Origin of the sequence: Chitinophaga sp. XS-30 (assembly GCF_008086345.1) — a bacterium.
Lineage (GTDB): Bacteria > Bacteroidota > Bacteroidia > Chitinophagales > Chitinophagaceae > Chitinophaga.
Genome location: NZ_CP043006.1, coordinates 5,709,479 through 5,940,164 on the forward strand (window position 1 = coordinate 5,709,479; position 230,686 = coordinate 5,940,164).

Consider the following 230,686-nt stretch of genomic DNA (forward strand, 5'->3'; position numbering starts at 1 on the left):
ATCCTGCCGGCGGTATCCTCTGCAAAGGCCAGTATCTCGTCGGCCGGAGCGGCATAAGCTTGTTCCCTTCGCTGTTCCGCATCAACATGATACAGCACTTTGTCCCAGGAGCCGAACCAGATATTGCCCCGTTTGTCTTTGAACAGGGAACTGACCGCTGCATGGGGAAGCCCGGCGTAGAGGTCATTATACCGGTCATCCATCCGGTAGCCGAGGTCGCGGGTACTGACTTTCAGTATCCCCCCTCCCTGGCGGCCTACCCAGAGGGTATCCCTGTCGTCAATTGTCAGGGCCAGCGCGTAGCGGGTGCCCCGTGGTACGGGAGATGTGAACCGCCCCGTACGCTTATCGAAACGCAGTACCCGCTGGCCGCCGGTGGCCAGCCAGAGATACCCTGCATGGTCCTGCACCATGGCATTGATGATATTGACGGGAATGGAGCTGGTGTCTTTCGGGATATGCCGGTACTGCCGGAATTGCCTGGCGGCAGGAAGACGGTAGTCATACCGCGTCAAACCGGCATCCGCCGTTGCGATCCACAATACACCTTCTTCATCTTCCAGCAATGCCGTGATAATATTGCCGGAGAGCGTAGATGTATCCCGCGGATCATTCCTGAAAAGGGTAAAGTACTTTCCATCAAATCGGTTCAACCCGTCTTCTGTACCTATCCAGATAAATCCTCTTTTGTCCTGCAGGATGCAATTCACTTTGTTGTGCGACAGGCCGTTCTGTACCGACAATCGGGAGAATACCAGCTGCGGCTCCTGCGCACGGAGAAATGCACAGAAAAAGAAGCAAAGAATGGTCAGTGATCTGCTGAGCATGCGAGGGGTTATGTGGAATAAACATAAAAGTACGGGTATTTGGACGGTGATACAACCCCCTAATCCGGGGAGGCATTAAGGTTGGACGGGATACCGGAAAAAATCACAAACCTCTTCATCGCACAACAACGCTTTATAAACCGGGTGTTGCAGCACCTCCGTATAGTCCATCCAGCGGCCGTCCACCCTGATCCTGCGGTACACCAGCCGTATGCCGTGGCTATAGTCCACATACCAGTTCACATGCCCGGTGTACAACGGCTGAATGGGTTTGCCGTCTGACTTGTGCCAGCCGTAAATAGCTACCCGGTTGGGCCTGGGATCGCGGGAGACCTTTCCGCTAAGCACGACATCTTTTTTGATCCCTGCTATCAGCCCTTTTCTCCCTTTGCGCTGGCCTTCTATGATGAGGTGATGATGGCGGAAGATAATAGCACTGTCCCGGAAAGCATACAACGGCACCGGTTCCAGCCGCACAACCGCCTGTTGCCAGATATCGCTGACCATTTTGCGGGTGGGCAGAAAGCATTGCAGGCTGTCCGCTATCCGCTGCGCCGTCATGGGTGTTAACGGCAAACGTACAAAATCGTCGTTGCCGCCAATGGCCAGATAGTCCGGCGCCACATACCAGGTGGCCCTGATCTTTTTGCCATTGCTGTCCGTTACGGACGTATGCACCGGCACAAATTTTCTCAGGAAGTCAGGGATGTTGCCGGACAGTATCTCGTGCAGCGCGAGCGGCTCCCGGGTATGCCATACCATGCTGTCTATCTGCCGGTAGAATGCCGTACCGGTGACCGCATCGGCCGGCCGGGGCGGAAGCGGAAGACGGTAAGCGCTGCGGCAGGAGAAGAACAGTACCGGCAGGCAGAGAAAACATATTGTGCGGTAGCGGGTGATCATGATCTGCATCACATTAAGCTACGCAATTTATTTTATGCATGCCAGCAGTAAATAAAAAGGGTGATGCATCTGCCTTTTGATGCACCACCCCAAATAAAAAACGGTATAAACCGGCTATTGCATAACGTTCAACTCTCCTATCCCTACCCGGTTGCCGGCTACCCGCGATGTGATATCCAGCCGGAAATACCGGGCCTGTACAGGCGCGATAAAATTGATCCCTTTCAGGTCAGGGTCTGCTGCGTTGGATGCAGCATCCGGACCAGTCCCTTCCGGGGTTTTAGGCAAGCCCGCCCTCAGGGCTTCTTCAGGAATCTGAACAGCTCGCTGTCGGTCGTCAAAATGATGCTTGTATTGCTGTCCAGCGATCTTTCCAGCGTTTCCATGGATTTGACAAAGCTGTATAACTCCCTGGCCTGGGGGCTTTTGTTATAGGCGGCAGCATAGATAGCCGTAGCCTGCGCATCCGCTTTTCCCCTGATCACCTGGCCTTCTTTAATGGCAGAAGACTGGATCTCCGCCAGGTCCCGCTCCTTGTCGCCCCGGATCTTCAGCGCTTCTCCCTGACCTTCCGACTTGAATTGCTCGGCAATCCTGTTCCTTTCACTGATCATTCTGTCGTACACCCGCTTCCTCACCTCTTCTACATAGTTCACCCTTCTGAACCGGAAATCAAGGATCTTGATCCCGAGATCGGATGTTCTTTCGTTTATTTTTCTCAGGATCAGGGCTTCGATTTTATCCCGGCCCACAGAAATGGAATCGAGGTTCTCCAGTTGCTCCAGAAATGCTTCACCTATTTCCGGTTTCCGGTTGGTGGACCGCACCAGATCAAGCAGTTCGTTTGATGCCACAGCATTCCGGGTTTCGCCATCAATGATATCATCAAGCCGTGACAGGGCCGATCTTTCATCGTTAAGCCGGATAAAGAATTGCAGGGAATTGGTGATCTGCCATCTTGCATAGGTATCCACATAAATGAATTTCTTATCCTTCGTAGGCACCTGGTTCGGATCACCGTCCCAGGCAAGGTAGCGTTTATCAAAAAACTTTACCTTCTGGATGATGGGCAGTTTAAAATTCACACCGGGTGTAACACGCGGTTTCCCTACAGGTTTCCCGAACTGTGTAACGATGGCCTGTTCCGTTTCATCAAGAATGAATACGGAACCGGAAATGGAAATTAACGCGATCAATATGAGAATACCTGATATAATTAGTTTCGTTCGTGTCATGTTGATGATTTAACTGGATGCAATTATTGTGATACGAGTGCTTTCTTTCCGCCGAGATTAAGCAATGGCAATACATTGTTCCCCTTTTCGTCAACGATTACCTTGTTCCCGATCTTCGGAAGCAGTCTTTCCATCGTTTCCAGGTAGATCCTCTTTTTGGTGACTTCCGGCGCCTTGATATATTCGGTGTACAAGGCATCAAACCTGGATGCATCGCCGGTAGCGCCATTTACCCTGCTCAAAGCGTAAGCTTCGGCCAATTGTATCGTTTCCCTTGCTTCACCTCTGGCCCTTGGTATCACGCTGTTATATTCAGATTCCGCTTTGTTGATCAGCGTTTCCCGCTCCTGCTGTGCCTGGTTTACGCCGTTGAATGATGGTTTGACCAAAGCCGGCGGATTCACATCCTGCAGTACAACCTGGTCGATACGGATGCCGTTCTGATATTCGTCACATAGTTCCTGCAGCAATACTTCCGTATTGGTCGCCACTTCCTGCCGCCCAACCGTCAGTACTTCATTAACGGTACGGTCCCCTACGGTTTTACGCATGGCTGATTCGGACATATCTCTCAACGAGCGTTCCGGGTCTTTCACTTTGAAAAGATATTGGAAAGAATTGACGATCCGGTATTGAACCACCCATTCCACATCGGCCATATTGAGATCACCGCTGAGCATGGAAGCCTCAATACTGAAGTCCGCATTCGAATACTCAGAGGAACGGTTGATACCCGTGGTACGGAAACCAAACTCATGTTTCAGCTGCCTTTGCACTGGAATCTTGAACATTTTCTCAATACCGAATGGAGCAATGAAACTCAGTCCCGGACTGACGGTACGACTATATTGCCCGAGATTGAGCACAACGCCTTCTTCTTCCGGACCAACGGTACGGACGGAAGTGAGTATAAGGACCAGTGCAAATACTCCGATGACTATTTTTTTCCAGTGTTTCTTTAATAGATAAGTATAATATGCAATTTGTTCTTCGAGGTCTGCCATAAGTAATGATTTAGGGAATGAAGGAGCCGTCAGGCAAGGTGATCCGCTGAAGGTACGAATGTTTTTCAGAATAGCCCGGAGTTTGGAAGATTCTTTCGAAGGACAGCGAACAAACCGTGCGATGGATGGGAAATATCCCGGGCACAGAGGCAACTGTTCGTTGCTGTTAATGAACAAGTGATGAAAGCCATCCGAAGGGTGTATTGGCTAGAATTGTCCTTTGGCTGTGTCCGCAGGCCGGGGAACGGTGGTATCCGCGGGTATGGTTTGTGTGCTGTCGATGGCAGTGCGGGTGGTATCCCTTGTTTTGCCGGTCAGCATACTGTCTGCCTGCATGGGTGTGATCCGTTCATTCGGGGCGGCGCGATCTTTTTCACTGGTGAGCATGCCCATCTTCTCCATCTCTCTCCGCTCTTTTCTGCTGAAGAGGTTTTGCGGGTTCTTCTGCCTGCGCAACCCGTCTTCAAAGCGATGCTCAGCACCTATCCTCGGGGGCTGATACGGGCGTTCCTTCCGGTGGAATGCGCTTCTGACAGTAGCACAGCTGTACATCAGCAATGCGCAAGATACAACAGCTGTTATCTGAACGAAAAAACGCATGGATGCCTGTTTATGAAATGATAATGACGCTACAGGTTTAACGCAGGGTGATGGGGTTTATTGTCTGACAGCTGTTTACTATCGGATGCTGATCAGACTTTTGAATGTTTCTTTCAATAACTTTGCAACGACAAAACAGCAATCATATGAATGGCCAGTATAGAAAAGACATTTATCCCGGGCTGGAGGTGGCTATTATCCTGAAAAAAGATCAGCGAAGCGGCAAATTGACGTACGGCATCGTGAAAGATCTCCTGACCTCAGCGGCCTATCATTCAAGAGGGATAAAAGTGCGGCTGGAAGACGGACAGGTAGGCCGTGTTGCGGAGACCGATGTTGTTGATCCGGATGGTGAATAGCGATAGCTATATCGTTATAATGATTTTCCCTTTCATACGCCCTGTTCCAAAATACCGGAATGCATCCGGCGCCTCATGCAAGGGATAACATCTGTCGATAACCGGCAAGAGTCTGCCTTCTTCAAAAAGCCGGTTAAGCAGCTCCAGGTCATTTCTGTCCGGCCGGTATCCCATTATGCCCAGCTTCCTGTTCCCGAACCTGGAGAGCAGCGGCCCGAAAAGCATCAGCTGCAGCAACAGCCCTCCCATTGAACCGCCTATCATGGAAAAAGTGCCGCCGGGTTTCAGCGCCCGTTTGTAATCGGCTATTTTCCGGTGCGCAATGACATCCAATACAAGGTCGTATTGACGGCCGTTGCGGGTATAATCTTCCTTTGTATAATCGATCAGATGATCGGCGCCGAGCGAGCGCAGCAGATCGAATTTTTCAGCAAGGTCCACGCAGGTGACTTCAGCGCCGCATAACTTTGCGTACTGTAAGGCGATGGTGCCCACACCGCCCCCCGCGCCATTGATCAATATCTTTTGTCCGGATTGTACCGCACCGCCATACCGAAGCCCCTGCAAAGCAAGCAGGCCGGCCTGGGGCAGGGAAGCAGCCTGTTCAAAGGTCATTGCCGGCGATTTTAGGGCCAGCAGCTTCTGTGGAACAGCGGCATACTCCGCAAAACCGCCAAACCCGTTTCCCGCGATATCTCCGAACACCTCATCACCGGGCTGGAATTGGGTCACATTACGGCCAACAGCTTCCACCCTGCCGGCGATATCGGCCCCCAGTATCTTGTGCCGCGGTTTCAGCAGGCCGCCGATCAGCCGCACCAGGAAATGCTTTCCCAGCAGCTGGTCCCGGTCCCAGGAGTTTATAGATGCGGCATGGACTTTTACGAGGACTTCATCGTCTTTTACAGCCGGTTTTTCCACTGATGTTAACTGAAGGACGTCGGGAGAACCGTAATTGGTGTAAACAATTGCTTTCATAGAAGGAGATATAATTGACGAACAGGCACAAGTTATAACAAAAGAAAGAATTGGTGTGCGGTATCAGGCCCCGAAATGAAAAGAGGGCGTATCGGACATGATACACCCTCTTTAGCTGTAGGAGCAGGATTCGAACCTGCACGAGGCGGTTAGCCCTGGCACAAAAAAGTAAATGGTTAGCTCATTATGCCCTGGTTTATCCCGTGATCCTCACCCCCGAGACGAGAGGGCATGTCTGCCAGTTCCATCATCCCACAATGTTCTTATCAAAACAGTGATGCAAACCTACAAACTAAAAATCAAAATTTGAATATTATTCAACATAATTGCCTAAAAATTATACAATAATCAATAAATGCGCTAAAAATAACTATTATAATCATTGAAACGGCCAAAATCAGTATAAAATTAGAAATCAACTAACCTATAGATTTAATCGGAGAAACATAATTGCCACCAAACAGCACCGGAACTACGGTCAGGCACAAACGCCATCCGTCCACCGAACCCCGGCAGGAAGGCAGGCCATTACCTGACAACCGCCGCACCGGCCCTGCCCCTGCAATCAATATTCTCCCCTTATAGCCCCTTTCCGGCGGCCTTGTTGTCCTTTATGTGATCGAACCCGGCGTCATTGGCTACTCTTTATCAAACCCAAAAACACCAGAATCATGAAAATCAACAAGTTCCTGAGCAGTTACGCACTGATCCTATGTACCCTGCTCTACTCCTGTTACAAGGACACCCCGGCCGCATCGGCCGGAGAGCCCGCAGCAGCCGACGCACTCTCCGTTGTACCGCCCGCTTCCAGCTATTCCGTGCCACTGGCCGGTAACGGTTACGTCACCACCCTGGCTCCCGGCGGACCGGAAGTGATCACCGCCAACGGGCTGGGTAACTGGACCAACTCAGGCAGCATCACCAGTGTGTATTTCAGGCTGGCGCTCACCGGTACGCTCAATGTGTCCGTCCGCGTGAAAGTGCCCTCGGGCACCAGCAACATCCGCGTTACAGTGAATGGCACTGCTTTTACCAAGACCATCACCGGCAACAGCTACACCACCTATTCCATCGGTTCCGTGAATATTTCAGCGGCGGGATATGTGAAGGTAGATCTGCAGGGGATCAGCCGTACGGGCGGTTACTTCGGCGATGTGTCAGACATTATCATCAGCGGCGCCGCCACAGCGAACAATGTGACCTATGCCAATGATGCCGCCAATTATTACTGGAGCCGCCGCGGCCCCTCCGTGCATATGAGCTACACCATTCCTTCCGGCAATACCGCCGAATGGTTCTATAATGAAATGACCGTGCCTGCGGGAGAAGACAAGATCGGTTCCTACTTCATGAGCAACGGTTTTTCCGGCGGCTATTTCGGGATACAGGTCAACAGCGCTACCGAAAGAAGAATACTGTTCTCCGTATGGGACCCGAAGACCGGTACCACGACCCTCGTGCGGAAAGGGCCTGGCGTGGTAGACAATACCTTCGGCGGGGAAGGCACCGGCGGGCAAAGCTACCTGCTTTTCAACTGGCAAACCGGCACCACGTACCGTTTCCTCACACAGATCAAACCGGACGGCACCGGCGCCACCCTCTATTCCTCCTGGATCTACACACCTGAAAACAGCTCCTGGCGCTTCCTGGCCACCTGGAAGCGGCCCAACACCGTATCCTACTACACCGGAGCGCACTCTTTCCTGGAAAACTTCCTCGATACAAGGGGATACCTTGGCCGCAAAGTGCGGTATAACAATCAATGGATCCGCAACACCAGCGGCACCTGGATAGAGTTGGTGAATGGCCGTTTCACTACAGACGCCACCGGCACGAACGACCAGCGCCGCGATTATGCCGGCGGTCTCGAATCCGGCAGTTTCTACCTGCAGAACGGCGGCTTCTTTGCCAACTATACAGCCTATGGCAGCACCTTCACCAGGACCGCCACCGGCATACCGCCTTCGGTGAATCTGAGCACATTGCCTTAACCCGCCCGGACGCCGGTGAAGTCTGAAAGGCCGCCTCAAAAACAATTTTGGGGCGGCTTTTCATTTGGAACGAACTATTTTGCCAGCATCACTCCACAACAGGCTCCTGAAAAAAACCTTCCACCCGCTGCCTGGTGAACTCAGGCAAATCACTGTTCACAATCTTCCATCGCTTCACTTTCATCTCTGCAAACCATTTGTCCATTATTTTGCGAATAATATCCTCGTCATTCCTGTGCTTCCCGGAAGGCGAAACCTCCAGCACCAGCACCTCAAGTGCCTGAAGGTCCGACCGTTTGCAGATCAGGCCAAAATCAAGCTTTTCCATTCGTTCCTCCCACCTGCTATCATTTCTCAATCCATATTTCCCGAACAGGTCCGGCAAAATATAGGCGTACCGGTTACCGTCATTGTCTTTTGAATCAGCATGGTAAATATATCCATCTGTGATAACCACCAGTATATTCCGGTAGCCGGAGTCGGGATCAACAGCAATCTCCTTTACATCATTCTTAAAGAACCGCCAGATATCCGATCCGGGCCAGATAGCCTGCTTTATTGTTGTGCCGTAAATGGAAAAGGCGGGCATGCGGGTATTGTTATAAATAGCACGCCTGCGGAAAAATCCGTAAAAACTTGTCAAAATGTAATCTATGCATTACATTTGGTAATGAAAACATTACATTTATGAAAGACAATTCTTTCCCCTACTCCTATTGGACGAAAATACTGGGGGTACTGATCATTATTGCCGGTATAATCAGTTTCGTCCTGCAATACCATAAAAAGGAAATTTACGACTTCAACGAATTAGCGGTAGGGCTGAGCTGGGGCCTGGTTTTTATATTCTTTTCCCGGGAGAAGACCGATGATGAGATGATCCGCAGCCTGAAGTTCAAAGCGCTGGCGATGGCGGTGATCGTGGCATTTTCCCTCACCCATCTTTATAATTACGTCTTTCTCAACTGGCGGTTAAAACGGGCGCATGACATCATTCTCTCTATTTCCGCGTACCAGTTCCTGGCATTGACATTGGTGATCGCTACGGGTTATTTCTATTACCTGAAGCATCAGGCAACTTTAAATGAGAAGGAATGAAGAATTCGATAAAGGTGGAGCGGGCAAGGCAAGATTTAACCCAGGCGGAACTGGCCGAAAAAGTGAAAGTGGCCCGGCAAACTATTATTGCGATTGAAGCAGGCAGGTTTGTTCCGTCAACGGTATTGGCGTTTAAAATAGCCAGTGTGCTGAATTGCAGAATTGATGAGATATTTGCGCTTGAGGAGCAGGATTGGTTGTGAGCGGTTGAAGGCAGGGGTGTTTCGAAACGAAATTAGCAGCACAGATAACCCCGCCGTCTATATTTCTTTTAATCGTCTTTCTTTTGATCGTCCACATAAATGGCCGATATTCTTTTATAAACCATGCAAATTTAACATGAAATATTAAACTTGCATGGTTACACAACGTATTATTCTGCATTTTTAAACGCTTCACAACTGGCCAAAAACCTTGAAGTGTCTTTACCGGACAACATAGCTAATTAATCATTGTTCGAAAAAGATACGGTTAGCCCAACAGTAGTAAAACCGTTTAAAAATTCGTATCATGTACCCATGAAATACATGGTTAAATGGGTGTGCTGCCTATGCACCCTCTATAGCAGCCTCAGCGCCCAAAGCATCAAGCCCGTAATCCCGGGCGATTTTGCGGACCCTTCCATCATCAGGAAAGGCGATCGATATTTTGCTGTTGGCACCTCCTCCGAATGGGCTCCTCATTTTCCGATTTTTACATCCGCCGACCTGAAGAACTGGAAACAAACCGGCTATCTGTTCAGCAAGGCGCCGGAATGGGCCTCAACATCTTTCTGGGCGCCAGAGTATTTTTATCATAACGATACGTACTTCATTTATTATACCGCGCGCCGCAAAACAGATAATGTATCCTGCATTGGCGTTGCTACATCCCGGCATCCCGATAAGGACTTTACGGACCATGGGATCATCATAGAACATGGCAAGGAAGCGATCGATGCCTTTGTTTTTAATGATAACGGGCAGTTGTACATCACCTGGAAAGCCTATGGGCTGGATAAAAGGCCGATAGAACTGCTGGGGAGCAAGCTGTCGGCCAACGGCCTCAGGCTGGAGGGCGCTCCCTTCTCACTGATGAAAGATAGTACCGGTATGGGAATAGAAGGCCAAAGCATCCTTAAAAAAGACGACTACTACTATCTTTTCTATTCCGCCGGTAATTGCTGCGGAAGGGAATGCAATTACAATGTGCGGATAGCCAGGTCTTCCTCCATACAGGGGCCGTATGTGAACTATGCCGGCAATCCGGCTCTCGGGGAAAACAAAACATGGAAATGCTCCGGCCATGGCACTTTTGTTACAGCGCCGGATGGTGCCTGCTATTACCTGTACCATGCTTATAACAAGTCTTCTACCGTATTTACCGGCCGTCAGGGTATGTTGGCCCGATTAACATGGCCCGGTACAAACACCTGGCCGGTATTCCGGGAATTGTCAGGAGACGCGTATTCCGCCAATATTAAAGATGATTTCAAAGAAAAAGTTCCGGCAAATCACTGGCAATGGGATTTCCGGAATTCCACGCCTGTTGTGCGGCAATCGAAAGGCAAGCTGTACCTGTCAGGCAGCATTCATCCCGGCAACATAACGGGTATGGTACTAACCGTTCGCCCCGCATCGCAGCATTATACAATGGAGGCAACTGTAGTGAATAAAAACGATGCTTTGAAAGGCCTGGCAATATATGGCGACGCCAATGCGGCGATAGGGGTAGGCGTGTCAGGCGGGAATGTGGAATACTGGATAGTAAAGGACAACAAACGTACCCTGCTGGCATCGTTGCCCATAAGCAAAAAAGGAGCCGTGGAACTGAGAATGGAAGTGAGCGATCAGGTAGTCGCTTCCTTCAGGCAGGGGGCCGGGTGGCAGGTATTGACGCCAGCTACACCTGTGTCTATTGATTTTCTGCCTCCGTGGGACAGAAGCCCCAGGATGGGCCTTCACTTCAATGGCGCTGCCGGCGAAGAGGCCGTATTCAGCAGGTTTCAAGTCGTTTACCCGTAGCTATTCATGGAAATAACGCAAAATCCGCATTTTTCATTATCTTCTATTTGAAAATCAACCATCATGAAACAGATAACGCTCCTGCTCTGCGGCCTGCTCTTATGCAGCACCGCGGTTTTTGCCCAAACAGGCACCCAACCCCAACTCTATCATCCGGATGCAGATGCCCGGGCAGACATCCAGGCCGCAGTAAAGAAAGCTTCTGCTGCCGGCAAGCATGTATTCCTGCAAATGGGAGGGAATTGGTGCGGTTGGTGCATCGCCTTCGATAAACTGGTTAAATCCAACGATACGTTAAGGAACTACCTGGAACAAAACTATGAAGTCGTGCATGTGAACTACAGCCAGGAAAACAAAAACGAAGCTGTTTTTGCATCACTTGGGCATCCGGAGCGTTTCGGCTTCCCCGTATTTGTGATCCTTGATGGCAAGGGAGAGCGGATCCATACCCAGAACTCAGCGTACCTGGAGGAGGGAAAGGGCCATAGCAGCAAAGCGGTGTTGCAGTTCTTCAAGCATTGGTCTCCCGCTGCCTTGAAGCCGCCGGCCGCTAAATGAGAAGTCAGTTGCCTGATGCGACGGTACTAAAAGATCACCACCTTCCTGACCACCCGGAACCCGGCGCCCGAAAAGCGCCCTTATTTTTGCAAAGCCTGCTTGCGTATGCGGCTCAGTGTTTCCTTAGTAATACCCAGGTATGACGCGATGATATGCTGGGGGAAACGTTGCAGGAAATCGGGATGGCAATCAACAAAATCACTATACCGTCCTTCGGCAGTAGCACTGATCGAGGAAGTTATCCTCCTTTGGTTCGCAATATTGTTCCGCTCGTCAAGCAACCGTGTCATCTCACTGAAGGCGGGGAGTTCATGCTGCAGTCTAACGGCATCCTCCCTTGATATGAGCAGCAGTTCACTGTCTTCCCAGGCATCGATACAATAAGCTGTCGGTGAGAGCATCACCCAGCTTTCACGATCGCCCACCCACCAGTTCTCTATCCCGAGGTGCACGACATGTTCTACTCCCTTGTCATCGACCTTGTATTGCCGCATGGCCCCCTTCACAATGAATGCAAAATGCTTGCATACTTCTCCTTCCTTCAAAAAATATTGCCTCCTTCTTATTTTCATCGGAGAGAAGGCATTTTTAAGCAATTCAAGCTCGCTTTCTGAAACCGGTGACGAAGTATGCTCATTTAAATATTTAAATAATGTTTCATGCATCTTGCTGAATAATTGACAAGGTCCGGTATAAAGTTAATTTTTTTTACGGTCCCCTCAGGTAGTCCGACCGGATTAATCGCAGTCCTTCAGCATTCTCCCGGAAACCACCGCTCCGGTACGTTAACATTTATCAACGCTTTTTTTTATCATTTGTCATCGTTTTCAGCATCTGCTTTCCTGCAATTTTGCGCTTATTAATCATTCAAAATTCAACCCGATGTCAAAGAAACCCAAAACAGGGCTTGAGGGCCTGCTTCGCCCGGAAGATAGTATCCTGGTGCTGATCGATCATCAGCCCTATCAGTTCACCAACCTTAACAGCCATGAACCCACGATGATCATCAACAATGTTATCGGTCTTGCCAAAACGGCAAAGCTGTTCAAGGTGCCGACAATTCTTACCACCGTAATTGAAGAAAGAGGGGGTTATATTATTAAAGGACTGCAGGATGTTTTTCCTGAACAGAAACCGATCAACCGCACGTTTATCAACACCTGGGAAGATGCCAATGTTACGGACATCGTGAAGAAAAGCGGCCGAAAGCAACTTGTCCTCGCTGCGCTTTACACAGAGATATGTCTTGCCATGCCCGCAATCCAGGCGCTCGGTGAGGGTTATGAGGTATTCATCGTTACCGATGCTTCGGGCGGTGTTACTGCGGAAGCGCATGATATGGCTGTTCGCCGTATGGTTCAGGCCGGAGCAGTTCCAATCAACTGGATGGCCGTGCTCGGCGAATGGCAACGCGACTGGGCACGCGAAGAAACGACTGCCGGCGTTGGTGAAATTGTGCTCGAGCATGGCGGTGCAAGTGCCGTCGCTCTTGCATGGGAACTTCAACTTCTTGCTACGCCTCCTCCAACTGCTTCGACAGGACATTGATAAACCTTACTTTGTGATCTCATCAAATACCAGGCACATGAAAAAGAAAACCAGTTTTTCCACAAAAGGGCAAAGGGCCGATATCGGCGACATGATTATTTACCGCATCCTGGCAAACAGGTATGCGGACGCAGTCGGTCCTTTTGTATTCCTGGACCATATTGCACCCAAAATTCAACACGCCATAAATACCGGCGGCACAGGTCCGCATCCACACAGGGGCATAGCCACGCTAAGCTATATCATCAATGGTGAAGACGAACATTTTGACAGTGCCGGCAACCATGCCAAGGTACATTCCGGTGGCGTGCAGTGGATGAAAGCGGGTAACGGGATCATTCACGACGAAACATTGAATTACGATTCGAAAACGGATAGCAAGCTGACCCATGCCTTCCAGTTCTGGATAAACCTTCCGGCAAAGATAAAGGCCGAGAAGCCCGAATATCTGGCCATTGAAGGAAAAGATGTGCCACGTAAAACATTGAACGGACAAAGCGGCTGGATAAAGGTCATTGCAGGGGACTATGAAGACCTGCGTTCTCCAATCCCCAATTACTCCGGGCAATTTCTATATCATATCCATCTGGAAGCGGGGGCCGCTTTTTCCATAGATATAGCGGATAAGACAGAGGTAGCCGCTTTTTTGCCTACCCAGGCTGCCACCCTTAACGATGCGGTATTTGAAGCCGGCGAATTTGTAGAGTTTGACAGAAATGCCGGGGAGATAGAGATCAGCAACAGCTTGCAGGAGGCAGTAGATGTGATCCTGTTTGGAGGAGAGCCTTATACAGAACCTATTATTGCAGAGGGGCCTTTTGTGATGAACAGCCACCTTGAAATTGCCGATGCCTATCGGGACTTTCATGCGGGGAAATATGGGAAAATAATTTATCCGGGCAATGAAGCACCTTAGATGAAATATAAAAAGCAGGATCGCGGGCGATGTTACCTTATTAACAATCACAACTTTGTCTATTGTACAATGACGGTGCTCCCGGCTTTATCACCCTTGGGCAAGACCACATCTATAATACGTTCATTCAACTTTAATTGCAGTGAGCTTAATTTTTGAGTTGGGTCTGCTACCGCTATGGCAGCAGCATCTGCACCATTCGCTTTGACCATTACAATGCAAGGCGCTGTAGCCGCCAGTGTCAGCTTGTCATTGATCTTTACAGATCCTGCTTTGTAAAAAACAATGCCTGTTCTTTGCAGGTCACTTTGTTGCACGGCCAGAAGTTCTGCGGTATTTGCAAGGATTTTCACAGGCGTTTTTTTACTATACGCGGCTGCAGACCCGGCATCTATTGCAGGAACTACAATCCATGCATAGCCGGCATTTTGTGGTTGTACGCCATGATCCAGCCAAAGGGCAAATACATTCTTCCGCACAGTTTCCGTTGTAGCCGATGCCTGGTGGTTGATCTGCCGCCAGTTACCGATCGCCTCCCTGTTGATGATGTTGAGGCTGGCAGGTTGTGGGAAGATATATGCTACGCTGTCGTGGTAGACCCAGGACACGCCCGGCAGTTTGTGGTCACCTGTTTTCAATGTACTGCTTTTGTTATTCGCCCCTACGATCACCTGCTTGTTCAACAAACATTGATTCATGGTTGTGAACACAGGCAGAGCAGTGTCTGCATGGATACCTGCACCCAGGCACACTATTTCATTATCAAAGAAGAACCATGATTTACGTGCTTTGAGCGGATCATGCACACTGGCAAAATCAAACGCCGCCACACCATATACACCATCGCTTACACCACCGGCGAAATCCGTCAGTCCTTTTTTAGCCAGCTGCTTCCAATGCGGCACATCTTCCTTTTGGAGGATGGTAGTGCCAGGGATCTTCTGCCAGTCCCATACGGGGAAGATGTTGAAATACTCCTGTCCAGTCCGTGAAATGAAAAGGGAGCCATCGCCGTAGTGATGGTTCCTGATCCCTTCTTCGTTGTGCGGTTGTTCCATATTATTGGCACGTGCAGAGTGCATCCGTACAGATGCGAAGTAATCGGGACGCTGATGGCTATAATAATGCGAGTACCAGAAATAGCGGTCGCGTGTGCGGTTATATTTCATTTCCCCCTTGCGGACACGGAGGATAGTATTCAGCTCTTCAGACCGGTAGCTGGTAGCGGTCAGCAGGTTTTGCGGCAGGCTGATGTCTGCATTTCCTAGTGCATTTCGCCGGCTGATATCCCGGTTCATAGCGCCGGGGTCACGATATGTAGCATAGATGAGCGACTGGCAAATGCCATCCAGGTAATAATCAACGATCAGTTTCATCGCTGCTTCGGGAAAAGAGAACTGCGTACCCTGGATCCTTGCAGCCCAATAGGCAAAAGAACCGGCAAAGTTGCTGCCATAGGTAAGGATGGAGGTCACATTATCTGTACGATGGTGAAAGCTCAGATCGGGTTTGATCCCTCTGTCCGTAGTGATCTTGACTTCTGCGGCCATTACCCTGATGACCCGTTGCAGGGTATCCCGATTGTTGGTGAATAATGCCTGTTTTCCCAACATGCCGGCAATCGGCATAAGATCGCCACCTGGACGGGCGCCAAAGGTTTCGAGGTTTGCCCTGCGGGCGATCTTCAATCCTTCCACCCGTTGCTTCGCCGTGAGGCTGCTGTCCATTACCAGTAAAGTATTGATCATCAGGTTTGGTGTACCCATTTCATTCCACCACCAGTTGTCACCCCTGAAATCATTTGCCAGCCAGAAATCAAGCGCTGCCGAGAACGTCTTTTTTACGGCAGGGTCTCCAAAGAACGGAGAGCCGGGCTTTTTATAAGCCCTGGCCAGCGATAGCATGTTCTCCAGATGGTCTTTATGTTGAAAGCCTGTGCGGGAAACATCTTTGTAGTTGATACCCGGCCAGGAGCCATCAGGCTGAACGGTTTTTACCAGTTGTGTGATGGCGGTCTGGTTTACGGAAGGTTCCAGCAGATCGCCCACCACCCGTTTTTTGATGACGGTTATATCTTGGGCCAGGCTGGTGGAGATAGATACCAATACGAGTAGCGCCATTGCGAATAAAGAAATGAGTCTTTGATGCATGTAACGTGGAATTATGTCATCCAAAATACTATTTCTTTATCTAAGGAGCAATGGTTTGGGGAGGGTGATCGATGTGTTATTACCCAATCGGGGTTCCTGCATTGTCATTCATCGATTAGCCGTGCTTACTTTCATAGGTCAAATGTTGCCCTTACCAACAATTCAACGATATCCTTCTTATCATCCATAAATTTATTGCTGAGGAATAATCCCCCCAAACCTGTAGCAGGATTAAAAAAAAGATAAGCGCTTACACCTGGATCATCACCATCAAGTCCGATAGTTCCGTTGCTATATAAATTCCAAAAAACACCTTTGTTCCTGTTCTTAAAATTGAGACCTTCAGGCGCATCGGCTTCGGTAAACATTGGAGAAAACATCTGTTTAAATGACGCATTGCTTAATAAGGATACGTCGCCGTTATACCCTTTTATTACTGCCATCAGATATTTGCTCAAATCATTACAGGAAGTTCTCAATCCACCATCAGGGTAAGTCAACAAGGAATATAAAGGAAAATCTTTATCCCGGTTGTAATATAACCGTGCATGACTTTTAAGTTGTGCAGCATCTATAAACCAGCCGGAGTTATTCATTTTGAGCGGCTCAAGTATATATTGCGTAGTGAATTTATCGTAGGAGGTACCTGATTTAATTTCTATCAGATGAGCGGCCAATGCAGACCCCAGGTTGCTATAAGCATACGTTTTTCCCGCTTTATCAGGACTGAAATTTTTTCTGCTGTAGTATTTTCCCTCTTTGCAGAGGTAATTGTAAAAAAAATCTTTCATGTTGGCGTCTTTAATTTTTTCCTGATAGCCTTTTGTACCTATCCATCCCATCAACTCCTTGTCATACGACCTCAAGGCAGGGTAAAATTTATAGCTATTGGGATAAATGCTATCATTATCAATAATGCCCGATGTATGATTTGTCAGTTCCCTTATGGTTATAATATCGTCTGGGTGGTTCGGGTTAATAACTTTAAACGGCAGGATGTCATTAATATTTGTTTCCAGCGTAAAATACTCAAGTTCAATTGCCTTCATTATAGCAATGCCGATGAGGCTTTTGCTGACCGATCCAATATTCTGAATGGTATTTGCATTGTATGGTATACCATTTTTGATATCAGCAAACCCAAAGTTTTTTTGGTAAACAATGCCATTAGCATTCACCAGTGCTACTGATAGTCCGTATAAGCTATCCCGGATAAATGCACTATTCAGTTCTGCAGTAAGGGTATCGAGCTTACTTTGCGCGATACATGTATTAAATGTAAGTTGCAAGCCAAGACAAATAATAAGCATATTGCCAAATGCTTTTTTTACAAGATGTGCCATTGAAAACAATTAATAGTTGCAAAACTAAACCAATTCAACCCGTTAAAATTGTAAAAAAGCGAACGGGCAATCAGTCATTGAATGGCAAGATATAGTCTTCTACTTCAAATTTTCCCGGCAAACTATCCATAATACCAGTGTATATCTTGATGAAATGCGATTGGTCAAAATAACCGAATTCCAGGGCGAGTTGCGTTAAAGAAAACTTGTTGTTTTGACGCTTTAATGCATCTACAACATTGCGTAACCGCAAAATAGAATACATTTCTTTTGGTGAGAGTCCTATGGCAAGGCTGAATTTTTTCTCGATATACCTTTTTGAGTAGCCGGCATCAGCAGCTATATCAGAAATCTTTAAAGGTGTTGCTGGTAAGCTAGCCGTAAATGCACTGATAACATTTCTTATAAAGCAAGAGTCGTTCGTTTCATAAAGATAATTCTCCAATTCACAATAGATCCTTTGGATCAGTAAATGCTCATCTGAACTATCTATACTGCTAAAAGCTTTATGCAGTTTTTTATTTACAAGGTCAAGTTCTGCAAATTTGTCCGTCAACTCATGTAGAGGAAGTTTGGTAATCAATGTTGGCGCCCAGGGGCTTAGTTGCGCCATAATAGCTTTGGAACGGGGCCTGACCGTAATTTTCAGACGTTTGGTTATCTGGCCAACAAGGTATATACCACTTTTAATATTTGTAGCGCTATTCCCTCTTTCTAAAATCAATCCTTCCCCATCAATAAAAGCAAGCGTGAAACAACCGTTAGGCAACGCATATCTTGCATCGCTGTATAAAACGCCGTTTGAGTGATCAAGTATCCAAAATTTATGGATGTAATTCTTAATCCTGTCTGGCGTTGTTATTTCCTTGTAGTTAAACATTGCATCTTGGTGGGCTGATCAAAACAAACAGCGCGTGTACTGTACGGATCCGTAATAAATGAAACGGCAGCTACAATGTACATGAAAAAACTTAAAACGATTCATTGGACAAAAGAAGTTGCCTGCCATGTAACTTAGGATCAAGCTGAAAAGCGGGAAATTATCCAATATCGCTGCGTTGCCTTTATACGCCATTGACAATCATCAACTTCCCTATCTGGTTTTCTTCAAAAAGTGTTATATTTATATATTAACAAATACCGTATCCAATGGCAAAACAAACCTCCTTCTTTACCTTCACGGGTAAGGCCGGCAATATGATCGGCTATTACCGGGACGGTAAACACTACTTCCGCAGCATGCCGGAAACCGTCCGGCAGACGACTGCCACCCGCCGTGCCGCGCAGCGCTTCGGCGCCGCCAGCAGCAAAGGCCGCCTGATCCGCAGCGCATTCGCCAGTGAACTGGATGTTCGCTGCGATGGCGGGCATATCAACCGCCTCAACAAGACCATCATCAAAGGCGGTATCGGCAACACCGGCGCCATCGCAGGCTTTCGCTTCAACCAGCACACGGGAACAGACCGTTTCTTTACCGTAGCACCAACGTTCTCTGAGGACGGGATACTGCATATTCCTCCGCAAGCGCTGCCGCAGTTCAGGGGCATCGCCACGCTGGAGGTAAAAGTGATCGCCACCCGTATTCATTTCGGGGAACGCCGGGTAACGGGTACGGAAACCGCTATGATCGTGCTGGATACCCGCGAAGCATTTGCAGGCGCGGCGCTGAACGTGGATGTGCCCGGCAAGGGAACGCTGATGATAACTCTGCAGGTAAGAGGCATGTGCAGCAGCAGGGCTTCTTTTAACCGGAAATACCTCGCCGCCGATATTATTTCCGTGCAGGAGCCGCAGACCAGGCAGGTCTTCCACAAACCCGGATACCAGCAAGCGGGGATATTACAGCAGCGGCAGGCAGTATCAGCACATCAGCAGAAAATGGCGGCAGCCTTCGCATACACTTCCCCAACCCCGCTAGTCATCCAGCGGGAATAGGCCATTCCCCGCCAGAGGATACATTTGTTAAGCAACCCATCCATTGAACGTCAGACCCTCCCACACTATATTTCCAGTCAATTTTCCCGCAAGCGCCAGTCCTTGTGGAGCATTTGCTATTGCCCATATATTCCCCTCACCGAACTTTTTCAAACCCGCACCAGCTTCAGACCATCTCCGCATCATGTCCACGTACCCTTGGGTTATCCTTCGCTTTTCAGTCACGGAACCAAGGATGAGCAGTTCACCGCAAGGCAGCGGTCGGATACTGATCATGGCATGAGCAGCTGCTACCCCCGGAATAAGGTGCAGTAACAAACTGGTGTCCCAGGAACTTGACTTGATCCGTAACATACTTCCTTTAAAGGCTTTCAGGCCACTACCTGACGTTTTTCTATGCCGCATGTATAAAACAGTATCTTTGGTTATTACAATGGTCTACAATCCAATAATTTTAAAAGGAGGAACAAAATGAACATTGCAAAATCTTCAAACAATACACCGGTAATTACTACCATTATCGAGGCTTCTATTGAGGATGTATGGAAAGCGCTTCGTGAAAGAGAAAAACTTGCCCGTTGGTTTGGATGGAATTATTCCGGCCTGGAGGCTGAAATAAATGAAATTTTCTTCACAAATGTTCGGGAAGAAGGCGTGTCCGATGCGACCCGGCGCAGACTTTCAGTGAATGGTGGCGATACTTTCATTCTAACCGCTCAGGACGATAAGACAGCACTACAACTGGTCCGCCGGCCACTAGACGGTACCCCGGAAGATAACTATTACGAAACGATTACAGAGGGATGGATTTCCTTTATTGAGCATTTACGTTTCATGCTCGAACACCAGCCGATCAGCACGCGCAGGACGATCGTTGCCCACAGAAAACTGGAAAGAGATGCTACCTGGAGAGCACTTGGCCTGCCAGATGCCCGTCAGGGACAATCTTTTGCAGGTTCACTTGAAGGACATGAACTTTCCGGATCTGTGCAATTCGTTACGCCGCAGCAAATCGGCTTGCTTATCAAAAACTGGGGGCCAGGACTACTTATTATCCAGTTTGGCGAAAATATGCAGCTTCTTACCATCTACACATCTGATACTGAATTTTTTAATAGTCTCAGCAATGAGTGGAAGTCTTAGACTTTAGCAGACAAAGTCAATAGATGACCAAAATTTGAAAAGGCTACCAAGCGGCTACCTGAAAGCCTTTTAGAATTTGTAGCGAGATCGGGAGTTGAACCCGAGACCTTTGGGTTATGAATCCAACGCTCTAACCACCTGAGCTACCTCGCCATTATTTCCAAATTGGGAGTGCAAAGATACAGGCTAAAACAATAAAAGTCAAACCTTCCGGGGAAAAAAGTTTTACGCCTCCCCTACTGTACCCGAGACCGCCCACCAGCCTCACTTGCATCCAAGCCCGCCAGATTCTCAAAGCCCCAAAGGCCCTAAAACCATTTTCCCATGCCTCCCCACCTGCGCAGGCACTCCAAAGCCCACACACCCGCAAAAACTCTCTTCTCCCCACCATCCCACCTGCCCAACGGCTCCGCCCCATTAGCAAGCCCCAAAAAACCTCAAACCCTTAGCAAGCCATAAAACCCAAAATACCATACCACCCCATTCCCAAGCCCACACAAGCCACACAGCCCGCAAACCCCTGTCCCGGCACCCGTTCCGCCCCATCCCCCAAGCCACAAGCCCTACTGCCCATAAAGCACCTCCAAACCTCGTATCTCTCGCCCCCCCAAATTATCAAGAAAAGGTAATATTTGTTTCGTACGAAAAGTTTCCTACCTTAGCATCATGAAGAAGATCACCAGAGAAAATAACCCGGAACCAACAAAATCGGAACTGGAAATATTACAGGTGCTTTGGCAACACGGCCCCTCCACCGTCAGAGCTGTCAACGACATCCTCAATGAACAAAAACGGGAAGTCCAGTACACCTCCACCCTCAAACTCATGCAGATCATGGTGGAAAAAGGACTGCTTAACCGTGACGAAAGCCGGATGAAACATATCTACAGCTCCGCTGTGGAAGAACATTCCACCAAAGGTCATCTGCTGGACAGGTTCGTGGATACCATGTACAACGGCTCCGCCAGCAGCCTCATGATGCAGCTGCTCGGCAACAAAAAGACCTCCAAAAAGGAACTGGACGCCATCCGGGAACTACTGAAAAAAATGGATAAATAACTATAAATCCCCGCACTATGCAATGGATCTCCGATGAAACATTACAGGCTGTCTGCAGAACTTTCCTGCACTCCCTCTGGCAGGGCATGATCGCCGCTGTGCTGGCGGGCCTCGTACTGATGCTTACCCGCCGTACGGCCGCGCGCACCCGCTACAACCTTCTTGGCTTCATCCTTCTGCTATCCCTGGTAGCTGCGGGTTTTACCTTTTACCTCGAAGCGGGCGTTCCGCAACGAACGCCTGCCGCTTCCGGCTCCCATTACATCACCGCTGCCGCTCCTTCCGCCATTCCTCCTGTGACGCATCCCGGTGATATCCTCCTGAATTATATGAACGACCATGCCGGGCTCATCATGCTGGTCTGGCTGATCGTTTTCATGTTCAGGTGCTGCAGGCTGATGGGCGGATACTACCATATCCGCCGCATCCGCCAGGGGGCCGTGCCGGCTGACCTTCAATGGGCTGAACAGGTGCAACGCCTCTCGGGGCAGCTGGGCTTGTCAAAACCCGTACAACTGTTCGAAACGGCGATGGCACAGGTGCCCTTCACCCTCGGCTTCCTCAAACCCTGCATTTTCGTCCCCCTGGGCATGCTCGCAAAGCTGCCGGCTGACCAGGTGGAAACCATCCTCCTGCACGAACTGGCACATATCCGCCGGAAAGATTACCTCGTGAACATGCTCCAGCATGCGGCCGATACGATCTTCTTCTTCAACCCCGCCCTGCGCTGGATATCCGCCCTCCTGCGGGAAGAAAGAGAAGCTTGCTGTGACGACATCGTGATGGCAAACACCCGCCAGCAAAGCAGCTACCTGCATGCCCTCATCGCCTTCCAGGAAAGATCAGCGGAAGCCAGCCTGGGCATGGCCCTCATGGGCAAACAACAACACCTCCTGAACAGGGTCAAACGCCTTCTTACCCGCGAAAACAAAAAACTCAGCATCATGGAAAGATCAATATTAATGCTCGGCATACTCGCTTTTACCGCCTTCAGCTTCATGCCGGTGCAGGAACAACAGATAACTCCGGAAGCGCCTGTGCCGCAGGATGCGATGTGTGATACGATTCCGCCGAAAAAACAAACCCGGACGCAGGTTGTATTGCAGACGGACTCCCTATTTGTACAGAAAAAGCCTGCCGCCGGCAACCCGGTCTGCGTGACCAAGACCATCGTACTGAACAACGGAACACCGGATATCAGCGTCCAGGTCGATACCGTATTCGACATCAATGTGAATGCCAATACAGATGTCAACACGAATACCGATGTCTCCTTCAGCCGGAACATATCCGTAAACACCAATGCAAATGCTTCGGCTGATGTGCGGATCGATACCGCTCCCGGCAGGAATGTCAGGGTGATCAGGCTGGATACGGTGAATAAAAAGGAGGTAAAAACGATCTATATACACACGGACACTGTCGTTTCCCATGCCCATAAGGTGTACAAGGTAAGTTCTCCCGCCAGCCGTGTCGTTGCTTTCAATTATACGCCCAAAAAAGTATCACCGAAACCCCGGATCGTTTACAGCCGCGATTCTTTCGCTGTAAGATATAAGACAGATCCGGTCAACCGCAAAATAAAAGTCTACGCACCGGATTCCGCCCACATCTATGAACCGCAGGTGATCAAAACTCCAAAACCCGTGCCTGCACCGAAACCATACAAACCCGCCAAGGGTCCGGCCGCGGCAGCACCGGTGAAAAGCGGCAAAACAATATCGTCTCCCAAAAAGCCATCAAACATCAACGAAAAATATACTCCCGTACTGCCCGGCGCCCTGCTGAAGACCATGAACATCGGAAAGCCGCAGGAGGAATGCTAAAAACTGCATATTGCCAGTACAACGCCTGCTGAAACGTTAAGGCATCACATTGCCCGCGCGTTCCTGCGCCCTTTACACCCCGGCAACACCTTTAGTTCTGCTGTATAAAATCGGTGCACTGCTGTTGCGACCTCTCAAATGATAGTGGTTGGCATATTAGTGGTAATGGACCATTACAGGTCCTGGATGATATGGCAACAATATTCATTACCCGCAAATCAACAAATAGATCTATGTTAATTAAACCAACAAAAAATATGAAAAAAGTTATTTATGCGCTGATCTTGCCGCTGGTTGTGGTAAGCGGACTAGTATTCGCCAATCGCGAAATCAAAAATGAAACTTCTGAAAAATCAGTCCCCAAGCCACCTTCAGCTGCTGAAAAGGAAGCCGAACGGAAAGAATGGGAAGCTACCCCGGAGGGTGTAAAGTTCAAAAAATGGGAAGCGTCTCCCGAAGGTAAAAAGGTATATGCCGATGCTGCTAAAATAAGGAAGCATTTAAGTGCTTTTACCAACATGGAGGCTGTTATTACCTCTCTTTCTCTTCCGCCAGGATCAAGATTAGGTTTCGGTGTGATGGCCAGGATTAATGGTGTCGATTACATTGTAAAATTTGAGCCGGAAAAGTCTCAACTTGAGCAATTACATAGCCTGAAAGTTAACGACAAAATAATTCTGAGAAGCCATCACGTATCGTACGCGCCAAAGTATTCGTACCCGATAGTATCGGGCGAATATGTAGAACGGGATCGTAAAGTAATTTTTAAACGTGCCCCTCGCAAAGGCGGTTGCTGAGCAAATAAAAAACCATGAAATACATACTCATCTATATTTTGTTCCTGATGTCTGTTTTTCACACTTCCTGTGGACAGAACCAAACAAACTTGCCGAAAGATAATAGCTACTCCGAACCCAAAGACATCGTCACTTCCTACGGGCCCAACATAATGATTCGTAATATAAAGCAAGATAGAAACGGTAACATTTTGATTGCTGGCTCGAACACCACCGCATTTGGTGATGTTTTTCGATACGATGGAAAATATTTTACCAACCTCACAAGCAAACTAGGTTCGCACAGATTCTGGGATGTTCTGGAAGATCGGCGCGGAAATCTTTGGTTCGCTTCTCTAGACTCAGGGGTATATTATTACAACGGGGAAACCTTTCAACATTTTACAACCAGGGAGGGACTTGCCAATAACATGGTTATGTCTATCTATGAAGATACAGGGGGCAATATTTGGTTCGGCGGAAATGGGCTAAGCCGTTACGACGGGAAATCCTTTCAAAATTTCACAACGAAAGACGGCCTTCCCAACAATAGCACCAGGGCTATCATAGAAGACAAAACCGGGAAATTATGGATTGCCACATTGGACGGGCCTTGTTTTTATGATGGAAAAGCATTTACCGTATTAAAAGACAAAGATGGCAAAGCGTTTAAAAACGTTTGGTCAGTAATCGAAGATAAAAAAGGAAACATTTGGTTCGGCGATAATAATGGTCTTTGGCGTTATGACGGCAGCACCTTTACTAAGGTGTCGCAGAAGGGTGCTTATGCTATAATCGAGGATAAAAATGGAAACATCTGGACCACCGGTGCAGATGAACCTCCTGGTATTGAGCAGGCCTGGTCGCTTTCCCGTTATGATCACAAGTCCCTGTACGACAAAAAGCCTGCTGTAACTGAAATTATATCAGGACCACCGGCTTTTTTGGGGCTTTTGGAAGCTGACGATGGAAGTATTTGGTTTGGCGGTCTGGGGCCCCATAAAGGAGTGCATCGTTATGATGGAAAGACTATCAAGGACTTTAGAAGAAAAGAGGATCAGCAATAATGTGCATTGCCGAGAATTTTAAGATGGCATGATGCTTCCTTCCTGACGTTGTTCAACCATTGTTTTGCAGGCATATGTTTGATGATCTGATCATTTCAATCTTCTGACGATGCGGCTGCACAGCAGCAACATCACCAGCCATTCCGCAAATGCTACGGTGGTCAGGTACTGAATGCCATAGTGCTGCACCACCAGCCCCATCATGTAATTGACCAGCATATTCCCCGTGAGCGCGATCACCAGTACAAAACTGAAGGCCGTGCCGGACCGGTCTGCATACCGCTCGCCAACAAAGCCCAGCATGATGGGGAACCCTCCTGCCAGTCCGGCTCCCAGCAGGATCAGGCCGAGAGCGGACCAGCCGAATGTGGCGCCGGCCTGCAGCAACAGAATGCCCATCGGCATCAGCAGCAGCGAGATCAGCAGCATATGCTGGGGCGACACGGTCCTGAACACGCTGCCCGTCAGCAGGCGCATCACGGTCAATCCGGCTACGTAAAGGGACAGGGCATACAGGGCGCTATGCTCCTCCATATGGCCTCCTGCGGTGAGGTAAGTGGTCGTCCAGTTATTGATGATGGCCTCGAAGCTGCTTTGGCAGAACAGGAAAAAACCGATGAGCAGCAGGGTGATATCGCTGAACATTTTTCCGCTTTGCGCGAACAGCCGGGTGCCTTGCTGCTTGGCGGGCGGGAAACGGATGAGAGCGTACAGCAGCCCCAGGGTAAAGGCCACCCAGCCGATGGCGGCCACGATGGCATGCCATTCAAAATACCCCCGCAGGGCGCCCAGCAATTGCGGCATGCCCAGTGCGCCAATGCCGAAGGAAACGCCCAGCAGGCTCAGTGATGCCCCTTTCCCGCGTGTGCTGATATCGGCCACCACAGCATTGGTTGTTCCGTTGATGATACCGCCGGATAATCCGAAAACAAAAATGCATCCTTTCAGCACCGCCGTGTGAGAGGCATAGGCAATGCCTTCAAAACCGGCACAAAGCCCCAGGGAAGCCAGTATCAGCAACAGTTTATATCCGTACCGGTCACAGATCGGGCCGAACAATAAAGAACCGGCGAGGATGCCGATGGGCATGATGGAAAAGAGCGTACCTGCCGCTACACCATCCAGCCCGAATTTCGCGCGGAGTTCCAATACTACGGCGCCGAGCGTAATGAGCGTAATGCCGAAAAGCAGCAGACCGGTGCAGGCCGCCCAGAACACCAGGTGTTTGTTGTAAGCACTTTTCTCTTTCGATATAGATATGATTGCTCCCTTCATCATCTGCACATATTAAATTTTTACAGGTCAGGTCCTCCCGCCGTCAACGCCAGATATGCCGCACCATACAATCCGGCATCACCACCCAGTGCGGAGGCTTCGAACCTCACCTGCTGCATGCTGACGGGCTGCGCCCAGCGGGCGGCTTCGGCTGCGATCATGGGAATGAACCTCACAGCAGGACCGAACACCCCGCCGCCGATGATAAAAATGATCATGCTGATCATGCCCGGCTTCATAACGTGTTCATTTATGTAGACAAACAAATGATAACACTCCGTTATCCGGGGGCAGATTTCGCGGCGAGCGGGCAAATGGGGAGAAGTATCAAAAATAAAAACGGGCATGAACGTCGTTTGAAAAACGACCTGTCTACGGCATGGCGCAAAAAAAGGGCGTGCCGCAAAAGGCACGCCCATTCATATACCGGAACAAATACAAGCTAATAGCCGGGAAACTGCACCAGCTGTTTGTTCCTGTCTATCTCACTTTGGGGTACAGGATAAAAATAATATCTCGGTTGCCACTGTGCGCGTGTAAATACCACGGTGCGCTGATGAAACTCGGGGTCGGAAAGGAATGTGCCCTTCTCGATGTTCATCCCGTGGAACTGTCCGCCCTGATGGGATTCCGGCCTTTCCGGCACTTTCCATCTGCGCACATCCCAGTAACGGTGCCCTTCAAACATCAGCTCCAGCTGCCTTTCCAGGCGGATCTCCTTCCGCAGTTCTTCCTGGCTGCCGCCGGTAAGGGAAGGCAGGCCGGCACGGTTCCTGACCTCGTTGAGGTAGAACAGCACATCGGCATGGCCGGGGCTGTACTCATTCAAGGCTTCCGCATAGTTCAGGTAGATCTCCGCCAGGCGGATCATCATAGCGGGACGGCCTACATATTTGTTATTCCGGAAATCGGTGGTAGGATGAACGTTCTTGCGGGCGGTATATCCGGTGCTTGGCCAGTCGCGCGGAGCGCCGTTCTTGCCGCTGTTGCCCGTAAAGAAGAATTCCACGCGGGAATATGCGGCATCCGGCACCACGGGAATGGTTGCGCCGTTAAACGTAACATTCACATAAAAACGGGCTTCACGCCCTACATACATGTTATAAGTTCCGTCTACATAAAAATTGGTGCCGGTGGCGGTAAATCCTGTTTCCGAATAAGTGCTTGCCGGATCGGTAATGGATTTCCCGTCCGCCATGCGGAAGGCGTCCACCATTTCCTGTGTAACGGCAATACCGTTCCAGGCATTGCCATTGGATGCACGGGGACTTACATGCCTTTCCCAGTGGCCATCCGCGCTGGAAGAGCGTATCCAGATGGCCTCTTTCGGATATCCGTCAAAGAAAAGATTGCGGTAAGAGAGGAATGCGGCCTGGAAGGGATCGGCATTCGCTACCTTGAACAATTCGTAGCGGTTCAGGTTGATAACCTCCCGCGCCGCATCCGCCGCTGCTTTCCAGCGTTGGGGATCGTAGGTCTGGTTAAAGAGCTGTTTCCCGTCATAATTTTTGAAGTCGGCCAGATCAGTGTTGCCATTGAACAGCGGGCTGGCGTGGAATAACAGCACCTGCGACTTCACGGCGGAGATCACCGGCTTCGTGATCCTGCCGGTCTGCGTATTGTCCACTCCTCCGCCACCGGCATTCAGGTGCACTACCGGCACATCGGTATAGGCTTTATCCATTTCCGACAATACATATTCCACACATTCATCCCAGGAGCTGCGCGGTATCTGGAAGTCTTCTTCCGGTGCTTTCGGATCCTCTCCCATCAGCACCACCGGGCCGTATTGCTTCATCATCAGCCAGTAATAATAAGCACGGAGGAAGCGGGCTTCAGCGATGTACTGTTTCAGCAATTCCTCCCCGTTCGGTTGTTCAAGTATCTCCGTATTCTGCCCTGCCTCCCGGATGAAAATGGCGCACTGGCGGATGGTCTGGTAATAAGGATTCCAGTTATTCGGACTGGCGTTATCCGGGGTGATGGCGCCGGAGTTGATGCCGGGCTGCACCCATGCGTAATCCACTTCATCGGTCTGCCCGCTCCATACGTTATTGTAGGGCTGGTCCCACATACTGGGCATGATGGAATAACAACGGGCCAGCCATTGTTCGGTCATCGCCTTGTTGGTAAAGATATCTTTCAGTGTGGTCACGTTATCCGGCACCGTATCCAGGAAACCTTTCCGGCAGGAGGTAGCCAGCAGCAAACCAACGAGCATCAGCGGAATAAGTCTTTTATATATAGCGTTGATCATGATCGTACAGTTTTATTGGAAGTTTACACGTAAGCCAAGATTGAAGACCGATAGCTGCGGATACCGCGTGCCGCGGCCATCGCCCAGTTCAGGGTCCCAGATCTTCCAGGGAGAGAAAGTGAGCAGGTTGGTGGCCTGCACGTACATCCGCATGTTCTTCACCCCGAATCTTTTCAGGCTTCTCAATCCGAAATTATATCCCAACTGCAATTCCTTCAGGCGGATATAATCCGCTCTTTTCATCCACCAGGTGCTGGTGTAATAGTTGGTGGTAACGTCCGAGCGGGTGGACAAACGGGGATAGAACGGATTCGGATCGGGATTCTCCGGCGTCCAGCGGTCGGTCGCATTCGTATAGAGGTTGCCGATAGTGGGGCCTTCAAAGAAGGGTTCGGTACTGTGGCCGCTGGAATACATGAAGTCCACCATCGCTGCGCCCTGCCAGAACATGAAGAGATCGAAACGGCCGATGCCTGCGCTCAGGTTGATACCATACAGTATCCTGGGAATGGCGCCGTAACCGATCGCCTGCTGGTCGAAACTGTTGATCATCCCGTCCCCGTTCAGGTCTTTGTATTTGATATCGCCGGGGCGTACATCACCCGCCTGGGTGGGCGAACGCTGGATGTCCGCAGAATCCTGGAACAGCCCCTCCGCTACATATCCGAAACGCTGGCTGATAGGATGACCGGTACGGTTCAGCCAGGGATATTGCCATGGCGGCAAACCGTCTGACACGTTCTCGTTCTTGTTATAGGTGAAGTTGCCACGGAAGCCTACATAATAATTTTCGGCAAAGGAGTGATTGTATTCGAGTGTAAGGTCAATCCCCTTGTTGCGGGTGATGCCTACGTTGCCATAAGGAATGTTGCCGCTGGTAAAGCCGGATGCATAGGGCATATCGTTCTGGCGCAGCAGTATGCCGGTACGGTATTCCTTGAATACATCGGCGATGAGGGAAAACCTGTTTTTGAACAGCTTGATCTCGAAACCAAGGTTCTGCCGTTCTGCCGTTTCCCAGGTTACATCCGAGCCTACCTGCCCTTCTTCAAATCCTGAACCGTAGTTCTGCGTGCTGCCGGGGATACCGAACTGGTAACCGCCGGTACCGCTGTTGATACGGGTCATGAACAGGAAACGGTCCCCGGTATTGCTGTTGCCCGAAATACCGAAAGTATAACGGAACTTCAGGTGCGGGATGGCTTCCCGCAGCGATGCAAAGAACTGTTCATTGGAGACTACCCAGCCCGCGCCGAAGGACGGGAAGAAACCATAACGCCTTTTGGGCGTAAAGTTCTCCGATCCGTTATAGCCGAAGTTCAGTTCCGTAAAATACCGGTTGTCGTACCCGTAAGTGGCCCTGCCGCTCAATCCGCGGATACGGAAAGGAATGGAGGACACGAGATCGGAAGCGTCTCCGTTGATGTAGTCGGACTGGTTGAAGAGCAACAAACCGGATACATCGTGTTTGCCGAAGCTGTTGGCATAGTTGAGGGCTGTTTCCGTATAGAACCGGCGGTTGCCGCCGCGGGAGCCTTCATAGCCCAGCACATCCGAACCGGCTTCCACCAGCCGCGTATCCAGCGTTCCATCGGGATTGCGGCCTTCCGCAATATAGGTCTGCACGCTCCGTTTGCGGTTGAGGTTATTCCAGCTGTAGGAATCGAAAGCGAACATGCTGGTGAGCGACAGCCCTTTGAGAACGAAATCCAGGTTCTGCCTCAAACGCAGGTTGGTGCGGATGTTGTTCCGGTATTCCGTGGCGTAACCGCTTTGGGTAAGGTTGCGGTATGGACTGTGAAACCCGCCGCTGGGGATCTTCGGCCATTGCCCGTTAGAATATTGCGGGGGGATGATATGCGGCGGCACCTGGGAGGCAAGGTTGAACAGGTCTCCCGTACCGATGCCCGGATAATTGCTGTTGATGATAAACCCGTTCACGCCAAGTTCTATCTTGGTGGTCTTGGTCATGCTGGCGTCCACATTCGTGGAAAATGTGAAGCGGTCCAGTTTGATATTGGAGTTGTAAGACTGCTGTTCATCCCTTTTCATCATCCCGGTTTCGGAATAATAGTTGGCGCTGATGTAGTAAGTGGCGAAATCGGAGCCGCCGCGCACGTTCAGGCCTGCTTTGCGGTTGAGCCCCCATTCATTGAATATCTCTTTGAACCAGTCCACATTCGGATACAGATCGGGATCTTCCCCGGTGATATGTTTCTGTATCTGTTCTTCGGAATAGGTAGGCGTTCTGCCCCGGGCTTCCAGTCCCTCGTTGTAGAGGCGCATGAAAGTGGGGGCATCCACGTAATCCGGCAGTTGTGTGAAGCGGGTGATGGCCTGTGTCAATTCCGCATTGATCTGGGGTTTGCCCGCGCGGCCGGTCTTGGTATTAACGATGATGACGCCATTCGCACCACGGGTACCATACACGGCGGTGGCGGATGCATCTTTGAGGATGGTGAATGACTCAATATCTTCGGGGTCGATATCTGTAATGGAACGGTCCGGCACACCATCTACGATGATCAGCGGGCCCTGGGGGCTGGAGCTGAAGGTGGAGATACCACGGATGTAGATATCCGCGCCATCATACCCCGGTTCCCCGCTTCGCTGCACGGACACAATACCCGCCAGCCTGCCGCCGAGTGCATTCATCAGGCTACGCGCGGGTAGCTTCAGCTCCTGCGGGCGTACGGTGGATTGCGCACCCACGAGGCTGACCTTTTTCTGTGCGCCGAAGCCCACCACCACTACTTCATTCAGGCCGCCTTCCTTTGCTTCCAGCACCACATTCAGGTCCATCCTGTTGCGTACGCTGAGCCGCTGGGTCTCGTACCCGACGAAGGAGAACTCCAGCGTATCGGTAGGTTCCACTTCGATCGAATAAAAACCCTCCGGGTTGGTGACCGTGCCAATGGTAGTGCCTGGCACCCGAATGGTTACACCGATGATAACACCGCCCAGTTCGTCTTTCACGGTACCGGACACCCTTATCTTGGCGGCCGCGCTGCCGGTATTGCGGGGCGGCGCTTCCGCGGCCGGGGCAATGATGAACTGGGCATCCGTGATGCGGTTCAGGGTAAGCCGGTAAGGCTGCAGTGCCTGCTGCATGGCAGGAATGATGCGGCTGAGGGGCTCTTTGGTCAGCTGTTCGGAAACACGCACGTCTTTGGTGTACTTTTCATTGTGCGCCACGCGGAGTTTGTATTTCTGAAAGATCGTTTCAAGCGCATCTTTGAGGGGTATCATCCTGGTATCGCCTTTTTCCCGCGTACTGCGTTGCTGGGCCAGGGAACCTGCGCTCGCTAATGGTTGTTGCGCCAGTGTTTCCGCTGCAGTGGCCTGCATGCATAGCAATACACTGGCTACTCTAAGGCATAGCCGTAGACATCCAAATTTCATAACGTAAATTTTGGTTAGGTTAGCTGAAATTGTAAAATGGAATTGTTTGGATTTTGGTTATTCTGTTCTTTGGTTATTTTGGTTGAATGATGAATTTGTTCCCGATTTTCCCGATGCGTGCATGCAGCATTGCTGCCAACACTTCTTTCACTGCTTTTTCGTCTTCCATGACCATTCGTCCACTGATGGCAGTGCCTTCAAAAGCTTCGGGCTGCAGTATTTCCACTTCATACCCGTAATTGCTGGTGAGCACTTCCTTTATTTCTCTTAATGAGGTATTTTCAAATCTGTAATCCCCGTCTCTCCAGGCGCCGAACAATTGCGCATTCACGTTATCGGTTTTCAGTGCACCGCCGGGCTGCAGCCGTGTCCTTTCATTCCGGCGGACGGTCACTTCCCGGTCTCCTGCCTTTGCCTTTATCTTGCCCTGTTCCACGATGACGGCATTTTCATGCAGCGTAAATGCGGTGCCCAGTACGGTTATTTCGAGCTGCCCGGTATGCACAATGAACGGCAGTGTTTCTTTCTGCACATCAAAATAGGCGGTACCGGTAATCCATACTTCCCTGTCTTTTTTCCCGAATGCCGGGCGGTAAGACAGGGTGCTTCCGCCTTTCACCCATACTTTTGTGCCATCCGGCAGCACTTTGAGCTGTGCCGGGGCCTTGTCCGTCACCGTCACCTGCAATTCCGGCGCGGCTTTGCGCATGCCGAAGTAAAAGGCGGCGCCTCCCGCCAGGGCCAGTACGGCTATCATGGCGGCATATTTCCACCACTGCCTGCGCCGGCCGGGCAATTGGGCGGCCACTTCCTGCCAGCGTGCGTCCACATCCAGCTGCCTTTCAGCAGCCTTCTCCAGGTCCAGGATGTCCTTTACCCTGAAATACAGTTCCCGGTTGGCGTCCGACTGCCGCACCCAATCCGCTACAAATGCCGCGTCTTCCGTGCTTGCCGTTCCGTTCAGGACATTCACCAAAAGGTTGTAATCCATTTCGCTGTTTTCAGGTAAAATTGCCATTTCAATTGTATAGACGATGAGGATATAAAAACTACGTACGTGAAATCAAAAAAAAATCCAGACAAAGAAAATGCTGATCTTCCGGATCATGGTGCGGAGCTGTTTCATGGCCTTATATAGCTGTGTTTCCACCGTTCGGGAGGAGATGCCCATGGCATCGGAGATCTCGGCGGTCTTCAGGCCCTCCATGTACCGGAGCCTGACCACTTCCCGGCATTTTGGGGGCAACAGTTCGATGGCTTCCCATACGCTGCGCTCATCGGGGGCTTCCAAAAGGCTCGGGTGACCGGTATCCGGGTGATAAAATTCCAGTTCCTGCTGTGTAAGCAGGCTGTCCTGCACAAAACGCCGGTGCACCGCCTGATGCTTGAAATAGTCCACACACTTGTTATGCACACTGCGGAAGAGGTAGCTGCGGGGGTTATGGGGGAGCTTTCCGTAGGCCTGAATGAAAACGTCCTGCACCAGGTCTTCCGCGGTATGGAGGTCCACAAACTTGCAGGCATAACCTACCAGCGCCGAATAATATTCATGAAATATCTGCGCGGTGGGTATCATCAAGCCATCATCATCACGCTCCTGCTGCATAAAGTGATTTCAGGTTTCAGCAAAAAAATACATGCCTGGTAGTAAAACTATCCAATTACGACAATATCTCTATGCTATATTTTATCACAAAATCATTAAATATTCCCCGTCAAAGATCGGAATACTCCGCCGGCCGGAGAAAGAACTGCTCGTTCTTTGATACATTGTTCCGGTATTCTTCCATGACCGAGAGCTTTTTCCAGTCGGGGTCCGCGGAAAACGCTTTCCAGTGGGCATCCCTGCTTGCCTGGTCCTTGAAAGTGGTCATATACATCAGGTTGGGCATGCGGCTGCCGGAGATCACTTCCCCGTAGAACAGGGCATTGAAGCCCAGTTTGCGGAAAATACCGATCTCGTCGCCGGCATTGAACATCTTCACCTTGTTCTCGTAATATTGCTCGGTGGGGCCTTCATAGCTGCGCAGCTCGTAGATCCTTTCGCTTTTCGGCCCTGTCAGCGTATTGGGCGTCAATACCGGATTACCGCTGAAGGCTTTCAGGAGAATGGACTCCAGGCGGGCGTAAGGCGTATTATTATAAGGTGCGTCAATATAATCCTTCCCGGCCTGCCGGTAAGCCTGGTCTTTCCCCAGCGTTTCCCCCAGCGCATCGAAGGCAGACAGGGAGGAAAAAGGGATCAGCACATACACGCGGAGGTCCGCCGTATCCTGCCTGACGGGTTTGAACACGCCCACATGCCGGATACCCGCCCGGTGCAGGGCAGGCAGATAAGCGTTCTGCAGGAAATTATCGATCCGCTGTTCCTGGGCGGCGGATTTCAGATGGTATATTTTGATCTGGTAGTATTCCCGCCCCTGCCCGTCACCGGCGATAAGCGAAAAACGGCTGAGCAACAGGCATAACAGGAAGAATAAGGTGTAACTTTTCATTTGTTCATTTTTTACGGGCCGAATGGAGCCTCCCGGCTCCATCGCTGACCTGGTTATTTTGACACGTAAATTAATACCTGCATCGGACAGTTCCTACCACTCCCCTGCCAAAATGCAGCAACAATCGCTCAAAGACGCAGTTCCGGGCGGTTTTCCGGCGATAGATGAAACAGGAACATACCCCTCCGGAGCACGGTTTACCCCCATTCACTGTTAAAAAAATGCAGCCCCCCGAAAAAAAGTCGCCATTTCGCTTGACCCTGACGTAACGTCATACCCTACCTTTGTTTTATGGAAAGTACTTACACCGTTAAACAACTGGCGAAGCTGGCGGGGGTGAGTGTGCGCACACTGCATCATTACGACCGGCTGGACTTGCTGAAACCCTCGGACCGTACCACGGCCGGGTACCGTTTGTATGGCGAAAGCGAGTTGCTCCGGTTGCAGCAGATCATGTTCTACAAGGAGCTGGACCTTTCGCTGGAAAGGATCGCGGAGATCCTTGATGACCCGGGCTTTGAGGTACTGCAGGCCCTCAAAGACCATCAACATGCCCTGGAAGAACGGCGCAGGAGGCTTTCCGTATTACTGGAAACTATTAACAAAACCATTTCAAAACTGCAAGGAGGACCTGTTATGTTAACAAATGAAGAATTATATGAAGGATTCCCCAAAGGCAATACTTACCGCGACGAGGCCATCACCAAATGGGGCCGGGAAACTGTGGAAAACGGGGAACAGGAGTTGCGCAAACTGGACAAATCGCAGCTGAACAAAATGAAAGGGGAATTTGACCGGATCAGTACAGACCTCCGGGCGCTGATGCACCTGGATGTGGCGGACAGGCGGGTACAAACCGTCATACACCGGCATTACGAACTGATCCTGAAGTTCTGGGGCAATACCGTTTGCGAGAATGTTCCCGAAGCCTACAAGGGGCTGGCGAAGCTGTATGTGGACGATGGCCGCTACACCCAAACGCCCGAAGGGCAAGCTGACCCCGCTTATGCCGCATTCATCAGCAAAGCGATGATCTGGTATGCGGACCATCTCGGGAAATAGTCACGCACAGCCGTGCAAAGCCATTCCGCGAAACGATCGCCTGCCGGGCTGACCTGTTACTTCGGCAAAGTAACGGGTCAGCCTTTTTTCTAAGAAATACCCCGCACATCACCGGCACATCTCAAACAGCTGCGCAAGGACGCCAGCCCGTTTTAACAGGGAATACCCCCGTTGATGCCAAACTTCATCCGGCAAGCCCAATGCCGCCATTTCACGCGCTTTCCCCGGTTTTATCAGCGGTAATACCCCACCACTTTGTACTCCCCTTCCACCTTGCCAAAAACCAGCGTTACCGCACCACCGTTCTTTCCGCTGCCGGGAACGGACAATTCATACACCTCCGCATCCTGCTGCACATCTTTGTAACGCCCGGCCCCACTGGCGGCAGCCGATAAATTGTTCTCATCCATGGCAGAGAGGCCGCGTTTTATTTCCGTATTGAACAGCTTTTCATACTCCCGGTCAAAGGCATTGGCTTTCAATTCCGCACCGGAGGTCTGGAGTGGGAAATGCATGAAATCCTTCACCAGCTCCCGGTTATCGCCTTCCACAGCCAGCCGGAAGGCCGCAAATACGGTACGGACGCGCTGCTCATCCGTACTTACCGAAGGAGGCACAACCCCGGTGGTCTGCACCACGGAATCCGGCTGCACGGGCAGGCCGGCGCCGGAAGACCGTTCATTTTGCCGCGCATTGTTCCCGCAGGAGAGGAATATTCCCGCGGCGAGGGAGCAAAACGACCATAACGTAGCTTGCTTTGTGATCATGATACCTGGTTTGGTGTACCCGAAAGAGGTAACAATTTCCATACCGTCCGGTACCGGCATCTGAAAACAAAAAAGAGGCTGCACCATATGTTACTATGATACAACCTCTTGCAATAAAGAGTAACACCTGCCTTTGCAGGCTTTTTAAACGGCTGCTTTGCTATTGACAGGCCCCGATGCTGATCTTGTTGCCCACTATTCTCGGTTGACCTTTAAAATCCATCGTTCCCTGCACATCCGCACTGATCACTACGCCGGCATCTTTGGCCGGAGAACCCGCCTGCAGGGAAAAGTCTGCAGCCAGCAGCGGGTCCGCGCCGTAAACCGACTGGGCATCCATACCCGTAGCGGCCTGCCAGGCGCTGAAATCGGTATAAGGCGCTCCGTTCGTGCTGTCCCATATCCATCCCGGGGTACCGGTAGTGAAATACAGGTTATTGTTGATGACGTTGCCGCTGCCGGTATTGGTGTATTTATGCACCAGCAGGTCTACCGGTCTTGCATATACGAGGTTATTGCTGATGACGTTATCAACACAATGCTCCGTCAGGCGCAACTCGCCTTCTATCTCACCAAAAGCGCCGTTCTCCCGGTTGTTCTGGTACAAGGTGTTGTTCACCACATAGCTGTTACGGGTGCCGCCGCCTGTGTATCCCAGATAGCCGCCGAGATAAATGCCGGTGCGGTAGCAGCCGGTCACGATGTTGTTCCGCACAATACAATTGCTGGTGGGATATGCATCCGTTTCGCTCACGATGCCGATGCCCCTGTCGCAGTCACGCACCATGTTCCTTTCAACGATAATATTACGCGCGCCATCCACATAAATGGCGATAGCGCCGTGGCCGTGATTGGGACCAACGGGACCGGTGGTCATATCTATATCGAACAATTCATTTTCCGTGATCAGGCCGTTGCGGGCATAATTGAAATCGGGGTTCGGGTTGGCCGCATACCCTCCGGCCGCATCGATGCCGATGTTCTCTGCATTGTAGATCTTGTTCCGGCGGATGATAAATCCATCCACATACCCGTTGATGGTCAGATTTTCGCTGTAGCCGGTATTGCAGTCGTGTATCTCGTTGTCTTCCACGAGAATGTCCGTCATTACCGTGGCCGTATTGCCGATGATCTCAATGGCATGCCCGCTCCTGCCGTCCGTGGCGGCAACGTTGTGCTCGATATTATAAATTTTGTTCCTGCGGATGATGAGATGGCTGGAGCCTTCATCCGCCACAATGCCGTTGATGTTCACCCAGGGCGTGCTGCTGGTGTAATGGCATACATCAAAACCTTCGAAGATAATGTAACTGGCATTACGGATGGTCACCAGCGCTTCCTTGCCGGTGATGGGCAGGCCCGTTCCGTCGATAAAAGGCTGCTCACCGGGATAGGCTTTGAGGGTGATGTATTTATCCAGCCGGCCGGAGCGGGGGAAAGCCACTTTTTCGTGATACCTGCCGCCCCTGACGATCACGGTATCTCCCGGCGCCGCTTTGCCCAGGGCCGTGTTGATGCCGCCCAATGGCGCATCTTTGGTACCGGCAGCCGCATCGTTGCCGGAAGCGGATACATAAAAAACATTTTGCCTCGTATCCGGTGCGCCGCCTCCGGGGTTGCTCTTTTTGCTGCAGGCAGCGGAAGAAAGCCCCAACAGGAAGATGATGAGTTTTAATTGCATGGTCCGTATCTGTGTTATTCTGAAATGATTTTTCTTACGCGGTTATTGTTCTTGTCCAGCACATACACCACACCATTCTTGTCTACCGCCACGCCGCCGGGTGCGCTGAAAGCCGCCGCTTCACCGATGGCATTGGCATACCCCGCAGTGCCGCTGCCGGCATAGATGCTCACCATCCATGCGCCGGCCGAAATGAAGCGGATGCTCTGGTCGGGATTATAAGCCCCGCCATCCCAGGTACCGTTACCGGCAACATAGAGATTGCCATCTGCGTCAACCGCCAGGCCCCAGGGAAAAGCGAACCGGGCAGCGCTGCCCTCGCCGTTCTCAAACCCTGCAACACCCGCCGCACCTGCAACAGGAGCGGCCGCCCAGGTAGCTTTGGTAAACTTCGTAACGGTATGATCGCCGTTACTGGCGATGTAGAGGTTGCCTTCATTATCGAAGTCCATCCCCGCGGGATAATTCAGGCCGGAGATCACGCTTTCGCTGCTGCCTTCCGGGGTAACCCTGTAGACGTTAGCCGGACTGACAGTGCCGAGGTAATACACATCACCGGTAGATTTGTCCACCGCCACACTCCAGGGTTCCTGGCTGGCCCAGGCGATGGTGGTAGCCGTGCCGTCCGGAGAGATCCTGCGGATATCCCAGTTGCCCGGGTCTACGCAGTAGAGGTTGCGGTCGTTGTCAATTGCCAGATCATAAGGGAGGCTGAACCGGGCGGAAAGTCCCTGCCCGTCCGCATGCCCGCCATTGTTGGGATCACCGGCAAAAACGGTCACGTTGCCCGCGCTGTCTATCTTGCGGATGCAGTGATTGCCCGGGTCCGCCACAAAAACATTCCCGTCATCGTCCGTTACAATGCCTTTGCTTCTGTACCAGGCTTCGCCACTGAAATTGAACTGTGCTTCGTTACCCTTTCCATTGGCAAAACCCGCTGTACCGCTGCCCGCAAAATTGCTGACGCTGCGGGTGAACATATAATTGAAAACGGTGGTGCTGGTGATCTCGTCGCCGCCCACTTTCACGATCACATTGCCGGAGCCGCATTTGCTTGGCACCACGGCCATGATCTGGTGAGTGTTGGCGCCGGTGATGGCGAGCTTGTTGCCATTGATGGTCACTTCCAGCTGTGCGGTATCGCTGCTGAAATTGCTGCCGTTGATGAGGATGGACGTGCCGCCGCCGCCCTGCAGCGGCATGAATTCGCTGATGGTCATCGGCGCACCGGGCACATGGGAAGGCGTATCATCCTTTTTACATCCCGCCAGGAACAATGCCGCGAGTATGAAGTATCTGCAAATGATTCGGATCATATCAATAAGTTGAAATTGTCATTAAATCGATTACCATCCCGGGTTCTGCACCAAAGCCCTGTTCTTCTCGATATCGCCCTGGAGGATGGGGAAGAGATACATTTTATCGTCCCAATACCTTTGCTGGTACAGCTTGCGGGTATAAAGACCCGTGAAAGAGAAACCGAGACCATTGTCATTCGCGTTCACATCCAGCGCATAGATGGCCTGGTACTTCGGCTGGCCCAGCATGAGGCGGCGGGTGAGCGTGTAGTAACGGTCCGATTCAAAACACAGCTCCACCTGGCGTTCGCGGAGGATATGCTCCCGCATCTTTTCCTTGTTGCCAACGGCATCCGGATAAAGGGTTTCTATGCCGGGGAGGCCGGCCCTCGTTCTCACCATGTTCAGATAGGTAACAATATCCGCATGACCGGGATTGTGCTCATTGAGCGCCTCCACATAATCCAGCAGTATTTCCGCATAGCGGAGCAGTATCCAGGGGCCGTGAAAGGACACGGCATCGTAACGGATGTTGCTGTTGGGGCTCACCCGTTTCAGCGGCAGGTATCCCGTGATGTTGTTGCTGCCCGCGGAGCGCTGGCCGGATTTGCCGTTGTAGTAAAACTCCGTACGGCCCTGACCGTTAATGTTGTTATCTGAAGAAAAATAATTCCGGTCGTCCGCATTCAGCGCAGGTACTACCGGCCTGGCGTTGTAGAGGATGTTGGCGTAGAAGCGCGGTTCACGGTTGGCATACATGTTCCAGTCGTTCTCCCGGTGGCCCCAGCTTTCCGGAGCGCCGCTCTGGGCAAAGCCGGTTTCCTGGTATTGGGAGAGCGGATCATCGATGGTGCGGCCGTTCTTCATGGCAAATGCATCCACCATGTTCTGGGTGGCGCAGTACATGTTGTACCCACCCGGACCGGGAGACACGCATTTCGTCCAGCCCCAGCGGCTCCAGCCTACGTTCGCAAAAATGATCTCATCGTTCCAGTTGGTGAGGTGAATATCGCGCACAGAAAGATAGGGATCGAAGGTAGTGCCGCCATTATCCAGGTTGGTAAAGAGTTTATAGAACCCTGAATCGATCAGCGCTTTGGCAGCGTCCGCGGCTACCTTCCATTTTTCATTGGAAGCTGTAGCCGGCGCCAGTCGGGTACCATCTTTATTCTCGAAGTCAGCAAATCCGGGATTGCCGTTCCACAGCGGGCTGGCGGCCAGCATAGCCGTTTTTACCTTTATGGCCATGCAGGCGCCTTTGGTGGGCCTGCCGAGGTTGCTGGAGACTTCCCAGCGGGAAGGAAGGCCCGGCTTGGCCAGGTCCATCAGCTGATTGATGTAAGCCACACAGGTATCGAAAGGCGCGCGGGGAAATTCGGAGAAATCCGCATCCTGGTTGATCAGGCCCGTTACTTTTACGAAGGGGCCGTATTGTTTCAGGATCATCCAGTAGTAGTACCCGCGCAGGAAAAGGTTTTCCGCTTTGTACTGCGCCTTCAGGTCGTCACTGATCTGGCTGGCCGGCACCATGTCTATGTTCTGTTCAAAAACGAAGGATTTGCGGATAGCGGCGTAGTAATTGCCCCAGTTATAAAAGTACCCGCTGGAAGCGCTCCAGTTGCCGCCCACCATCTGGCGCACGTTCACCGTGGAGATGGATACGGACGCCTCATCGGATGCGCCCATGGTGGAGAAGTCTCCCCCATCGTGATTATATACGTAGCTGTAGATGTTATTGAGATATCCTTCCGCATGGGCTCTCGTCAGCCATATCTGGTCTTCCGTCAGCAGGTTATCCGGTTTTTTATCCAGGTAATGACAGGAAAACAAAATCGTCACACAGACCAGTAAGAGATATTTATGCATGTTCATACGATGATCTTTAAACTTGATTAGAAATTAGCCCTCATGCCTACCGTGATCGTCCTTGCAAAAGGATAGTTCGCGCCGTTGGAGCCCAGCTCCGGGTCCCAGAGTTTGAACTTCGAAAAAGTAAGGAGGTTAGTGCCGGCGGCATATACCTGCAGGCTGCTGATGCCTTTGCGGTTCATTTCCGGTGTAATGATGGTATAGCCGAGGGAAGCCTGCCGCAGGCGCATGAAGCTGCCATCTTTCAGCCACCAGTCGCTTTGCTGGTAGTTGTTATCGCTTTGATTGGTGATGGTAAGGCGGGGATAATAAGCATCCTGGCGCGGGTTTTCGCTGGTCCAGCGGTCGTTGGCGATGCTGAGCACGTTGGCGGGATACTGTCCGATGCCGGTGAAAGGCACCACGCCTACACCCAATGCCGCACCATTTTGCGGATCGATAGCCTGACCATTCGCCATAATGCCTACATCGGCCACACCGGAGAAAAGGGCGGACACTTCAAACCGTTTGATGCCGATATTGAAACCATAGCCGTACGACCAAACCGGGAAAGAGGATTTACCCAGGTAGCTGCGGTCATTGGCATTGATCACCCCATCACCGCTCAGGTCCTGGTACTTGATATCACCGGGAAATAAAGCCCTCAGCTGTTCCGGGCTTTTGTTCACATCATCTGCATCAATGAACAGCCCGGCATGGCGGTAACCGATGAACTCCCCGAAGGAAGTGCCTTCATATTGCTGGTATGCATACAGCATTTGAGGATTGTCCGCGAAGAGAATTTTATTCCTGGCATAGGTGAGGTTGCCGAAGAGGCGGATGCTGATATCTTTTCCGATGCGGGTGATGTATTCGATGCTGCCATCCACCCCCTTGTTTTCCATCTCGCCCATATTGGCGAATATCTGCTGCCCTTCATAACCGGCAACGGAAGAAATAGAACGGCGATCGATGAGGATATCCGTACGGTTATCCTTGAAGATGTCTACCGTAATATTCAGTTTATCCCACAACCCGATGTCTATACCCAGGTTCGTTTTGGTGGATGTTTCCCAGGTAAGGTTCTCGGTACCGATCACATCAGCCGCAACGCCGCCGTAACCCGCAGGGGAAGAACCAAACTGGATACCGTTGGCGCCGGTGGTGATATAGGTGAGGTAACCGAAACGGTTCTGGTCTATAATATCATTACCTGTTGTACCAATGGAGCCGCGTACTTTCAGCAGGCTGAAGGTACCGCTGAGCGGCGCAAAGAAACTTTCCCGGGAGATCACCCATCCGGCGGCTACTGCGGGGAATACGCCCCAGCGGTTGCCCTTCTCGAAGTTCTCGGAGCCGGTTGCGCCTACATTCCCTTCCAGCAGGTATTTATCCCGGTAGGAATAGGTAACCCTGCCGGCCAGGCTCTGGTTGCGATACGGGATGGCGAGTTTGAGATCGCCGGCATTGCCCAATACGCGATTGCGCATAGTACCCAGTACCAGTGCGCCGATATTGTGATCGCCAAAAGAGCGGTCGTAGTTGATATTTCCTTCGAGGTACATCACTCTTTCACCAACGGAAAAGGCGGAATACCCGAGCACATCCGTGCCGTTGCGTACCTGTTCGAATACCAGGTTGCCTTCTCCGTCGCGGGAGCCGGCGTACCATAGGGAATTATCGCCGGTGCGGCTGTTGTTGAAAGTACCGTAGGTATCAAAAGAAAAGCGGCCCGTGGCGGTGAGGCCTTTGGTGAGCACGCCAAGGTCTTGCGTGAGGGTGAGCACAGACTGTACGGAAGGCCTGAACTCTGTGGAATATCCCCTGTTCTGTACGAGGTTGAAAGGATTACTGCCGCCGTTGTTGCGCGGGCCTGCCCACATATTGTCCGGGTATTGCACCGGAAATGCGATCGGGTTGGTGGAATAGGTATTATACCATATGTCGGCAGCGCTGGAGCCGGGATAACGGCTGTCCACCAGCATGGCAGCGATATTGAGTGCGAGGGTGGTTGTTTTGGTAACGTTCAGGTCTACATTGCTCCTGAAATCATAACGTTTGAAATTAAGGTTGGGATTGTAGCCGTTCACTTTAGACACATCATACTGACCGTCCTGGTTGTAAAAGCTCATGGACACGTAGTAGCGCATGGATTCTCCACCGCCGCTCACATTCACGTTGGCATTGGTCATGGAAGCCCAGTCTTTATAGATCCTGTCCACCCAGTTCACATCCGGGTAAAGATAGGGATCGAGACCGCTGGCCGTTTTGGCGATCACTTCATCGGAATAAGCCGGCGCGTTGCCATCGTTTACCCTGGCCTCGTTGTAGAGTTTCATGAAAGAAACACCATCCAGCATTTCGGGCATACGCGTGAGGCCGTTGAAGCCCGATTCCACTTTGGCCGCAACTTTCGGTTTGCCCGCCACACCGCGTTTGGTGGTGATGATCAGTACGCCGTTAGCGCCCCTGGCGCCGTAGATCGCCGTGGCGGAAGCATCTTTCAGCAGGGAAATGCTGGAAATATCCTCCGGGTCGATGTTGTTGAACGCGCCGCCGTAGGTGCTGTTCACATCATCGCGTTGTACGCCGTCCACGATGATCAGCGGTGTGGTGCTGCCCTGGAAGGTGCCGATGCCGCGGATGGTGAAATTGGGATTATCGTACCCCGGTTCACCGCCGCCGCTCTGCATGGAGATGACGCCCGCCACTTTACCGGCGAGCGCGTTGGTGAGGGAGCGCACCGGCGTTTGCATGTCCTGCATGTTCACGGTAGACACAGCGCCGGTCACTGTTACTTTTTTCTGTTTGCCGAAGCCCACCACTACCACTTCATCCAGCTTGTCCACATTCATGCTGAGGGTCACCTTCACTATTTTCTGGCCGGCCACCCTGATCTCTTCCGGGTTCATGCCCACCATAGACACCCTCAACACCTCGTCCGGGGCGGCATTGATGGTAAAAACCCCGAGCGCATCCGTTACCACGCCACGGGAAGTACCGTTCACGGCAACGGAAGCGCCGGGAACGGGTGTGCCGTCCGGCGTCATCACCTGCCCTTTCACCACGCCGGTCTGCGGTTTGGGCAGTTCCTGCGCGGGAGCCGGCGGTGTGGCCGGAGCCGCCTTTCTGTCCAGCACAATGCGGTTGCTGCGCACTTCGTAGCTGATGCTCTTGTCTTTCAGCACAAAGTCCAGCACCTCCTGCAATTTTGCATTGCGGAAGCTGACACGCATTCTTTCGCTGTCGTTCAGCAGCTGGTTGTTGTACACCAGGGTGAAGCCCGTTTGTTTTTTGATGGCCCTGAACACCTGCAGCAGGGAAACATTCTCGCCGGCGAGCGTTACCGGGGATTGCAGCGAGGGCTTTTTGTCCTGCGCCGCGGCTGTTTGAAGGAAGGTGAGCAGGAATACAATAGCACCTGCTATGCTGCGCACAGATAGCAGACAATCGCGCATACATTCTCTCATGCGGAAAATTGTTTTAGTTGATAAAAAGCAAAAGCGTTTCAGCCTAACTACAACGGTTCAGGGGAAACGGGTGACAGGGGTGATGAATTTTTTTTATCTCAGGTAGATGGCTTTGTCTCCAAAGCGGAATTCCGCGCCGGCAGTGACCTGCAGGTCTGTGAGGAATTCAGATAATTTAGCTCTGTCCATCAGGCCGGTGGTAGCGATACCGGAGAATTTGTCCGATTCGAGGATGAACTGCACCCCATAGAAGCGGGAGGCTTCTACTGCCAGTGTGGTGACGGGCATTTTGTGGAAATAATATACGCCGTTCATCCAGGAGAGCACTTCATCCGCATCGAAAGCCAGCATATCAAATCCTTTATCGTTGCTGTAAGCCGCCTGGAAGCCCGGTTTCAGCTCGGAGCGCCGCCCGTTGGCCGCCTGCAGCCATACGCTGCCCTCCACGAGCGATGTTCTTTCCTGCGGCTGGTAAGTATTAACATTAAAGGCCGTGCCGTACACCTGCACCTGCGTATGCGGTGTATGCACGATGAAGCGCCTGGCGGGATCTTTGGCCACTTTGAAAAAGGCCTCTCCTTCCACCGTTACTTCCCGGTTGCCTTTCCCGAAATGGAAGGGGAAGCGCAGGCGGGTGGAGGCGTTCAGGTGTACTTCCGTGCCGTCTGACAGCACGAGGCGGTATTGTTCACCAGCCGGCACCGTGAGCACATTCTGCGCGGTGTCCGTGCCTTCGGCGGTATAGTTGAGCGAGCCGTTATGGGCGTTGATGGTGGCGTTGCCGAGCTGGATATTTTGTGCGCTGTCCCCGTTCAGGGAAACGGACAGTCCATTTGCGGTAACGAGTTGGACCTGCTGCTTCTGCTGTTCCGCCGCCGCTACGAATTGCTGGAGCGATACCGGCTGCCGGCGGGTGAGCCAGAATGTTCCGGCCACTACCAGCAAAGCCAGGGAAGCCGCAATGGCGAGGTTAATGCGGATGTTGCGGGTACGGACGCGCTTGCGGCGGTTGAGGTCCTGCAGCCCCGCTTCGGGATCGATGGAATGCACATAATCGCCCGCGCCGATGGAGCGCCCGCGGGATTCCAGTGCGCCCCAGGTTTCCCGGAACGCTTCGTCCTGCGACAGCATGCGCTGCACATAGGACTCTTCGTCCGGCGTGAGGTTGCCGGACAGCCGCTGAATGTATAACTGGAATATTTTTTCCTGTTGCTCCATTTACTCTTTTATTTTATGCACTGCATGCCGCAAAAACTGCAATCCCCGTTTCAGGTGGGTCTTTAACGAATTGATGCTGATGCCCATTTCCTCCGCTGCTTCCTGGTATCTTTTGCCTTGTATGTACACCATCTGTACGGCCATTCTTTTGTGGCCGGAGAGGTCCTTCATGGAGGTATGAAGGCGGTTGTAATAATCCGGCGCCTCCGCGTCCTGCTGCTGCAGGTGGGTGAAGGCCTCGTGATGCACGTCCTGCATTTTCTGCTGTTTCAGCAGGTTGAGGCATCGGTTCTTCACGGCCATGTGCAGGTATCCTTTGATATCGCTTTCATTGAACCGGAGGTAGAGTTTTCTGTCCCAGATATCCATGAAGAAGGTCTGCACAAGATCTTTGGCCTCCTGGTCGTTTTGCAGGAACCAATACGCGTTCACGCAAAGCATTTTATAATACTTTACGAAGAGCGCATCGAATGCGGTCAAATCACCATCCTTGAGACGCTGCACCAGTTGTGCATCGGGAGAATGACTCATTCCTGTCCTGTTTTGGTTGATACCTGTTGGCTTGATTTGAAGTTTATGAAATGGAAAGATAGAGAATTTGTGATTTTCCGCGGGGAATTTTTACAGTATATTTCGGGGTATGAAGAAAATAGCGCCGGATAAATGGAAGCATTTTTGGGTGGGGATACCTATGGGAGCTGTGCTGATGGCCGCTGCGATGTTCCTGTTCCCCGGTCAGCAGATGCTGGCCCTGTTAATAGCGATGGCCGTTGTAGTGGCGATCAGTTATGGGTTTGAGTTGTTTTCGTTAATTACGGGATGGGGGCATTACGACTTCTGGGATGCGGTGGCGAGTGTGATTGGGGGGAGTGTTGGGGTTGGGGTGGTGATGCTCTGCTGATGGATGCAATTATTGATCGTATTGGAGGAATACGGTATCGAGAAGCCGGTGTAATTCATTGTAGAGATACAGGAGGTCCGCGCGATGGTGGGTATCGTCATAGATGGTGTCGTTCGCGGAGAGGGTTTCCGAGAGCCAGGTGTGGAGGAGTTTGCGGAGGTCTGAGAGGGAGTTCCGGTGGCAGAAGGATTGGAGGGTTGTTTGCGGAGTGATCTGTTCTGCGTCGGAGAGGAATGAGAAGTGGAAGGATGGTTTCATGGTGATGGTTGTTTAGTGTATTGAGTTAATAAATTATACAATTACACTACTAATATAGCTTAATAATTTTACTAATTAAGTTATTAGGCTAACTAATTCTACATTTTTGTTTCTTCCATTTATACTATATTGAATATTAATTAGTGTTTCAGGCAACATGGAAGGAAAAGTTTTCAACCGGATAAAAGCGGTATTGGCAGAGCAGCAGCGGACGAATAACTGGCTGGCGGAAACGTTGGGGGTTAGCCGGATCACCGTGTCCAAATGGTGTACGAACCGGATGCAACCTTCGATTGAGACGTTGTTTTTGATTGCGGAGGCGTTGAATGTGGAAGCGAGGGAGTTGTTGGTGCGGAGGCAGGGTGGTGATAGTTGAATGCAGGTTGCCCACTACCTATTTTTCATTCAGCCCTTTTTCATCCAGTAACTTATACAGCTTTTCGTTGATCTTATCCAGATAAAACACAATATCATTAATCCGCAAAACCCATCTTATTATAATAATTTGAATAACAACAAAAAGCACCATGCCGATAAATACGACAACAATTGAATTTATTTCCGCCATGTTCATAATGCCATGATTTAATATGTTTTTTAGGCCGACAAGGCAGCATGCTAGAGTTTCTTAGTGCACCCAATCTCCACTATCTCAATGCCCTTATACCCAAACTATGTTTTACAAGGTTAGAGCTAAAAAAACCGCCACATTCTTCACTGACAGTACAACCCTCGCATTTATCGAGATAAATATTCTTCCAGTCTGATATTGACCTTCGGGAGAACTGCCAAATTTCCTCCGGCGTTACACATAACTGTGAATTATATAAGGAAACATTCATTCCATGATCGGACAAGTACATCATTGCCTCCGCCAGATCATCGCCATACTCAACCGGATCAATCCACAACTTGTCAAAGTTATGAGGTGTATAACCCTGATTCTCCAGTCCCATAAACGCAACATGTTCAACAAAAGGCAAATTCTTGTATATGAACTTCGAAAGTTTATTCAGTCGGGAGATAGTCGGCTTATGCAATACGATCCGTAACTCGATCCGGACATCATACTTTGCCAGGTTGTATAGCCCTTGCACCGTCTGCTCAAAAGCTCCATCTCCCTGTACAACATAATCATGCAACAAATTAAAATCAGAATAAAGAGGAATTCCTAACATCAGGCGCTTAAATGACATGTCACCAAGCCTCTTCGCAAAACCATCCCATGCAAAAGATCGTCCGTTCGTCAGGCAATGAACTTCCGTATCCGGCAATTGGTGTTGAATCTGCTCCAGCAGTTTGAAAAAAAGTCCCCCCAATAAGGTTGGCTCTCCGCCTGTAATGCCCAATTCAGCACATTCTTTGGGAATAAGTGGTATGACCTGCGAGTAGATATTATAGAAGTAACCCGTATCGTCCTTATCCCTCGGTGGCTGAGAGCACATCAGGCAATTGCTATTGCATCTTTCCGTAAATAACAAGAAATTATGAGTCGAATCGATCCTGTATTGTGTATTAATTACTCCATCGGAATTTACCACTACAATATCCCCAGCTGAAAGATGACCAAAACCCGGTATTGCATATACTGCCGCTTTATCAATAGATGTATCAATATCATGACTGGTCAGTATCGCTTTATAACGCCTTAGATCGTCAGGAACAATATCCTGAACGATTAGTATCTCCGCATCATCGGCAGCATCAAATGCCACTCTCCCGATGATAGGCTCATCAATCCTCCAGGGCTTCCCTTTTGTTTTTAATATCATCAGCTTTTACCTGTTATCCAGTTTCTGAATATCCGTTCAATGCGCTTATCGCTATCCATCAACTCAATTATGTATCGTATTATCTCCATGTTTCTCTGGCAAAAAGAGCTTGTAGGCCGATGACCGTACATATCCCCCTGCGTTGCCCAATTGTATATCGGATCGGCACCGCAATAGCTCTGAAAAGCACAATCGGCACAACCGGCAAGGGATTCGTTAGCGAGTACTGCCGTAAGGCCGGAAGCTTTATCTCCATAAAATATCTCGCTATAGGAATGTTCTCCCAGTACCCCCAACTGAAAAGTAAAATCCTGCATTTCTGCCAGCATTCTTGCCTCGTCAGACGCATATATCTTGCCATCATAGTTAAACACGATCACGCTATTAATAATTCCAGCCGGAGATTGAAGATCAACGTACCCGACAGGAAACGGAGTAAGCATCTTTTTAAGAATGATACTGGCATAATCTTCACGAATAAAATACCCTTTAAGGTTATATTCTATGATTCTATCGAGAGCTTTTTTATAAAACGTCAAAAACAGAGAAGCGTCATATTTGTTCTTTGTTGCGCTTCTGGTTGCAAATCCATAAGGACTTATCGGACGAAGGAAGATGTTTCTGAACCCGAGGTTTACATACTCATCCACTATTTCTTTTGGATATTGCAAAGAGAGGTTTGTAGTTGTAAGCAATGCGGAAACATTGTCTTCGCCAAGCACAGACCTGCATTTCATGATGCCATCCACTGCCAATTGATAACTATTATTATTGGGTTTGTGCCTGTTTTTATTATGAATAAACTCCGGGCCATCAAGTGACGTGGAAATAAGAATATTGTTTTCTTTACAATAAACTAGTATCTCATCTGTCAAAGGAGCAAGATTTGTACAGATAACATAAGTTATCGTTTTTTCATACCTGATGGCCTCCTGCTTCGTTCTCTCAACAGCATACTTTATATTCTCGAATGCCAAAAGAGCCTCTCCCCCCTGAAATTCCATTGTAACATATGGACTGGGTGATTGCATCATTAATTTAATACCTTCATCTATATGATACTGGTTCATATCATACATATGCTTATCACTGGTAACTCTTGATACCTGACAATAATGACAGGTATGCTCACACCGGAGACTAATAACGAAAATGTGAAGCGAAGTAAAATTGTCCAGAAAAGACTTCTTTGTCCGATATCGGGTAGACAATACGTTCAGCAATTCAGGGACCGGTGTTGTGGAGATAAAAAAGTTAGCTATCAAATCTCCATATAGTTCCGGATCATCTGCCACACAAACGTTTCTTTCGATTACACGAGCAGCGGTTCCTTTCGGAACAATCAGACAATCTCCTATTTCATTGACCATCACCTCTCTTTCTTCGGAAATCCGATGAAATCTGAATGGTAATAGATAATAGTCAGATTGATGCTTTGAGCTATAATAATTCAGGTCCTGGAACTTTCGGGTTTTCTTTTCATGAACGGGGTCGGCAATTTTCACCATCCTTAAATATTTTGGGGATCAAACCCAACCGGATCTGAAACACTTGTTTGGGGAAATTCCTCTATCTCAAAATTAGCAAATGCTTTAGCTATTATTAGTTCGCGTATCGTCCTCGTCTCTGAGGTTACAATATCTCTTAACTTGAAATCAATCAGGTCTTGCTTTATTCTTTCGATTAACTCCGGAACTTCAAAAGTATTTACTCCATTCCTGGGTGAAAAAAGAATATCGTAAAACCCGTCTTTTTTATCGATCTCAACATTAAAGTCCCTGCAATACCAATAGAAGCACTTATGAATTACGGCTTCATTATATGCTCCCCCATCGATCTTAATTTTAAGGATATTGTCATTTATTTGGTACTCCATAATTCTTAATTTTGAGTACATCAAGCGTTTTTTTATCTACTATTCCATTCGGTTTAAGATCATTGGCCTCCTGAAATTTAATGACAATCCCTTCGGTCTGATTGCCAAAATAACCCGTGACAATTATGTCTTTTTTCACAACAGCAAGTAACCGCTGAAGTTCCTCTACATCTTTTCCTTCACACCCTTTTTTCAAGTCTCTGTCACCCAGTTTCAAAACAGCAGATTCCGGTATTGCAGACCCTGAACTTTTTAAGGGCTGACTGCCGGAAGTAGCTGAACTATTAGGCACAGTATATAGAGGCTTGATAGTAGATTTCGTATTGGTAGTACTACTCTTGCTGGATTTATTAGCGGGTGAACCAGAAGAAGAAGGAACATAGTTTGTAGCGGGTGCCGGGGAAGGAGTGGATTTACTTTTGGTACTATAAGACGATGAGTAATGTGAACTGTGCGAGCGGTGCGACGAATGGGATCGATGCGAACTATGCGATCTGTGCATAAGCACCAGGCTATTCTCGGGGTTGGCCAAATTAAGTTTTAATACCAGCTGAGGTTTCAACACATTTTTGTGCGATTCCAGAAAATTCAAGTCGCTATCATCATTGATCAACGGATGATTTACGGGAGTTTCTGCCTTAAGTTGTGATAAGGTGCTGAGTGCCGCAGATATAATTGCAAAACTTTTCTTTGCGAGGTTTAAGAAACCAGATTTTTCTTTACTCATCGACATTCATATTTGAGTTAGAGATAAAGGGAACGAAACAGATAACGTGAAATATTTCAACAATGTCTATGGCTAAAATTTCCGAATAATGAAGTTAACCAGGGATTGTATTAAGCTATTTAGGCTGAGGTATGAATCCAAGATAGTATAAATTTCTATTGTAGCGAATAACATATTTGTGTAAGATTCATATATAGATGGTTTGTATATATTAAAATTCACCATTCTCTATACAGCTGCTACAAGCCCCATTCAAAAAGAAACATCTCATTTTCCGGCACACAAAAAAAAGGGCGTCCCTCCCGGAACGCCCTCCTGTCTTCAAGCATACGCCTCTACTCTTTCACCCATGCAGCATCAAACGCCGCCTTCACTATACCACTCGTATTCCTCCACGTACTATCCACAGAATTGATCGATAACGCCAGCTGCACACGGGCAGGGAACTTCATAATAAGCGTCTGCAGACCTACATCGCCCACATCCAGACTGTCGCTCTGATTTACATCGGAATACAGCGCTCCGCCATGGCCGTATGCCATTCCGCCTTCCACGGGAAATACCCTGTTCCAGCCCAGGCGATACGTATCCATCAGCAGCTTTTTGTTATCGGAAAGGATGATATCTTTCTCCGCCAGATAAGTGATCACGCGGGACATATCCATTGTGGTCAGCACAAAACCGCCGCCACCGCAGAACTCCGTCCAGTCGGTATGAGATACCCCGTTCAGCCGGGATGGTGCTTCATTCAGCATCTGGAAAGTACGACCGGCCACCGGTGCGCATCCACGCTGACCGATGCCTGATCTGGAGATGACATATGCCTGCACCAGGCGGATATATTCGCCGCTCATCCAGCTTTGAAATGCCGTGGTTCCCAAATCATATTCCTGGTTCCGGAAGGTAATGGAATCATGCAACTTGGGGATCATCGCCCGGAACAGCGCGAAATTGATGTTCGAATACGCATACGTCTTCGGGGAATCGATCTTTGCGCCGGCGGTGCTGATCAGGCTGCTCCAGCTGGTGCCGCTGCCACGTATACCGGAGGTGTGCGTGAGCAATTGCCGGAAGGTCAGCTTCCGCACATCGGCATGCCTGTTCCAGGATGAAGGCAGCCAGGGGCCGATCTCATTGTCGATCGAAAAGGCATCCAGGTACTTCAGCGCGGTGATGGCCGTGAGCGTTTTCGTTACGCTGGCAATGTTTACGAAGGCATTCACACTTGACCGGTCTCCATTAACGGAACCGATGCCGAATGCAGCAGTGTCTGACACCTGCCCTTTGTGCGTGATCACGAACTGGTAACCACGGGCGCCAACCAGCTGCTCCTGCAGTTTCTGTTTGAAGATGGCCGATTTGAACACTTTGTCGTTCGACTTGATCGGAAGCGGCAGCTGTATCAACTCTCCTTTTTTGCAGGAGGTGATGCTGAGGCTTGCCGCGAAACACACGGCGGCAAGTAATTTTACTGGGGTTGAAGGTTTCATAAAATTCAGTTTTTTGGGTTTGATGGCTCAAAAGTATAGCGCTGCGCCCGGGCTGCGGTCAGCGGATTTACAAAAGAGGGAGAAGGGTTAACGGATACGGGCGCTGAACTGACAGGCCGTTGAAAACCTGCATAATCGTAAACAAGGGTTACTAAACAGTCCCGACAAAAGGCCTGAAAGGCGCCACCATCCGCTCGTGTCACGTAGATAAAGTACCTATAAGGTACTGTTAAAGTACTATTGAAGTACCTATAAGGTATATTTATACGAGAAGTGCTTTATCTCTGCTTTAACAGTATCTAAAATCTGAATAGACGATAGGTGAACACATGCCAATATCCCCCTGTCATCCGTATAAACAGATAGCAGTGCCCCCGGTCACAGGGGGTAGTTGACCAAAGAAAGATGCGGGGAAAAAGCTTTAAAACGCCAGCAACGCCGCCATACCCTGCTCCACCTTCCCGGCGGTGGGCAGCATCTCCTGCTCCAGCCTTTTGTTCAGCGGCACAGCGGGAAGGTCCATCGCCCCGATGGTCATCACCGGCGCATCGAGGTATCTGAAGCATTCGGCGGAGATCTTTCCGGCCAGGCTCATCATGAAGGAATGGCTCACTTGTTCTTCTGTGAGCAGCAGACATTTGCCGTGTTTGCGGACGGTGGTATAGATCAGCTCTTCATCCAGCGGATGTAGGGTGCGCAGGTCAACGATCTCCACACGGCCGGGGAATTTCGCGGCGGCGGCTTTCGCCCAGTACACGCCCATGCCGTAGGTGATCACGCCAATACTGTCTCCCGCTTCCGCGGATAATGCCACACGGCCTTTGCCGAAGGGCAAAATATAATCCGGCGATGGCTCTATGGTCATGGCTTCCTGGGTACCCGGCACCTTGCTCCAGTACAGCCCTTTATGCTCCAGCATGATCACGGGATTGGGGTCGTGGAACGCGGCTTTCATCAGGCCCTTCAGATCCGCCGCATTGGAGGGATAAGCTATTTTGATGCCTTTGATGCTGAGCAATGTGGATTCAATGCTGCCGGAATGGTAAGGGCCACCACCACCGTACGCGCCCACCGGTACGCGAATGAGCGTTTGCACCGGGAACCTGCCCGCGGTGAGATAGCAGCTTTTGGATATTTCGCTGACGAGCTGATTGAAACCTGGATAGATGTAATCGCCAAACTGCACTTCCACCACCGGTTTTACGCCGGTTGCGGACAGCCCGGCCGTGCTGCCGATGATATAGGCTTCCTGTATGGCGGTGTTATATACGCGATGGTCCCCGAACTTCTCTGCCAGCGTGGCCGCTTCGCGGAATACGCCACCGAGCCTGCGGCCAACGTCCTGCCCGAACAGGATGGCTTCCGGATGCTCCTGCATCAGCTCTTCAATGGCATGAAGCGCGGCATCCACCATTACTACCTTGCCGCCGCCGGCCGGTGCGCGTTCGCCGCGCTCTTCGGTAACGGGAGTGGGCGCAAACACATGGTCCTGCACCGTGGAAGGATCAGGTTCGGCACTGTTCAGCGCATCGTCAAAATCATCATCAACCAGCGAAAGCGCTTCGGCTTCCGCTTTTTCTATGTCAAGAAAATCCACGCCTGCCTGTAACAGGAATGCTTTCAGGCGTGGCAGGGGATCACGGGACGCGTGTTTTTCAAGATCTTCAGCGCTGCGGTACCATTCCCGGCGGACGCCGGAGGTATGATGGCCGAGCAGGGGCGTTGCGGCATGCACAAGAACAGGTTTCCGCATGGAGCGGACATAGCCGATAGCGGATTCCATCGCGTGATAGCTGGCCTCGAAATCGCTCCCGTCTACCCGTATCCGCTCCAGCCCTTTAAACCCGGCGGCATATTCATAGGCGTCCATCGCACGGGCTTCGTCTGCGCTCACGGAGATCCCCCATTCATTGTCCTGCACCAGGTAGATAATGGGCAGGCCCTTCAGCACGGCGAACTGCAGGGCTTCGCTCACCTCTCCTTCGGTAACGCTGCCATCTCCCAGCGAACATAGCACCACCGGTTTTTCGGTGGTCTGCAGCAAGCCGGACTCCTCCAGGTATTGCACGCCCTGCGCCATACCGGTAGCGGGGATCACCTGCATGCCGGTAGCGCTGCTCTGATGCGGGATGAGAGGCTTGCCGGGCTGGCGGCTGCAGGGATGGCTGTAATAGGAACGGCCGGCGCTGAAGGGATCTTCCCCTTTGGCCAGCAGTTGCAGGATCAGCTCCCGCGGCGTGAAGCCCATGGCCAGCAGCATGCTGTCGTCCCGGTAATATGGACTCACATAATCCCATGGCTGCAGCAACAGGCCGGCCGCGATCTGGATCGCCTCATGGCCGGAGGAAGTGGAATGCACATACTGGCAGGTGGAACGGTTGGCTTCGTACTTGTCCGCCAGGCTCCTGGCAATACACATGATACGGTAAGCCTGCAGCAGCAGGCCCCGGAATGCCGTATCATGTACATGGTGAGTAATGCTTGCTTCCAAAGTCGGAACGCTTATATTATCTTTAACCACGTAATACTGTTTTGGTGTTATCAACCAATAGTTGCTCTAGCAACTATTGCTACTGCAAATTAAGTAAATATGCACGATACTTTCGTTAGTAACCCATCTTTTTTTAAGCTGGATGCTACGCTCAAGAAAATCCGGAACTACTGGCAGAAGAACTTTGATGCCCTGAAGAAGGATATTACGGTAGACCAGTGGCTGCTGATAGAGAATCTTTATAAACACAAGCGCATCACCCACAACGAGTTGGCCCGGCTCACGTCAAAAGATATCACCACGGTTTCCCGGATCATTGAATTGCTGGTAAAAAAGGAGCTGGTGGAAAGGCAGGGCTCTACGGACGACCGCCGGAAAGTTTTCGTGCAACTCACTCCGGCCGGCATCAACAAATACAAGGACGTGCGGCCCGTGGTGCTGGAAATGCGAAAAACGGGGTGGAACAATCTTTCGGAAGGGGACTATAATGAATTGACGAGGATACTGGATGTGATCTATAATAATATCCCCTGAAAATAATATTACCTGCCAACAGCATCAGTCTTTGTTGAACTGATCCGCATGCCTGCTTTATCAGCGAAAAACCATTATACCATTCAAAAAAAAGCCATCCTGTATTTTTAAAATATTATTTTTATAGCATCAGAAAAACAGCGGCCACGCTGTTATGACCGGCAAGGACAATTAATGCGGATGGAGAAGAATGTATCTATGGCTGACACCGACATCTGGTCTTCCTACAGAAATGGCAACGAAGCATCATTCCGGGCACTGTATGATCATTATTATGCAGGGCTGCTTGGCTATGGATGCAGGTTCACCAAAGATCACCAGGCAATAGAGGAAAGCATACAGGACCTTTTTCTCAAACTATGGCGCAACCGCGCATCCATCGGCCCCGCTCCTTCCGTCAAATTCTACCTCTACAAATCTTTCCGCCGCGTGCTGGCCCGCAAACTCCGGAACCTGCCGGAAACCGTAGCCATGCCGGAGCAGGAAGACCCGCTCCAATTCAATTTCGAGATCGGGCAGGATGAAGTGCTGATGCAAAAAGAGCACATAGCGGAACTGAAACGGCAGCTCCAGGCGGCCATGGCTACCATGACGGACCGCCAGCGCGAGGTCATCTACCTGAAATATTATGAAGACCTCAGCTATGAAGAGATCAGCGATGTGCTGAGCATCACCCCCAAAGCTACTTACAAGCTGGTGTACCGCGCACTGGACCATCTCAGGGACCATATGGCCCTGCTCACTTTCCTCCTGCTCATGGGCCGGTAAAAAAAAGTTTCGCTGTCATGGGGTAAAAAGCGGGCATCCATGTGTATATACTATTACCAGGGTTATGAATATATGATACGCAATGTTTACGATCAGTACACAACAGCAGACTTTCTGCATGATGAGGAGTTTGTAGCATGGGTGAAATACCCGACAGCAGAAAGGAACGCTTATTGGGAAAAAGTGCTGGCCACTTACCCGCAAAAGGAAAGCCAGGTGCAGAAAGCCCGGGAGATGATCCTTTTACTGAACAGTGTACCGCAGCCTCCCGCAGCGGAGAGCCATGCGCGGGTATGGGAGAACATTGCCGCAGGTATGACGGCAACCCGCGTACGGCGCATATCACCCTGGCGCATCGCGGCGGTGGCCGCCAGCGTTTTGGTACTGGTGTCCGCCGGCCTGTTCCTGTACCGGCAGAGCCAGCAAAAACCGGTGCTGGCCGTTACAACGCATGACGTAGCGCCCGGCAAAAATGCGGCGGTGCTTACGCTCGCCAACGGTCAGCAATTGCTGCTGGACGATTCCGCGGAAGGACTGCTGGCCAAAGAAGGCGGCACGAATATCCGCAAAACGGCAAACGGGCAATTGATATACGAAGGCGAAGGAAATAAAGGGGAAACCGTACATATCAACAGGATAGATATACCGCGGGGCGGGCAATACCAGCTCACCCTGCCCGATGGCACAAAGGTATGGCTGAACGCCGCTACCTCACTGCAATACCCTTCCAGCTTCACGGGGAAAGACCGTACAGTGCAGTTGAACGGTGAAGCTTATTTTGAAGTAGCGCAAAACGCCGGAATGCCCTTCCGGGTAACATCCGCCGGACAGACCGTGGAAGTATTGGGCACACGCTTCAATGTCAATTGTTACGAAGAGGAAGACGCAGCCAGCACAACACTGATCGACGGCCGCGTACGGCTGACGAACGACAGCCGGGTATCGCATATCCTCAGCCCGGGAGAACAATGCACCGTACTGCCCTCTGGCAAAATGAATATCCGGTCTGCCGACCTGGAAGAAGTAATGGCCTGGAAAGAAGGCTACTTTATATGGAACGAAGAACCTTTGGAAAGCATCATGCGCAAGCTGGCACGCTGGTACAATATTGAACCGGTGTACGAAAAACCTTTGCCGGCGACAGTTTTAAGCGGAATAGTATCACGTTCCAAAAACCTGTCTGAAGTACTGGAAGTCATGGAAATGACCGGGACAGTACATTTCAGGATCGAAGACAGGAAGGTTATTATCAGCAGGTGAACATGCATCAACACATGAGACTATAGGGTTTTAGACACTGGCCAGATCTAAATCATCGACTTGTTTTAAAGAACACAATCAAAAACCAAATCTATCAAGTATGTATCGTAGACTTTTCTTGCCAACCGGCAGGCGATCCCGTATGCCTGCAACCGTACCACTTGTCACGAAATTAACCACTGTGCTGCTGTTCTTCGCCATTTTCCAGGTACATGCCGTGGGATTTGCGCAAAAGATCACGCTGTCCGAAAAGAACGCGCAGCTGGAAGATGTTTTTCTCGCCATCCGCAAGCTCAGGATATACGACATCGTATATGATGCCGCGCTGATGAAAAATGCCAGACCGGTAACGATAGATGTAAAGAACGCCACACTGAAAGAAGTGCTGGACAAGAGTTTCAAAGACCAGCCGCTGACCTACACCCTGCGCGGCAACACGATCATCATACGGGAGAAAACGGAAAGCATCCTCCCGCTGGTGACCGTGGAGAAAAAAAAGATACGCGGCCGGGTGACCGACGCTTCCCGCAAACCATTGCCCGGCGTAACCATCCGCATCAAAGGCACACAGACCGGTACGGTAACCGCCGCTGACGGCAGCTTCAGCCTGGATGTTGAAGAGAAAGCCGTACTGCAGTTCTCCTTCATCGGTTATAGCACAAAAGAAATAGCCATCGGGAATGCCACGGAGCTCACCGTAGTGCTGGACGAAAATAACAGCACGCTCAACCAGGTTGTTGTACAGGCATATGGTACCGCGAAAGTGAAAGACATCACCGGCTCCGTGGCGCACCTGGGCACCAAAGAGATCCGCAATGCCCCGATGGGCGCTACCATACAGAGCATGCTGCAGGGAAAGGTATCCGGCGTAAATGTGGCTATCCAGTCCGCCTCTCCTACCTCCCCCATCAGCGTGATCATCCGCGGCGCCTCTTCCATTTCCGGCACTAACCAGCCGCTATGGGTGATCGATGGCGTACCGGATTATTCCACCAACACTTCGGGTAATATCACCAACTCGCTGTATAATCTCAACCTCAACGATGTGGAAAGCATCGACATCCTGAAGGATGCATCAGCTACCGCCCTGTATGGGTCGCGGGCAGCCAACGGCGTGGTGATCGTTACCACCCGCAGAGGTGCAGAAGGTATGCGCCCCACCATCGAACTGTCTACCCGCGTTGGCATGCAGGTACAGGATTTCAACCGGTACAAATACATGGAAGCGCCGGAGTACATCTATTTCGCGGATAAAGCGGCCCGCATGGAAGCCTATGGTCGCGGTGCATTCGATTATTTCACCCGCCTCTATCTCGATGAACAGGCTTTTTTTAACCTGAACAGCAGCGAATACAATGTCAACAGCTTTCAAACCCTGCCGGGCGCCTTCTACGAAGGCAATACCAACTGGATGAAAGAAGTGACCAGGAACCCCTTCTCCCAGCAATACGACCTGTCGCTAAGAGGCGGCACATCCAATATCTCCTATTTCGTATCGCTCTACAATACAAAAATGGATGGCATCGTGAAATCCGGCGGCAGCAATCTCTATGGCGGCAGGATCAACCTGGAAGCCAAGCTGCGCAACAACCTGAAGTTCGGGCTGAACATGAACGGCGCTACCCGCAAAGCGGATGACAAGGATTATATGCTCACCGTACTGAAGAAAGTACGGCCGGACATCCCGCCCTACAATCCCGATGGCTCGCTCTTCACCCGCGACGCCTACACCGAGAACCCGTACACCACCCTGCTCAATACCCGGAACGGCAACGGGCAAACATTCAACGGCACCGGTTTCCTGGAGCTCAGCATCCTGGACGGCCTGCTGCTGAGAACGGCCTTCACCGCCAACTACGCCAACAGCCAGAGCCTTACCTATATGCGCCGTGGCAGCACTTTCAATACCACCGGCAGCAGAACATGGGAAAACCCTAAAATGCAAACCAAGGTTTGGGAGAATACCCTCACCTATGTGAAAAATGTTGGTAAGCACGACATCCTCGCACTGGCAGGCTTTTCCATGGAAAAGTACAGCCGGCTCAGATATGAGATGAATGCCACCAACTTCCCCGATGATGATATCCTCAACGATTTCACCTCCGGCGCCACCCGCGGCGCGCTGAAAGAAGAGTATACAGCCAATGCGCTCGTGTCCCAGTTCGCCCGCGCCCACTACAAATACAATGACCGCTATATCATTTCCGGCACCATCCGCCGCGATGGTTCTTCCCGCTTTGGTCCGGACCAGCGCTGGGGCCTCTTCCCCTCCGGTGCCATAGCCTGGCTGATCTCCGAAGAAGCATTCATGAAAAGCCCGCGCGTACAGAAAATCGTTTCCTACCTGAAGCTCCGCGCTTCCACCGGTACGGCAGGCTCGCAGAACCTGGGGAATTACGACTGGATCACCGGGGTAGGCTCCTCCCGCTACAACGAACAACCCGCCATCGCCCCCAGCAGCATCGGCAACGCCAACCTGCAGTGGGAACAGACCAGGATGACGGACCTCGGCCTGGATTATGGCTTGTGGGATGAACGTATCCGCGGCACCATCGGCATGTACAGAAAACATACGGACCAGCTGATCTACAACCTCCCGCTTCCGCCCAGCAGCTCCTTCAGCAGCATTACCTCCAATGTGGCATCGCTGAAAAATGAAGGGTTCGAGTTCGATATCAATGTAGATGTGATCAAGAAGAACGACCTCACGTTTACCCTGGACTTCAACGCTTCGCGCAATACCAACACCATCCTGAAGATCAACGGTATTACCAAGGAATTGCTCTTCCCCAACAGCTATACACCTTATATGAGCGTGAAAGAGAACCAGCGTACCGGTATCTGGTACGGTTTTCAGACGGCAAACCGCTTGGTGTTGACGGCGGAAGAGATCATTGCCCTGCAGGGAAGAAGCGCGACCGGCGGTAAAACATTCTACCGCAATTCTCTGGAGAATGCCGGCGACCTCCTCTTTATCGATCAGAATGGAGACGGTGTGATCACGAATGATGATAAAGTGTCGTTAGGCAGCGCCGATCCGAAATTTTTCGGCGGTTTCGGCGCCACGCTGACCTTCCGCAACCTGATGATCAATACCACTTTCACCTATTCTTACGGCAACAAACGGCTGTGGTCGATGGCGATGGAAGATGCCGGTTATGTGGGCAACTATAACCAGAGCAACCTGGTAGCGGGCAAGAGCGCCACACTGCTGAGCCCGTGGGAAGCTACCATGCCGCGGATGACGCAATACGGGGATGGCGGCAACTCCACCTTCTCCGATTTCTGGCTGCACGATGCCTCTTATGTGCGCCTGAATGCACTGAATGCCAGCTACCGCCTGCCGGCTAAAATATTCCGTGATTACCTGATACAGGGAGTGGACATTACCTTCCAGGCCACGAACCTCTTCACGCTCACCCGTTACCCCGGGTTCGATCCGCAAGGCAACTGGTCTTCCACCGCCATCGGAACAGGTATGGGCGTAGATAACAGTTTTTATCCTTCCGCCAAAAATTTCAATCTCGGAGCCAGGTTCACTTTTAAATAGCTGATTACAGATGAAAAAGATAATACACTTTATATTGACCGTATCGGTATTTGCCGGCCTTTCATCCTGCGAAAAGTTCCTCGATGAAAAGCCCATCCATGCATTGACAGACGAAAACGCCATCACCAGCGCATCCAAAGCGAAAGCTGCCATTGGCGGCATCTATGCCACTTTCCAGAACGATAACTGGGCCGGCGCACTGTTTGGCGCGCATGCTTCCAAAGCAGGCTTCATGAACTATGTGCAGGGAGATTACAACATGGAGTACAGCCAGACCTCGGGTGGCAACACGGCTTGCTGGCAGGCGTTCTATAAAAGCCTGAACGCGGCAAACTTTGCAATTGCTGGTATCAGTCAATTACCGGCAGCCGCTATTTCCGCGGCAGAAAAAGATGCCATGCTCGCGGAAGCCAGGTGCCTCCGCGCCTGGGTCCACGCCAACCTGCTCTGGAATTACGGCCACTGGTGGTCAGACGATGCCGATCCGGACGGATTGCTGTATCGCGATGAAGTGATGGACCTGAAGAATGTACGCCGCGCACGCATCAGCGTAGGAGAAAGCTATGCGAAGATCTATGAGGACCTGGACGCCGCCATCGCCAGTCTGCATGATATCAGCTCACCCCGTTATGTGTCTAAACAATTCGCCCAGGCCCTCAAGGCCAAACTCCTCCTCTACCGGGGCGGTTACCAGAACGACCAGGTAGCCCTGAAAGCCTCGCTGGACCTGGTGAACGATGTACTGACGAACCATCCCGCCTCTTTTGCCATGGAAGCGGATATGAACGACATATACCGGAACGCCTGGGATTCTAAAGAGAACCTCTTTGTACGATACCTGGAAGATAACGGCACCAGAACTTCCTCCGGAGGTTACTACTATACCTACGGGCTGGTGTACGCCGGCAACAAACTGCCGCTGCCCGTGGGCGGTACGCTCACCGCGGGCCTGCGTTACGGGGTGGACTGGTTCAAGGCCGATCCCCGCTGGGACGTAGCTACCGGCCCCGTACGCTCACCGGAAACCTGGGACAATACCTTCAACCACACTTTCAAAAAGGTATGCAGGCTCGGTTCTTACGCCGGCAGGAACACCAGTCCCACAGACGAGAAATATGCCGCCTATTATTTCCGCTTTGCGGAGCTGTACCTGATGAAAGCGGAACTGCTGGCCAGAACCGGCGCTACCGCCGCCGCCGCCATTGCTCCGGTGAATGAAATGCGGGCCAGAAGAACAACACCCGCGCTGCCTGCCCTTGTACCCGCCGATATCAACGATGCCATGAACATGATCTTCAAAGAGATATTCATAGAGCTGTGCCTCGAAAATGGCAGCGAGTTCTTTGCGGCTGTACGTTTCAAGAACAACGGGCAACCCTGGATCGTCACCATCAAGGATGCAAAACCGCTGGAAGAAAACCGGATGTGCTGGCCCATACCTGATGCCGAGATCATCAACAATCCGGAAATGACACAAAATGCTGACCTAAAATAACCGACCATGAAGCGATATTCTTTTCTCTCTGTCATACTCCTCTCCGCCATTCTCTTTGCCTGCAAAAAGGAGGATAAAGGTGTAGCAGTGCCTGTTCCGCATGATATCACCTTTGAAGAGCTGGAGCCCGGCGAACTTTCTTTCGTTATACCGGACGGCCCGTTCTCGGCCGGGAATGCCAGCAGCGGCAGGGTGACGCTGAACACCAAAAAGAACCCGGACGGCTCGTTTACGGGATTTGCCATGTCCGGCAAAAACTGGCGCTCCTACCCCTGGAACCTGAGCCCGGACTTCGCACCGGCAACCGTAACACCGGAGCAGGTGAAAGCTGCGATAGATTCCTGCATTTTCAGCGTGTACACCACACGGCCCAACTATACCGGGAACTATGTAGTAGCCAGCGTGAAAGATGATGACGCCGCCATTACGCTGGACAGGCCTGCTGTAGTAGAGCACATTCTCGTAGCCAATACAACTTATAACTACCTGCTGGAAACATACGGCTCCACATTCTCCGGTACGCTCAACCCCACCACGCAGGCTTATGACATGAGCGGAACAAAGGTCAGGAATCCAAACAATTCCAATACCTCCACCGAACGCTATGGCAGGTTCACCTTGCCCGGTCCCGGTGGTGCCACCCTGATCAGCCTCGCCGGACAGGAAACACTGGCCAAACGTGCGGCTGGAACTGCCGCAGCGGATGCCGCAAGGCTCGCTGGCAAATCTGACGAACAGGTAGCCGCAGATTCCACCGCTGCCGCTGAAGCCACCGCAAAAGGTTTTGTAAAACTGACCGCACAGGGCTTCAACGCGGAGAAATCCGTGGGCGAAGTGGATTTCTGGCTGGCCATCCGTACGAACGTAGACCCAGCCCTGCCGGCGTACAACATCATCCTGGGCGACTGGTATAAAATGGACCTGAGCGCGCTGGGTACGGTGGACAAGATCATCTTCCGCCTCTCCTCATCGGATACCGATGGCTCGGGGAATATGCGCACACCGCCTTACTTTTGCCTTGACGGCATCAGGATACGCCAATAATCAAAACACACCATTATGAAGCCTTTGATGATTAAAATGATCATTTTAATCATCAAAGGCTTCATCTGACCCGTAAAAATTAAACCTGAACAGATGAAACACACAGTATTTTTTACGCTCTGCCTGCTGCCATGCCTGTACGGGCTGGCACAGGACTACACCATCACCGGGAATATCAAAGGGAACGGAGAAGGAAAAAAAGTATTCCTCCGCTCCACCGAAAACCCCAAACTGGTAGACAGCACCATCATTAAAAACGGCCGGTTCGAGTTCCGGGGCAAAGTAGATTACCCCCAATTGTTTGATATCACGATCATGAAGAATGAACCCACGGAACAGGACAGGCGCCCATGGCAACCCCTGATCCCGCTGTTCGTTGAAAACAGGGCCATCAAACTCAGTGCGGAGCTGGACAGCATCCATACCCAGCTGGACGTGTACACAAACAAATTTGATGCTTCCCGGGTGAAGGTGGAAGGGGCGCCGCTTTACAACCAGTACCTGCAGTTCAATAAAACGTACGATGCGCTGCAAAAGAAGAGAAGTGAAGCCTTTGATGTGTATATCCAATACCTGAATCCCGGTAAAGACAAGAAAAAAGGGCCCATTTCAGAAGGGATTGCCACCGTTGAAAATATAGACCTGGCTAAACAGGCTGTGCTGGACTATGTGGCCGGTTACATCAAAAACAACCCCTCTTCTTATGTGGCGGTAAATGCCTTTAAAAAGAACATGTCATCCTATTCCGTAGAAGAGATCGGCCAGCTGCAAAATGCCTTCTCCGGCGATATCAAAAACTCACCTGCCGGCAAAAGCCTTGCAGAAACCGTGGCCAGGGTCAGCAAAACAGCTACCGGCAGCCAGTATGCGGATTTTTCGTTCCATGACAAGGACGGGAAGCCGGTAAAGCTGTCCGACTACGTGGGCAAGGGAAAATATGTGCTGCTGGAGTTCTGGGCATCCTGGTGCGGCCCTTGCCGGGCAGACATTCCACATCTCAAAGAGGTATATGACATGTACCATCCTGCAGGTTTTGAAGTGATCAGCATCTCGATGGATGACAGCAAGGAAAAATGGCTGGAGGCAGTGGAGGAGGAAAAGATGAAATGGCTGCAGGTGTCTGACCTGAAGGCATTCAGTGGAGAGCTGTCCAGATTGTATAACTTCAACGGCATTCCAACATGTGTGCTGATAGGGCCTGACGGGAAGATCGTAACGAGGAATATGCGCGGGTCATGGATGGACAAGAAGCTGATTGAATTATACGGCAACAAGTTCGCGGGTAAATTCTGAAAACAGGCCATTAAAACGGCAAGCCTGTGCATTGCGTACAGGCTTGCCGTTCTATAAAGCCTACTTCACCATAAACTCCAGCAGGCTGTCGTTCTCAATGAAAGCCTCCAGTGAATCTCCGATCTCTACCGGGCCCACGCCTTCCGGAGTGCCGGTGAAGACCAGGTCCCCGATGTTGAGGGTGAAGAAGCGGGAGATGTGGGCGATCAGCTTGTCGAACGAGAACAGGAGGTCGCCGGTATTGCCCTGCTGTACGATCTCTTTGTTCTTGTAAAGACAGAAATTGAGGTCCTTCAGATCCGTTCCTTCCTCGATGGGGATGAATTTGCCGACGACAGCAGAATTATCGAACGATTTGGCTATTTCCCAGGGCAGGCCTTTGGCCTTTTGTTTTTCCTGGAGATCCCGCGCCGTGAAGTCGATGCCCACCGAAATACTGTCATAATACTTGGAGGCAAAGCGCTCCTGAATGTGCTTCCCGTTCTTCGATATCCGCAAGACCAGTTCGCATTCATAATGCAGATTATCCGTAAACTCCGGATAATAAAATGGATGGTTGTTTTGCAGGAGGGCATTCTTTGGTTTCATGAAAATCACGGGTTCGGAGGGCACCTCGTTCTTCAGTTCTTCTGCATGTTTGGCATAGTTTCTTCCAACGCAGATAATTTTCATAATGCGTGTATTTTTGTAAGGTTAATAAAGTCTATGGTTTCACCCATAGTCCACAATACATTGTCCATTGTACGTCCTATCATGCTGATTGACGATGCAATTATGAATTACAGACGATCAATGGTACACGGATCATGATCTATAGCATTTTTTAACGCAGGGGCATATTCAGGCACGAAATATACAATTTACTTCTATAATGGAAAAGTCAGGTTGTTATAATTGTTCATCGTCCTGGGCAGTCCGATGGTGGCAAAACTTTCGATGATCTCCACACATTTGCCGATCTTCTGCAAAACGACCGGTTCTTCCTTCGCACTCCATTTACCGAGCACATAGTCAACCTGCCTTCCTTTGGGGAAATCATTGCCGATGCCGAATCTTAAACGGGGATATTGGTTGGTAGCGATGGATTCCTGAATGCTTTTGAGGCCATTATGCCCGGCATCGCTGCCACCGGGGCGGATGCGGATGGTTTCCAGCGGCAGTGCCAGTTCATCCACGATCACCATCATGTTTTCCGCAGTGATCTTTTCCTTGTCCATCCAGTATTTCACGGCCTTTCCGCTGAGGTTCATATAGGTAGTGGGTTTGATCACTACCATGATGCGGCCTTTCCACCGGATGGTGGTCACCTCTGCCAGCCGGTCGTTGTTAAAAGGAGCGTTGTGCTTTGCGGCGAGTGCATCCGCCACATCGAAACCGATGTTATGACGGGTATGCTGATATTCCGCTCCGATGTTCCCTAATCCGACGATAAGAAATTTCATATGCCTGGTACTTGATCCCGTTTAAACACCAATCGGGATACCAAAAATAAAAAGCCCGGCTGAAATAACTGCCGGGCCCTTGATATAATTCTTTGCCAATTTATTTTTTCTTGGCTTCCTTTTCGGCAGCCGCTTCTTCCTGCTTCAGCTGACGCGTCATCACTACAGAAGCAACGGGGATACGGGGAGGATTGAGAATCTCGATACCGTCCGCTATTACATCCGATACCCGGAGGTTCTCGTTCAGGTCCAGGTTGGTAATGTCCACTTCCAGGTTTTCGCGCAGATCTTTCGGCAACGCTTTCACTTTCAGTGTTTTCAGCTTTATTACCAGCTTACCGCCGCTTTTTACGCCGATGGACTGGCCAATGGTCTTCAGCGGCAGGGAGGCTACCACTTTCTTGTCTTCCACGAGTTCGAGGAAGTCCACATGCGTCAGTTCGTCTGTTACAACGTCAAACTGCATGTCTTTCAGAATGCAACGGAAAGTTTTGCCGTCTACTTTTACTTCAACGAACTGGAAGTCCGGTGTATATACCAGTGGTTTGAAAGCAGTAGCAGCAGCTGAAAAACTTACTGTCTCTGCACCCCCGTAAATAACACAAGGCACTTTTTGCTCAGAACGAAGCAGGCGGGTGGCTTGTTTGCCGAATTCGCTCCTGAGCTCTCCTTCGATGGTTATTGTTTTCATTGTTTAAACATTTATGAATAAAAAAAATACACGTTGTTATGATAACCGGCGCTGACTGTGCACGAACAGGCTGGTAATGGACTTGTTCTCGTGCATGTTGCGGATGGCTACGGCGAAAAGGTCTGCCACGCTGATCACTTTGATCTTGGGACTTTCGTGTTTCAGCGGGATGGTATCACATACCACCAGTTCGTCCAGCACCGAATTTTCAATGTTCTCGTAAGCCTTGCCACTGAAGACCGGGTGCGTACAGAACGCTCTTACGCTCCTGGCTCCTTTTTCCATCAGCAATGCTGCCGATTTGGTGAGGGTACCTGCAGTATCGCAGATGTCATCTATCAGCACAATATCCCGGTCCGTCACATCCCCTATCACCACCATTGACGCAATTTCATTGGCCCGTTTACGATGCTTGTCGCAGATCACCATTTCAGCACTGAAATAGCTGGCCACTTCACGCACGCGGGTGGTAGAACCCACGTCAGGGGACGCAAAGGTAAGGTTTTTAAGCTTCAGATTCTCGATATAGGGGATAAAAATCGCCGAGCTGTCCAGATGATCCACAGGGATATCAAAGAATCCCTGGATCTGCGGTGCATGCAAGTCCATGGTAATCACCCTGTTGGCTCCCGCTGCGGTGAGCAGGTTGGCGATCAGCTTGGAGCCGATGGCCACCCGGGGCTTGTCTTTCCTGTCCTGCCGCGCGAAACCGAAATACGGGATCACCGCTGTAATATACCCTGCCGATGCACGCTTGGCGGCATCGATCATGAGCAGCAATTCCATAAGGTTATCGGCGGGAGCGTTGGTGCCCTGAACGAGGAACACATAGTCCCCGCGGATGCTTTCCAGAAAAACCGGCTGAAACTCGCCGTCGCTGAACTTCTGGATATTCACCTTACCCAGCGGATTACCGTACCTGGCTGCGATACGTTCGGCCAGAGCGGGATTGCTGTTTCCTGTGAAGATTTTTACAGTTGGATTCATGTTGTAGAAAAAGAGGTTGCAAAACTATGACTTTATATGGTATATGCCGAAAAAAAATCGGGGCGGGGAAATTGCTAAAAAATTTGGGATAAATTTGCTAAACAAATTAGCTTTTGTATATTTGTGGAAATGAATTGGGTTATGGGAGCGAATACATCATTGTTACCACCGATATCCACGTACATTTCGCCGGAGAAGCGGGTGTTACCACCAATCTGTGACTGGCCGGAGGAAGACCGTCCGCGGGAAAAGCTCATCCGGAATGGCGCCAAGGTCATGACCAATGCAGAACTGCTGGCCATCCTGATCAACACCGGCCAGGATAACAAATCAGCCATAGACCTGGCCAACGAGATCCTTTTCAGTGCCGGCAACAACCTGGCTGAGCTGGCCAAAATGGATGTACGGCAGTTGATGGGCTTCAGGGGCGTGGGGCAGGCCAAAGCGGTCACCATTCTGGCAGCCATGGAACTGGCCCGGCGCAAACAATGCGCGGTTCCGCCCGGGCGGCCGGTGATCCGGAACAGCGAAGACATTGTTTCCCTGCTGCGCCCCCTCATGCAAGACCAATGCTACGAAAGCTTCTATACACTGTACCTCAGCCATGCCAATAAAGTGCTGCATTGCAGCTGCATCAGCACCGGCGGCTTTACCTCCACCACCGTAGATCCCAGGATGATCTTCCAGGAAGCGCTCTGCCTCAGGGCCACCCGCCTGATCCTGGCGCACAATCATCCCTCCGGTTCTTTAAATGCCAGCAGAGCGGATCTCCGTGTGACCAACAGGCTCATAGCAGCCGGCAGGCTCCTGGATATCGAGGTCCTGGATCATGTGATCATATCAGATACGGGGTACATGAGCTTCAGAGATGATGGCATGCTTGGGCAGGAAGCCTGAATAACGCCCGGGTGCTAACGCAACAAGGTGGATACACCTTTTTGGAATACCCGGTTACCGAATTCCGTATCCGTATATTCCAGCATCCAGGCGTAGGTACCCACAGGCGCCGGGGAACCGTTGATGGTACCGTCCCATTTGTTCAGCCAGTTATGTGACTCAAACACCAGTTGCCCGTTCCGCGCATAAATACGGAAAACGAGATCGGCGGTTTTATAACCATTCAGTGGATACAGGTAGTCGTTCGTGCCATCGTTGTTGGGTGTGAAAGCGGTAGGCACGGCCACGCGGCAGGTAGGCACCGTTTTAATGGTCTGCACAACAGTATCGAAACAATGCAGATCGTCTTCGACGATAAGCCGCACTTCATAAGTCTGCTCCCGGCTGCCGATCGGATAACGGAAGGGGTTGGGGTTCACACTGCGGGAGCCATTGCCGAAACCAAAATCCCAGCGGTGAGAAACGATATGGCCAATACTCTGGTCCGTAAAGGTCACCATATCAAGCGGACAAAGTACCGCGGCAGACATGACGAAAGCAGCCTTCAGCTCATTATCCAGCAGTATCTGTTCCGTATGCTGCGCGGAACATACACCATTGGTCACTTCCAGCTGTACGGTCTTTTGGCCGAATACCGTGTACACCTTCTCATAGGTTCTGCCACCGGCAGCAGTATTATCCTCGAAAGACCATTGCCAGTCCGTTACACCTCTTGCCCCATCATGTTCCAGGAATATCCTGTCATACACACAATCCAGTTCCACGCGGTAAGAGAATGCCGCACTTACCGTATCCTTCGTGGAAAAGCTCACCCGGTCTCCCAGCGGGGTCTGCAAACCGCATTCGCTGATCAGCGTATTGCCATCACTCCCCTGCACCAGGTCAATATCATAATCCCCTTCATGATAGATCGGGGTATTCAGCGTTAGTTCTATACTGTCGGTCAGCTGATTATTACAGAAGGTAGTGGCATTCACAACAGCCATACCGGCGTCTGTGCCGCTCAGGCGAAAATCGCTGCCATTGGGCGCCACGGAGCTGCACAGTACGGGACTGGAAAGATAAACCATGATCTTGCCGGGAGCGCATCCGATGGCGGATATCCTGTCAAACGGCACCGCCTGGGGAACGGGCACGGTGAAGTCCACTTCCCGGCCGGCCTGGATGGGATTATCGCAGGCATCCAGCATGGTATTGCCGTCCCGGCCAGTTACCACCCGCACTTTATAGTTCCCCGCGGGAAGAGGTTGCTGCAGGTACAGCACAACAGAATCCATATCAAAACCGGAATTGCAGTTCACGCCCATGGAGCCTATCACCCGCACATTGCTGCCCACCAGTTCGAACTCGTTCCCGTCGCCGGCCATAGTAGCGCATTGGAACTTCTTGTTGAGCTTTACGGTAATGCGGTTATCAAGACAATGATATTTGGCATGCACAAAAGCGCCGGCCAGCGGGTCAGTGATATTGGCCGTTCCGCCGCCGAAAGATAGTTCGTACCCGCTTTGTGTTTGCGTGAAATGGCTGACCATCAGCAGGTACTGGCGGCCGGCCTGCAGCGTGGGCATGCTGCTCCATTTCGGCTCGCTGTATCCCTCACAGGCCATGAGCCGCGTACCGGCACTGGAGGCACCCGTAGCGCCGGCTATAGCGCTCCAGTTCCCGGCCACCTGGATGGCGGGATTAGTATAGACCTCGCTAAGGGCTTTACCGGTAACATCAAATATCTGCCAGTCGTAATCATCGCTCAGATCGTTCGGGGTAATGGTAAAACCCAGCGTCCCTGTTTCGTAGCAGGTGAACTTGTACCAGTAGGGATTTACATCCCGGTAGTCCGTATTACTGTTGCAGGAAGGCAGGGGAATGGACCTTCCCGCGCAAAGTGGAACGGAAGCCTGCTTCAGTGCTTTGGTGCCGCAGATGGGGAAAGCGCTCTGAGGCGTTTGCCCTAACTGCGTGCAGGCCTGAGCCGATATTCGGTTCACCGCACATAACAGGGGAAGGATTAATATGAGAAAAAATCGCATGGGTTATATTGGCAGCAATATAGAGATAATATATAAAGTAATAACCTTCGCTTTTGTTACATTTGCTGGAATTTATTTAAAAAACATATCCACTTATGCTAAAAATCGGCTTGTTCGGTGTTGGTCATTTAGGAAAGATCCATTTATCCCAGCTTGTTACCATGAAAGATGTGGAAGTTACCGGCTATTTCGACCCGAGTGACGCCAATGCCGAAGGAGTACAAACATTATATGGCAACCTGAAACGGTTCACTTCCGCGGAAGAACTGGTGATGGCCGTGGATGCCGTTGACATCGTGGCGCCGACCACGCAACATTATCAGTTGTGCGAACTGGCGATCCGGAACGGGAAACATGTATTCGTGGAAAAACCCATGACCAATACCATGGACGAGGCAAAGCTGCTGGTAAAACTGGTGGAGGAAGCCAATATCAAATTCCAGGTGGGGCATGTGGAACGGTTCAACCCGGCATTCCTGGCGCTGAAAGGTTATGATCTGAAGCCCATGTTCATCGAAGTTCACCGCCTGGCGGAATTCAACCCGCGGGGAACGGATGTCAGCGTGATCCTGGACCTGATGATCCACGACATCGACATCGTGCTGAGCATCGTGAAATCAAGCATCAGCCGCATCTCCGCCAGCGGCGTTGCCGTGATGAGCGACACCCCTGATATTGCCAATGTGCGCATCGAATTCCATAACGGCTGTGTAGCCAACCTCACATCCAGCCGTATCTCCCTTAAAAAAATGCGCAAGATGCGCCTTTTCCAGAAAGATGCCTACATCGGTATCGACTTCCTGGACAAGAAAACGGAGATCATCAAACTGAAGGAACCGGAAGACGAAGGTTTATTCACACTCGATATCGCCACAAATGCCGGTAAAAAGACCATTGCGATCGATAATCCGGAGATCAAGCAATCCAATGCCATCCGTATGGAGCTGGAGCTTTTCCGGGACAGCATACTGGAGAACAAACCGGTTGCCGTAAATGTGATCGACGGGTTCCAGGCGCTGGAAGCGGCCCATCAGATATTGCAAAAGATCGGGAGGGGACAGTCAGCGTAAGCTATCGTTCAGGAAAGCGGATGCGATCACGAGGTCCTGCGGCCTGGTGATCTTGATATTCTGCTCCTCGCCTTCCACCAGATGCACGGCATGGCCGGAGCGTTCCACTACGGTTGCCTCGTCTGTGAACAGGGGATCATAAGGCTGGTCGAATGCGGGTATCAGCAAACCCGACAAGAAGGTCTGCGGCGTCTGGATAATGCGGAAACGCGTGCGATCCGCGGCATTGTTCCCCACAGTATCTACTTCACGAATGCTGTCTTTCAGCGGAATGGCCGGAATGGCGCTTCCTTTCAGCAGCGCCTGTTCATAACAGGTACGGATCAACGCGGGAGATACGAGCGGGCGTACGCCATCATGTACAAATACCACCGCATCCTGTTTGACGAATTGCAATCCGTTCTTTACGGAGTGGAAACGTGTTTCCCCTCCTTCCGCTATAGTGACGGAAGGCGGCCGGCCGAAAGCAGCCAGCACAGCGCCAATGCTCCCCCGGTGCGCGGGCGGTACCACCAGCACGATATGCATATCTTCATAAGCCTCCATAAAGGCCCGGATCGTATAATGCAGCACGGGTTTGCCATTCAGCTCCAGGAACTGTTTGGGCGTAGTACTGCCCATTCTTGATCCGGAACCGCCGGCTACGATGATGGCTATTTTTGCGGGAGATGGCATATCAGATGATCAGCATGGCATCGCCGTAGCTGAAGAAACGATACTTCTCTTTGATGGCCTGCTGATAGGCTTCCATGATCAGATCGTATCCTGCGAAGGCGCAGACCATGATCAGGAGGCTGGTTTTGGGCAGGTGGAAGTTGGTCACCAGCGCATTGGGAATGGAGAAATCATAAGGAGGGTGGATGAAGGTATTCGTCCAGCCTTCTGCTGCTTTCAGATGATTCTGCGCGGTCACGGAAGATTCCACGGCGCGTACGGTAGTGGTGCCGATGGCGCATATCTTGCGGTTATCTTCTTTCGCCTTGTTCACGATCTTCACGGCATATTCGTCGATATGGAAATACTCGGCATCCATCTTGTGTTTGCTGAGGTCTTCCACTTCAATGGGGCGGAAAGTACCGAGGCCGGTATGCAGGGTCACTTCGGCGAATTTCACACCTTTGATCTCCAGGCGTTTGATAAGCTCCCGGCTGAAATGCAGGCCTGCTGTAGGAGCGGCTACTGCGCCTTCGAACTTGGCATAAACGGTCTGGTAACGCTCTTTATCTTCATCTTCAGGCTTGCGCTTGATGTATTTGGGCAACGGTGTTTCTCCCAGGCTGTCCAGCACGGCTTTGAACTCTTCATCATTCCCTTCGAACAGGAAGCGGATGGTACGGCCGCGGGAGGTGGTATTATCGATCACTTCGGCTACCAGGCTTTCATCGTCTCCGAAATACAGCTTGTTGCCTACCCTGATCTTGCGCGCCGGGTCTACGATCACGTCCCACAGACGGTTCTGCTTGTTCAGCTCACGGAGCAGGAAAACTTCGATCTTCGCACCGGTCTTTTCTTTACGGCCATAGAGTCTTGCGGGAAATACCTTGGTATTGTTCACTACCATGACGTCCTTATCGCTAAAATACCCGAGGATATCTTTGAAAACCTTGTGCTCTATTTTGCCGGTGGCGCGGTTAACAACCATCAGGCGGCTCTCGTCTCTTGTCTTGGAAGGGTGCTGTGCGATGAGGTTCAGCGGGAGATCGAACTTGAATTGTGATAATTTCATATTACGGTATGAATGAATTTAAAGGCTGCGAAGGTACGCATTATTATACAGACCGTCAAAAAATATGCTAACGCCCTGGTATTGCAGCAATTAGTTGCCGTGTGTACCCGGATTCCGGTTGATGGTACACTTTTCGTGCCAGCCCGATCTCCGCTATCCTGCCTTTGTTCATCACCATCATGCTGTCACTGATAAAATGCACAACGGACAGGTTATGGGAGATGAAGATATAGGTGAAATTAAATTCCTGCTGCAGCTGCACCAGCAGATTCAGCACCTGTGCCTGCACGCTGACGTCCAGCGCGGATACAGATTCGTCGCAGATAATGAACTCCGGGTTAACCGCCAGGGCCCTTGCGATCACGATGCGCTGCCGCTGCCCGCCGGAGAACTCGTGGGGATAGCGGTGATAATGCTCCGGGCGCAGGTTCACTTTTTCCAGCAGTTCCATGACCTTTTCTTTCCTTTGACGGTCATTCCCGTACAGCCCGTGCACCTGCATGGGCTCCAGGATGGCCTGTCCCGTTGTGAGGCGGGGATTGAGCGAGGAATAAGGGTCCTGGAAGATCAGCTGTATGTGTTTGCGCATCTCCCGCATATCTGCCATGGACAGGGTGCGCAAGTCTTTTCCTTTATAGTAGATGTTACCGGCAGTTGGTTCTATGAGGCGGAGCAGGGTACGGCTCAATGTGGTTTTCCCGCAGCCGGACTCCCCTACCAGCCCCAGGGTTTCCCCTTCCCTGACCTCAAAGCTGACATTGTCCACCGCCTTCGTCCATGCCGTTACTTTGCCCAGGATGTTCCGCCGTTGGGGAAACCAGGTGCTGAGGCCTTCCACTTTCAGCAGCGGCGGGCGTTTGGATAAAACGGCCTCCCGGGCATCCATTTCCGCGTCGGGCAATTCGAGCGTGTTGACAAATTCCTCCACGCCTGTTTGGCTGTTGAGGAAATCGCTCACCACCGGCAGGCGGCGGAGGCGTTTCTCCAGCGGCGGGCGGCAGGCCAGCAGCCCACGCGTATAAGGATGTTGGGGGCGATGGAAGATATCCTGCACAGGGCCTTCTTCCACGATCTGGCCTTTGTACATGACGGCCACCCTTGTGGCAATCTCGGCCATAACGCCGAGGTCGTGGGTAATGAACACCACACTCATCCCCATTTCGCGCTGTAATTCCAGCAACAGTTCCAGGATGGTCTTCTGCACGGTAACGTCCAGCGCGGTGGTGGGTTCATCGGCGATCAGCAGGCGCGGGCCGCAGCTGATGGCCATGGCGATCATCACCCTTTGTTTCTGACCGCCGGAAAGTTCATGGGGGTATTTATCATAGGCCTGCTCAGGGTGCGGGATGCGCACTTTTCCGAACAGGGCAATAGCCTGTTTACGCGCTTCCCGGGTGCTGACCTTCCTGTGCAGCCGGATGGCTTCCGCCACCTGGTTTCCGCAGGTATGCAAGGGGTTCAGCGAGGTCATCGGCTCCTGGAAGATCATGGCGATCTCGCTGCCGCGGTACTTACGCATCTGCAGCGGGGGAACTTTCGCCAGGTCAATTGCCGCGGCGCCGGGAGGCTGATAGATGATGCTGCCATTGCTGATCCTGCCGGGGGCCTGTACCAGCTGCATCAGGCTCAGCGCAGTAACGGATTTGCCGGAACCGGACTCCCCCACAATGCCCAGTATTTCGCCGGGCATAATGTTCAGCGAAATGTTATTGACGGCTGTAACAGTTTCCCCTTCCGTACGGAAAGTGACTTCCAGCTGGCGGATCGAAACGAGGGGATTGGCACTCAAAAGAGCAGATGTTTAACGGTCTGGTGATTGTGAATGAGGTTCTGCAGGGAATCGACCCCTATTTTCAGATGACGTTCCACGTATTCCGTGGTCACCTTTTTATCGCTTTCCTCGGTCTTAACCCCTTCCGGCACCATGGGCTGATCGGATACCAGCAGCAATGCCCCGGTGGGGATCTTGTTGTAGAAGCCTACAGAGAAAATGGTGGCGGTTTCCATATCTATGGCCATTACGCGGATGCGTTCCAGGTATTTTTTGAAGTCCATATCGTGTTCCCATACCCTGCGGTTCGTGCTGTAGCAGGTGCCGGTCCAGTAATCGCATCCGTATTCGCGGATGGTGGTGGAGATGGCTTTTTGCAGGGCAAAGGCCGGCAGGGCGGGTACTTCGGGCGGGAAGTAATCATTGGAGGTGCCTTCCCCGCGGATGGCGGCAATCGGCAATATCAGGTCCCCGATGTTGTTCTTCTTTTTCAGCCCTCCGCATTTGCCCAGGAACAGTACAGCCTTAGGGGATATGGCGCTGAGCAGGTCCATGACCGTTGCGGCGCCGGGGCTGCCCATCCCGAAATTGATGATGGTGATATCCCCTGCGGTGCAGCATTGCATGGGACGGTCCAGCCCAACGATCTTGGCATTGTTCTGCTGGGCAAACATCATCACGTAGTTGGTAAAATTGGTCAGGAGGATGTGAGAACCGAAGTTCTCCAGCTTCTCGCCGGTATAACGGGGAAGCCAGTTCGCTACTATATCTTCTTTTGTTTTCATCCTTGCATTCCGGTTTTTTGCTGACGGCATGTACTTTGCAGATGAACGTCAGTGACAGCCTTTGACTAGTGAATTTACCGTTTTTTCACGAAACGCCCTAGCTTTACAGTATGATCAATATCCAGTTTCCGCCACCCGACTTCAAGATCACGTCCACCAACGGGCAGGAACTGATCTTCGACCCTTTCCGGAAAAAATATGTGGTGCTGACGCCCGAAGAATGGGTACGGCAGAACTTCCTGAATTATCTCGTGAAGAAAATGGACTATCCCGGCGCGCTGATGAGCATTGAAAAGGAAATGAACCTTGGCGAGCTTCGCAAGCGCTGCGATATTGTGGTGTACACCCGCGAGGCGGAGCCCTGGATGATCGTGGAATGCAAGGAAATGGGGATTTCGCTGAACAGCGCCGTGCTGGAGCAGATCGTGCGTTATCATATGGCATTGCCGGTGCCTTACCTGGTGATCACCAACGGCAGCCATACCTGGTGCTGTAAAATGAATACCGAGGAGGGGAAATGGGAGTTCGAGCCATCATTGCCGGGTTACCCGGATATAAGGGAGGAGCCAACGGTAAGGGAATTGTAAAGCAAAACGGCCCGCATCAAATATGACACAGGCCGTTTTTGTGATTATCGTCAACGATCAGGGGAAGATGCCCAGTTGGTCGTATGCAGCGCCTACCTTGTCGATCGCGCATACATATGCGGCGGTGCGCATATCCCTGATCTTTTTATGCTCCATGAATTTCTCGCGCACTTCGTGCAGAGCGGTGTGCATGGTCTCTTCCAGGCCGGAATACACCAGGTCCACTTCATCAGCGCCGTGGGCAATGAATTTCCTTTCTTTTTCCGATACTTTCTTGCCGGTCAGCTCTTCTATGGTGCTGAGGATATGGATGTTCATATTCTCGTCGAAGCGTTTGCCGAGGCGTCCGTAGCGGACATGGCTGAGGTTCTTGAGCCATTCGAAATAGGAAACGGTTACACCGCCGGCATTAAGGAACATGTCCGGCACCACGATCACGCCTTTTTTGGCGAGTATCTCATCCGCTTCCGGGGTAATTGGGCCGTTGGCAGCTTCGCCAATGATCTTCGCTTTCACCCTGGGGGCATTGCTGCCGTCTATCACATTTTCCAGGGCGGCGGGGATGAGGATATCGCATTCCATCTCCAGGCCGTCTGTATTCTTTTTCAGGTTCTTTCCACCGGGGAAGTTGACGATTGAGCCGGTTTCATTGCGGTGCTTCAGCACAGCATCCGGGTCCATACCTTTTGGATTGTAGATGGCGCCATCGTATTCGATCAGGCAGATGACCTTGGCGCCGGCTTCGTGGAAGTATTTGGCGGCGTGATAGCCCACGTTCCCCATGCCCTGAACGATCACTGTCTTTCCTTCAAGACCGGGCTCCAGGCCGAGGCGTTTCATATCTTCCTTTACGTTGCAGAGCTCCCTCAGGCCATAGAATACGCCGAGGCCGGTAGCTTCCTTGCGGCCGCGCACACCGCCCTGGTTGAGGGGTTTGCCGGTCACACAACCGAGGCCGTCCACTTCTCCGGGGCGAAGGCTCATGTAGGTGTCGAGGATCCAGCTCATTTCCCGCTCACCGGTGCCGTAATCGGGCGCCGGTACGTCGATGCCGGGGCCGATAAAGTTCTTTTTGACCAGTTCCGCCGTGTAACGGCGGGTGATGGCCTGCAACTGGAAGGGGGTGTAGTTGCGGGGATTGATCTTGATACCGCCTTTGGCGCCGCCGAAAGGCACATTCACAATGGCGCATTTGTAGGTCATGAGTGCGGCCAGGGCCATTACCTCGTCCTGGTTCACTTCATCTGAAAAACGGATGCCGCCTTTACAGGGGAGTTTGTGATGGGAATGCTGTACCCGGTATGCCTCGATCACTTCGATGGTGTCACCGACACGCACGGGGAATTTAATACGGTAAACGGCGTTACAGGCCTTGATCTGTTCAAGGACGCCTTTTTCCCATTTGGTGAACGCGGCAGCTTTATCGAAGCTCTCCGCCACGCTCTGGAAGAAACTATAGTGTTGTTCTTGCGCCGGCACTTTTGCTTTAGCCATAAAAAACGGTTTATGTATGTTGTTTTGGTGTGTTTGGCGAGGTTGGTTTATGTTGTGGTATTATTCTTTTTCCAGTTTGCTGATGCGGCGGTCCAGCCTGGCGAGGTACAATACGATGCAGGTAAAGATGATCACCAGTACGCCTACTGCCACGTATATTTTGCTTTCGCTCCGGAAGAATTCATTTACCGGCCCGGTTTCGGTGTTCTGCTGCTGAACGGCTTCCTGGCCGAATACTGCCGTAAAGGTAAAGAAGAGGCAGATGAAGAGTAAATAGCTGAGTCTTTTAGCCATGAAGGATATTTTTTAAAACGAGTCTTTTATAACGGTTCCGCAGGGTATAGATCCAGATGCCCAGCAGGGTCCATCCGATGAAGGCCGGCCAGAGCACCATTTTGATGGTCCCTTCCGTATCGGCGGAGCTGAAACCCGGGCTGCTGGCGCTGCCGGGATGCAGGGATTCCACCATTCTCGGGATGATATACGTCAGCGGGACCAGTAATGCGAAGGCAAAGACGTTGAAGATGGCGGAGACCCGCGCCCTTTTGTCAAGGTCCGTAAACGACAGCCGCAGCACGAGATAGGCCAGGTAAATCGTCAGGGCGATGGCGGTGGTCATCTGTTTGGGATCGTTCACGATGGTGCCGCCCCAGGTGTAGGTGGCCCATAACATACCGGTCAGGAAGCCCATCACACCAAAGAGCACCCCGATGCTGGCGGCGCTGGATGCACGGATATCCCGGCGCAGATCGTTCGTGGCAAGGTACCATACGGAATTGACCACGGAAATCGAAAAGAGGGTGTACATGCTCATCCACATGGGCAGGTGAAAGAAGATACTGCGGGCAGCCTGCTGGTTATTGCCGATGGACGGCACCCTTACACTGAAACCTCCGATGATGACGTATAGCAGGATTGCTACGCTGAGGATTTTCCACCAATGTTTAGCCATTGTTCTAATTGAAATATGTGGTGGCAAACCTACAGGATTTAACGTTAACCACAAAGGAATTTGCCGATTTTGATGTTCTTCCAACGGCGTCGCGGATACTTGAAAAACATATACTGCCGGGCGATTTTCATTAAAAAACGTATAGCGGTTGCCCGGCAAACCGGGCAACCGCTATACCGCGTCAACCTGATATGAACTAGTTACGAAGATTGGAATTCCTGTCTTCCTGCTCCTGCGGGATGGGCATATACTCGCTTTGGCCTGCCACAAAACCCGGCAGCTCGGCAGCGGCACGGCCGGTACGCAACAGATCGTTGAATCGCTCCCCCCACCATTCGCAGATCAGCTCCGCACGGCGTTCGTCCAGCACATTCTGCAAAGTTACGCCGTTGATGGCATTCAGTTTGGCGCGCAAACGCACTTCATTGAACGGCGCATCCCCGTTTTGTCCTTTGCGGACCTTTGCTTCGGCATTCATCAGCAGCACTTCCGCATAACGGAAAACCCGCACGTTGTTATTGGCGCCATAATAATCCACACGGCCGGTGGTCATTTGCGATGAGGGCAGATATGCCTTGCCGTTGAAATACTTCTTGCGGGCAACATTGCCGGAAACCGGGTCTCCATCGGGCGTAAATGCCGTTGTGCCCGGTTCGCCGTTTACGCCGCAGTGCAGAATGGTGGTCCGGAGCCGGAGCGTATCGTTCCTGCCTTCCAGGAAATCAACGGCTTTCTGGGTAGGCACCATCCAGCCCGAGCCGGAGATAGGCATACCGTAGGTATTCTCCGGGCCCTGGAACAGGAAGAAATTCCCCCACAGCTCATTCGCCCCGCCGGAGGTTACGATGTCTCCCGAGGCCTGGCCAAAGTCTGAATACTGAAATTCCAGTATGGATTCATTGGACATCTTGCCGGGCTTCTTGAATAGCTGGTAATAGTCGGGAAACAGCGAGAAACCGCCTTCCGTCATGATCGTGTTCGTACAGTCCAGCACCACATCCCAGTACGGGCTTGCATTGTCATTCCCGGCAAGGTCCATCGCCGCTTTGGCTTTCAGCATGAGCGCCGTGTAACGGGTAACAGCGCCAACGGGTGTTGCTGCATTCGGGCGCACATTCTGCAGGTTGGCGATGCAGAAGTCCATTTCCTCGATCACATGTTGCTTCACATCCTCGTTGCTGGTCTTGGTAGCATTGCTCAACGCATTCGGGTCGTTGCTTTCCTCACCCAGAACGGGCACATCCCCAAAATACCGGGCAGCCCAGTAATGCCCGAGTGCGCGCCAGAACCTGACTTCTGCCTGGTATTGGGCCAGGAGCTGCTGATTGGCGGCATCGCCTGCCGGAATGTTGTTGCCGAACTGGGTCAGCTCTGCAAGGGCGCTGTTGGCGGACAACACTACGCCATATAAACTGATCCACATATCATTGATGCCCCAGTAGCTCTTCACCGTTACATTGTTCTGGTAGTTGTGGATAGCCATCTGGCCTGCATCGTCATTCCCCGGTTCGATCTCGTCACTGCGGACAGACCTGATCGTCACACTGATCCATTTGGCGAAGGTACCCCTGGTAGCGGTGCTGTACACCCCGGATACCGGCTGATACATCAGGCTGAGATTGGCATAATCTATCCTGGTGGCCTGCGCCTCGTTTTCCTGTGGCCGGTCCAGGAACTTGGAGCAGCCGGGCAGCACGGCAATTGTGATCAACAGAACTGTTATTTGCATGTATGGTCTCATACGAATATTTTTTTTGCTTTTGATAAACCACTATTTAATACACCGGCTAGAAGCTTGCTCTTACACCAAAGCTGTAGGTAGCCGAAATGGGGTACACATTCATATCGTAACCCGGTCCGGTGATCTCCGGAGTGAAACCGTTGTACTTAGTGAAAATAAATGGTCTGTCTGCCGTAGCGAATACCCGGATATTTCCGGACCCGCTCTCTTTACCGAGATTGAAAGTGTACCCTGCCTGGATGTTCTGTATGCGCAGATAGGCCCCGTTTTCCACGAAGAAGGAATTGCCTACCTTGAACCAGGAGTCTGCAACAGCCTGCGCGGAAGGGTATTCATTGGTAGATCCCGGGCCCGTCCACATATTGCTGGCAAATTCCGCGTCAACATTCAGGGAATTGGATGCTTTATACAGCTTGCCGCGGTTCAGGTTCAGTATCTTGTTACCGGATACGCCCTGGAAAAAGATGCTGAAATCTACCTGCTTGTAATTCAGCGCCAGGTTGAAGCCATAGTTCAGGGTCGGCAGGTAATTGCCGATGTTCACACGGTCCGCATTATCCAGTACGCCGTTACCATCCTGATCTTTATATTTCGGCCATCCCGGCTGGATCTTGGCGCTCGCCGTAGCATTATACGCAGCGGCTACCGGATCTTTGGCGATCTCGTCCGCGGTCTGGTACACGCCAATAAATTCATACCCGTAGAAATACCGGAGCGGTGAACCCACCTGTATCCTGTTGGGAAATTCAGCAATGAAGGGGAATACACCGCTATTTAAACTGGGCAGCGAGCCCAGGTCTGTTACCCTGTTCTTCAACGTAGAGAAGTTGCCGCCGATGGTAAAGTTCAGATCACCGATCCTGTCTCTCCAGCTCAGGGAAACGTCCCACCCGCTGTTGACCATGGACGCCCAGTTACCATAAATGCTGCCGTAGGTAAACCCGAAGGGGCGGTCGAATGCGGCATCGCTGGTGGTGCGGTGGTAATAATCGACGGAACCCTGCAGCTTGCTGCCGAACATCTCGAAGTCAACACCGCCATCCCATTCGGTCACCACTTCCCAGGTAATGTCCGTGAAAAAGCGGTCTACCGTATAGCCGAACACATAATCGCCATTAGCGGCGGCAGTGCTGCCAAACACACCGGAGTTGGCGGCGCCGGTGTTCACAATGGCATATCCTGCGTTCGCGGTTACCCCGTCGTTACCCAGTTTACCCCAGCTGCCACGGATCTTCAGGAAGTCAAATATTTTCTGATCCTGCATAAAGCTCTCCTTGCTGAGCACCCAGCCCAGGCCTACGGAAGGGAAATACCCCCACTTGGTCTGGTACTTGGAGCTGCCGTCTGCACGGAAAGTAGCTGTCAGCAAGTATCTTTCATCATAGTCGTAGGTGCCGCGGGTGAAGTAGGACAAGCCTGCGTTGCGGCTGCCATCTTCATTATAACCATTCTGGTCCCTTATGCCCTGTCCGGCGTACCAGGATTCTTCTACATTGGGAACGTTGTTGGCGGACACCCATGTTTGTCTCCATCGTTCTTCCCGTACAGACTGGCCCAGGAGGAGCGACCAGTGATGACGCCCGCTGCCGTCCCGGTAGGTGAGCAGGTTATCCAGGATATAATTGGTATTGCGTTCCTGGGTAGACTGGAGATTGGACGGGATGATGCTTGCGCTGCCCGGGCCCAGGTTGCGTTCTTCACCGTAGGTGACACGGTGGCCGGAAGCATACAGCTGGTTGATCTGCGAGCGGAAAGTAAGCCTGTTTTTCCAAACGGAGGCTTCCGCATATATGCTCGGCAGCAACTGGAAGCTTTTTAACCGGTTATAATTATAATAAGCGGACGCTGCCGGATTGGCATCATCCCGGCCTATCACGGAAGGCGCTGCAAATTTTACGGGAAATGCATTGGTGTTGTTTTCATCATACACGGGGAACAGCGGGGATGCGGAGAAGGCATCAGAGAATGCCGCGCTGTTCGGCGAGAAGGTGATGGAATTGGTCAGAATGGAGGTAAAGCCCACTTTCAGCCAGGGGAACGGGTTGGCTTCCATCTGCAACCTCACATTGTATCGCTGGAAGCTGTTGCGGGCTTCCATGATGCCATCCTGGTACATGTAGTTGAAACCCATGGCATACGACACCTTTTCGCTACCGCCCTGCAGGTCCACCCCATGATTCGTGATCAGGGCCTGCTTTTTCAGCAGTTCATCATACCAGTCCGTGCTGGTGGAGGGGCTCAGGCCAGTGCCGCCATAACGGGCAACCGATTCCCTGACCGTACCGCTGTCACGGGCGCTCCTTCTCTCCAGCGCGAAGCGGGTGAACTGTTCACCATTCGCCATTTTCAATACATTGGTGGGTACCTGTACGCCCACGTAACCGTTATAGGTCACACGGGTTTTCATGTTGAAGCGGCCTTTTTTGGTCGTGATCAGCACTACGCCGTTGGCGGCTCGCACACCATAAATAGCTGCGCCGGAGGCATCTTTGAGGATGGACATTTCAGCAATGTCGTTAGGATTGAGGAAGCTGATATCATTCACGAACATCCCGTCCACCACATACAGCGGATTTTCGTTATTGAATGATCCTATCCCTCTGACGCGCACATTCGGTGAGCTGCCGGGGGCGCCGTTGCTCACGATCTGTATGCCGGGAACACTGCCCTGAAGGGCTTCCATAGGCGTGGAGGTGGTACGTTTGAGCATTTCCCCGGTGTTCACGGTGGTGATGGGTGCCGTCAGGTCCCCTTTGCGCTGGGTGCCATACCCTACCACCACCACTTCATCAAGACTGGAACCTCCGGATGATGCCAAAGTAATGCTGATGGTTTCAGAGATGGGAACGGTCTGCCTGATAAATCCGATGGCGGAGATCACCAGGGAATCGGCTGAACCGGGCACGGTAAGCGAGAAGTTCCCGGTCTCGGAGGAAATGGTCCCGATCCCGGGCGTATTCCTGACCACGATCGTTGCGCCGGCTACCGGGCCGCCCTTGTCACTCGACACACTGCCTTTCACAGTCCTGTCCTGGGCATGCGCAGATGCCAGTATCCCCAATAAAAGGGGCAGGGAAATAAAGAAGCTGCGGAAACATCTTTTCATACGCGGAAATTTATTTTTAGAACTTAAAGAAAGCGGAACCAAACAATCCTTCAAAATTACCGGTCCGGGAAGAAAACAAGCCGTATTTCACTACATCATTTCCACATCATATTTTTCCAAACCGTTGTTTTCCAGTAAATTCAGGTTACATCATTACTACATCATTACCACATCAGGTCCAAAATGAAAAAACAGCTGATCATTTCAGCCTTGTTACTGCTACAAGCCAGCTATGCCATTGCTCAAAACACGCCCGGTATTCCCCTGGTCGTCAACTATCACAAGGCGCTGTATCATGGAGGCAGCCGTACCTGGGATATCAATCAGGACAGTAACGGGATGATGTATTTTGCCAATGATGAGGGACTGGTCACTTTCAACGGCAGCTTCTGGAAACTATTCCCTCTTCCGAACAAAACCGTTCTCCGTTCCATGGCCATCGACTCCGCTAACCGGATTTACGCCGGCGGGCAGGATGAGATCGGGTATTTTGAAACCGGCGGTAATCACACGCTCCGGTACACCTCTCTCAAAAAGCTGCTTCCCCCGCAATACCGGGAGTTCGCGGATGTCTGGAACACCGTCATCTTCGGCAAATCCGTTTTTTTCCGTATTACAGACCGGATCTTCAAACTGGACAATGAACGGATCGAGGTGTATCTCCCTACAAAGGAGTGGTATTTTCTGGGGAAGGCAGGGAACCGGCTTTTTGCGCAGGACCGGGATAACGGCCTGCTGGAATACCGGAATAACCGATGGGTCCCCCTTGAAAATGGCCATTTACTGCAAGACGTGATGGTGGTTTCCATTCTTCCAACCGGAAATGGTGATTGTAGTATTGCCGCGCTAAATAATGTATCTTTTTCGCTGAACGGAAATGTCATCAGCCGCGTACAGCAAATTCCAGCCAAAGACATGTACACCCCGCTCACTTTACCGGTCAATGATTCGGAATACGTGACGGCCACAGCGCTGGAAGGATGCCTGATCAGGGATGCCGGTCACCGCCTGCTCCAGCGGATCTCAGTGGCCGAGGGTCTTCAAAATAACAACGTAACCTCATTATTTGTTGATAAAGACAAAAATATCTGGGCAGGCGTTGATAATGCGGTAGCATTTATCAACTATAATTCCCCGATCAAATACATCCGCCCGGATATTGTCAGCGATGTCATCGGTTATTCCACCCTGATCTTCAACAACAAGCTCTACCTCTCTACCTCCAATGGCGTTTATGCAGCTCCCCTTCCCGGCAACAACGCCGGCCCCGGCCTGCTGAAAAGCCATTTTTCCCTTATCCGCAACAGCGATCACGGCGAGGCCTGGCAACTGGAAGAAGTGAACCAGCAGTTGCTGGTCACCCATAACAAGGGTGCCATGCTCATCAAAGACGAGGTGGCCGTCCCTATTTCAAAAGGTACAGGCTCATGGAAGTTCCTGCCCCTGTCTTCCGTTTACCCGGTACAACATATACTGGTAGGCTGTTACTGGGGGATAGACCTGCTGCGCTTCAAAGATAACCGGTTCGAATATGCCGGAAGGCTCAAGGGCCTGTCGGACTCCTATCGTTTTCTGGTGCTGGACCAGCGTGGGAACATCTGGGCATCGCACCCCTACCGCGGCATATACCGCCTTCACCTCTCGCCGGACAGCATGCAGTACACCAGCCGGCTCTTTACCGCAGCCGACGGGCTTCCCTCACCTTTCAACAATTACGTTTTCAGGATAAAGAACCGGGTGGTATTCTCCACGGAATCAGGAATTTACGAGTTCAATGAGGATGCCGGGAAATTTGTGCCCTGCTCCTTTCTCTCCGTCTTCGACGGAATGGCCATCCGGTACATGAAAGAGGATGCGGAAGGCAATATCTGGTTTTGCAGCGGCAACAAGGTAGGCGTTGCCCGATATACAACGGACAGTACAAAGCGCCCCTTCGCTATCACCTACTTTCCGGAGGTGGAAGCGCATATCCTCTCGAAATTCGACAATATCTATCCGTATAACCCGGAGAACGTCTTCATCGGTTCTGAAAAAGGGGCCATTCACATCAACTTTAAAAAATATGTTTCCCAGAAACGCCCCCTGACGGTGTTCCTGAACCAGGCAAAGGCCATCGGGAAAACAGACAGCGTGCTCTCCAACGGCTTCTTCTATAAAAGCGGCGCGGGGGCCTCTTCACCGAAGCAGCTGGAGATACACACGCTTCCTCCCCGGCTCAATGCCTTCCATTTTGAATACAGCGTTCCCGCCTACGGTTCGGCCAACGTCATCGAATACAGCTACCGGCTGAAAGGATATGAGCAGGAATGGTCCGCCTGGAGCAACAAGACGGAAAAAGACTATACCAATCTGCCTGCAGGCAGCTACACCTTTGCGGTAAAGGCGCGGGACAACCTGCATAACGAATCCGAAGCGCTGGAATACGCCTTTATCATCAGCCCGCCCTGGTACAAAAGCGCCTGGGCCTGGGCAGGTTACGCCGCTATTATCATCGCCGTGTTCTACCTGCTGACCCGGGAACACCAGAGAACCCTGATCCGGCAGCAGCGGAAATTCGATGAGAAAAAAAGGCAGCTGGAATATATCCATCAGCTGGAGCTGGAGAAAAATGAGAAGGAGATCATAGCACTGCAGAACCAGAAACTGGCCAGTGAAGTGGCGCTCAAAAAAAAGGAGCTGGCCAGCGCTACCCTGCGTCTCGCGGGAAATACCGACACGCTGAGCAAGCTGAAAGACCAGGTGTCCAGGCTGAACCACGCCAGTGACAGCGAACACGAAATGAAGAAGCTGATGGCGCTGGTAAAAAGCGCGGAGAGCAGCAATGCGAACTGGGACGAGTTTGCCGCGCATTTCGATGAAGTGAACAACGATCTGCTGAAGAAACTGAAAACAAAATTCCCGAACCTGTCTCAAAGCGATCTGAAGATCTGTGCGTACCTGCACCTGAATTTCTCGTCCAAGCAGATATCGCAGCTGCATAACATTTCTGTGCGGGGCGTGGAGATCCGGCGTTACAGGATCAGGAAAAAACTGGGGCTGGAAAGCAACCAGTCTTTCAGCAGTTTTCTGGACAGTTTGCAGTAATACATATCAGTTCTGCTTTATACTGATCCGGTATTTTTGGTATGATCCGCCCAGTTGACAGGCCAGGTCTATTCTTTCCAGAGGTAAGGAAAAAGGATGAGCGCCAGGGCGATCACCAGTATATCCATCCCTCCCAGGAGGAGGAACATGCCGGGCAGGCCCGGCTGTACCACCGGGGTGAGGGCGCCCCGGGAGATATTGGACAGCAGCATCAGGATGGGCATTACCAGCGGGAAGCCCATAATGGCCATGAGGGCGGCATTCTGGCTGGCCTGGGCCGCAATAGCCGCCAGCATTGTGAACAAGAGCGACAGGCTGATGCCGCCGAGCAGCACAACACCGAGGAAATACAGGGGGTGAATGATGGGATTGCCCAGGAACAGGATGCAGCATACCAGGGAAATCACGCTCATGAACATCATCAGCAACACATTATAGATCAGTTTTGCGGCGATGAAGTAACGCGGATGAACCAGCGAATAATAGTACAGCAAGCGTCCCCGGCTTTCCTGCAGGAAACTTTTAGCCACGGCATTCACGCAAACGAAGAGCTGCACCACCCAGAACATGGCATTCCAGATATTTTCCTCCGGCTCTTTCACCATCAGGTTGATCACAAACACGGTGGAGAACACATACAGCAGGATGCCGAACAACGCGTGGCGCTGCCGCCATTCCAGCAGGAGGTCTTTTTTAACGAGGGCGATGATCCGGGAGACAGGTTTCGTTTTCACGGGATCAAAGATACTATTACAGCGCCGGAAAAATCTAAATCCCTTAACTTTAGCCCCTATGAAAAAAATCGTAGTAGCCAACCGGGGCGAGATCGCCCTCCGCGTTATGCGCTCGGCAAGAGAAATGGGCATCCTTACCGTAGCTGTTTTTTCTGAGGCCGACCGGCTGATGCCTTTTGTTCAGTATGCAGATGAAGCGGTGTGCATCGGTCCGGCCCCGTCCAGCCAGAGTTACCTGTTGGGAGACAAGATCATTGCCGTGGCCAGGGAAACGGGGGCTGATGCGATCCATCCGGGCTACGGTTTCCTGAGTGAGAATGCCCGGTTCGCGCAGATGGTGGCGGATGCAGGGTTAACGTTCATCGGTCCCGCTGCGGCCTCTATCGAGATCATGGGCAGCAAGCTGGCCGCAAAGCAGGCGGCACAGCAGTTCGGCGTACCGATGGTCCCCGGCACGGAAACACCGTTGCGAAGCGTGGAAGAAGCAAGGGAAGTGGTAAAGAAGACCGGGTTCCCGATCCTCATCAAAGCGTCCGCAGGCGGCGGCGGCAAGGGGATGCGGGTAGTGCAGCAGGAAAGTGAGCTGGAGGAGCAGATCCGCCTGGCCAAAAGCGAGGCGCTGAGCGCTTTCGGGGATGATGCGGTTTTTATCGAGAAATATGTGGGCGCTCCGCGTCATATAGAGATACAGGTGCTGGGGGACCAGTTCGGCAATTGCGTGTACCTGTTTGAGCGGGAATGCTCCATTCAGCGGCGCCATCAGAAGCTGGTGGAAGAAGCACCCTCCTCCTGCCTTACGCCGGCCATCCGGGAAGCCATGGGCAAATGCGCAGTGGATGTGGCCAGGGCCTGTAACTACTATGGCGCCGGCACTGTGGAGTTCCTGGTAGACGAGCAGCTCAATTTCTACTTCCTGGAAATGAATACCCGCCTGCAGGTGGAACATCCCGTCACGGAAATGATCACGGGGCTGGACCTTGTGAAGGAGCAGATACGTATTGCCAGGGGCGAGCAGCTCTCCTTCACGCAGGAATCCCTCCGGATCAACGGCCATGCCATCGAGCTGCGCATCTGCGCGGAAGATCCGGCCAACAACTTTCTGCCGGATACCGGTACCCTGCATACCTACATCCGCCCCCAGGGGTACGGCGTGCGGGTAGACGATGGGTATGAGCAGGGCATGGAGATCCCCATTTATTACGATCCCATGATCGCCAAGCTCATTGCCTGGGGCTCCAGCCGCGAGGAGGCCAGGGAACGGCTGATACGCGCGATAGATGAATACCGGGTGACCGGCATCCGCACCACACTGCCTTTCGGCAAATGGGCGTTACAGCAGGAAGCTTTTATCAGCGGCCGGTTCGATACGAATTTCATCAACAAATATTTCACGCCGCAGGCGCTGGAAACAACGGATGAAGATGCTGCCAGGGCAGCGGCCATACTAGCGGCACAGATCTGGCAGCAGGCAACGCCCGTGGCGCAGGCGGTTGCCCCGCAGGAGGCCCGGGGGGCCAGGTCGCAATGGAAAAAAAGGAGAACCTTTTAAGGCGCGGCCGGCAGCCGTTAAGGAACTCATACCCACGGAGGCGGGAATCAGCACCTGGGGCTAGGGATACGGCAGCCCAACAGCAAATATTATCATATATAGTATGTTAAAAAATACCGTAATCTTTTCATATTAGCGTGAAGGGCTTATCTTTGCCGCGTTCAAATCAGCAATGAAGCAGTTGATCCTTAACATACTGGCCTTCTTTTATAAGCCTTTCTCCCGGGTAATGCCTTTCCAGACCTTCCGCTACCTGGCCTGCGGCGGCGGCAATACGCTGCTGGATATCTTCCTGTTCTTTATCAGCTACAACTTCATCCTGAACAAGGAAATGCTGCATCTGCCTTTCCTGACGATCAGTCCGCATATCGCGGCGGTGCTGATGGCCTTTATTGTCAGCTTTCCTACGGGTTTTCTGCTGAACAAATACATTGTTTTCTCCGAATCCAACCTTCGCGGGCGCGTACAGCTGATCCGGTATTTCATACTGGTGGGCATCTGCCTGCTCTTCAACTATATATTCATGAAATTCTTTGTGGAGGTCTGCCATTTTTACCCGACCATTGCAAAGATACTGACAACCATACTGGTGGTATGTTTCAGCTATATCACGCAAAAGAAGTTCACCTTCAAGGTAAAGGTGGAGGTTGACCGGTAAGGTCACCGTACATATTCGTAACAATGCCTGCACCTGGGCTCGTACAGGTCTTTCTCTCCCAGCAGCACCATATTTTTGTCAGCGCTCGTCCGGTAGGAATGCGTGGCGATATTGCCGCATTGCACACAAATGGCGTGAAGCTTCGTGATGTAATCCGCCTTGGCGAGCAGGTTGGGAATGGGGCCGAAGGGTTCGCCCTGGAAATTCATATCCAGCCCCGCCACGATCACACGCATACCGCTGAGCGCCAGCTGATCGCAGACATTGGGCAATTCCATATCAAAGAACTGGGCCTCGTCTATCGCCACCACATCCACCCCCTGCCCCAGCAACAGTATCTGCTGCGAGCTGTCCACCGGGGTGGAGAGTATTTTTGATTCGTCGTGCGATACGATGTTCTGTTCATCATACCGTACATCCATAGCCGGTTTGAATATCTCCACAGAGAGGTTCGCGATCTTCGCGCGTTTAAGCCTGCGGATCAGTTCTTCCGTTTTCCCGGAGAACATCGAACCGCAGATCACCTCTATCCAACCTCTGCGACCTCCTGTAAGAGAAGGTTCAATAAACATATTATAGTATTTTGATTATTAAATTGTTAAAATAGTATAACTTAGTGCAATTAAAATAATTTCTACCAGATGACGTTAACAATTAAGGCATGGAAAAGATAAGTGCATTAATTGACAAATTGCAGGAATTGAAAAATTCCGATGCGGGTTTACAGACCATCTCCTACTACACGCAGCTGCTGCAGGCGGAGATCCTCCACCAGCGCAATCTGCAAAGGCAGCAGGAAACGAAGGGGCACAGACATGTAGCGGTCATTTTACCTGCGCATACGCCTGCGCCCGCCGCGGGGAATGCAGCTGCTGTTTCACAGGATATGGCCACGCAGAACGGTTATGCGCAGCACAAAGTGCCGGTGAAACCCCGTCCGCAGGAACAGGCCGCAACACTGTTCGACCCACCGCAGGAACGGCAGCAGGAAACGCCTGTGCACAAGCCTGATCATCTGCATACCGCCACGTCTTCCCATCACGATCATAACGCCGGAACGGCGCAACAACCGCCGGTACCTGCTTCCCGTCATGATCATGACGCTGGCAAGGCAGCACAACAACCGGTTACACCGCCTTCCCATAACACCGGCAGAACAGAACATCCGTACGTGCCGCAACAACAACCGCCGTCAACACCTTCTTATAACAACACCGGCAATGCCATGCATCCGCATGCACCGCATCAACCGGCTCCGCCTGCTGATAAAGACTATAACACCGGCCAGTCACCGTCATCCCCCGCTGAAGCTCCGAAAACGAGCCAGGCGCAAGGCAACAAACCAGCCGCAGATGCGCCTACCGGCATCCGCAAGGAACTGAACGAGCTCATCTCCAAAAGTGCCCCCTCCCTCAATGACGCCCTGCGCAACAACGGGAAAGTGGAACTGGCAGACCGGCTCGGGCGGCATGGGCATAAAAAATCTGAATGAGGCCATCGGCATCAATGACAAATTCCAGTTCATCCAGGAGCTTTTCCGCAGCGACAAAACGATGTACGAACGGTCTGTCAAGACCATCAACGAAAGCACATCCCTGCTGGAAGCGGAAAACTGGATCGAAAGGGAACTGAAGATAAAACTGGGCTGGGAAGAAAGTGATCCGCTGGTGAAACAGTTCTACACGCTCGTCAGAAAGCGTTTTTCCTGATCATTATCCATCTCCCGGCCGGCAAACGCTATTCCTGCACGACCGTCAGGAAGCCTTTTTCCTGAATATAATCCATCACCTTCCGGGTAGCCCCCTGGTGCTCTTCCACAAAACGGGTATTGATCTCCGCCGTCTGCCGGTAGTAGTATTCGTCCCGCAGCGCCGCAATGTTCCGCTGAAGCCCCTCCACATTATCTATTACCATAGCGCCTTTGAGCTGAACAAGCATCCTGGCTTCATGGTACTGGTGGTACACCGGCCCGATGATCACCGGTTTGCCATAGGCCGCCGGTTCCAGCAGGTTGTGGATGCCCGCTTTCCCGAAACCTCCTCCCACATAGGCAATACGCCCGTAGTTGTAGAGGGCGGACAGCATCCCCACGTTATCGACCAGCAGCACGGCATCCCGGGTGCTTTGTCCACATACGGAATAACGTACGGCATCGGGGAACAAGGTTTCGATCTGTTTCAGGCGGGCTTCGCTGATCTCATGCGGGGCAAGGATGAGCTGGCGGTTTTGCCGGCCGCCGTTATACCACCATTCCGCCAGCAGCTTCTCGTCTTCCTCCCAGGTGCTGCCGGCCACCAGCACATTGTCCGTATGCAGGAAGCGCCGGACATTGGGGTACCTCACGGGATTGTTGCGCAGGGCCCATACCCTGTCAAAACGTGTATCTCCGGCGAGCGTAACGTGCTGGATGCCGATGTTGTGCAGCAGGGTAAGGGAATCCTCATCCTGCACGAAGAGATGGTCCATTCCCTGCAACAACCGCCGGAAAAGGCCGCCATAGACCCGGAAAAAGGGCTGGTCCCGGCGGAAAATGCCGGAAATGAGCAGCACCGGTATGTTGCGGGCATTCAGACCGGACAGGAAATGATGCCAGAACTCGTATTTGATGAAAATGGCCAGCCGGGGTTTCACCAGGTCCAGGAAGCGCCGGGCGTTCTCCGGGGTGTCCAGCGGCAGGTAACAGACGTAATCCGCCCCAGGGTAGTCTTTCCGCACTTCATATCCGGAAGGGGAAAAGAAGGTCAGCAGGATGCGGTGGCCGGGATATTGCTCCCGGATGGCTTCGAGCACGGGCCTCCCCTGCTCGAATTCCCCCAGGGACGCGGCATGCACCCATACCACAGGCTGGTCCCCCTCCATGGCCGTTGCCAGCCCGGGCCACATATTCCGGCGCCCCTCCAGCCATAAAACGGCCTTTTTGTTATTGCCAACACCAGCGGCAAAGCCCGCAGCCGCCCTATAGAGGCGAATTCCCAAATTGTAAAACAAGATCGATAAACCCACAGAATTGATACTTAACTCAATAAATAGAATACCTGACAAAGATAGTCCCCTTGCCTATCCCAATTTTTGTAAATTTGCGGACTCTAAAATAAAAGATATCCTCGATGGTTCCTATTCAGATGGTGGATCTCAAACGCCAGTATAGTAAAATTAAACCGCAGGTAGACGCAGCGATACAGGAAGTGCTGGAAAACGCCGCTTTCATCAATGGCGCCCCGGTGCAGCAATTTTCCCGGGAACTGGAGCAATACCTCGGCACAAAGCATGTGATCCCCTGCGCAAATGGTACCGACGCCCTGCAGATAGCCATGATGGCCCTGGGCCTGGAGCCGGGAGACGAGGTGATCACCCCTTCCTTTACCTTCATTGCCACAGCGGAAGTGATCGCCCTGCTGCGCCTGAAACCCGTGTTCGTGGATATTGATCCAAAAACATACTGTATCAGCCCGGCAGCGATAGAAAAGGCCATCACACCCAAAACAAAAGCCATCGTACCGGTACATCTGTACGGCCACAGCGCGGATATGGAGCCGATCATGGAGATCGCTCGGCAACATGGCCTGTACGTCATAGAAGACAATGCACAGGCCATCGGCGGCCATTATACCACAAAAGCAGGCATCACCAAAAAAGCAGGCACCTTCGGGCATATCGGCTGCACTTCCTTTTTCCCCTCCAAGAACCTGGGTTGTTATGGGGACGGCGGCGCGCTTTTCACAGATGACGATGCCCTGGCCGCAAAGATCAGGATGGTAGCCAATCACGGCCAATCCCAGCGCTATTATCACGATGAAGTGGGGGTAAACAGCCGGCTGGATACGATGCAGGCCGTAGTGCTGCGCATCAAGCTGCAACTGCTGGACGAATATATCGCCGCCCGCAGGGCCGTAGCCACAGCATATAACGAGGGTTTTGCCAATATCCCGCAGATCGTCACCCCTTACCAGGCCCCCAACCAGCTGCATGTGTTCCACCAATATACTTTGCAACTGGAAGGCGCGGACCGCAATAAGTTACAGGCATGGCTGCAGGAAAAACAGGTGCCGGCCATGATCTATTATCCCGTACCGGCCCACCGCCAGAAAATGTTCGCGGGCATGACAGACCTGGAAGAACATCTGCCGGTGACAGACAGCCTGACCGGCAAAGTAATATCCCTGCCGATACATACGGAAATGGATACCGACCAGCTAAATCACATCATAGAATCAGTTAAATCATTTTTAAACTAAGCCCCGCATGAAAATTACCGTAGTAGGAACCGGCTACGTAGGACTCGTTACCGGAACCTGTTTTGCAGAAACAGGCAATGATGTTACTTGTGTAGACATTGATATCAACAAAGTCAACAAGCTCTCCGCCGGCCAGATCACGATCTATGAGCCAGGCCTTGAAAAGTTATTTGAACGTAACCTGAAAGAAGGGCGTTTGCATTTTACGATCAACCTGGCAGAGGGCATCCGTGAAGCACAGGTGATCTTCCTGGCATTACCCACTCCTCCGGGAGAAGACGGTTCCGCTGACCTTTCCTACATCCTCCGCGTGGCAGACCAGCTGGGCGAACTGATGCAGGACTATAAGGTGATCGTGGACAAAAGCACCGTTCCCGTAGGCACGGCAGACAAAGTACATGCGGCGGTGCTGAAAAGCGCCAAAGTGGAATTCGATGTGGTGTCCAACCCCGAGTTCCTGCGCGAAGGCGTTGCCGTGGAAGACTTCATGAAACCCGACCGTGTAGTGATCGGCACCTCTTCCGAAAGGGCGCGCAAAGTGATGGGCGACCTGTATGCTCCGTTCGTACGCCAGGGCAACCCTATCATTTATATGGATGAGAAATCCGCCGAGCTGACCAAGTACGCGGCCAACTCTTTCCTCGCCACCAAAATATCCTTCATGAACGAGATCGCCATCCTTTGCGAAAAGCTGGGAGCGGACGTGGATATGGTACGCAGAGGCATTGGCAGCGACGACCGCATCGGCAAACGTTTCCTCTTCCCCGGCATCGGCTACGGCGGCAGCTGCTTCCCGAAAGATGTGCAGGCGCTGGTGAAATCCTCCCAGGAAGTGCAGTACGACTTCCGCATCCTGGATGCCGTGATGGACGTGAACGAGAAACAAAAACTCTTCCTGCTGCCGAAGATCAGCGCCTATTACAAAGGCAATCTGAAAGGCAGGCACTTCGCGCTGTGGGGCCTGGCATTCAAACCCAATACAGACGATATCCGCGAAGCGCCGGCTTTATATATCATCGACGCCCTGGTGAAAGAAGGCGCCACCGTTTCCGTATTCGACCCGGAAGCCATGGCCAATGTTAAAGGGGTGATCGGTGACAAGGTGACCTATGCGGAAAACCAGTACGCCGCGCTCGACAAGGCCGATGCACTGATCATCGCTACGGAATGGAGCGTGTTCCGTACACCTGATTTCGACAGAATTGCGGACACCCTCAAAGAAAAAGTGGTATTCGACGGCCGCAACCTCTTCGAAGTACCGCGCATGCAGGAACTGGGCTTCTTCTACGAAAGCGTAGGCCGTAAACCTTCAACCCTCTAATCCCTTACTATGACGAATAAACGTGTATTGATCACCGGTGCGGCCGGTTTCCTCGGCTCACATCTTTGCGACCGCTTCATAAAGGAAGGATTTCGTGTTGTGGGGATGGATAACCTGCTGACCGGCAACATCAAAAACATCGAGCATCTTTTCCCGCTGAAGAATTTCGAATACTATCATCATGATGTAACGAAATTCGTGCATGTGCCGGGCGAACTGGATTATATCCTGCATTTCGCCTCACCCGCCAGCCCGATCGACTACCTGAAAATGCCGATACAGACGCTGAAGGTAGGTTCCCTCGGTACGCACAACCTGCTCGGCCTCGCCAAGGAAAAGAAAGCCCGCATACTGGTAGCATCCACTTCCGAGGTGTATGGCGACCCGAACGTACATCCGCAACCGGAAGAGTACTGGGGCAATGTGAACCCCGTAGGCCCGCGCGGTGTGTACGATGAAGCCAAACGTTTCATGGAATCCATCACTATGGCCTACCATAATTTCCATGGCGTGGATACCCGCATCATCCGCATCTTCAACACCTACGGTCCCCGCATGCGCCTCGATGACGGCCGCGCATTGCCGGCATTCATGAGCCAGGCGCTTACGGGGCAGGACCTCACCGTGTTTGGCGATGGTTCGCAGACCCGCTCTTTCTGTTATGTGGACGACCTGGTGGAAGGCATCTACCGCCTGCTGCTGAGTGATTACCACCTCCCCGTGAACATCGGCAACCCGGCGGAAATATCTTTGCTGCAATTTGCGGAAGAGATCATTGCGCTCACCGGCACAAAGCAGAAGATCGTGTTCCATCCCCTGCCGAAAGATGATCCCAAACAACGCAAGCCGGACATCACCAAAGCAAAACAATTGCTGGGCTGGGAACCGAAAGTGGACAGAAAAGAGGGGCTGAAGATCACTTACGACTACTTCAGGGAAGCATTGGGGAAATAATCCCGCTGCGGCGCAAATACTGCAAACGAGAGAAAATCATCAAAAAAGGGGCTAATCGCTTAAACGGCTGCCAACACCGGCAGCGGCCCAAATAAAAGAGGGTGTTGCCTCAAAAGTGATGCTACCTGGTTTTTATTCAGGTACCTGATGGGAAGAGTTTTCGCTTACGCGGTTCTCAGCCCGTCAAATTACTTTTGAGGCAACACCCTTTTGCTTTTATACGGGGGCGGGTTAACAATTACCAGTTCTGGAAGAACAGGGCATAGTCATAAGCTATATTGGGAGCATTAGGATTATCTTCTTCTCCCCAGTCTACGATCGCGGTCATTAGTTTGGCATCGGGCAAGGGCTTGCCGGTAAAATTCGAGATGCTGCTCACGAATCCCTGGAAGGCATCTATATCATATCCATGTATCATTTCTCCGGTAGCGGCATCCCGCACGTCCATAAAAAAGGCCATATTCATCCCGTGTATAAACCGGAAAGATTTGTATTCGCTGAACACACCCCGCTTCAGCAGGAAACGCTGCATATAAGGTGTGTCTATTTCCCATGTTGCCATGTTGAACCCGAAAAAATCCACAAAGATGGAATCCGGAAATTTCGGGTGCATGTAGATCAATTGCAGCTTCGTCATATCACGGCTCTCGGGGTCAGGTTCTGCTTCCCCCTCGCCGCTGGTCACCACCGGTTGCCCGCCTGGCTGCAATTGCAATAACCGCAAAGCGGTTTTATTGGTAACGGATACCATGGTATCCAGGATCACGAGCTTTTCCGCTCCTTCTTTCACCACAAGATGCGCACTGTTGGCGGTCAGTGCAAACCGTTTCATGATAATATTGTGCCTGCCTTCCGGATCATTATAGATCAGGCTGTCTGTGAGCAGGCCGCCATTCAGTTCAACGGCATAGGGCACGCCCGGGTTGGGGTTGTAGGCCCAGCTGATGGTAACGTCTGCGTACTGTAACTGTTCCTGGAAAACGCCTTCTTTCTGGCAGGCGGTCAAAAGCACCAGGAGTGCGAAAAAAGCAATGTTGATTTTATGCATGTTCGGATATTTTCTGTTTAAAGTACAGGGCAGGCAAGTACCTGCCCTGTATTCAGTTAATTCATCACCACTCGGATGATTACTGCATCTTGATCCATCCGCTGCCTGAAGCATAACCAGCCTGAATCCAGTTTACACCGGCAGGGGTTACAGCACCACCTTTCATCGTCAGGGAATCATATGTAAAACCGCAGTTGAGCGGTGTCAGGCCGCAGTACTGTGTGCCGGTGTTGGCAGCCGCAGCATTGGGGGTTAACGCAGCAGTGGTGAAATAGAGCAACGGATTCACAGGGAATTCGTTGGTCAGGCCCAGTGTTGCGATAGTTTCAGCAGTAGTGCTGGAGTGCGGAACAAATGTGGCGAACGGTGTCACACATGCCTGCACGTTGTTGTTAAACAGGTAAGTTTTGGTCACATTTGTACCGCACAGCATGCTGGTATCCAGCGATGCGATAGTGGTAGCGCTTTCCATTCTGATACCGGTGGGGTAACCGTAGATCACGGAATTACGGATCACCGCCAGTGAATTGTTGCGGAGGCGCACGCCGTTGAGCAGCTGGTTGGCTGTGGACACGGTACAGTTGTTGGCGCCCACCATGGTCATGTTGGAGATCACGGGACGAGTGGAAGCACCATCGCTTTCAATGCCGTTGGAATTGCTTGCAGCATACTCCACACTCGGATTGATGATGGATACGATGAACTGCAGATTGCCCTTGTAGCCGAAGTCGAAATCGAACTGGTCGTCGTTATTGGCATAAGAGAACAGGTATTTACCGTTCACATCGCCACCGAAGAATTCGAAGCCGTCATCTGCGCCACGCAGTACCTGGATGTGGTCCATTGTAGTGCCGCAGCCTACACCGCCGAGGGTAAGGCCGTTCAGTTCGTTGCCTTCTTCAATTACAGCACCGGCGTACTCAATACGGATGTATTGCAGTGTACCGGAATTATCGCCTGCTGTTGTTCCGCCATAAGTGAAATCAAGACCGGAAGGCACACCCGGGGGATCGATCCCTTCGATCTGCGCAACGCCAGTGGGTGTTGCGATAGGCGCATCACCCAGTACCACTACTCCACCCCAGTCGCCGGGAGCGGGAGAGGCTTCGTTGGAGGTAAAGATGATGGGGCAGGAAGCGGTACCGGGCGCTTCGATCGTAGCGGTACGGGTAATGATGAGGGCAGATGCATCCTGGGGCAATGTTTTCTTCACACCGCGGATAACAGTGCCGGGCTGGATCGTCAGGGCGCCACCTTTCACCCAGGTTTTGCCATCCAGCAGGTAGATCGTGTCTTTGTACAACGTGCGGTTACCACTGATGATATCCGGCAGATCTACGGGGCCATAATTCAAACCACAGGCGGAAACGGTGCTGCTGGAAGCATCCAGGTCACGGATCTCGGCCTGTTCATTTTTACCGTCTTTACGGCATGCAGCAAAAAGTAATGCTACTGAGAGAACAAGCAATGATTGTTGTTTCATAAAAAGTGTTTTCATAAAAAAGTTAACAATTGGAAATTTGGGTATGATGATGAATTAACTTAAAACCTGTAGCTGACCGTAAAGGAATAATTCGTGCCCTTCCTGGTCTGCTTGTGCCGCCAGTCTGTGGCAGCGTTGTAACCGAAACCCTTCGGATCGTCTGCATTATCGGCCGGCGCTGTGTCTGTCGGCGGCCGGGTATCGGGGCGTTTATTGAAATACTCGACATAATACTGGTTCAGCAGATCGCTGATGTTCATCCGCAGCTCCATCCGCTGTTTGAGCAGGCGTGCGCTTACCTGCAGGTCCAGCAGATCGCGGGGATTTTCGTAAGTATCATCATAGTCATCTATCCCGGCAAACAGCACCCTGCGCCCGAACCTGTTGTAGGTGATGTTCATCCCGATCACGCTGCCCTGGTAAGACAGGCCTGCATTGATGATGTAAGGAGAAAGCCCCTGCAGCGGCCTTTTCCGGTCGCTTTTCGATGAATCGGACGGCGGCAGCGGCTCCAGGCCCGACTGTACCCGCTGGATATTCACCGCATCATACGTCACCGTGCTTTTCATGTAAGCGAAATTGGCGCTGAGGTAAAGATTGTTGAGCAGCTTTGAGGACGGCCGGATGAAACCGAAAGAGCGCCGGTAATCCAGCTCAAAACCGATGTTTTCCGCATTCACGAGGTTGAAGTAAAACAGGTTGTACTTGTTGTCCGATTGCTTGTAAGACACCAGCTCCACCGGGTTATCGTATTTTTTGTAGAACCCGGTAATGGACAATACTTCTGCGGGATGGGGATACCATTCAAAACGGAGATCGGCATTATTCGCCACACTGGCCTTCAGCCCGGTAACACCTTTTACGGACTGCCGCATCCTGAAATCATAGTAAATGTAGGACGCCCGTTCACGGAAATCAGGCCGGGCCAGGGTTTTGCTGTAAGCCGCGCGTATATTGACCTTTGGAGAAAAACTGTAGATGATGTTCACGGAAGGCAGCCATTCCGTTTCCCGGTACCGCACCGTTGAATCCACATTCCGCACACCACCCTGCGTCAGCCGTACCACGCTGGTCACGTCCATCGTATTATCTTCCATCCGCACGCCGCCGATCACCCGCAGTTTCTCCAGCGGTTGCAGGTCTGCCATGATGTAAGCCGCATGCAGGGATTGTTTGCCCTTGTAATAATCCCCGGCGCTCAGGCCGGTAACGGTCACCGGCTGGTAGTAGAACAGGCCGGAGGCAAAATTTTCGGGGGTGAAGATCATGTAGTCCGGTTTCCCGTAACCGTACTTGTCCCCTTCCGCATTGCCGTAAAGGGTTGTGTTGAGCATCGGGGCGAGGGACACCTGTTCATAGTCCGCATCCCGGAAGGTGCCCCAGTAGCCGGTCTTGATCTTTTGTGTGCGATCGAGAAAGGTAAAGGGATAAGTGAAGTCCAGCCCCGCGTTCTTCCTTTTCTCTTTCATCCAGGAAGCGAACAGGCCGCCATCTTTGATCGTGGAAGATGCGGTGCGGATGTAATTGTATTTCAGGAGTTCCTTGCCGGTAAGGCTGTCGTACCCCTCAATGAGACCTGAGGAGTAGCGGGTGTCCGGCTGTTCCCGTTCAACGGAAGCCATATCCCCGAACCAGCGCAGCCTGATGCCGCGCGCACCCAGTACGTGCTCGCCTTCAAGCCTGCTCTGCAGGAGATCGCTGCTTTCCACCATGGAGATGTATTCGCGATGCATGCCGGTCATTCCTTTGTCTTCCGCCAGCTGGTCTATATTCACATGGCTGAAGCGGCGGTTGAGCACATTGCGCCAGGAGATCTTGTGGTTCTTTGCCTGGTAGGCCAGGTTGCCGATGGCGCCCATGGCAGTGATGAAGTTGTATTCCCTGGCGCCGTTCACGATGGTGGGGCTTTGCCGGAACCAGGCATCGTATTCCTCAATATTCTCTTCATGCCGGTAGCTGCCGGCCAGCACGAGGCCGAGGGTATTGCCGGCATTGAACTGCTTGCTGCGGCCCAGGGATAACTGGTACTGCTGCATGGGTTTGGCGGTATATTGATAGAGACCGTAGTTGTTGGGGACTTTTGCATTCATGGCAGCAGCGGAAGTGAAGTCCGCATCATTGATGTATTGCTGGTAAGTACCGGCATCCCATCCGTGCCTGAACCAGCGGCGGCCATCGCCTGCCGTGCCGGCATAATCACTGTTCATGCGGCGGGTGCTGTAGAAATCCTTTCCGGTGCTGATGCTGTTCCAGCCTGTACCGGCGCTTACCTGCAAAAAGTTCTCTTTCGGCACATCAATGGTATTCACCTGCACCAGGCCGCCGGTAAATTCTCCGGGCAGATCAGGCGTGGCGGTTTTGTTCACCACCACATTGTCGATCAGGTTGCTGGGAATGATATCAAATGCGAAGTTGCGGCGGTTAGGCTCTGTACTGGGCAGCGACGATCCGTTGAGCAGCATGTTATTATACCGTTCGCTCATGCCGCGCACAGTCACGAATTTATTGTCCTGCACGGTAAGCCCGCTTACCCGTTTCAATACCTGCGCCACATTATTGTCCGGCGTACGGCGGATCTGTTCCGCGCTGATGCCATCGCTGATGGCTACATTGTTTTTCTGGCGGGTGTACAGGGCGGCAATGGATTCACTTCTAGCGGAAGCCACCACTTCCACGCCCTTCAGTGTGCCTTTCTGCACCGCCAGGGTGATGCCCAGCTGAAAAAGGGCATCTCTTTTTATCTCCACGCTCCGCACCTGCTTGGAGGCATAACCGATGGAGCTGATGCTGATGGTGTAGGTACCGGCAGGCAGCCGGAGGCGGTATTCTCCTTTTACATCCGTGGTGGTGCCGGTGTTGCCGGCTTTGATGGTAGCGCCGATCACGGGGTCGCCGGACTGACTGTCCAGCACCTGGCCGTAGAGGGTGCCGGAAGTTTGCCGGGCCGTTTGTTGCTGTTGCCGTTTAACGAGAATGATATTGCCATCTATCTCTGTCACATACCCCGTGGTTTGCAAGGCCTGCGCCAGCAACTCCCGCAGGCTGACGTTTTTCACATCCACCGATATTCTTGTATCGGCATCTACTTCCTCCTTCACATAATTCACGACAAATCCTGTTTCCCTGCGGATCAGGTCAAACAATTGCTGCAGCGGGGCCTCCTGCAGGGTAACATTGAGGCGCCGGGCAGACTGGGCGGTAAGGGTGGTGCAGGATAGTGTCAGTATCACTGCCAGGACCGTTGTAAAAAAGCCATAACAAGGCCGCTCCCTCCGGAAGAGGGAAATTTTTGTAAATCTCTCCATGCTTGTGTGTTCTTGTTGCCGGCAGGCAAGCCGGTTTTATTTTAATAGATGATGATATCCTTGTTATTGACCTTGTATTTGAAATCCGCCATTTTTCCGAGTATCCTGATAATATCTTCCTGGCTGCGCTTGATGAAAATGGCATTCACATGTTTATTCAGCACAGATGAATCCCGTACCTCGAAACGCAGGCCGTAGTTATAGGCAAGATCACGGAAAACATCTTTCAACTGCTCGTTTTCATAGGCCAGTTCATTGTTCTTCCATCCGCCGATCATGCCGGTTTCCTTCAGCACAGCCTGGGAGAAGGCAACCTTGCGATCGTCAAAGGTTACCTGCACGCCCGGCGTCAGTACAATTTCCCGGCCGCCCTGCCTGGCATGAACGGACACCTTGCCCGTTTTCACCGATACCACGGTCCGTTGCTCCTCGCTGTATCCCCGGACATTAAAGGAAGTGCCCAGTACCTGTATCTTCACTTTCCCGGAGGTCACTATAAACGGGCGTTGTTCATCCTGCTCCACATCCAGGAATATCTCTCCTTTAACGAGCCGGACCTCGCGTACGTCTGCCGTGAATGTTTCGGGTATGTCCACTTCACTGCCGCCGTTCAGGCTGATGCGTGTGCCATCCGACAGGGTAATCATCTTTTTGACGCCGTCCGCCGTAACGATCGTTTTCCGGTCTTTTGCCTCCGCCACCATGCGGCTGAGGCGCGGTTGACTGATGAGATATCCGCCCAGCACCAGCAATCCCGCCACACAGGCGGCCTTGACAACGTTCCGCTTCCACCAGGGCGCTTCAGCGGCCCCTGTGGCGGCGTGGATGGCGCTGAGCGACCGGCGTTGCCGGCGGGCATCCACGAGCATGGGGGTGGTATGCTCCCACTCTTCTTCCGGGAAAAGCGCTGCGATATCCTCCTCCGTTGCAGTCTCCATCGCGCGAAGCCATGCAGCTTCCTCCCCGGGGCTCAGCTCCCCGTTCAGCCATCTTTGTATGATCTTGCGGTCCATACCCATAATACACATCACAGCATGGGGTATCCGCAGAAAAGTATATTATCTGAATGTTAAGGAATGGCTTAAGCCAGGTAGAACGTCATCAGGCATGAGGGCAGGGAACAAACAAGGTAGTGACCGGCCAGCAGGTTCTCCCGCAGGAACTGCAGGGTATCGCTGATATACCGTTCTACCGTACGGATATGAATACCCTCCTGCAAGGCGATCTCCCGGTAGGTCATACCCTGCTCCCGGTGCAACCGGAAACAGCGCTGGCGGACGGGACTGACTTTCTGCAGCACGGCATGGTAGCTTGATGCGAACTCTTTTGCATACAGGCCTTCCATGGCATTGTTCACCGCATACTGGCGGAAGGGCGTTTCATCCTCCGTATCCAGTTCCAGCATACGTTTCCGGTCTACCGCCTGTTTGCGCAGATAATTGAAGATGGTATTCCGCAGAATGGTAAAGAAGTAGGATTCGATGGACTGGTTTTCATCTACAGACCCGCGATGCAGCCACAGGCGGATATAGGCTTCCTGGATGATGTCGTCCTGCGCATTCCGGTGGAACAACATCTTTGACAGGTAAGCCATGGCTTTGGGGTAGGTGGCATGGTAGAACCTGTCAAAAGCTGACCGGTCCCCTTCCTTTATGCTGACTGCAAGCTGTTTCATACACAACAATTATTCAACGTCAATGATTTGTACGGGTGCTGCGGTGGCAGCGGCGCTGGTGGCGGACCGGAAAATGGTGCGTACCGGAATTTTGCGCAGGTCCTGCGGGACTCCGGGGAATGCGGGGCCGTAGATGATGGTCAGGGCCTGGCGCACCAGGGGATCTTCTCCCGTGCCGAAAGCGCCCAGCGGCAACGTGGCGGTTTCGCTGACGGGAAATTGCGGCTGCAGCCCGTTGCTGTAGCCACCCTGCCCGTTTTTATCCAGCAATTTGTACACGATGGGTTGCAGCGTCCACTCCACCTGCTTTGGCACCCGCCGGTCCGTGATCGTAAAGCTGGCCTCATCCTTTCCGGTAGTGGCCTCTCCTATCTGTATCACCGGAATGAAGGGCTTCAGGTTATGGATGACCATTTCCGCCGCGGACGCCGTAGCGCCGGTGGCCAGTATGAATACCCGCTGCAGCGGAAGCCGTCGCTGCTGCAACGCGGTATATTGTTTACCGGCTGCTGCGGGAGAAGTGTTCAATACCGCCTGCAGACTGTTGACCCGTTTGCCCTGCCGGTGGTTGCCTTCGTAAATGGCCCAGGTTTCCGCGGCCGTGAGCTTTTCCGCTATCATGCCGGCCATTTTTGCCGCGCCGGCCACACTGCCGCCGGTATTGTAACGGAGATCAAGGATCAGTTCACCGGCGCCGGCCTGTTTAAGTGCCGCAAATGCCTCCAGGAGCTTGTCGTCATAACGCTCGTCAAATGCATTGTAATAAAGGTATCCTGTGGTGATGCCGCCGGACTGGAAGGTGCGGGTGAGGCGCACCGGGTTTTCACCGAGATAGCCGGGATAAAGGGTCACCGTGTCCGCCGGGGACCAGGAGCCGTTGGCCGTGACCAGCTGCAGTTCTTCCGGGGCCTGCAGCCATTCCTGCACCTGTTCCACATTCCCCGCATGCATCTTTTCCCCGTTGACGGCTATGAAATAGCTGCCCCGCTCCAATCCTGCACGGGCTGCCGCACCGCCGCCATTCACATACATGACCACCCCGATGTACCCTTCATACCCTGACGGCTGTACCAGGGCATAGTGGAAACCATAAGTATGATAGGTGGATGAAGGCGGCAGCACATCCGCCTGATTGCTGATCCAGGAAAAACGGTCTTCCCCCGAAAGGAGGCTTTTGAAATATTCACCGGGACTAAGGGAAGCGTCTGTTTTGGCGGGGATCGCTTCATCCCAGTAATAGAACGTACGCATGCTGTCCAGTATCCAGCGGTTGATCTTTCCCAGGCTGTCCACCGGGTACGGCTCCGGAAGCTGCTCTTTCGGGGCACAACTTTGCAGCAACAGGAATGTACAGAGTTGAACAATGATGAAAACGGATGGCTTCACAGATCGGGCATTTGTACAAAATTTATATCTCTTTGCCCAACAAAAAAGAAAAGCGTGTGAATTTTATATTAAGTAATGCGCTTGCGGCCCTATCTTCCTGAACCTCAAATAACACTTGGTCAATCCCGCCCCGTTTTGTTAGCTTTGCAAACTGGAAATTTGCAGCCGGAAGTATAAAACACTGAAAATCATCCTCATTCATGAAAAAAACACTCCTTGTCACTGGCGGCGCCGGTTTTATCGGCTCACACGTCGTGCGGCTTTTTGTGAACAAATACCCCGATTACCTGATCGTCAACGGCGATGCGCTCACCTATGCCGGTAACCTCGAAAACCTGCTGGATATCAAAGACCAGCCTAACTACCGGTTTGAGAAAGTGGACATCGTTGACGAAAATGCAGTGAACGCCCTGTTTGAAAAATACCAGTTCGATGGGGTGATACACCTGGCGGCGGAAAGCCATGTGGACCGCTCCATCCTTGATCCCCTGGCCTTCATCCGTACCAATGTACTGGGCACTGCCGTGCTGCTCAATGCCGCCCGCAAATACTGGAAAGACGATATGGCCGACAAACGTTTCTATCATGTTTCCACAGACGAGGTGTACGGCACCCTGGGAGAAGAAGGCCTCTTCACGGAGGATACGGCCTACGATCCCCGCTCCCCCTATTCCGCATCCAAAGCCAGCTCCGATCATTTTGTAAGGGCTTATTATCATACTTACCATCTGCCGGTAGTGCTGAGCAACTGCTCCAACAACTACGGCTCTCATCATTTCCCGGAGAAACTCATTCCCCTCGCCATTCACAACATCAAAAACAGCAAGCCCGTGCCGGTGTACGGCAAAGGCGAGAACGTGCGCGACTGGCTGTTCGTGGAAGACCATGCACGGGCCATCGATACGATATTCCATAACGGACGTACCGGGGAAACCTATAACATCGGAGGCTTCAATGAATGGAAGAACATCGACCTGATACAATTGCTGTGCAAAGTGATGGATGAGAAGCTGGGCCGCGAACCGGGCACTTCCGCAAAACTCATCACTTTTGTAAAAGACCGCGCCGGGCATGATCTCCGCTACGCGATAGACGCCACGAAGCTGAACCGGGAACTGGGCTGGTCCCCAAGCCTGCAGTTCGAAGAAGGGCTGGAAAGAACGGTGGACTGGTACCTGGCCAATGAAGAATGGCTGCAGCACGTCACCAGCGGCGCCTACCAGCAATATTACGAGACACAGTACCAACAGCGATAAACAAACCAGCATGCCATTTATTGAAACAGGCATCCCTGACCTGCTGATCTACGAGCCAAAAGTGCACGGGGACAGCCGGGGATATTTTTTTGAAAGCTACAACGCCAATACCTTCCGGGAAGAAGGGGTAAACATCGTGTTTGTGCAGGATAACCAGGCCCGGTCCTCCTACGGTGTGCTGCGCGGCCTGCATTTCCAGCAGGAGCCGTATGCGCAGACCAAGCTGATCCGCACCCTGGAAGGCCGCATCCTGGATGTGGTGGTGGACCTCCGCACCGGTTCCCCCGCTTACGGGAAAGTATATACGATCGAATTATCCGCGGAGAACAAACGCCAGCTGCTGGTGCCCAAAGGCTTCGCGCACGGGTATTCCGTACTGAGCGAAACCGCGGAAGTGATGTACAAATGCGATAATTTCTATCATAAAGCAAGCGAAGGCGGCATCATCTATAACGATCCGGCTTTGCAGATCGACTGGGGCATTCCGCTGACGGAGGCCATTGTTTCGGAAAAGGACACCCTGCTGCCGGTATTGGCGGATTGCAGGCACAATTTTGTTTACAAGTCATAACACCATGAAAAATATTCTCGTAACAGGCGCCAATGGTCAGCTCGGCAACGCCCTGCAGGCTATCGCCGGTCAATATCCTGAATTCCAGCTGTTGTACACGGACAAGGATACGCTGGACATTACCAGCGAGGAAGCTGTGGAAGCCTTCTTTTCGCGGCAGCCCGTTCATGCCGTTATCAACTGCGCGGCCTACACGGCGGTAGACAAAGCGGAAGAGGACGAGGAAGCCGCCTTCCTGCTCAACTTCCAGGCGCCGCTGATACTGGCGGAAGCCGCCGCGAAGCATAACAGCGCCTTCATTCATATTTCCACGGATTATGTGTTTGACGGCCGGCATTACCGGCCTTATACGGAAACCAGCGAAACCTCCCCGCAAAGCATTTACGGCGCCTCCAAGCTCCGAGGCGAGGCCGCGGTACTGGGTTACCATCCCAATGCGGTGGTCATCCGCACCTCCTGGCTGTATTCCCGCTACGGGGTGAACTTTGTGCTGCGCATGCAGCAGCTGATGCAGGAAAAGGAAAGCCTGAATGTGGTGTACGACCAGGTGGGCACCCCCACTTATGCGCCGGACCTTGCGGCGGTGATCCTCACCATATTGCAGCATCCGGAGCCGGCCGGGGGTATTTACCACTACAGTAATGAAGGGGTAGCCAGCTGGTACGACTTCGCCATCGCCATAAAGGCCCTTACGGGCGCTTCCTGCCGCATATCTCCCGTCACCTCGGAGCAGTACCCCACCCCGGCCCAACGGCCCGCTTACAGCGTTCTGAACAAGGAAAAGATCAAAGCTGCCTTCGGGATAACGATCCCCTACTGGAAAGACAGTCTGGCAGTATGCCTCGGGAAATAGGGAAGGACTGCCATTCCGGCTCCTTTTTGGGCTGCTGCGCACTTCTTTGTGCTGCTGCGAGCTTTCGCCGGGAGTTGCCGTGAACTTTCTGCGGGGAAATCCGGGAGTTGCGGTGAACTTTCTGCGGAGAAATCCGGGAGTTGCTGCAGAACGTTCTGTGGGGAAATCCGGTATTCGCCGGGAACCTTCTGCGGGGAAATAACGGTCAGCCGGCGGAACCGGTTTCACTGACGATCCGGCCGTCCTTCATAACCAGCTGGCGATCGCTCAGGGTAGCAAGCTCCTCATTATGGGTAACGATGATAAAGGTCTGCGCAAACTGGTCGCGGAGCCGGAGGAAGAGCTGGTGCAGCTCCCGGGCGTTCTGCGAATCGAGGTTACCGGTAGGTTCATCCGCCATGATCACCGCCGGATTGTTGATCAGGGCCCTGGCTACGGCCACCCGCTGCTGCTCCCCTCCGGAAAGCTCTTTCGGGCGGTGATCCAGGCGGTCTTTCAGCCCCAGGGTGTCCAGCAGGAAGGCTGCCCTCTCCTTTACCTCACTTTTCTTTTTGCCGGCGATAAAGCCCGGGATACACACGTTCTCCAGGGCGTTGAACTCCGGCAGCAGGTGATGGAACTGGAAAATGAAGCCGATATGGCGGTTGCGGAAATCCGCCAGCTTCCTGCCATGCAAAGCGCGGGTCTGCACCCCGTTGATCCGGATATCTCCCCCCGTGGGGCCGTCCAGCGTGCCAAGGATGTGCAGGAGGGTGCTTTTACCGGCTCCGGACGATCCCACGATGGCCACGATCTCCCCTTTACTGACAGAAATATCCACTCCTTTCAGCACTTCAAGGTTGGAATAATTTTTGGTAACATTGCGAGCAATCAACATATCCGGATAAACAATTGAGCCTTTAAAATAGTAATAGTTGTTTATTTCAAATTAAATAATACTTTTGCGAAAATTTGGAAAAGTAAAAATTATATACGATGTACTGGACCTTAGAATTAGCTTCGTACCTGGAGGATGCTCCATGGCCGGCGACAAAAGACGAACTCATAGACTATGCCATCCGTTCCGGTGCACCTATCGAAGTTATCGAAAACTTGCAGGAACTGGAGGATGAGGGAGAAATTTACGAAGGGATAGAAGATATCTGGTCTGATTACCCGTCTCAGGACGACTTCTTCTTTAATGAAGACGAATATTGATTGGTATCCCCGGTTAGATCTCCTATGCTTTTGTGACTGAAAAAATTAAACCGTCATGGTAAGTGAATTTCCATGACGGTTTTTTTTATTGTTAAGGAAAGTATCCCTGTTATTCTTTTTCCATTTGCTCCATGACCGGGTAAGAAATGCCGGTGAAGGAGAACCCGCCGTCATGGAAGAGGTTCTGCATCGTCACCATCCGGGTATAGTCGGAGAAAAGGGTAACGGTATAGTCCGCACACTGATCTGCCGAGGCATTGCCCAGCGGGCTCATTTTCTCCGCATAGCTGATGAAGCCGTTAAAGCCTTTCACGCCGCTGCCGGCTGTGGTGCGGGTGGGAGACTGGGAGATGGTATTGATGCGCACTTTGTTTTTGATGCCGTAGTGATATCCGAAGCTGCGGGAGATGGATTCCAGCAGGGATTTGGCATCGGCCATATCGCTGTAGTCCGGGAAAATACGCTGTGCGGCGATGTAGGTAAGCGCCACTACGGAACCCCATTCGTTCAGCGCATCCAGTTTATAGGCGGTTTGCAGTACGCGGTGCAGGGAAAGCGCAGACACGTCCAGCCCCTTGTGAAAGAAGTCGTAATCCAGATCGGTATAGGGTTTCCCTTTACGGACGTTCACGCTCATGCCGATGGAATGCAGGATGAAATCGATCTTTCCTCCGAAATGTTCCATGGCTTTGGTGAACAGGTTATTCAGGTCTTCCAGGCTGGTGGCATCGGCAGGTATTACCGGGGCATTGCAGGCGGCAGCCAGTTTGTTGATCTCACCCATCCGCATGGCGATCGGGGCGTTGGTCAACACGATCTCCGCACCTTCCTGTACACAGCGCTCAGCTGTTTTCCAGGCAATGGAATTCTCATCCAGCGCGCCAAAAATGATCCCTTTCTTCCCTTGTAATAAGTTGTGAGCCATTGATTAAAATTTGGGCAAATTTAGCAGTTAAAGTCGAAAATCGAAATATATGTATGATGAATACTATTATTGGGCGACCATCTCGCGGGCGTTCTCCATTGCCGCGGCGGTTGGTTTTTCGCCTCCCAGCATCCGTGCAATGGCGGTTATGCGTTCGTCCTGCGTCAGCAGGCGTACATGCGTGCTCACCTTCTCTCCTTCCATCTGCTTGTACACGAAATAATGCGCATCCGCTTTCCCGGCCAGCTGTGGCTGATGGGTGATGCAGATCACCTGGTGACCGCGGGCCAGCTCTTTCATGATAATGCCTACCTGTTTGGCGGCTTCTCCGGAAATACCGGTATCTATTTCATCAAAGATGAGGGTGGGCAATGCCACGGAGCGGGCTACGAGCGATTTGATGCAAAGCATCAGCCTGCTCAGCTCACCGCCTGATGCTACCTTGCGGATCGGCGCGAACTGGTTGCTCTTGTTGGCATCGAACAGGAACTCGATGGCGTCCTGCCCGTGTGCATGCAACGGCGCCTGCCGCAGGTCCACTTTTATCCGGGCATTGGGCATGCCTACCTGTGCCAGCAGGGCATTTACTTTCTCTTCAAATGGCAGCAGCTGTGCCTGCCGCTGCTGAGAGATCAGCACGGCTTCCTGCTGCAGTACAGCTTCCAGCCCGGCAATCTGTTCTTCCAGCGCAACCAGGCGTTCATCCAGGTTCAGCACATTATCCAGCGCAGCCTGCAGCTGATCGCGGATGGCCAGCAGTTCCTCCGTTTTCTGTACATTATGTTTCTTCTGAAGCTTGTATAGCTGTGTCAGCCGTTCGTTCAGCTGCTCCATTTTCTCCCCGTCGTATTGCAGGCCATCGTTCAGGCGTTCTATTTCCGCGGCAATGTCCTGCAGCTCCAGGTAGCTGGATTGCATCCTTTCCGCCAGCGCCGGCACTTCCCGGTGAAAACCGGAGAGGGTCTGCAGCGATGCCTGTAACTGGCGCAGCTGCTGCAGAACGGGTTGTTCGTCTTCTTTCAGCTGGAAATAAATGCGGGTGAGCGTGCCTTTGATCTCTTCGGAATGGCTGAGCGCCTGCTGTTCGGCTTCCAGGGATTCCATTTCCCCTTCCTTCAGGTCGGCTTCCAGCAATTCATCCAGCAGGAATTTATTGTAGTCGGATTCCCTGTTAGCATGATCCCGTTGCTGCAAAAGTTCTTTTAGTTCCCGCTGCAACCGCGCGTATTCATGGAAACGGCGGGTATAGGCGGATAGCTGGTCCTGGTGAGCAGCGAGAGCATCCACCACTTCGCGCTGAAAACCGGATTTTTCCAGTTCCAGCGTATCGAACTGCTGGTGCAGATCTACCAGCATCAGGCTTAAAGCGGAAAGCTGGGCGAGATTGACAGGAGTGTCATTGATGAAGGCCCGGGATTTACCGGCTGCGCTGATCTCCCTGCGCAGGATCACCTGCTCGTCCAGATCCAGTTCATGTTCTTCAAAAAAAGCCTGTACCTGCTTCTTCTTTACCTTGAATATGCCTTCGATCACACATTTCCGGGATTTGTCGAACAGTACGCCGGGGTCTGCCCTTTCTCCGAGAATAAGACTGAGCGCCCCGAGGAGAATAGATTTGCCCGCCCCGGTCTCGCCGGTGATCACGTTCAGGTTCCCGGCGAAATCAATCTCCAGGTGGTCTATTATCGCATAATTCTGAATGATCAGACGGTATAACATAAGATGTAAAAATCCTTGTGCAATATCTTAATATAATTCGTAACGCCGGTCACTATTTTTCCACCTTTCATCTGTCCGCGACGGCCCCGGGGCGCCTATTTCCCGTCGAGGCGCAGCAGGCCCGACTTGGCGCGCTGGTCGAGGGAATTTTTATAATCATGCCCTTCCATATCCATGCAGGCCTGGAAGGACTGCCTTGCTTTGGTGCTGTTCCCGGACTTCTCATAGATATATCCCAACTGCAGGGCGGACCGTGCAGCAAAATATTCCGGGCGGTTGCTGCCGAGCTTTACCGTGGTCTCATACAATCTGATGGCATTGTCATCCTGCCCCATTTCATCATAAATGCGGGCCAGGCGGTAAGCAAATTCCAGTTTCTCTTCCACCGTAGCAAAGTCGTTTGCGCGTTTGTCGAGCAGAAGGTTGAGGGCCTGTTGATAAAATCCCCCGTCACTCATCAGCCGGGCGCGCAGCAGTAAGGGATTGGGCCATTTGCCGTTCTTCGCTTCCTTCTGTGCCTGCTTGTCGGCATCCGTTTCCTGGTTGCCGCGCTGCAGCACCATCGCCCGGTATTTGCTGGCGGTAGCCGCATCCCCTTTCAGATAATAGGCCCAGCTCAGCCGTTGCAAGGCTTCTTTCACGTAGAACTTGCCCCTGAACTCGCGTACAAACCGTTCCAGGTAAGTGATGGCATCCGCATCCTGCCGCTCCAGCTTCAACAACCCCATCACATAATCATGATAATGTATCGTTGCGTATTCCCTGCTGTGATTGCGTTCAGTCAGTATCCTGATACCCTGCTCCGCCTTCTGGTCGTTCAGAGACAGATTGGCCACCATCAGCGCAAAGAGGTAATTGTTGCGGATATCCAGCTGTTTCTGCCGGATGAACTGCCACAGCTGTTCCGGTTTGTTCTCGATGAACAGTTTCAGGTAACAGTAGTAATAATAGGATTCTTCCCGGAAGATCGCAGCTGTGGGATCGTTGCTGTCTATCACGCTTTGCAGCAACTGCATGCCCTGTTTGATGCTGCCGCGCAGGCCAAGGATATTCGTGATCCATTTGTAGCCTTCGGGGATGGTGCCGAAGACGGTCTGCATGGAGCCGATGATCATATTATTGGGCAGGAACTGCGGGAATTTCTTCTGATTGTCTTTCAGGGTGAAGTAGGCTTTGCGGATCTCCCAGGTGGCATCCCATTTCTCGCTGAATTTCACTTTCACCATGGCCCACTGGAATTTGATCACGGCCTGCGTATAGAGATGATAGGGCGATCCCTTCGGCCCTTCGGCCATAAGCTCCAGGCGCGTTGCGCGGAATTTGCGCTGGCGGGCATATTGCGCCGGGTCTTCATTAAAGAAAAGCGTAAAGAAATCGATGTAATTATCAATGAAATAGGGAATGAGATTGTCGGGGTCCGATCTTTTCTCTTCTTCCAGCAGCGCCCTGCCGGCATCCAGCCGAAGCTGCATGACCGCATCGTAAGCTTCCCGGCAACGTGCGTTGAAATCATAGTGTTTCTGCCGCGCACTTACGTTAACGGATATACTGAAAAAAAGCGTGATGACGAAAAGAAAACGCATAGGGGCAAAAATAAGGAACTCCGCGCAATGGAAGTGCGCGGAGTTCTTCAAAATAGTTTGCTGTCAGCAGCGTTTATCAGATCGTTACGGTGGCTTCGAGGTCGTTATCCACTACAATACGGCCACAGTGCTCACATACAACGATCTTTTTACGGTGACGGATCTCTGCCTGCCTTTGCGGGGGAATGGCGTTGAAGCAACCGCCGCAGGAATCGCGGATCACGGTTACCACAGCGAGACCGTTGCGATAGTTCTTGCGGATCTTTTCATATGCCTGCAGTAAACGGGGGTCTACCTTGGTGCGGGCTTCCTCGCTTTGCTTTTCGAAAGCGCGCTCTTCGTTGTCAGTTTCGCTGATGATCTTTTCCAGTTCGCCTTTCTTGTGCTTCAGGTTGGTTTCCTTATCGGCTACCGCCTTTTTGGCCACTTCCAGGATGCGTGCTTTCTCTTTCACTTCTTCATTGGCGTCCTTGATATGCTTTTCAGCCAGTTTGATCTCCAGGTTCTGCATTTCCACTTCTTTGGAAATGGCTTCAAACTCGCGGCTGTTCTTTACATTGTCCTGTTGCTTCTCGTATTTCTTCACCAGCGCCTCTGCTTCCTTGATCGCCGCTTTTTTGGCCGCCACAAAGTCCGTGATGCTCTTGAGCTCGTCTTCGATATGCGCCTGGCGGTGATTAAGGCCTTCAATCTCGTCTTCCAGGTCCCGCACTTCCATCGGCAACTCCCCTTTCAGGATCTGGATTTCATCCAACTTGGAATCGATTTTCTGTAGCTTCAGTACAGCAACCAGTTTTTCCTCGACGTTGTATTCTTTAACAGTAGCCATGTATTATAAATAATTTACCGGGTTTGTATTGATGGTAGATTTTAGAGGCGCAAAATTACGGAAATTTTCCGTCAATATATGATAAAATAAGTCCACTGCGAACTGTTCGCTCTCAAAATGTCCCACATCTGCTATAATTAATTGATTTTCAGCATCAAAAAATTCATGGTACTTGAAGTCGGCTGACACATAGGCATCCGCTCCGGCGCTTTTGGCCTTTTTCAGCAGAAAACTGCCTGCCCCTCCGCAAACGGCTACGGTCCTGACCGGTTTCCCCCGCATTGGGGTATAACGCACGCATCCGGTCCGGAACCTTTCTTTGACCAGCCGCAGGAAGTCCATTTCCGGCATTTCCTCCGGCAGGGTGCCTATCAAGCCCGATCCGGCCTCTGCGTATTCATTTTCCAGTTTCACGATATCGTAGGCCACCTCCTCGTAGGGGTGGTGCTGCAGCATGGCCCGTACCACCCGGTCTTCCAGGTGGGCGGGAAAGATCACTTCGATCTTGGTCTCCGGCTCCAGGTGGCGCTCTCCGGGTTTGCCCACGTAGGGGTCCGTATTGGCAGCCCCTTTGAAGCTGCCGGTACCATCGTGATAAAAGCTGCATTCCCCGTATTTGCCGATATGGCCTGCGCCGGCGGCAAACAAAGCCGCCCGCACGATCTCCGCATCCGCCACCGGTACAAAAGTGAACAGCTTGCGCAGCAGTTCCTTTTTGGGAGCCAGCACTTTCGTTTGCTGCAGGCCCAGCTGCTCCGCCATCATGGCGCTGACGCCTCCCCGCACATTGTCCAGGTTCGTATGGGCCGCATATACTGCAATATCATGCTTTATGGCCTTGATGGCCACCCTTTCCACGTAGTTGCCGCCCGTGATCTTCTTCAGCCCTCCAAAAACGATGGGATGATGAGCGATCACCAGGTTGCAGCCTTTTTCGATCGCTTCATCCAGCACAGCTTCCGTAGCGTCCAGGGTGAGCAGTACTCCCTTCACCTCCATACCGGCATTACCGAACAACAGGCCGGCATTATCATAGGATTCCTGGTATGGCAAGGGGGCAAAAGTTTCCAGTATTTGTATAATATCACGGATGATCATAACTTAATATAGATTTGTAAAAATAAATTTGTTTCGATGACTGTGCAAAAATCAACCCCGGCGCTTTACGAAGAATACAGCGCGAAGATGCAGAAAATAGCCGATGTCCGCAATGCTATGGCCGTTTTGGGCTGGGACCAGGAAACTTATCTTCCTCCCGCCGGCGCCGCTTTCCGCGGACAACAGCTGACCACGCTGAGTACCATTGCCCATGAACTGTTCACCGAGCCGGCCCTAGGCGACCTGTTGCAGGAGCTGCGCCAGCGGGGTGACCTGGACTCCGTACAACAGAAAAATGTAGCGCTTTCCCTCGAAGACTACGAAAAGAACCGCAAATATCCCGCCGCGTTCGTGGCGGAGATTTCTATCGCCACCAACATCGCTTACCATGCCTGGATCAAGTCCCGCAAGGAGAATAGCTTCGAGACCTTTGAGCCTTCCCTGAACAGGATGGTGGAATTGAAAAAAAGGGAAGCGGATATACTTGGGTACAAAGGGCATCCTTACAACGCCCTGCTGAATGAATACGAGAAAGGGGCGGATGTGCAGATGCTGGATAAAGTGTTCAGCGATGTAAAGACCTCCCTCCTGCCCCTGCTGCAACAGATCGCGCAGCAACCGGTGCCGGACAATAAATTCCTGCACCTTCATTACCCGAAAGACCTGCAATGGCAGTTCGGGCTGAACCTGCTCAAGGCGATGGGATACGATATGAATGCCGGCAGGCAGGACGTGTCCGAACATCCCTTCACCACCAGCTTTTCCCCGCAGGATGTAAGGGTGACTACCCGCATTGATGAAAAAGACCTGGGCAATATGACCTGGAGCTGCATTCATGAAGGCGGCCACGCCCTTTATGAGCAGGGCCTGCCTTCCGAACAATACGGCCTGCCCTGTGGAGAAGCCGCCAGCCTCGGTATCCACGAATCCCAGTCGCGCCTCTGGGAAAACAATGTAGGGCGGAGCCTTATCTTCTGGCAGCACCATTACGGCCACCTGCAAAGCCTTTTCCGCCACAACCTGCTGGCCGTGCCTATCCGTGACTTCTACCATGCTATCAACCTCGTGCAGCCTTCCCTCATCCGCACGGAAGCGGACGAGCTGACCTATCACTTCCATGTGATGATCCGCTACGAGATCGAAAAAGGCCTGATCGGCGGCACCCTCGCAACAAAGGACCTGCGGAACATATGGAACCGGTACTACAGCGATTTCCTGCAGGTAAAAGTGCCGGACGACGTACGGGGCGTGCTGCAGGACATCCACTGGTCCCACGGCAGCTTCGGTTATTTCCCCACCTATTCCCTCGGCAGCTTCTACGCCGCGCAATTCTACGCCGCCGCTAAAAAGCAGGTGCCTGACCTGGAGCACAACATTGCGGCCGGTTCTTACGACCGTCTTTTGCAGTGGCTGCGTGAACAGGTGCATGTACACGGGCGGTTCTATACTTCCAATGAATTATGCGAACGGGTAACGGGAGAAAAGCTGGAATTCCGCTATTTCCTGGATTATGCGAAAGAGAAATTCGGGGGGATCTACAACCTGGGTTGAGGGTAAAAAGTTGGATTTTGGGGATTATGATCCCCAAAAAAGGCTGATTTTGGGGATTACGATCTCCGAAAAAGATATTTTCCGGCATGCATTAGCGGCATAACCGTCATTTCATCGCCGCCAGGAACGCTTCCATGGTCACCAGCCCCTCTTTGCGCCAGACCTCCTTTCCATCCTTATACAACAGGAACGTAGGCAGGGTGCCGGCGTTTATTGTTTTCATCACGTCAGCATCTTTGCCGCCGTCAACATTCACGCGTTTCAGTTTTTTGTCGCTGACCAGCTGCTGTACGACCGGTTCCATTTTCCGGCAGGGAGGGCACCAGGCAGCGCCTACATCCACCAATACCCATCCTTTAACGCTGACGGCGGATGCGTATGCGCTGATGGTCATCTGCGGGTTCTTGTCACTACCGGTCAGCGTTTTCCCGGCTTTCTTCCAGGAGATGATACCACCTTCCATTTCCACCACATTCGTATAGCCGTTGCTGCGCATCCACTTTGCGGCAGCGGCGCTGCGTCCGCCGCTCAGGCAGTAAATATAAACGGGCTTGTGTTTGTCCACATGCCGGATACGGCTGAAAAACTCTTCCTTATTGGTAAAATCCGCCTGCAGGGCATCGGGGAGATACCCTGTCCTGAACTCTTCCGCAGTGCGCACATCCAGCAGCTGTACGCCGGGCTTGTGCATACCTTTTTCAAAGGCATCCGGTGAAACCTTCTCCTGCGCCTTTGCTGCCACCCAAGTGAGCATTACAAAAGCGAATAAGCATATTCTGTTCATACGGCAAAGCTACCGCCTTTTGGAAAGATTATCCAGTTTCCGGAAGTTGATGAATACTTCCTTGCCCTGGCGCGCGGGAAATGAGTTATGGCAGGGTGCGAAGGTCTTGAAATGGAAGTAGGGTTCGAACATCCGGCGATACACTTTGATACTGCCGCCGAAGGGGGGGCCGGATTCACCGAACTCGCGGTTGAACAGTACGCCGATCAGTCTGCCCTGTTGCCAGAGCAGATCGTACATATGCCGTGCATAGGCCTGGCGGAGGGCAGGGTCCAGTGAACTGAGGAAAGTCTGCTCAATGATCAGATCATATTCTGATTCATGTTCAAAAAAATCGCCCGTTTCGAATTTGATGCCGGTATGCTGATGTTCACGCTTCAGCTTGTCTATCAGCACAGATGAAATATCCAGGACCGTTACATCATGGAAATCATTGTCCCATAAATACCTGGCTTCGTAACTGTTCCCTCCTCCGGGGATCAATATACGAAGATGTTTGTTGGGCAATTGATCAATATAGCTTTTTACCGGAGGGGAAACCTCTCCCAAGTCCCATTCCGTTTCGCCCCGCTCGTAGCGTGCGTTCCAATAACCTTTGTCTAATGCAGGCATACCTGATCTCTGTTTGTACTTTAGCTCAATAAGGGGGTTAAATGCATTGATTATGAAATGCAAAACAATCCTCCCGGGAGGCAAATAAATAATAAATCAGGTAACCGCTTGAAAACATTATGTTAACGTAGACAGATAATTGTTTTTTAAATATTAATTTTATGGAGTATTAAGATAGGAGCATATTTACCCATATACCTGTGCTATAACCATTCCATGAACCACCACCTACTCAGGAGCCTTAAGTGGCTCTTTACCATGACCATATCGCTGGTGCTTGCTGCGCCGGGTAATACTGCGTTCGCCCAGACCGTTGGTTTTACGGCAGACAGAACGGAAGGATGCGCCCCGTTGACCGTTTCATTCACCAATACTTCCGATGCCGGCGGTACGGCGTATGACTGGAATTTCGGGCTTGGCGCCAATGCCACCACCCGCGATGCGGACAAGATCTTTACCGTTCCCGGCACGTATAACGTTGTATTAACAGTCACCTACCCTTCCGGGCCCAGGTCCGTTACCCATACGGTGACCGTGCACGCCAATCCCGTAGCCGCCTTTTCCGTAACGCCGCAGCAGGGTTGCACGCCGCTGAATGTGCAGTTTACAGACCAGTCCACTCCCGGTTCCGGCACCATCACCAGCGTAGTGTGGGATTTCGGGGACGGGATCACCTCTTCCCAGCCGAACCCCGCGCATACCTATACCATTGGCGGCAGCTTTTCCATCTCCACGATCGTGACCAACAGTCATGGTTGCACGAATGGATTGACGCAGCCGAACCTGATCAATGTCGGCCAGACGCCGAATATCGATTTCACCTCCGATGTTGCCAGCAGCTGCGTTACGCCGCTGACCGTGAACTTCATGAGCAGCGGGCCGGGCGGGCTGACGTACAGCTGGGATTTCGGGGACCCGTCTTCCGGGGTGGCCAATACTTCCACCATTCAGCATCCCACACACGTTTATCAGCAGGAAGGAAGATATACCGTTACGCTCACGGCCAGGGATGCCCAGGGTTGCGAAGCCGTGGTGACAAAGCAGTCCTACGTGACCATTGAAACCACCAGGGCGGATTTTGAGCCGCTGCAGCCTCCCTGCTCCGGTACGAACGTACTGCTGGAGAACACCACGATGCCCAGGCCCACACTTTCCACCTGGACGCTCCCTGACGGCAGCACCAGTTTTGCCACAGACCTGCTGTATTATTTCCCGGCGCCGGGAGATTACACGTTCACCCTTACTTCCGGCCTGCCCGGATGTATGGAAACCATTACAAAAACGATCACCGTGCACGAATCGCCGGAAGTGGATTTTATCGCCACGCCGCCGGCAGGCTGCGCTGTTCCCTTCACCACACAATTCTCCGCACAGACCACCAATGCCACCGCCTGGCAATGGACGTTCGGAGACGGCACCACCGGCAATACCGCCAATCCATCACACACCTACAACAACTTCGGTGAATATGACGTAACGCTTACCGCATCCAACAGCTTTGGCTGCGAGGCGACGGTAACACGGCCGGATTACATCCGCATCGCGCAGCCGAGGATGCAATTATGGGCATCAGAGGAAGAGGGCTGTATTCCGCTGAACACCAATTTCGGCGCCACCATGCTCGCCGGCGGCCCGATCGTTTCCTATAGCTGGGACCTCGGGGACGGCACTACTTCCACCGCTCCCAGCCCCGCCCACACCTACACTACACAAGGCGTTTTCACCGTAAGGCTGACCGCTGTAGTGGCCGGCGGCTGCCAGGTCACCGCCCAGATGAATGTTCGTGCCGGAGAAATACCGGTGGTAGAGTTCGATGCGAACCCCAAAGCCCCCTGCGCCAGCGACCCCGTCACCTTCACCAACCTTTCCACGCCCCCGGGCACCGAATGGGAATGGTCCCTTCCGCGGGACGGCGCGGTGCTGACACAGGAGAACCCTACTCACATCTTTCAGCAAACAGGGCTGCATGACGTTTTTCTTACGGTCAGCAATTACGGCTGCCGAAGAACACTCTATAAACCCGATTTCATTACCATATATCCGCCTATCGCCCGTTTCACCACCACGCCGGATTGTGTGAACCGGCTGAATGTTCAGTTCAACGATGCGTCCGACTTCGGTCCTGACCCCACCACCTTCCGCAGCTGGCGCTGGGATTTCGGGGATGGCAATACCTCTACGGAACAATCCCCGCTCCATACCTACGCCTCCACCGGGGAGTACCAGGTGAGGCTTTTTGTCAGCAACGGCAGCTGCGACCATGAGGTGATGATGAATGTGAGCGTGATCGATGAAAGGCCGGTGATCAGTGTGGATGATGACGAGATATGCGCCGGGGAAGCCGTTACCTTCTCCCGTACGGGCATGAACGAAGCCAACATGGTGTACTGGCAATGGACCTGGGGAGACGGATTTTACGCGCCGGAGGGCGGCGCCAATATTTCCAAACGGTACGATCAGCCGGGCAACTATACGGTGATTTTTTCGGGAAGGGACCGCCTCAACTGCCCCGTGAACGCCAATACGCTGAACATCCAGGTAAACGGCATCACCGCGAATTTCAGCTTCTCCGGCCGCAACTGCGATGGCGACGATATCGCCTTTACTGACCAGTCCGTTTCCGCCAATGGTTACAGCGTTACGGAGTGGGCCTGGAATTTCGGGGACGGCACACCTGTGGAATCCCCGCTGACCAGACCGGTTGACTATGAACATGCTTTCGCGCAGCCGGGCACTTACAACGTGCGGCTGCTCGTGCGGGACGATGCCGGTTGTGAGGCCGCCATTACACGCCCGGTACCGGTAACCGGCGTTACCGCAGAGTTTCAGGCGGCGCCGGTGGCCTGTATGAACCAGCCGACGCTGATCAGGAACAATGCTACGGGCAGCAACCTGACCTATGCATGGGACTTCGGCAACGGCGCCACCGGCACAGCGCCCAATCCACAGCCCGTTTATACGCAGCCGGGTGAATACACGGTGTCCCTCACCGTTACTAACGATATCGGCTGTACGGAAACGATCGTGAAGAACGATTACATCCGTGTACCTGACCCGCAGGCGCGGTTCACTATTCCGGCCGATCTGCCGGTATGCCCGCCCATCCTGGTACAGTTCACCAACACCAGCAGCGGTCATGAACGCTCGGTATGGGACTTCGGGGATGGCAGCCGCTCGGACCTTGCGGCGCCTTCCCATGTGTACAATCTGCCGGGGACCTTTGCCGTTACGCTCAATGTTTATTCCGAAGGGGATTGCGTCAGCACGGCTACCGGGGAAGTGGTGATCAAAGGCCCGATAGGTACCCGTACCATGTTGCCCCGGATCGGCTGCCTTCCGCATGACGTGACGCTCAATGCCGTGTCCAACAATGCGGTACGGTATATCTGGGACATGGATAACGGTACCGTACGCACGACAACGACCAATTCATTCACCTACAAATACGAGCAGGCCGGTGTGTATTACCCGCGTGTGGTACTGGAAGATGATCAGGGCTGCCGGGTGCCTGCCCAGGGCCCGGAAGACAGCATCATCGTAGACGAAGTGAGGGCAGATTTCACCATCGATGCCAGCCAGGCCTGCGACTTTGGATATGTTTTCTTTACCAATAACAGCACCAGCATGTCCAACACCCGGCATGACGAACCGAATACCTATCAGTGGGATTTCGGGTACGACAGCCGGACGGACGATGTGAGCAGCGAAGCCAGTCCCGCCTTCCTGTACAGCGGCGTTGGCACCTATCAGGCCCGCCTGATCGTAACCAGTGTGCATGGTTGTGTAGATGAGGTCACGCAGGAGGTAACGGTGGAGCCAAGGCCGGAATCGGCCATTGCCCCGGTGATGCCCGTCTGCCTCGGGGAACCGCTCCGCATCACCGGCTCTGAAGGCAAAAACCTGCCCGGCACCGGCTGGCAATGGCTGGTGGACAATGTCGTCAATAATGCCACAGGCACTTCGCTGCAGCTGAATTTCACGGAGCCGGGCACGCATGATATACAACTGGTGATCCGGAATCCCAACGGCACCTGTCCGGATACGGCGCAAACCACCGCCAATATCAATCCCCTGCCGGTGCTGAACGTCACACCGGAGGAAAGCGTACTATGCCTCGGTGACGACCTGCAGCTTTTATCCAACGGCAGCCCTGCCCAGTTCACCTGGACGAACTATAATATTTCCGATGCCACCGCCGCCAACCCGGTAGTCAGCCCCGCAACAGATACCACCTATCACGTGCAGGCCATCAACCAGTTTGGCTGCATCCGGAGTGACTCCGCGCGGGTTACCGTGTCCCTCCCCTTTGAAGTGAGCGCTGCGGATGCCGTGATCTGTGATGGCAGGCAAACCCAGCTGCATGCGAACGGGGCCGTGCGTTACCAGTGGATACCTGCTGCAGGATTGAGCCGCGCCGATATCGCCAGCCCGATGGCCAGCCCTTCCACCACCACCAGCTACCGCGTGGTGGGCTATGGCAACGATGCCTGCTTTACGGATACCGCGGATGTGCTGCTGACCGTACACCCTTCCCCTGAACTGGACCCGGGGCCGGCCAGGGTAGTGCCCACCGGCACTGAGCTGCTGCTGAACGTGAGCGGCAGTCCCGATATCGTGCAATGGCAATGGTACCCGGACATGTGGCTCAGCTGTGCCGATTGCCCCGCCCCCATCGCCACACCGCGCGAAAATGTGACCTACAATATCACGGCCACTAACCAGTACGGCTGTACGTCCATCGCGCTGCTGCCGGTAAAACTCGTCTGCGAAGGCAGCAATATATTCATTCCCAATTCCTTCAGTCCAAACGGAGATGGGCAGAACGACATCTTCTACATACGCGGGCGCGGTGTCAGGAACATCAAGTCCTTCAAGATATTCAACCGCTGGGGGCAACTGGTCTTTGAAAGGATCAATTGCAATGCGGACGATGCCTCCTGCGCCTGGGACGGCCGGTTCAACGGACAATTGCTGGCGCCGGACGTATATGTGTACACGGCGGAGATGACCTGTGACAATAATGAACCGATGCTGATGAAGGGAAATGTTACGCTGTTGCGGTAAATGATGGTTATATCCAAATAATATTATAAATTTGAAATATATTTAACCTATAGTATTCCATATCCTGAAGAAATGTCCCACATCCCTGCACCTCATATGAAAGACCTGTGCATACGGCATGGCAGGAAGCTGCTGGCGGTGCTGAGCCTGCTCCTGTCGCCCGCCATGCTGAAGGCGCAGCAGGCGGCTTTTACTTATGATGTTACACCTGTAAACCAATGTTCACCTGTGTCAGTCACCTTCCATAATACGAGTACCGGTACACCGCTTTCCCTGGTCTGGGATTTCGGGAACGGGAGGAGTTCCCGGGAGCCGGACCCTGTGGTGCATTTTGACACGCCCGGCCCGGTAACGGTTACGCTGACCGCCTGGTATGCCGGCAGTACCAGCAGCGTCAGCCAGAGCCTGACGATCTATCCCGGACCGGTGGTGGACTTTACGGTGAATAACCGTTATGCCTGCGGGGCCTATACGGCAACTTTTACGGACCTGACGCCGGGGGGTGTGGAGCGGACCTGGGATTTCGGGGATGGTACGCCCCCGGTGACCACTTCCGCAGCCACCGTGCAGCATCAATATACCGGTATCGACACTTTTGATGTGAGCCTTACCGTTACTAACGCCAACGGCTGCGCGCAGACCCTCAGGAAAGAAGGTTTCATCCTGCTGGCAGCGCCGGAGATAACGGTCAGCAATACCGGCCTGCAAGGGTGCATCCCCTTCGATGCCAGCTTCAGCGCCGGTGTTGCCACCATCAATAATGATCCGGTAGCCGCCTATGCCTGGACGTTCGGGGACAGCCATACCGGAAATACCGCGCTACCGGCCATTACGCACCAATATACCGCCACGGGCAGCTACGATGTTACCCTGAGCGTGACCACGCAGCAGGGATGCACCGCCACCCGTACTTTCCCCCAAATGGTGAGCACCGGCACACCGCCGCAGCAGGTAACCTTCACCGCCACCCGCACAGACGACTGCGCCGGTACCAGCACCCGCCTGCTGGCCTCTGCCGTCAATGCAGATCACTACCGCTGGGACTTCGGGGACGGTACAACGCAGGAAGGAACGGCATACGACATCAACCACATTTTTCGTGCAGGCGGTAACGTTACGATACAAATGGCAGCGGGCTCCAACGGGTGTTACACCAACGCCCCCGCGGTGAACCTCACCAATCTTGGCCCGGTAGCGGATTTCACGTTCCAGCGCCGCTGCGATAACAAAATGGCCTTTGATTTCACCAATATTTCCACCGGCTCGCCGGACGATACCTACGAATGGGACTTTGATGACGGCAGCCCCTTGAGCAACAGCATCCACCCGCAGCACATTTATACCACAGGCGGCACCTACACTGTGCGCCTCACCGTGCGGAACGCGGCGCAGCAATGCGTCAGCACGCTCTTTAAAACCATCCAGGTATTCACGGCGGATTTCCATACCGGCGTTGGCACCATCTGCCGGAGCAGCCAGGTGCCTTATGGCGTGGTGCATGTGCCCAACACCCTGGTAGACACATACGACTGGCGGTTCGGGGACGGTTCCGTGCTGGCCACCACGGAGGAAGACATCCTTAAAACCGTGCATAACACCGGCGTCTACACGGATATGCTCATCATCCGTTACAAAGACCCCGCCTATTGTCCTGATACGATCATCAAGCAAAACCACCTGACCGTCATTGCACCCGAAGCGGGGCTAACGGTATCTGGCAATGCCTGCGAAGGGCAACCCGTGACATTTGAAGATATTTCCATTCCATCGCCCAATATCCCGCTGACGGAATGGCATTGGGACCTTGGCAACGGTGTGCGCACTTCCGGCCAGGAGCCAGCGCCTGCGGTGTACCCTACCAGCGGCGTGTACCCCGTAAAGCTGGTGGTGACGGATGCCCGCAATTGCGTGGACTCCACGACCATCCAGATCACCGTCCGCCCCACGCCGGTCATGCATGCTGTAACGCCGCAGGAAAAGATCTGTGAAGGCAACAGCGTGACATTGCAGGGCATCAGCAATGCAGCCGTTCAATGGCAGCCGTTTTACCAGATCAGTTGCCTCAATTGCGACAACCCGGTGGTAAGCCCGCTGATCGATACCGCCTATATAGCCACCGCTGTTAACACACACGGCTGCATGGTCAGCGATACAGTACGGATCAATGTAGTACCGGAAGTGCACCTGACCGTAAGCGCGGATACCGCCATCTGCAGCGGCATGAACGCACAGCTCCGGGCCTATGGCGCCGCGGCTTACAGCTGGACGCCGGCGGATGCCACGATCATCGGCGCCAATACCGCCCTGCCGGTAGTAACCCCCACCGCCAATACCACTTACACGGTCAGCGCCAGCAATGATGCAGCCTGCCCGGGCGCTACAGCACAGATCGATGTGGAAGTGAAACCGGTGCCAACCGTCAATGCCGGGGCAGACCAGGTGGTGACCGTGGGCAGCGTGGTGCAGCTGTCGCCCGTGTACAGCAGCGATGTAGTGAGCCTGGAGTGGAAACCCGCTACCTATCTCGATTGCGCCACCTGTGCGGAAACGTTCGCCACCCCGCGCCAGTCCATGGACTATGCGCTGGAAGTGACCAATGACCAGGGCTGCAAACGCACGGATGTGCTGAACATCAAGCTGGTCTGCGACGAGAGCGTAGTGTTCTTCCCCAATGCGTTCTCCCCTAACGGTGATGGTATGAACGATATCTTCTATCCCCGCGGCAAGGGCATCCGTACGGTGAAGTCACTGCGGATATACAACCGCCTGGGGCAGGAAGTGTTCCGGCGGGAGAATTTCAATGTAGAGGACATGAGCATGGCCTGGGACGGCAGTTTCAAAGGGAACAAACTGGCGGCGGATGTGTACATCTACATGGTGGAGCTGCTTTGCGACTCCAACGAGACTTTTCATTTAAAAGGCAATGTAACTTTATTACGATAACAACATGAAAACGCTGAAAAGCATGAAAAACAGGTGGAAGGCTGCGATATTGGTGTGCTGTTGCTGCGGGGCCCTTGAGGGCGCCGCGCAGGATATTCACCTGTCGCAGTTCGCTGAAACGCCTATTCTGCGCAATCCCGCGCTGATTGGCATTTTCAACGGCGATATGCGGATACAGGCGGTGTACCGCAACCAGTGGAACAGCGTGACCATTCCGTACCAGACGGGAACGGTGAGCGGCGAAATGAAATTCCCCGTGGGCAATTACAGCGATCACGTTACCGCCGGCATGCAGCTGACCTATGACCGGGCGGGCGCTTCCCGCCTGCAATCCGTGCAGATACTGCCGGCCATCAATTACCATAAATCACTGAGTGAAGATAAAAGCAGTTTCCTGTCCCTGGGTTTTATGGGCGGCATCGTACAGCGCCAGTTCGATCCCACCCAGCTGACCTTCAACAACCAGTACACCAATGGCCGGTTCGACCCCTATTCCCCTACCGGAGAGGAAGGCCGCCTGGCAAAGATCGGGTACACCTACTGGGATGCCGGCGTGGGCATGAGTTATAACGGCGTGCTGGGAGAAGCCACCAATTACTTTATCGGCGCAGCCTATTACCACTTCAACCGCCCGAAAGTATCGTTTTACAATGATGAGGCAGTGGAGCTGGACCCGAAGCTGAGCATCAACTTCGGCATTACCGTTCCCGTCTCCGAACGGGTAAAGGTGATCGCCCATTACAACCAGCTGCACCAGGGCGCTTACCAGGAGTACATCGGTGGGGCCATGATCGGGTACGGATTGATGGATGAGGGACTGGAATCTGACCGGGGGATGTACGGCGGCCTGTTCTTCCGGTGGAATGACGCGGTGGTGCCGATGGTACGGCTGGATATGGGCACTTATGAAATAGGGGTAAGCTATGATGTGAATGTTTCCCGGCTGCGGACCGCCAGCCAGGCCATGGGGGGATTTGAACTGTCGATGGTATTCAAGAGCTTTCTCAACAGCCGCAATTCAACACTCAATAGTGTTGTTTGTCCAAGTTTTTAGCCGAATGTTAAAAAGCGTTAAATATTTCAAAAAAACAAGGCCCGCTGTACAATATTTGGCGTACCGTTTGTTATATTTACAATAGGATCAAAACCAAAAACATTTGGCTAATATTTAAAAAAATCGTTATCTTTGGATACTATGTTGAAAAACTTTACTCTCTTTTTATTTATTGCGCTCTGTACCATATCCGCTCCGGCGTGGTCCCAAAGCACAAAACCACTGTCAAACGATAGTGCGAGTAAGGTTATTAAAGCATATCCCAATCCCGCATCCACGAAGATATTTCTGGAACTCCAGCGTAATAACGATAAACAATATGAAATTATTGTTTACAACTTCCTCGGGAAGAAAGTAGACCACTTCAAGAATATCAGCCAGCGTACCCAGGTAAACCTGGATAATTACTACCCCGGTATTTATATTTTCCAGTTGAGGGACAAGGATGGAACGCTGGTGGAATCGGGAAAATTCAATGTCGTCAAGTAGATCGTCTTACGATCCTCATATAAAAAAACGGGTGCGTCAGGAACTGATGCACCCGTTTTTTATGGGCAAACCGGGTGGATAATGCCATCTGGCCCTGAGATCACCCACTGCATAACCGTAGTATCCCCATGGATCCCCCCGGTCAGTGGCATTGCGGATACGAAATAATCAACTGAAATATGCTCCCCGTCACGGAAACGGCAGCTTGTCCGCCTCCGTTACTGCACTTCCACGATCAGGAACTTCAGGTAGGTCGTATTTTCAATATTCCAGAGTATCGGATGGTCCTGCGCCTGGGTCATGAAAGTGACCTGCCGCAACTTCTTGCGGGCGTCTTTCGCAGCCATGTCAATGATCTCCAGGAAAAGGGAGGGATCTACCAGGTTGGTGCAGCTGGCGGTGACCAGGAAACCTCCGGGTTTGAGCAGTTTCATGCCGCGCAGGTTGATCTCTTTATAACCGGTAATGGCCTTCTGGATGTTCTCCCGGCTTTTGGTAAAGGCCGGCGGGTCCAGGATCACCACATCAAACTTCCTGTCTTCCTTCGTCCATTGCTTCAGCTGATCGAATGCATTGACCGCAATGAATTTGCAGGTATCCTGCAGCCCGTTCAGCTCCGCGTTCCGGCGGGCAGTGGCTACGGCATGCTCCGAAATATCCAGGCCCAGCACGCTTTTAGCGCCGTAATGCCCGGCATGGCAGGAGAAAGTGCCGGTGTAACAGAATGCTTCCAGCACATCGGCCCCTTTTACAATATGCTGAATGGCCCGGCGATTGTCCTGCTGATCAAGAAAATAACCGGTTTTCTGCCCGTTTTCAATGTCTACATGAAAACGGAGACCGTTCTCATTCAGGATAATATTGGTATCAAAAGGCGCGCTTAAAAAGCCCTTCTGCTGGGGCAGACCTTCCAGTTCCCGTACCGGCACATCATTCCGCTCATAGATGCCTTTGGGTGAGAATATTTTTTCCAGCGCGGCCACGATAGCCGGTTTCCACCGGTCTATACCCAATGCCAGCGTCTGAATGACCAGGTAGTCGTTGAATTTATCGATGATGAGGGCGGGCAGTTCATCCGCCTCCCCGAACACCAGGCGGCAGTTTTCCACATACCCGATCTTTTGCCGGTATGCCCAGGCTTTTTCCAGCCGGTGCAGAAAAAAAGCGTCGTTGATCTCCTCGTTGCGGTCCCGCGTCAGCAGGCGCACCAGTATCTGGGACTGCGGGTTGATGTATCCCCGGCCCACAAATACGCCGGTATGGGTGAACACATCCACGATATCACCGGGGCTGACCGCTCCTTCCACCTGGCCCACTTCATTGCCGAAAATCCAGGGATGGCCCAGTAAAACCCTGTTCTGTATCTTCTTTTTAAGAAAAACCTTTGTCATGTATTTCATTTCGCAGGCGCAAAGGTACGCTTTCCGGCGATCTTGCCGAATCCTGCCAAATTGTCCCGTCCGTCAGCCTTGGCAAAATTATTGTCCGTTGTACCTTTGCAGACAATTTATACTATCATGACAGAAAAAGATCAAGACATACAGGCAAATGGGCAGCCGGAGGATTTTATCCCGAATATCAATGCAGACGAGAACCAGAGCGGATCTACCCATTTGAATGATGCCCTGCCCGAGGAAAGTGAGCTGGAAAAAGTGCGTACGGAACTGGACGAGCTGCGGAAGAAGTACCTCCTGCTGAATGCCGATTTTGACAATTTCAAGAAACGTAACGCCAAAGAGCGTATCGAATTGATAAATACCGCCAACAAAGAGGTGATCATTGCCCTGCTGGATGTGCTGGATGATTCGGAGAGAGCGGCCAAGCAGATGGATACCGCTACGGATGTGAATGCCCTGAAAGACGGCGTAATGCTTGTTTTCAACAAGCTGCACAGCGTGCTGCAGGCTAAAGGCCTGAAGCCTATGGACAGCCTTCAGCAGGAATTTGATGCCGACCTGCATGATGCCATCACAGAGATCCCTGCCCCTGCCGACGAACTGAAAGGCAAGGTACTGGACGTATTGCAAAAAGGCTATTACCTGAATGACAAGATCATCCGTCATGCCCGTGTAGTCGTGGGTAAATGACGATGTGACAGCTATTTATTGTTGATATCAAATAACGGCCCGCTCCGGTGAGTGGGCTTTACAAGTGTATAAGAACATGTCCACCAAAAGAGATTATTACGAAATACTCGGGGTTTCCAAAACTGCTTCGCAGGATGAGATCAAGAAGGCTTACCGCAAAGTAGCCATGCAGTTCCACCCTGACCGTAACCCGGGCAATAAAGAGGCGGAAGAAAAATTCAAGGAAGCGGCTGAGTCCTACGAAGTGCTGAGCGATCCGGACAAACGGGCGCAGTATGACCGTTTCGGGCATGCCGGCGTGGGTAACCGCGGTGGATATGGCAGCGGCCATATGAATATGGATGATATCTTCTCCAATTTCGGGGACATCTTCGGGGAAGATATCTTTGGCAGCTTCTTTGGCGGCGGTGGACGTTCCGGTGGCGGCCAGCGCCGGGGCAGAGGTACCCGCGGCAGCAACCTCCGGGTAAAGATCAAGCTCAATTATGAAGAGATCGCCAAAGGCGCCAATAAAAAGATCAAGGTAAGGAAACATGTCACCTGCACTACCTGTAACGGGCTGGGCGCAAAAGACAGGAATGCATTCCAGACCTGTACCACCTGCCAGGGCTCCGGCCAGGTACGCAAAGTCACACAGACCTTCCTCGGCCAGATGCAGACCGTTACCACCTGCCCTACCTGCAACGGCGAAGGCCAGGTGATCACCAATAAATGCACCACCTGTAAAGGAGAAGGCCGTCAGTACGGAGAAGAGACCGTATCTATCGACATCCCCGCAGGCGTAATGGAAGGCATGCAGCTGAGCATGAGCGGAAAAGGCAATGCCGGCGAAAGAGGCGGCTCACCGGGAGACCTGCTCATTCTCATCGAAGAAGAACCGCATCCCGACCTCCAGCGCGAAGGGCTGAACGTGGCATACGACCTGCATATCTCTTTCCCCGATGCGGCCTTCGGCGTACAGCTCGAAGTACCTACCATCGACGGCAAAGCCAAGATCAAAGTGCCCGCAGGCACCCAAAGCGGCAAGATATTCCGCCTGAAAGGCAAGGGCTTCCCCGCCGTGAACAGCTACGAAAAAGGCGACCAGCTCATTCATGTGAATGTATGGACACCGCAAACGCTGACCGCGGACGAAAAAAGCATGCTGGAAAAAATGCAGGACTCCGGGAACTTCAAACCCAATCCCGAAAAAAGCGATAAAGGATTTTTCGAAAAAGTGAGAGATATTTTCAGTTAAGCTATACGCAGGCTGGCCCAAAAAAGGCCAGCCTTTTTTTATCCCGCTAACCGCCGCAGCGGCTCGTATTTTCCACATTCCTTTTGGAACAGATTACCGCTTTGCCCAACATTTCAATCCGCTTATCTTTGCTCCCATGTCCGACAAATTCCAGATGTTCGAGAACCGCCTGGCGAAAGTGCTGAAACACCTCCGCAAAACCGCAAAGCGGCAGGGGATCACCTGCTTCCGGTTATATGACCGCGACCTGCCGGAGTTCCCGCTCATCATCGAACTGTATGAGGACAAGGTGTATGTGGCCGAATACCGCAGCCAGCACGGCCTTGATGACGAAGCATATGAGCAGTGGCTGGAAAACAGCCTCGATGTGATCGCCAAAGTGCTGGAAGTATCCCGCAACGATCTCTACCTTCGTACCCGTCAACGTAAACAGGACCGGCAAAGCCAGTACGAAAAGCTGGACTTCTCCAAAGAAGAGCTGATCGTGCAGGAAGATGGATTGAAATTCAAGGTGAACCTGTCGGATTATCTGGACAGCGGCCTTTTCCTCGACCACCGCATCACACGGCACATGGTACGGGAAGAAGCGAAGGATAAAAAGGTGCTGAACCTCTTCTGCTATACCGGCTCCTTCTCCGTGTATGCCGCAGCGGGAGGCGCCGCCACCGTCACATCCATCGATCTATCCAAAACCTACCTGCAGTGGGCGGAAGACAATATGCGGCTGAACGGTCTTTTCGATCCTGCCAAACATCAATACATACACGCCGATGTGCTGCAATACCTGGATGAGCTGAAGCTGAATACTTACGACCTGGTTATACTTGATCCGCCCACCTTTTCCAACAGCAAGCGCATGAAGGATTTCCTGGACATCCAGCGAGACCATGTGGAGCTGATCAACAAAGTATTGCTGGCTACCCGCAAAGACGGCGTGATCTACTTCTCCAACAACCTCCGCCGGTTTGAGCTGGATGAAGCGAATATCGCAGCATCCGCCATCCGGAACATTACGGCGCAGACCGTGCCTTTCGATTTTCAGGGCAAGCTGTTGCGGCATTGTTTCCGGATCGTGAAATAGTTTTTTTGCAGGCATTACCGATGCGCTTTTGCCAGCATCATTATGATGTGAACTGTTTTTATTATTTTCCCGCATGCTTACCGGATTTATCCTGGCTTACCTGCTGATCACCGTGCTTATCGGGCAATGGGCGGCGCGCAAAGTGAAGAGCGCGCGCGACTTTGTGGTGGCGGGCCGCAGCCTTCCATTGGGGATCAGCACCTGCGTGATATTTGCCACCTGGTTCGGCTCGGAGACCCTGCTCGGTTCCACCAGCGAATTTTCACAGCACGGTTTACTGGGCGTGATGGAAGATCCCTTCGGCGCGGCATTATGCCTGTTGCTGGTGGGGCTTTTTTATGCCCGTAAATTATACCGCAGCAACCTGCTTACCTTTTGCGATTTTTTCAAAGTACGATACGGGCGCAAGGCCGAGGTGATCTCCGCCTTGCTGATGATCCCCTCCTATTTCGGCTGGATAGCGGCACAGATCGTTGCGATGGGCATTGTGGTGAATACCGTGATGGGCATCGACCCGGTGATCGCCATGATCGCCAGCGGCGTGATCGTCATGGCCTATACTTATGCCGGCGGCATGTGGTCCGTTTCCGTCACGGATTTCCTGCAAACCATCATGATCGTAGCCGGTATCGTCGTGATCACCTGGAGCGTGGTGCAGGATGCGGGCGGTTTGCAAACAGTTGTGGAACGTGCGCCGGAGGGCACCTTCCGCTTCTTCCCGGACCGTACCTGGGAGGGATGGATGCACTATGCCGCGGCCTGGCTCACGATAGGCCTTGGCTCCATTCCCCAGCAGGACGTGTTCCAGCGGCTGATGAGCAGCAAGAGCGAACGGGTGGCGCAGCATGCTTCTTTCATCGGCGCAGCCATGTACCTCGTCATAGGCCTGATGCCCCTGCTGATCGTGCTGTGCGCACAGCAACTCTATCCCGCGCTGATGCAGGACCATGAGAAAATATTGCCGAACCTCGTATTGCAGCACGGTTCGCTGTTCCTGCAGGTGCTGTTCTTCGGCGCTTTGCTCTCCGCTATCATGAGCACTACCAGCGGCGCCATCCTGGCCCCGGCAACAGTATTGGGCGAAAACATCATCCGCCCGCTCTTTTCCAATATCACCGATAAAAAATTCCTTCGCATCATCCGCCTGTCCGTTGTTATCGTTTCCGCGCTGTCCATGCTGATGGCGCTGAGCAGCCAGGATATCTACGAGCTGGTGGCCTCTTCCTCGGTGCTGAGCCTGGTATCGTTATTTGTGCCGCTGACGGCCGGACTGTATTGGAAAAGGTCGAATGAAGCGGGGGCTATCCTGTCTATTCTCGCGGGAACAGCGGGTTACCTGCTGAGCCTGGCCGCGGAAACAACGGTGCCGCCTTTGTTCGTTGGCCTGGGATGCAGTATAGCGGGAATGCTGGCGGGTACTTTTGGATGGAAAACACCTGTTGCGCAAACGGAATAATGGCCTGTCTACTTCAGCCAGTCCGTATATTTCTTTACCTGTTTGATGAGTTTGAGGAACTCCGCCCGGTACCCTTCTTTATCCGGGCCCCGTGACCGTTTAGCCATGTCCGTTACCATCCGCACATTTCCTTCTCCTTTGTATTGCGATTTGCGCAGGAGCATGCCAAAAAGGGCTACGGAGGCGGCAAAGCGGAAATCCGGCGAAGCTGCGGAAAATGCGGCCGGGCGGCCGGGAACGGGCCGCTGCAGGTAATGCCGCATGGTATCATTCGGTTGCCGGTACCATATTTTTACATCCGCCAGCATGCCTTCCTGCGCCGGAAGCACGGGATCGATCTCGTACATCGCTACCACGCAATGCCCGGAGCCTACGATGCCGCCTACGATCCTTTCCCCGTTGCTGTTATCTTCCTTCAATATCCTGTTCTCATACCCGATCAGCCGGTAAGCGTTTACCCTGGCGGGATTGAAGTCCACCTCCGCCCGTACGTCTTTCGCCACGGTGAAAAGCGTGCTGCCAAATTCACGGGCAAACACCTTGTTGGCTTCTTCCAGGTCATCGATATAGGCGAAGTTGCCATTTCCTTTGCTGGCCAGGCCTTCCAGTTTTGAGTCCTTGTAATCTTTCATGCCAAAGCCCAGGCAGGTAAGCAATACGCCGCTTTCTTTTTTCAGCATGATGAGGTCTTCCATATCCTGGTCACTGGTCTGCCCCACGTTAAAATCCCCGTCTGTGGCCATGATCACGCGATTGTTGCCACCGGGTATGAAATTCTCTTCCGCGATCTGGTAGGCCATCATGATGGCGGCCTCCCCGGCTGTGGCGCCTCCCGCGCTGAGATAATCGATGGCATTGAGGATCTTCTCTTTCTGGTGTCCGGGGGTGCAGGGCAATACCAATCCGGGCGTACCGGCATAGGCCACGATGGCCACCCGGTCCCGCGGCCGCAGGTTCCTCACCAGCACCCGGAAGGCTGCCTGCAACAGGGGCAGCTTGTTATAGGTGCCCATGGAACCGGAGATATCTATCAGGAATACCAGGTTGCTCGCAGGCAGGCTGTCCATTTCAATCTGCTGTGCCCGCACGGCGATCTGCAGCAGCTGGTGATCTTTGTTCCAGGGGCATTCCGTATAATGGGAATAAATAGCAAAAAGGCTGTCTGGCTGCGGTAAAGGGTAGCTGTAATGGAAATAGTTGACCAGTTCTTCGATCCGCACGGCATCAACGGGAATGGGTTTGCGCAGCTTTACAAAACGCCGCATGTTGCTGTATGCAGCCCTGTCCACATCGATCGCAAAAGAGGAGACACGGCTTTTGGCGCTTTCCACAAATTTGTTTTCATACAGCTTGCCGTAGGTTTCATCAAAGAATGTGACGGCTCCCATGCCGATATTGCCATAGTTGGGGTTTGTGCTATGGGCAAACCTCGCCCGGGCCTTTGCTTTGGCAATGTCCGCGGAATTGTCCGTCTTCTGATCCGTTAAAGGGCTCAACTCTATGAGCATGCGATCGTGATGTTGCAGGGGCACTATCTTCGTCCTGTAGCCGGGGTGTTCAAAAACAAGGCGGGTGCTGTTATCGGGAATGTCTATACGAAAAAGCCCATACTGATTTGTCGTAACGCAGATGGTATCCTTGTCAATACAGATCTTCACGCCAGGTACAGGGCTACGGCTGATGCTGTCCTGTACCGCCCCGGTGACCCATCCTCTCTGTTGTGCCGCTGACATCGTACTTCCGCATACCCAGAGGAGCAGCATGAGGAACTTATGCATCTTATTTTTGTCTCATACAACGATACATGAAATTAAGAAAATATTTAATCAATTGGTTCTCCGGCGATAGAATTACCGGATTTAGATAGATAATTCTCCTTTTATTCGCTCAACTGGTAGATCTCGGGCAGATTGCGGCCCAAACCGTCATAATCAAGCCCGTAGCCGAGCAGGAACTTATCCGGTACGGAAAAGCCGAGGTAATCGATATGGATGGGATGTGTGGTGGCAGCGGGCTTGTGCAGCAGGGCGGCTACCAGCATCTGGCTGGGCTGCTGGTGGCGCAGCTGGGGGAGGAACTGGCTGAGGGTCTTGCCGGTGTCTACGATATCCTCCAGGATCACCACCGTCCGGCCGTACAGGTCTTCCTCCAGCCCGATGGCGGTGATGACGTTGCCGGTGGATTTGGTGCCTTTGTAGGAGGCCAGTTTGATGAACGATATTTCCGCTTCAATGGTCAGGTATTTGAAGAGGTCGGCCGCGAACATGAACGAGCCGTTGAGTATGGCGATGAACAGCGGCTTTTTGCCCTCCAGGTCGTGGCTCAACTCAAATGCCAGTTCCCGGATACGTTGCTGTAGTTCGGCTTCAGCGAGGTAAGGCTCAAACCGCTTGTCGTGTACTTGTATCGTCATGGTATTATTTTCGAACAATCAGTTGCTGGCCGATCCTGATACCGTTATCAGACAGGTTGTTCCATGCCTGTAACTGGGCCACGGTAATGTTGTATTTCTTCGAAATACTGTATAGTGTTTCTTTTTGCGCGACAATATGATACTGCCCTGTACCACTGTTGGTGCCGATCTTCTTCAGTTCTTCGACCATTTCCGGGGGCAGGCCGGTCTGCTTCGGTGTGGCGGCAGGTTGTTGCGCCACCGGTGCGGCGGGGGCTGCCGGGGTTTCGGGCGTTGATGCCTGCGGGTTACCGGCTTTCTCTATTTCCTCCCGGATATCCCGGATGATCTTGCGGGGTTCCAGGTCTTTATGCTCATCCGCTTTTACAACAGAATGGCTGCCCAGTTTCGGTTTAACGGAAGCATACCCGTCCAGCACGATCTTCTCGCCTGCAGCCGGCTGCTCTCCTTCCTGCATTTTATTCCGCTTGCGAAGCCAGCGCAGCTGTACGCCTTCCGCCTGCGCAATATCGTGCAGGGTTTCACCGGGCGCCACGATGTGGTAATCGTTCTTCCCTTTTTTATGCTTGCTCTGCAGGAAGATCAGCATGTCTTTTTCCAGCGGCACATCTGTAGCCAGATCATTCATTTTAAGCAGGTTGCTGAGCCGGATATTTTTTGCATTGGCTACCTGTATCAGCGCGGTGCCTTCTTTTACATAGACCACTTTGCGGCCATTGATCCTGAATTCCGTGTGCTGCGGGTAATTGACCTTTGCGGGGGCATTATATTCCCGGGCAGCGGGCGCATCCTCCGGCCTTTGCACCGGCGGGCCCGCAAACACCGGACCCTGGGGCAGCGCCTTGTTGCTCATGGCCAGCGTCGTGTATTCCTGCAGGTTATACTTCTCGATGATCTGTATCAGCTGCTGCGGGTAAGTTCTGCTGGTGGCATATCCTGCTGTTTTCAAACCATATGCCCAGGATTTGTAATCATCGGCGGCATAATCGAACAGGAATTTATACCGGGGATTGTTGCGCAGAAAATCGGAATGATCTTTCCAGGATTCCTCCGGCGAATCATATTTGCGGAAACACTCTCCCTTGGCATCATCGTCATAGTTGACGCTCTTGCCGGTCCAGTTATTCTTGCATTTGATACCGAAGTGATTGTTGGAATTAAGCACCAGCCAACCGTTACCGGACTGGGTTTCCAGGATGCCCTGCGCCAGCTTGATGGCTGCGGGAACGCCTGAACGGCGCATTTCTTCCATGGCGATATGCTTATAGCTGTCGATGTACTGTGTGGTGCTGACACTTTGCGCTGCAGCCGTTGTAAAGGCGCAGATCACCATACAGATCGCCAGGCAGTATGACTTTACTTGCATGAATATGTTGAATTTAATGGGTCTGTTTCTTGCGGATCAGCATCAATCCATCGCGCAATGTAAGCAGCATTGTTTCCGCACGTTCGTCCGCCACCGCTTTTTCCGCAAACCGGATCATGGCCTTGGCGTTATTGCTTTGCCCGCTTTCCGGCAACACCACTTCTCCATGATAAAGCACATTGTCGGCCAGCATGAAACCGCCGGGGCGAAGCTTTTCCCACACCATGTCGTAGTACCCGGTGTAGCCTGCTTTATCCGCATCGATGAATACCAGGTCAAACACTTCATCCAGTTGCGTGATGATCTCCGCGGCCTTACCGGTATGCTGCACGATCTTGTCCCCCAGCCCCGCTTCTTTGAAATAGCGGGAAGACATGGCTTCCAGTTCTTCATTCACATCTATCGTATGCAACACGCCGTCTTCCGTCAGCCCCTGAGCGAGACAGATAGCCGAATAACCGGTAAACGTGCCGATCTCCAATATCCGCCGGGGCTTGATCATCTGGCTGACCATCGTCAGCAAACGCCCCTGTAAATGGCCACTGAGCATGTGAGGCTGAGCTATTTTCAGGTATGTTTCACGATGCAAACGATAAAGCAATTCCGTTTCCGGGGTACTGTACCGTTCTGCAAACGCCTGAATGTCCTCTGGTATTACCTCCATGCCCTTTTTTTTACAAACCTACGCAATTTTTCGGCTGCAGATCAGAAGTTTGGCCGCAACTTGTTGGTGGTGTAGAATACCCGGAAGTACTCCACCACTTCGTCAGCCGTATCAAATACTTTCAGCAGATCCAGATCTTCCGGATGGATATTGCTTTCCTTTTTCATCATCACCGTATCGATCCATTCCAGCAAGCCGGACCAGTATGCCTTTCCTACCAGCACCAGCGGCGTTTCGGTCATTTTTTTTGTTTGTATGAGCGTGGCTACTTCAAAGAACTCATCCATTGTGCCGAAACCGCCGGGCATCATTACAAATCCCTGTGAGTATTTGGTGAACATCACTTTGCGTACAAAGAAGTAGTCGAAGTTGATGCTCTTGTCGTAGTCGATAAAAGTGTTGGGATACTGTTCATGCGGCAGGGAAATGTTCAGCCCCACGCTTTTTCCGTTGGCTTTCTGTGCGCCTTTATTGGCCGCTTCCATTATGCCCGGGCCGCCGCCGGAGATGATCCCGAAACCGTCTGTTGCCAGCCGTTCCGCCACTTCACAGGCCAGGTCATAATACGGATTCCCCTCCCTTGTACGGGCGGAACCAAAAATAGATATACAGGGACCGATCTTTGCCAGTGTTTCAAACCCTTCTACAAATTCCGCCATGATCTTGAAGATCTGCCAGCTGGAGTGGGCTTTGGTTTCCGTCCAGTCGCGTTCCTTCAGGTTCTTTAAAGACTCATTCATCTGCAATTCTTTTTATTCACTAAACTACAATTTTTTAAGGGAACGGGCTGCGCTGCGGCGGTCAGGTGTTGAGAACAACGGAGTCCTGCAATAGCGGAAGCGCTCCGGATGCATGCCCTGAAGGCGGTAAGGCGATGACAACAACGACCAAATATAAAATATGGAGACCAACGGCGCCGTTGGAGCCCGCTACCGGTGCGGTATTCGCATCACTAGTATAGCTGAAAAGACAGCGCCGCAAACGACTACAAACCAATATTCACGCCACCGGAGAAAATGGGACGGTTCATATAAGGCGAATTACTGTCCTGCAGCACATCATAGAGTATCATGATGGTGAGTGCGGAATTGCCGCCGATCGGCTGGGCATAGCCACCTCCGAGCAGGAGGCTGGGGGCATAGTAATTATCTTTTGTAACAATGCGCTCTCCGTCATAAGTAGTACGTTTCACGGAGATCCTGTTATATTCAGGCTGGGCGTGCAGAAAGAATTGCTGGAAAGGATAAAAGCGGGCGAACACACCGCCGCCAAAAATGGAATAGTTGTTCCGTTCAAACACATCTCCATTAAAGTCCCGGAATTTCTGCGCGGCATATTGTGCATTGATATTCACGCCTGCGGCAAACATAGGCGAGAAACGGTAGCCGATCAGCGGAGATACATTCACGAAGGTATAATCCCCGATGGAGAAACCAAGCGCGCCGCCGAACATCAGCCTGCTTTTATCAAAGCCGCGGGAACTGTCTGTTACATAACCCTGCGCGGATGCGGTCAAAGCGCTGACAATGAGTATAACGATGAAGATCGAACGTTTCATGGCTAGTGTTTATATCCGGCTAAATTATCGGTTTTCTGCGAAACGGCACAGCCAACATCCTGTTAAAAAGACGGGCAAAGGGAAGCTCTCTGCGCCCTGCCGAATGCGCGGTTAGGATAAATGCCGGTATAGATAATGCTCAGCTCGTATGCGCCCTGGCGGCTGTTGGCCACGGCTAGGTTGGAAGATGTTACATCGTAGTTGAACATGAGGCGTACATTGCTCATCTGATAGCCTACCACAAAGGGGAAAGCATCTTTCACACGATAGTACAACCCGCCGAATACCTGCTTGTCGCCGTCCCCGGAAAGGTTATAGGCGGCATATCCGCCGAACATCAGTTCGCTGGAACCGGCCTGCTGCGCATAGTATGCGCCGGGGTTCAGGATGATGTAATCGCTCATCTTCAGGCTGGCGTTCAGGAAACCGATATACCGCGGCTCTATCTGGTTATTGCCGCTATAGAACGTTTCCCGGGGCTTGTTGACGTGGTGTACGGAAAAACCGCCGTTGACATATACCAGGTCATTCGGAAAAAATGCGTAGTTCATACCTACCTGCATATCAAAATAACCGATCGCGGAGTTGTTGATCGGCTCACCGGAAACCATCTGTGAATCGAAGAACTGGCCGTTCCATTGGGTACCGAATGTTAGTTTGTTGAGGTCTACCCTTTTATTGGCATACCCTACGTTGAAACCTGCGGAAAGCAGGCTGCTCTGGCCCATCAGCTGGTGATAGGCAATGGAGCCGTAGGCTTTGGTGGAAGTAAGATTGCCGGTACCGGCCACATCGCGGAGCAGCAGACCGCCAACGCCCACCCAGCCATAATTCAGCTGGTCCCTGAACAGCTGCAAATCACCGAAGAGGGACATGGTTTTGTATGGCACCGGAATGGAAGCCCATTGGTTCCGGTAGTTCAGCCCCACACGGTAGTTGCCATCAGGAATAAAACCGGTATTGGCAGGATTGGTAGAAAGCGGCGAGTTGTAGAACTGCGAGAAGTGCAGGTCCTGGGCGGAGGCTGAAACAGCTCCCGTCAGGCAACAAACCAGGATCATATGGCAGGCAATCTTTCTCATAACCAAACTATCTTAATAAAGTAACATTCCCCGTTTTGGTCACCCGCTCCCCGTGACTGAACTCGATGTTCAGCACATAAGCGTAGGCGTCCATGGGTTGGATGGCGCCGTTGAAACGGCCATCCCATCCTATCTTCTGATCGTTGGAGACGAACAGCAGCTGTCCCCAGCGGTTAAAGACCTTCATTTCATATTTGCTGATCCCGAAACTCTTGACTTCCCATACATCGTTGATACCGTCCCCGTTCGGAGAAAAAGCCGTAGGCACATCAAACAGCGGATTCACGATCGCGCTCACCATCTGGCAGGTGGTATCATGGCAACCGAACTCCGTTTCCGCGATCAGGCAAACCTGGTAGGTGCCTGTTGCGACGTACTGGTGCGTTGGATTGACCATGGATGATGTATCCCCGTCACCAAAATCCCACCAATAACGTGCCGCACCTGTAGAAGTGTTGGTAAAAACATGCGGCGTGTTCTCCACGGGTGTTACGGGCTGGTAGGTAAATCCTGCTACCGGCAGCGGTAACACGGTGATATACATGGAAGTATCGTCCGTTACGTTACAGGTATTCGGGTCCGTAGCCATCATCGTTACCAGGTAACGGCCGGGCTGGGTGTAGGTATGGGTGGGGTAAATATCTGTGGAAGTACTTCCATCCCCGAAGTCCCACCGGAAGGTAACGCCCCCTTTCGAGGTGTTGTCGAATACCGCGGTGTAAGGTACGCAGGCGCTGTCCGGCACCTCGAAGAGGGCGAAGACGTTGGCGGCTACACGCAGCTGGTGCGTGATCACTTCCGGCGCGTTGCAGTAATTCGTATCCACAAGCGTCAGCGTTACATTATATACGCCTTCCGCGGCGTAACTATGGGTCTGATCGCTGCCATCGGTCGTAACCGGCGGTGTGCCGTCACCAAAATCCCATACGAATGACTGGTTGGTGAACGGTTTGCCGGGAGGCGCCTGTGACAGGTTGGTGAATTCGTAATTCAGTTCCGTACAGGGGTCCAGGCGGCGTTCGGAAAAGTCTACCGTAGCCTGATCGGACCGCACCCGGATGTCCAGGTAAGCGGTGTCCCGGAGGTTACAGCTTGCCGGGTCATATTTGATCATCATCACGGTATAATCGCCTTCAACATTATACGTATGGGTGATGGTGGGGCTGGCATTGGTGATCTCCGGCGATCCGTCGCCAAAGTTCCATATCCAGCTCTGCGCCGGTACATTGGTGGTATCGATGAAGGTGATGGTAGCCGGTACGCAGTAATTATTTTTCCGTTCTTCCGTGGTCAATCCGGCCCGCACCCCGTCCAGGTTAAACGCTATCTTGAGCGCACCGAGGTTGCAGCCATCGGGGATACCGCTGTTGTATGCGCCGGGCGTGGTGGGGAAGCGGGGCTTGTTGCCGGTGCCGCAGGCGGCGCAGATGGCCTGGTAGATCACGCCATTCTGGTCGAAACGGCTGGTGCCGCCGTCCACATGTTCAGCAAGACCGTTGCCGCCGTAAAAGGTGCCGTACAGGATGCCGAGTGCATCGCGCTGCATCACAAAGAAATAAAAGTCGCTGTTATCCGAGCTGGGTTTGCGGGCATCGGGCGTTGTCGGCAGCCCTGCCGTGCCGGAATTGGAAAAGTTATTGCCGGAGTTCAGCGAGCCGCCCCAGCCGGACACGTACACATTCTGGCAACGGTCTACCAGGAAGGCTACGGGAGAGAGACTGGGCTGCGCCGCCGCCTTTCCGAAGGTGGTGGAATAGATGAGGGCAGACAGGTCCGGCCGCAACTTGGTAATGAACTGTTTGGAATTGTCGTTATAAAAAGTGGCGGTGCCGGTGGGTTGCTGGATGGGCCAGTTGCCTTCCGTAGTACCCATCACGTACACATTGCCATCCCTGTCCAGCTGAATGCCATACACCTGGTCCGCCCGGCTGTTATCCGAGCCCATGAAAGTGGATTGCAGGATGGACGCCCCGTTACCGGAGATATGGGTGATATAGCCATCGCAGGCCCCGCCCCTGAATGCCGGGTACACGCTGCCCGGGCGGGCGGGAAAGTTGCTGCTGGCGGTGCCTCCGGCCACATATACCGTGCTGCCGCCATTCACGGCCAGCACATATGCGGCATCCTCAGCGCTGCCGCCGAGGAAGCTCGCCCATTGCACCCGTACGTTCGGTGTCAGCTTGATCACCACCCCATCCTGACGGCCGCCGCCGTAAGTGGGCTGGAAAACGCCTGCTGTGGCGGGAAAGTTGGTGGATTGCGTGGAGCTGGCAATATAGATCGCGCCGGTAGCGTCGATCACTACTTCACTGCGCGCATCATCGCCATAGTTCCTTAATAACACATCGGTCGGCCCTTTTTTATCCGGGCGCATGTTCACCCCGTCATTGCTGTTGCCGCCGATGCGCACGGAGCCTACCAGGCCGGTGCCTGCGGCATTCAGCTTGGTAACGGTAATATCAAAGCCGCCGCCGGGACCATAAGCCGTATCTACGGGAAAATTGCCCGAGTTGGTCCTGCCGGATATCACGAGCTGGCCCTGTGCATCCACAAAAAGACTGTGCGGCTGATCTTCGCCGTTGCCGCCGATATAGGTGGAGTATATGATCTGGGTGCCGGCGGGATTGAATTTGGTAATGGACATATCGAACTGGCCGCCATTGAAGGAATTGTCGTACGCACCGGTAGACACGGGATACCCGGTATTAAAAGCGATACCCCCGGCGTAAAAGTTGCCCCCGGCGTCGTACGTGGCCGTGAAGCCCCAGTTATCCGCCCGGGAACCGGTGAGCGTGGCGAATACCACGGTAGGGTCTATTACGAGCGGGTATTTGCTGTCATATTTGCCGGATACTTTGAAGCTGACCGTTGTTCCGTCCAGCTGATAAGATACGTTCACGCGCTGCCGCTGACTGTTGATATACTGGTATGCGAAGGGCGCCAGTTCGATGGCTTCCCCTACGGAGGTCTGTACATGCAGATTGCCCTTTTTCAGGGAAAGGGAAGTAGCGCCGGAATAGGCGAACCGTATCTGGTCCGGGTTGCCGCCGGGATGTACGATCAGGTCGTATTTCATCTGGCCGCTTTCGGAATAGACCTGCAGATCGATACTCCGGTATAACTCCTTGTAGAGCAGACTGGTATATGAACCGATGCCAGACTTCCACCTGGAGCGGTCGTTGCCGAGCATATAGGTGATATTGTTCTCTCTGACGGGTTTTGAAGGGATGATCTCCGGGTCCGGCAGGGTATTGAGAAAGCGGAGGTCGTACGCATGGCCTCTGACGGGCTGATGCGGTATGCCGCCGTTCACGCCGGTGCTGCCGCCGTTAGCCGGCAGTTTGCCGGGGAGATTAACATTACCGGGATCCGGGAAATAGATCGGTTTGCCGCCGGCGGAATCTTCCATATGCCCGTGATTCAGTTCAGGGACGCGCATCAGGTCTTCCTTGCTCAGCAACAGGAACCGGAACCCGTCCTTCTTTACAAATATGCTGGCAGAACCGAGATCCGCGCGGTACTGAAAATCGCCGGGCCACTGGCCTTTGTTCTCAATATATTCGAGTGGTGAAAAGTTGCTGCTGCCTCCCTGCGCCCAGGCAGGCACGCCCGTCAGGAACAGGATACAGACTTGCAGTACACAGAAAAGGCCGGTAGGGCGAGTAGATTTCAAGCGGTTCTGATTTTTAAGATTGTCCCAGTTAAAGTAATATACTTATTTTAACGGTTTGTTACCTCACTTTGTTACGGTTTGCCCGGGATATTTGGCAGATTGAGTGGCGGCCGGCGGGTGATGAACATTTCGGTAAAGGCAAGCAACAATTTCATGATCAATCCTCTCCCGCCGGCACATCCAGGATTACAACGTAAAAGCGGTCAGGATATTTTACTCCATGCGGATTTTGACCGTTGGCTGGCGAGATAGTCGTGAAGCGGTTTATTTTCAGGCAGTTCCAGTTCGGGGTCTTCTTCCAGTATCTTTTCGGCGGATTCCCTGGCAGCGGCCAGCATGGCGCGGTCCTGCACAATATCGGCCAGTTTCAGGTCCAGCAGCCCGCTTTGCCGGGTGCCTTCGATATCCCCCGGCCCCCGCAGTTCCATATCCTTTTCCGAGATCACGAACCCGTCGTTGGTCTGTACCATTACCTTCACCCGTTCCTGCGAGTCCTTCCCGATCTTGTTGCCGGTCATCAGGATGCAATAACTCTGTTCCGCCCCCCGGCCAACGCGGCCCCGCAGCTGATGGAGCTGCGACAGGCCGAAGCGTTCGGTGCTTTCTATCACCATGACGGAGGCGTTTGGCACATTCACCCCTACTTCTATCACCGTAGTCGCCACCATGATCTGGGTATCGCCGGTAACGAAGCGGTGCATATTGGCTTCCCGCTGGTCCTGCGGCTGGCGGCCGTGCACCATGCTGATGTAGTATTTCGGTTCGGGGAAGAAGGCTTTCACTTCTTCATATCCTTTGGTCAGGTTCTCGTAATCGAGGTTGGCGGATTCTTCGATAAGGGGGTACACCACGTAAGCCTGGCGGCCCTTTCTTACCTCCTCTTTGATGAAGTCCATCACCTGCGGGCGCTGGTATTCCGTGCGGTGCACGGTAGTGATGGGCTTGCGGCCCGGCGGCATTTCATCGATGACGGAAACATCCAGATCCCCATACACGGTCATGGCCAGTGTGCGCGGGATAGGCGTGGCCGTCATCACCAGGATGTGCGGCGGGGTATGGTTCTTTTCCCAGAGGCGCGCGCGCTGAGCTACGCCGAAGCGGTGCTGTTCATCTACGATGGCCATGCCCAGGTGAGAGAACTTCACTTCTTTTTCCAGCAGGGCATGGGTGCCGATGAGGATGTGTATGCTGCCTTCTTCCGTTTGTCTGAGTATCTCTTTGCGGGCCTTGCCTTTGATGTTCCCGGTCAGCAAAGCCACTTTCACCGGCATGTCTTTCAGCAGTTCCGATATGCCTTTGAAGTGCTGCTGCGCGAGTATTTCGGTCGGCGCCATGAGGCATCCCTGGAAACCATTGTCCAGCGCCATCAGCAGGCTCAGCAGGGCCACCATGGTCTTGCCGCTGCCTACATCCCCCTGCAGCAGGCGGTTCATCTGCCGGCCGGTCATGGTATCTTTGCGGATCTCTTTGAGCACGCGTTTTTGTGCGCCGGTGAGCGGGAAAGGGAGGTGATCGTTATAAAAAGTATTGAATATTTCGCCTACTGCGCCGAATACAAATCCCTGGCTGATCTTGTGGCGCCTGACTTTGAGGCGGCAGATGCGGATCTGGGCGAGGAAAAGCTCTTCGAACTTCAGCCGCCGCTGCGCCTGTTTCGCTTCTTCTTCCGATGCTGGCAGATGTATCCTGAAGAAGGCCTGTGCGCGGGGCATCAGGCGAAACTGTTGCAGCACGGGGGCGGGAATGTTCTCTTTTATTTCGGGGAGGGAAAGCTGTTCCAGCAGGTTGCGGGTAAGTTTTCCTATAGCCTTGGCCGTTAGCCCGCGGGCTTTGAGTTTTTCGGTGGTGTAATACACCGGTTCAAGATGCTGTTTACCGGAGGCGGTCTCTTCGGTGAGCAGGTCCATTTCAGGGTGCGCCATCTGCACTGTGCCGTTGAATTGAGACACCCTGCCGAATACCAGGTAGGCCACGTTCTCCCGCAGTGATTTCTGCATCCATTGCCAGCCCTGGAACCACACGAGGTCCATGCGCCCGGTCTCATCCTGCAGGGTGGCCACGAGCCTTTTTCCTCTCTTCTCTCCCACTACTTCCATATGCACGATGCGCCCGCGTATCTGTACATAGTCCTCAAATCCGCTCAGGTGGCCTATCCGCTCCACTTTCGTGCGGTCCACATACCGGAAAGGATAATACTCCAGCAGGTCCCGGAAAGTATGCATATTGATCTCCTTGCGCAGCAGTTCACCCTTCTGCGGTCCTACGCCTTTCAGGTATTCTATCGGATTGGGCAATATGGAGGTAATGAGCGTCAATAACGGTTTTTAAATCGAGTTACGAAGTACGGCATTTTCAGAACAAAAGGCAACAGCCGGGGGATATGGTACGAGGATTGATCCGGCCAAAAAGTACGGGAAGGGCCCGGCGGTTGCGGTACCTGTACCGCTCCGGAGGACAGGCGGTGCTAACAGAACCGTTTCCCCGAAGCCAAACAAAGAGGGGGCGTATCAGCTGTTGATACTCCCCCTCTCTATGATGTGATGATGCGAATTTACTTTAACGGTATATCATAATTATTCTGCGATGGCTTCCACTTTACCTTCCACGAACAGTTTCATCCATTCGGAGGTAACGGATTTCGGTCTTTCCAGGGAGAGGCCGAGGGCGCGGTCCCAGCAGAGGGAGGCCAGTACGCCGAGGGCGCGGGAAACGCCGAAGAGCACGGTATAGAATTCATATTCCACCAGTCCGTAATGTACGAGCAGCGCACCGGAGTGGGCGTCCACATTGGGCCAGGGGTTCTTGACCTTGCCGAGGTCCTTCAGGATGTCCGGCACGGTTTCATACACGAGCCATACGATGCGCACCAGTTCGTCATCCGCCAGGTGTTTTTTGGCAAATTCCATCTGTGCGGTAAAGCGGGGATCGGTCTTGCGCAATACAGCGTGCCCGTAGCCCGGTACTACTTTACCTTCGGAAAGTGTTTTCTTCACATATGCTTCGATCTGCGCTTTGTCCGGCATGCCGCCACCCAGCTCTTCACGCATACTGAGTATCCATTTGATCACTTCCTGGTTGGCGAGGCCGTGCAGGGGACCGGCCAGTCCGTTCATACCGGCGGCGAAAGAGAGATAGGCATCGCTCAGGGCGGAACCTACGAGATGGGTCGTGTGGGCGCTGACGTTACCACCTTCGTGGTCTGCATGGATCACCATGTACAGGCGCATCAGTTCCTTGAAATCATCGTTCTTGTAGCCGAGCATATGGGCGAAGTTGGCCGCCCAGTCCAGCATCCCGTCCGGCTGGATGTGATCGCTGTTCTTGTATTTGCGGCGGTAGATATAAGCGGCGATACGGGGGAGCCTGGCGATAAGATTCAGGGAATCTTCATACATATAGCTCCAGTACTCCTTTTTGCTCATCCCGTCTGCATAGGCTTTTGCAAATACGGATTCCGTCTGCATGGCCATAACAGCAACGGTGAACATGGTCATGGGGTGAGTAGAGATGGGCAATGCTTCGATGGCGTCGAACACATGGTTCGGTACATGGGAGCGGCGGCTGAGCACGCTGCTGAGGTTCTGTACATCGGCTTCTGTGGGCAGTTCCCCGATCAGCATCAGGTAGAACAGGCCTTCCGGCAGGGGTTCATTTCCACCGGCGGCTTTGGGGAGGTGTTCCCGCAGCTCGGGGATGGAATATCCGCGGAAACGGATACCCTCGTTCGCGTCCAGCAGCGAGGTTTCTGTCACCAGGCCTGTAATTCCGCGCATACCCTGATAAGCCTGCGCCACAGTAACTTCATCTATTTTCTTTGTGCCATGATTCTTGAGCAGGTCCTTAACTTCTGCGCTCAGCTCATCTGCTTTTGCCTTGAATTTCTCTTTTATATAACTCATTTTCCCGCAATGATTTAGAAAAATTAACGAATTCGATCAATGTACAAAAGTAACGATTAATCGCATAAACAGTATCCCTGAAAGCAGATTTAACGTATTATTTCAGGCAATTTTTACTAAAAAAAGCGGGGAATACGGGTTATTTCGGCGCACGCATATACAGCCACAGCGCAAGCAGGCCGAACAGGAAATTCGGTATCCAGGCAGCCAGGAGCGGGTTCAGGTTCGCTTTGGTGGCAAATACGGTGGAAAACTGCATAAAGAGGATATAGGAGGCGCTGATCACGATCCCTATAGCCAGGTGCAGCCCGCTTCCACCTCTCACCTTCCGGCTGGAAATAATGGCCCCGATCAGCACCAGTATCACCACGGCAACGGCAGCAGAGGTACGGCGGTATTTTTCCACATAATAGACGCTGAGCCCTTCCGCGCCGCGCAGCTCTTCCCTTTCCAGGTAATGGTTCAGCTCGGAGGCGGTCATGGTTTCCTGCCGGTTCTTTTCCTCGATCAGTTCAGAAGGCAGCAGGGGTATTTTAATGATGGTATCCGCTTTGGAGGTAAGGTTTTCCTTTAGCCCGTCAATTGTCCGCTCCGTAATATATTCCAGCTTCCAGGAGCCGGACACGGAGTCCCAGGCTACTCTTTCCGCCCGGAGCTTGTAATCCACCTGCTGCCGGTCTATGCGCTGCAGGGTAAAATCGGAGCCTGTTTTGTAATTGGGATCGTAGTAACCGAAGGTGATATAGCTTACACTATCTATACGGAGCGTTTTGTCCCGCAACGCTTCAGCTGTTTTAGGGGTGCTGACGTATTTATTCTCGAAGGAGGTACGGATGCGGTTGGCTACTGGCACCACCCACTGGTTCGCCGCCCAAAGAATGGAGGCGAACAGTATGGCGCCCATCCAATACGGCCGCAGGAACCGCCGGAAACTCACCCCGCTGCTCAGAATGGCGATGATCTCCGTTTTATAGGCCAGCTTGGAAGTAAAGAAAATAACAGAAATGAAAATGAACAGCGGGAAAAGCAATGCTGCGATATGCGGGATAAAGCCGATATAATAATTGGTGAACACGAACCAGAACGAAAGGTCATGCGTCATGAAATCATCGATCTTTTCCGTGATGTCTATCACTACCGAGATCACCAGCAGGATCATCAGCGAGTAGATGAATGTGCCGACGAACTTGCGAAATATATACCAGTCGATCTTCTTCATAATAATTTAAACGGACGGGCTTTAATTGCCAAAGCTAACATTCCTGCAGCATCAAATATGCAATATTATTGTATGGTGTGCAATTTTTAACATTGTGTTGCTATAACCTTGTTTTCAGCTGCGGGACCATATTCCGCTTCCAGGCTTCGTAAGTGCCCTGCAGTATCTGTTCGCGCGCCACTTTCACCAGGTCCAGATAAAAACAAAGGTTGTGGATGCTGGCCAGGGTCAGGGCAAGGAACTCACCGGCCACAAAAAGATGGCGCAGGTAAGCCTTTGAATAATTCCGGCTGGCGTTGCAGGGATTCATTTCATCGATGGGGGAAAAATCCGTTGCCCATTTTTTATTCCGGATGTTGATCACACCGTTCCAGGTGAACAGCATGCCGTTACGGCCGTTGCGGGTGGGCATTACACAGTCGAACATATCAATGCCCAGGCCGATGTTCTCCAGGATGTTCCAGGGGGTGCCTACGCCCATCAGGTAGCGGGGTTTTTCTTTTGGCAGGATGGCGGTTACCAGTCCGCACATCTCATACATATCCGCTTCCGGCTCCCCTACGCTGAGGCCTCCGATGGCATTACCCGCGCAGTTGCGGGAGGCGATGGCTTCGGCGGAGAGTTTTCTCAGGTCCGGGAAGGTGCTGCCCTGCACAATGGGGAAAAGCGTTTGTTCATACCCGTAGGCGGGAGCGGTTTCGTTCAGCCGTTTGATACAACGGTCCAGCCACCGGTGCGTCAGTTCCATGCTCTTTTTGGCATAGCGGTATTCGCTGGGATAAGGGGGGCATTCGTCGAATGCCATGATAATATCCGCCCCGATGGTCCGCTGGATGTCCATCACATTCTCGGGGGTGAACAGATGCCGGCTGCCGTCAATATGGCTCTGGAACACTACGCCTTCTTCCTTTATCTTCCTGTTGGCGGCCAGGGAAAATACCTGGTAGCCCCCGCTGTCGGTCAATATAGGGCGTTCCCAGCCATTGAAGCCGTGGAGGCCGCCGGCTTCGCGCAGCACGTCCATACCGGGGCGCAGATAAAGATGATAGGTATTCCCCAGGATGATCTGTGCATTGATATCCTCGCGCAGCTGCTCCTGGGTAATGGCCTTTACGCTGCCCACGGTGCCTACGGGCATGAAAATGGGCGTTTGTATGCTGCCGTGGGCGGTGGTGATCACACCGGCCCTGGCCCCGGAGGGGTCTGTGGTAATCAGGTCGAAATTCAAGGTTGCCGATTTTTCAGGGGGCAAAGGTATTGAATATTGAGGAGGGTTAGCTCGTTTCAAAAAGCCAAAAAAATTAGCAATAATTTCATTTTTAGAAATTATATTTTACATTTGTAGATATTGTTTGATTAATTCCAATTAACTTTTACTTTTAATGGTAATAATAAGTAGAAAAGCGCTCAGCGACTTTTCAGAAGACCAACCGGAATCATCAGACGCTTTATTGGCATGGTTTAGAAAAACATGTGAAGCAGACTGGAGCCGTTTTAGCGATGTAAAAGAAACCTTTAACAGCGTTGATTATGTAGGTAACGATCTTTATGTTTTCGATATAAGAGGAAACAGGTATCGTCTGATCGCGAGGATCATTTTCAGTGTGCGGACAGTTTTTATCCGGTGGATAGGAACGCATGCCGACTATGACAGATTAAAAATAGAACGATTGTAGCTTGAGTATATAATATTAGACATTGAGTGGAGGTATTCCCGGCCTGACCTTATAACCACCGGGCCCTATTTGTACATGGGTGACGTGTACATAAATCGTTAATGTTATGCAAACAAAAATAAAAGGTTCCCGGCTTTTCATTTCTTCCGTGAAAGAATATGACACGGTCATGCATCAGATCGACAGGCTGATGAAGAAGGGTGAAAGCAATTTAACCAACGCCGATATCAAAGAATTACAGAAATTCATCGATGCCGTTAAAAAATTTGAAGATGAACATTATTCCTTACCCAAACCGCAAACGCTTTTAGGCATGCTGGAGCTGAAAATGTTCGAAATGAAAATGAATCAAAAGGAAATGGCTGTTTTCCTCGGGATTGCTGCGTCCAAGTTTTCTCAAATTCTGAATAAGAAAAGAAATCCGGATATTGAATTTCTGAAAATAATCTATATAAAACTGAAAATTGACCCAAAATTCATCCTGGACCATATTTAACCCGCTCATTTTTGATACAGGCATTAATTTTTCCACAACCTTACATAGATATTTAAAAACATATATTTTTGTCCCTTATGTCAGATAACCTGGGGACTATCGTTTTTTACTGTTTCGCCGCAGCTGCGGGCATACAGACGCTTTATTACCTGTTCTTCTTTTCAAGAGTGGCTTTCTATAACCGGAAGTTCGAAGAGGAACATCCTCCCGAAGAACAGCTTTCCGTTGTCATTTGCGCGAAGAACGAGGAACGCAGTCTTCCCAAAAACCTGCCGACGGTTTTGCAGCAGCGTTATCATCATCAGCAGCAGCCTTCTTATGAAGTGATCGTGGTGAATGACAATTCGGAGGATGACTCCAAATATTACCTAGCCTCTATTGAAAAGGGGTATTCCCACTACCGGCATATCGAGATCAAGCAGCCGGCGCAGTTCATCCCCGGCAAGAAATATCCTTTGTCCATCGGGATCAAAGGGGCGCAGTACGATACTGTGGTGCTGACGGATGCGGATTGCAAGCCGGGCAGCATTTACTGGCTGTCCATGATGTCCCAGGGCTTCGAGAACGGCAGGGAGATCGTGCTGGGTTATGGTCCGTATTACAAGCGGCCCGGCTTTCTGAACAAGGTGATCCGGTATGAGACGTATTTTTCCGCACTGCAATACCTGTCCTTCGCCATGTCCGGCATTCCCTACATGGGTGTGGGACGGAACCTGGCTTACCGCAAGGAGCTGTTCTTCCGGCATAAGGGATTCACGGCGCACCAGAACCTGGCTTCGGGGGATGACGACCTGTTCGTGAACCGGGCGGCCAACGGCGGCAATGTGGGCGTGGTCATCAACAAGCTGGCCTTTACCTACTCGGAGCCGAAGACGCGCTGGAAATACTGGTTCGCCCAAAAGACCCGCCACATGTCTACCGGCAAACATTACAAGTTCGGGCATAAACTGCTGCTGGGCCTCTTTTCCCTTTCCCATTTCCTGTTCTATCCGGCGCTGGTGGCAGCGCTGTTCTATCCGCCCATGCTGATGCTCACCCTGTACATCCTCGGCGGCAAGATACTGATACAGTCCGCGATCACCTTCCTGGCGCTCAGGAAGCTGGACGAGAAGGACCTGTTCTGGTACAGCGGGCTGATGGATATCCTCATGTTCTTATATTATATTATCTTCACGCCCGCATTGTTCTTCAACAAAGGAAGGAGCAAGTGGAAATAAAGCAATGGAGGTTTTACTAAAATATTTCAGCGATTTTACACCGAAGCAGCTGGACCAGTTCCGGTCGCTCGAACCGCTGTACCGGGAATGGAACGACAAGATCAATGTCATATCCCGCAAGGATATCGACGCCCTGTATGAGAAACATGTGCTGCATTCCCTGGCGATAGCCGCGGTAACGGAACTGCCGGACGGCCTGCAGGTGCTGGACCTGGGCACGGGCGGAGGGTTCCCCGGTATTCCGCTGGCTATCTTCTTCCCTGAAGTACAGTTCCACCTGGTGGACTCCATCGGCAAAAAGATCAAAGTGGTGGAGGCGGTTGCCGAAGGACTGAACCTGGGGAACGTGACCACAGCGCATTCCCGTGCAGAGGAGATCAGGAACCGTAAATTCGACCTGGTGGTTTCCCGTGCTGTTGCCCCACTGAAAGACCTCTGGCACTGGAGCAAGCCCCTGCTCAAAAAAGGCGCTCCGGCAGACCGGCCATCCGGGTTGATCTGCCTCAAAGGCGGCGACCTGGACCTGGAGATATCCGAGAGCGGATGCCGCCCCCGGATGGTGAATATCCATAAGATATTTCCGGAAGAATACTTCCAGGAGAAGTTTGTTGTAGCCGTAAAATAACCCGTACTTTCATTTGTCCATATACGCTTTACGGGTCAGATGAAGCCTTCGGTGATTGTAATGGTCATGCGGGCTTTATATGCCATTCCTGTTGAGGCTGAGGTTTTTAGCGGCAAAAAACGCGGTTTCGCCAAAAATATCCCGCAACTTTACAATATGCTCATCACTGGTTCGTCTACCTAATTAAGATGAACGAGTGGCTTTCCATACAAAAATCCATGGCAGCAGCGGAACAAAACGAACGCATCAGGCAGACGGTGGAAAAGGAACGCAAACGGCTCCTCCATTTCATCCGGAAACGGGTGGATAATGTGGCCGATGCGGAAGACATCCTCCAGGATGTACTGTTCCAGTTCACCCAGTATCTTCGCCTGGGCACGGATATCGACTCGCTTACCGGCTGGCTCTTTGCCGTGACACGCAACCGTATCACTGACTGGTTCCGCAAAAAACGGGAAGACCGGTTCTCGGACACGGTCATGCATTCCGCGGAAGGTGACGGTCCCCTGTATCTGGCCGACATCCTGCCGGACACCTCGGCCCAGGCGGACGAGCCGCTGGTGCGGAAGATCATGGCTGAAGCCATCATGGAAGCCACGGAAGAACTCCCGGAAAATCAACGTTATGTGTTCCTGCAGCACGAAGTGGAAGGGCGCTCCTTTAAAGAGATCGCAGCGGAAACCGGCATACCGGTAAATACCCTGCTCTCCCGCAAACGCTACGCCGTGCTCTTCCTCCGGGAAAGGCTCTCGCAAATGTACCAGGACCTGTTGAACAATTAAAACGATGAGATGCGAATCCCATCTGACCCGAAAAAATAAACATGAACAGATGAGATGCAAATCCCATCTGACCCGAAAAAAATAAATAATAACAGATGAAAAAGAAACGTATTGTCTGGAAAGTCTTTGGCATCCTTATGATGGTGGCGCTATTCGCCTTCATCCTGGGCTTCGGCACCATGATGCTTTGGAACTGGCTGGTACCCGAGCTTTTCGCCGGGCCGGTGATCACTTTCTGGCAGGCGCTTGGACTGCTGCTGCTCTGCAAGCTGCTGCTCGGCTTCCCCCACAAGCACAAAGAAGGCGGATGGGCGGAAAAAAAGAAAAAATGGCGGCAACACTGGGAGTCCAGAATGAGCGATATGACCCCGGAAGAAAAAGAACGCATGAAAGACCATTTTTCCCGTTGCGTTGGCGGACGCTGGGGATGGAAATCCCCCGGGGAAGAAGAACTCACAGACGATAAAAAGGAAGGAGAACAGCCTAAAATTTAACCTTTTGCAACCTGACTTTATGCTTTACCCAAACCCAAGTGCAATGATCGGCATATTCAAAACCAATATCGGCACCTACCATGAACGGAACCTTGTTATCAGGGCAATTTGCAATAACTTTGACGTAAGCTCCTGCAATGTGGATATTGAAGATTGCGACAAAGTACTGCGCGTCGTAGATATGAAAGTGGATGAACACCTCATCATCAGCTTTGTAAAACAACAGGGGTTCCATTGCGAAGTGCTCGAATGACCTTTCACCTTCCAACTGAAAAACCTTATGAACAAAACAACCATCAAATCTATCCTGGTTGAAAGCTTTACCGGCTTCACCAATTTCACCGATACCCTCTCAGATCACCGTTTCATGGTCTCCCCTGAAGGAAAATGGTCCGCAGGGCAGCAGCTGGACCATCTCATCCGCAGCGTAAAACCCGTCAATACCGTCCTGGGGTTCCCCCGCATATTCCTTCGTTTCTTCGGCAAACCGGCCCTCCCCTCCCGTTCTTACGAACAGGTTGAAGATATGTACAAACTCGCGCTGGAGAAAGGGCGTGCCACAACCCGGCCTTATATTCCGCCGGTAACATCGGCCGCACAACGCCACGTACTGCAGCTACAGTTCCATCAGCAGAAAGACCGCCTGCTGTTGCAGCTCGGTCAATGGGCGGAAAATGACCTGGATAAATACCAGGTATCCCATCCCCTGACGGGCAAACTGACCATCCGTGAGCTGCTGTATTTCACCGCCTGCCACAATCAGCATCATCTGCAGCTCCTTCAGCAACGGGAGCAGAAAGACCTGCCCTGGGCAGTGCAGCTGGAAAGGGCATTGTCCTGATGCAGTAGCCCCCGCAAAAACACCGCAAAGGCGCTCATCATCATGGCAGTCGCTGATTCCCCCATCCGGTCAAAAAAACTGAGGGCGTTTTGCTGATATGATCACAAAACGCCCTCAGTTTATCCGGGAAATACGTGCAAAGCCTACCGGCTCTCCGCCCTGTTATCCCCCCGGTTGATATCCGCCATTCGCTTGCCGGGATCTATCTCCACACTTTTCAGTTCAGACAGGGGAATATCCAGTGTAACCGTGTACGTTGGATGCGTCCACTTCCAGCCGTCATGCACCACAAATTTCATGGAGGGGTCTTCCTGCTGTTTGCCGCCGAACATGAGCGTCAGCGGGATGTAATGCATTTCCTTGCTGCCGTTGCCCAGTTCCACCACCAGGTCTACCGGCATGGGAAATTCTCCCGTCCTGCGCAGCCGTACCACCGCTTTGCCGTTGTCGTTCTGGTAAACGCTGTCCAGCGAATAATCGATATGCTTGGTGGTGTTCATCATGTATTGCAGGTACCAATCCAGCTGCAAGCCGCTTTCCTTTTCCATTACCCGGATGAAATCATGCGCATCGGGATGTTTGAAACGCCAGTCGCGGTAATACCGCAACAGTCCCGCATCCCGTTGTTTCACACCGATCACGTACCCCAGCTGTTCGAGGAATACGGCGCCTTTGGAATAGGAGCTGGTGCCGTATGCGTAGTTGGTGCTGTAGTGGTCCGCATGCGTGCTCATGGGTTCCTCATACCCGCTTCTGACCAGCGAGAAATACGAGTTGTAGGCTTTTGCCAGATGCCATTGGCCTTTCAGAGAATCCACCGTATTGCCGATCGTATTGTCTTCTGCAAATGTGGTGAAGCCTTCATCCATCCAGGGGTAGAGGCTTTCGTTTGTAGCCAGCATGCCCTGGTACCAGCTGTGCATCCATTCATGAATGGATACGCCGTATAGACCGCGCATATTGCCGTTACCCATGATGAGCGTGGCCATGGGATATTCCATGCCGCCATCGCCACCCTGGATGAAGGAATATTGTTTGTAAGGATAGGGACCGAAGTGTTTTTTGATGTAGTCGTAAGCTGCGGGGATCATTTCCGCCAGCTGCGGCCAGGTTTGCCTGGTGGTATCATTTTCCTGGTAGAAGAAATGTGCCGTGAAGCCGTCTATCTGTTTTTTGATGTGTTTGTAATCCGGGTCCGCGGCCCATACGAAATCATGTACGTTGGGCGCGAGGAAGCGCCAGGTGAGGGTGCTGCCCTGTGGGCGGACTACTTTGGCGCCATCCTGTTCATAGCCGTAGCCGATGGTATTCGGGTTTTGCAGATAACCGGTACCGGCCAGCACATATTTTTTATCGATGGTAATACTCACGTCAAAATCCCCCCAGACGCCGTAGAACTCGCGGGCAATGTAAGGGGTGGGATGCCAGCCCTCACGGTCATATTCACAAAGCTTGGGATACCATTGCGCCATGGAGTAGTCAATACCTTCCTTGTTGTTGCGGCCGCTGCGACGGATCTGCTGCGGCACCTGCGCTTCAAATGCCATATCGAACACCACCCTGCTCCTGGGCAGAATGGGCCGGTCCAGCTCCACAACGAGGATCGTTTCCTCCGTGCGGTATGCCTGCTGGCGGCCATCCATTTTCAGGGAGCTGATCTTCTGATAACCGATCTCGTCCGGCTGCAGTGCTGAAATGCGGTCCCTGACACGGGCGTCCCAGTCGTACCGCATATTTCCTTTTGCGTCTCTTCCCAAGGCTATTTTTCCCAGCTCCTGGCTGCGCACATCCATCATACTGCCCGGCTGAAAGGCATTCCAGTATAAGTGATAGTACACCCGGAACAGGGTGTCCGGCGAATTATTCGTGTATTCCAGCCGTTGTGTGCCCGTAAAGCGGTGCGCCTGCACATCCATGCGGATATCCATCTTGTACTTTACCCGTTGCTGCCAGCGGTCCGGCTGGGCGGTTGCAACTGTTGCTCCCAGCAGCAACAGCATGGCCGGGAATATTGATTTTCTCATATTCAGATCATTGGTAAAGGGCGAAAATAGTGAATTTACCGGCTAATTTCCATCCATCAGACGGATCATATCATCCACCCAGGAGGGGTCATCGTGCAGGTATTTCTGGCGGATGGGATGCTGCAGATCAAGGCTCTGCAATGCTTTCCAGGCACGACTATGGTTATCTTCCGCTTTTTTCCGGTCCCGGACCATCCGTTCATAGCTTTCATGCTGCGGGATGATGCCTTGCCCCATCAATGCGGAGAAATATTTTTCTGTCAGCGCCTTCAATTGCCGGAGGTACGCCTGAAAAAAGGCTTCCCTTGGCAGCCCTTGTACGGCCTGCTGCATCTGCCTGTCCCAGTTTGCGTATGCGGCTTTGTCCGCCATAAAAACCCATTCCTTTACATTGATGTAGTGGTCGCCGGCCTTCAGGGAGGCATTTAGGGTATCGTCCAGCATGGTGAGCGCAACCTCCGTATGTGCGTTCTCCAATACAACGCCTTCCTCATCTTCCTCCAATACGGTAAAATGATAGCGCTGGATGATATCCCGCCAGATAACCCTCACATCGTCCGGAAATGAAGCATAACCTCTGCGCATGTGTTATTTTTTATACGTTTTTGTTGCCGGATCGTAAGTATAACCGTTTTGTTCGAGTATCTGCACTTCCTTGCCAAAACCGGTACGTTTGCGTATGGTATTGGCCGGAGGATCAAGATACACCCAGTCTCCCGTCCGCTTGTCCCGCTCAAATATAAATATCTCCCGCGTGGGATCCGTGGCTACGTAGAATATATCGTCCCGGCGGATCGCTTCTTCGAGCCAGGGGCGGTTATATTTATCAAAGAAAGAGCCCGGTTCATAGAACCCTTCGCCTACGTTCAGCACATTGAACCCGCCTTTGCGCGCACCGAAATCCGCATTCTTGAGATTACCGAAGTTATCGAACAGCTGCGGCATGTCTGTGTACTGCTTTTTACCGTCCTTCATGGTGAAAGAGCCGAGGATGGTGGTGGTCTTGTCCGGATGCGCCACAATGCTTGCCTTGCTGGAGAATGTACCGGCGAGTGGTACGTTCGGGTCTTTCAGGCCGAAGTAGCGTTGCAGTTTTTCCACGGCAGGTCCCATATCCTTCATCGGGTCATTTACCAGTGTTTTGGTATATGGACCGGGATAGAGGCGGCCTTCATCGAGATAGAACCCGAGAATGCGGCCGGACTGGGCATCACCCAGCAAGAGGCGGCCCTGGGTCGTATCGTATTTGATATAGTATTCGCCGGCATATACCTGGTCGTACATATTGGGACCGGTCTCGTTCCAGAAATCCTTTGCCGAGCTGACCGCTTTGGAACCTTTATGAATGATGAGGCCGGGAATCGCATCGATATTCGTCCAACTCACTTCTATGGAGTGCGGCACGCCGGGGTCCAGTTTTACGGGCGGTCTTTCGAGAATGGAGCGGTTGACCTGTTTCTCTTTTGTTTCCGGGTAGAAGGTAAGCTCTCTGCCATCCGGGGTCTTTACTTTCAGCATCCCATCCTGGTCCGGCCCGGTCACATTATCTTTCCCGTAGTAGTCGGTAATATCTTTTACGGCATTGCTGCCGGGCTTGTAGGCTACCTTGTCACCTGCGAACTCGTTCTGGCGGAAGCCGACCTTCTGCTGGAATTCCATCAGTTTGATCTTTTCCAGCGCAGCTTCGGCCAGTTTGATCTCGTAATCCACATCACGGTCATACTGCACCTCTTTCAGATCTTTCGCTTCTTTTACTTCCCCGAGAATGGAAATATATTTTTCGAGCAGCCGGCGCTGTTCGCCGATGTGCTTCAGTTTACGGCTGTTGGGCATATCCTTCGCCATGATTTCCGCGAGGCTCCTTTGCGAGGCCGTAATATCCGTTCTCAGTGTGGTGATCTTTTTGTTGATGATGCCCACCCGAACGGAAAGCCCTTTGGTGTACATGGACTGGGTAAGGCCTCTGGCCAGTACGCCGCCGGCTTCAATGGCTGCCAGTGTGATCAGTTGCTCATAGATGAACAGCGGTATCTCTTTACCTTCCGGCAATCCCTGGCCGGTGACCACGCGGCGGGCCAGGCTATAGCCGATGAAAGCGCCGCCCGTAGCAGATATCCGCCAAACGGCCCCGGCGTTCTTCATCACGCGGCCTATGCCACTGAAGATGCCGGCCATGGCCAGGTTCTCCAGGAAGGTCAGTCCCAATTCCCCTGCGCCATAGTAATCCTTGCCGCTGCCCAATGCCCCGCCCGGCCCAATGCCCGCCGCGCCCAGCGCCTGGCTGAAAGCCTCGCCCATCACGGTCATCGACAATGCGGAAACGGCAATGGAAGTACCCACAAAAGCCGCCGTTCCTTCCGTGAAGAAAACCGCTGCCACCCCTGCGCCAATGCCGCCGGAAACGATCACGATCGCCGCCGTAACAAGCGCCATGGCCGTAATGGCTGCAATGGCCATCACCGTACCCGCATTGGCGCTATGGGCTACGGAGTTGGCATAGATCTGTTCATACAAACCGGAATAGTCGGTAGCCGTGCCGGAGAGAGCGGTCGGGAAGATGCCGGAAGTCTGATCGTTATGGGGGAAAGTTTCTGCTTTCAGTGCGGTAAACCCGAATTGCCTGTAGATCTGTTCCCTGATCACATTCCCGAAATCGCCGTCTATCAGCAAAGCATCCAGCTGGCCTTTGCTGATCTGGTCTTTGGCGGTGGACAATTCTTTGGTAACTGTTTTGAGGCCGGAGCGGAGGGGCTCCATGCCCACTGTTTTCACCTGCAGGCCAAAGGCGATCTGGTATGCAGTTTCTTTATCCGCCAGCACCTTGCGGAAATATTCCTTCTTCGCCTCTTCTACGCCCAGCATCGTCAGTGTTTCGGTCTGGTCTTTCGCGCTCATTTCGGGGAAGCGGATGATGAGGGAGCGGAAGGCATCTTCATCATTTTCGAGGGTGGAAAGCCCGGCATGCGCCTGTGTGATGATATCCAGTGCGAGGTGATTGCCGGCGTTCAGCAGTTTGTTCATCACGATCAGGCGGAGCGAGCTTTGCAGATGTTTCCGGTCCTTTGCCGTATCCCGGAAATCCGTATCGTTCACCACACCTTTGTCCAGCTGCGCTTCTATGTACTGCAGTATTTTCAAGCCGCCGGGGGAGTGATAAATGTGATGCATCAGCGGTGTGGCGCCCGGGTCGCTGGATGGCGCTGTGGCGGATTTGACGGTAACATCCCGGTCGTAATAATCCAGGTTCTTCATGTACTTCTGCTTCCCTTCAATGTACTCCGCGTTGATGGTATGGTACTCGCCGGTGCCTTTTACATACAGCGCCACAAAGGTGCCGTCCGGCACTTTCACGATGTCTTTGAGCCTTTCGGGGAATTCCACTTTGTCGTCTATTTCATTCCACAGCTGCATGGCCTCATCATGCGGGAGCGGCTTGCGCGCATAGAACCCGCTGTTCGCCATCCGGTAAATGATCGCTTCTCCCCGGGGAGCGCCTCTTCTGCCCCTGGCTGCCGCGTCAGGATCTACGTAATAGAGGTTATCCACCACATCCTGCAAAGGCACTTCCTTGCCGTTCAGGAATATCTTTTCCGCTTTCACCTTGTTGGGGATCGCCCGCCAGTCCATATCCCTGCTGTCCTGATCGTTCAGCCGCAGTTCATTGACGATATTGAACAGGTCCATCTGTGTCAACTCGTAGGTGTGATATTTCCCGTCGGGAGATTGAACCGTTATGCCATCGCGTTTGCGCAGGTTATTGCGGACGTGGGTCTCTGCTTCTTCGAGGGTCTTTGTTTCCTTGTCTTTCAGTTTCCTGCTATTGTCCTGCAATGCAATGGCGGCATAAGGCACATGGGCGAGCATCAGGCGGATAGCGGCGCTGTATTGCTGGGCCGGCGGAATATCGAGGCCCACCAGCTCGGGTGCATATTTACCGATGAGGTCGTTAAGCGCAGTAACTTTCTGATCGTGGATAGGATCGGCGCTGTCGGGGTCCTGCCCGGGATAAGTATGATTGAAGAGGAAAGAGATCGATGAATTGGCGACCGGGTGGTTGAGTACTTCCTGCAGAATGGCATGTACACCCAGCTTTGAAATGCTGAAAGATTTTGGCAGATCGGTATCTGCGATCATGACGACGTTTGCGCGTACCTTGTTGCGGGTAACGATGGATATCCTGCGGTTGACCCTCAGCACGATGCCTTTCCCTTTTGCGGTGGGAGCGGATGGTTGTCCGATGGGGCCTTCGGTTTCGCCTTCCTTTGGCGGAGTACCTGTCCATCCCTTTTCTTCATAGTAATCCGGCTGCTCGGGTATCGGTTCTCCTTCTATGACAAACCCTTCTTCCGGCCCCCTGATACTGATACCGCCCTGGTCGCTTTGCGGACTGCCGGGTACGTTCGGCGGCAGGAATTCCGCGGCTACATCCGCCGGAATATTGAGCAATTCGACTTTTATGAATCCGGATACCAGCGTACCGGGATAAAGATGGTCTACCCACACCATTTTGTAGGTGTGCTCCATGATCACAGCATTCTTCCACACCTGAAGGGAGGTTTCCTGGTCCGGCGGTTCGGGCGCCCGTTGAATGCGCTGGATGTTATTGCCGTTCTGCTGCACCACATGCGTCAGCTCGTGTGCCAGCAGATGGCGGCCTCCGGAAGAGCCGGGATCGAATTTGCCGGCATTGAAATAGATATCGCTGCCGTGGGTGAAAGCCTGTGCATTCAGGCCCGAGGAGAGCCTTGCCGCTTCTCCGTCCGTATGCAGCCGCACGTCCTCAAAGCTGCGGCCGAAACGGCTTTCCATAAAATCTTTGGTATCACCGGAAAGCGATGCGCCTTTCCCTTTGCCTTGTGTAATGGCAGCGGATGCGGCGTTGCTTACCACCGGTTCCCCATCCCCGCTACCCTGCAGGAACACGGCGCCTTCGTCCGAACCTTCTTCCTCCCGCTGTAATTTTTCGTCTTCTGCTTCGCAATGTTCGCAGGCCCGTTGAATGGGTGGCACGGCGGGTTTAAAAAAAACAGGTTCGGCCGGTGCGCGCATCACGGTGTCAGCCACCTGGTCCGCTTCCCGTTCAAAGGGATCGCCGGGATTGTTTACGGTAAGCTTTGCCTGCACGAAGGGCGGAAAAAAGAAAGCCTGCCCGGCATCCGGAACGGAAGCGGTGGTTCCGGAAACATGCTTTGGGCTGGCGGTTCCGGGTTTCGGGGTAGTGTGTGGCTGTTTGCTCAAAACGGTTGCTCAGATCATGGGACAGTAACGCCCTGTGTTGTTACGGGTGCATCCAGCATCCAGTTCCCTTTGTCCATTTCCCGCAGAAATGTTTTGGTGCGGTAAACGGTGGGATGGAGCACTTTCCTGGAATGTGTGGCCAGCCAGTGCTGCCTTGTTTTCGTGTATGCCTTTATCCAGGCTTTCTCATCCCCTCCGCGCAATGGCGTACGTTCCGGAAAGCGTACACGCAGGAATGCGGGAATGGAGCCGGAATGGATATAGCTGTCATAGATGACCAGCAGGCTTAACGGCAATGCGAACTGTTCCGCATTGAAAAAATGCAGCGCCGGCTGAAAATAGAGTATCTCGAATGTGTCGTCCTGCGCTTGCCGCATCAGCGGGTCTTCTCTGGCGCTTTTCTTCAGGAGGTCTTTGAACGGTTTATTGTCTACCAGCGGTACGGCGCCTACCTTGGGGATATAGGGCATAAAATCGGCGGCAAACATGCCATTCATGGCCACATAGCGTTCCAGCAGATTACGCAGGTTCCCCTGCTCTGTGGTCTGGCTGCGACCATAGGTGATCTGGCGGCTGCCATTCCTGCCATCGGGGAATATGACCAGCGCATCGTATTTTCCATCCGGCGTGCCGGTTTCGAATACGTTGATAATACGGATGATCTTGGTTTTAATGCCGGGAGTGATCATAACAGAATATATTGAGGGGTAAAAAGATCATTTTCCTTCTTTCTCCAGTTCCCGCCGCACGCCTTTGAGAATGTCCGCCTGGGACACTTCCAGGTTGTTCCGCTCCAGCGCGTTCAGGCAGATGTACTGTACGATGTTCATCACATGCGACCCGGTCAGCTCGTATGCCGCGGCAATGGCTTCCATATCCACATCCGGCAGCATCCTCAACTCGGAGGGGAATGACTGCTGCAGCAACAGCAATCGCTCGGCGGGCCGTGGTGGCGGAAAATAAATGATGGAACTGAAACGCCGGATAAACGCATCGTCCATATTATTCCTGAAATTGGATGCCAGAATAGTAAGCCCTGCATGCATTTCTATCCTTTGCAGCAGATAGGAAACCTCCTGGTTCGCGTATTTGTCATGCGCATCCCTTACACCGGTGCGCTTCCCGAAAACGGCATCTGCTTCATCGAAGAACAATATCCAGTTCTTATGCTCCGCTTTATCAAAAAGGGAGGCGAGGTTTTTTTCCGTTTCCCCGATGTATTTGGAAATGATCATGGAGAGATCTACCCTGAATACTTCGCGGCCGGTGTATTTCCCCAGCAGGGTGGCGGTAAGCGTTTTGCCGGTACCGGGAGGGCCGTAGAACAGTACCCTGTAGCCGGGTTTCAGCTTCCTGCCCATACCCCATTCTTTCATCAGGGTATCATGATGGCTGATCCAGCTTTTCAGCTCATGCACCTGCCGCCATACGGCCTCCGGCAATACCAGGTCTTCCCAGTCCATTTGCGTGGTGATGTGCTCCGCCGGAAAACTGATGCCGGCTTTGGGCAATCCTACTTTACCGGTGGTGAATACTTCCGCATATTCTGCATCCAGCAGCAGGCGGCCACTCAGGAAGGGTTCACCTGTACGCACGGGCTCCAGCGACAGGATGCGATGCCGGAATAAAAAACTGGCATCGCTGAAGAGCGTCAACAGCGACAGCCTTTTTTGTACATCGGCGCCTGCGAGCAGGAAGAGCGCTGTTTCCCCGGTGGGCAATGTTCCGCGTTGATGTTGCCCCTTGATACCGCCAAACTCCGGCAGTTCGCCGCCCTGCGGCAGGAACTGCTGCATGATGTTGTCATAGAAACCGGTCATGATGTGAGGGGCCAGCGTTGCCAGCAGCACGATCATCTCCTCATGTGAAGGCACGGAATGCCGTGCAAACCGCGCAAATGGCGATTCATCATGCGGCTCCGGGGGCGGGAGTCCTTGTGATACCATGGCCTCGTTCTGCAGGTGCATGGCGAGACGGCCGGCCACAAAATCCCTGAAATAATCCAGGGCGGTGACCAGGTAGCTGTCCGTCAGCCCATTGCCATTGTGCTTTATCGATCTGTTGGTCCGTGTTGTTTCCATTATGCTGCTATTTATGCTACCGCTGTTCCATCACGCGCCGGCATGGGAAAATCTCCCAGCGGCGCTACCCGTTGCCGCAGCCCTGCGCAATATTCAGGGCTTACGCCATTCCCCTGGCAGGCAGCGAGCGTGCCGTGCGCCACATCATGCCCTACCGTTCCGCTTGAAATATGCCAAAGCTCATGCGCCAGCGCATTACAATTCGTATTGGGATTATCCCGCTGATTTGCGGCGATCACGGCATAGGTACGCCCGGTGTAGGTGGCATCAAAACGACTGTCTACCGTTACACCGCCGCCGGAATCCGCAACATTATCCACTACAAGAATGGGAATGCCCCTGCTCCCGTTAAAGGTATTGCCTTCGCCCAGCGCCTGCGCTTCTTCGAGATAATTCCAGTTACCGCCGCCATGATCATCCAGGAATGTAAAATCCCCGCCGCCGGGCAGCATCGTCCAGTTAAACTCGCATTTCAGCCGCAGGCAGCAATTGTTCAGGATCGTTCTCGCGCCGTTGATCTGCTGCCGCAGCCATCGCATGGTTGCCCGTGTAGCGCGCCTTCTGAAATAAAAGGTCACCCAGAAATCACGGATACCGCCATCACAACTGTCGCAGCCGCCATCATGACAATCCCGCTGCACGGCATGCGAGGAAGCGCCCTGTTGCACAACATGCGTCAGCTCATGCGCCAGCAGCTGTTTACCGCCCTCGGAATGCGGCGCGTACTGGTTGTCATTGAAATAGATATCACTGCCGGTAGTAAAGGCTTTGGCATTCAGGTCCCGGCTCAGTTGCACCGCACCGGGATCGGTATGTACACGCACATTGCTGAAATCCGCGCCGATGCGTTGCTCCATGAAATTCCTGGTGTCCTTCGGGAGAGATTGCCCAAGCCCTTTACGGGCATGAATGGATTGCTCCACGGAAGGATGCAGGGCGCCGCCGCCATCACCTGCCTTTCTGCTCACCGGCGTCAGGTTGTCCGATAAAGGCTTGCGTTGTGCCTGCTCTTCTTCCTTCTCGCAAGCTGCGCATTTTCTCTGCACCGTTGTTTCCGGCATGCGCATCACCCTGTCCGCAACGGCATCCGCTTCCCGCTCATGTGCATCGCCCGGATGATTGACGGACAGCTTTGGCTGCACCATGGTATGCGCACCAAAGAAGCTCCCGGTATGCGCCGGGGTTTTTATTTTATCCGATAACAGGTTCGTGGTATGCATACAAAACTGTTTTAAACATGATCGCTATCTTCCTCCGCCTTCTACATCAAACTGGAAATTAACGCCGAGCAAATGGGTATATGGACTGTTGCCCAGTACATCTATCAGGCCTGTATAACCGATTCCCGCGCTGAACCCGCTCCATCTTGCGCCTACTGTTGCGCTGAGCGGAATGTTCAGGGATGCGGGGCGGCCGGGGTCCTCCGGATCAAACAACAGGCCGGTGCCGATATCCACATACAACGGGTGCGCCAGGCGGTTAAGGCTGAAGTCCACTGCAGGGCCGAACATAAAGTTGCCATCGCCGGTATTGAACAGCATTTCGAATCCAAGGCGCGGCGTGACCAGTCCCGCTATATCCGCATCACCAAGCCTTCTGCTCAAACGGAGATCGATGATGAAGTCGGGATCTTCCTGCAAGGTCAGTCCTCCTGTAACGCCAAGCTGCGCGACCGGGTTCACCAGTGCGCGGGAAGAAAATCCTTCCGGGTGGTACTGGCATCCCTCGATCTGATTACTGATGAGGTCCGCAAAAGGCTGGTAATGACGGGGGCGGACGTCATCTCCCGAATGCATGATGGATGTGGTATCGCTATGCCCGAAACCCATCGCGGCCCAGCCGATGTATTCATCGGTGATGCCCAGTGTATGGCCGAACTCATGCGCTATCCGCTGCTGTGTTGTGGCCCCCAGGTTCACCGGCGTATCATGCGTGTCCGCAAGCGTCACCGTGCGCAAAGGCTGGTTTGTAAAACCTGAAGTTGCCGAATGCTCCACATTTACATCATAGCCATGACGGTCATTGCGCGCTTCATTAAAGTTATGCAGGTCAACATTCACATCCACACCTGCGGCGTGGCAGGGGCAGGAAGGGCTGTCGGGTTTCAGCTTATGCTTGTGCGACCAGACGCCCTCCACCTGGCTTTCCGCGGCGGCCATGTATGCCGTTTGCTGCGCTGCGTTCATGGAAGACGGGAACTGGTAAAACCAGTTCTGATCATAATTCAGTGTACAGGCCGCATCATCGAACTGAAAACGGCCGGCATGATCATTCCCGCTATGCACAGTCCGCTGCACAACATTCGCCGGAGCCTTGCCGAAGAAAGCTTCGCTTCCTTCATGCACATGCGGGAAGAAGCTGCCGCTCCTGGGGCGACAGCTGCTTTCCGCGGTTGTGTTTCTATGTACGGCCTGTTCCATTCAGATCATTTCTTCTTTTTCCTGGCAGCCAGCCAGATCAGCAACAGTATCAGCAAGAGGATGAGCCAGATGGTCCATGCCGGCAGGCCGAGAGATTCCAGCCAGGCCTTTATTTTATCGATGAAAGAACCGGACTTCCCGGCGTCTTCCAGCTTTCCGGTATGCACCTCCTGCCCGGCCAATGTGAGCGTGGTAGATTCGGAAACGCTGCCGGAGAAGGTGATCACGTAGCTGCCATCCTGGTTATCCACCACCTTGTCGATCTTGATCGCGGAATTGCTGACCGTGAATGCATCCCCGTAGCCCGGGCCCACCAGGTAGTCCTTGTATTTGGTGACCGGTTTGATGGTCATGATCAGTATGCCATTATCGATACTGGTGGTAATGGAGGATTTGGCGGGGTCTACACCGGCAAAGGTGGTATAAAAGCTTTCTTCATGAAAACGTTCAATGGTACCGCCAGCGGAATCCACCGCCTTGATGCGGAACAGGAGGTTGTAGGTACCGGATACGGTCAGCCCGTTGAATGTGCCTTCATACTTTCCGTTTTCCTTGTGCGTGAGCGGGAATGTATTCTCTGACTTCGTTAGCAACAGATTACGGAAAACGCTGTCGCTGGCCAGCAGCTGATCGAATTTCTGCTGCCCCGGTGATCCTGCATCCTGTGCATCGGAAAGTTTTGCTACAAAAGGATTGGTGCCGAGCAGGTGGCCGAGGTCTTCTCCCGGCCTGCGTACCAGCACATCTACAGTAGCGTTCTTGATCGGATGGCCCAGCCAGTCGAGTTGCATGGTCACGGGATATTGGTCCTGCACTTTGGGAGCAGGGTTGCCCAGCGTCCTGTTCATATGGAAGTAGTGGTCATCCGCCAGCGAGGTCAGTTTTACCTGGCTGATCTTTACCACGGAATCGGACATGAACACTTCCCATTTCCCTTCCGGAGTAAGCGGTACGTCCACATCTCCACCGAAAGAATACGTGAGCAGCAAGCTGTTGGTATAATTCCCTGCAAAACTGGGTTTCGCTCTGAAGGTAACGTTTGCTCCATTGTATAATACCCTTATCTGATAAAGGGTTTGCACCAGCTGTGGTATCTCGAATTTCCTGTCGTATGTAAATTCCAGCAGCAGTTTTTCCACGCGGTTGTTCAGCGGGAATTCCTGCAGCTTCTGCATGCCGCCGCCGGGATTGATCTTCGTGATATTACGGGAGATCAGCTGCGGGCTGGAACCGGCAAGAATAGATGTCAGCGCGGCATCAAATGCGGCATCCAGGTCATTGCCTGTTTCCGTATGGTTGTATGTGCCGCCGGTATGCCCGGCAAGATTCTGCAGCATCTGGTTCGTTGCGCCGGGAGCGTGCAGCCCGATAGTGAACATTTTGATATTGCCTGGTGCACCATTGCCGGGGATGGGTGTGGCGCCGATGTTCTGTCCGTTGTTGCTGACCATCGGGGTCTGGTTCTGCTGCCCATCTGTGAATACGAGAATGCTGCGGCCTTTGTTGGGATCGGAGAGTTTTGTCTGCGATACTTCAATGCCTCTGCCGAGATTGGTGAGCCCGGTGGGATTGTTGGCCAGCAGATCGGTTGTGACCGTGCCGGGCAATGCGGGCGTAACGGTTGTGAGGCCGTTGCAGCAAGCGGAAGCGGGCACCACATCCGTGTCAAAATACGTAAGGGTCAGCTGATCGGATGGCCGGTTCAGCGCCTGATATTTGTTCACAAAACTGGCCACGGCATTTTTCAATGCTTCCCAGCGCGTTGTAGCACCGAGCATCGCTCCCATACTTCCGGAGCGATCCAGCACCAATGCTACCTGCAGGTCCCTGCTGATGCGCACTTCAATTTCACGGTTCCTTGTTTGTGACAGATCCTCGTTTGTAACGATGAGTGTAAAGGAGAAAGTGCCTGTTTCCGTTGGTGTACCGGTAATATTCACGGTTGCGGCGCTGGAAATGGGGGCGCCGGGGTCCGCGGGCAATTCCACGGTAAGTCCTTTCACGGTAAACCCTCTGGCTGTTTCCACGAAGCCCGGCACAGCGAAAGGCTTGGAGGCGTAGTCCCACAAAACTGTAGCTGTGGCGCCCTGCACACCGACCGTTCTGGGGGTGCCAGGCGGAATCAACACACCAAAAGGCAGGTCAAACGCATAGGGGCCTTCTGCTGCATTGATATTGATCAGGGCCTGCGCCCTGGACAACAGCGGGGAAGAAAGGATGATCAGGAACAATATTGCCGGCCTGATCTTTTGAAGAAAACATTTGACTTTGATCTTCATGATATTTGTTTTTATTTTTTAAATCCATGTAACATGCAGCATTTGTTTCATCCAGGGCAGCTTCACTACTGCATATCCCCAGGGTAAGCGGGAGAGCAGAACATCCTGTGCCTGCGGTTCCACATGCAACAGGTAGCTATCTCCTGCGGGGAGCAGCTTTCCCTCCCTTTGCAGAAAACCTTCCTGCAGTCCGCCGGGACTGGTGCTGCGCAAAGCATTCCAATGCCTGATCACGGCTTCCAGCAATTCCCGGCAGGCCGTCATTTCTTCGTCGGTGAGCGGGGCCTCAGCCGGAACCGGGGTTTCCACATCAATGCCGGTCAGTATCTTCAGAAAAACCAGGCGGTATTCGTGAAGGCCCGTTTCGCCGAAGGCCAGCCATGACAATAACTGTAATGCCCTGAACGGGCTTTGGGGCGTACACCACTCCTCTCCTTCCCGTAATCCTGTTTCACGAAAAAGCTCTGCCAGAAAAGGATGCAGCAGCACTAAACCTGCCGCCTGTACGAATATGGCATGTTCCTCCGCAGGTATCTCTCCGGGTTTCTTCCGTTGTAAAGATTGTTGCGCGATGCCTGCCAGCACCTGCTGTACAAGCGTTTCATCATCTTCCTTTTTTCCCTTCTGCATTTTGCCGCCGATGATATTACCCTGTTTATCGACAATGCTTCCGGGATCAGCTGCTTCCGTTGTGCCGGGTGCTGTTTGCTGTTGCAGGTATTCCCTGAGCGAGGCAATATGAGCCGACATTATTGCATGATCAATGCACAGGGGCAGCACAACTACCGCCATTTCCCGGCTGAATGCATTCCGGCCGCCGGCCGTTGCTTCCAGCAGTTCCGGCAAACTGATACTGCCGGCCTTCTCCATCCACATCAGCCAGAAGTGCTGGCGGAACAGGGATTGAAGGCTGGGAAAAGATGCCGTTGCGGGTTGCAGCAAATGGTATTGTTGTCTTCCTTCCTCTCCCTTCATATCCAGCAGTTGCAGGCAACCGCCTATCCATTCCGCGCTGAAATGATTGCTTAGCCTGATCCTTGCCGCAGCGGAAGTTTGCAGTATTTCCTTCAGCATCGCCTTTCCCCGTTCCTGCAAGGTCTCCATCCAGGCGAGGCTGAAATGTTCGTCCAGATGCTGCGGATGGCCATGCATTTTGTGCCACCAGGGGAAATGGCCGCTGGCGAGAAAGCCCAGCAGCACCTGCTGCGTTGCCATTGATGCAGAAAGGTGCTGTACGGAAGGCTTTTTCTTTTGCTGATCACCAAAAACATGTTCACTGTTTTTCAATGCCGTTTCAGACAAGGCTTCCGGCAGTTCATTCATGCCATCCGGCATATGCGTTGCCATCAGTTCCCGCAATTGTTTTCGCAACGTTTCCATCAACCTGCCGTAGCCTTCGCGTTCAAACTCCCCGGTAGCAAAAACACCGAGGTCTATTTCAAGTTTGTCTATCACGAGGTGTCTGGCCTGAGGGGACAGTTCATCAAAACAGGCTTCTATACAAGGTTTGATGATATCCTGCAAAAAATGCGCGGCGCGCTTATCCCATTCAAAATTCATTTTTGAACTGGCAGCGCTTAATTCAAACACCTGCCGCTGGATGATATGTGTTCCTTTGGTGTGCATTTATCAGCTTTCAAGTGCTGTATAGATATTGACAAGTACCTGGGCGAGCTGGTCGCGCAATGGCGCTATCACTGGTTCCTGCGGTTCATCTGCGAGATAAGCGGACAGCCACGCGCGATACTGTATTTCAAAGTTGGTAAAGCTGGCATCGGCTGCTGCAACCGGTGTGCCCGGCAAAGCGCTGTCAACCCACAATATCCTTGGCATAATGTGAGCGGGGCAGGCTTTCCGCACCTGTTGCTCCGCCAGTTTCCTGAATTCCGGATCTCTCCATCCCTCCGGTTGCACCGGCACACGGGGGCTTGCCGGCACGGAAAAATCCCGGCCGTACCCTGAAGGGAAAACAAAGCTGATCTGGAAGGAATAAGCATCCGGGGTCTCTGTCATATTCAGCGCTGTACCGCCGGTTGTTACCGGGAATAACAGCAGATGCTCGATGAGATAAAATCCCTGCATGCTGAACAGGCGGAAGATGTGCTGCAGAATTCGCTGCAACGCTTCCTTCGCCAGCTCCTGCGTGGCATAATCGAGCGGCGCGCGGGCCAGCACTGTACCATCGGATGCCAGCAGCAGCACCCGGAAGATATTGGCGGCGGGGTTTGTGATCTCGTAATTGCTGATGTCTGTACCGCGACTGATCACCGTCTGCATACCGGCCTGTGCTGCGGCAATAGCCAGCGGATCTGTAGCGGCCGTATAATCCACCTGACCGGTGAGCAATTCCGCGCCGGTGAACAGCGGCCTTTCCCACATCCTGAAACGTTTGCGGATGGGTGGATTGGGTGGCTGGTCAAACACTTCGAAATAATCCGCGGTGGCATGTACAACGGTTCTCCTTTCCTTTATGGCGATACCGAGCATGTGATATAATCTTTCTTCCAGGGGTGTCAATGCAAAGCTGACCCACAGCCCGGTGATGACCAGTATGGTATTGTCTCTCCTGGTGGCGGCCAGCGCGGGTGAAGCAAATGTGGCGATGCTCTCGGCAATGGCCTGCGTGTCCGCCGGCGTTCTTTTGATGATCAGCCGCAGGTCCGGACCGGCGGGAATGGTATCATAATTTCCCGCGATAGTGGCGAGGGAGGAAACTTCAGCGGCCAGCCTGCGGCAGGCCATTACTGACACTTCAGGTGTCACTCCGCGCAGCAATGCAGTCCCTCCGGCATCGGTGATGGCCCAGGTAAACCCGGCCGGCGTTGCCTGTATCTGCAGCAGCCTGTCCGTCCGCCAGAGCAGATTGCCGTATGCCTGCGCCCTGTCGCGGTTAAGCGCCGGCAGATCATGCAGGAATGCGGATTTGCGCCTGATCATTTGCCGGGAAGCGGCGTTCCTTTGTTCTGCCTGCCTTGCAAGCAGCACATCCAGCGGCATTCCCATGCTATCCGGTACGATGGATGCTTTATGGTAGGCCAGTGCGGCAGTGTCATACATGTCTTCCCCGAAAACGGCCAGCAGGTGATTCAGCAGGCGGTTACGGCGTGCAAGGAACTGTTCGCGGCTTTCGGCAGATTGTGCCAGTGCGGTCACATAGCCATTATCTGCATCCTGCTGGAAATTCTCCCAGTTACCGGATTGCAGGTTAAAGTGCCGGATCAGTTTTTGGATCTCGGGCAGGTGGTAAAGCGGCTGCGGAAAAAGCGTTTGTTCCAGGTCCGGATCAGCAGAAAAGAAGGCGTTGATATTGGATAGCTGTCCTGCCAGCCCGGCAGTCAGCTGTTCGAAAAAGAACAGGTATCCTTTCAATTGCAATGCCAGCGCTTTCCGTTCGGCTGTGGCTGTTTCCGGCAGGCCGGCTTCTCCTACGCCGTAGACCAGCGGCAGATCATTTTGTATGGGATAGTAATCCGCTGTGGCAAACTGTTCTCCCGCGGGAAGCGGAATATCTTCAAACATGGTGGTCTCCTCCAGCAGTTCCGCGGCTTTCCTGCCCTGCACCAGCTCTATTACGCGCTGCAGATCGTATGTTGCTTCCGCTCCGCTGCGGAAGAAGGTAATGCGGGATTTGGTCAGGCTCAGCCTCGGGATATGCCGCTGGCTTTCCACCAGATGCAGGCAATCCCTGGCGTTGGAAGTGATGGGACGGTTGTCCAGGTAATTGGCCAGGCTCAGGTTACGCACAGCGGTGATATTCCTTGCGCTCACATCCTCGCGCTGCACGATGTCGGTCCCCCGCTGATCCCTTTGCTGAAGAATGAGGCGCAATATATCCGAGGTGTACAACACATCAGGAAGGGTAGTCGTACTGAGCGCACCATCCTGCAGAAAACCGGTATCCATTGACGGGCCTTCGAAGATCGCGTCCGGGGCGTGGGTGGACAGCAGGTCGCTAAGACTGCTGAGGTGATTTACCGGCGCAATAAACCGGTCGATGGCAAAGAAAATATCGGCCAGCAGATCTTCCAGCAGCACACCGGGATTCACGTCGATGATCGCGGAGACCGCTACTTCCTGCAGCCGCACGGCCTTATAATCAAAAAAATCTTCACACAGGTTCCGGTAGTCCTTCAGATACCGTCGTACAACGCGCATGGCATTATTGGCATCGCGTACCCGGTTATTGAAACGATGTACAAGCGCCAGATCGGTCGGGCTGTTATCGATGATGGAAGTTACCCTGGCACTTAATTCCGGGAGAATGAACGGGAGGTCCGTCAGCGGATTGTCCATCGGGGTGGTCACCTGGGCCACTACCCACAACAGCCTCACACCGGGAGGGCCAACGGCAGGTTGATAGCTTACATTGATGCGGGCGAAGTATGCATCGCTTCCTTCGATCTGGTTCCATTCATTACCGGAGCTCATGTCGAATGTTACACCGGTGAAGGTCACATCTTCCGCAAAAGGGCCGGCATCCGCATCATCCCAGTATGGAAAAGCGAGATCGATATTGTAGTCCTGCCCTAACGGTAGCGGATGTACGATAATGCTGAAGGTATTGCTGTTCAGATCGTTTTCTGCAAATTCCAGCAATATGCTGAGCCTTCCCCGCGGTTCCGTGCTCAAGGGAAAGAGCCATGCATTCTGCACCAGCGGATGATCGATGAGCACTTTCCTGAAATCCCGCAGGGCAATGGGTGATACGGGCAATATTTCGGCGGCGGTGTATAATTCCTGCTGGTGGCCGGAAATATCGCTGGCAATGAGGTCCCGCATATCCATTCCGCTGCGGAGGCCCATTTCCGTGATGGCATAGCAAAACGCTTCCAGTAGCGTGATGCCGGGGTCATGGAGGTTATGGTCCGTCCAGCTTTCTGCAGCCACCGAGCGCAGAAACTGCATTCCCTCTTCACGGAGGAAAGAGAAGTCCTGGCTTTTCATGGCCGGGGGTGTAACAATGATCGGGGTTGCGTCGTTCATGTGCTTATTGTTTTTCGTGGGCCGCTTTCAGTTCGGCTTCCAGTTCCTTTACCCGTTGCGCGAGCTCCTGGATGGCGTTCACCATCACATAGGTCAGGGCGTTGCCGTTGTACATCAGCACATCGTCCTTTCCATTCTTTTCTTCACTTTTGCCGGCGCCGGAAACCATGTAGGGGAATACTTCCTGCATCTCCTGCCCGATGATCCCTACTTCGTCCTGCTCTGTTTGCGCATTCGGAAGATTGGTATATTTGAAACGCACCGGCCTTACCTGCATGAGCTTGTCCAGCCCGTCATCAAATTCCCTGACATCTTTTTTGTAGCGGACATCGGATAATACCGTCCAGACATTCCCGTTCAGCTTTCCGGCATCCCCGTTCACCTGCAAAATATGATTGGCGGTAGCTCCGGGAAGCAGTGCGTTGTTGCCGATCACCACAGGCCCCGTTGGCGCAACGAACAAACGGGTATTGGTGCCGCTGAGGGTCAGGTGAATGGACTGGCCACCGGGCGCATTGAGCCTTACTTCTCCCGCAGGGTTCTGGCGTAACGCGAAATTGGCGTTACCCTGACTCCGGTCTACATGACTGAACTGTGCCGATGTGGCAAAGGCGCCGTTACCATTGGAGATGGCCGCACTCCCGACCCTTACCCGGTCTGCCTCGCTGATGTTATTGCCCAGCGGAACTTCCAGCCGGTATAAAGGTGCTGCAGGAAAATTTCCGATTCCCACATTACCGCCGTTGAAGGCCACACTTGGCCCTCCGGCCACCGGCAGGAATGCGCCGGAGCTGCCGCCCACGTTCGTGAACGTACCGCCGTCAAATACCTGCACATTCCCTCCGCTGAAACGAAGCGTGCCGGGCACACCGGTGGCAGGATTACCGAGATTCACCCCTCCGGGAATGTTGAGATTGTTGTTCGCATCTACATTGACGGCATCATCTATCTTGGTGACAAATGAATCAACCAGGTCACCAAAGTCCGCACCCGTTGGACGTTCACCGTCTCCGAACTGTTGTTTTAAATAAGATTTGCTACGTTCTGGCATGATTGAAAAATTTTAGCAATTATGAAATGGGTACAAAATCAAGTCCGATGATCATCTGCCCAATACCGATCTGTTGTGTGCCGACACATACCGCGCTGTCCGCTTGCAGGGCTTTAATGCGGTGCATGCTGTTCGACACCAGGATAGTATCGGGCCTTGTGGCCGAGGCTACTTCTACCGGCACGCCGACCACGAAATCCACGTTGATCGTTTTGCCGATGCTCCCGCCGATGGTAGGTTCCGGTGTATTGCCGATGATAAAGTCCAGCGCAATTTCCATATCGCTGATACCACCGCCGAGGAAGCTTTGCCCGTAGTGACGGTGGTACAGCTCGAAATCCGTTACATGGTCCACATACTCCCGGCCTTCAATGAAAGCGAGTATTTCGGAAGCATGCACTTTCCCGCCGAACACAATATCGCGGCCTTCTTCATAAGCCCAGGGGCTGAGGAATTTTTTGATCTCTTCATTCAGCACCGCCGTGTAATATCCCGGATCGAATGCGGGATGAAAGCTCACTTTACAATCCACCAGCAGCGTCTCATAACTCGGATTGCTGACGTGTACTTTTACAAAGGGCGATACGTAATTGGCGCTGATGAAATCACTGATCTCGCGCAGTCGGTTCAGGTTCACCTTTGGCTGCAAAGGGTCCCCGGTGGGGCGTTTACGCCAGTCCGGCACCACCACCATCCTTACATCGCCGGGGCGGAGGGACTGGTCCGTATCCGAATGCGGCAGACATTTTATCTTATATATTTCGGGGAAAGATTCCAGTACCAGCCGCTCGTAATCCCATCCGGACACAGCGCGGTTCTTATGCCGCAATCTTTCGCTTGACCTGCGGTAAAATGCATCGTCCGCTTCCGCATTGCGGCCGCCGAAGGAAGGGAAAGGCTGCGTCACTTTCCGGATAGCGGGGACCTTCACGACCAGTTTGCTGATCGTTTCCGGCGGCAGCGGGGCAGAGAGATGTTCCTCAAATCCCGCGGCAGAGCCGCCAGGCAATACCAGCGCCGCCCGTGCAGCTTGTGTATCGATCTTGCTGATGGCTGCCGCGCCTTCCGGGTTATCGTCCACACTTACCCTCAGCCAGCGCATGCCCTGCGGCATGAGGCTGTGATCTTCCGTTGCATCGGCGCCGATGTTCACCCTTATCAGGCCCGGCTTCTGAAAACCGCCGGTGCTTTCTTCCAGTATATCCGCCGGCGCAATGTTCTGCCAGCGGTTGCCGGCCAGGTAACTCCAGCGGAGATCCGTCGAACGCAGCAAGGCTTCACCTTCCACACTGCCCTCTTCTATCTGGAAGAGGAAGGAAACAGTTTGCGGCACCTGCGCTTTCTGCAATCCGATGTATAAGGCGCCTTTGCCCGGCAGGGGCGGTATCAGCAATGCCGTATCATCTTTCTTCGTTTCACCCGGACCAAAAACATCCTGCACGAAATATTGATCGATGCCATTGGGGTCACCGGGTTTGAAAACATCTTTCGCGGTATAGTCCAGCTTCACGGATTTCAGCACCGGCGTGTACGGCGGCTTCGGCAATTCCGGTTTCGGGCCGATGTCATTGTATTTGCTGAGCAGGATCACCTGCTGCGTATAGGCAAACGGAAACGTTTTATGTCCGAATGCTTCAAAAGGCGCTTCCGCAGGTTGATTCGACAATGCCCCGCGGGTAGGACCCGTCAGTACCAGGCGAATGAATCCCTGGTTCACTTTGTTATCGAACCCGCCGGAAAGCTGCAGCTGCGGATCACGCCGGAAAGGCCTGTTAGTGGTTTGGGTGGAGAAAGAACTTTTGTTCACGCCTACCTGCTGCGGCAATGCCGTACCAAAGGGATTGAACAAGGCTTCGTTATGCACAAGGCGCGTGCTCCAGTTCCTGTCGGACAGGATATCCATTGCAGTGGAAAAAGCGGAGTGCGCGATAAGATTGTTGCCGTAGTTGCTGTACTGGTCTGTAAAGCTCTCCGGAGGGTCCTGCCACTCCAGCGTTACACTTACAGACGTGAGCGTTTTGCTGAATGCTTCGCGGCTGCCGATATACAGGTTGTTGGATACCATGGGAGCGCTGCCGAAGGGAAGCACCGGTTTGTCTGACGGCTGCAGGGACTGGTCATTCTGCAAGACCAGCTCTTTCATGCCTTTCACTTCCACTTCAATGCCCACGCTTTCTACCTTGAAGCCTGCCAGCACTTCCATCATGTAACGTTCCGGTTTCAGCAGCACACGCATGACAGGCCATGCCGTGCTGAAGGCCCCCTGATGCAGCGCTTCATCATATCCTGTAATGGCGGGCATGGCTTCCGTCAGGTCAGCGGAAAGCTCCAGGGTGAAGGGGTTTTCCAGCTCAGGGTCCTGCACCAATACGCCCGGGATCAGCTCCGCTTTCAGGGTGATGTTATCCCTGATCCAGCCTTTTTCTCCCGTAAACTCCACACTGAGCATAGGCGTCAGCACCAGCATGGGAGACGTAAACCCTTTGGCGGAGCGCAGCTGAATGCTCATGCGAACGGTGCGCGTGCCTTCGGCCAGCAGGAGGTTCGGGGATGCCACGGCCCATCCGAAGGAGGCCGGCTGCATGGGCCTTGATTCCGGCGGCAACGATAGCTGTGCCGTACCAAAGGGGCGCCAGGCGGTAAGTGTGCTGTTCCGCACAACGGCAGCATCATCCGCTTTAAAAACAATGGCCTTGCCGGAAGCATTGGCATCAGTGTAAGCGGAACGGATCATGCCCGTTACGGCATGCGTGATCACCAGCTCGCTTTCCAGTGCATAACGTAAAGGCTGTCCGGATGAAGTTTTGCCGCCATCCAGCAACGTTCCCGGTTTCAGCAGTACGGGCTGTGCATTCTTGCCGGGTTCGAACAACACATGTACTTTGTCCGGCACAGGCGCCAGCCTTCTCAGCCGGAGCACTTCTTCATAATAATAATCCAGCCGTTTTTTGACCAGCGTATTCAGGTCGTCCTTTGCAAAGGTGTAGACTTTCAGGAAGGCCAGCAGCAGGGCCAGGTGGGGTGACAGGTCCTTCTTCACCGCAAGCATCGCCAGCAGTTCGTTCTCGGAAATGATGCCGGAACTGTTGCGGAGCAGATCGAAGAAAGGTTTCCAGTCACCCTGCGGAAGATTATTGCGGTCGTAATACCTTACCAGCGCCGCCAGTTCGTAAACGAAGCGCAGCAGATCTGTTGTGGAACGGCCGTCTATTTTAACCTTGGCAGGATCCAGTGCGGGCTGCGGGCGTCCGGGCTGGTTTACACCATCCGTTGCCAGCAGGTACTGATAGATATTTTTACTGGTAATAGTCATTTTACTTTTCAGTTAGATAGAACGGGAATACCAGGTTATTTCTCTTGTTGGTGCTGCGCACGGTATAATCTACCAGGATGCTGATCTTTCCGGCAGCTATTTCATCCGGCAGTATCCTCACTTCATTCAGGTTCACCCGCGGTTCATACATCAGCAGCGCAGTTTCTATTTCTTTTTCCATGGCTGTAGCGGCGGTTGTGGTCATGGATTCAAACAGCCAGCGGTCGCGCTTCCAGCCGAAGAACGGCTGCATAACACGTTCGCCCAGCTCTGTGGAGAGCAGCAGGCTCATACTGCTGCGGATGCTTTCTTCCGCTTCCAGCATGATCACTTCTTTACCGAATTTGTCGAATACCGGGGGAAAGCTCCACCCTCTTCCCAGGAATGCTTTTTCGTTTGCCATAGATCTGTTTTTTATCATCCAATGAGTACGGTCGGGCATCCTGCCACGATGGACCCTCCATGGGCTGTGCTGTCTCCCATTCTTGCCGCAGGCATGCCGCCGATCAGTACGGTAGCCGAGCCCAGCACTACGCTGTCCGGGGGGCCTGTGCAGGTGAGCATATCGCCCATCCGCAGGGCGGGCATACCGCCGATCAGTACCGTGGTACCGCCCGGAGGCAATGCTGGTCCGCCGACGTGCGGCACTGTGGCCGTTACCATCGGGCATACATGCATATCACTTACTCTGGCTGCAGGAGGCATATTTATCAGTTTATCTGTACAAGACTTCCTTTGATAACGGTAACAGCGCTGGAGCTTGCTTCCATCCCGGCGGTGCCTTCGGCCTTGAACTGTGTTCCGGCTTTGAGGCCCATGTCCGTTCCACTTTCCATCGTAATGGCCTTTGAAGCCTTCAGCACCAGGTCTCCCGCGCTTTCCACCGAAATACCGGAAGAGGACAATACGATCTTGTTGCCATTCTGATCCGTTATATTGATCTCGCTTTTATCTTCATCCAGCACCAGCATATTTCCGGCGGGCGTATCGATGGTCAGTGTTTTTTTATCGTCATTAAAAAGAATGTGCATACCACTCCGCGATGTGTACCCTTTTTCGTGATTATCGTCCGCAGCCGTGAGCGGCGGTGCTTTGGCACTGCTGTGCAATCCGCCGAGGATGACCGGTTGCCGGGGATCGTCATCGAGGAAACCTACCAGTACCTCATCATCTATTTCAGGGAGAAAAAAAGTGCCGCGGTTATCACCGGCATCCAGTGTAGCCACGCGTGCCCAGGCACCTTCACCATCCAGTCCAACAGCCGGTATCTTTATGCGAATGCGCGATTCCGATGCGGGGTCGCCTTCCAGCGCGGTGACGATGCCGGTATGCAGACCACTGATACCGGGCAATAAAGCGGAAGCCGGATGCGGCTGGTCCGTAAAGGTCTCCGCATGTTGCTTCGGCGTTAGCCCCAGTTGCAGGTCTGTCAGCCAGTTGCCCTGTGATATCTCATGCCGTACGCCACTGACCCAGGCCATGCCGTTGAAACGATCACCGAGACCTTCCAGTGCTACCGTGATGCCGGGTAGTCCTTTGGAGAATCCCTGCACTCTTGCCCTTCCGCACATGAAAGCCATTCTGCTGCGCAGGAGTTTGGCATCTGCCCAATTCTGCGCTTCCTCTTCACTGAGTTTGCCGGGCTGGCGCAGGATATATTCAGCGGCTCCTGCGCTGGCGCTGATCGCTGCGGGATCGAGGTTTCCGGGGGTCGTCCAGCCCGGGTCCGCCGCTTCTGCTTCAAGCAGCTCCTGGGCCGAGGGATCCCAGCTTTGCGCTTTCACCCCTCCGTATTGCTGCATGCCGTCGATCTCCAGATCAAACTCGATGAGGTTGGTGCCAAAACGCAATGTAGTATCCGTACTGGCCGCTACAGCAGGTTTGCTGATATCCACCTGTCCGTCATGCGCTATGGCAACGAAGCCCACGGCGCCGATGCGGCTCATCAGAAAATCCCAGTCCGTCACATCGTACTGCACCATCTCCGCATGCGTCACCGGCGTATCTTCAATATCCCCACTCAAGCCGTAATTCCCCAGCAAGGAGGCAGCGATATCACTGTCTTTCTGCTCTTCATACAACGCACTGTTCCGGGCAATGGTCATTAATGCCGCCTTGTCCCGGCACTCCACCTGCAGCTCGGTGTGCATCAGGCGCGCACGAAGAGAATGCCGTGTGATGATCCCTTTGAAGATCGTTTCATTAATGCCATGATACCCCGCCATGATCTCTATTTCATTACCCGGCACGAACAGGTCGCCATTACTGGCAGTCCAATCCATCAGCATTACATCACCGTCTTCAATATGCAACTGCGCGGAAGGAATGCGGTTCGCTTCCGTATGCACGATGATGGAACGGATGAGCGTACCGGAGGGTATCTCCGTCCCGTTTATGCTGATGGTGTAAGTCACCAGGCTGGTATCCTGTTCTATCGGTAATAATGTTGCGCTCATGGTCATTTCTTTTTAGCCGGAGGAAAGGCGATCTCGCTGCCTTTTCTCAGTCTTCTGAAATCATAGAGTTTGTTGGCGCGGGCCACTTCGATGTAGTATTCCGGTTTGCCATAAATGCTGTGCGTCATCAGCGGAAGCGTATCCCCTGCGATCACCGTTCGCTGATGGGTAAGATCCGGGGATTCCTTGCCTTCCTTGTTCTCCCGCAGGATATCCGCAATGGCGCTCTGGAAAGTGACCCTGGCTTCTACCCTCAGCGGCGTGCCGCTCACATCGAATAGTTTGTAGTTCAATGCCATGCTGATCAGCACACAATCGTATATCTGCCTTCCCCATGTGATCTGCACCCAGCGGGGGCCGTGACTGGCCGGATCGAAGTTGTACACCACCTTCGAGAATTTGCCGATCTCTTTCATGACGTCATACTCGTCATCTCCGCTGAAGAGGCCCGCCACTGCACCGGCAATGGGGATGTTATCCAGCGGCCCCGCAGGCGGCGGCACTACGCCCGTACCATCGAACAGGATGGTGAAATCCATGGAGGTGGGAGACATGTTGGCCAGCTTCGGGTTGCTGTCCGAAGTGCCCATCGCCTCGCTGCGCTGGTAGTTCACATTGTGGCTGATGGAGTAGGATTCGGGGTTGATCTGTACGGCATACTTGTCTCCTTCCGCATTGCTGAGCACACGCGTACTGTTCCCCGGCACCGCCGGCTGATAGGCCTGAATGATCATCTTGGCCAGTTTTCCTCCTCCGAATAAAGCGTCCAGCATTTATCGTTCTTTTTGTCTTTTTAAAATTTTCATCACCTCTTCCGCGCACAATGCAACGATCCTTTGCAGTTCCCACTCGCTGAGTGCGGCACGCGGGGAAGTACCGGCACTGCCGGATGATCCGGAGGCGCCCTGCGGCGGGTCTTCCACCCGTGCTTTGATAACAAGTTCCCTGACTTCAATGGGCATATCTGTTCGTTTTAAATACTGATACTGATGTCTGCGGAAGCAGCAAGCCCTGCTGCCAGATCCAATCCTACGCTGATGGGGTCGTAGTATTTGAAATACTGGTAGCTCAGCACCAGTGTTTCCACCACGATCTCGTTGCTGCCCGCATTGATGCCCGACACTTCCAGCCGCTTGGGGATGGCGTTGATCAGGTACCAGTTGTACAACGGCACATGATCCGCATTCATGAGGGATATCAGCACATTGCTGGGTTTGAACCTGAATTCATCGATAGCCTGCCGGGCCCAGTGCAGCACTCCGGAGCCCAGGAACTTGCCCCGTTTCATGGTCACATCCCCGTATTTGGTGCGGGTGGGCAGGTTATGGGAGAAACGGTGCTCCCCTCCTTCCGCTTTCGTTTCCATTTCTATGTCCACGCTCAGGCCGGACACTTCCTGGAAACGCACATCGTTCGGGAACTGCGGCAACACTTCAAACAGTACGAGGAAGTGAAAGCCAGGCTGTGGATAATCGAATGCTGACATGGGCATTAATCATTTTGGATAACGAGCCCTTCATGTGCGAGCTCAATGGTTTCGATGGCCACTTCATTACCATCGGCTTTCAGGTCGGTGGACTGTACCTTGATGGGCCAGGCGTTCTTTACTTTCCATACGATCACCGGCTCGTGGTTCTCGTTGAGAAGGCTGATGGTAACGTTCCGGCGCTCGATGGTGTTGAGAGCCACGGTATTCCACCAGACGAAGAAATCATTGTCTCCCGGGAAAGTACCACGCTTCATGGTGATGTTGCTGTACTTCTGCATGCCCGGCATTTTGATCTTCGTGTATTCGGGGCTTGCGCCATCGCGGTATTCAATGGGATCGGTCTGTACGTCCAGTCCCGAAACCTCGGTAAAGCCAATGCTGGCACCACCCCATTCAACCTGGAAGTGGAATTTTGGAAGCGGATAGTTCGCCATAACTTATTGTTTTAAGATGTTAGTGATCAAATCAGGATTCCTGCATTTTATGAGAGAAGCGGAGCACGATGAATTCCGCAGGCCGTACGGCTGCCATACCGATCTCTACGATCAGCCGGCCTTCCAGGATGTCCTGCGCAGTCATTGTTTCACCCAGCCCCACTTTAACGTAGAAGGCTTCTTTCGTGGTAGCTCCCGCCAGTGCGCCCTGCCGCCATTGCAGTGTAAGGAAGTTCTCGATCATGGCGCGGATGCGTACCCAGGTATTGGCATCATTATTTTCGAACACAAAAGGTTCCGATGCCTTTTTCGTAGATTCTTCCACGTAGTTGAAGAACCGGCGGACGTTCACGTAACGCCATTCGTTATCGTTGCCCGCGAGGGTGCGCGCGCCCCATACGAGGATTCCTTTTCCGGTGAATGCCCGGATGGCGTTCACGGATTTTCCGGTATCATGCACGTTCAGGGAGCCCTGCTCCTGGTCCGTCAGTTTATATGCAGGCTCAATCACACCGCGCAGGCTCATATTGGCAGGCGCTTTCCATACACCACGCGAACGATCCGTTGCCGCATAAACCCCTGCAACAGCGCCGGATGGCGGCAGCAGGCTCATATCTTTCCGGATGCGTTCGTACACCGCTTTGAAGAACGGATGTTTGGCGAACAGGTTCTTTTCCGCCTGGTCTGTACGGAAAGCCGCGTCCTGCACCAATGCCGTAAAGGCTTGCGCGATGGCATCAAATGCCGTCTGCAGGATCGGGGAATTAGCTGCCAGATGAGCCGTTTGCGCAACCGAGGGTGTGGTAAAATCCGTTGTATCTGCCGCGATGGTATTGATGGCAGCTCCGCCAACCCAGTCTTCCAGGTCCAGTGAATCGTATTCGGTATCTACATCTCCTTCTACCCGCGTAGTAGAAATGGAGTTCATCACATGTGTGTTCTTTTCGAATGCGATGAGGCTGATGATCTGGTCCTGCAACCCGGTGTCCGCGCGCAGTGAGGTCAGCAGCTGCACGAGGCCCGGCGAGTTCCCGGCATCATCTTCCAGGTCGCGGAAGGCAAGGGCAAGCTCCTGCACGAACGTCATCATCGCCGTAAAGAGCGGCCTTACCAATAAGGCGGTATTGGCGCCCATCACTGCCGTGCGCAGAGTATCGAACTGAGCGCCCAGGGGATTGTAATTATTCCTGTTGAGTGTTACCGCGGTTACCTTGGAGAATATCCGCTCCTCTTCCGTACGCCTGGCGCGCAGATCCGTTACCAGTGCATCCAGTGCGGGATTACCGGTCATCGTATCTATGGTGGCGTCCGGGATGGCTACCGGTATGGCCTGGTCGTCCACGAAAGAGAGTTGTGAAAAACGGATCTCTTTCAGGTAGGTGGTGTTCAGCCAGGGGTAATAAACAGCGGCGTATTTCAGGTTTTCCGTGCCCACCTGGGTGCGGAATTGCGCCACCGGTGTGGAAGCATGGTCCGGAGCCCGGTAGCCTTCCATCATATCCAGTATGCCGAAGCGGTCCTGCAACCGGCCGCACTGATCGATGATCGCTTTGTGCAGATTGCCGGCCTGCACAAAGTCAGGCGTTCCATCCGGCAGGCGAAGCGCCATGCTGTCCGGAGAGAGGATCAGGGTAGGCTCATCCACTTTTGCGAGTGATTGCAACCCGCCGCGAAGACCGGTGACATTGTCGCCGAAGACCACATCAGCCGTGTAGTTACCCACGGTCACCACATAACAGGGGCCGCCGCCATTGTCAAAATAATGGCGCACTGCATCAAAAAGGTAATACCTTCTGCCGTTCGCCGGGGTGATGTTCAGGATATTGAAACCGGCGCCGGGAGCTACCTGCACTTCATAGGAAGCCGGGTCATAAGCGCCGCCGAAAACGGTGGTAAAATCAAGCATCGAATTAAGACGTACGGGTATGTTGATCAGCGTGGCGCCTGCGGTATCCAGCGTAACCGCGGTATGCCCGATGAACGCAGGGATGGCCGTAGCAACGGATGCCACGGAAGGGGGGATCAGCTGCAGTTCCTCAACATATACGCCTGGTGTTTTATAATCCATGATCGTTCAGCTTTAAAGATTAAGATTCCTGCATTTTGTGACTGAAGCGGAGAACGATGAACTCTGCCGGCCTTACTACCGCCATTCCGATCTCCACGATCATGCGGCCTTCAAGGATATCCTGCGCGGTCATCGTTTGCCCCAGCCCCACACGCACGTAGAAAGCCTGTTCCGGTTTTGCCCCGGCCAGCGCTCCGGCGCGCCATTGCAGGATGAGGAAATTCTCGATCATGGCCCGCACTTTCACCCAGGTGTTGGCATCATTCGGCTCGAATACGAAGGCCTCCGAGGCTTTACGGGTAGATTCCTCCACCATATTGAAGAAGCGGCGCACATTCACATACCGCCATTCATTATCGTTTCCGGCCAGTGTTCTGGCGCCCCATACCAGTACCCCTTTCCCGCTGAAGGTGCGGATGGCGTTCACAGATTTTCCGGTGGTATGCACATTCAGGTTTTCCTGTCCCGCATCGTCCAGCGCAACGGTGGGCCTGTTCACAAAACGCAGGCTGATATTGGCCGGGGCTTTCCATACGCCGCGGGTGGAATCCACAGTAGCATACACGCCGGCAATGGCGCTGCTGGGCGGCAACACGATAGGCATCGCGGTGATGGCATTGCGGATATCGTGATACAGTTTATTCGCACGGTGGTACAGCGAACGGGGTTCATCAGCCGGGGCCGGGTCAGCAAGCCGCAATACGGTATTGGCAGGCACCGCTGCACCATCGAGTGTACCGGTGATGGTTACGGCCGCTTCGTCATAATTATAACTGAGCGTTGTTTCCAGCTGCGGGTAGTAAGCAGCGCCATACAGCAGGAAATTATTCCCGATGAGGGTACGGATGCCCAGCGTTCCGCTGTCTATCACATCTTCACCACCCGGTGCGCTGTAGTCGAGATGCCCGTTGAACACATCGATCAGGGCAAAGCGGTCTTTCAGTTCGTTACATTGCGCCAGTGCGGCCTGGTATAACTGGTAGAAATCTCCGCGCGCCAGTTGCAGCGCATCGGGGAAAACCAGCAAAGTCGGCTCATCTTCTTTCCCGATCGCCGTCAATCCTGCCGTATGATGCAGTAAAGCGGCCGGCACGGTATCCGCGCCGATCGATACGATGTAGCAGGGACCACCGCCGTTGGCGAAATACATTTGCAGGGAATAGTACATGCGGTACAAGGTGGCGGGCGCTGCGGGAGGGGTTTGCACGATGTTCTGCCCCTGGGGATTAGTGTTCACCACAGCGGTAAATGTTTCCAGCCGGGCGCCGAATACCGCTTCGTACTCTACCATGGATTTGATACGGACCGGGCGGTTGATCAATGTATTACCATTGAGCGTGGTATTCCGCGTATAACCAATGAAGGCCGGAATAGCTGTTTCCACCTGCGCCACTGAGGGCGGAAATTTTGGCACCTCGTCGATATAAACGCCGGGTGTTTTAAGATCTGCTAGATTTAACATGAGCGGTTATTTTTAATCATGAGCTTAAAAAATCAATACTGTATTCCCTGGGCTGCGGGGCTATTTGCCATGCATCCTTATATATTTCTATGATCCCTCCGGTGTTGGCGGCGATAGCCTGCTGATCGAATATGACGCGTTCCTCCACCGGGCTGCCGCCTTCCAGGCGCACGACATAAGCGCCTTTGGGCAGGAGGCTCACATCAAGACCGGCAGTGGTATGTTCTGCGGCTATCGGGTGATTGATGGAAAATGCGACTGCTGCGCCGGGCGCGATCCTGCCGGCCCGGAGCGCCGTAAAATCACCGGGGTCGAAGCTGGCGGAGAGTACATTGGTGCTTAATGCTCCCCTTTCCGGATCGCCCGCAGCTGCCGCCGCTGTGAGCCGCACCGTATTCCCCGCCAGGTTGCTGTCTATCGCGCCGGCGGCATTGAGATTATTGGCATAAAAGATCATGCTGCCGAAGGTCTGTGTGCCCTGGTCGAAGAAATCCGGCGCACTGCGGATAGCGAACCGGAAGGCGAAGACAACGGGAATGGTAATGGGACTGGCAGGCACCCAGTTCACACCATTGTGATGCTGACGCACGAAAGCCACCAGGCCTCCGGGAACGGGCCGGGTCAGGATACCGTAGTTCCTGAACACCTCCGCACCCGAGGGCGAAGGCTTCAGGACAACATCGTCACCTCCATCTGTGCCATTGATCAGTATCCTGATCCTGAACTCCGGATGATACCGCCATGCGATCACATTCATGTTCGTTATTTTAGAAGATTGCTTTTGAGGTTGATCTCGGAAATGATGCCAGCTCCGCTTTCTTCAGCATCCTGGATCACAGCCATGCGCATTTTGTATGCAACAGAGGGAATATATTTGCCTCCCATAACGCTCCACATCTGGTTCAGTTCTTCAAAGCTGGTGGAATACAGATCGAATATGATCCTGTCCAGATTCAGCGTACCCAGCACCGGCGTATCCGCGGGTGTGAACACGAATCGTCGCTGAAAGAAGGCGATGACCTGTGATATCCTGTGCAGCGCGATGCCATAGTTGTTCTTGTTGGCGCCGAACAGCACGTAGATGTTCAGATAAATCTCAGGCTGTCTTTCAACACCCTGCGGCAGTCCGCCGGATGTGTACACCGTGCGGCGAAAGGGAAGATTACGCAACGATTCCTCCTGCTCGATATTGATCACTGATGCAATGACCTTATCGCTGAGGCTTTGGGACGAGTTATCCTGAAAAGCGTCGGCAAACGAGATGTTTCCCAGTATCACTTCCGGATCTACGGCCCCTATGTAGGTGTTGAGTTGCGTAATGATTGCATTGAGGACCTGGTCAATCATTGACTTAAATTTTTGGGGGATGCAACTATCGAACTTGTGGAAAAACGGGGTTTTAAAAATTATCAAATACCAATCACTTCAACGGCACAGCATAACGGTGTATTTCTTTTTTTGGGGTTTATGCTGTGAACTTTTTATTGGGGCTCTTCACTTTGTAATATTAGGGATTAAATTTCATTCTACAAAAAAAAGGGTATGCGTATAAATACCTGAATTTTTTTTCATCAACATCCTTCCACAATGATCACGATCTCTCCTTTCACACCTTTTTCCGCAAAGTGATCTCGCACCTCCTGCAGCGTTCCGCGTTTGTTTTCCTCGAACATTTTCGTCAGCTCACGGGAAACGCAGCATTGGCGGGCCGGGCCCCAGTACTGTATAAAATCGTCCAGCGTTTTTACCAGCCGGTGGGGAGATTCGTAAAAAATGAGGGTGCGTTCTTCTGCGGCCAGTTGCGTAAGTAAAGTATGCCGGCCTTTTTTGGGGGGAAGGAAACCTTCAAAGGCAAAGCGGTTCATGGGGAGGCCGCTGTTGACCAGTGCGGGAACAAATGCCGTGGCGCCCGGCAGGCATTCCACCGGTACGCCTGCACGGATGCATTCGCGTACCAATAAAAAACCGGGATCTGATACGCCCGGTGTGCCTGCATCCGTGAGCAGGGCCATTTGTTTGCCGCCTTGCAATTGCTGCACCAGATGCTGCAACACCTTATGCTCGTTATGCTGATGATAAGGTGTTACAGGTTTGGTGATCCCGTAGTGCTTCAGCAGAACGCCCGATGTACGGGTATCTTCCGCCAGCACCAGCTCTACCGTTTCCAGCACCTTCACCGCCCTGTACGTCATATCCGCCAGGTTACCGATGGGGGAAGGAATTATGAAGAGCCTGGACAAGCGCTACTGGATATTAACTTCGTAAAATTCCATTACCTGGTTGGCCAGCAGCTTCTGGCAAGCGTTCTCTGCGATCTGCTGTGCATCTTCTTTGGATGCCGCCTCGATCTGCAGGGTAATATGCTTGCCGATGCGCACATCGTGAACATTGCCAAGGCCGAGGTTTTTCAGGCCGCCCAATACAGCTTTTCCCTGCGGGTCCAGCAATTCTTTCAGCGGCATCACGTTGATATGTGCAGTAAATGTCATCGTTCTAAAAAATTTGACGCGAAACTACGTGTTTTTTATCTAAAAGCGAAACGGTTTGCCCGACATCCCTTTACCAGCAAGGCTTTAAACAACCTTTGCCTTCGGCGGCACGAGGATGGACAACCCGACGTACGCAGTAAATATAAAAGGTACGGCCGCATAACGCAGCAAGGGGATGCTCAGGAGCGACACGAGCACCAGCAGAAAGCGCGGCCAGTTATCTTTCAGCGAGAAGTTCTTGAACTTCAGGCTGATCATGGGATGGGAGCTGACCATGAGATAACATAGCAGAAAGATGATCGCATACAATACCCAGATATTTTCCAGCCAATGCGCCAGATTATATGGATTATACAGCATGATGAGCGGGAAGGAGGCTACCAGGAACCCCACAGCCGGCGTTGGCACGCCAATAAAATGTTCGCTCTGCCTGGTATCCAGGTTGAACACCGCCAGCCGGTACGCGGCAAAACAGGGCACCAGCAATGCGGGCGCCAGGTTGACATAAGAGACATCAAACACGTCCGGCTGCCGGAGATAGGCGCTGCGCAGCAAACGGAACAGGATCATGCCTGGCACTACACCAAATGAAACAACGTCCGCCAGGGAATCCAGCTCCTTCCCCAACGGGGACGTGACTTTCAGCAACCGGGCCACGAACCCGTCAAAGAAATCTATGACACCGGCAATGACCACCAGGATGGAGGCCCAGTACACCGGTGCGGGATTCGTGACGGTATATTCTGTTCCGTTGAATTCTGCTATATACTGCGGTGCATGCAGGATAAAAATAATAGCCAGCGCTCCGCAGAACAGGTTGGATAGGGTAAGGATATTTGGAATTTGTTTCATTTTGTTATTGCTGGTTATCTGGTAATTATGCTGTCATTAATGCTTCGATCTCCTCTGCCGTGATAGGAATATTCTTCATCAGGTCCACATTCCCGCCGGATCTCAGCCAGAGGTTGTTCTCAATGCGGATGCCGATCTTTTCTTCTTCAATATAGATTCCCGGTTCTACCGTCATCACAGCGCCTTCGGGAATGGGCTGGAAGAAAGAGGGGCCGAGGTCATGCACATCTACGCCGAGGTGATGGGAAATGCCGTGATAGAGGTATTTGCGGTAGGCCGGGGCTTCGGGGTCCTGGTTCCGGATATCGCCTTCGGTGAGCAGGCCCAGCTTTACAAATTCCTTCCCGGCTTCCACGCCTACCATCTCATGGTATTTTGCGATGGTGATACCGGGTTTCAGGATGGATTTGGCATAGTTGTGCAGGTGCAGGCATGCGTTGTATATCTCGCGCTGGCGGGGGCTGAACTTCCCGTTCACCGGCACGGAACGCGTCAGGTCCGCATTGTACCCGCCATAAGCGGCGCCGAAGTCCATCAGGATCACCTCCCCGTCCTTACATTCCTGGTTATTGGCGATGTAATGGAGGGTACGGGCGCGGTCCCCCGAGGCGATGATGGAACCATAAGCCTCCCCGGTCGCCCGGTTGCGGAGGAACTCATGCATGATCTCGGCATGTATTTCATGCTCATATACGCCGGGGCGGATGAATTTGAGCAAACGGCGGAAAGCTTTTTCGGTGATGTCCATCGCTGTCTGCATAACCTTCACTTCCTCTTCGGTTTTCACCGCACGCAGTTCCTTCAGGATACGCGCGGCACGCAGATAGTTATGCAGGGGATAACGTTCCCGCAGTTCAGCGGCATAACGGTAATCGCGGACAGGCACATAATTGGAACGGCGGTTGTTCTCATTGGTATTGAGATAGATATTTCCGGCTTCGTGGATCCATTGTTGCAGGAGAGCATCCAGACTGTCCAGCCACACGATGGTCTGAATACCCGAAATGGCCTGCGCTTCTTCTTTGCGGAGGCGGTGACCATCCCATTTTTCCTTCATTTCGTTGGGGCGGACGAGTACCAGCACTTCCCGGTGTTTGGGATCAGGGTTGTCCGGGTAGAGCACCAGCATGGTATCTTCCTGCTCAATGCCTGTCAGCCAGTACAGGTCCGAATTCTGCCTGAAGGCATGCAGCGCGTCCCCGTTGGTGGGCAATTCATCATTTGAATTAAAAACAGCAATGGCATCCGGCAGCATTCTGGCGGCAAATCGTTCACGATTCTTCTCAAAGATCTTCTTGTCCAGCGGCAAATATTTCATGGATTATTTTTTTTCGATGTAAGAGGGCTCAAACTTACCGGAAAATCAGCAACCGGCAAAACCGGGCGGCAGCCCATACAGTGGCTTTACCCCATTTATCAGATATAGTATATTACCCCAAACTGCCTGATAATTCACAAAATAATTATTTAGCACATCTTTTAATTTTCCGGCAAATTGGAATCGATGCAATTAGATATAATCTAAAAAAAGACGGAAAATAAGGGATATTTTACTATTTTTTATCCTCAATAACCCTGATAAATTTGAAAACATCAAAAAAAACCTAGTTTTGCGGATACACCAAAACAATCTTTCTTTATGCAAATCAGCAGTGTAAGAGATACACTCAAGGAATTGCGAGATCTGGGCATTCAGAACGCCAACGATGTACATTACCAACTTAGCCCGGAAGAGCTGGTGGCACAAACCCTGGCACGCCGCCAGGGCAGCCTGAGCGACACGGGTGCGCTGGTAGTGAATACCGGAGAGTTTACAGGCCGTTCCCCGAAAGACAAGTTTATTGTAAAAGACAGCATTACTGCTGGTTCGGTAAACTGGAACGACTTCAACCTGCCTTTTTCTGCCGAAAACTTCGAGCGGCTGTATCAGAAAGTAACCAACCATTTTAAAGAAAAAGACGTTTGGGTAAGAGATTGCCAGGCCTGCGCCGATCCTGCTTACCGGATCAATATCCGTGTGATCAGCGAAACACCCTGGGCCAGCCTCTTTGCCTACAACATGTTCATCCGCCCCACCGAAGAGGAACTGGAACATTCGGACCCGGAATGGACCGTTATCCATGCACCGGGCTGCCATGCCGATCCCGCCGTGGACGGTACCCGTCAGCACAATTTTGCGGTACTGAATTTTACCCGGAGAATGATCATCATCGGCGGCTCCGCCTATACCGGCGAGATCAAAAAAGGTGTCTTCACCATTCTCAATTACCTGCTGCCACACAATAAAGGCGTATTGAGCATGCATTGCTCCGCCAACCAGGGCAGAGCAGGTGATACGGCTGTTTTCTTCGGACTCAGCGGCACCGGCAAGACCACACTGAGCGCCGATCCCGACCGCAAGCTCATCGGAGACGACGAACACGGATGGACCGATACCGGCGTTTTCAACTTTGAAGGCGGCTGCTATGCCAAAACCATCGACCTCAGCGAAGAAAAGGAACCTCAGATATTTCATGCCGTACGCGAAGGCGCACTGCTGGAAAATACAGGCTTCTATCCCGGCACACATACTGTTAACTATGCAGATAAAAGCATCACGGAAAACACCCGCGTATCTTACCCCCTGCATTATATCAGCAATGCCCAGGAACCATCCATCGGCAATATGCCGCGGAATATCTTCTTCCTGACCTGTGATGCCTACGGCGTGTTGCCACCCATTTCCAGGCTCACACCGGCCCAGGCCATGTACCAGTTCATCTCCGGCTACACCGCCAAGATTGCCGGTACGGAAGCAGGGATCACGGAACCCAAATCCACTTTCAGCGCGTGTTTCGGAGCGCCCTTCCTGCCGCTGCACCCCGGCCGTTATGCACTGATGCTGGGCGAAAAGCTGCGCCAGCACAATGTTAATGTATGGCTGGTGAACACCGGGTGGACCGGCGGGGCCTATGGCACCGGGGAACGCATCAGACTGAAGTACACCCGCGCCATGATATCCGCCGCGCTGAAAGGTGAGTTGGACAAGGCAGCCTACAAACACCATGAAGTGTTCGGCGTGGCCATTCCTGAAGCCTGCCCCGGTGTACCGGACGAAATTCTCGACCCGCGTAACACCTGGGAAGACAAAGCCGCTTACGACGCACAGGCACAGGATCTGGCAGAACAATTTGTAAGAAACTTCGAAAAATATGCCGACCAGGTGGATGAGGAAATCCTCCTGGCCGCACCCAGAATCTAATCGTTTATGTTGACCGTTTTCTTTTATAGATTCCCACGTTTTGAGTATAATCCGTAATGAAGCACGGGGGTTGCCTGGCCAGGCAGCCCCTTTTTGCAGCCCCTCCCCCCTATTTCACATTCCCATCTCAACATATTTTCCTAATTTTGCGCATGCAAATTTTAGACGGCAAACTCGTTTCAAAGGCGATCAAAGATCAAATAGCAGTCCAGGTGACTGAACTGAAAGCGCAAGGCAAAAAAATCCCCCATCTGGCTGCCATCCTGGTAGGCAACGACGGGGCCAGTGAGACCTATGTGGCCTCCAAGGTGAAGTCCTGCGCAGAGATCGGCTACAACTCCACCCTCCTGCGCTTCGACAGCCAGATATCCGAAAAGCATCTGCTCGATAATATCAATATGTTGAACGAAAACCCGGATATCGACGGCATCCTCGTTCAGCTCCCGCTTCCCAAACACATCAACGAAGAACTGGTGATCAACACCATCGATCCCAGCAAGGATGTGGATGGCTTCCACCCGGTAAATGTGGGTAAAATGGTCAGCGGGCTGCCCACTTTCATTCCTGCCACTCCTTACGGCATCATGCTGATGCTGGAACACTATAATATCGATACCAAAGGCAAACATGCGGTAGTGATAGGACGCAGCCACATCGTAGGCACCCCGGTAAGCATTCTGCTAAGCCGCAACAGCAATCCCGGCAACTGCACAGTAACGCTCACCCATTCCCACACGAGGAACCTGAAAGAGGTTTGTCTGCAGGCAGATATCATCGTTGCCGCCATTGGCCGGCCAGAATTCGTGACAGCGGACATGGTGAAAGAAGGCGCTATTATTGTTGACGTGGGCATCAACCGCATCCCGGATGCTTCCAAAAAAAGCGGGTTCCGGCTGGTAGGTGATGTGAAATTCGATGAAGTAGCCCCCCGCTCCAGCTTTATTACACCCGTACCCGGCGGCGTTGGCCCGATGACCATTGCCGCATTGCTGAAAAACACCTACCACGCGGCCATTGCCCAGAAAGGGAACCAGAACTGAGCGTGAACACACCGTTGTTCCATCCGGCTTCCACAGGCGGTAAATACTGTCCGTCCCGCATATTCCGTAACTTTGCACCGTAAATGAGCAACACCGTACTTCATACCGCCACCCTGCCCGTCATGGAATCGTTCTACACGATCCAGGGAGAAGGGTTCCACCAGGGCAAAGCAGCCTATTTCATCCGCCTCGGCGGATGCGATGTGGGTTGTGTGTGGTGCGATGTAAAAGAAAGCTGGGATGCGGACAAACATCCGCAAGTTCCGGTGATGGAAATCGTGCAGGAAGCGGCGGCATTCCCGGGCAGGATTGCCGTTATCACCGGCGGAGAACCGCTGATGCACAACCTCGACGGGCTGACGAAATCCCTGCATAAAACAGGCTTCCGGACGCATATCGAAACATCCGGCTCCTCTCCCATGAGCGGCAATTGGGACTGGATCACCCTCTCCCCGAAGAAATTCAAAGCCCCGCTGGATGAAGTCTGCAAACAGGCACATGAACTGAAGATCGTAGTGTACCATAAATCCGATTTTGCCTGGGCGGAGAAATACGCCGCACAGGTGGGCAAACAATGTAAACTCTATCTTCAGCCGGAATGGAGCCGCGCTGCCGAAATGACGCCGCTGATCATCGACTACGTAAAGGACCATCCGCAGTGGCAGATTTCGCTGCAGATACACAAGTATATCAATGTACCATAAAAAAAGCGCCTTGCTGTAAAGCAAAGCGCCAGACATTTTGGTTAACAACACTTCGTCAGGAAATCCTCCTGGTTTGCGGCAACAATCCGCTGTTCTCGATCGGCACCCATTCCACGATTTTGTCCAGCTTCACTTCAATCGAGTACAACCGTGATTCGATAGCATGGAAATGCGCTGAGAATTTGACATCCATGGCAATGAATTTAGTCTCGGTGCGATGCTCCATCGCAGAAAGCTTTCCATCCATGTTGACTTCAAGCGCCGAGATCTTCTCGTCTACCGAAACTTCGAATTGACCGAAGCGCTGATCGAGGTTTTCCACCTTTGCATCCAGCTGATCAAACCGTTGTTCCAGGTTTTCCACCTTGGTTTCAAGCTGATCGAACCGTTGTTCGAGGTTTTCCACCTTGACTTCCAGCTGATCGAACCGTCGTTCCAGATTTTCCACCTTTACTTCCAGCTGATCAAACCGCCGTTCCAGGTTGTCCACCTTCGCATCCAGCTGATCAAACCTGACTTCCAGACCCGAAACCTTCCTGTCAATTGCCCTTACACTTGTAAGGATCTCAGTTAACAAAACATTTTCGCTCATAAGTATGGTTTTAAAAATTTAACGAAATTACCTGAAATCGAAACAACATTCGTATTATGTGGTTAAACATCTAAAAAATTGCATCGCATCTTCTCAAAGTGAAACAGCCATCATCAGATTACTCATCATAAACCCCAAAAAAATTCGTTATTTAGTGATCAACTATGAAAAAACTCCTGCTCATACTTTGCTGCTTGACCAGCCTGCAGCTTGCCGCACAAACGGTCACTTACGAAACGGCCGGCAAAAAGGCCAAAGCGCTGTTCGACCAGGCTATTGACGCCATGCGCATGTACCAGCCCAAAGATGCGATCAGGTTCCTGCAGGAAGCCATCAAAGTACAACCGAAATTCGTAGATGCATATGGACAAATGGGGCTGGCCTATGTGGAGACCGGGCAATATCCCGATGCGCTGAACGCCTTCCGCCAGCTGGAAACACTGGACCCCGCAGGCGTCAGACATGTAAGGTTCTCCTATTCCAAAGCGCTCGCCGGTGACGGTCAGTTCAAAGAAGCACTGACCATGATCACGGAATATATTGAAACATCCAAAACACCCACGCAGGCTTCGCTGAAATTCAAAAAGAACATGGAGTTTGCCGTTACCCAAACACCGGTGCCGTTTCAGCCGCAGAACCTCGGAGAGAATATAAACTCCCCCGATCCCGAATATTTCCCTTCCCCCACCATCGATGGGAAGACGCTGGTGTACACCCGCCGCGTCAAAGGCAGGAACGAAGATTTCTTTGTTTCACAAAGGGACAGCCTGCAATGGCTTCCCGCAAAGGATATGGGGGAACCGGTGAACTCCGCTTTCAATGAAGGCGCACAGAACATTTCACAGGATGGCGAAATGCTGGTATTCACCGGCTGCGACTTCCCCGAAGGACGCGGCAGCTGCGATATCTACTATTCCATCAAAACAGCGGACGGCTGGCAGACGCCGAAAAACATCGGTAATGCGATCAATACCCGCGACTGGGATTCACAGCCCTGCCTGTCCCCGGACAAACAATCGTTATACTTCACCAGGGAAACTGCAGATGCCGGCGCGGACATCTTTGTCAGCCACCGCGGAGCTGACGGCCAATGGCAAAAAGCAGAACGCCTGGGCCCCGCCATCAATACGCCCGGCCGGGAGATGACGCCTTTTCTGCATGCAGACGGGCAAACGCTGTTCTTTGCTTCCGACGGCCATCCCGGTTATGGCAGCCTGGACATGTTCTATTCCCGCCGCCAGCCGGATGGCAGCTGGGGCACACCGATAAACCTCGGCTACCCGATCAACACCATCGGCGAAGATGCCAGCCTTACCGTAGCGGCAGACGGCAAAACCGCCTACTTCGCCTCCGACCGCGCGGATTCACGCGGTGCGCTGGATATCTACAGCTTCGAACTGTATGAAGCAGCCAGACCATTGCCCACGCTTTATGTAAGAGGGTATGTGTATGACAAAAAGACCAACGAGCGCCTTCCCGCCTCTTCACTTGAACTGGTGGACCTGGAAACGGAACTGACCATTGCGAATATACGCAGCGATGAACAGGGCGCTTTTCTTGTACCGCTGCCCACCGGGAAAGATTATGCTTTCAATGTCAACCGGAAAGGATACCTTTTTTATTCCGACAACTTCTCGCTTAAAACAGCACGAACAGATGAGCCGTTTGAGAAAAACATTCCGCTGCAACCGCTGGAAGCAAATGCTGTTGTAGTACTGCGGAACATCTTCTTTGCATCGAATCAATACACCCTGCAACCAGCCTCCGCTACGGAGCTGGACAAACTCGTAAAACTGCTCTCGGAGAATCCCACTATGCAGGCGGAGATCGGCGGGCATACGGACAATGTTGGCGCCGACGCGGACAACCAGCTATTGTCCGAAAACCGGGCAAAAGCGGTGGTGCAATACCTTGTGCAAAAAGGCATTGCAGCAGAAAGGCTGAAAGCAAAAGGGTTCGGCGAAACAAAACCTGTAGACACCAACGATACCGAAACCGGGCGTGCGCAGAACAGGCGAACAGAACTGAAGGTGATCAGCATGTAAAGGCGCCTGCGCTCAATACCCTTTGAGCGCGGCCTTCAACGCACTGTCCGCCCGTTGCTGATTTAACGGCGCCCCTTTCGGGTACAACGCGGAAAGCCAGTCCCCGTACATCACATTCGGCAACATGATGAACCTGCCCGCAAACTCCAGCCGCAGGCGGATGACAGCAGCATCCCGCTCTTCAGGGGCAGCTTTGTAGAACACATCGGAAAAATCGCCGAGATTATCACCGACCAGCATGGCTATTTCATATTGCTTCGCCACCTGCATGCGGCGCGCCTCCTTATCGGAACTACCGGAAGAAAGCAGCAGGTGTTCATCATCCGCCTGCGGAAATCCCCAACGCTGCAGGTTCCGCAATGTAGCGGCACGTTCCTTTTCCAGCCGGTTAGTGATGTAATAGATCGCAAATCCTTTTGATGCTGCATACCGGAAGAACGACAATGCACCTGGCACGGTATCACATGCAGCCCGGGCGGTCCACTCCTCCCACGAAGCCTGATCATACTGCCGGCCCTGCAGCGCGTAATGCACGGTAAACGGGCTGTTGTCCAGCACCGTTTCATCAATATCCGTTACAATAGCCCGCGGCCGCAGCGTTTGCTGATGGCTCATTTCTTCCACACGGATAGCGGCAAGCTGATAAGCTTGCAGGCATAACGCCTTGTACTCTGCGGCCCGTTGCTGATAAAGCGCACCCCAGGCAGGGCCGTAAGGCAGCAATGCCGTTCTTTTTGCGGTACTGCAGGCGGTAAACATCAACAGGAAAAATAGCAGGTAACGTGCGGGCATAATGATCTGTTTAAGCGATACAAACTTCGTGAAAATGCAGTACATTGACGGGCAATAAAAATTGTTTGCGAACCCATGCTACAGGAACTTCATTACCGTATAGCATTAACGCTCATCCCGCAGGTGGGCGATGTAGTAGCCAAAGAGCTGCTGTCTCATTTTGGAACGGCCACCGATATTTTTCAGGCGCGCAGGCATCAGCTGGAGCGCATACCGGGCGTTGGTACGTTCAGGGCTTCCGCTATCCGCGGGTTTAAAGATTTCGCGGAGGTGGACCAGGAGATCGGTTTCATGAACAGGCATGATATCCGGCCGGTGTTTTATACGGATGATGCATACCCCGAGCGCCTGCGGCAGTGTTACGACAGCCCGGTGCTGTTATACTGCAAAGGTTCGGCGGACCTCTGCGCACCCAGGATGCTGGGCATCGTAGGCACGCGGAAACCAACGGCTTATGGCCTTGCTGTATGCACTGAGCTGGTCGCTTCACTGGCGCCTCATAACGTAACGATCATCAGCGGCATGGCGTATGGTATTGATATTGCCGCGCACCGGGCCGCCGTGGCGCATGGGCTCCCCACCATCGGGGTGCTGGCGCACGGGCTGGACCGGCTGTACCCCGCTACACATGCGGCCACAGCGCGGCAGATGGAGCACAACGGCGGATTACTCACAGATTTTCGCAGCGGCACAGAGCCGAACCGGCAGAATTTTCCGCGGCGGAACCGTATCGTTGCCGGTCTATGTGATGCTACGCTGGTGATTGAAAGCGGTCAGCGCGGCGGGTCGCTCATTACGGCGGACATTGCCTGCAGCTATCACCGCGATGTGCTGGCCGTTCCGGGCAGAACGAATGATCCTGCTTCCGCCGGATGCCTGGAACTGATCAAACAACACAAAGCAGCCCTCATCACCTCAGCGGAAGATATCATGCAGGCGCTCAACTGGCGGCCCGCCGCGCCGGTAAAGCCCCTTGCACCACAAACCCACCTGTTTTACGATCTGAATGAAGAGCAACAGCTTATTGTGAAATTGCTGCAGGGCAATACTCCCCTGCATATCGATGAAATACAGGCCCGGAGCGGCATACCGCAGAACAGGATACCCGGTCTGTTACTGGAGCTGGAAATGCAGGCATTACTGCGGTCAATGCCCGGGAATACATATCAATTAATCAACACATAAAAAAATGAACTGTTCCTATTCCATAAAAAACACGTAGATTTGCGTGCAATTATTTAGAAAACTACCAAAATAATTGCGATATGCCTGCGGGAAAAATCAAACAGAAATTTGTAGCTGACGGCCTTACCTTTGACGATGTGCTTCTCGTCCCGGCCTATTCGGACGTACTGCCCAGAGAAGTCAATATCTCCTCCCAACTTACTAAAAACATCAGGATCAACATCCCTATGGTATCCGCCGCAATGGATACGGTAACTGAAGCCAGGCTTGCGATTGCGCTGGCCAGAGAAGGCGGCATCGGCATTCTGCACAAGAACATGAGCATCGACAAGCAGGCGGAACTGGTAAGGAAAGTGAAACGCAGCGAGAGCGGCATGATCCTGGACCCGCTGACGCTCAGCGCGGACTCCACTATCGGGCAGGCTTTGAAAATGATGCGGGATAACGGTATTGGTGGTATCCCCATCGTAGATGGCGATAAAAAACTCATCGGCATCCTCACCAACCGGGACCTCCGCTTCGAGAAATCCAACAAACGCCTGATCAGTGAAGTGATGACGAAGGACAACCTGGTCACCGCTCCTGAAGGCACCGATCTGAAAAAGGCAGAAAAGATCCTCCAGCAACATCGCATTGAGAAATTACCGGTAGTTAACAAACAGGGCAAGCTCGTAGGCCTCATTACCTATCGCGATATCCTCCAGCTGCAAAGCTTTCCGAATTCCGCAAAAGACAGTTACGGCCGCCTGCTCGTAGGCGCCGCGCTCGGCATCACGCATGATCTGCAGGAACGCGCCGCCGCGCTGCTGCATGTTGGTGTGGATGTGGTGACGCTGGACAGTGCGCACGGTCATTCCGTTCACGTACTGGAAGCCTTGAAAAAACTGAAGAAAGCATTCCCGAAACTGCAGGTGATCGGCGGTAATGTAGCCACCGCGGAAGGAGCGCTGGCACTGGCCGCAGCTGGCGCCGATGCCGTAAAAGTAGGCGTTGGTCCGGGTTCTATCTGCACCACCCGCGTGGTGACCGGCGCAGGTTTCCCGCAGCTTTCAGCCATCATGAACGCCGCCCAGGCCCTGAAAAAATCCGGCATTCCGGTGATCGCGGACGGCGGTATCAGATATACCGGCGATATGGTAAAAGCTTTTGTAGCCGGAGCCTCCACCGTCATGGCAGGGTCCATCTTTGCCGGCGTGGAAGAAAGTCCCGGTGAAACGATCATCTACGAAGGCCGCAAATTCAAATCCTACCGCGGCATGGGCTCCATCGAAGCCATGTCCGAAGGCAGCAAAGACCGCTACTTCCAGGATGTGGAAGCGGATATCAAAAAGCTGGTGCCGGAAGGCATTGTGGGCAGAGTGCCTTACAAAGGCAACCTTTCCGAAGTAGTGCAGCAATTTGTGGGCGGCCTCCGTGCAGGAATGGGCTACAGCGGGTCAAAAGACATCAAAACCCTCCAGGAAGCCCAGTTCGTCAGGATCACCTCCGCTACCGTAAGGGAAAATCACCCCCATGATGTGGTGATCACCAAGGAAGCGCCGAACTACAGCAGATAATTCATCATAAATTAATTTCAGGGACAGAGGGTGTATCCATTCCGATACACCCTTTTTCTTATCCCGGGCCACCGGCCAGGAAGCCTTATCCTCCCTTATTTTTACTTTTATACTTTACATTTGAATGATGAATCAGACCTTGCGCAAACGTCCGCCCCTGCTGCTGAGCATTATCGCAGGCGGCATCATGTGGGCAGCCTGGCCCACCTCCCCGCTGACTTTCCTGGTTTTCATCGGCCTGGTGCCGCTGCTGGCGGTGGCCGACAGGGTCAGCAACCGCGCTGCATGGTTTGGCCTGAGCTTTCTGACCTTCTGGATCTGGAACACCGGTGCCACCTGGTGGGTGGGCAATACCACCGTTCCGGCCAGCGGCATCTTCGCCAATGCATTTAATGCCTTGCTGATGACCATTCCCTGGATGGGTTACAAGATCACGCTCGAACGGCATAGCCGCCTCACCGCCTACTTTTCGCTGGTCGTGTACTGGCTTGCCTTTGAATATATCCATCAGGAATGGGAACTGAGCTGGCCCTGGCTGACGCTGGGCAATGCTTTCGCCATGCGTCCCGAATGGGTGCAATGGTACGAATATACCGGCACCATGGGCGGATCGCTATGGGTACTGCTGGTCAACATTTCTATATATGCCGCCTGGCGCAAACGCAGCAAGGGGACCGGATCAGGCTCCTTCCTCCTATGGAAGGAAGGCTGGAAGCCGATGTTGCTGCTGATCATTCCGATAATCATCTCATTCATTGTGGTCGTCAACGGTAAGATCAGCAAACAAGCGGGCATCGGCGTAGTGGTGGTACAGCCGAATATCGATCCGTATGACGAGAAGTTTTCGATGAGTTCCGCGCAGGAACAACTGGCAAAGCTGCTGGAGCTCACCCGGGCAAAAACAGGGGCGGGTACCCGCTTCGTGATCTGGCCCGAAACGGCGTTGTTCACGCAAGGCGCCTGGGAACATGAACTGAACAACCAGCCGGAGGTCACGGCCATCCGGAATTTCCTGCGGCTTTACCCCGATGTAAAGCTGATCACCGGCGCATCCACCTACAAACAATATCCGCTCCCCGGAGAAGCCCCCGCCACGGCCAGAACCCGCAGCGACGGAGGACCGCCGTACGATGCGTTCAACTCCGCTATCCAGATAGATACATCCTCCACCATCCAGATCTACCACAAAGCGAAGCTAGTGCCCGGCGTGGAGCTTACGCCCTATATGCGGTATCTGCCCTTTATGAAAAAGCTGGCCATGGATTTCGGCGGCATCACCGGCAGCTATGGATTGACGCCTGGTGTAGCCCTGTTCTCCAATCCTCCGCCGCATGGCAACGTTTTCGCCGCGATCTGCTACGAATCCGTTTACAGTCATTTTGTAGCGGAAAAAGTGCGCCAGGGCGCCAATCTCCTGGTAGTGAGCACCAACGACGGCTGGTGGGGCAACACCCAGGGCCACAAACAGCATATGCATTACGCCAGCCTGAGGGCCATCGAGACCCGGAGGTGGGTGGCCCGGAGCGCCAATACCGGAATATCCTGCTTCATCAGCCCCCAGGGCGATGTGATAGCCCCGCAGCCATACTGGCAACCGGCTGTTATCGCCCATAACGTAACAAAAGAGACCCGTCTGACGTTCTACGTAAAATACAGTGGCTACATCGCCAAAGCTCCTCTGATCTTTTGTATCTTGCTGCTATTGTACACTATTGTTTTACAGGTAATCAGAAGAAGACATGTGGAAAAAAATCAATAACGGGAACCAGGAAGGGGCGTATTGGGCTGAAGGACAGGGAAAACCGGTAATACTGATCCACGGGTTCGGGGAGGACCACTCCGTCTGGGAACACCAGATCGCCTTCCTCCGGATGTACAACCGCGTACTGGTGCCGGACCTGCCGGGGACAAGGGAATCACCGCTGGCCGAAGGCCTCAGCATTGAAAGCATGGCGGAATTCGTATATGCGATACTGGTGGAAGAAGGGATCAGCCAGATAACCATGATCGGGCATTCGATGGGCGGGTATGTTGCGCTCGCCTTTGCGGAGAAATACCCGCACCTGCTGGAAGGGCTGGGCCTGTTCAGCTCCACCGCCAAACCGGACAGCGCAGAGAAAAAAGAAGCGAGACAAAAATCCATCAGGATGATCGGTCAGTACGGCAGTGAAGCTTTTCTCCGCCAGACGCTGCCAACCATGTTCTCGGAAAGCTTCCGCAACAAGCAGCCGGCAAGCGTGGAAAACTTCGTTACCAACGCTTTGTCCATTGGAAAAGCGTCGCTGATCGCCTATTATGAGGCGATGATGGCAAGACCTGACCGCACCGCCATCCTGAAAGAAATAAAAGTACCGGTACTGTTTTTCATCGGGAAGGATGATGCAGCCATACCGCTGAATAATATACTGGAGCAGGTAACACTGCCGGCTACAGCCAGCATCCACGTTTTTGAACAGGTAGGCCATATGGGCCTGCTGGAAGTATATGAGGAAAGTAACCTGATCCTCCATCATTTTATAGCTTTTTGCCAACGGGCAGTGTAAACATTTTGCGCAGTTTACTGATAGTAACCATATTGGGCCTGGTTTCCCTGGCTGCAAGGGCTGATCATATCATCGGCGGAGAGATGTATTATACCTACCTCGGCAAGAACGGTGTCAATAACCGCTACCGCATTTCCCTGAAACTGTTTGTCCGTTGCGATGCCACTAATGAACAATTCGATGCCAATGTGGATATTTCCATCTTCACCGGTCAGGGTAACTTTGTCACCACCCTGCCGCCTGCCGGACGGGAAAAGATAGAACGCTATACCGCCACGGATGTAGATCCCTGCATCGTTAACCCGCCCTTTATCTGTTACCAGATCGGGTATTATCATGCGGAAGTGGAGCTTCCGCCGAACGCTGCCGGTTACGTTGCCTCGTTCCAGCGCTGCTGCAGGAGGATCGGCCTGGCCAATATCTTTTCGGACAATACCGTGGGGGCTACCTATTCCGTGACCATACCCGGCACGGATAACGGCTTCGATACGAACAGCGGGCCTCGGTTCTCCATGGAAAAAGGGGTGATCGTTTGCGCCAACAACCGCTTCAGCTACGACTATTCCGCTGAAGATCCGGATAACGATTCCCTGGTATATTCTTTTACAACGGCTTACCGCGGCGCCACCCAGAACAACCCCAAACCCGTCAATTCCTCGCCTCCACCTTATTCTCCGGTGGTATACACCAACAGTTTCTCAGCCTCCCAGCCTTTGGGAGACAAGGTGACCATCGATCCGCAAACCGGCATCATCTCGGGCATCGCGCCGCGAAGCGGGCTGTATATCGTGACCGTGACGGCAAAGGAATACCGCAACGGCGTGTACATCGGCGAGAATAAAAAAGAGTTCCAGTTCACGGTGGAATCCTGCGTGAAACAGGTGGTAGCCTCCACACCGGAGGAATACAAGGATTGCCAGAGCTTTACCATCAATTTTGTGAATAACAGCACCCCGGGCAAGCCTTATTTCTGGGATTTCGGGGACGGTGATACGCTCACCACCTGGAGCCGCGATGTGCTGCCGCATACTTATGCCAACCCCGGCACCTACACCGCCAAGCTGGCGGTGGACAGGGAAAGCAGCTGCGGCGACAGCATGTACACCACCGTAAGGGTATATCCTGTATTAACGCCCTCCTTTTCCGTGAGCGGCCTCTGCACCTCCAAACCCACTGAATTCACGAATACCTCCGTCAACACATACGGCACCATAGAATATTTCAAATGGGATTTCGGGAATACGGGCGTAACGAATGATACCTCCAACAACTCCGACCCTGCCTATCATTATACGCAACCCGGCGACTATACGGTGACGCTGCGTGTGCAAACCAGCATGGGATGCGAGCGCACCGTTTCCAATACCTTTACGATATACGACAAGCCGCCGTTCACCGCCACGAACGACACCCTGCTTTGTTACCGCAACGGCATCCGGTTCCACGCGGAAAGCCCCCTGCCCGGGAGCTTCAGTTGGGCGCCCCTGTACAATATCACCGGGCACCTTACCGCCAATCCATACGCCACACCCGCGGTAGATACCACTTATGAGGTCACTTTTACAGACAACAGCGGCTGCGTGAACAGCAAAGAGATATTTGTAGACGTCAGGGATACCATTTATGTGCGTACTGCTGCGGACAGTACGATCTGCACCGGCGATCCCATCACGCTGACAGCCGAAACAGACGGCGAATATGAATTTACGTGGACGGACCTGAATACGAACCAGGTGGTGGCCACTACCCGCAGCACCACTATCAGGCCTACCGCTTCCGCCACTTACCATGTGCGCGTGGCGTTGGGCGACTGTTATTCCGACGACACCGTGAGCTACCGTACGGTAGACCCTCCCGCTGCATATGCCGGGCTTGATACAACGATCTGCTTCGGCGAAAAGGCTTTCCTCCATGCCGCCGGCGGCGCTTTTTATACCTGGCAGCCGGCATCCACCGTCACCAGTCCACGTAACGCCACTACCATTGCCTGGCCGGAGGATACCACCGTCTACATCGTAACGGTGACGGACACACTGGGATGCCCCAAAGCCGTACCGGATTCCATCACGGTGAACGTTGTGCCGCCTGTACCTGCCTTTGCCGGCAACGATACCATCATCATCAAAGGGCAGCCTTTCCAGCTGAATGCCTCCGGCGGGGACGTGTACCATTGGTCGCCTCCGGACGGGCTGAACAGGACGGACATCCCCAATCCCGTTACCACCTATAACAACGACATCACCTATTACCTGCAGGTGTTCTCCGGCGAAGGCTGCGTTGGCGAAGACAATATCAGGATACGCTTCATGAACGGGCCCGATATCTACGTGCCAAATGCCTTTACGCCTAACGGGGACGGTATCAACGACGTATTCCGGCCCCTGCCCGTAGGCATCACGAAACTGGAGCTGTTCCGCATCTACAATCGTTGGGGAGAAGAAGTATTCCGGACCAATGAGTACCTGCGCGGCTGGGACGGCAAAGTGCGTGGCAGAACGGCCGATGCCGGCACCTATGTGTGGATCGTGCAAGGCACCAACACCGCCGGGGAAATGATGGAAAAAAGAGGTACGGTCACGCTGATACGATAAGCCATTTTTAGCCCTTTCCTGCTTATACTTCACGCAGAAATCATTACACTTGACGATCTTTTTTATGTTCCTGCAAAACGCCTAAATCCCTTTATTTATCGTAAATTATAAGGAATAAGCCTTTCCCATGGGCAAGTTTCTCTTCCTGGCACTAATAGGCAGTTTGCTGTATTCCACGGTGATAGCATATCATATCATTGGAGGGGAAATTTATTACCGGAGCGTCGGGTATAATATGGCTAACGGGAGTTACCGGTACATCATCACACTCAAACTATACCGCGACGGCGACTTTGTATGCGGCACCCGTCAGGGTTGCCTGGATTACTTCGAGAACCCTGTGCCGGTCAACATATTCAATGCCGGCGGGCAAAGGGTGATGCCTCCCCAGTTGCTGAGCATCCAGTACACCCGCTCCATACGCGATACGCTCAAAAACCCCTGCCTGGCGCCGCAGACCATCTACCTTGAAGTGGCTTTCTATGAGGGGGATACCATTGAGCTGCCACCCGCAACAGGAGGTTACTATATCTCCTACCAGCGCTGCTGCCGCGGGGAAAGCATCACCAATATCTACAATTCAGAACGGGAAGGCTCAACATTTTATACCGTGATCCCCGGCAGCGAAAGCGGCAGAATGGATAACAACAGCGCCTACTTCGGCATTGATGAGGCGCCGGTGATCTGCTCCGGGCTTCCGTTGCGCTACAACTATTCCGCTACCGATCCGGACGGGGACAGCCTGACCTACACACTATGCAGCGCACTCGCCAGCAATACCGCCAGAAGTAATGAAAGCGTTTCCCCGCCGCCCTACACCACTACCGTCAGCTATATTCCGCCATATCATGGAGGAGATCCTTTGGGCGGCAGCCCGCCTTTGTCGATCGACAATAACGGGCTGATCACCGGTACGCCCAACCGTTCCGGAAAATTTGTGGTATCCGTCTGCGTTTCGGAATACGACCGGCATACGGGCCGGCTGCTGGGTACACATCATAAAGACATGCTGATCACTGTTTATTCCTGTGCAACCAGGATAGTAGCCTCTACTCCGCAACTGCTCAACCATTGCAACGATACGCTCGGGCTGGCTGTGCCCATCAGCAATAACAGCGTGTCCGGCTTCACCTCTACCTACCAGTGGACCTTCAGCGACGGCACCGATACGTTGACAGACAGCCGGGATATCTTCTTCCACCATTTCCCGGATACGGGCGTGTACACTGTGAAGCTCGTGGTAAATCCCGGTCTTCCCTGCACGGACAGCACCACGGGCCGGATCAACAATTATCCCGGATTAAGGGCGGATTTCTCGGTTAGCGGGCTGTGCCGGGAAGACCCTGTGTACTTCGACGATCATTCAACTTACCGCTACGGCAATATCGTTAGCCGGAGATGGGACTTCGGGGTGCAACACACCGGTTCGGATACCTCCATGCTGCTGCGCCCCGTCTTCCGTTACCCCAACGGCGGGGTGTACACCATCCGGCTGGACCTGGAGACGGACAAGGGCTGCGAAGCCTCCGTCACCCGGAATCTCCGCCTGTACGAAGTGAATCCCTTTGCCGGGAATGATACCATCCTGGCGAGAGGACAAACACTGCGGCTGCAGGGCCAGGGCGGCGAGGTGTACAACTGGTGGCCGCCAACGGGATTGACAGACCCCAACGTCCGCGACCCCATCCTCAGCTGGAATGACGAGATCAGTTTCGTGCTGCGCGTCAGCAATCAGCAGGGCTGCTTCGGGTACGATACCATCCATGTGAAATACTATACCGGCCCGCAGTTCTACGTACCAAACGCATTTTCCCCGAACGGGGACGGACAGAATGACTATTTCCGGTTCATTCCCGTAGGCATTCAGGAATATCACTTCTTCCGCATCTTCAACCGCTGGGGCGAGCTGGTACACAGCTCGCTGGACTTCCGCCGGGGCTGGGACGGATATCACAAAGGCCGCCCCGCGCCCATTGACACCTACCTCTGGATACTCGAAGGAGTAGACCTGAACGGCGAGAAACTTTTCAGGAAAGGAACGGTAACTTTGGTGCGATAAAAAAACACCATATGCAAGGAAAAATAGCCCTTATCACCGGCGCAACGGCCGGTTTCGGAGAAGCTTGCGCCACCGCATTCGCAGCAGCAGGATATCATCTTGTTATCACCGGGCGCCGGGAAGAGCGGCTGCGGGAACTGCAACAGCAGCTGGAACAGGCCCATGCCGTCAAAGTAAAACCCCTGGTTTTTGATGTGCGTAACCGCAAAGCAACAGAGCAGGCGCTTGGCTCACTGGAAGAGCACTGGCGGCAGGTGGATGTGCTTATCAACAATGCCGGTCTGGCGCTGGACCTCTCCCCGGTTGACGAAGGCGATCCCGATGACTGGGATACGATGCTGGATACCAATGTAAAAGGGCTGCTCTACGTTTCCAGGGCTGTAATGCCCTGGATGAAGGCAAGAAAACAGGGGCAGATCGTAAATATCGGCTCCACCGCAGCCAAGACCGTGTACGCCAAAGGAAATGTGTACTGCGCCAGCAAAGCCGCCGTGGACGCGCTCACACAGGGGATGCGCATCGATCTGCTGCCCTGGAACATCAAGGTAACGGCCATACATCCCGGGGCCGCGGAAACCGAGTTCTCCCTTGTTCGCTTCAAAGGCGATGAAGCCCGTGCAAAAGATGTGTACAAAGGTTTTACGCCGCTCAGCGCAAAAGACGTGGCGGATGTGGCCCTGTACTGCTGCTCCCTGCCGCCACACGTCTGCATCAACGACCTGGTGCTGACCCCAACGGCACAAGCCAACGCCTATTACATCCAGCGATAAAAATTACACATAAGTGTTATAATACACGTTATAGTTTTTAACTATATTTGAAAGCCTATATATCTGACATGTGCAGCAGGAATGGTAACGGCCCCGGAGCCGTATGCCTTCATAAATACCACGATATCAACGAAACGTAATATTCCCCGTACCAAAAGGGTACGGTCCGTCAAAAGAGCCTATTGATCATCCTATAACCATATCCCTATGCTAACATTTGTTACTATGTACATCCTCCGGCTGTACTATCCAAGATGGAAAGAATTCATCAGCTTTTATCTCGACGGTTCCCGCAGGAACAACTATGGCCGCTGGGCCATGCGTCAAAGCTGGAAGAGCGAAAAATCGTACTCTTTCGGTTACAACTGAAAAACATCGTTTTCATGAAGGGTGACTAATAAGTAAATAATTACTTTGTTAGTCACCTTTTTTTAGGTCGTTCCCCCCGCTCACTACAACTCCACCCGCTGCACACAGATCATCCCCCGGTCATCCTTCCGTTTCCTGTAGGCTACAAGCACCGTTCTTTCACCCGCGGCCTTCAACACCGGATACCCCGCAAGCGTCCGCTCCGGCGTAATAAACCCTGATCTTGCCGTTACACCGTTCCCTGTTTTATGCAACAGGCCTATCCGGCTGGACGAGGTATCCGCTGCTTCATCCCATACCATTACCAGCTCTCCGTTCTCCAGCGCGGTCAGTTGCGGATGTTTTGCTGTGGGCAGTGCGCTGATACTTTCTTTTTTCGTATAGGTAATGCCGTTATCAGGCGACTGGCAATAGAAAACACCCTGCCCTCTTCCCATGGTGAACCAGGCAAAATGAAGGCCTTCAGCATTCTTTACCATTGCCGGCCCGGTATGCGGGCAGCCGTTGATCGCCCAGTTATCGGGACTGATGCGCCGGGGCGGTGAGAAAGTTTCGCCGCCGTCTGCCGATACCATATGCACCATATCCCGGATCGTGTCGTGGATAATATCCCGGAAAGCGGCATGCAGCGATCCCTGTGCATCCAGGTACAGCGCTGTGCGGCAACACTGGCATACGGTCTGCGCGATCTGCCGTTCGCGGCGGAAGCCCGGCCGTTCGCCGGTAGTGGCCATGTACAGGGTGGAGCCTTCCTGCTGATGATGCTTGCGGTTATCCAGCCAGATCACCGCGGCTTCGCCGGAGGGCAGCAGGGCCATGTCAAAATACCGCTGATCGTAACCCGCCGTATCGGTGACCAGCGGAACGGCGGGCTGCCAGCTTGCTCCCCCGTTCGGGGAACTTGTGTACAGTACCTTGCCGGCGTATTTATTCCGGGGGTCATTGCTTTGCACACCGAACATCACGATCACTTCCCCATCCGGCCGGAAAATGATCTTGGGCAGATTCTCCGCATGCGGCTGAATACCGGTAGCGGTTGCCACTTCCTTCGCAGCGGAAAATGTTTGCCCGTTGTCAGCAGAAACAGCATAATGAAATGTTCCCGTTTCTGCTCCGGGGGCGCTTTCTACCCAGCTCAACACCAATGCTCCCTGTGCATTCCGCGTCATGTAAGCGCAGGACGCATCATACGCCGTATCGGACAATACCAGCTCTGGCCCGCCGGAAAAACCCGCCGGCCTGCATGCCGTTACAGATACAGCCAGAGCGGCAAACACCGTCCATTTCTTCATATCCTTCATTGTTTTCCGGTAAAAGTATAAGCTACGCCAAAATTGAAAGTACGGTTGGGCCCCGGGCGGTAACTCTTGCCAAAGGCGCTTTTTTCAACCGTGGTGGCATACATCACATCAGCGATGTTACGGCAGTTCAGCCAGCATTCAAACCCTCCCCGGCTATACCCTATTCTTGCGTTGAACAATTCATAGCCACCATATTCCTCGGTGTTGGCCGGGTCCATGAAATATTTTCCCACATGCTGCCATTCGATGCCGGTGCGGATGCCGCCGAGAAATGCCGGCTTCCAGGTGATCTCTGTATTGGTGATCACCGCGGGCGCGCCGTTCATGCGGTTGTCGTTGTACTGATTGCCTTTGTCCTCATACTCCACAAAATCATGCTTTGCCAGGGTGCCGCCGGTACGGAACAATATTGCAGGCAAAGGTTTGTACCGCAGGTTCCATTCCACACCGCTGTGACGGGTTTTACCGGCATTGCGGTTCTCGGAAGATCCATCCGCCAGGCGCACGCTCACAATTTCATTTTTCCCATCCATGCGGTAAAGGCTGGCATCCACATATCCCTTGCTGCCTGCAAATGCAAACCAGCCGCCAATCTCATAATTATTATAGGTAGCGGGGCGAAGGGACGGCACTTTCACGCCTCTGTACAATTCCGAAATGTTCGGCGGCGCAAATCCCACGCTGTAGTTCGCATATATGCCGCGCTCCCGGCCGAAATCATACGTAAGGCCCAGTTTCGGCGTCCACGCATGGAAGTAGTTGCGCTCATCGGGAGAGCCGGTGAATGCGGAAGGAGGAAGATGATTGTCGAAATTATAGTCCATCCTGTCGTAACGCAACGCTGCAATAACTTTCAGGCTCTCCAGCGGGCTGATCTCCGCCTGTGCGTACGCCGCGGTATTCACCAGATCAACCTGGTAATCGGTCAACACGGAATCCGTAATGGCATAGCCTGTAAAATAACCGGCGGCATCCCTGTCCACATCAATAAACTCCGCAAAATAACCGGCCGGACTGTAATCCACGCTCATACCGGCGATCAGGGATGCTTTCTTCCAGGCAAACTGTTTTTTATGCTGCACCAGCAGGCCATAGCTGGCAAAGGCATCGCTGTTGATCTCTCCGCGCGCTTTGAGGGGATCGCTCGTTGTTTTGATGGCATAAAAAGGGTTCTGCCCGATCTCGTTGTTCCGGTAGAAGGCCGTGAAATTTGTTGCGTTCCGCCCGTTCCACTGATGCTCCAGCGTACTGCGTACGCGCAGGGCTTTTACCTTGCGGTAGGAAAAGGTGTGCAGGCTTTTATAGTTCTTGCTGAAGAAATTTGCGCTGTCCACTCCACCGGTCTGATCTGTTTTATAGTCCGTCAGTGAAATGCTGTTCGTCCACCTGCTACGGTCGCTGAACTGGTATTGTGCCTTCAGTGTCAGGGCCAGCTTGCGGAAATCGCTATGATCGATATACCCGTTGCGCCGATCTGCATAATATCCCCCCAGCAATATGCCCAGTTTCCCGGTTGTGCCGGAAACGCTGAAGTCCGTACGCTTGTATCCCTGATCGCTCATTTCCGCCTGTACTTTTGCGGTGGGCAATATAGCGGGAGAAGAGGTGATGAAGTTCACTGCGCCGCCTACCGCTTCGCTGCCATAGAGGGAAGAAGCCGGCCCGCGGATCACTTCGATCGTTTTCAGCGCAGCCATATTTATTTCTATGAGGGCATTATGATTGAAATCACCTGTTGTGCGGATGGGAATGCCGTCTTCCAGGTAAAGGAACAGGCTGCGGTATCCGATCGGCTGGCGAATGGCCATGGTATGCTGCTCATTGCCAAGGTCCACCATATACACGCCGCTGACCTTGTTGAGCAGTTGTTCGAGCGAAGTGGCTTTCGTTTCCCTGATCATCCTGGTGGAGATGGTACTGATCGCTACAGGGGCATCGGTACGGAACTGCCTGTCCCTGCCGGCGGATACGATCACTTCATTAAGCCGGGCGCTTTGCGGCTCCAGGTAAATGATCATGTTGCCGTCTTTTATGACGGGCAGGCATTTACCGGCATAGCCGAGATGAGAGATATGAATGGAATCCGGTAATGCCGGGAGTGTAAAAATGCCTTTTTCATCGGAGCGGCATCCACAGCCAATGGCCGTGATGCTGGCCCCCTCGAGGGCTTCATGCGTCTGCGCATCCACCACCCGGCCCTGCAGCTGCTGCTGCGCGGAAGCGGGCAATATGATGCCGGTCAATAAGATGAGTATCAATAAACGTTGCATGTTCTCATTTTTATGGGTACGTGCCGGCAAGCCTCCCCGTTGCCGGGTACGGGAAATAGCACCGGGTACGGAGCTGCTGATGTTGTTGCGTCAAAAAGCGCATACGATCGCTTGCCATGGTGTATGGCGCGTAGTAATTGATGTCTGATCTGTAAAAAAGGGATACCTTTTACGATCGCTTGCCATGATCCATGGCGCGTAGTAATTGATGTCTGGTCTGTAAAAAAGGAGATGCCTTTTATGCCCGGGCCCGGGGTGGGTGGAATATGGCGGCATTAAGGTTCCGGGGAAGATCGCTGCTATAAGCTGTATTGATGGCTGTTACCGTGAAATACGGCTGCAATGCAAATTGTGCATGTATAGGCGCGATCACCACTTCATATTTGTCTTTCACTGCATTGCCGTTCTGCTCGTTCTTCGTTTCTTTCTCCATCTGCTTCATCAGATGGCACTGGCCGTTACAGCCGGTTTCCGGCTGCGCCCTGTTCACGCACAGTACCCGGGAGATGTATTCCTTGTTCAGCATATATTCCGCCAATATCAGTCCCTTGCCGAAAGTCTGCAGCAAGAGGCCTGTTAATGTGATAATGACGAAAATGTACCGCATAAGAATATTGCAAATGTACCGGTCAGGCTGGCTTGCTACAATGATCAAGATCATGCCCGGGAAATAAAAAAGGGGACCTTCGTCAGTGCGGCCCCCTTTTTTGCTTATTGCGCCAGCATGAACCGGAGGGTGAGCCCGCCCCTTGTATTGGTGATGGGGTAGGCTGTGGAGATCACCGGTATCGTTTGCCTGCGGTCGTAGAAGAACTTGATATTAAGGCGGTTGTTGATCACATAATCGATGGATGGGGCGATGCCGATCACCTTCTGCCCGCTGGTGGGGATCACGATATCTGCATCCAGACGGTTATTCACTGTTTTGTCGTCACGGAAACTTATATCCAGTCTGAAGTTCAGATCATTCTCCAGCCTGGTGCCGCCCTCCTTGCCGATCTTGAACGGCATAGGGAAGCCCCGCACCCGGTATCCGGCGCCGACCACTATTTCGCTGGAGCGCATTTCACTCAGCTGGTAGTCGATCATGCTAAGGCTGAGTGTACGGCTGCGCTTGAATTCCAGTCTGGCGTTCAACGAATTGGTGAAGGTCATATCCACGCCCAGCAAAGGCGCGAATTGCTCATTGATGGTCATGTTCGGTAGCAGGAAGTAAGGTACGTAGTTGCCGGACACAGAATCGCGGAACGCCGGGTAGCCCATCAGCAGCGGATCGTAGAACATCAATGCCGTATTGTAGGAGTTCATGCTCAGGTTGCCGATATAAGCATGGGTGAGCGTGAACACGGAAAGGAAATTACGGAATGGCGCCAGGCGGCTCAGCCCGTTGTAGGAGATCCGCCAGTTCGGCCTGGGCAGGATGTTCTTGAAAGGGTTCGTTCTTACCCCGCCGGCTCCCTGTTTAAGCAGGGAAATGGTTTCCGGATTTTTGCCGGTGTATGCGGCCAGGAATGCGGGTATCAGCACATCCTGCGAATAACGGCCGTATCCGTAGCGGTATTCCGGGTCTTTCGGATCAAATTCCGGAATGGAGGGGTCCTGGCTATAAGGATTCTCCGCGCCCAGCCGCCGGGAAATGATCTTGCGGTAGCTCTCAAAATCCCGGAAGGTCTGTGAAATACCGTCCTGCTCATTGATCTTGCCCCACATGGTTTTGATAGCCACAAACGTGATCTCGAAGCCTCCGGCGTCATATGGACTGAGGTGCCCGAATGTGCCGTTGCCGGTGGTGTCCTTGTATAACTCCGTATATGTTTTTGTGAATGACTTGGTCAGGTTCAGATCGATGCGCAGATCGCGTATCGGTTCCAGTTGCGCCTGTGCATCCAGCCGTTGTGTGAACTGCTGCTGGAACTGGATGTTGAAGAGCGTATCGCGGGTGAGCAATCCCTTCTTCGCAAAATTGTCCAGCCAAAGCCTGTCCGGCTGCTGCCCCAGTACAAACCCGATGCCCGGCGCCATGGAAGCCCAGTTCATGCCCAATACCTTCGTACTGTCGATATACCCCGGCAGGCGTGTGCCGGCATTTTCTGTATAGTTTACCTGCACCCTTTTGAGTGACATGAGCACCCGCATCAATCCTTTCACCAGCCCGCTGCCTTCCGTTTCTTCTTCGTCTTTTTTCGCCGCATTTGGCTGATTCGGTTTGGGCTGGTTGTTGTTCATATTGTTCATCTGCGGCATGGTGCTGCGCACAGGGGCGGCGTTCATTTTACGCAGCCATTTGCTTTTATTGTAGAGGTCCGAGAACTTCAGTTCGGCGGATACGATCTTGGATTGCGTGTTCTCAATGGCATTACCGAGATACATGGCCAGGCGGGAAGCGCCTATCCAGCGATAATCCGTGCTGTAGCTGAGCGCAACGTTCGTCCAGTTCAGCAGCGGGAATTTCGCCGTTGGCAATGTATAGGTCACGGAAGCGGTATGATAGTAATTGGTGGTACGCCCGAATTTGAAGAGGTTGCTGCGCACACTGTCCCGTTTCGCATCGGTATCGATGCGGCCCATCGGCTCGTCTATCCTGGCAAGGTTGGAGGCATTGAAGTCGAGCGACAGGTTACGGGTGAAGTCCCACTTCAGGGTATAATACCGGTCGAATGTAAAGTACTTGTCGTATGTTTCCTGCAGCTGGAAGGGGCCGCCACCGACGTTGCGCAGCCTTGTGGCGCCGAACTGGCGGGTCACATCCGCACGGAAGCTGAGCTGTGTGGGCACATAGTTGAGATTGAACTCTTTTATCAATCCTACCCAGGGCGACTTGCTTTTGATGAGTGATTTGAAGGGCTCCAGGTATTTGGGCGTTCCCGAGAAATTATATCCCAGGCCCGCACGGTGCTTGGTGAGCACATCATTTTCAATCACGGGATTGCGCCGGCTGATCTGCGAATAGGAGTAACTGATATCAAAGTTCTCAATATCCCAGAGCCTGTTCTTCGTTTTGCCCGGCGTCATTTTGCGGACGTTGGTGAAGTTCAGGCTGGTGATGGAGGTGAAGTCCTGCGCATTCCGTTTGATGGAATCACGCTGTTGTTTGTCCAGCGCCAGTTCCAGTTTGTCTTTCAGTTTGATGTCGAGATCGTAGGGATCATACTCCGGGTTGCTGACGGTCTGCGAGTAACCCGCATAAACCGGTACGGAGATACCTGCGCGTTTGGGCAGCAGTTTGCCGAGGTCCAGGTTCGTGGCTACATCATATTGAATATAGTTATCGCGGAAACGTTCGTTGTTCCGCTGGTCGATAGCGCCGAAGCCCGCGGTATGCATGTTGCCGCTGAAGGTGATTGAGCCGAGGTCTGACAATTGCAGGTCTACCCGCGCGAGTGCGGCATATCCGCCTTTTTCATCCAGCCCGGTCAGGCGCAGTTCGTTGAACCATACTTCGGTACATTTGGGCATGCCATCATCCTCCGGATTGAATACACCGATCATCACGCCGCGAACGTCACCGAGACTGGGATTACCCATTATAGTAATAAAGTTACGGCCATCCTGCACCACATAAGGGATCAGGGGAGAGGCACCGGCAACATTACGGGCCTGTTTTGCCCGGGTCAGTTTCGTGAGTTCGAGGTCCAGGTTGTTGGCTTCCTTCCATACCGAGTCTTCCGGATGCGGTCCGGTCCAGGATGTTATCTCCAGCGGAATCCGGTATTCATAATAGTTTTCTGTAAAGTCACTACCCACCCTGATGATCGCGTGCAGCTGATCATCCGCCAGCGCATTGGCCGAACCGGCTGGCTCCGCGTGGATGAACATTTGCATGCGGTTGTACTGCCGCATATCCAGGTTCAGGTTCTTATACAGGGCACGGGATTCCCCGTCTTTCAGGTTGCATATCTGTGCGGCGAGGGATTGCTCATTGAGCAGGATATTGGTGTTGTTGGTGCTCAGCGTATTCTGCCGCAGGATGCCCGGAGGCACCACGTAGGGAATGGGCTGGCGCCTGGCATTTTCCTCGATGTTCACCGCGGAGGAATTGAACACGGTACTTTCATCTATGGGAACGGGATCGCCGGGTTGCAGTTCGGAAAGGAAGCGGCGCCACTGGTTGCGTACAAGATCCAGCTTCGCGAAACGCAATACAACAGAATCCTCGAACCCGGTCAGGAACATCCGCATAAAGCGGATGGATTTGAAGTCGGGGATATTGCCCACCTTTTTATCATACTGCGTTACCGGCACCTTGAACTGGTACCAGGTCTCCTCGCGGGTGGTGTTGTTGGGGCCTTGTACAACGGTTGTGAATTTATCCACTACGTAATTGGAGCCTACCTGCATGTTCGGCGTCAGCTCCACGCGGTACTGGAAATACTCTTCCGTTTCATTCATGGTATTATCCCGGTTCAGGTCTTCCGACTCGGGGTAGTTGGTGCTGGCCTGCGAGAACTGTGAATTATCGTTGGATACCGGGGAATTGCCTTCCGGGTTGTTGATTCTTTTGTAGCGGCCGAGGATGTCGGTACCATCCCCACCGTCATATGTCGCATCGCGGTACCAGCGGTAATCATCGTTGGAGGGATCTTCCTGAACTGTTTCGTAAATAACCGAACCGGTACCGAACATGGCGGCGATATCATCCAGGTAATCCCGGCGGAAATGACGTTCATCCACGCTTTGCAGGCCGTCGTAGCCCACATCCTGGTACCGGCGGATATTCGGATCGTTGTCGAATGCCTGGGTGATCTGCTGCTGGAACTTCGGAACGCGCGCCCAGTTGGAAGAATCGATCTTGTTAAGACCGGTATTCGGATCAGGCAGACCGTTCTCGAAAGATTTCCGGCCATCTTTCAGCACATCTTCAGAAACATTCCCCAGGTTGAAGAACAGTTTACCGCCGCTGCTCGTGGGATTATTGATAAAGGGGTCCTGTATCCAGAACTCGATGAATTCGATATTGGCCGTTTCAAAGTCGCTGTTATCGATGGCGCGCATGATACCGCCCCAGCGGCTCCGGGGATTGCGCAGCCTTCCCTCCGGCGTTAACGTAGCGGGGGTGGCCTCGAAATTATACGGTCCTCTTTCTTCCGGATAAAAAGCCAGGTCCAGCGTACTGAGCTGGCTTTGCCCGAAATCGGTAGAGCGGTTGGGAAACACATCTTTCTGATATACGAGGCGGCTGCGCGGATCGAACTGACTGGCTTCCGTGATACCCCGCGGCAGGTTCGGAGAGCGGGGGATCTGCAAGGTAGGCTCAATGATGTACCAGGCCAGCAACGCCCTGTTCCTGCCATACGCCAGGGAATCGTTATACTCCGCTTCCGGGAAAAGAATGGTGCCGGAGGCGTCCGAAGCGTCTTTAGGAGTGGAGGCCAGCGCCCAGGCCGTAGCCGGGAACTTCAGATCGTACCCGTTGCGCGCACCTTCAAAATCATCGATATACACCTGCCCCTGCTTGCTGCCGGCCTCATTCACCAGCTTGCTGTGGCCGGGAATGAGCTTGGCTACCTCACCGGTGAAATTGATGCTGGCCGGTGTGTTGGCGGTGAAATTCGGGAGTTTGTCCAGCATCCGGGTAAGGCCGCGCCAGTCTGAAATATAGTTCGCATCCAGACCGAGGATGGTATTCCTGATGGGGTCATCCCCGTAATTCACTTTCTGATAATACGGGCGTTCGCTCATCCGCACCATGGTACCGCCGAGGTTGAGCTTGTCGCTCACGTAGTAGTCCAGCCGCGTACCCATGTAGTTCCGCACCTGCTGCCCGAACAGCGCGTTGTTCTCGAACTGTACATTGATGGGCACGCCGGAACTAAGCACACCGCCATTGATGATCTTGATGCGGCCCAGGTTATAGTCGATAATAAAATCCACATTCTCGCGCAGCATCTGCCCGCCGGCGGTGACGGTCACAGAACCGGGCGGGATATTATAGGCGTTGAGCGATATCTCTGAGGAATTGCTGGATTTGTAGGAACCGCGCAGGATGAAGCGGTTGAGGTTCGGGAATTGCTGGGCGATCACTTTGATGGAGTCGTACAGCATGGGATACAGGTATTTTTTTTCGAGGACGGGATCGCCTTCAAAGGCCCTGCTGAGCCCGTCATCGAAAGGCTCCAGTACGGGGAAGATCACTTTGCCGTTCTGCGAGTTGATGGTGTACCCTTCCACATAATCGAACACCCCGTCCGGCTGGGGATCATTCTGGTTATTCAGCCGGTCCAGGTTCAGGATGGTAATGATGGGGGCGCCGGCAAACTGTCCCCTGGCATCCGGGAGGTAGCGTTTTTCGCTGGGCACCCGGTCGTCTGTACCCGGATCTTTATATAATACATCCAGCTTGAAATCCTGCCGGTTGATCTGGAAAGCGTTGGTGGAATAGATGTTCTTCATCATCAGGTCCCAGATGGGCAGGGCCGGCCGGGCTGAGGTAGCTTTCAGGAGCTTGAGGAACAGTATCTTCTGATTGGCGGAATTGGTCTGGTCCGGCGGTACATCCTGCGAAAACTCGCCCACCTGGTACACGCGTCCGTTGTAGGTGTACTGATAGGCTACGGCCAGCACCTCATCCGGCTGCAATTGCTGGTTGAGGGAAAGGAAGCCTACCTGGCGGTTGAGGATATAGTCGGTGGAATCCAGCTTGCGGGCGAATGTTTTTTCAAACTCCTGCACCGGTTCCAGGCCCATGGCCAGCAGCCGGCTCACCACGGTGCCGGAGTTGCGGGAACCGGGATCGCTGATGATATTGCCGTAGAGGTCATTGGTATTCCTGTCCGGCAGGCGGGCGCTGGTCAGCACATTGATCGAGGGGTTGAAAGGATCGTATTCCGCCAGGTCCATCAGGCCAACGATATCCCTGGTATTGGTGGTGGCGCCGGTACGGTTCGTCACCCAGACCTCGATGCGGTTGATATATACCTGGGAGCGGATCACCGGGAGGTTGCCCATGGCATAGTTGAAGGTATCGCGGAAGAACTGCGCCAGCAGGAAGTGCCGGTTATCCTCGTATTCATCCGCCCTGATCATGAAATCCTGCACGCTGTTGCCGCCGCGCAGGGTCATGTTCTGCTTCTGTGATTTCTGATTGGAAAGAACGCTGGTAACGGTAAGCCGCCCGAACTGCAACTGGGTCTTTACCCCGAAGAGCGACTGTACGCCGGAAATAAGGGAACTGCTGAGCGGGAAGCTCACGTTCCCGGCTTCTATCTTCTGGATGATCTCGTCCTTATACCCGGTATATTCCAGTTTTACCTGGTTCTCGAAATCGAAAGTGGATTGTGTATTGTAATTGGTGATGAGTTTGAGCTTTTCGCCGATGCGGCCCGTGACGTTCATATTGATATCGATATCAAAATCGAAGCCGCCGTTCTTGCGCGCCCGTTCCACCAGGATGGGGTTCTTTACGTTCTGGCCCTGGTAGCCGAAAGTGAGGCCCAGGCTCCCCTGTGGCTTGATATCCACCTTGGTGCCGCCGAACACCCGGTCGAACAATTTATCGCCGTAATACAATTGCGGCGCACCGGTGCGCTGGTTGAGATTGCCAATGGTGCTGGCCCTCTTCTGCCAGTAATCCCGTTCGCTCTGCTCCGCCTGCAGGCGGTAGAATTCACCGAAAGTCAGTACCGTTGGCTGGCGGTAAAACTGGTTCCCGATCTTTTCCGTGACGATGTATTGTTTGGTAACCGGGTCGTATTCTACTGTTTTGTTGATATTGCGCGGGTCTTTCAGGTCGATGGCGTTCCGCACAGGGTCTGTAACACTGGTGCCCCTCCTGTCATGGATGGGGTATTTCAGCGTATCCCTGCGGGTAGTATCTTGCGCCGTGGAATCAATTTTCCGGTCAACAGCTATGTCATACTCGCTTCTATAGGCATATCCCGAACTATTCCTGCTTCTGGCAGCTGTGTCAACAATGATAAAAGATACAACACCTATTACTGCAATAGCACCATAGTATTTCTTTCTTGCCAAGCGATCTTAGGTTTTATAGAGGTCAAGGACATAAATTTATAAACTTTTGAGGGACTTCTTTATAAGTAATTCCAATTCATTGAGTTGCGGCTCCGCTTTCAGCACCCTCTGTACTGCCTGCTCAGCCATGTTTCGGGCTATTCCCAGGGTAACCAATGCATTTAACGCATCTTCCTGTATTGTATTGTGAGAAGTTACAGATAAATGTAATACATCTTCCTTGTGTTTCCGCATTTTGTCCTTTAACTCCAGAATCAGGCGCTTGGCGGTTTTGGAGCCGATGCCCTTCACCCCTTCCAGCATCTTTTCATTATCCATTACGATGGCGCGCTGGATATCTTCCGGCTGAAGCGAGCTGAGCATCATGCGGGCGGTACCGGCGCCGACCCCCGAAACGCTGATCAGTTGCAGGAAGATGGTCCTTTCCGCTTCATCAAAGAAGCCGTACATGGTGTGCGCATCCTCCTTTATATGTACGAAGGTCAGCAATTTACAACTTTCCAGGGATTGTATCCTGGAGTAAGTATGCAGGCTGATCTGTACTTCATATCCCACCCCGTTCACATCCAGATGTACAAGTGCGGGTGATTTATATGCCAGTTTACCAATTAAATATGCTATCATAAGGCTGAATAAGGGGGTAAATTTAAATCATAAATAGAAATATTCGTTTAAGTCGTATTTTTACGCCCATTTTATAACTTATCCTAACAATATGAGTAAAATAACGGCCGCTATTACAGCGGTGGGTGGGTATGTTCCCGACTATGTACTGACGAACCAGGAATTGGAAAAATTGGTAGACACAACGGATGAATGGATCACCACCCGTACCGGCATCAAGGAACGAAGGATACTGAAAGGCGAAAGCATGGGCACTTCAGAGCTTTGTGTTCCGGTAGCGCTGGAGATCTGCAGGAAAAGGGGCATCAGCCCGGAGGAGATCGACCTGCTGATCGTGGCCACGGTAACGCCGGATATGGTGTTCCCCGCCACGGCCAATGTGGTTACGGATAAGATCGGCGCAAAGAATGCCTTCGGCTTCGATATCGGCGCAGCCTGCTCCGGCTTCCTTTACGCGCTGGATACCGGCGCCCGGTTCATAGAAAGCGGCCGCTACAAGAAAGTAATGGTTATCGGAGCTGATAAAATGAGCTCCATTATCGATTATACGGACCGCGCCACCTGCATCATCTTCGGTGACGGCGCAGGCGGCATACTGCTGGAACCCGATACCGAAGGCTTCGGTGTGGTAGACAGTATTCTGAAAAGCGACGGGCATGGCCGCGAGTTCCTGAACATGAAAGCCGGCGGCTCCGCCAAACCGGCCAGCGCGGAAACCGTTGCCAACCGTGAACATTATGTATTCCAGGAGGGCAAGACCGTTTTCAAATACGCCGTAGCGAACATGTCCGAAGCCGCAGGCGATATCATGAAACGCAACCACCTCACGGCAGACGATATCGCATGGCTGGTGCCGCACCAGGCCAACCTGCGCATCATCAATGCCACGGCAGGTTACATGGGCCTCCCCGAAGAAAAGATCATGATCAACATCCAGCGCTACGGCAACACCACCGCCGGCACCATACCATTGTGCCTCTGGGATTGGGAAAGCAAGCTGAAAAAAGGGGATAACCTGATACTGGCCGCCTTCGGCGGAGGATTCACCTGGGGGGCCTGCTACGTGAAGTGGGCATACGACGGGGATAAGATATAACGGAACAAAATAACAGCAGGATGTGGGTGAATTGACCAACATCCTGCTATTGATATTAATTTATCATCCTACACCTCAAACACAAACCCGTGCCGCGTCAGCGCCTCATACTTCTGCTTGTCGAACCGGTACAGATTCGCGCCTTTTTTTGAAGTGGACTTGTCCTTCTCATCCAGCTTCTCCAATATCCCCATCGCCAGTATCTTTTTTCTGAAATTCCGTTTGTCCAGCTCGCGCTGATAGATCTCCTCGTAGAGATTCCGCAATTGCGGCAGGGAAAACTTTTCCGGTAGCAGCTCAAAGCCCAGCGGATGGAAACGCGCTTTGTCCCGCAGGCGGGCCAGGGCATCCTGCAACATTTGCGTATGGTCGAATATCAGTTCGGGTATCTGGTGCAGTTCCAGCCAGTGAGCCCCGTATTCAGTGGCCATCACCCGGTCATGCTCCTGGATATTGATGAGGGCATAATAGGCAATGGAGATCACCCTGGCGCCGGTATCCCGCTGCACATCACCATAACACTGCAACTGGTCCATATAAATATCGTCTATCCCGGTAGTCTGCTGCAATACACGCGTAGCTGCGCTGTCCGTGCTCTCGCCTTCCTGCACGAACCCGCCCACAAGCGACCAGGCGCCCTCCATCGGGTCTACCTTGCGCTTCATGATCAGCAGCTTCAGCTTGCCGCCTTCAAATCCGAAAATGATACAATCCACCGCCACAAGGTGTCTCGGGGAACTGGCATAAAATGATGGAATACTCATACTGACTGGTATAGATACTTTCTGATAACAAAAACGTGAAATTATTTTTTGAGCCCGGTGTATTTGATATAATCCGTCGGAGGTATCTTGCTCACACCGCTTTGCCGCAGCATCGTCACCAATTGCCCGCGATGAAATGTGGAATGATTGAATGCCGTGAGCAGCGCATCCACAACCGCCGATTTGCCGATGCCTTTTGCAAGCCGGTTATATTCTATCGTATGGGCCAGCTTGGCATCGGAAGCGGTGGCTACAAAATCCTTCAGCTGCTCGCTCTGCCGGGTGAAGAGGTGCGTGAACTCCTCCCAGTCCCCTGTAAACGTCCGGGTAGGTACCAGCACCGGCGATGCCAGCTGAAGGCGCTGGAACCATATGCTTTCAGCATCCCATATATGATAAATGGTCTTGCGCAGCGAGGAAAAACTGCTCCCCAGGTCCTTGTCCAGCTGCTCTTCCGACAGTCCGTTGAGTAAGGTCAGCATCCGCTGGTTCGCCCAAATATTATACCTGGCATACCGCAGTAGAAGATCCTTCATCTAATATCTTATTTTTACAAGGTAAATCACTAACAAGATAATCAACATTTCAATAACATTCCATGAAACAAGCACCGCTCTCGGGATTCAGTTCAGTTTGCGTACATGCCGGCCATGAGCAGGACCCGTTGTATTCCCACCTCACACCCATTTACGCGTCTTCCACTTTCGTATATGATTCGGCGGAACAGGGCATGCGCCGCTTCAGCGGGCAGGAAGAAGGGTATATCTATACGCGCTGGGACAGTCCAAACTTCCGGGAAGCGGAAGAGAAGATAGCGGCGCTGGAAGGGTTTGGACTGACGGATGAAAGCGGCCGGCCCCTGGCCCTCAAAGCCATCCTGCACGCCTCGGGCATGGGTGCATTAAGCACGCTTTTCCTCGCCAATCTGAAATCCGGCGACAAGATCATCTCCCACTATTCCCTCTACGGCGGCACGGAAGAGCTTTTTTCAAAGATATTGCCGCCACTGGGCATCGAAGCCCTGATCATGGATATGCAGGACCTCGGCAAAACAGCCGCAGCTATCCAGGCAGATCCGTCCATAAAAATGATGTACCTGGAAACACCGGCCAACCCCACGCTCAAATGTGTGGACCTCGAAGCCCTGATAGCGCTGGCACATCAGCACCGGCTCATCACGGCGGTAGACAATACTTTCGCCACCCCTTACCTGCAGCAACCCTTCGCCTACGGGGCGGATTATGTTTTCCATTCCACCACCAAGTTCCTGAACGGCCACGGTACCGCCATCGGCGGCGTGCTGGTGGGAAAGGATATGGAGATGATGAAGGGACAGGTGGACAAAGTGCATCGCCTGCTCGGCAACAACAGCAATCCCTTCGATGCATTCCTGCTCACGCAAGGCATGAAAACGCTGGAAGTGCGCATGGAACGCCATTGCCATAACGCCATGGAAGTGGCCGGGTTCCTGGACGGGCATCCTGCCATAGCCCGCGTGAATTACCTCGGCCTGGCGGACCATCCGGATTTTGCCATCGCCTCCCGGCAGATGAAACATCCCGGCGCCATGCTGAGCTTTGAGTTGAAAGACGGTATGAAAGCCGGCATGCGCTTTATCGACCGCCTGCAGATGTGCCTCCGCGCCGTTTCCCTCGGCACCTGCGACACGCTGATCTGTCACCCCGCATCCATGACGCATTACAGCATCCCGCAGGAGATCAGGGAAAAATACGGCATCACGGACGGGCTGATCCGCATGAGCACCGGCATTGAATCCGTAACCGATATTCTTAACGACCTTGAACAAGCCCTGCAATAAACAATCATGATCAATATCAGAAAAGCAGAGAAGAAAGACTGCCCCCGTATGATGGAGCTGGTGCGGGAACTGGCGCTGTATGAAAAAGCGCCGGAACAGGTAACAGTAACCGCGGAACATTTCGAGGAAACCGGCTTTGGCCCCAACCCCGTATGGTGGGCCTGGGTAGCGGAGGCTGACGGGGAGATCGCCGGCATGGCGCTTTATTACGTCCGCTACTCCACCTGGAAAGGCGCAAGAATGTTCCTGGAAGACATCATCGTTACCGAAAGCTGGCGCGGCAAAGGCATCGGCAAACTGCTGTTCGACCGCCTCATCGAAGAGGCCCGGGAAAAGAAATTCTCCGGAATGGTATGGCAGGTGCTGGACTGGAACGAGCCAGCCATCAACTTTTACAAAAAATACAACGCGAAGTTCGATCCCGAATGGCTGAACGTCAGCATTGACCTGTAAGCTTTACTGTTTTTCGAAGATCAGCAGTTCCGGCAGGCCGCCGGGATCGGGGAAGAAACGGCCGATGGTGAAAGACCGGCCGCTTTCGTCCATCCGGAAAAATACCTTTTTACGGGTGTTGTTCAGGAGGAGCGAATCCCCTTCCAGGGAATAATAATAAAAACCGGAGGGCGAGGTGATACTGGAACTTTCGGGTAGTTTCCTGGCCTGGAAGTAAAAGCTCTGCTCCCCGCCCCGGGCATCCAGCGGGGATACATCCTTGAATACGATCACTTCCTGGCGCTGGGTGGATTCCAGCCACCGTTCATCCGGCAGCGATTCTTCTTTGCACGACGGAGCAGCGGCCAGAACAGCCAGGAGGAATAAGGACAGGCGCATAATGGAATGTTTATACCAGTAGAACGCAGGGGAAAAACGAAAGTTACAAACGGTGACGCCTATTTGGCCATCGCCTCTTCCAGCCCGGTACTGATCCCGTCCGTTACCGCATTTTTATCGATCTTCTGAATGAGCCCCTGTAATACTTTACCCGGACCAACTTCCGTAAACCGTTGAGCGCCATCGGCGATCATGGCCTGAACGGATTGCGTCCAGCGGACAGCGCCGGTAAGCTGGCTGATGAGATTGTTTTTGATCTCTGCCGGATCGGTCACGGCTTTGGCCACTACGTTCTGGTAAACAGGGCATGCAGGTGTATTGAAGGTGGTCTTTTCGATGGCCGCCTGCAGTTCGGCCTGGGCGGGAGCCATCAACGGTGAATGGAAAGCGCCGCCTACGGGGAGGATCAGCGCACGTTTAGCACCGGCGGCCTTCATCAGCTCACAGGCGCGCTCCACAGCCGGTACGGTGCCGGAGATCACCAGCTGGCCCGGACAGTTATAATTTGCCGCTACTACGATATCATCTGTTATCGACGCGCAGATCTCTTCTACTTTGGCATCATCCAGGGCCAGTACGGCGGCCATGGTGGAAGGAGTGGCCTCGCAGGCTTTCTGCATGGCATTGGCGCGGATGGCTACCAGCCGCAGCGCATCTTCGAAGGCCAGCACACCGTTGGCCACCAGGGCGGAAAACTCGCCCAGGGAATGCCCCGCCGTCATCGCCGGCCTGGGGTCATCAATGCACAGAAAAGCGATCACCGCATGCAGGAACACCGCAGGCTGCGTTACTTCCGTACGCCGGAGGTCTTCCTCCGTGCCGGTAAACATGATATCGGATATCCTGAACCCCAGGATGTCGTTGGCCTGCTCAAACAGGGCTTTGGCGCTGGCATTGTTATCATATAAACTTTTGCCCATGCCGGGGAACTGGGAGCCCTGCCCGGGAAATACGTAAGCGTGCTGCATATCGTTATTATCTGTTTATCAGTGCGCAAATATATATAAAAAAATATGGTTTAATCCATTGTGACAACAAGTATTAAACCATATCACGGCAAAACGGTGTTACCGGCCGATCAGTTTCATGAATTCAGCGCGGGTGGCGCCATGCTCGAACTGGCCGGAAAAAGCGGAGGTGGTGGTGACGGAATTCTGCTTTTGCACGCCCCGCATCATCATGCAAAGGTGTTGTGCTTCGATGACCACCGCTACGCCCTGGGGACGGAGGGTATCCTGGATGGCGTCCAGTATCTGGTGGGTGAGCCGCTCCTGTACCTGCATCCGGCGGGAATATACGTCCACCACCCTGGCGATCTTGCTCAGACCGGTGATATATCCGTTGGGAATATAGGCTACATGCGCTTTCCCGAAAAAAGGCAGCATATGATGCTCGCACATCGAGTACAACTCAATATCCTTCACGATCACCATTTCGCTATAGGCTTCCGTGAACTTCGCTCCCTCCAGGATGGCTTTGGCATCTGTCTGATATCCCTGGGTGAGGTACTGCATAGCCTTGGCCATACGCTCCGGTGTTTTCTGCAGCCCCTCGCGTTCCGGATCTTCCCCCAGCAATGCGATACATTCCCTGTAATTGTCTATCAGACCCGATGTGATCTCCTCGTCGAATGATTCTTGCTTGTTGTATGCCATGTGCTATTGATTGTCAGTTATTTTCCACCGTAGTATTCCACGTAGATCTTCGGCGTCTCGTGCAGACGGATGCAATGCAGCTGCACGGTCTCCGGCAGATGTTGTTCCAGCTGCTCCCAGATGGCGATAGCCACGTTTTCGGCGGAAGTGAACTTGTCCTTCATGAAATCCACATCCATATTCAGGTTCTTATGGTCCAGCTTCTCCACGATCACATCTTTGATAAGCACCCCCAGCGTTTTGGCATTGAATACAAAACCGGTTTCGGGATCGGGCTCACCCTTGATGGTGACGTGCAACTCATAGTTATGCCCATGCCAGTTGTCATTGGCGCATTTCCCGAAAACCTCCAGGTTCTGCTCCTTGCTCCACTGCGGGTTGAATAGCTTGTGTGCCGCATTAAAATGCTCCACGCGCGTTAAATAGATCATTTTACAGTTTGATAAATTTCTGCAAAAATAAACTAATTCGATGAGAGTACACGGCTGAAGGGCTTAACTTTACCCCATGAAAGTACTCATCACCGCCGCTACACTACCGGAAATAAAGCCGCTGGTGGACTGGCTGGAAGATCAGGGAGCCATGAACGGAACGGAAATAAAAGTGCTGATCACCGGCATCGGCATGTTCAGCACTGCCTACCAGCTGGGCAGGCATCTGGCGGCGGACCGGCCCGATCTGGCCATACAGGCGGGGATTGCCGGTGCCTTCCGGAGAGACTGGGCCATTGGCGATACCGTACTGGTGAAACAGGAAGTACTGGGAGACCTCGGCGCGGAAGATAACGGCACGCACCGCGACCTGTTTGAGATCGGCCTCTGGCCATATGATATGCCGCCGTTTACACATCATCATTTGATCAATACGTTGGATCAGCTTCCCGCCGCCGCCCTTCAGCTGCCACAGGGCAGCGGGGTGACCGTCAATACCGTTTCCGGTTCCGCGGCCACTATCAGCAGGCTGGAGCAGAAATACCAGCCGGACCTGGAAAGCATGGAAGGCGCGGCCTTTCACTACTGCTGCCTCCGGGAAGATATCCCGTTCCTGCAGCTCCGCACCATCTCCAATTATGTAGAGGTGCGCGACAAAAGCAAATGGAACATTCCCCTGGCTATCAACAACCTGAACAATACCCTCCGCAGCCTGCTGCAGGAGCTTTAACATAAAAAAACTGAACACATGCAGCTGACCCTGGGATTCTCCCCCTGCCCGAACGACACCTTCATCTTCGATGCCCTCGTCAATCAGCAAATTGACAGCGGAGACCTCCGTTTCGACACGCAACTGGAAGATGTAGAAACCCTGAACCAGTGGGCAATGCAGGGGAAACTCGCCGTCACCAAGCTCAGCTTCGCGGCAGGACTGAAGGTAGCGGACAAATATACGCTGCTCAACAGCGGCAGCGCCCTGGGACGCGGCTGCGGCCCCCTGCTCATCGCCCGGAAAGACATTCCGCTTTCGGACATAAAAAACCTCGCCGTTGCCATCCCCGGCGAAAACACCACGGCCAATCTGCTCTTCAGCATCGCTTTCCCCGGCGCCGTCAATAAAAAGATCATGGTATTCTCCGGTATCGAAC

The 230,686-nt window shown here is 52.7% G+C and carries 192 protein-coding genes and 1 tRNA gene (2 of these 193 cut by a window edge); 74 read left to right on the forward strand and 119 right to left on the reverse strand.

Annotated features, from left to right (window positions below; translation table 11 throughout):
* The 6 genes from FW415_RS22935 to FW415_RS22960 all read right to left on the reverse strand — a co-directional run.
* On the reverse strand, positions 1 to 827 hold the 5' portion of the coding sequence (locus tag FW415_RS22935; RefSeq protein ID WP_148389437.1) for a sensor histidine kinase. 2,224 nt of this gene lie to the left of the window's left edge; 827 of the gene's 3,051 nt are visible here — the first part of the coding sequence; it begins with the start codon at positions 825 to 827; its stop codon lies off the left edge, out of view.
* Positions 828 to 902: 75 nt separating this feature from the next.
* Positions 903 to 1,742, reverse strand: coding sequence for a hypothetical protein (locus tag FW415_RS22940; protein WP_148389438.1), 840 nt, complete (start codon positions 1,740 to 1,742; stop codon positions 903 to 905).
* 102 nt (positions 1,743 to 1,844) lie between these two features.
* Positions 1,845 to 2,018 carry a discoidin domain-containing protein gene (locus FW415_RS22945; protein ID WP_148389439.1) on the reverse strand — a complete coding sequence of 58 codons (174 nt, stop codon included), beginning with the start codon at positions 2,016 to 2,018 and terminating at the stop codon, positions 1,845 to 1,847.
* An 8-nt stretch (positions 2,019 to 2,026) separates the two neighbouring features.
* Positions 2,027 to 2,965, reverse strand: coding sequence for a protease modulator HflC (gene hflC, locus FW415_RS22950; protein ID WP_148389440.1), 939 nt, complete (start codon positions 2,963 to 2,965; stop codon positions 2,027 to 2,029).
* A 23-nt stretch (positions 2,966 to 2,988) separates the two neighbouring features.
* On the reverse strand, positions 2,989 to 3,969 hold the full coding sequence (gene hflK, locus FW415_RS22955) for an FtsH protease activity modulator HflK (RefSeq protein WP_148389441.1): 981 nt from the start codon (positions 3,967 to 3,969) through the stop codon (positions 2,989 to 2,991).
* Between the two features lie 207 nt (positions 3,970 to 4,176).
* Positions 4,177 to 4,569: a hypothetical protein gene (locus FW415_RS22960; RefSeq protein WP_148389442.1), complete on the reverse strand. Its 393-nt coding sequence runs from the start codon at positions 4,567 to 4,569 to the stop codon at positions 4,177 to 4,179.
* Between the two features lie 146 nt (positions 4,570 to 4,715).
* Here FW415_RS22960 and FW415_RS22965 point away from each other — a divergent pair, with 146 nt between their 5' ends.
* A complete protein-coding gene (locus FW415_RS22965) occupies positions 4,716 to 4,928 on the forward strand; it encodes a YwbE family protein (RefSeq protein WP_148389443.1) in 213 nt (70 codons plus the stop codon).
* A gap of 6 nt (positions 4,929 to 4,934) precedes the next feature.
* On the opposite strand, the gene FW415_RS22970 is transcribed toward FW415_RS22965, so the two are convergent.
* Complete coding sequence (locus FW415_RS22970) at positions 4,935 to 5,906, reverse strand: NAD(P)-dependent alcohol dehydrogenase (protein ID WP_148389444.1); 972 nt, start codon at positions 5,904 to 5,906, stop codon at positions 4,935 to 4,937.
* A 671-nt stretch (positions 5,907 to 6,577) separates the two neighbouring features.
* Between FW415_RS22970 and FW415_RS22975 the strand changes: the two genes are divergently transcribed.
* Positions 6,578 to 7,897: a DUF3472 domain-containing protein gene (locus tag FW415_RS22975; RefSeq protein WP_148389445.1), complete on the forward strand. Its 1,320-nt coding sequence runs from the start codon at positions 6,578 to 6,580 to the stop codon at positions 7,895 to 7,897.
* An 88-nt stretch (positions 7,898 to 7,985) separates the two neighbouring features.
* Here FW415_RS22975 and FW415_RS22980 read toward each other — a convergent pair whose 3' ends face one another.
* Entirely contained in the window at positions 7,986 to 8,486 is a 501-nt protein-coding gene (locus tag FW415_RS22980; protein WP_148389446.1) for a hypothetical protein, read from the reverse strand.
* Positions 8,487 to 8,584: 98 nt separating this feature from the next.
* Between FW415_RS22980 and FW415_RS22985 the strand changes: the two genes are divergently transcribed.
* The 4 genes from FW415_RS22985 to FW415_RS23000 all read left to right on the forward strand — a co-directional run bounded on the left by FW415_RS22985 (position 8,585) and on the right by FW415_RS23000 (position 11,556).
* On the forward strand, positions 8,585 to 8,995 hold the full coding sequence (locus tag FW415_RS22985; RefSeq protein ID WP_148389447.1) for a hypothetical protein: 411 nt from the start codon (positions 8,585 to 8,587) through the stop codon (positions 8,993 to 8,995).
* Positions 8,992 to 9,198 (forward strand): helix-turn-helix transcriptional regulator, encoded by a 207-nt coding sequence (locus FW415_RS22990; protein ID WP_148389448.1) that lies wholly within the window; start codon positions 8,992 to 8,994, stop codon positions 9,196 to 9,198. Before FW415_RS22985 ends, FW415_RS22990 begins: the two co-directional genes overlap by 4 nt.
* Positions 9,199 to 9,513: 315 nt before the next feature.
* Positions 9,514 to 10,998, forward strand: coding sequence for a glycoside hydrolase family 43 protein (locus FW415_RS22995; protein ID WP_148389449.1), 1,485 nt, complete (start codon positions 9,514 to 9,516; stop codon positions 10,996 to 10,998).
* A 63-nt stretch (positions 10,999 to 11,061) separates the two neighbouring features.
* Positions 11,062 to 11,556, forward strand: a complete 495-nt coding sequence (locus tag FW415_RS23000) for a thioredoxin family protein (RefSeq protein ID WP_148389450.1) — start codon at positions 11,062 to 11,064, stop codon at positions 11,554 to 11,556.
* An 80-nt stretch (positions 11,557 to 11,636) separates the two neighbouring features.
* Here FW415_RS23000 and FW415_RS23005 read toward each other — a convergent pair whose 3' ends face one another.
* On the reverse strand, positions 11,637 to 12,128 hold the full coding sequence (locus FW415_RS23005; protein ID WP_210420778.1) for a Crp/Fnr family transcriptional regulator: 492 nt from the start codon (positions 12,126 to 12,128) through the stop codon (positions 11,637 to 11,639).
* 310 nt (positions 12,129 to 12,438) lie between these two features.
* Here FW415_RS23005 and FW415_RS23010 point away from each other — a divergent pair, with 310 nt between their 5' ends.
* On the forward strand, positions 12,439 to 13,104 hold the full coding sequence (locus FW415_RS23010) for a hydrolase (protein ID WP_148389452.1): 666 nt from the start codon (positions 12,439 to 12,441) through the stop codon (positions 13,102 to 13,104).
* 37 nt (positions 13,105 to 13,141) lie between these two features.
* On the forward strand, positions 13,142 to 14,020 hold the full coding sequence (locus tag FW415_RS23015; RefSeq protein WP_148389453.1) for a pirin family protein: 879 nt from the start codon (positions 13,142 to 13,144) through the stop codon (positions 14,018 to 14,020).
* 59 nt (positions 14,021 to 14,079) lie between these two features.
* Here FW415_RS23015 and FW415_RS23020 read toward each other — a convergent pair whose 3' ends face one another.
* The 3 genes from FW415_RS23020 to FW415_RS23030 all read right to left on the reverse strand — a co-directional run bounded on the left by FW415_RS23020 (position 14,080) and on the right by FW415_RS23030 (position 18,393).
* Positions 14,080 to 16,170, reverse strand: coding sequence for a polysaccharide lyase family 8 super-sandwich domain-containing protein (locus FW415_RS23020; RefSeq protein ID WP_148389454.1), 2,091 nt, complete (start codon positions 16,168 to 16,170; stop codon positions 14,080 to 14,082).
* 131 nt (positions 16,171 to 16,301) lie between these two features.
* On the reverse strand, positions 16,302 to 17,513 hold the full coding sequence (locus FW415_RS23025; RefSeq protein ID WP_148389455.1) for a serine hydrolase: 1,212 nt from the start codon (positions 17,511 to 17,513) through the stop codon (positions 16,302 to 16,304).
* A 70-nt stretch (positions 17,514 to 17,583) separates the two neighbouring features.
* Positions 17,584 to 18,393, reverse strand: a complete 810-nt coding sequence (locus FW415_RS23030; RefSeq protein ID WP_148389456.1) for a helix-turn-helix transcriptional regulator — start codon at positions 18,391 to 18,393, stop codon at positions 17,584 to 17,586.
* Between the two features lie 269 nt (positions 18,394 to 18,662).
* On the opposite strand from FW415_RS23030, the gene FW415_RS23035 reads away from it, so the two are divergent.
* Together FW415_RS23035 and FW415_RS23040 are read left to right on the forward strand one after the other, a co-directional pair.
* Positions 18,663 to 19,448: a hypothetical protein gene (locus FW415_RS23035; RefSeq protein ID WP_148389457.1), complete on the forward strand. Its 786-nt coding sequence runs from the start codon at positions 18,663 to 18,665 to the stop codon at positions 19,446 to 19,448.
* Between the two features lie 471 nt (positions 19,449 to 19,919).
* Entirely contained in the window at positions 19,920 to 20,591 is a 672-nt protein-coding gene (locus FW415_RS23040; RefSeq protein ID WP_148389458.1) for an SRPBCC domain-containing protein, read from the forward strand.
* Between the two features lie 79 nt (positions 20,592 to 20,670).
* On the opposite strand, the gene FW415_RS23045 is transcribed toward FW415_RS23040, so the two are convergent.
* Positions 20,671 to 20,744: transfer RNA gene (locus FW415_RS23045), tRNA-Met, on the reverse strand.
* Positions 20,745 to 21,257: 513 nt separating this feature from the next.
* On the opposite strand from FW415_RS23045, the gene FW415_RS23050 reads away from it, so the two are divergent.
* The 4 genes from FW415_RS23050 (at position 21,258) to FW415_RS23065 (ending at position 25,319) form a co-directional block, all read left to right on the forward strand.
* Entirely contained in the window at positions 21,258 to 21,650 is a 393-nt protein-coding gene (locus tag FW415_RS23050) for a BlaI/MecI/CopY family transcriptional regulator (protein WP_148389459.1), read from the forward strand.
* 17 nt (positions 21,651 to 21,667) lie between these two features.
* Positions 21,668 to 23,476 carry a M56 family metallopeptidase gene (locus tag FW415_RS23055; RefSeq protein ID WP_148389460.1) on the forward strand — a complete coding sequence of 603 codons (1,809 nt, stop codon included), beginning with the start codon at positions 21,668 to 21,670 and terminating at the stop codon, positions 23,474 to 23,476.
* Positions 23,477 to 23,733: 257 nt separating this feature from the next.
* Entirely contained in the window at positions 23,734 to 24,273 is a 540-nt protein-coding gene (locus FW415_RS23060; RefSeq protein WP_148389461.1) for a hypothetical protein, read from the forward strand.
* 14 nt (positions 24,274 to 24,287) lie between these two features.
* Complete coding sequence (locus tag FW415_RS23065; RefSeq protein WP_148389462.1) at positions 24,288 to 25,319, forward strand: two-component regulator propeller domain-containing protein; 1,032 nt, start codon at positions 24,288 to 24,290, stop codon at positions 25,317 to 25,319.
* 90 nt (positions 25,320 to 25,409) lie between these two features.
* Here the strand turns inward: FW415_RS23065 and FW415_RS23070 are convergent, their stop codons facing one another.
* The 7 genes from FW415_RS23070 to FW415_RS23100 all read right to left on the reverse strand — a co-directional run bounded on the left by FW415_RS23070 (position 25,410) and on the right by FW415_RS23100 (position 34,748).
* Entirely contained in the window at positions 25,410 to 26,597 is a 1,188-nt protein-coding gene (locus tag FW415_RS23070) for a sugar MFS transporter (protein WP_210420779.1), read from the reverse strand.
* A 17-nt stretch (positions 26,598 to 26,614) separates the two neighbouring features.
* Positions 26,615 to 26,833, reverse strand: coding sequence for a hypothetical protein (locus FW415_RS23075; protein ID WP_148389463.1), 219 nt, complete (start codon positions 26,831 to 26,833; stop codon positions 26,615 to 26,617).
* Positions 26,834 to 27,036: 203 nt separating this feature from the next.
* Entirely contained in the window at positions 27,037 to 28,851 is a 1,815-nt protein-coding gene (locus FW415_RS23080) for a RagB/SusD family nutrient uptake outer membrane protein (protein ID WP_148389464.1), read from the reverse strand.
* A 12-nt stretch (positions 28,852 to 28,863) separates the two neighbouring features.
* A complete protein-coding gene (locus FW415_RS23085; protein WP_148389465.1) occupies positions 28,864 to 32,253 on the reverse strand; it encodes a TonB-dependent receptor in 3,390 nt (1,129 codons plus the stop codon).
* Between the two features lie 73 nt (positions 32,254 to 32,326).
* A complete protein-coding gene (locus FW415_RS23090) occupies positions 32,327 to 33,271 on the reverse strand; it encodes a FecR family protein (protein WP_148389466.1) in 945 nt (314 codons plus the stop codon).
* 45 nt (positions 33,272 to 33,316) lie between these two features.
* Entirely contained in the window at positions 33,317 to 33,859 is a 543-nt protein-coding gene (locus FW415_RS23095) for a sigma-70 family RNA polymerase sigma factor (protein WP_148389467.1), read from the reverse strand.
* 109 nt (positions 33,860 to 33,968) lie between these two features.
* Positions 33,969 to 34,748: an NIPSNAP family protein gene (locus FW415_RS23100; protein WP_148389468.1), complete on the reverse strand. Its 780-nt coding sequence runs from the start codon at positions 34,746 to 34,748 to the stop codon at positions 33,969 to 33,971.
* A 291-nt stretch (positions 34,749 to 35,039) separates the two neighbouring features.
* Here FW415_RS23100 and FW415_RS23105 point away from each other — a divergent pair, with 291 nt between their 5' ends.
* The gene (locus FW415_RS23105; protein ID WP_148389469.1) at positions 35,040 to 35,810 is read left to right on the forward strand and encodes a MerR family transcriptional regulator; all 771 of its coding nucleotides are present in this window, start codon (positions 35,040 to 35,042) and stop codon (positions 35,808 to 35,810) included.
* Positions 35,811 to 36,043: 233 nt separating this feature from the next.
* Here FW415_RS23105 and FW415_RS23110 read toward each other — a convergent pair whose 3' ends face one another.
* The 7 genes from FW415_RS23110 to FW415_RS23140 all read right to left on the reverse strand — a co-directional run bounded on the left by FW415_RS23110 (position 36,044) and on the right by FW415_RS23140 (position 46,623).
* Complete coding sequence (locus tag FW415_RS23110) at positions 36,044 to 36,577, reverse strand: hypothetical protein (RefSeq protein WP_148389470.1); 534 nt, start codon at positions 36,575 to 36,577, stop codon at positions 36,044 to 36,046.
* Positions 36,578 to 36,737: 160 nt separating this feature from the next.
* Entirely contained in the window at positions 36,738 to 38,258 is a 1,521-nt protein-coding gene (locus FW415_RS23115) for a hypothetical protein (protein WP_148389471.1), read from the reverse strand.
* A gap of 14 nt (positions 38,259 to 38,272) precedes the next feature.
* Complete coding sequence (locus FW415_RS23120; protein ID WP_148389472.1) at positions 38,273 to 39,574, reverse strand: SMP-30/gluconolactonase/LRE family protein; 1,302 nt, start codon at positions 39,572 to 39,574, stop codon at positions 38,273 to 38,275.
* Between the two features lie 30 nt (positions 39,575 to 39,604).
* Positions 39,605 to 41,428, reverse strand: coding sequence for a RagB/SusD family nutrient uptake outer membrane protein (locus FW415_RS23125; protein WP_148389473.1), 1,824 nt, complete (start codon positions 41,426 to 41,428; stop codon positions 39,605 to 39,607).
* A 20-nt stretch (positions 41,429 to 41,448) separates the two neighbouring features.
* Complete coding sequence (locus FW415_RS23130) at positions 41,449 to 44,874, reverse strand: TonB-dependent receptor (RefSeq protein WP_148389474.1); 3,426 nt, start codon at positions 44,872 to 44,874, stop codon at positions 41,449 to 41,451.
* 93 nt (positions 44,875 to 44,967) lie between these two features.
* Entirely contained in the window at positions 44,968 to 46,092 is a 1,125-nt protein-coding gene (locus FW415_RS23135; RefSeq protein ID WP_148389475.1) for a FecR family protein, read from the reverse strand.
* Positions 46,093 to 46,623, reverse strand: coding sequence for an RNA polymerase sigma factor (locus FW415_RS23140; protein WP_148389476.1), 531 nt, complete (start codon positions 46,621 to 46,623; stop codon positions 46,093 to 46,095).
* A gap of 109 nt (positions 46,624 to 46,732) precedes the next feature.
* Here FW415_RS23140 and FW415_RS23145 point away from each other — a divergent pair, with 109 nt between their 5' ends.
* Entirely contained in the window at positions 46,733 to 46,993 is a 261-nt protein-coding gene (locus FW415_RS23145; RefSeq protein ID WP_148389477.1) for a hypothetical protein, read from the forward strand.
* A 9-nt stretch (positions 46,994 to 47,002) separates the two neighbouring features.
* On the opposite strand, the gene FW415_RS23150 is transcribed toward FW415_RS23145, so the two are convergent.
* Complete coding sequence (locus FW415_RS23150; RefSeq protein WP_148389478.1) at positions 47,003 to 47,251, reverse strand: hypothetical protein; 249 nt, start codon at positions 47,249 to 47,251, stop codon at positions 47,003 to 47,005.
* A gap of 157 nt (positions 47,252 to 47,408) precedes the next feature.
* Here FW415_RS23150 and FW415_RS23155 point away from each other — a divergent pair, with 157 nt between their 5' ends.
* Positions 47,409 to 47,627 (forward strand): helix-turn-helix transcriptional regulator, encoded by a 219-nt coding sequence (locus tag FW415_RS23155; protein ID WP_148389479.1) that lies wholly within the window; start codon positions 47,409 to 47,411, stop codon positions 47,625 to 47,627.
* 18 nt (positions 47,628 to 47,645) lie between these two features.
* Here FW415_RS23155 and FW415_RS23160 read toward each other — a convergent pair whose 3' ends face one another.
* From FW415_RS23160 to FW415_RS23190, 7 genes are all read right to left on the reverse strand, one after another.
* A complete protein-coding gene (locus FW415_RS23160; protein ID WP_148389480.1) occupies positions 47,646 to 47,825 on the reverse strand; it encodes a hypothetical protein in 180 nt (59 codons plus the stop codon).
* A gap of 73 nt (positions 47,826 to 47,898) precedes the next feature.
* The gene (hxsC, locus tag FW415_RS23165; protein ID WP_148389481.1) at positions 47,899 to 49,023 is read right to left on the reverse strand and encodes a His-Xaa-Ser system radical SAM maturase HxsC; all 1,125 of its coding nucleotides are present in this window, start codon (positions 49,021 to 49,023) and stop codon (positions 47,899 to 47,901) included.
* The gene (hxsB, locus tag FW415_RS23170; protein WP_148389482.1) at positions 49,023 to 50,531 is read right to left on the reverse strand and encodes a His-Xaa-Ser system radical SAM maturase HxsB; all 1,509 of its coding nucleotides are present in this window, start codon (positions 50,529 to 50,531) and stop codon (positions 49,023 to 49,025) included. The genes hxsC and hxsB overlap by 1 nt, the downstream gene beginning before the upstream one ends.
* 2 nt (positions 50,532 to 50,533) lie before the next feature.
* Entirely contained in the window at positions 50,534 to 50,899 is a 366-nt protein-coding gene (gene hxsD, locus FW415_RS23175; protein WP_148389483.1) for a His-Xaa-Ser system protein HxsD, read from the reverse strand.
* On the reverse strand, positions 50,880 to 51,626 hold the full coding sequence (locus FW415_RS23180; RefSeq protein ID WP_148389484.1) for a peptidoglycan-binding protein: 747 nt from the start codon (positions 51,624 to 51,626) through the stop codon (positions 50,880 to 50,882). Before FW415_RS23180 ends, hxsD begins: the two co-directional genes overlap by 20 nt.
* A 335-nt stretch (positions 51,627 to 51,961) precedes the next feature.
* Complete coding sequence (locus FW415_RS23185; RefSeq protein WP_148389485.1) at positions 51,962 to 53,116, reverse strand: serine hydrolase; 1,155 nt, start codon at positions 53,114 to 53,116, stop codon at positions 51,962 to 51,964.
* Positions 53,117 to 53,537: 421 nt separating this feature from the next.
* Complete coding sequence (locus tag FW415_RS23190) at positions 53,538 to 55,607, reverse strand: thiamine pyrophosphate-dependent enzyme (protein WP_246858844.1); 2,070 nt, start codon at positions 55,605 to 55,607, stop codon at positions 53,538 to 53,540.
* A gap of 99 nt (positions 55,608 to 55,706) precedes the next feature.
* On the opposite strand from FW415_RS23190, the gene FW415_RS23195 reads away from it, so the two are divergent.
* The 7 genes from FW415_RS23195 (at position 55,707) to FW415_RS25640 (ending at position 65,551) form a co-directional block, all read left to right on the forward strand.
* Positions 55,707 to 56,141 (forward strand): MarR family winged helix-turn-helix transcriptional regulator, encoded by a 435-nt coding sequence (locus FW415_RS23195; RefSeq protein WP_148389486.1) that lies wholly within the window; start codon positions 55,707 to 55,709, stop codon positions 56,139 to 56,141.
* A 180-nt stretch (positions 56,142 to 56,321) separates the two neighbouring features.
* Positions 56,322 to 56,909: an RNA polymerase sigma factor gene (locus FW415_RS23200; protein ID WP_168208952.1), complete on the forward strand. Its 588-nt coding sequence runs from the start codon at positions 56,322 to 56,324 to the stop codon at positions 56,907 to 56,909.
* Positions 56,910 to 56,948: 39 nt separating this feature from the next.
* Positions 56,949 to 58,169: a FecR family protein gene (locus FW415_RS23205; RefSeq protein ID WP_148389488.1), complete on the forward strand. Its 1,221-nt coding sequence runs from the start codon at positions 56,949 to 56,951 to the stop codon at positions 58,167 to 58,169.
* Positions 58,170 to 58,269: 100 nt separating this feature from the next.
* On the forward strand, positions 58,270 to 61,719 hold the full coding sequence (locus tag FW415_RS23210) for a SusC/RagA family TonB-linked outer membrane protein (protein WP_148389489.1): 3,450 nt from the start codon (positions 58,270 to 58,272) through the stop codon (positions 61,717 to 61,719).
* A 10-nt stretch (positions 61,720 to 61,729) separates the two neighbouring features.
* On the forward strand, positions 61,730 to 63,214 hold the full coding sequence (locus FW415_RS23215; protein WP_148389490.1) for a RagB/SusD family nutrient uptake outer membrane protein: 1,485 nt from the start codon (positions 61,730 to 61,732) through the stop codon (positions 63,212 to 63,214).
* Between the two features lie 6 nt (positions 63,215 to 63,220).
* Complete coding sequence (locus FW415_RS23220) at positions 63,221 to 64,258, forward strand: DUF4465 domain-containing protein (RefSeq protein WP_148389491.1); 1,038 nt, start codon at positions 63,221 to 63,223, stop codon at positions 64,256 to 64,258.
* Positions 64,259 to 64,351: 93 nt separating this feature from the next.
* Positions 64,352 to 65,551 (forward strand): TlpA disulfide reductase family protein, encoded by a 1,200-nt coding sequence (locus FW415_RS25640; RefSeq protein ID WP_148389492.1) that lies wholly within the window; start codon positions 64,352 to 64,354, stop codon positions 65,549 to 65,551.
* Between the two features lie 60 nt (positions 65,552 to 65,611).
* Here the strand turns inward: FW415_RS25640 and FW415_RS23230 are convergent, their stop codons facing one another.
* From FW415_RS23230 to FW415_RS23245, 4 genes are all read right to left on the reverse strand, one after another.
* Complete coding sequence (locus FW415_RS23230; RefSeq protein WP_148389493.1) at positions 65,612 to 66,223, reverse strand: fumarylacetoacetate hydrolase family protein; 612 nt, start codon at positions 66,221 to 66,223, stop codon at positions 65,612 to 65,614.
* Positions 66,224 to 66,417: 194 nt separating this feature from the next.
* Positions 66,418 to 66,993 (reverse strand): aminoacyl-tRNA hydrolase, encoded by a 576-nt coding sequence (pth, locus tag FW415_RS23235; protein WP_148389494.1) that lies wholly within the window; start codon positions 66,991 to 66,993, stop codon positions 66,418 to 66,420.
* A 100-nt stretch (positions 66,994 to 67,093) separates the two neighbouring features.
* Positions 67,094 to 67,684: a 50S ribosomal protein L25 gene (locus FW415_RS23240; RefSeq protein ID WP_148389495.1), complete on the reverse strand. Its 591-nt coding sequence runs from the start codon at positions 67,682 to 67,684 to the stop codon at positions 67,094 to 67,096.
* A gap of 36 nt (positions 67,685 to 67,720) precedes the next feature.
* Positions 67,721 to 68,671, reverse strand: a complete 951-nt coding sequence (locus tag FW415_RS23245; RefSeq protein ID WP_148389496.1) for a ribose-phosphate pyrophosphokinase — start codon at positions 68,669 to 68,671, stop codon at positions 67,721 to 67,723.
* Between the two features lie 201 nt (positions 68,672 to 68,872).
* Here FW415_RS23245 and radC point away from each other — a divergent pair, with 201 nt between their 5' ends.
* Positions 68,873 to 69,568, forward strand: coding sequence for a DNA repair protein RadC (gene radC, locus FW415_RS23250; RefSeq protein ID WP_246858845.1), 696 nt, complete (start codon positions 68,873 to 68,875; stop codon positions 69,566 to 69,568).
* 14 nt (positions 69,569 to 69,582) lie between these two features.
* On the opposite strand, the gene FW415_RS23255 is transcribed toward radC, so the two are convergent.
* Positions 69,583 to 71,553, reverse strand: coding sequence for a gliding motility-associated C-terminal domain-containing protein (locus FW415_RS23255; RefSeq protein ID WP_168208953.1), 1,971 nt, complete (start codon positions 71,551 to 71,553; stop codon positions 69,583 to 69,585).
* Positions 71,554 to 71,690: 137 nt separating this feature from the next.
* Between FW415_RS23255 and FW415_RS23260 the strand changes: the two genes are divergently transcribed.
* A complete protein-coding gene (locus FW415_RS23260; RefSeq protein WP_148389499.1) occupies positions 71,691 to 72,665 on the forward strand; it encodes a Gfo/Idh/MocA family protein in 975 nt (324 codons plus the stop codon).
* Here FW415_RS23260 and FW415_RS23265 read toward each other — a convergent pair.
* From FW415_RS23265 to FW415_RS23280, 4 genes are all read right to left on the reverse strand, one after another.
* On the reverse strand, positions 72,657 to 73,340 hold the full coding sequence (locus tag FW415_RS23265) for a 2-C-methyl-D-erythritol 4-phosphate cytidylyltransferase (RefSeq protein ID WP_148389500.1): 684 nt from the start codon (positions 73,338 to 73,340) through the stop codon (positions 72,657 to 72,659). The genes FW415_RS23260 and FW415_RS23265 overlap by 9 nt on opposite strands.
* Position 73,341: 1 nt before the next feature.
* A complete protein-coding gene (gene queA, locus FW415_RS23270; protein WP_148389501.1) occupies positions 73,342 to 74,391 on the reverse strand; it encodes a tRNA preQ1(34) S-adenosylmethionine ribosyltransferase-isomerase QueA in 1,050 nt (349 codons plus the stop codon).
* Between the two features lie 67 nt (positions 74,392 to 74,458).
* Positions 74,459 to 76,180, reverse strand: coding sequence for an ABC transporter ATP-binding protein (locus FW415_RS23275; RefSeq protein ID WP_148389502.1), 1,722 nt, complete (start codon positions 76,178 to 76,180; stop codon positions 74,459 to 74,461).
* Positions 76,177 to 76,947, reverse strand: coding sequence for an AMP nucleosidase (locus FW415_RS23280; RefSeq protein WP_148389503.1), 771 nt, complete (start codon positions 76,945 to 76,947; stop codon positions 76,177 to 76,179). Before FW415_RS23280 ends, FW415_RS23275 begins: the two co-directional genes overlap by 4 nt.
* A gap of 110 nt (positions 76,948 to 77,057) precedes the next feature.
* Between FW415_RS23280 and FW415_RS23285 the strand changes: the two genes are divergently transcribed.
* Positions 77,058 to 77,534: a type I restriction enzyme HsdR N-terminal domain-containing protein gene (locus tag FW415_RS23285; protein ID WP_148389504.1), complete on the forward strand. Its 477-nt coding sequence runs from the start codon at positions 77,058 to 77,060 to the stop codon at positions 77,532 to 77,534.
* 57 nt (positions 77,535 to 77,591) lie between these two features.
* Here the strand turns inward: FW415_RS23285 and FW415_RS23290 are convergent, their stop codons facing one another.
* The 5 genes from FW415_RS23290 to FW415_RS23310 form a co-directional block, all read right to left on the reverse strand.
* Entirely contained in the window at positions 77,592 to 79,028 is a 1,437-nt protein-coding gene (locus FW415_RS23290) for a Glu/Leu/Phe/Val dehydrogenase (RefSeq protein WP_148389505.1), read from the reverse strand.
* Between the two features lie 60 nt (positions 79,029 to 79,088).
* On the reverse strand, positions 79,089 to 79,322 hold the full coding sequence (locus FW415_RS23295) for a CcmD family protein (protein ID WP_148389506.1): 234 nt from the start codon (positions 79,320 to 79,322) through the stop codon (positions 79,089 to 79,091).
* Entirely contained in the window at positions 79,315 to 79,980 is a 666-nt protein-coding gene (ccsA, locus tag FW415_RS23300) for a cytochrome c biogenesis protein CcsA (RefSeq protein WP_148389507.1), read from the reverse strand. Before ccsA ends, FW415_RS23295 begins: the two co-directional genes overlap by 8 nt.
* Before the next feature lie 196 nt (positions 79,981 to 80,176).
* Positions 80,177 to 81,709 carry a RagB/SusD family nutrient uptake outer membrane protein gene (locus FW415_RS23305; protein ID WP_168208954.1) on the reverse strand — a complete coding sequence of 511 codons (1,533 nt, stop codon included), beginning with the start codon at positions 81,707 to 81,709 and terminating at the stop codon, positions 80,177 to 80,179.
* Positions 81,710 to 81,767: 58 nt separating this feature from the next.
* Entirely contained in the window at positions 81,768 to 84,827 is a 3,060-nt protein-coding gene (locus FW415_RS23310; RefSeq protein ID WP_148389509.1) for a TonB-dependent receptor, read from the reverse strand.
* A gap of 183 nt (positions 84,828 to 85,010) precedes the next feature.
* Between FW415_RS23310 and FW415_RS23315 the strand changes: the two genes are divergently transcribed.
* Positions 85,011 to 87,911, forward strand: a complete 2,901-nt coding sequence (locus FW415_RS23315; protein ID WP_148389510.1) for a triple tyrosine motif-containing protein — start codon at positions 85,011 to 85,013, stop codon at positions 87,909 to 87,911.
* Positions 87,912 to 87,979: 68 nt separating this feature from the next.
* Here the strand turns inward: FW415_RS23315 and FW415_RS23320 are convergent, their stop codons facing one another.
* A complete protein-coding gene (locus tag FW415_RS23320; RefSeq protein ID WP_246858846.1) occupies positions 87,980 to 88,645 on the reverse strand; it encodes a heme exporter protein CcmB in 666 nt (221 codons plus the stop codon).
* Between the two features lie 58 nt (positions 88,646 to 88,703).
* On the opposite strand from FW415_RS23320, the gene accC reads away from it, so the two are divergent.
* Together accC and FW415_RS23330 are read left to right on the forward strand one after the other, a co-directional pair.
* Positions 88,704 to 90,194, forward strand: coding sequence for an acetyl-CoA carboxylase biotin carboxylase subunit (accC, locus tag FW415_RS23325; protein WP_148389512.1), 1,491 nt, complete (start codon positions 88,704 to 88,706; stop codon positions 90,192 to 90,194).
* A gap of 172 nt (positions 90,195 to 90,366) precedes the next feature.
* On the forward strand, positions 90,367 to 90,852 hold the full coding sequence (locus FW415_RS23330) for a GtrA family protein (RefSeq protein WP_148389513.1): 486 nt from the start codon (positions 90,367 to 90,369) through the stop codon (positions 90,850 to 90,852).
* A gap of 2 nt (positions 90,853 to 90,854) precedes the next feature.
* Here the strand turns inward: FW415_RS23330 and FW415_RS23335 are convergent, their stop codons facing one another.
* Positions 90,855 to 91,424, reverse strand: coding sequence for a thymidine kinase (locus FW415_RS23335; protein WP_148389514.1), 570 nt, complete (start codon positions 91,422 to 91,424; stop codon positions 90,855 to 90,857).
* Between the two features lie 89 nt (positions 91,425 to 91,513).
* Between FW415_RS23335 and FW415_RS23340 the strand changes: the two genes are divergently transcribed.
* On the forward strand, positions 91,514 to 92,344 hold the full coding sequence (locus tag FW415_RS23340) for a hypothetical protein (RefSeq protein WP_148389515.1): 831 nt from the start codon (positions 91,514 to 91,516) through the stop codon (positions 92,342 to 92,344).
* Entirely contained in the window at positions 92,322 to 92,561 is a 240-nt protein-coding gene (locus FW415_RS23345; protein WP_148389516.1) for a hypothetical protein, read from the forward strand. The genes FW415_RS23340 and FW415_RS23345 overlap by 23 nt, the downstream gene beginning before the upstream one ends.
* A 28-nt stretch (positions 92,562 to 92,589) precedes the next feature.
* Here the strand turns inward: FW415_RS23345 and FW415_RS23350 are convergent, their stop codons facing one another.
* On the reverse strand, positions 92,590 to 93,828 hold the full coding sequence (locus FW415_RS23350) for a 3-deoxy-D-manno-octulosonic acid transferase (protein ID WP_148389517.1): 1,239 nt from the start codon (positions 93,826 to 93,828) through the stop codon (positions 92,590 to 92,592).
* Positions 93,829 to 93,959: 131 nt separating this feature from the next.
* On the opposite strand from FW415_RS23350, the gene FW415_RS23355 reads away from it, so the two are divergent.
* From FW415_RS23355 to FW415_RS23365, 3 genes are read left to right on the forward strand one after another with little or no spacing between them, the layout of a single operon-like run.
* Positions 93,960 to 95,087, forward strand: coding sequence for a DegT/DnrJ/EryC1/StrS aminotransferase family protein (locus FW415_RS23355; protein WP_148389518.1), 1,128 nt, complete (start codon positions 93,960 to 93,962; stop codon positions 95,085 to 95,087).
* 7 nt (positions 95,088 to 95,094) lie between these two features.
* Entirely contained in the window at positions 95,095 to 96,408 is a 1,314-nt protein-coding gene (locus FW415_RS23360) for a UDP-glucose/GDP-mannose dehydrogenase family protein (protein ID WP_148389519.1), read from the forward strand.
* 9 nt (positions 96,409 to 96,417) lie between these two features.
* On the forward strand, positions 96,418 to 97,362 hold the full coding sequence (locus tag FW415_RS23365; RefSeq protein ID WP_148389520.1) for a UDP-glucuronic acid decarboxylase family protein: 945 nt from the start codon (positions 96,418 to 96,420) through the stop codon (positions 97,360 to 97,362).
* 238 nt (positions 97,363 to 97,600) lie between these two features.
* On the opposite strand, the gene FW415_RS23370 is transcribed toward FW415_RS23365, so the two are convergent.
* The 6 genes from FW415_RS23370 to FW415_RS23395 form a co-directional block, all read right to left on the reverse strand.
* Complete coding sequence (locus tag FW415_RS23370) at positions 97,601 to 98,410, reverse strand: hypothetical protein (protein WP_148389521.1); 810 nt, start codon at positions 98,408 to 98,410, stop codon at positions 97,601 to 97,603.
* Between the two features lie 79 nt (positions 98,411 to 98,489).
* The gene (locus FW415_RS23375) at positions 98,490 to 99,893 is read right to left on the reverse strand and encodes a hypothetical protein (RefSeq protein ID WP_148389522.1); all 1,404 of its coding nucleotides are present in this window, start codon (positions 99,891 to 99,893) and stop codon (positions 98,490 to 98,492) included.
* Between the two features lie 59 nt (positions 99,894 to 99,952).
* On the reverse strand, positions 99,953 to 103,198 hold the full coding sequence (locus tag FW415_RS23380) for a TonB-dependent receptor (RefSeq protein ID WP_148389523.1): 3,246 nt from the start codon (positions 103,196 to 103,198) through the stop codon (positions 99,953 to 99,955).
* 41 nt (positions 103,199 to 103,239) lie between these two features.
* The gene (locus tag FW415_RS23385; RefSeq protein WP_168208955.1) at positions 103,240 to 104,211 is read right to left on the reverse strand and encodes a FecR family protein; all 972 of its coding nucleotides are present in this window, start codon (positions 104,209 to 104,211) and stop codon (positions 103,240 to 103,242) included.
* Between the two features lie 68 nt (positions 104,212 to 104,279).
* On the reverse strand, positions 104,280 to 104,873 hold the full coding sequence (locus tag FW415_RS23390) for a sigma-70 family RNA polymerase sigma factor (protein ID WP_148389525.1): 594 nt from the start codon (positions 104,871 to 104,873) through the stop codon (positions 104,280 to 104,282).
* 9 nt (positions 104,874 to 104,882) lie between these two features.
* Positions 104,883 to 106,259, reverse strand: coding sequence for a S41 family peptidase (locus FW415_RS23395; RefSeq protein WP_148389526.1), 1,377 nt, complete (start codon positions 106,257 to 106,259; stop codon positions 104,883 to 104,885).
* Between the two features lie 200 nt (positions 106,260 to 106,459).
* On the opposite strand from FW415_RS23395, the gene rfbB reads away from it, so the two are divergent.
* The 3 genes from rfbB to rfbD are packed head-to-tail and all read left to right on the forward strand — an operon-like array spanning position 106,460 to position 108,939.
* Positions 106,460 to 107,515 carry a dTDP-glucose 4,6-dehydratase gene (rfbB, locus tag FW415_RS23400; RefSeq protein ID WP_148389527.1) on the forward strand — a complete coding sequence of 352 codons (1,056 nt, stop codon included), beginning with the start codon at positions 106,460 to 106,462 and terminating at the stop codon, positions 107,513 to 107,515.
* Positions 107,516 to 107,525: 10 nt separating this feature from the next.
* Positions 107,526 to 108,086 (forward strand): dTDP-4-dehydrorhamnose 3,5-epimerase, encoded by a 561-nt coding sequence (rfbC, locus tag FW415_RS23405; protein WP_148389528.1) that lies wholly within the window; start codon positions 107,526 to 107,528, stop codon positions 108,084 to 108,086.
* A 4-nt stretch (positions 108,087 to 108,090) separates the two neighbouring features.
* Positions 108,091 to 108,939 carry a dTDP-4-dehydrorhamnose reductase gene (gene rfbD, locus FW415_RS23410; protein ID WP_148389529.1) on the forward strand — a complete coding sequence of 283 codons (849 nt, stop codon included), beginning with the start codon at positions 108,091 to 108,093 and terminating at the stop codon, positions 108,937 to 108,939.
* 205 nt (positions 108,940 to 109,144) lie between these two features.
* On the opposite strand, the gene FW415_RS23415 is transcribed toward rfbD, so the two are convergent.
* Positions 109,145 to 109,816, reverse strand: coding sequence for an ABC transporter ATP-binding protein (locus FW415_RS23415; RefSeq protein ID WP_148389530.1), 672 nt, complete (start codon positions 109,814 to 109,816; stop codon positions 109,145 to 109,147).
* Between the two features lie 98 nt (positions 109,817 to 109,914).
* Here FW415_RS23415 and FW415_RS23420 point away from each other — a divergent pair, with 98 nt between their 5' ends.
* A complete protein-coding gene (locus tag FW415_RS23420) occupies positions 109,915 to 110,136 on the forward strand; it encodes a DUF2795 domain-containing protein (protein ID WP_012794455.1) in 222 nt (73 codons plus the stop codon).
* 109 nt (positions 110,137 to 110,245) lie between these two features.
* Here the strand turns inward: FW415_RS23420 and FW415_RS23425 are convergent, their stop codons facing one another.
* From FW415_RS23425 to FW415_RS23445, 5 genes are all read right to left on the reverse strand, one after another.
* Positions 110,246 to 111,061 carry an enoyl-ACP reductase gene (locus tag FW415_RS23425; protein ID WP_148389531.1) on the reverse strand — a complete coding sequence of 272 codons (816 nt, stop codon included), beginning with the start codon at positions 111,059 to 111,061 and terminating at the stop codon, positions 110,246 to 110,248.
* 66 nt (positions 111,062 to 111,127) lie between these two features.
* A complete protein-coding gene (gene recN / locus FW415_RS23430) occupies positions 111,128 to 112,780 on the reverse strand; it encodes a DNA repair protein RecN (protein WP_148389532.1) in 1,653 nt (550 codons plus the stop codon).
* A gap of 95 nt (positions 112,781 to 112,875) precedes the next feature.
* On the reverse strand, positions 112,876 to 114,363 hold the full coding sequence (locus FW415_RS23435; RefSeq protein WP_148389533.1) for a tetratricopeptide repeat protein: 1,488 nt from the start codon (positions 114,361 to 114,363) through the stop codon (positions 112,876 to 112,878).
* 76 nt (positions 114,364 to 114,439) lie between these two features.
* Positions 114,440 to 115,192 (reverse strand): zinc ribbon domain-containing protein, encoded by a 753-nt coding sequence (locus FW415_RS23440; protein ID WP_148389534.1) that lies wholly within the window; start codon positions 115,190 to 115,192, stop codon positions 114,440 to 114,442.
* Between the two features lie 3 nt (positions 115,193 to 115,195).
* Complete coding sequence (locus FW415_RS23445; protein ID WP_148389535.1) at positions 115,196 to 116,290, reverse strand: Nif3-like dinuclear metal center hexameric protein; 1,095 nt, start codon at positions 116,288 to 116,290, stop codon at positions 115,196 to 115,198.
* A gap of 36 nt (positions 116,291 to 116,326) precedes the next feature.
* Between FW415_RS23445 and FW415_RS23450 the strand changes: the two genes are divergently transcribed.
* Entirely contained in the window at positions 116,327 to 117,841 is a 1,515-nt protein-coding gene (locus tag FW415_RS23450; RefSeq protein WP_148389536.1) for a carboxypeptidase M32, read from the forward strand.
* Positions 117,842 to 117,947: 106 nt separating this feature from the next.
* On the opposite strand, the gene FW415_RS23455 is transcribed toward FW415_RS23450, so the two are convergent.
* Together FW415_RS23455 and FW415_RS23460 are read right to left on the reverse strand one after the other, a co-directional pair.
* Positions 117,948 to 118,595: a rhodanese-like domain-containing protein gene (locus tag FW415_RS23455; protein ID WP_168208956.1), complete on the reverse strand. Its 648-nt coding sequence runs from the start codon at positions 118,593 to 118,595 to the stop codon at positions 117,948 to 117,950.
* Between the two features lie 39 nt (positions 118,596 to 118,634).
* Positions 118,635 to 119,237 (reverse strand): SAM-dependent methyltransferase, encoded by a 603-nt coding sequence (locus tag FW415_RS23460; RefSeq protein ID WP_148389538.1) that lies wholly within the window; start codon positions 119,235 to 119,237, stop codon positions 118,635 to 118,637.
* Between the two features lie 216 nt (positions 119,238 to 119,453).
* Here FW415_RS23460 and FW415_RS23465 point away from each other — a divergent pair, with 216 nt between their 5' ends.
* The 4 genes from FW415_RS23465 (at position 119,454) to FW415_RS23480 (ending at position 128,787) form a co-directional block, all read left to right on the forward strand.
* Positions 119,454 to 124,301 carry a PKD domain-containing protein gene (locus tag FW415_RS23465; protein ID WP_148389539.1) on the forward strand — a complete coding sequence of 1,616 codons (4,848 nt, stop codon included), beginning with the start codon at positions 119,454 to 119,456 and terminating at the stop codon, positions 124,299 to 124,301.
* Positions 124,302 to 124,397: 96 nt separating this feature from the next.
* Positions 124,398 to 127,244, forward strand: coding sequence for a PKD domain-containing protein (locus FW415_RS23470; protein ID WP_168208957.1), 2,847 nt, complete (start codon positions 124,398 to 124,400; stop codon positions 127,242 to 127,244).
* Positions 127,245 to 127,248: 4 nt separating this feature from the next.
* Positions 127,249 to 128,298, forward strand: coding sequence for a PorP/SprF family type IX secretion system membrane protein (locus FW415_RS23475; protein ID WP_148389541.1), 1,050 nt, complete (start codon positions 127,249 to 127,251; stop codon positions 128,296 to 128,298).
* Between the two features lie 141 nt (positions 128,299 to 128,439).
* Entirely contained in the window at positions 128,440 to 128,787 is a 348-nt protein-coding gene (locus FW415_RS23480) for a T9SS type A sorting domain-containing protein (protein ID WP_148389542.1), read from the forward strand.
* A 218-nt stretch (positions 128,788 to 129,005) separates the two neighbouring features.
* On the opposite strand, the gene FW415_RS23485 is transcribed toward FW415_RS23480, so the two are convergent.
* The gene (locus tag FW415_RS23485) at positions 129,006 to 130,178 is read right to left on the reverse strand and encodes a class I SAM-dependent rRNA methyltransferase (protein ID WP_148389543.1); all 1,173 of its coding nucleotides are present in this window, start codon (positions 130,176 to 130,178) and stop codon (positions 129,006 to 129,008) included.
* A 126-nt stretch (positions 130,179 to 130,304) separates the two neighbouring features.
* Between FW415_RS23485 and FW415_RS23490 the strand changes: the two genes are divergently transcribed.
* From FW415_RS23490 to FW415_RS23505, 4 genes are all read left to right on the forward strand, one after another.
* Complete coding sequence (locus FW415_RS23490) at positions 130,305 to 130,874, forward strand: nucleotide exchange factor GrpE (protein WP_148389544.1); 570 nt, start codon at positions 130,305 to 130,307, stop codon at positions 130,872 to 130,874.
* A 76-nt stretch (positions 130,875 to 130,950) separates the two neighbouring features.
* Complete coding sequence (gene dnaJ / locus FW415_RS23495) at positions 130,951 to 132,111, forward strand: molecular chaperone DnaJ (RefSeq protein WP_148389545.1); 1,161 nt, start codon at positions 130,951 to 130,953, stop codon at positions 132,109 to 132,111.
* A 136-nt stretch (positions 132,112 to 132,247) separates the two neighbouring features.
* Positions 132,248 to 133,192 carry a class I SAM-dependent methyltransferase gene (locus FW415_RS23500; protein ID WP_148389546.1) on the forward strand — a complete coding sequence of 315 codons (945 nt, stop codon included), beginning with the start codon at positions 132,248 to 132,250 and terminating at the stop codon, positions 133,190 to 133,192.
* A 73-nt stretch (positions 133,193 to 133,265) separates the two neighbouring features.
* A complete protein-coding gene (locus FW415_RS23505; RefSeq protein ID WP_148389547.1) occupies positions 133,266 to 134,648 on the forward strand; it encodes a sodium:solute symporter family protein in 1,383 nt (460 codons plus the stop codon).
* Between the two features lie 8 nt (positions 134,649 to 134,656).
* On the opposite strand, the gene FW415_RS23510 is transcribed toward FW415_RS23505, so the two are convergent.
* From FW415_RS23510 to tgt, 12 genes are all read right to left on the reverse strand, one after another.
* Complete coding sequence (locus tag FW415_RS23510; RefSeq protein WP_148389548.1) at positions 134,657 to 136,426, reverse strand: von Willebrand factor type A domain-containing protein; 1,770 nt, start codon at positions 136,424 to 136,426, stop codon at positions 134,657 to 134,659.
* A gap of 101 nt (positions 136,427 to 136,527) precedes the next feature.
* The gene (hpt, locus tag FW415_RS23515; protein WP_148389549.1) at positions 136,528 to 137,061 is read right to left on the reverse strand and encodes a hypoxanthine phosphoribosyltransferase; all 534 of its coding nucleotides are present in this window, start codon (positions 137,059 to 137,061) and stop codon (positions 136,528 to 136,530) included.
* Positions 137,062 to 137,065: 4 nt separating this feature from the next.
* Entirely contained in the window at positions 137,066 to 138,427 is a 1,362-nt protein-coding gene (locus tag FW415_RS23520; RefSeq protein WP_148389550.1) for a glucosaminidase domain-containing protein, read from the reverse strand.
* A gap of 13 nt (positions 138,428 to 138,440) precedes the next feature.
* Positions 138,441 to 139,091, reverse strand: a complete 651-nt coding sequence (locus FW415_RS23525) for an O-methyltransferase (RefSeq protein ID WP_148389551.1) — start codon at positions 139,089 to 139,091, stop codon at positions 138,441 to 138,443.
* 41 nt (positions 139,092 to 139,132) lie between these two features.
* Positions 139,133 to 139,831, reverse strand: a complete 699-nt coding sequence (locus FW415_RS23530) for a TIGR00730 family Rossman fold protein (protein WP_148389552.1) — start codon at positions 139,829 to 139,831, stop codon at positions 139,133 to 139,135.
* A gap of 245 nt (positions 139,832 to 140,076) precedes the next feature.
* Positions 140,077 to 140,649, reverse strand: a complete 573-nt coding sequence (locus FW415_RS23535; RefSeq protein WP_148389553.1) for a hypothetical protein — start codon at positions 140,647 to 140,649, stop codon at positions 140,077 to 140,079.
* Between the two features lie 62 nt (positions 140,650 to 140,711).
* Positions 140,712 to 141,731 (reverse strand): PorP/SprF family type IX secretion system membrane protein, encoded by a 1,020-nt coding sequence (locus FW415_RS23540; protein WP_148389554.1) that lies wholly within the window; start codon positions 141,729 to 141,731, stop codon positions 140,712 to 140,714.
* 7 nt (positions 141,732 to 141,738) lie between these two features.
* Entirely contained in the window at positions 141,739 to 145,404 is a 3,666-nt protein-coding gene (locus FW415_RS23545; RefSeq protein ID WP_148389555.1) for a PKD domain-containing protein, read from the reverse strand.
* A gap of 203 nt (positions 145,405 to 145,607) precedes the next feature.
* Positions 145,608 to 147,719 (reverse strand): ATP-dependent DNA helicase RecG, encoded by a 2,112-nt coding sequence (gene recG / locus FW415_RS23550; protein ID WP_256378901.1) that lies wholly within the window; start codon positions 147,717 to 147,719, stop codon positions 145,608 to 145,610.
* A 258-nt stretch (positions 147,720 to 147,977) separates the two neighbouring features.
* Positions 147,978 to 149,303, reverse strand: a complete 1,326-nt coding sequence (locus FW415_RS23555; RefSeq protein WP_148389556.1) for a citrate (Si)-synthase, eukaryotic — start codon at positions 149,301 to 149,303, stop codon at positions 147,978 to 147,980.
* Positions 149,304 to 149,442: 139 nt separating this feature from the next.
* On the reverse strand, positions 149,443 to 150,522 hold the full coding sequence (locus FW415_RS23560; RefSeq protein ID WP_148389557.1) for an LptF/LptG family permease: 1,080 nt from the start codon (positions 150,520 to 150,522) through the stop codon (positions 149,443 to 149,445).
* Between the two features lie 100 nt (positions 150,523 to 150,622).
* Positions 150,623 to 151,750, reverse strand: a complete 1,128-nt coding sequence (tgt, locus tag FW415_RS23565) for a tRNA guanosine(34) transglycosylase Tgt (RefSeq protein WP_148389558.1) — start codon at positions 151,748 to 151,750, stop codon at positions 150,623 to 150,625.
* A 154-nt stretch (positions 151,751 to 151,904) separates the two neighbouring features.
* Here tgt and FW415_RS23570 point away from each other — a divergent pair, with 154 nt between their 5' ends.
* The 9 genes from FW415_RS23570 to FW415_RS23605 all read left to right on the forward strand — a co-directional run bounded on the left by FW415_RS23570 (position 151,905) and on the right by FW415_RS23605 (position 156,653).
* Positions 151,905 to 152,198 carry a type II toxin-antitoxin system HigB family toxin gene (locus FW415_RS23570; protein WP_148389559.1) on the forward strand — a complete coding sequence of 98 codons (294 nt, stop codon included), beginning with the start codon at positions 151,905 to 151,907 and terminating at the stop codon, positions 152,196 to 152,198.
* Between the two features lie 169 nt (positions 152,199 to 152,367).
* Positions 152,368 to 152,694 carry a helix-turn-helix transcriptional regulator gene (locus FW415_RS23575; protein ID WP_210420780.1) on the forward strand — a complete coding sequence of 109 codons (327 nt, stop codon included), beginning with the start codon at positions 152,368 to 152,370 and terminating at the stop codon, positions 152,692 to 152,694.
* Positions 152,695 to 152,771: 77 nt separating this feature from the next.
* On the forward strand, positions 152,772 to 153,911 hold the full coding sequence (locus FW415_RS23580; protein ID WP_148389561.1) for a glycosyltransferase: 1,140 nt from the start codon (positions 152,772 to 152,774) through the stop codon (positions 153,909 to 153,911).
* A gap of 4 nt (positions 153,912 to 153,915) precedes the next feature.
* The gene (rsmG, locus tag FW415_RS23585) at positions 153,916 to 154,536 is read left to right on the forward strand and encodes a 16S rRNA (guanine(527)-N(7))-methyltransferase RsmG (RefSeq protein WP_148389562.1); all 621 of its coding nucleotides are present in this window, start codon (positions 153,916 to 153,918) and stop codon (positions 154,534 to 154,536) included.
* A 39-nt stretch (positions 154,537 to 154,575) separates the two neighbouring features.
* Positions 154,576 to 154,719, forward strand: a complete 144-nt coding sequence (locus FW415_RS25090; RefSeq protein WP_168208958.1) for a hypothetical protein — start codon at positions 154,576 to 154,578, stop codon at positions 154,717 to 154,719.
* Between the two features lie 5 nt (positions 154,720 to 154,724).
* Entirely contained in the window at positions 154,725 to 155,318 is a 594-nt protein-coding gene (locus tag FW415_RS23590) for an RNA polymerase sigma factor (protein ID WP_246858847.1), read from the forward strand.
* Positions 155,319 to 155,413: 95 nt separating this feature from the next.
* Positions 155,414 to 155,812 carry a hypothetical protein gene (locus FW415_RS23595; RefSeq protein WP_210420781.1) on the forward strand — a complete coding sequence of 133 codons (399 nt, stop codon included), beginning with the start codon at positions 155,414 to 155,416 and terminating at the stop codon, positions 155,810 to 155,812.
* 43 nt (positions 155,813 to 155,855) lie between these two features.
* The gene (locus FW415_RS23600) at positions 155,856 to 156,065 is read left to right on the forward strand and encodes a hypothetical protein (protein ID WP_148389563.1); all 210 of its coding nucleotides are present in this window, start codon (positions 155,856 to 155,858) and stop codon (positions 156,063 to 156,065) included.
* A gap of 27 nt (positions 156,066 to 156,092) precedes the next feature.
* A complete protein-coding gene (locus FW415_RS23605; protein WP_148389564.1) occupies positions 156,093 to 156,653 on the forward strand; it encodes a DinB family protein in 561 nt (186 codons plus the stop codon).
* A gap of 143 nt (positions 156,654 to 156,796) precedes the next feature.
* Here the strand turns inward: FW415_RS23605 and FW415_RS23610 are convergent, their stop codons facing one another.
* The 27 genes from FW415_RS23610 to FW415_RS23740 form a co-directional block, all read right to left on the reverse strand.
* A complete protein-coding gene (locus FW415_RS23610) occupies positions 156,797 to 158,677 on the reverse strand; it encodes a M1 family metallopeptidase (protein ID WP_148389565.1) in 1,881 nt (626 codons plus the stop codon).
* A gap of 42 nt (positions 158,678 to 158,719) precedes the next feature.
* Positions 158,720 to 159,262 (reverse strand): hypothetical protein, encoded by a 543-nt coding sequence (locus FW415_RS23615; RefSeq protein ID WP_148389566.1) that lies wholly within the window; start codon positions 159,260 to 159,262, stop codon positions 158,720 to 158,722.
* A 3-nt stretch (positions 159,263 to 159,265) separates the two neighbouring features.
* Entirely contained in the window at positions 159,266 to 163,915 is a 4,650-nt protein-coding gene (locus tag FW415_RS23620) for a DUF4157 domain-containing protein (RefSeq protein WP_210420782.1), read from the reverse strand.
* Positions 163,916 to 163,929: 14 nt separating this feature from the next.
* A complete protein-coding gene (locus tag FW415_RS23625; protein WP_148389567.1) occupies positions 163,930 to 164,604 on the reverse strand; it encodes a chitosanase in 675 nt (224 codons plus the stop codon).
* A 27-nt stretch (positions 164,605 to 164,631) separates the two neighbouring features.
* A complete protein-coding gene (locus FW415_RS23630; protein WP_210420783.1) occupies positions 164,632 to 165,996 on the reverse strand; it encodes an ATP-binding protein in 1,365 nt (454 codons plus the stop codon).
* Between the two features lie 11 nt (positions 165,997 to 166,007).
* On the reverse strand, positions 166,008 to 167,216 hold the full coding sequence (locus FW415_RS23635) for a DUF4157 domain-containing protein (RefSeq protein WP_148389568.1): 1,209 nt from the start codon (positions 167,214 to 167,216) through the stop codon (positions 166,008 to 166,010).
* 24 nt (positions 167,217 to 167,240) lie between these two features.
* A complete protein-coding gene (locus FW415_RS23640) occupies positions 167,241 to 168,416 on the reverse strand; it encodes a hypothetical protein (RefSeq protein ID WP_148389569.1) in 1,176 nt (391 codons plus the stop codon).
* 5 nt (positions 168,417 to 168,421) lie between these two features.
* Positions 168,422 to 170,695, reverse strand: coding sequence for a VWA domain-containing protein (locus FW415_RS23645; protein WP_148389570.1), 2,274 nt, complete (start codon positions 170,693 to 170,695; stop codon positions 168,422 to 168,424).
* 18 nt (positions 170,696 to 170,713) lie between these two features.
* Entirely contained in the window at positions 170,714 to 172,321 is a 1,608-nt protein-coding gene (locus FW415_RS23650; protein WP_148389571.1) for a contractile injection system tape measure protein, read from the reverse strand.
* A gap of 3 nt (positions 172,322 to 172,324) precedes the next feature.
* Complete coding sequence (locus FW415_RS23655) at positions 172,325 to 175,678, reverse strand: hypothetical protein (protein ID WP_148389572.1); 3,354 nt, start codon at positions 175,676 to 175,678, stop codon at positions 172,325 to 172,327.
* Between the two features lie 4 nt (positions 175,679 to 175,682).
* On the reverse strand, positions 175,683 to 176,729 hold the full coding sequence (locus tag FW415_RS23660) for a tail fiber domain-containing protein (protein WP_148389573.1): 1,047 nt from the start codon (positions 176,727 to 176,729) through the stop codon (positions 175,683 to 175,685).
* Positions 176,730 to 176,748: 19 nt separating this feature from the next.
* Positions 176,749 to 180,042 (reverse strand): baseplate J/gp47 family protein, encoded by a 3,294-nt coding sequence (locus FW415_RS23665; protein ID WP_148389574.1) that lies wholly within the window; start codon positions 180,040 to 180,042, stop codon positions 176,749 to 176,751.
* A 1-nt stretch (position 180,043) separates the two neighbouring features.
* Positions 180,044 to 180,445 carry a GPW/gp25 family protein gene (locus FW415_RS23670; protein WP_148389575.1) on the reverse strand — a complete coding sequence of 134 codons (402 nt, stop codon included), beginning with the start codon at positions 180,443 to 180,445 and terminating at the stop codon, positions 180,044 to 180,046.
* 14 nt (positions 180,446 to 180,459) lie between these two features.
* Entirely contained in the window at positions 180,460 to 180,747 is a 288-nt protein-coding gene (locus tag FW415_RS23675; protein ID WP_148389576.1) for a PAAR domain-containing protein, read from the reverse strand.
* A 5-nt stretch (positions 180,748 to 180,752) separates the two neighbouring features.
* Positions 180,753 to 182,498 carry a type VI secretion system tip protein VgrG gene (gene vgrG, locus FW415_RS23680; RefSeq protein ID WP_210420784.1) on the reverse strand — a complete coding sequence of 582 codons (1,746 nt, stop codon included), beginning with the start codon at positions 182,496 to 182,498 and terminating at the stop codon, positions 180,753 to 180,755.
* 2 nt (positions 182,499 to 182,500) lie between these two features.
* Positions 182,501 to 183,271: a hypothetical protein gene (locus FW415_RS23685; protein WP_148389578.1), complete on the reverse strand. Its 771-nt coding sequence runs from the start codon at positions 183,269 to 183,271 to the stop codon at positions 182,501 to 182,503.
* Positions 183,272 to 183,460 carry a DUF5908 family protein gene (locus FW415_RS23690; protein ID WP_148389579.1) on the reverse strand — a complete coding sequence of 63 codons (189 nt, stop codon included), beginning with the start codon at positions 183,458 to 183,460 and terminating at the stop codon, positions 183,272 to 183,274. It abuts the gene before it with no gap.
* 11 nt (positions 183,461 to 183,471) lie between these two features.
* Complete coding sequence (locus FW415_RS23695) at positions 183,472 to 183,984, reverse strand: phage tail protein (RefSeq protein WP_148389580.1); 513 nt, start codon at positions 183,982 to 183,984, stop codon at positions 183,472 to 183,474.
* 5 nt (positions 183,985 to 183,989) lie between these two features.
* The gene (locus tag FW415_RS23700; RefSeq protein WP_148389581.1) at positions 183,990 to 184,421 is read right to left on the reverse strand and encodes a phage tail protein; all 432 of its coding nucleotides are present in this window, start codon (positions 184,419 to 184,421) and stop codon (positions 183,990 to 183,992) included.
* Between the two features lie 31 nt (positions 184,422 to 184,452).
* Positions 184,453 to 186,489 (reverse strand): phage tail sheath C-terminal domain-containing protein, encoded by a 2,037-nt coding sequence (locus FW415_RS23705; RefSeq protein WP_148389582.1) that lies wholly within the window; start codon positions 186,487 to 186,489, stop codon positions 184,453 to 184,455.
* 19 nt (positions 186,490 to 186,508) lie between these two features.
* Complete coding sequence (locus tag FW415_RS23710) at positions 186,509 to 187,951, reverse strand: phage tail sheath C-terminal domain-containing protein (protein WP_148389583.1); 1,443 nt, start codon at positions 187,949 to 187,951, stop codon at positions 186,509 to 186,511.
* Positions 187,952 to 187,967: 16 nt separating this feature from the next.
* Positions 187,968 to 188,708 (reverse strand): hypothetical protein, encoded by a 741-nt coding sequence (locus FW415_RS23715; RefSeq protein WP_148389584.1) that lies wholly within the window; start codon positions 188,706 to 188,708, stop codon positions 187,968 to 187,970.
* A 5-nt stretch (positions 188,709 to 188,713) separates the two neighbouring features.
* Positions 188,714 to 189,298, reverse strand: coding sequence for a DUF4255 domain-containing protein (locus FW415_RS23720; RefSeq protein ID WP_148389585.1), 585 nt, complete (start codon positions 189,296 to 189,298; stop codon positions 188,714 to 188,716).
* A 224-nt stretch (positions 189,299 to 189,522) separates the two neighbouring features.
* Positions 189,523 to 190,191 carry a 16S rRNA (cytidine(1402)-2'-O)-methyltransferase gene (rsmI, locus tag FW415_RS23725; RefSeq protein WP_246858848.1) on the reverse strand — a complete coding sequence of 223 codons (669 nt, stop codon included), beginning with the start codon at positions 190,189 to 190,191 and terminating at the stop codon, positions 189,523 to 189,525.
* 3 nt (positions 190,192 to 190,194) lie between these two features.
* Complete coding sequence (gene purS / locus FW415_RS23730; RefSeq protein ID WP_148389586.1) at positions 190,195 to 190,440, reverse strand: phosphoribosylformylglycinamidine synthase subunit PurS; 246 nt, start codon at positions 190,438 to 190,440, stop codon at positions 190,195 to 190,197.
* Between the two features lie 84 nt (positions 190,441 to 190,524).
* Positions 190,525 to 191,292: a phosphatidylcholine/phosphatidylserine synthase gene (locus FW415_RS23735; RefSeq protein ID WP_148389587.1), complete on the reverse strand. Its 768-nt coding sequence runs from the start codon at positions 191,290 to 191,292 to the stop codon at positions 190,525 to 190,527.
* A 25-nt stretch (positions 191,293 to 191,317) separates the two neighbouring features.
* Positions 191,318 to 192,610, reverse strand: coding sequence for an aminopeptidase P N-terminal domain-containing protein (locus tag FW415_RS23740; protein WP_148389588.1), 1,293 nt, complete (start codon positions 192,608 to 192,610; stop codon positions 191,318 to 191,320).
* A 321-nt stretch (positions 192,611 to 192,931) separates the two neighbouring features.
* On the opposite strand from FW415_RS23740, the gene pckA reads away from it, so the two are divergent.
* From pckA to FW415_RS23755, 3 genes are all read left to right on the forward strand, one after another.
* Positions 192,932 to 194,533 carry a phosphoenolpyruvate carboxykinase (ATP) gene (gene pckA, locus FW415_RS23745; RefSeq protein WP_148389589.1) on the forward strand — a complete coding sequence of 534 codons (1,602 nt, stop codon included), beginning with the start codon at positions 192,932 to 192,934 and terminating at the stop codon, positions 194,531 to 194,533.
* Positions 194,534 to 194,685: 152 nt separating this feature from the next.
* On the forward strand, positions 194,686 to 195,573 hold the full coding sequence (folD, locus tag FW415_RS23750; RefSeq protein WP_148389590.1) for a bifunctional methylenetetrahydrofolate dehydrogenase/methenyltetrahydrofolate cyclohydrolase FolD: 888 nt from the start codon (positions 194,686 to 194,688) through the stop codon (positions 195,571 to 195,573).
* A gap of 83 nt (positions 195,574 to 195,656) precedes the next feature.
* Positions 195,657 to 196,277: a 7-carboxy-7-deazaguanine synthase QueE gene (locus tag FW415_RS23755; protein WP_246858849.1), complete on the forward strand. Its 621-nt coding sequence runs from the start codon at positions 195,657 to 195,659 to the stop codon at positions 196,275 to 196,277.
* Between the two features lie 55 nt (positions 196,278 to 196,332).
* Here the strand turns inward: FW415_RS23755 and FW415_RS23760 are convergent, their stop codons facing one another.
* Positions 196,333 to 196,869 carry a hypothetical protein gene (locus FW415_RS23760; RefSeq protein WP_148389591.1) on the reverse strand — a complete coding sequence of 179 codons (537 nt, stop codon included), beginning with the start codon at positions 196,867 to 196,869 and terminating at the stop codon, positions 196,333 to 196,335.
* A 164-nt stretch (positions 196,870 to 197,033) separates the two neighbouring features.
* Between FW415_RS23760 and FW415_RS23765 the strand changes: the two genes are divergently transcribed.
* Positions 197,034 to 198,914, forward strand: a complete 1,881-nt coding sequence (locus FW415_RS23765) for an OmpA family protein (RefSeq protein WP_148389592.1) — start codon at positions 197,034 to 197,036, stop codon at positions 198,912 to 198,914.
* A 12-nt stretch (positions 198,915 to 198,926) separates the two neighbouring features.
* Here the strand turns inward: FW415_RS23765 and FW415_RS23770 are convergent, their stop codons facing one another.
* The gene (locus FW415_RS23770) at positions 198,927 to 199,706 is read right to left on the reverse strand and encodes a 5'-nucleotidase, lipoprotein e(P4) family (RefSeq protein ID WP_168208959.1); all 780 of its coding nucleotides are present in this window, start codon (positions 199,704 to 199,706) and stop codon (positions 198,927 to 198,929) included.
* Positions 199,707 to 199,781: 75 nt separating this feature from the next.
* Between FW415_RS23770 and dprA the strand changes: the two genes are divergently transcribed.
* From dprA to FW415_RS25095, 8 genes are all read left to right on the forward strand, one after another.
* The gene (gene dprA / locus FW415_RS23775; protein WP_148389594.1) at positions 199,782 to 200,891 is read left to right on the forward strand and encodes a DNA-processing protein DprA; all 1,110 of its coding nucleotides are present in this window, start codon (positions 199,782 to 199,784) and stop codon (positions 200,889 to 200,891) included.
* Positions 200,892 to 200,971: 80 nt separating this feature from the next.
* Entirely contained in the window at positions 200,972 to 202,447 is a 1,476-nt protein-coding gene (gene guaB, locus FW415_RS23780) for an IMP dehydrogenase (RefSeq protein WP_148389595.1), read from the forward strand.
* 124 nt (positions 202,448 to 202,571) lie between these two features.
* Complete coding sequence (gene lnt / locus FW415_RS23785) at positions 202,572 to 204,206, forward strand: apolipoprotein N-acyltransferase (protein WP_148389596.1); 1,635 nt, start codon at positions 202,572 to 202,574, stop codon at positions 204,204 to 204,206.
* Positions 204,187 to 204,990 (forward strand): alpha/beta fold hydrolase, encoded by an 804-nt coding sequence (locus tag FW415_RS23790; RefSeq protein ID WP_148389597.1) that lies wholly within the window; start codon positions 204,187 to 204,189, stop codon positions 204,988 to 204,990. Before lnt ends, FW415_RS23790 begins: the two co-directional genes overlap by 20 nt.
* A gap of 5 nt (positions 204,991 to 204,995) precedes the next feature.
* On the forward strand, positions 204,996 to 207,581 hold the full coding sequence (locus tag FW415_RS23795; RefSeq protein ID WP_148389598.1) for a PKD domain-containing protein: 2,586 nt from the start codon (positions 204,996 to 204,998) through the stop codon (positions 207,579 to 207,581).
* A 127-nt stretch (positions 207,582 to 207,708) separates the two neighbouring features.
* Complete coding sequence (locus FW415_RS23800; RefSeq protein ID WP_148389599.1) at positions 207,709 to 209,640, forward strand: PKD domain-containing protein; 1,932 nt, start codon at positions 207,709 to 207,711, stop codon at positions 209,638 to 209,640.
* Between the two features lie 11 nt (positions 209,641 to 209,651).
* Entirely contained in the window at positions 209,652 to 210,410 is a 759-nt protein-coding gene (locus tag FW415_RS23805) for an SDR family NAD(P)-dependent oxidoreductase (RefSeq protein WP_148389600.1), read from the forward strand.
* 207 nt (positions 210,411 to 210,617) lie between these two features.
* Complete coding sequence (locus FW415_RS25095; protein ID WP_168208960.1) at positions 210,618 to 210,779, forward strand: hypothetical protein; 162 nt, start codon at positions 210,618 to 210,620, stop codon at positions 210,777 to 210,779.
* Positions 210,780 to 210,862: 83 nt separating this feature from the next.
* Here FW415_RS25095 and FW415_RS23810 read toward each other — a convergent pair whose 3' ends face one another.
* From FW415_RS23810 to ruvA, 5 genes are all read right to left on the reverse strand, one after another.
* Positions 210,863 to 212,071 carry a sialidase family protein gene (locus FW415_RS23810; protein ID WP_148389601.1) on the reverse strand — a complete coding sequence of 403 codons (1,209 nt, stop codon included), beginning with the start codon at positions 212,069 to 212,071 and terminating at the stop codon, positions 210,863 to 210,865.
* Positions 212,072 to 212,076: 5 nt separating this feature from the next.
* Positions 212,077 to 214,350 carry a TonB-dependent receptor gene (locus FW415_RS23815; protein WP_148389602.1) on the reverse strand — a complete coding sequence of 758 codons (2,274 nt, stop codon included), beginning with the start codon at positions 214,348 to 214,350 and terminating at the stop codon, positions 212,077 to 212,079.
* A 238-nt stretch (positions 214,351 to 214,588) separates the two neighbouring features.
* A complete protein-coding gene (locus FW415_RS23820) occupies positions 214,589 to 215,011 on the reverse strand; it encodes a hypothetical protein (protein ID WP_148389603.1) in 423 nt (140 codons plus the stop codon).
* Positions 215,012 to 215,061: 50 nt separating this feature from the next.
* Entirely contained in the window at positions 215,062 to 222,318 is a 7,257-nt protein-coding gene (gene sprA / locus FW415_RS23825; RefSeq protein WP_148389604.1) for a cell surface protein SprA, read from the reverse strand.
* Between the two features lie 36 nt (positions 222,319 to 222,354).
* Entirely contained in the window at positions 222,355 to 222,942 is a 588-nt protein-coding gene (ruvA, locus tag FW415_RS23830; RefSeq protein WP_148389605.1) for a Holliday junction branch migration protein RuvA, read from the reverse strand.
* Positions 222,943 to 223,033: 91 nt separating this feature from the next.
* Between ruvA and FW415_RS23835 the strand changes: the two genes are divergently transcribed.
* Complete coding sequence (locus tag FW415_RS23835) at positions 223,034 to 224,038, forward strand: beta-ketoacyl-ACP synthase III (RefSeq protein WP_148389606.1); 1,005 nt, start codon at positions 223,034 to 223,036, stop codon at positions 224,036 to 224,038.
* Between the two features lie 68 nt (positions 224,039 to 224,106).
* On the opposite strand, the gene FW415_RS23840 is transcribed toward FW415_RS23835, so the two are convergent.
* Complete coding sequence (locus FW415_RS23840; protein ID WP_148389607.1) at positions 224,107 to 224,802, reverse strand: NUDIX domain-containing protein; 696 nt, start codon at positions 224,800 to 224,802, stop codon at positions 224,107 to 224,109.
* A gap of 41 nt (positions 224,803 to 224,843) precedes the next feature.
* Positions 224,844 to 225,338, reverse strand: coding sequence for a DinB family protein (locus tag FW415_RS23845; protein ID WP_148389608.1), 495 nt, complete (start codon positions 225,336 to 225,338; stop codon positions 224,844 to 224,846).
* Positions 225,339 to 225,400: 62 nt separating this feature from the next.
* On the opposite strand from FW415_RS23845, the gene FW415_RS23850 reads away from it, so the two are divergent.
* Positions 225,401 to 226,621 carry a PLP-dependent aspartate aminotransferase family protein gene (locus FW415_RS23850; RefSeq protein ID WP_148389609.1) on the forward strand — a complete coding sequence of 407 codons (1,221 nt, stop codon included), beginning with the start codon at positions 225,401 to 225,403 and terminating at the stop codon, positions 226,619 to 226,621.
* 6 nt (positions 226,622 to 226,627) lie between these two features.
* A complete protein-coding gene (locus FW415_RS23855) occupies positions 226,628 to 227,074 on the forward strand; it encodes a GNAT family N-acetyltransferase (protein WP_148389610.1) in 447 nt (148 codons plus the stop codon).
* Between the two features lie 3 nt (positions 227,075 to 227,077).
* Here the strand turns inward: FW415_RS23855 and FW415_RS23860 are convergent, their stop codons facing one another.
* The 4 genes from FW415_RS23860 to FW415_RS23875 form a co-directional block, all read right to left on the reverse strand.
* Positions 227,078 to 227,452 carry a hypothetical protein gene (locus FW415_RS23860; protein WP_148389611.1) on the reverse strand — a complete coding sequence of 125 codons (375 nt, stop codon included), beginning with the start codon at positions 227,450 to 227,452 and terminating at the stop codon, positions 227,078 to 227,080.
* 59 nt (positions 227,453 to 227,511) lie between these two features.
* On the reverse strand, positions 227,512 to 228,420 hold the full coding sequence (fabD, locus tag FW415_RS23865; protein WP_148389612.1) for an ACP S-malonyltransferase: 909 nt from the start codon (positions 228,418 to 228,420) through the stop codon (positions 227,512 to 227,514).
* A gap of 99 nt (positions 228,421 to 228,519) precedes the next feature.
* On the reverse strand, positions 228,520 to 229,107 hold the full coding sequence (folE, locus tag FW415_RS23870) for a GTP cyclohydrolase I FolE (RefSeq protein ID WP_148389613.1): 588 nt from the start codon (positions 229,105 to 229,107) through the stop codon (positions 228,520 to 228,522).
* 17 nt (positions 229,108 to 229,124) lie between these two features.
* Positions 229,125 to 229,538 (reverse strand): 6-carboxytetrahydropterin synthase, encoded by a 414-nt coding sequence (locus FW415_RS23875; protein WP_148389614.1) that lies wholly within the window; start codon positions 229,536 to 229,538, stop codon positions 229,125 to 229,127.
* A gap of 76 nt (positions 229,539 to 229,614) precedes the next feature.
* On the opposite strand from FW415_RS23875, the gene mqnB reads away from it, so the two are divergent.
* Both mqnB and FW415_RS23885 read left to right on the forward strand, forming a co-directional pair.
* Positions 229,615 to 230,268 carry a futalosine hydrolase gene (gene mqnB / locus FW415_RS23880; protein ID WP_148389615.1) on the forward strand — a complete coding sequence of 218 codons (654 nt, stop codon included), beginning with the start codon at positions 229,615 to 229,617 and terminating at the stop codon, positions 230,266 to 230,268.
* A gap of 18 nt (positions 230,269 to 230,286) precedes the next feature.
* Positions 230,287 to 230,686, forward strand: the 5' portion of a protein-coding gene (locus tag FW415_RS23885) for a 1,4-dihydroxy-6-naphthoate synthase (RefSeq protein WP_148389616.1). The gene runs 413 nt beyond the window's last position; 400 of the gene's 813 nt are visible here — the first part of the coding sequence; it begins with the start codon at positions 230,287 to 230,289; the stop codon falls past the right edge of the window.

Excerpts from the sequence above, each read along its gene's own strand:
- FW415_RS22965 (WP_148389443.1), top strand. The coding sequence starts at position 4,716 with ATGAATGGCCAGTATAGAAAAGACATTTATCCCGGGCTGGAGGTGGCT.
- FW415_RS23070 (WP_210420779.1), bottom strand. The coding sequence starts at position 26,597 with ATGATGAAGGGAGCAATCATATCTATATCGAAAGAGAAAAGTGCTTAC.
- FW415_RS23800 (WP_148389599.1), top strand. The coding sequence starts at position 207,709 with ATGGGCAAGTTTCTCTTCCTGGCACTAATAGGCAGTTTGCTGTATTCC.
- FW415_RS23855 (WP_148389610.1), top strand. The coding sequence starts at position 226,628 with ATGATCAATATCAGAAAAGCAGAGAAGAAAGACTGCCCCCGTATGATG.
- FW415_RS23530 (WP_148389552.1), bottom strand. The coding sequence starts at position 139,831 with ATGAATGAGTCTTTAAAGAACCTGAAGGAACGCGACTGGACGGAAACC.
- FW415_RS23505 (WP_148389547.1), top strand. The coding sequence starts at position 133,266 with ATGCTTACCGGATTTATCCTGGCTTACCTGCTGATCACCGTGCTTATC.
- rsmG (WP_148389562.1), top strand. The coding sequence starts at position 153,916 with ATGGAGGTTTTACTAAAATATTTCAGCGATTTTACACCGAAGCAGCTG.
- FW415_RS23715 (WP_148389584.1), bottom strand. The coding sequence starts at position 188,708 with ATGAATGTGATCGCATGGCGGTATCATCCGGAGTTCAGGATCAGGATA.
- FW415_RS23790 (WP_148389597.1), top strand. The coding sequence starts at position 204,187 with ATGTGGAAAAAAATCAATAACGGGAACCAGGAAGGGGCGTATTGGGCT.
- FW415_RS23425 (WP_148389531.1), bottom strand. The coding sequence starts at position 111,061 with ATGGCTCACAACTTATTACAAGGGAAGAAAGGGATCATTTTTGGCGCG.
- FW415_RS23485 (WP_148389543.1), bottom strand. The coding sequence starts at position 130,178 with ATGACAAAGGTTTTTCTTAAAAAGAAGATACAGAACAGGGTTTTACTG.
- FW415_RS23470 (WP_168208957.1), top strand. The coding sequence starts at position 124,398 with ATGAAAGACCTGTGCATACGGCATGGCAGGAAGCTGCTGGCGGTGCTG.
- FW415_RS23845 (WP_148389608.1), bottom strand. The coding sequence starts at position 225,338 with ATGAAGGATCTTCTACTGCGGTATGCCAGGTATAATATTTGGGCGAAC.
- FW415_RS22980 (WP_148389446.1), bottom strand. The coding sequence starts at position 8,486 with ATGCCCGCCTTTTCCATTTACGGCACAACAATAAAGCAGGCTATCTGG.
- FW415_RS23480 (WP_148389542.1), top strand. The coding sequence starts at position 128,440 with ATGTTGAAAAACTTTACTCTCTTTTTATTTATTGCGCTCTGTACCATA.
- FW415_RS23115 (WP_148389471.1), bottom strand. The coding sequence starts at position 38,258 with ATGCAATTAAAACTCATCATCTTCCTGTTGGGGCTTTCTTCCGCTGCC.
- FW415_RS23835 (WP_148389606.1), top strand. The coding sequence starts at position 223,034 with ATGAGTAAAATAACGGCCGCTATTACAGCGGTGGGTGGGTATGTTCCC.
- FW415_RS23065 (WP_148389462.1), top strand. The coding sequence starts at position 24,288 with ATGAAATACATACTCATCTATATTTTGTTCCTGATGTCTGTTTTTCAC.
- FW415_RS23265 (WP_148389500.1), bottom strand. The coding sequence starts at position 73,340 with ATGCCATCTCCCGCAAAAATAGCCATCATCGTAGCCGGCGGTTCCGGA.
- FW415_RS23810 (WP_148389601.1), bottom strand. The coding sequence starts at position 212,071 with ATGAAGAAATGGACGGTGTTTGCCGCTCTGGCTGTATCTGTAACGGCA.
- FW415_RS23030 (WP_148389456.1), bottom strand. The coding sequence starts at position 18,393 with ATGTTTAACTACAAGGAAATAACAACGCCAGACAGGATTAAGAATTAC.
- FW415_RS23735 (WP_148389587.1), bottom strand. The coding sequence starts at position 191,292 with ATGAAACAAATTCCAAATATCCTTACCCTATCCAACCTGTTCTGCGGA.
- FW415_RS23220 (WP_148389491.1), top strand. The coding sequence starts at position 63,221 with ATGAAGCGATATTCTTTTCTCTCTGTCATACTCCTCTCCGCCATTCTC.
- FW415_RS23210 (WP_148389489.1), top strand. The coding sequence starts at position 58,270 with ATGTATCGTAGACTTTTCTTGCCAACCGGCAGGCGATCCCGTATGCCT.
- FW415_RS23380 (WP_148389523.1), bottom strand. The coding sequence starts at position 103,198 with ATGGAGAGATTTACAAAAATTTCCCTCTTCCGGAGGGAGCGGCCTTGT.
- FW415_RS23125 (WP_148389473.1), bottom strand. The coding sequence starts at position 41,428 with ATGAACATGCATAAATATCTCTTACTGGTCTGTGTGACGATTTTGTTT.
- FW415_RS23040 (WP_148389458.1), top strand. The coding sequence starts at position 19,920 with ATGAACATTGCAAAATCTTCAAACAATACACCGGTAATTACTACCATT.
- FW415_RS25640 (WP_148389492.1), top strand. The coding sequence starts at position 64,352 with ATGAAACACACAGTATTTTTTACGCTCTGCCTGCTGCCATGCCTGTAC.
- FW415_RS23475 (WP_148389541.1), top strand. The coding sequence starts at position 127,249 with ATGAAAACGCTGAAAAGCATGAAAAACAGGTGGAAGGCTGCGATATTG.
- FW415_RS23160 (WP_148389480.1), bottom strand. The coding sequence starts at position 47,825 with ATGAACATGGCGGAAATAAATTCAATTGTTGTCGTATTTATCGGCATG.
- folE (WP_148389613.1), bottom strand. The coding sequence starts at position 229,107 with ATGGCATACAACAAGCAAGAATCATTCGACGAGGAGATCACATCGGGT.
- FW415_RS23440 (WP_148389534.1), bottom strand. The coding sequence starts at position 115,192 with ATGGCTACTGTTAAAGAATACAACGTCGAGGAAAAACTGGTTGCTGTA.
- FW415_RS23465 (WP_148389539.1), top strand. The coding sequence starts at position 119,454 with ATGAACCACCACCTACTCAGGAGCCTTAAGTGGCTCTTTACCATGACC.
- FW415_RS23770 (WP_168208959.1), bottom strand. The coding sequence starts at position 199,706 with ATGCCCGCACGTTACCTGCTATTTTTCCTGTTGATGTTTACCGCCTGC.
- FW415_RS23670 (WP_148389575.1), bottom strand. The coding sequence starts at position 180,445 with ATGGCAAACGAAAAAGCATTCCTGGGAAGAGGGTGGAGCTTTCCCCCG.
- FW415_RS23575 (WP_210420780.1), top strand. The coding sequence starts at position 152,368 with ATGCATCAGATCGACAGGCTGATGAAGAAGGGTGAAAGCAATTTAACC.
- FW415_RS23445 (WP_148389535.1), bottom strand. The coding sequence starts at position 116,290 with ATGATCATCCGTGATATTATACAAATACTGGAAACTTTTGCCCCCTTG.
- guaB (WP_148389595.1), top strand. The coding sequence starts at position 200,972 with ATGCCTGCGGGAAAAATCAAACAGAAATTTGTAGCTGACGGCCTTACC.
- FW415_RS23420 (WP_012794455.1), top strand. The coding sequence starts at position 109,915 with ATGTACTGGACCTTAGAATTAGCTTCGTACCTGGAGGATGCTCCATGG.
- FW415_RS23535 (WP_148389553.1), bottom strand. The coding sequence starts at position 140,649 with ATGAAACGTTCGATCTTCATCGTTATACTCATTGTCAGCGCTTTGACC.
- folD (WP_148389590.1), top strand. The coding sequence starts at position 194,686 with ATGCAAATTTTAGACGGCAAACTCGTTTCAAAGGCGATCAAAGATCAA.
- FW415_RS23230 (WP_148389493.1), bottom strand. The coding sequence starts at position 66,223 with ATGAAAATTATCTGCGTTGGAAGAAACTATGCCAAACATGCAGAAGAA.
- FW415_RS23665 (WP_148389574.1), bottom strand. The coding sequence starts at position 180,042 with ATGACTATTACCAGTAAAAATATCTATCAGTACCTGCTGGCAACGGAT.
- FW415_RS23355 (WP_148389518.1), top strand. The coding sequence starts at position 93,960 with ATGGTTCCTATTCAGATGGTGGATCTCAAACGCCAGTATAGTAAAATT.
- FW415_RS23365 (WP_148389520.1), top strand. The coding sequence starts at position 96,418 with ATGACGAATAAACGTGTATTGATCACCGGTGCGGCCGGTTTCCTCGGC.
- FW415_RS23685 (WP_148389578.1), bottom strand. The coding sequence starts at position 183,271 with ATGCTGGACGCTTTATTCGGAGGAGGAAAACTGGCCAAGATGATCATT.
- FW415_RS23020 (WP_148389454.1), bottom strand. The coding sequence starts at position 16,170 with ATGCATCAAAGACTCATTTCTTTATTCGCAATGGCGCTACTCGTATTG.
- FW415_RS23205 (WP_148389488.1), top strand. The coding sequence starts at position 56,949 with ATGTGTATATACTATTACCAGGGTTATGAATATATGATACGCAATGTT.
- FW415_RS23005 (WP_210420778.1), bottom strand. The coding sequence starts at position 12,128 with ATGAAAATAAGAAGGAGGCAATATTTTTTGAAGGAAGGAGAAGTATGC.
- mqnB (WP_148389615.1), top strand. The coding sequence starts at position 229,615 with ATGAAAGTACTCATCACCGCCGCTACACTACCGGAAATAAAGCCGCTG.
- ccsA (WP_148389507.1), bottom strand. The coding sequence starts at position 79,980 with ATGGCTAAACATTGGTGGAAAATCCTCAGCGTAGCAATCCTGCTATAC.
- FW415_RS23740 (WP_148389588.1), bottom strand. The coding sequence starts at position 192,610 with ATGAAATATTTGCCGCTGGACAAGAAGATCTTTGAGAAGAATCGTGAA.
- FW415_RS23840 (WP_148389607.1), bottom strand. The coding sequence starts at position 224,802 with ATGAGTATTCCATCATTTTATGCCAGTTCCCCGAGACACCTTGTGGCG.
- FW415_RS23035 (WP_148389457.1), top strand. The coding sequence starts at position 18,663 with ATGGCAAAACAAACCTCCTTCTTTACCTTCACGGGTAAGGCCGGCAAT.
- FW415_RS23345 (WP_148389516.1), top strand. The coding sequence starts at position 92,322 with ATGGGCATAAAAAATCTGAATGAGGCCATCGGCATCAATGACAAATTC.
- FW415_RS23195 (WP_148389486.1), top strand. The coding sequence starts at position 55,707 with ATGCACGATACTTTCGTTAGTAACCCATCTTTTTTTAAGCTGGATGCT.
- FW415_RS23615 (WP_148389566.1), bottom strand. The coding sequence starts at position 159,262 with ATGCGCAGAGGTTATGCTTCATTTCCGGACGATGTGAGGGTTATCTGG.
- FW415_RS23805 (WP_148389600.1), top strand. The coding sequence starts at position 209,652 with ATGCAAGGAAAAATAGCCCTTATCACCGGCGCAACGGCCGGTTTCGGA.
- FW415_RS23520 (WP_148389550.1), bottom strand. The coding sequence starts at position 138,427 with ATGCAAGTAAAGTCATACTGCCTGGCGATCTGTATGGTGATCTGCGCC.
- FW415_RS23145 (WP_148389477.1), top strand. The coding sequence starts at position 46,733 with ATGAAGAAAATAGCGCCGGATAAATGGAAGCATTTTTGGGTGGGGATA.
- FW415_RS23180 (WP_148389484.1), bottom strand. The coding sequence starts at position 51,626 with ATGAGTAAAGAAAAATCTGGTTTCTTAAACCTCGCAAAGAAAAGTTTT.
- FW415_RS23245 (WP_148389496.1), bottom strand. The coding sequence starts at position 68,671 with ATGAATCCAACTGTAAAAATCTTCACAGGAAACAGCAATCCCGCTCTG.
- FW415_RS23650 (WP_148389571.1), bottom strand. The coding sequence starts at position 172,321 with ATGCACACCAAAGGAACACATATCATCCAGCGGCAGGTGTTTGAATTA.
- FW415_RS23760 (WP_148389591.1), bottom strand. The coding sequence starts at position 196,869 with ATGAGCGAAAATGTTTTGTTAACTGAGATCCTTACAAGTGTAAGGGCA.
- FW415_RS23850 (WP_148389609.1), top strand. The coding sequence starts at position 225,401 with ATGAAACAAGCACCGCTCTCGGGATTCAGTTCAGTTTGCGTACATGCC.
- FW415_RS23085 (WP_148389465.1), bottom strand. The coding sequence starts at position 32,253 with ATGAAATTTGGATGTCTACGGCTATGCCTTAGAGTAGCCAGTGTATTG.
- FW415_RS23340 (WP_148389515.1), top strand. The coding sequence starts at position 91,514 with ATGGAAAAGATAAGTGCATTAATTGACAAATTGCAGGAATTGAAAAAT.
- rfbB (WP_148389527.1), top strand. The coding sequence starts at position 106,460 with ATGAAAAAAACACTCCTTGTCACTGGCGGCGCCGGTTTTATCGGCTCA.
- FW415_RS23560 (WP_148389557.1), bottom strand. The coding sequence starts at position 150,522 with ATGAAGAAGATCGACTGGTATATATTTCGCAAGTTCGTCGGCACATTC.
- FW415_RS25095 (WP_168208960.1), top strand. The coding sequence starts at position 210,618 with ATGCTAACATTTGTTACTATGTACATCCTCCGGCTGTACTATCCAAGA.
- FW415_RS23290 (WP_148389505.1), bottom strand. The coding sequence starts at position 79,028 with ATGGCTAAAGCAAAAGTGCCGGCGCAAGAACAACACTATAGTTTCTTC.
- FW415_RS23075 (WP_148389463.1), bottom strand. The coding sequence starts at position 26,833 with ATGAAGCCGGGCATGATCAGCATGATCATTTTTATCATCGGCGGCGGG.
- FW415_RS23660 (WP_148389573.1), bottom strand. The coding sequence starts at position 176,729 with ATGCCAGAACGTAGCAAATCTTATTTAAAACAACAGTTCGGAGACGGT.
- FW415_RS22995 (WP_148389449.1), top strand. The coding sequence starts at position 9,514 with ATGAAATACATGGTTAAATGGGTGTGCTGCCTATGCACCCTCTATAGC.
- FW415_RS23765 (WP_148389592.1), top strand. The coding sequence starts at position 197,034 with ATGAAAAAACTCCTGCTCATACTTTGCTGCTTGACCAGCCTGCAGCTT.
- FW415_RS23555 (WP_148389556.1), bottom strand. The coding sequence starts at position 149,303 with ATGAGTTATATAAAAGAGAAATTCAAGGCAAAAGCAGATGAGCTGAGC.
- FW415_RS23015 (WP_148389453.1), top strand. The coding sequence starts at position 13,142 with ATGAAAAAGAAAACCAGTTTTTCCACAAAAGGGCAAAGGGCCGATATC.
- FW415_RS23490 (WP_148389544.1), top strand. The coding sequence starts at position 130,305 with ATGACAGAAAAAGATCAAGACATACAGGCAAATGGGCAGCCGGAGGAT.
- FW415_RS23655 (WP_148389572.1), bottom strand. The coding sequence starts at position 175,678 with ATGAACGACGCAACCCCGATCATTGTTACACCCCCGGCCATGAAAAGC.
- FW415_RS23055 (WP_148389460.1), top strand. The coding sequence starts at position 21,668 with ATGCAATGGATCTCCGATGAAACATTACAGGCTGTCTGCAGAACTTTC.
- FW415_RS23500 (WP_148389546.1), top strand. The coding sequence starts at position 132,248 with ATGTCCGACAAATTCCAGATGTTCGAGAACCGCCTGGCGAAAGTGCTG.
- FW415_RS23080 (WP_148389464.1), bottom strand. The coding sequence starts at position 28,851 with ATGATCAACGCTATATATAAAAGACTTATTCCGCTGATGCTCGTTGGT.
- FW415_RS23315 (WP_148389510.1), top strand. The coding sequence starts at position 85,011 with ATGAAAAAACAGCTGATCATTTCAGCCTTGTTACTGCTACAAGCCAGC.
- FW415_RS23450 (WP_148389536.1), top strand. The coding sequence starts at position 116,327 with ATGACTGTGCAAAAATCAACCCCGGCGCTTTACGAAGAATACAGCGCG.
- FW415_RS23215 (WP_148389490.1), top strand. The coding sequence starts at position 61,730 with ATGAAAAAGATAATACACTTTATATTGACCGTATCGGTATTTGCCGGC.
- dnaJ (WP_148389545.1), top strand. The coding sequence starts at position 130,951 with ATGTCCACCAAAAGAGATTATTACGAAATACTCGGGGTTTCCAAAACT.
- queA (WP_148389501.1), bottom strand. The coding sequence starts at position 74,391 with ATGAAATTATCACAATTCAAGTTCGATCTCCCGCTGAACCTCATCGCA.
- FW415_RS23260 (WP_148389499.1), top strand. The coding sequence starts at position 71,691 with ATGCTAAAAATCGGCTTGTTCGGTGTTGGTCATTTAGGAAAGATCCAT.
- FW415_RS23690 (WP_148389579.1), bottom strand. The coding sequence starts at position 183,460 with ATGCCCATTGAAGTCAGGGAACTTGTTATCAAAGCACGGGTGGAAGAC.
- hflC (WP_148389440.1), bottom strand. The coding sequence starts at position 2,965 with ATGACACGAACGAAACTAATTATATCAGGTATTCTCATATTGATCGCG.
- FW415_RS23010 (WP_148389452.1), top strand. The coding sequence starts at position 12,439 with ATGTCAAAGAAACCCAAAACAGGGCTTGAGGGCCTGCTTCGCCCGGAA.
- FW415_RS23625 (WP_148389567.1), bottom strand. The coding sequence starts at position 164,604 with ATGATCACTCCCGGCATTAAAACCAAGATCATCCGTATTATCAACGTA.
- FW415_RS23120 (WP_148389472.1), bottom strand. The coding sequence starts at position 39,574 with ATGATCCGAATCATTTGCAGATACTTCATACTCGCGGCATTGTTCCTG.
- FW415_RS23600 (WP_148389563.1), top strand. The coding sequence starts at position 155,856 with ATGATCGGCATATTCAAAACCAATATCGGCACCTACCATGAACGGAAC.
- FW415_RS23090 (WP_148389466.1), bottom strand. The coding sequence starts at position 33,271 with ATGGCAATTTTACCTGAAAACAGCGAAATGGATTACAACCTTTTGGTG.
- FW415_RS23370 (WP_148389521.1), bottom strand. The coding sequence starts at position 98,410 with ATGCATAAAATCAACATTGCTTTTTTCGCACTCCTGGTGCTTTTGACC.
- FW415_RS23820 (WP_148389603.1), bottom strand. The coding sequence starts at position 215,011 with ATGATCTTGATCATTGTAGCAAGCCAGCCTGACCGGTACATTTGCAAT.
- hpt (WP_148389549.1), bottom strand. The coding sequence starts at position 137,061 with ATGACGATACAAGTACACGACAAGCGGTTTGAGCCTTACCTCGCTGAA.
- ruvA (WP_148389605.1), bottom strand. The coding sequence starts at position 222,942 with ATGATAGCATATTTAATTGGTAAACTGGCATATAAATCACCCGCACTT.
- FW415_RS23610 (WP_148389565.1), bottom strand. The coding sequence starts at position 158,677 with ATGAGAAAATCAATATTCCCGGCCATGCTGTTGCTGCTGGGAGCAACA.
- FW415_RS23435 (WP_148389533.1), bottom strand. The coding sequence starts at position 114,363 with ATGCGTTTTCTTTTCGTCATCACGCTTTTTTTCAGTATATCCGTTAAC.
- FW415_RS23570 (WP_148389559.1), top strand. The coding sequence starts at position 151,905 with ATGGTAATAATAAGTAGAAAAGCGCTCAGCGACTTTTCAGAAGACCAA.
- FW415_RS23460 (WP_148389538.1), bottom strand. The coding sequence starts at position 119,237 with ATGCCTGCATTAGACAAAGGTTATTGGAACGCACGCTACGAGCGGGGC.
- FW415_RS23305 (WP_168208954.1), bottom strand. The coding sequence starts at position 81,709 with ATGCAAATAACAGTTCTGTTGATCACAATTGCCGTGCTGCCCGGCTGC.
- FW415_RS23310 (WP_148389509.1), bottom strand. The coding sequence starts at position 84,827 with ATGAAAAGATGTTTCCGCAGCTTCTTTATTTCCCTGCCCCTTTTATTG.
- purS (WP_148389586.1), bottom strand. The coding sequence starts at position 190,440 with ATGACATTTACTGCACATATCAACGTGATGCCGCTGAAAGAATTGCTG.
- FW415_RS22960 (WP_148389442.1), bottom strand. The coding sequence starts at position 4,569 with ATGCGTTTTTTCGTTCAGATAACAGCTGTTGTATCTTGCGCATTGCTG.
- FW415_RS23150 (WP_148389478.1), bottom strand. The coding sequence starts at position 47,251 with ATGAAACCATCCTTCCACTTCTCATTCCTCTCCGACGCAGAACAGATC.
- FW415_RS23415 (WP_148389530.1), bottom strand. The coding sequence starts at position 109,816 with ATGTTGATTGCTCGCAATGTTACCAAAAATTATTCCAACCTTGAAGTG.
- FW415_RS23185 (WP_148389485.1), bottom strand. The coding sequence starts at position 53,116 with ATGAAACCTTCAACCCCAGTAAAATTACTTGCCGCCGTGTGTTTCGCG.
- FW415_RS23595 (WP_210420781.1), top strand. The coding sequence starts at position 155,414 with ATGAAAAAGAAACGTATTGTCTGGAAAGTCTTTGGCATCCTTATGATG.
- FW415_RS23675 (WP_148389576.1), bottom strand. The coding sequence starts at position 180,747 with ATGCCTCCTGCAGCCAGAGTAAGTGATATGCATGTATGCCCGATGGTA.
- FW415_RS23875 (WP_148389614.1), bottom strand. The coding sequence starts at position 229,538 with ATGATCTATTTAACGCGCGTGGAGCATTTTAATGCGGCACACAAGCTA.
- FW415_RS23385 (WP_168208955.1), bottom strand. The coding sequence starts at position 104,211 with ATGGACCGCAAGATCATACAAAGATGGCTGAACGGGGAGCTGAGCCCC.
- FW415_RS23580 (WP_148389561.1), top strand. The coding sequence starts at position 152,772 with ATGTCAGATAACCTGGGGACTATCGTTTTTTACTGTTTCGCCGCAGCT.
- FW415_RS23700 (WP_148389581.1), bottom strand. The coding sequence starts at position 184,421 with ATGGCGAACTATCCGCTTCCAAAATTCCACTTCCAGGTTGAATGGGGT.
- recN (WP_148389532.1), bottom strand. The coding sequence starts at position 112,780 with ATGTTATACCGTCTGATCATTCAGAATTATGCGATAATAGACCACCTG.
- FW415_RS23285 (WP_148389504.1), top strand. The coding sequence starts at position 77,058 with ATGATCAATATCCAGTTTCCGCCACCCGACTTCAAGATCACGTCCACC.
- hxsD (WP_148389483.1), bottom strand. The coding sequence starts at position 50,899 with ATGGAGTACCAAATAAATGACAATATCCTTAAAATTAAGATCGATGGG.
- FW415_RS22975 (WP_148389445.1), top strand. The coding sequence starts at position 6,578 with ATGAAAATCAACAAGTTCCTGAGCAGTTACGCACTGATCCTATGTACC.
- FW415_RS23110 (WP_148389470.1), bottom strand. The coding sequence starts at position 36,577 with ATGATCACAAAGCAAGCTACGTTATGGTCGTTTTGCTCCCTCGCCGCG.
- fabD (WP_148389612.1), bottom strand. The coding sequence starts at position 228,420 with ATGCAGCACGCTTACGTATTTCCCGGGCAGGGCTCCCAGTTCCCCGGC.
- FW415_RS23590 (WP_246858847.1), top strand. The coding sequence starts at position 154,725 with ATGAACGAGTGGCTTTCCATACAAAAATCCATGGCAGCAGCGGAACAA.
- FW415_RS23720 (WP_148389585.1), bottom strand. The coding sequence starts at position 189,298 with ATGATTGACCAGGTCCTCAATGCAATCATTACGCAACTCAACACCTAC.
- hflK (WP_148389441.1), bottom strand. The coding sequence starts at position 3,969 with ATGGCAGACCTCGAAGAACAAATTGCATATTATACTTATCTATTAAAG.
- FW415_RS23645 (WP_148389570.1), bottom strand. The coding sequence starts at position 170,695 with ATGAAGATCAAAGTCAAATGTTTTCTTCAAAAGATCAGGCCGGCAATA.
- FW415_RS25090 (WP_168208958.1), top strand. The coding sequence starts at position 154,576 with ATGAAGCCTTCGGTGATTGTAATGGTCATGCGGGCTTTATATGCCATT.
- FW415_RS22990 (WP_148389448.1), top strand. The coding sequence starts at position 8,992 with ATGAAGAATTCGATAAAGGTGGAGCGGGCAAGGCAAGATTTAACCCAG.
- FW415_RS23375 (WP_148389522.1), bottom strand. The coding sequence starts at position 99,893 with ATGAAACAACAATCATTGCTTGTTCTCTCAGTAGCATTACTTTTTGCT.
- FW415_RS23280 (WP_148389503.1), bottom strand. The coding sequence starts at position 76,947 with ATGAAAACAAAAGAAGATATAGTAGCGAACTGGCTTCCCCGTTATACC.
- FW415_RS23755 (WP_246858849.1), top strand. The coding sequence starts at position 195,657 with ATGAGCAACACCGTACTTCATACCGCCACCCTGCCCGTCATGGAATCG.
- pth (WP_148389494.1), bottom strand. The coding sequence starts at position 66,993 with ATGAAATTTCTTATCGTCGGATTAGGGAACATCGGAGCGGAATATCAG.
- FW415_RS23135 (WP_148389475.1), bottom strand. The coding sequence starts at position 46,092 with ATGGAGCAACAGGAAAAAATATTCCAGTTATACATTCAGCGGCTGTCC.
- FW415_RS23155 (WP_148389479.1), top strand. The coding sequence starts at position 47,409 with ATGGAAGGAAAAGTTTTCAACCGGATAAAAGCGGTATTGGCAGAGCAG.
- pckA (WP_148389589.1), top strand. The coding sequence starts at position 192,932 with ATGCAAATCAGCAGTGTAAGAGATACACTCAAGGAATTGCGAGATCTG.
- FW415_RS23000 (WP_148389450.1), top strand. The coding sequence starts at position 11,062 with ATGAAACAGATAACGCTCCTGCTCTGCGGCCTGCTCTTATGCAGCACC.
- accC (WP_148389512.1), top strand. The coding sequence starts at position 88,704 with ATGAAAAAAATCGTAGTAGCCAACCGGGGCGAGATCGCCCTCCGCGTT.
- FW415_RS23540 (WP_148389554.1), bottom strand. The coding sequence starts at position 141,731 with ATGAGAAAGATTGCCTGCCATATGATCCTGGTTTGTTGCCTGACGGGA.
- FW415_RS23635 (WP_148389568.1), bottom strand. The coding sequence starts at position 167,216 with ATGCATACCACGAACCTGTTATCGGATAAAATAAAAACCCCGGCGCAT.
- FW415_RS23050 (WP_148389459.1), top strand. The coding sequence starts at position 21,258 with ATGAAGAAGATCACCAGAGAAAATAACCCGGAACCAACAAAATCGGAA.
- FW415_RS23295 (WP_148389506.1), bottom strand. The coding sequence starts at position 79,322 with ATGGCTAAAAGACTCAGCTATTTACTCTTCATCTGCCTCTTCTTTACC.
- FW415_RS23360 (WP_148389519.1), top strand. The coding sequence starts at position 95,095 with ATGAAAATTACCGTAGTAGGAACCGGCTACGTAGGACTCGTTACCGGA.
- FW415_RS23705 (WP_148389582.1), bottom strand. The coding sequence starts at position 186,489 with ATGGATTATAAAACACCAGGCGTATATGTTGAGGAACTGCAGCTGATC.
- FW415_RS23060 (WP_148389461.1), top strand. The coding sequence starts at position 23,734 with ATGAAAAAAGTTATTTATGCGCTGATCTTGCCGCTGGTTGTGGTAAGC.
- FW415_RS23335 (WP_148389514.1), bottom strand. The coding sequence starts at position 91,424 with ATGTTTATTGAACCTTCTCTTACAGGAGGTCGCAGAGGTTGGATAGAG.
- FW415_RS23130 (WP_148389474.1), bottom strand. The coding sequence starts at position 44,874 with ATGAGAGAATGTATGCGCGATTGTCTGCTATCTGTGCGCAGCATAGCA.
- FW415_RS23605 (WP_148389564.1), top strand. The coding sequence starts at position 156,093 with ATGAACAAAACAACCATCAAATCTATCCTGGTTGAAAGCTTTACCGGC.
- FW415_RS22970 (WP_148389444.1), bottom strand. The coding sequence starts at position 5,906 with ATGAAAGCAATTGTTTACACCAATTACGGTTCTCCCGACGTCCTTCAG.
- FW415_RS23695 (WP_148389580.1), bottom strand. The coding sequence starts at position 183,984 with ATGTCAGCATTCGATTATCCACAGCCTGGCTTTCACTTCCTCGTACTG.
- lnt (WP_148389596.1), top strand. The coding sequence starts at position 202,572 with ATGATGAATCAGACCTTGCGCAAACGTCCGCCCCTGCTGCTGAGCATT.
- FW415_RS23025 (WP_148389455.1), bottom strand. The coding sequence starts at position 17,513 with ATGGCACATCTTGTAAAAAAAGCATTTGGCAATATGCTTATTATTTGT.
- FW415_RS23390 (WP_148389525.1), bottom strand. The coding sequence starts at position 104,873 with ATGAAACAGCTTGCAGTCAGCATAAAGGAAGGGGACCGGTCAGCTTTT.
- hxsC (WP_148389481.1), bottom strand. The coding sequence starts at position 49,023 with ATGATATTAAAAACAAAAGGGAAGCCCTGGAGGATTGATGAGCCTATC.
- FW415_RS23815 (WP_148389602.1), bottom strand. The coding sequence starts at position 214,350 with ATGCAACGTTTATTGATACTCATCTTATTGACCGGCATCATATTGCCC.
- FW415_RS23100 (WP_148389468.1), bottom strand. The coding sequence starts at position 34,748 with ATGAAAAGTTACACCTTATTCTTCCTGTTATGCCTGTTGCTCAGCCGT.
- FW415_RS23095 (WP_148389467.1), bottom strand. The coding sequence starts at position 33,859 with ATGCAGCAGGAGCGTGATGATGATGGCTTGATGATACCCACCGCGCAG.
- dprA (WP_148389594.1), top strand. The coding sequence starts at position 199,782 with ATGCTACAGGAACTTCATTACCGTATAGCATTAACGCTCATCCCGCAG.
- FW415_RS23525 (WP_148389551.1), bottom strand. The coding sequence starts at position 139,091 with ATGGAGGTAATACCAGAGGACATTCAGGCGTTTGCAGAACGGTACAGT.
- FW415_RS23105 (WP_148389469.1), top strand. The coding sequence starts at position 35,040 with ATGGAAAGTACTTACACCGTTAAACAACTGGCGAAGCTGGCGGGGGTG.
- FW415_RS23710 (WP_148389583.1), bottom strand. The coding sequence starts at position 187,951 with ATGTTAAATCTAGCAGATCTTAAAACACCCGGCGTTTATATCGACGAG.
- rfbD (WP_148389529.1), top strand. The coding sequence starts at position 108,091 with ATGAAAAATATTCTCGTAACAGGCGCCAATGGTCAGCTCGGCAACGCC.
- rfbC (WP_148389528.1), top strand. The coding sequence starts at position 107,526 with ATGCCATTTATTGAAACAGGCATCCCTGACCTGCTGATCTACGAGCCA.
- FW415_RS23140 (WP_148389476.1), bottom strand. The coding sequence starts at position 46,623 with ATGAGTCATTCTCCCGATGCACAACTGGTGCAGCGTCTCAAGGATGGT.
- FW415_RS23455 (WP_168208956.1), bottom strand. The coding sequence starts at position 118,595 with ATGCTCACTTGGGTGGCAGCAAAGGCGCAGGAGAAGGTTTCACCGGAT.
- FW415_RS23200 (WP_168208952.1), top strand. The coding sequence starts at position 56,322 with ATGGAGAAGAATGTATCTATGGCTGACACCGACATCTGGTCTTCCTAC.
- FW415_RS23240 (WP_148389495.1), bottom strand. The coding sequence starts at position 67,684 with ATGAAAACAATAACCATCGAAGGAGAGCTCAGGAGCGAATTCGGCAAA.
- FW415_RS22985 (WP_148389447.1), top strand. The coding sequence starts at position 8,585 with ATGAAAGACAATTCTTTCCCCTACTCCTATTGGACGAAAATACTGGGG.
- FW415_RS23330 (WP_148389513.1), top strand. The coding sequence starts at position 90,367 with ATGAAGCAGTTGATCCTTAACATACTGGCCTTCTTTTATAAGCCTTTC.
- vgrG (WP_210420784.1), bottom strand. The coding sequence starts at position 182,498 with ATGAGCGCAACATTATTACCGATAGAACAGGATACCAGCCTGGTGACT.
- hxsB (WP_148389482.1), bottom strand. The coding sequence starts at position 50,531 with ATGGTGAAAATTGCCGACCCCGTTCATGAAAAGAAAACCCGAAAGTTC.
- FW415_RS23640 (WP_148389569.1), bottom strand. The coding sequence starts at position 168,416 with ATGGAACAGGCCGTACATAGAAACACAACCGCGGAAAGCAGCTGTCGC.
- FW415_RS23860 (WP_148389611.1), bottom strand. The coding sequence starts at position 227,452 with ATGCGCCTGTCCTTATTCCTCCTGGCTGTTCTGGCCGCTGCTCCGTCG.
- FW415_RS23630 (WP_210420783.1), bottom strand. The coding sequence starts at position 165,996 with ATGGAAACAACACGGACCAACAGATCGATAAAGCACAATGGCAATGGG.
- FW415_RS23510 (WP_148389548.1), bottom strand. The coding sequence starts at position 136,426 with ATGCATAAGTTCCTCATGCTGCTCCTCTGGGTATGCGGAAGTACGATG.